We start from the raw sequence: 230686 nt of genomic DNA, 5'->3' as shown, positions 1-230686 counted from the left end.
TTAATTTTAAAGATTCTATACATGCTTTTAAAAGTAGAAAACCAATCACCTATATAGAAAAAACCGTTACAGGAATAATTACCAGTAGTATTTCTGAAACTTTAGATGCAAAAGGAATTAGCCCTGTATTAACAAATAAACTGGCAGATGATATTTATGCATGGACCATTGATTTTAGACGTCTTCAAAAAGGAGATAGATTTAAGGTAATTTATACTGATAAGTATATAGACGATTCTATTTATGGCGGCATTCATGATGTAAAGGCAGCTTATTTTGAACATAATAACGAACCGTTTTACGCCTTTCAATTTGAAACAGATTCTGTAAAAGGTATTATTGATTATTTTAACGATGAAGCCAAAAATTTGCGTCGCGCCTTTTTGAAAGCTCCCGTTAAGTTTAGTAGGATATCTTCCCGTTATAATTTAAGAAGAAGAATAGCGGTTTACGGTTACAAAGTGAGAGCCCATAAAGGTACTGATTTTGCTGCTCCAATAGACACGCCTATTATGGCAACCGCCAACGGAACGGTTACTAAATCTGAACGCAGAGGTGGTAACGGTAATTATGTTAAAATTAGACATAATGCCACTTATGAAACTCAGTATTTGCATATGAGGAAGCGTAATGTAAAAGTAGGGCAATTTGTCAAGCAAGGCGATGTAATTGGATGGGTTGGCATGACTGGAAATACAGGTGGTCCACATGTTTGCTATCGGTTTTGGGTTAATGGTAAACAGGTAGATCCATTCAAGCAAAAACTCCCCGAGGCAAAACCCATTTCAGATTCATTAAAAGCAAGATATTTAGAATATATAAAACCTATCAAAGTTCAACTGGACAGTATACAATTTGATGAAGATGTGCCAGAGGAACACTTTAATGAAAATCTCATCACACAGAATTTTTAAATTATGGCATTACCAACAACCAACCCTACTACAACTAATGCTTGGGAAAAATTAAAGGAGCATTTTAATGAAGTGAAGAGTTTACATATGAAAGATTTATTTGTTGAAGATCAAGAAAGAGCTAATAAATTTACCATTAAATGGGATGATTTTTATGTAGATTTTTCAAAAAACAGATTCACAGAAGAAACTTTTAAGTATTTGTTGGAGCTAGCAGATGATGTTAAGTTAAAACAGGCTATTCAAAGTCAGTTTTCAGGAGAAAAAATAAATCAAACCGAAGGAAGAGCAGTATTACATTCAGCCTTAAGAGCACCAGAGTCGGCTATAGTTGATGTTGATGGAGTGAATATTATTCCTGAAGTACATAGTGTAAAACGAAAAATAGAAGCTTTTACCAACCAAGTAGTAAATGGAGAAAGAAAAGGTTATACAGGTAAACCATTTACACATGTAGTTAACATTGGTATTGGGGGTTCAGACTTGGGGCCAGCTATGGTTGTAGACGCTTTGCAATTTTATAAAAACCATTTAACAACCTATTTTGTTAGTAATGTTGACGGCGACCATGTTAACGAAGTTATTAAAAAATTAAATCCAGAGACGACTCTTTTCGTAGTAGTCTCAAAAACGTTTACTACACAAGAAACACTATCAAATGCGAATACTATAAAAGATTGGTTTTTGCAATCAGCTAATCAAAAAGATATTGCCAAACATTTTGTGGCGGTTTCAACCAATTTAGAGGCTGTTCAAAGTTTTGGAATAGATCCAAACAATATTTTTCCTATGTGGGATTGGGTTGGTGGTCGTTTTTCATTGTGGAGTGCTGTGGGGCTTTCAATTAGTTTGTCAGTTGGTTATGATAATTATGCAAACTTATTATTAGGAGCCAACAAAATGGATGAGCATTTCAAAAATGAAGATTTTTCTAATAACATTCCGGTTGTGTTGGCATTAATAAGTATTTGGTATAACAATTTCTTTAATGCCGAAAGTGAAGCCGTTATACCCTACTCACAATACTTAAACCAGTTTGCTACTTATTTACAACAGGGTATTATGGAAAGCAACGGTAAAAGTGTTGACAGAAATGGTAAGCCTATAAATTACCAAACCGGGACATTAATTTGGGGAGAACCTGGAACAAATTCACAACATGCGTTTTTCCAATTAATCCATCAAGGCACTAAATTAATTCCAGCCGATTTTATTGGGTTCACAAAATCACTTCATGGTAATCAAGATCATCAAGATAAACTAATTTCAAACTTTTTAGCGCAAACCGAAGCTTTGTTAAATGGGAAAACAAAAGCTCAAGTGATTGAAGAAGGGACAAAAGAAGCTATTATTCCTTTTAAGATTTTTGAAGGTAATAAACCAACCAATACCATTTTTATCGAAAAGTTAACACCAGAAAGTTTAGGGAAGTTAATAGCCATGTACGAGCACAAAATTTTTGTTCAAGGCGTTATATGGAATATTTACAGTTACGATCAATTTGGTGTTGAGCTAGGAAAGCAATTGGCTTCTAAGATTTTAAAGGAGTTTGGCGGAGATGTTACCAATGCGCATGATGCTTCAACAAGTAATCTTTTGGCACATTATAAGAGCAATAGATAAGATACATAAACGTATTTAATCAAATTTAAAGACTAGGTTCGAATTTTTAAAATTCGAACCTTTTTTTATGAGTGCTTATTGAATGTTTTGATAGTTTCTGCTTTGTTTATCCAATTTAGAATAGAGGCTGGTTTATAATTTTCCAAACCGTTTAAATCTGTATCATCCAGAAATTGAAATGACTTAGAAAGCGTTTTTTAATGTGGGTTAGTAGAGGCTAAGGGGTGAAATAAGGTCTAACTTATAAAGATAGTGTACTAAACTGCATAAACAAAGAGAAAAGTGTGATACTTACAATTTATAACAAAAAATGAAAAAATGCAGAGAGTTTTTATCAATAAACATTTTAATGTGTATAAAAATTGTTAATTATTGTTAACAAATGCTTAACATTTAATGTACTTTTATCCGTAAATTTGCATGACTAATTCAATTAATTAATTTTTCTTCACTATGAAAAAAACTACTCAATTTTTATTGTTGGCTGTAGCGTTTTTGTTCAGTACAACAATTTTTGCACAAAGTAAAATCACAGGAACTGTGATTGATTCAGATCTAAATGCACCACTTCCAGGTGCTAATATTGTTGAAAAAGGCACTACAAATGGTGTCTCTACAGATTTTGACGGAAACTTTACCTTAACAGCACAAGCAACTTCAGGACAAATAGTTGTTTCTTATGTAGGGTACGGAAAAGTAACTTTATCATTTAATGGCGATACTAATCTAGGTAAAATTACTATTTCTCCGGATAATTCATTAGAGGAGGTGGTAATTACTGGAACGGGTGTAATCGACTTAGCTGAAGATAGAAAAACACCTGTTGCGGTATCTACCATTAAAGCAAATGAAATTAGAGAACGAGCTGGTAATTGGGATTTGCCTGAAGTTTTGAAATCTACACCATCAGTTCAAAATATCAAAGGCGGTGGTTTTGGTGATGGTCAAATGTTTTTACGTGGGTTTGATCAAACCAATACGGCCTTTATGTTAAATGGTCAGCCAATTAATAGTCCAGAAGATGGCAGGATGTTTTGGTCTAATTGGTCTGGAGTATTAGATGTTGCAAATGCAGTTCAAGTCCAAAGAGGGTTAGGTTCTTCTAAATTGGCAATATCATCAGTTGGTGGTACGGTAAATATTGTAACCAAAACGGTAGATAGAAGAGAGGGAGGTTTTGTTCAGCAAATGGTTGGAAATGATAACTATACAAAATCTACAGCTTATTATTCTACAGGATTGATGGAAAGTGGTTGGGCTTTTTCAGCCATGTTAGGCCATTGGCAAGGAGAAGGTTATGTTAATGATACAGATGGGCAAGGGCAAACCTATTTTATATCATTGGGTTATAAGCCCAATGATAACAACTTGTTCAATTTTTTAATTACTGGTGCGCCACAATGGCATGCAGCAGCTGGAAGTGGAAGAATAAGTGAATTTCTTGAAAACGGAAGAAAGTATAATTCCTGGAATTTCTCTGGAGTGGACAGTCCTAACTTATTACAAAGCCGAAGGTATCCAGGAGGTAGAAATGTTTACCATAAACCAGTAGCCAATATAAGTTGGGACTTAACAATTGGTGAAAACTCTTCTTTATCAACCATTCTATATGGTTCTTTGGGAAGAGGAACTTTTGCTGCAACAAGAACATCAGGAGGTGTGCCTACATATGCCAGAGGATCTAATAATAATCATAACTGGTATGGACTTGTTTCGAATTTTAACACACAGCTAAATGATAATTTAAGCTTAAACTTTGGAGGTGATGTTCGTTTATATAATGGTATCCATTTTAGAAGTGTTAACGAGTTTTTGTCTGTTGATAGCGTAAGCGCATTCAGTATATATAATGGAGGGGATTATGAACTAACAAAAACCTTTGGAGGAATTAATCCTTGGAATGTTACATTTAATACTAATGACGAGCATGACCAGCGTTTTGGATATGATTATGAGGAAGATATTAACTATTACGGTGTTTTCGGTCAATTAGAATATGCGAATGACCAATTTTCTGCTTTCTTTCAAGGTTCTGCCTCAACCCAAACTCATGTTAGAACAGAGTATTTAAATGCTGCTGTTGAAGGCGTTTCAGAGGAATCAGAGAAAGTCAATAACCCTGGCTTTAATGTAAAAGCAGGGGCATCATATACTATAAACAATAATCATAAGGTGTTCTTTAATACCGGATATTACTCACGCCAACCTTTTCATAGTGACTTATTTATAAGTGATAGAAATGGGAATGAATTAATAATGCCAGAAGTTGAAAACCAAAAAATCACAGGATTAGAGGCTGGATATCAATTGGGAGGAGAAAAGGTTTCTGCTAATTTAAACCTATATTACACTATTTGGGATAATCGTACTTTATTAAGTGATAATGGAGAGGATCAAGGAGATTCTGCCTTTAGGTTATTTCAAACCCAAGGCGTTAAGCAAGTTCATAGTGGTATAGAGTTGGAAGTATTTGCGCGGCCAATGGATAACCTTAGAGTGAATGGATTTCTAGCGATTGGAGATTGGAAATTTGATGGGAATGGAACTCAAAGGACTTTTGATGAAACGGGTACAATTACCGACCCTGATATTGAGGTAGACCTTGACGGTGTTAAGGTAGGAGGAGCGGCTCAATTTACTGCTGGAGCATTTGCTTCCTATGAGTTTTTACCCAGATTTAGTGTAGATGGAACCTGGAATCTTTACAATAATTTGTATTCACAAGGGCAAGCAACAGCCGATAGTCCTCCTATAGAGTTACCAAGTTATGATACTGTAGATTTAGGTGCCTCATATAAGTGGTTGTTAGGTAAAAATGACCAAAATGCATTACAGTTTAGAGTGAATATCAACAATATCTTTGATGAAGTTTACCTAGAATCTGTGGGTGGAAATACAGCTGCATCTTCTATTGCATCAGAGAATTACAAAGGTGTTAATGTTTCTAATAATGGTAGATTTGGTTATGGTAGAACATGGAATGTTAGTTTACGCTATTCATTCTAATCAAGTTCGGAAATAAGAATATAAACCGCTTCTTTCAAGAAGCGGTTTTTTTATGGATTAAAATCACTATTTTTGATTTCATTTAAATTCAAGATCATGTATCAAACTATACTTAATTTACATTCTTATTGGGCTTATTTAGTGCTTTTTATTTTAATTATTGCAGCTTTTAATGCCATTATAAAATCTTTTGGAGGGAAAGAGTATAGTGCTAAAGATTTCAGAGTATCTCTTTTTACTCTAATAGTGTCTCATATTCAATTATTGATAGGTATTATACTGTATTTTGTGTCTCCTAGGTTTGAATTATGGAGTGAATTAGGTGGCGGTGTCATGGGTAATAGTTTAGCAAGATTATACTTGGTAGAGCATCCTTTTATCAATATTTTGGGAGTTGCTTTAATTACAATAGGTTATTCTAAACACAAAAAAGTACTTACTTCTGGAGCTAAACTTAAAAAGATAGCTATTTTTTATTCTATTGCTCTAGTGCTATTCTTATCTAGAATTCCTTGGAGTACATGGCTGGGTTAATTTTTCACCTCTTTAATTACATAAACAAATACGGGAAAATGATCACTATAACCATTGGTGAACCCGCCATTTGAAAAACTTCTAAAGGGATATCCCTTGTATTGACCCATGCTGGTAATTAAGTAGTTCTTATTAAAAATGCCTGCTTTATAAAATTGAAACGACGAGTAATCTTTTTCAAGTAAGGGTTTGGTGATTAAAATTTGATCAAATAAACTCCAAGCATCCCTGTAAGCTGTGGTTCCTAAACCATTTTTAAAGTATTTTTCATAAGGGTTATAAATACCTTTTAAGCCAACGTTCTTTTTGTTTTTTTTTGGTTTTAAAACTTTTTTTAGACTTTCGTCTGTAGGATTATCGTTCAAATCTCCCATCAAGAAAATTTTAGCATAGGGGTTATTAGATTGAAGAGAATCAATCAAACGCTTACTAAGTTTTGCTGCGGCAACGCGTTTTGGTCTACTTCTGGCTTCTCCACCACTTCTTGATGGCCAGTGACTCACTATTAAATGTATAAGATCTCCATCTAATTCTCCACTTACCAACAACTGGTCTCTAGTATATACACGCTTTTTAGTTAAATCATCATAAATTTTTAATTCATGGCTACTTTTAGAAATAGGAGTAAAAATATTTTTTTGATACAAAAGAGCTACATCAATACCTCGAGCATCAGGAGAGTGGTAATGAATAATACCATAATTTTTATCTATCAGTAATGAATCGTTTAAAAGGTCTTCTAAAACTTTTCTATTCTCAATTTCCGAAACACCAATTATTGCTGGAGAATTATTAGTTACTTCACTACCAATGTCTGCAATAACTCTAGCCATATTTTTTACTTTCTTTTTATAAACTAGATCTTTGTTTGTTTTTAATTCCATCATAGGACTAGCTTCATCAAATTTGTTAGGGTCGTTTTCTGTGTCAAACAAATTTTCCAAATTATAAAAGGCAATGGTATGTATTTTATATGTCTTTTTTTCTTGGGAATAGATATATGAGTTTCCTAGTATAAATAAGCTAAGTAATAAGGTTGCAAAAGGTCCCATTAAAGAAAAGTTATGTTATTGTTATTATAGTTGTAAAGTTTAAGCCAAAAGTAAATATTTGCTTTAAATAACGTAAATTTGATTATACTAAATAATCATTATTTAGTAATACTCAAAGTATTAATTATAAATTAAAGTATGAAGAAAATATTACTCATTTTTTTATTGGGAGTTTTTTCATTTTTTCCAGTATCAGCACAACAAACCCAAATAAAGGGTAGTGTTAGAGATGCTGTTTCATTTGAACTTATTCCTGATGTAATAGTTGAAATTGAGGGTACAGAGTTAAATACGATAACAGGAGACAAAGGGGGATTTTTATTTGCTTTTAATGTGCCATTTGGAGAGCAAGTTTTGAGAATTTCTAAAATAGGTTACATTACCAAAAGATTTCCAATTGTTGTATATGAAAATCAAACAGTTAAAATATTTGACATGACTTTGGAAGTAGACGATTCTTCATCCGAAGAATTATTTACTATTACGCTGTCTGATGATCAACTAGATAATGATGAAAGTGGGGCCGATAATATTGCTGGCTTATTAGCATCTTCGATGAATGTTTTCCAAAGAACTGCTGCTTTTGAATTTAGTTCTTCCTTTTTTAGAGTAAGGGGGTTAGATTCTGAGCATGGATCTGTGCTAATCAATGGTATAGAGATGAATAAATTATTTAACGGGAGACCTCAATGGAGTAATTGGGGTGGGTTAAATGATGTCGTTAGAAATCAAGAACTAACTGTTGGATTGGCACCTTCTAATTATAATTTTGGAGGTATTTTAGGAACAACCAATATTAATGTAAGAGCTACTCAAGCAAGACCAGGAGGTAGAATAACATATTCGTCTTCAAATAGAAGTTATACAAATAGGCTTATGGCAACTTACGCTAGTGGATTGATCGAAGGAGATTGGGCGTTTACGGTTTCAATTGGAAGACGTTGGGGAAATGAAGGGTTTCAAGATGGTACATTATATGACTCAAATTCTTTTTTTGCATCTGTAGAAAAAAAAATAAATGATAAGCATAGTTTAAGTTTTACCTCTATATATGCCCCCAATAGAAGAGGGAAATCTTCTCCCAATACCCAGGAGGTATTTGATTTAAAAGATATAAAGTATAATGAGTACTGGGGATGGCAGAATGGAGAAAAGCGCAATTCGCGTATAAAAGAAGTGGATGAACCTATAATAATGCTTAACCATTACTGGGATTTATCAAGTAAAACTAAATTGAATACAAACATAGGGTATCAATTTGGGAAAATCGGGAATAGCCGTTTGAGTAATAATGGAACTGATTTAGTCAACGGTTTTCCTGAGGGAGGAGCATTAAATCCTAGTCCCACTTACTATCAAAAATTACCAAGTTATGCCTTGAGAAACTTTCCAGATGACACAAGTATTGCTTATGGTCTTCAACAACAATTTTTAAACGATGGTCAAATAGATTGGAATGCACTTTACGAAGCTAATATTTTAAATGCTCAAAATGGAGGTAATGCTATTTATGCACTTTACGAAGATAGGTCTGATGACAAACAACTTACACTTAATACCATTTTTAGTTCAGAACTAAATGATAATATTTTAGTCAATGCGGCACTAAATTATAGATCACTTAAGTCAGAGAACTTTGCTGAAATTATTGATTTATTGGGAGCAACTACTTTTTTAGATGTTGATGCTTTTGCTACCAATATTAATGAAGCCCAAAACGACTTATTAAACCCAAATAGGTTGGTTGGAGAGGGTGATAGATTTGCTTACAATTATAATTTATTTGCAGATATTATTAGCGGCTATGCACAAGCTCAATTTAAATATAATAAGATAGACTTTTATTTATCTGGAAGTATTACCAATACACAATATCAGAGAGATGGTATATATCAAAATGGAGGTTTTCCAGATAACTCACTTGGTAAAGGTGATAAGTTGAAATTTGCAGGCATTGGTGCTAAAGGAGGTCTTACTTATAAACTTACTGGAAAACATGTATTCGATATTAATGCAGGTTATATTACTCGGGCTCCTTCATTACGTAATACTTATTCAAATGCTCGAGAAAATCATAATGTGGTTCCTAATATTACAGAAGAGAAAATTTTATCTTCAGATGTTAGCTATATTTTTAGATCACCAAAAGTAAATGCTAAATTAACAGGATACTACACTAAAATAGAAGATGCTAATGAAATATCATTTTTCTTTGCTGATGGTATAGGAGGCGATAATACGGCCTTTATTCAAGAGATACTTCAAGGCATAGATAAAAGGCATATAGGAGGTGAATTGGGGGTTGAAGCTCAAATAACGCCAACTATTAAACTCAGGGGAGTTGCCTCTGTAGGACAATTCACCTATGACAATAACCCTAATTTGTTTTTAACCACAGAGGCTGATGATGAATCAATAGCAGCTGGATTTGTAAATGGTTTTAAAGATTTTGGAAAATCAAACTTAAAAGATTACAAGTTGGCTGCAGGACCACATAGAGCATATTCAGTAGGGTTCGAATATCGCGATCCAGATTATTGGTGGGTAGCTGCTACCGCTAATTTTTTTACTAATACTTACGTTGATGTAAGTCCACTAATAAGGTCTGAAAATTTTACCACTGATTTTGATGGCAACCCATTTAATGATTATGATGAAGACCTAGCCAGAGAATTATTAAAACAAGAACGTTTTGATGATTATATGGTAGTAAACCTAATTGGAGGTAAATCTTGGAAATTAGGAGATAAATATGTTAGCATATTCGCTAGTATTAATAACCTCTTAGATGAGGTATATAAAACAGGAGGTTTCGAGCAAGGTAGAAATGCCAATTTTAGACAATTGCGAGATGATAAAAACCTAGATACTCCAGTTTTTGGATCGAGATATTGGTACGGTCGCGGAACAACTTATTTCGTAAACGTTAACTTTAGATTATAAAATAATATTTAATATAAAAGGAGATAAAAAGAACTCCTAAAATTAGAAAAACTTAATTATGAATAAAGTGAATAAAATTTTAATCCTCTTAGGTGTTTTTGCATTTGTAGTAGTTATTACTTCATGTGTTCAAGATGATGATTATGTTATCCCTAATTTATCTACTAATGAACCCGATGTTTCTCAAAATAATATCACAACATTTAAAGCAGTAGTACAACGCTATGTCTCTGCTGTAGATGCAGATGAAGATGGAGAACTTGACGATAACGAAAGAGGGAGCGATATTGGTGTTTTTGAAACCGATGAAGCCGATCTATATATAACTGGATACGTTGTGTCAAGTGATAAAGCTGGAAATTTTTTCGAGGAATTAATTATTCAAAATTATGCAGATGATAGTAACCCAGATGAAAACCCGCGCTTAGGGTTTAGGGTAGAAGTTAATGTTAGCAGTCTTTATAATACTTATGAGTTTGGACGCAAAGTATTTATAAAATTGAACGGATTAGCTGTTGGTGAGTCTAACGGAGTATTGGTCTTAGGAAAACCTGATGGAACTCAAGTGGGACAAATTCAAGCTTATGAATTTAAAGATTTTATAATGAGAAGTCCTGAAGTAGCAGAAATACTTCCAAAGATTACAACAATTTCTAACTTATCAGAATTAGACGAGAATACATTTATTCAATTGGATGATGTGCAAATTAACAGAAATGAATTAGATAAAACCTTTGCTGGAGATGTAAGTGATGAGTTTGATGGATTTAGAACTTTGGAGAGTTGCTCAGATAATAGTACTTTAATTTTACAAACAAGTACTTTTGCTGACTTTAAATCTCTCGCTGTGCCTCAATTAAGAGGATCTATTAAAGGAATATTTAGTCGGGATTTCAGAGATGATTTTAGTGTTCTACTTATAAATAGTAGAGCAGATATAACCTTTGACAGTTCTGAACGTTGTGATCCTATAGAACTAAGTTGTGGATTAGCATCAACACAAGGAACAAATAATTTATTTGCTGATGATTTTGAATCACAATCTATTGGTTCGCTTATTTCTGGTAATGGTTGGACAAACTATATTGAGTCTGGAACAGAAGGTTGGGAAGCCTATTTTTCCGGTGGTACAAATTCGTCTTTAGGAGTTTCGGCTAGAGTTGGTTCTTTTCGATCAGGAGATGCTTCTAGTGTTGCTTGGTTAATTTCTCCGGCTATTAATTTGGATGCCCAAGATAATGAAACCTTGGTTTATAAAACATCAAATAGCTTTTCTGATGGTAGTGACATGGAATTACTTTTCTCAAACGATTGGGATGGAACTACGGAAGGTATTGCTACAGCAACTTGGGGTATTTTAACAGATGGTTATATTACCCAGGATAGTGATTTCTTTGGGGCGTGGTTCGATTCTGGAATTGTAGATTTATCTTGTGCATCGGGAACCATGTATATTGCTTTTAAATATACTGGTAGTGGTGAAGCAGATTTTGATGGCACCTATGAACTGGATGAAATTAGCATAGATTATTAGAAAGGATATAATTTGGGAAAGCCTGCTTACTTGCAGGCTTTTTTATTTCTTAAAAACAGCATATACTGGAAAGTGGTCACTATAACCACCTTTATATTTTTTACCAACATAGGTTCTAAAAGGAGCGCCTTTAAACTTACCTCTAAATTGCTTTAAGAAATCTTCATCAAAAATATTAGCATTATAGTATTCAAATTCATCTTTAGAGCTTTTAAAAAAGTTGGTGGTAAAGAAAATTTGATCAAATAAACTCCACCGCCTATATCTAGAAACCGTTCCTCTATTATAAGAACGCATTGTTTCAAAAGGATTATATAACCCATGATTTTCAATCAATCTTATAATACTATTGTTGTGTGGTTCATCATTAAAATCGCCAATGATAACTATTTTAGAGTTGTTGTTTTGGGTTCTTAATAAAGTAATAATATGTCCAACTTTTTCTGAGGAAGCCAATCGTTTACTTTCACTTTCTTGGGTGCCCTCTCGTCTAGAAGACCAATGGTTAACAATGATATGCATAGGTTCACCATCTAGATTACCAGAAACTAACAGGATATCTCGGGTATAGTCTGTAGCACCATTGTCATTTGTTAATAATACCATGTATGATTCAGAATGAGAGACTTTAAAAGCAGTTTTGTCATACATTAAGGCAACATCAATACCACGTTCGTCAGGTGATTCGTAATGTACATAATCATAATCGTATTCATTCAAGTGTTTTGAGTTTAAAAGGTCTTGAATAACCTTGGCGTTTTCAACTTCGGCTAAGCCAACAATAGCAGGGTGTTTTCCTGTTTCTTTTCTTCCAATATTTGATATAGCAAATCCTAATTTTCTAAGTTTATTTTCATAACGTTTATCGGTCCATTTTTTAGCTGAAGTAGGTATAAAATCATTATCATTGGTATGTTGGTCTTTATAAATATCAAATAGGTTTTCTACGTTATAAAAGGCAATGGTTTGCATATTTTTTTTCAAGGGAATGTCACCAAACAAATCGCTCATATTCTAAAAAGTTGACCTCTAAAATATAAAATTATAAGTAGTTGTAATTACGTAACTTTGTACATTATTTACATTTATGATAGAGAAGAAGGACATAGCTTTAGAGAAGGCGGTTTTAATAGGTATTATAACTAAAGATCAAGACGAGGCGCAATCTAAAGAATATTTAGACGAGTTGGAGTTTTTAACTTATACAGCTGGTGGGGATGTATTGGCCCGTTTTACCCAAAAAATGGACATGCCCAATCCAAAAACTTTTATAGGATCTGGAAAAATGGAAGATGTGCGTCAGTTTATTGAAGAGAATGAAGTGGGTACTGCCATTTTTGATGATGAGTTATCGGCTGCTCAAGAACGGAATATCAGTAAAATATTAAACGTAAAGGTTTTAGATAGAACTAACTTAATCCTTGATATTTTTGCCCAACGTGCCCAAACGAGTTATGCTAGAACACAAGTTGAGCTGGCACAATGTGAATATCTGCTACCACGGCTTAGAGGTATGTGGACACATCTTGAACGCCAAAAAGGTGGAATTGGAATGCGTGGTCCCGGTGAAACAGAAATTGAAACAGATAGGCGTATTGTACGTGATAAAATAGCCTTGTTAAAGGCTAAAATTAAAACCATTGATAAACAAATGGCGGTGCAGCGAGGAAATCGTGGTAAAATGGTTCGGGTAGCACTTGTAGGATACACCAATGTTGGCAAATCTACTTTAATGAATGTGATTAGTAAAAGTGAAGTGTTTGCTGAAAATAAGCTTTTTGCAACTCTAGATACTACTGTTAGAAAGGTAGTTATACAAAACTTGCCATTTTTGCTAAGTGACACAGTTGGATTTATTAGGAAATTACCAACTCAATTGGTTGATAGTTTTAAAAGTACATTGGATGAAGTTAGAGAAGCTGATTTGTTATTGCACGTGGTAGATATTTCTCATCCTAATTTTGAAGAGCACATAGATTCTGTGAACAAAATTTTGGGAGAGATTGATAGTAGTGATAAGCCAACTATTATGGTGTTTAATAAAATTGATGCTTACAAATCTGAACCACTTGATGAGGACGATATAGATGCTGAAAGAACCAAAGCTAATTATAGTTTAGAGGAATGGAAAAACACTTGGATGAGTAAAATTGGCAACAATGCCTTATTTATTTCTGCTGTCAATAAAAGTAATTTAGAAGATTTTAAAAAACGGGTGTATGATGAAGTCAGAGAAATTCATATCACACGCTTTCCTTACAATCATTTCTTGTATCCTGATTATAATTATGAGGATATGTAGTAATGGAGTAATTAAAAAAGGGGCTTATTTCAAAATAAGCCCCTTTTTTTATAAACGTTTTAGCCTAGAATTTGTAGCTTAAACCTATTGTCCAATAGGTTTGTAAATCGTTGTCTACATTATCAAATGTGGCGTTGGGATCACCACCATCGGTTGGATCTAAATTTTGAATGTAATTTACAGCTTCCTGTTTATTGCTTCTCAAACCAAAATCAAAACCAATACCAATTACTTTCCATAGTTTATAACTGAATGAGTTAGTCCATGTCCAGTTAGAGTAATTACTACTTTTATAACTTTGGAATGTGGAAAGGTTTGATTTAAAGTTAATAGCTCCAATTTCTCTAGTATAGTCAGCTACAATTTTAGCTCCCATAGATGATTCAAAAACTGTATCACCACTGCTAAAAACAAAGTTATAGTTTAAAGGATGAATAACAACCACTAAGTTTTTTGTGGGAGTCCATGTTCCTCCTACACCCAAATCTAAATAACCAGGGTCATTAAAGTTATCTAATAAAGTAGTTCTGTATTCACCCATTCCTGAAATAGCAAATTTCTCATTCAATTTTCTTCCATAAAGTGATGATATATTGAACACATCTGTAGTAGGTTTGAAGCTGTCGTCATCATTAGGATTGTCTTTGTCATCCAATTTCACCCAATTAAGATTTGAGGTTACAGCATTTCTCCAAAAAAATTTTTCCTGAATCAAATTAGCAAATGCGTTAACAGTAAACCCAATATTTCCTGAACTATTATTTGGCGAGCCTTGTGCATACCAATTATTGAAGTTAGATAAACTTCCTCCAATGGTACCAAAAGCCCCTATTTTCCATCCTGGGAGTGCATCTATTTGACTTTGTAAAGCCTTTACTTCTTTAAGAGCCGCATCAGCTTCTGCTTGTTTTTCGGCTTTTTTAGTTTGTAATTCTTCTTTTGTTTGAGCGTTTATTGTTAAAATTCCAATAAACAGAAAGCATACTAGTAGTACTTTTTTCATTTTAATATTTGATTAATTAGGTTTTGTAAATATTGGTTTTTGACCCTTTTCTATAATAAAGTTACATTAAATTATTTGTTTTTGTAAAGTGGTACCGACGAACAAGCTTCGCCGTACATAATGGATTTTACAACAGGTTTTAGCTTATTTGTAAGCATAATATAAGCATTTTGAGGCACAGGTTTGTTTGAACAACCTTTAATAATAATGGGCTTATCCTTGTATTCATTAATATCTATATCATTAATGATATCTTGATAAATTGAAGTTTCTAATGTTTCCAAATTTCCAACAACAACTTTTTTAGCATATGGTTCTAAGTAAATACTTAAAAGCATAAAAGCCCATCCGGGAATGATAGCATCTGTACTACAAGTTAAGGCTATATAAGAATCTTGATATTGAACCCAGTCAAAAGTTTTGGCTTGTTTCCTAAAATCTTTTTCACGCAAAACAAAACCTTCAAAAAGCCAGTCTTTAATATCAAAAAGAATGCGCTTGCCTTTAGGGTAAAAGTCTTCAAGGTCTAAAGTGACTAACTTGCTATTCGCTACGCGATTTACTATTTCGTCTGCCATTTCTATTTTAAAAAATCTTTTCTTATTGGGGAAAAACTATCAATAAGCTTCACTTTCTCTGTGAGTGTCTGAACAGAATGATTTAAGTTTGAAGCTATTTTAATAACATCACCTTCATTTAAGGTATATTCTCGGTCTTCAATAAAAAATTTTAAAGAGCCACTAGCTACGTAAGTAATTTGTTCATGTGGATGGTTATGTGGTAAATCTGGTTCTTTCATTGGTCCATTAGAAAACTCAATTACAGTAACCATAAGTTCCTTTAAATGGATAACCTTTCTGTGAAGTGAAGAACTTAAAGTTTCTATATTTTCATTTTGTTTAACAACCTCTACCATTAATTAAGTATTATAACATCCCCAACTCTAACTTAGCTTCTTCACTCATTAAGTCTTGAGACCAAGGCGGATCAAAAGTAATTTCAACTTCGGCACTTTTTACAGCATCAAGTGATTTTACTTTTTCTTCAACCTCAAGGGGTAGTGTTTCAGCAACAGGACAATTGGGAGTTGTTAGTGTCATTAATATTTTGACATCGTAGTCCTCGTTTACAAAAACATCATATATCAAACCTAGTTCATAAATATCAACAGGAATTTCAGGATCGTATATCGTTTTTAAAACGTTTACTATTTTTTCGCCAAGGGCATTTGTGTCTATTTTTGTTTCGCTCATGTTTTGATGTTTAATCGTTTATCTGTTTATTTGTTTAATCGATTCAACGATTATACCCTTCAACAAATCAACTAATTTAATTGTGTTTGATACGCTATAGCGTACATCTTTAACTGCTTCACCATACTGACTAAACCATTGGCACGAGTTGGTGATAAATGCTCTTTTAATCCAATTTTGTCTATAAAACTGGTGTCTGCATCAATAATATCTTTGGGGTGCTGATTAGAAAAAGCACGAATTAAAATAGCAATAATGCCTTTGGTGATGATAGCATCACTGTCGGCAGTAAATTGCAATTTATCATCATTCATTTCTGCATGCACCCAAACTTTACTCTGGCAACCTTTAATAATATTGCTGTCAGTTTTGTATTGGTCATCAATTAAGGGTAATTCTTTTCCTAAATCTATCATGTATTGATAACGTTCTTCCCAATCGTCAAACATTGAGAATTCGTCTATAATCTCATTTTGAATTTCTTCAATAGTCACAGTTTCAAATTTTAAGCAAAAATACAACAACTAAAATTGCTATTCAATATTTTGGGCTGTTGATAAGATTTCTTTAACAAGATTCACTATTTCTGGATGTGGATTACCGTGGTCAAAAGTTGGGGTAATATAAGTTTTACCATCATAAATAATTTTTAGTGTAGCCATAGCTGCACCGTCATAGAGTCGTTTTTGAGAAGGGGCTTCTAAATTTTGGATGGCTTTAATATTAATGGTTTTAGTAGACTCCATTAATTTTTTCCATTGTTCATTATCGCAGGTATATTTAATTATGGAGCCATTTCTCTTATTTTGAACGGAAATGGACTTTTCGTTAACTTTTATATTTTGAAAATTTCCTCTAGAATGAGTTGTATATTCAAATGAAATTGATAAGGAATCATTTTCTAGTTTTATTGCCTGAATTAGGATATTGTTATCTCCTAATAGTTTTAAAATATCATCATCAACTGAAAAGGAGTTTAGTTTTAATAGTGCGTCCAAAATTTTACTTTCTACATCATTAAATTTAGGAGAACACATTCTCTTGGTCGAAGCCAATGGTCCCAATTTTAAAGTATTACGATCAATGGTATAGGGGCCGAAAAATCGGTTGCAGCCTGAGAACCCTGAAACCTGTTCAGTAGAATCGTTAAAAGCGATTGTAAGCTCAAATTCTGAAATATCTTTACCATTTAAAGTTATAATGTTATAGGTGCCATTCAACATGATATTTTGATTTAGTATACCGGAATTATCACATGTTTTTAATGAGATAATAGTGAAAAGCATCAATATCCATTTCATAGTAAAGTTAATTTAAAATTAAATTCACAAAAAAGACACCTAAGCACCTTTAAAATTATAATGTGGTTTTTTACTAATTTATTGTTATGCCCATGTTTTTTCTAAAACTATTTTCGGCATTAAATGTAGCCGCCATTCTTGCTTTTTGACCAATTGTAAACAGGTTCATGCAAGTGTCATCGGTGTAATCCATAAAGTTCATAAACATGTCATGTGAGTTACAACTAGTTGGGCCTGGATATGTATAACAACCTGTATTGTAGCTATCTGCTTCTGGAGTATCAACTACATAATCATCATAACCACAAGGGCCATCACCCCATATATGTCTAAGATCCATCCAGTGACCAATTTCATGGGTTGCAGTTCTGCCAGTAGAATATTGCGTGATGCCTACAAAGCGATGGTCAAGAACTATGCCGTCTGTAGACCAACTACCTCCTGGAAATTGTGCATAGCCCAAAATATATCCACCCATATAAGGCATACTATTTACCACCCAAATATTAAGATAATGTTCAGGATCAATAACATCACTTCCCCCAGATGAAGTAAATTTCATAGAATCATCAGGTCTCCAACTTCTTTTTTTGCTTTGAACCCTAACTACTCCAGCTAACTTAAAATTTACGCCAATATTTGCTTCAATACCTTGAAAATCAAGTGGTATATTTTGATTATTTGGATTGTTGGCATTAAAATCTTCTTGTAAAGCTTCTATCTGGTCATTTAATTGTGAATCTAGAATATTTTCTGAACTTGAACTATAAATGATATGAAATATTACTGGAATGGTATTAGTTCCTGAAAAGACAGTATAGGGTGTAATTCCATCAGTACCTGAACCACCACTGCCTCCTCCAGAACCACCGTTGCCTCCAGAGCCATTGCCTCCATTGCCTTTGCCAGGTTTTAAATTATTTTCAGAAATAAATTTACGAGTATTGTATTCAATATCATACATCTTTTTCTCTAGGTCAGGATTTTCATTTAGTAAACGATTTAAGTTTTCCATGGTAAAACAATTAAAAAAAGATTGTTCTCCATGCGCTACTTTAGCTGTACCGTTTGTCTTGGTATCGGTATAAACATAAAAATCACTCATATCAATAGAATCTTGAGTCAATTCTTGATTAGGGTTTTGAATGTCTTTATCACAACTAAGAACTAGAAGTACCATTACTAGAAAACCTAAAAGTAGTTTTTTCATTATACGTTAATTAAAATTAGTTAATGATGAAGATATTATTTTTAATTGACTTCTAGCGAATAATTCTGAGATGAGGATTAAAAAACCGATAAAAAGTTTCGTGATGTCAGAAAAGACAAGAATTAAGACAACATCATTTTAGCTTTTTTAACGCCTTCAACTAAAGTGTCAATTTCAGCCTTGGTGTTATAAAAAGCAAAGGAAGCTCTGATGGTTCCTGGGATTTTGTAGTAATCCATAATAGGCTGTGCACAGTGATGTCCCGTACGAACGGCAATTCCTAGTTTATCTAGAATAGAACCAACATCGTAAGGGTGAATACCCTCTAAATTAAATGATATCACCGAGGTTTTATTTTTTGCTGTACCATATATCTTTAAGCCTTCAATTGCTAAAAGTTTTTGGCTAGCATATTGTAGTAATTCATTTTCATATTTGGCTATGGTATCAAATCCAATACTATTCATATAATCTATGGCTGCTCCAAAAACAATACCTCCAGCTATGTTGGGAGTTCCAGCTTCAAATTTATGAGGTAAATCGGCATAGGTGGTTTTTTCAAACGTTACTTCGGCAATCATTTCTCCACCGCCTTGGTATGGTGGTAACTTTTTTAACCATGCTTCTTTTCCATAAAGCATGCCAACACCAGTTGGACCACACATTTTATGAGCAGAGGCTACATAAAAGTCAACATCTAACCCTTGAAGATCGGGTTTAATGTGTGGGCAAGCTTGGGCGCCATCAATTAAAATCGCAGCTCCACTATCATGTGCTTTTTCAATGATATATTCAATAGGATTTATAGTTCCTAAGGCATTCGAAATATGATTAACAAAAACCAACTTGGTGTTCTTAGAGAGTAATCTGTCATAAGCAGACATTACCAACTCACCTTCATCATTCATAGGAATGACTTTAAGGTTGGCTCCAGTGCGCTCACATAACATTTGCCACGGAACAATATTGCTATGATGCTCTAATGCCGAGACAATAATATCATCACCTTTTTTTAGAATAGATGAAAATCCGTTTGCTACAAGGTTAATTCCATGAGTAGTACCCGACGTAAAGATGATTTCATGTGAAAATTTCGCATTAAAATGTTTCTGGATTTTTTGTCTGGATTGCTCGTATAAATCGGTAGCTTCTTGGCTTAAGGTATGTACACCTCTGTGGATGTTTGCATTGTAATTATGATAGTAGTCTACAATGACATCAATAACTTGTTGGGGTGTTTGAGATGTAGCTGCATTGTCAAAATACACCAAAGGTTTACCATTAACTTTCCTTGAAAGAATGGGGAAATCTTTTCTTATTTTTTCAACATCAAACATGAGTAGTAGAAAGCCTTTTGTAGTAGACTTAGTTTATAAATCAAACCCAATATTTACACCCAACTTGTTGGCAATAATTTTGGTAATTCTAAGCTTTAATTCTGGAATTTTTACAGAACTTAAAACATTATTACTAAACGCATACATTAATAAAGCTTTGGCTTCTTTTTCGGGAATTCCACGAGAACGCATATAAAAAAGCGCACTTTCATCTAATTGCCCAACGGTACATCCATGTGAGCATTTAACATCATCTGCAAAAATCTCTAATTGAGGTTTCGTGTTAATGGTAGCTTTGTCACTGATTAGGATGTTGTTATTGGCCTGAAATGCATTGGTTTTTTGAGCCTCTTTTTCGACTATTACCTTGCCATTAAAAACCCCAGTAGCATTATCGGCAAAAATACCTTTATAATCTTGATGACTTTCGCAATTAGGTTCAATGTGGTGTACCAACGTATTATGGTCAACATGTTGTTTGTCTCCAATAATAGTAACACCTTTTAAAGTAGAATCAATACGTTCTCCTTCTTGATAAAAGTTAAGGTTATTGCGTGTTAATTTGCCGCCAAAAGAAAATGTATGAACAGAGGCGATACTTTCTTGCTTTTGTTTTATAAATGTGTTATCAATTAATGAAGCTTCTTGCGTATCGTTTTGAATTTTATAATAATCAATAATAGCGCGCTTTTTGGCAAAAATTTCAGTAACGCTGTTAGTTAATACAGGGTTACTCGTTAAACTTTGGTGGCACTCAATTATCTGCACATGAGAATTCTCTTCAACAACTATCAGGTTACGGGGTTGTAACATGGTAGCAGATTCGTTACCTGTTGAAAAATGAATAATCTGAATGGGCTTTTCAATTATTTTTCCTTTCGGAATATGTACGTAGGCACCTTCTTTTGAAAAGGCTGTATTTAAAGAAGATAAACTATCAGTTGTGGCAGCTTTATTGAAATAGTTTTCAATTACCAATCTGTATTTTGGCTTGTTTAATGCTGCAGACATTAAGCAAACATCTAAACCATCATGCGTTGTTTCAGAAAGATGTGATGAATACTTGCCATCAACAAAGATGATTTTATAACTGTCTATGTCGTGAATAAAATACTTCTCAACGTCCCTGTATTCAAGAGCATTTTCCTGTTTAGGGAATACACTATAGTCTTCTTTTAAAAGTTTGTTTAAAGAAGTGTATTTCCAAGCTTCATCTTTTTTGGTGGGGAAGCCTTTTTTCTCAAACATTTTTATGGCATCATTTCTAACATCGCTTACGTAAGAATCAATTTCTGATTGATTTTCGAATACTAAAAATGATGATAATAGTTTTTCTTTTAAGTCCATATTTCTTCTGTGTTCGGGGTTCAGTATTTAGTCTACAGTTCAGATGACTGCTAACTGTATACTGCCAACTGGTTACCAGCTAAACGCCTACTTCTTCTTTAATCCAATCGTATCCTTTTTCCTCAAGCTCGTGTGCTAACTCTTTACTTCCAGATTTTACAATTTTACCATCGTGTAAAACATGAACATAGTCTGGAACAATATAATCTAATAACCTTTGGTAATGCGTAATTACAATAACTGCATTGTTTTTGCTTTTGAGTTTGTTAACACCATTGGCAACAATACGAAGCGCATCGATATCTAATCCAGAATCGGTTTCATCAAGAATGGCTAATTTTGGTTCTAACATAGCCATTTGGAAAATCTCATTACGTTTCTTTTCACCACCTGAAAACCCTTCGTTCAATGAGCGCGATAAAAATTTTCTATCTATTTCAAGTAAATCTGATTTTTCACGGATTAACTTAAGCATATCTTTAGCAGGCATCTCCTCTAAACCTTTTGCCTTTCTAGTTTCGTTGATAGCTGTTTTAATAAAGTTGGTGACCGAAACTCCTGGGATTTCAACAGGATATTGAAATGAAAGGAAGATGCCTTTGTGGGCACGTTCATCGGCTTCTAGTTCTTCAATATCTTCACCTTCAAAAATGATGCTTCCTTCTGAAACCTCGTACTCTTCTTTACCTGCTATTACAGATGATAGAGTGCTTTTACCTGAACCATTTGGTCCCATTATGGCATGAACTTCACCTGCTTTTACCTCTAGGTTAATACCTTTTAATATACTCTTATCTTCAACACCTGCGTGTAAGTTTTCTATCTTTAACATATTTACTGGCTTAGTTTAATAACGTCATTATAATCATCATTAGGAAGTGCTTCAACTTTTAGTATTTCTATTATTTCTAATTTGTCTTCCCAAAGAATGGTTTCGTGTTTTGCTTTATTTATAATACCTCTAAGTTGAACCCTAACCATATCTGTTAGCTGGTTTTTTAAAGGTTCTGCTTTTTGATTTAATTCAAGCGCTTTTTCATTGATGATGACTCCATATATGAGTGTGTCTGTTTGTAAAACGGCAGCATCACCATGAAACACATAGTCGCCCGAAATTATTTTACCGCTTTTTTCTTCATGTTTACAACTGAGAAAAAATGAAAATGCACAAATAAAAAGAATGATTAGCTTTTTCATAAAAAGAAATTTTATCCAACGCTTCCCTCTAAACTTATTTCTAATAATTTTTGTGCTTCAACTGCAAATTCCATTGGTAGTTTGTTTAACACTTCTTTGCTAAAGCCATTCACGATTAAAGCTATGGCCTTTTCGGTATCAATACCTCTTTGGTTACAATAAAATATTTGATCTTCACCAATTTTACTTGTTGTTGCTTCGTGCTCTATTTGGGCAGATTGGTTTTTTACTTCAATGTATGGAAATGTATGTGCTCCACACTCATTACCCATTAATAAGCTATCACACTGAGAAAAGTTACGAGCATTTTCAGCTCTTGAGTTTATTTGAACCAAACCTCGATAGGAATTTTGCGATTTTCCTGCTGAAATACCTTTTGAAATGATGGTTGATTTGGTATTCTTACCAAGATGAATCATTTTTGTTCCAGTATCGGCTTGTTGGTAGTTATTAGTCACCGCTATGGAATAAAACTCTCCAACAGAATTATTGCCTTTCAATACACATGAAGGATATTTCCAGGTTACGGCACTTCCTGTTTCAACTTGCGTCCAAGAGATTTTTGCATTGGTTTCACACAAACCACGTTTGGTCACAAAATTGTAAACACCACCTTTGCCTTCGGCATTTCCAGGGAACCAGTTTTGTACGGTTGAATATTTTATTTCAGCATCATCAAGAGCAATTAATTCTACAACTGCTGCATGTAATTGGTTTTCATCTCTGCTAGGTGCCGTACAACCTTCAAGGTAACTCACATAACTACCTTTGTCTGCAATAACCAAAGTTCTTTCAAACTGACCAGTTCCTGCTTGATTAATTCTGAAGTATGTAGATAATTCCATTGGGCACTTAACTCCTTTTGGAATGTAACAGAAACTACCATCACTAAATACAGCACTGTTTAAGGCGGCATAGAAATTATCTCTTTGAGGAACTACAGTGCCTATGTATTTCTTAACCAATTCTGGATGCTCTTGAATCGCTTCAGAAATACTCATGAAAATAATGCCTTGTTCTGCCAAAGTTTCTTTAAAAGTTGTTGCTACCGAAACAGAGTCTACAACTACATCCATAGCAACACCAGCTAGTTTCTTTTGCTCGTCTAATGAAATACCTAGCTTGTTGAAAGTTTCCAATAGTTCTGGGTCAACTTCATCAATACTGTTATATTTGGGCTTACTGTTAGGCGCTGAGTAGTATGAAATGGCTTGAAAATCGGGCTTTTCATAGTTCACATTTGCCCATTCAGGTTCCTCCATATCTTTCCAGATTTTGAATGCTTCCAAACGCCATTCAGTCATCCATTCTGGTTCTTCTTTCTTTTTTGAAATAGCTCTTACTATATCTTCGTTTAAACCATTAGGGAAAGTCTCTGATTTAATATCAGTATAAAAACCGTATTCATATTCCTTGGTTTTTAATTCTTCTCTTAAATCGTCCTCAGTATATTTCGACATAAATATTTTCTTAAAAATTAAAGCGAAAATGATTCGCCACAACCACAAGTTCTATTGGCATTAGGGTTGTTAAAAACAAACCCAGTTCCGTTCAACCCACCAGAATACTCTAAGGTAGTGCCAATGAGGTATAAAAAGCTCTTTTTGTCTACAATGATTTTTACACCATTATCTTCAAAAACTTTGTCGTCTTCCTGTTGTTCTTTATCAAATTTTAAATCATAAGATAGACCAGAACAACCGCCACTTTTCACACCAACACGAATAAAATCTGTAGAGGCGTCATAACCGTCTTCGGTCATGAGCTCAATTACTTTTTTCTTTGCTGTTTCTGAGACTTTAATCATTTGTTTTTAATTAGATTGACTCTAAATAGAGTGCAAATATACAATTTAAGTCACGGATTACCACAGAACCTAACATTATATTAATAAATGGTTTTATAGTTTTTTATTATTGATTTTTAAAAATAAGATTATTGACAAATTCAAAGTCTGAAAGAGTTAAAAGAAACGCCTTTAAATCTGCCTTATCTTCAGGGCTTAATTGAACACCTCCTTGGTTGACTTTTTTCATAAGTGGGTCTATAGTTGGGGAATTTTGAAGCCCTTCGCTGTAGTGGTTTATAACGTCGTCTAGAGTAGCAAATCTTCCATCGTGCATATAGGGTGCGGTAAACTGTAAGTTGCGAAGTGAAGGTGTTTTGAATTTTCCGTTGTCAGCAGGGTCACCAGTTATAGCTCCATGACCTAAATCGGTAAATTGAGAATCGAGTCCATTATTATGAAATCTATTATCAGTCCATAACGGATTTCTTTCGTTCCCATGACAATGAAAACAGTCTCCTTTTGCTTCATCCATAAAGACATTGAAACCGTTTAATTCCTCAGGAGTTAGTTCAACGTCTCCTAAAAGAAATTTATCAAATTTAGAATTAGCAGAGATAAGCGTTCGTTCAAATTGTGCAATGGCTTTAACTACAAGAGTCGAGTCTATGATTGAAGTTCCAAAAGCCCGTTCAAAAAGTGTAGGGTATTCTGGGTGTTGTTGTAGTTTTTGTTCAACATCTGCCCAAGTTGTATTCATTTCAATAGGATCTGTAACAGGAATAAAAGCCTGATGTTCTAGACTAAAGGTGTTTCCATCCCAAAAGAATTTTTCATCAAAGTTCCAAGCCAAATTAAATAGTGGCATAGAATTTCTATTCCCTCTAATGCCTTCTACACCTTCACTAAATCTATCGCTGTCAGAAAATGCCTTTTTGCTAATATGACAATCTGCACAGGATTGCGAGTTGTTAAGTGATAAAATAGGGTCAACAAATAGCTTATTCCCTAACGCAACACCTTCTTTGGTCTGTGGATTGTCAAAGGGAATAACTGGGTCCAATAAATTATTAGAGAATAGTTCTGGAATTTGAAGCGGACTAGGTGTGGGGCCAGTAGCTGGTTTGTCAACAGTTTCCTTTTCACAAGAAAGAGCGACAAAAATAAAGGTTAATATGAATAGCCATCGAGTCATTAATTAAGGATTATCTGGCTTTAGGGAGAAAACACTCTGTCCGTTATCATACATCATAATTTGTGCCGATGAATTAGGCATCAACATTTGGTTTAGTAGATTCAAATCCCAGATATGCGGATTTTTAAACCATTCTGCAATATTCATTTCTATATTTAAAACGGTATTGTTTGATATGGTAACACTTCCTAGGTTCACTTCAAAGTAGGTATCTTGCGGAAATGTTGGGTTAGCTCCAGGATTATCTACCGCTTTAATGGCATGATAATTATAACCTTGTTCTTCACTGTCACTATTTATAAATTTACCATCCAATTGCATATAATGATAACCACCGCCCAACATGGCGGGTACATTAAAAATGGCTACATTCAAATCATTATAACCATCCTCAATGTAGTTATCTTCATTATTAAATCCGAACGTAAATGAAAGGTTAGAATACGTTCCTCTTGGAATATTTACTGAGGGTGAAAAACTCAGGTTTATATTGTCAGTAACATCAACAAGTTTATAGGATTCTATAACCATTACTTCATTGTTTGATTTTTTTAGTTTGATATTTGAAATCAAATATCTTAATCGTTCAATACTTAATTGGTTACCATTAGCATTAATGAATTTAATAGTGTTAAAATCTGCATTGGTAACCGAAGTTCCATCCCAGTAGTGGTTAACTTTAAAGGTTATATTTACGGGATTTTTTTCATCATCTGAACTACACGAAAGTAAACTTAAAAGTATTAATAATGTTGAGGCAATTTTTGTCACTATATATTATTTTGTTTTAAAAATTAACAAATCTGAAAACCCTTTATTTTCTGTAATATCAAGATTAGAACTACTGGATTCCCCAATAATAATTACGCTATTGTCATTAAGCTCAATGGCATCATAGGCTAAATCTACTTCGGTTCCACCAATGCTTTTTTGCCATATGATATTCCCATTATTATCTATTTTGATTACCCAAGCATCGTTTTGCCCATAGTTATTGTTGAGGTCTACGTTGGCACTTCTGGAACTTCCACAGATAATAAAACCACCATCTTGGGTTTTAGAGACAGAACGAGCTGCATCAAAACTACTCCCTCCAAAGGTCTTTTCCCAAATTAAATCGCCATTAGGAGACATCTTAATTATCCAAAAATCAGCAGCGCCTTTATTTAATGAAACATCTGTGTCTTCACTTCTTGTATCTCCTATTATGAGGTAGTTTCCATCATTGGTTTTAACAATGCCTCTGGCTTCATCAGCTTGTGAACCCCCGAAAGATTTTTCCCAAACTAGTTCTCCTATTTCAGAAATTTTAATAATCCAAAAGTCGTAAGAGCCTTTATTGTTTTTTATATCCACATCAGTACTGTCTGAAGACCCTACAATAATATAGCCATTATCATCCGTTTGGATAACGTCATAAGGGGTATCTGTAAACGTACCACCAAAATATTTACTCCACTGAAGTGTTCCGGTAGAATTTAATTTAATAGCCCAATAATCGCCGCCAGCGTGTCTTTTTGATGATAATTTTGTGTTCCCTTGACCAGCAGATGCCGTTACATCTAAAACGCCAACAATTAGAAAACCAGCGTCTTGAGTTTGGATAATAGATAAACCATCATCGGCTCCTGAAAATCCAAAAGTTTTTTCCCAAATGATATCTCCAAAACTATTACTTTTTAAAAGCCAAAAATCATTAAAACCATTATTTTCTGAAACATCACCATCATTACTTTTGCTAGATCCTAGAATAGCATATCCGCCATCTGAGGTTTTGATGATGTCACTTCCCCGGTCATCATCGCTTCCGCCATAGGTCTTTTGCCATTGTAATATATGGTCTTGACTGTATTTAAGTAAAAGATAATCAAAAGATTCATTAGTTTTGTTCAAAATATCTCCATCGCCACTTTGAGTGAACCCTAAAATAGCATAACCGCCATCTAGAGTTTTTATAGCAGACCGTGCGCTTTCGTTTTTTGAACCTCCAAAGGTTTTTATAAAATCGATTTCTTTTTCAATGGGTTTATTATTTGGTTTTGTTGGTGATTCGTTTTTAGAACAATTAAAAGCCAAAAGAATAAAAATGAGCAAATACGTTAGGAGATTATATTTTTTTGAACGACTAAACATAACGTAATATTATGTACCACTTTTTCTAACTATAAAAAGTCCTCTGTTGATGTCGCTAATAATAATATTGCCACTTGGTAAGTAAGGGTAAACACTCCAAGCGCCATCAAAAGCGGTTCCATTGTCTTCAGGGTAGGTGTCAAAGTAACCTATTTCGGTAAAAGAAGCGTTATTTATATTAGAAATATCTAAAACCCTTAAACCAGCCCTGTAACTAGCAAAATAATAAGCATTGTTTTTTACATAGCCATTATGGTCAATAGCCGCTGAAGGACCAAAGTAATTGAAATAAAATTGTGGGTTATCTAAATCTGTAAAGTCGAAAACAACAGTTTTGGTGTTAATTCCAATTCTTAACTCATCTAGCTCATCACCAAGAATAAAATATTTCATATCTAATGTAAACCATCCTTGATGTGCATACCAAACATTACTATAGGTAATTGTAGAAATAATTTTAGGATTTAGTTTGTCTGAAACATCAGCAATAACCACTTCATTTTCGTTACTGCCAATAAAAATTTCCTTTCCGGTATAATCGGCGTCAGGACCATTATAAGTTACCACTTGTGCGTCATGAGAATAACCTCCAGCACTAAAGCCTCCCTCTATAATTGGAGATAAAGGGTTTTGAATATTAATAAAAATTGGGCCACCCGCATAAGTGCTATTTCGATTGCCGCCAACAATATAGGCATAGCCACTTTCTTCATTTATGACTATGTTGTGCGCTCGTCCAAAGCCAGTAAACCGATTATCTGCAGCAAAATTTTCGGGTGGATTTGTAATATTCCTTAACCTTGTAAGATTAAAAAGTTGCATGCCATGACTATCTTCACCAGTAACATTATCGGCAACTATAAACGCATAATCATTATATACTTTTACATCTCTCCATGTGCTTGATATAGTGGCTGTAGGAAGTTTGCCTAAATAGATGGGGGCGCTTGGTGCTGAAATATCAATAAAAGCAATACCATTATCTAGCCCCATTAAAGCATATTCTTTATTGGTTACAGGGTCTACCCATCCCCAACAATCATTTCCGTCTGATGCGTTAAAAGTTGATAAAGGGATGTGTGTCATTAAATCATAATCATTGCAAGGATATATATCAGCAAAGCCATTTTCACAATAGGCTAGAGGAATGTTAGGGTTTATATAATCGTCATCACAGGCATTCCCGATTCCATCATTATCATCGTCATTTTGGTTGGGATTATATATGGATAAACAGTTGTCTACGTCATCTAAAACCCCATCATTATCGGTATCCATAGTTGGAGGATTGAATTCAACAGGCTCTGTGTTACAACCTTGTGTGCAAATAAAAAAAACTCCAAACACGCTACCTATGATGTAGAGAAAGAGTTTCTTGAGGATACGTTTCATTTGTGCAATTTTTTCTTTTCTATCAAATTTAGAGATTATTACCTAACTAACCTTCAAACGCCTGGTTATTTAACGGATAAAAACGTAAAATAGTACTGTTCTATGTTTATAGGATGGTTTTATAGTTTTAATAGTAGGCTAAACAAAATACCTTCTTATTTTTGCATCATGATAGAAGATAAAAACCAACAAAGAACCAAATTAAGTGATCTAGGCGAGTTTAAGTTAATTGATCATATAACTAAAAACTTTGAGATAAAACACAAATCAACAATTAAGGGTATTGGTGATGATGCAGCGGTTTTAAATTTTAAACAAAGGAAGATAGTAGTAACTACAGACTTGCTTGTTGAAGGTGTTCATTTTGATTTAAGTTATATGCCTCTTAAGCATTTAGGATATAAAGCTATTATGGTAAATTTATCAGATGTGTATGCTATGAACGCTCATGCTATGCAAGTTACCGTTTCTGTGGCTGTTTCAAATAGGTTCCCTTTAGAGGCTTTAGAAGAATTATATGCTGGTATAGAAACAGCTTCTAAAATTTATAACATTGATGTTGTTGGTGGTGATACAACCTCGTCTACAACAGGATTATTAATTTCTGTGACGGCCATCGGTGAAGTTGAAAATGATAATGAAGTTTATAGAAACGGGGCTCAACCTAACGATTTGTTAGTTGTTTCTGGCGATTTAGGAGGGGCTTATATGGGGCTGCAGGTTTTAGAAAGAGAAAAAGAAGTTTATAAAGTTAATCCCAACAACCAGCCAGATCTAGAACCCTATTCCTATATAGTAGAACGCCAACTGAAACCAGAGGCTAGAAAAGATATTGTTAAGTTACTAAAAGATTTAGGTGTTAAACCAACCGCTATGATTGATGTAAGTGATGGCTTATCTTCTGAAATTATACACCTATGTAAACAGAGTCAAGTTGGTTGTGATTTATACGAAAATAAAATTCCATTAGACCCGCAAGTAATCTCTACTTGTGAAGAGTTTAATATTGATAGTACCACAGTGGCTTTGAACGGGGGGGAAGATTATGAATTGTTGTTTACCATTTCACAAGACGATTTCCCAAAAATTAAGGCAAATCCTAATTTATCGGTAATTGGTTATATAAAAGATAAAGAAGCAGGAATGCATTTGGTAACTAGGGCAGAAACAAGAATAGAGCTCAAAGCTCAAGGTTGGAAAAACTTTAATGTCTAAAAACTAATAAATCTGGGTTTAGTTTTCTTCTTTTACGAAGCCGTTTTTTATGGATATTTTCTAAAACAGCATTTATCTCTCTGTATTTGGGTGTAAGCTCTGTTAAAGTGCCAGTACTGTTTGTCGTGAATTCTTTTTTGCAGTTTTTACAGGTGTATTCTTTTACATAAAATGTTATGTGCCGACTTATATTGAAATCGTGTCCAAACATTTTGCAATGAATGTTTTTCATTTACTTTTTGCTATTAATTTAATACTCAGGTTCAATCGAGACTAAATGTATTAAAAAATCGACAAAAGTAACTTGATGTTGTTAATAAATCGACGAAGCGAATGTTTTTTTCTTTGAACGCTGCATTCTAGATATGTACATTCGTTCCAAGATATCGTTAATTTCCTTGAACTTAGGTGTTAACTCTATTAAATCACCATTACTATTTGTAGTAAGTTCCTTTTTACAATGACTACAAGTGTACTCCTTTACATGGTGAGTAACTTTCTTACTTATCTCATAATCATGACCAAAAAGAGAACAGTAAATCCTCGGAAATAAATTAGGTTTATTAGTAGTTTTACTCATGGCTAATAATTTAGTAACTATAAACCTACAAAAAATAATTAAAAAAACGATAAAAAGTTATTTTTTTTCGATGAAATGCATAATTGAATTTAAAAAGTCATCTTTGTTTTCTATAAAACTCATATGTCCACCTTCTAATTCTACTATAATTACTTCAGTGTTTTTTGATTGTGCTTTTAATGAATTATAATCAAGGGCAGGGTCTTGTTTTCCAATAATCATCATTTTCTTATAAGGAGAAAAGTGTAGCAAAACTTCTCTATCCTCTCTAATTTTCATACCCTCTAACGCAGCAATTATTCCTTGCAACGGTGTGTTTAAACATTCTTTAGTTAATGATTTAATTTCTTTGGAAAATAAAGTTTGATTTTTTTTAGAAAACAGGTTAGCAATGGCAATTCTAATGAAGGTTTTGTGATTTTGTTTAACAGCTTCAATACCTCTGTCTCTGTTTAATTGTTTTTCAGGGGTGTCTGCTCTGGCAGTTGAGTTCATAAGACAAAGACCTTTTACGTTGTCCGGATTCTTTTCTGCAAAAGCAAGCGCTACATAGCCACCCATGGAATGTCCAATGAATGTTGATTTTCTAATTTTTAAATGCTTTAATACGACTTCAGCTATTTCGGACATTAACTCCATAGTATGTATGTATCCTAAACAACCCGTTTGACCATGCCCCAAAAGATCAATACAAACCACTCGATTTTTTTTACTTAATTGTGGTATGAAAGGTTTCCAAATGTTAGAGTTTTCTAGAAACCCATGAAGCAAGACAATGGTTGAACCTTTGCCGTAATCGGTATAAAATATATCAATGCCTTTGTACTCTAAAATCATACTTTAAATATCAAGTACAAATTTAAAAATGATTGGTTTAAATATTTAAGATTTTACCCTTTTTATAGCTGTAAATGCCTTGTCTACAAAGTCATCTTCTACTAAAATAGTAAACTCGTTGGTAGTAGATAGCACTTCATATAAAACAATACCTTCCCATGCTAAGCGCTTAAAAAAGTGATAGTACAAACCGGCTATTTTAGAGTTGTCTTGAGGCAGGTTAATGCTAATAGCAGAAAGCCCACTTTGCATAGCAAGAAAGTTTTCGTTTTTTAAGTTGTCTTGAACAAAATCTTTTAGGCTGCTTGAAATGATAATGTTACTCTCATGAATACCTCTAGTAAAGGTGTAAAAAAGTTTGTTTTCTTGGTTTATACGTGCTAATATTTTAGCATGATTATCAATTAAAGTATCGGAATTTTTAACAGTAAAATCTGTTAAATTGGAACGCACGGTAATATCGCCCAAATTTTGTATTACACGTCTCATTTTTAATGTATTACTAAGAGTAGGCGGCGGACTGTAACGTCTTAGAGCCATCATAATAGCACCCGGTTTTACATCTTTTTTCAACATTTTGCTAATAGGCTCCGTGAGTTCAACAGCCAAAGCGCTATAATTAATAATGTTTCTTGATAAAGCTTCCTCTAAATATGGTTGTGTAATGAGTATGTCTTCTACGCAGTTGGATACGGTTTTCATCTATTTTGAATTTTATTGAATTCGAAATAATAATTCACGCTGTTTTTGTGTTAAATATTTAACATTATGTGTAAAAGTAAACATATTTTTATAAAAATAGGTTGTAACTCATCTTCTATATTAATTTTACAGCTCAATTTGAAGAAAATGACATTAGTGGTGTGTAACGACCTAAACAAATAAAAATTTAGATAAATGAAAGTATTAAAGTTTGGAGGTACTTCGGTTGGTTCGGTAGAAAACATGAACCATGTAAAATCCATCATTAATGATGGGAGTAAAAAAATAGTGGTGCTTTCAGCAATGTCTGGCACAACCAATGCTTTAGTGAGTATTGCTTCAGAAATTGAAAAAAATAATATAAATCAAGCAGAGTCTGAAATTGATAAACTATATAAGAAGTATGTAGACGTTGTAGATAACTTATTAACAGACAAGTATCTCAATGTTGGGGTTATGGCATATGTAAACGAACGTTTTAATTTCTTGCTACGGTGTTTAGAAAAACCATTTTCATTGACTTTAGAAAATGAAGTTTTGGCTCAAGGAGAATTACTTTCAACCTATATGTTTAATGCTTATTTACAGCAAGAAGGAATTAACTCTCAATTGTTAGCAGCATTAGATTTTATGAAAATTAATGAAGTTAAGGAGCCAGATTTTAAATACATACAGGAGCATTTAAACGAGGTTTTAAATAGTACCCCCGGGGCAGATATTTATATTACTCAAGGGTTTATTTGTTTAGATGATGCAGGGAAAGTATCTAATTTACAACGAGGCGGTAGTGACTATACAGCTACTATTGTTGGAGCCGTAATTAAAGCTGAGGAAGTGCAAATCTGGACAGACATTGATGGTATGCATAATAATGATCCAAGGTTTGTAGAAGGTACACAACCAATCTCAGATTTATCGTTTGATGAAGCTGCAGAGTTAGCTTACTTTGGTGCCAAAATTTTACATCCACAAACAGTATTGCCTGTAAGAGAGGATGGTATTCCTGTTCGATTAAAAAATACCATGAATCCGCCTGCACCAGGAACTTTAATAAGTAGTAACCATGTAGAAAATGGTATTAAAGCCATTGCAGCAAAAGATAACATAACTGCTATTAAAATTAAGTCTGGTAGAATGCTACAGGCGCATGGTTTCTTAAGAAAAGTGTTTGAGATTTTTGAGGTTCACGAAACTTCTATAGATATGATTACTACCTCGGAAGTAGCAGTTTCTTTAACCATAGATGATGATAAAAACCTTGATAAAATTGTATCAGAATTAGAAGCAATTGCAACTATTGAGGTGGATAAAAATCAAAGTATTGTTTGTTTGGTTGGACACTCCATAGTAAACCATGAAGATACTTTTAAGTTATTTCAGATTTTGAAAGATGTAAAAATTAGAATGATTTCTTATGGAGGAAGTCGAAACAATATTTCATTGCTCATTGATACAAAAGATAAAGTCGAAACATTGCAAAAACTAAACGCATATTTATTTGAATTAGTCACTCTTTAAAAATATGATCAGGTTTGTGCAGCAAAAAAGAGGGGTTTTTACCCCTCTTTTTATGTTATAAATTCATAATAGATTCAATGTCTTCAATCTCAATTGGAATGTTCTTCATTAAGTTAATTGGTTCGCCCCTTTCTTGAATAACTACATCATCTTCTAGTCTTACTCCAAACCCTTCGTCTGGTATATAAATACCGGGTTCTACTGTAAAAACCATATTTGCTTGCATAGGTTCTGTTAATATACCATAGTCATGAGTGTCTAAGCCCATATGATGACTAGTACCATGCATAAAGTACTTTTTGTAAGCCGGCCATTCTGGATTTTCGTTTTGAACATCAGCTTTGTCAAGTAATCCCAAACTCAATAATTCAGATGTCATAATTTTGCCAACTTCAATATGATATGCTTCCCAAAGTGTTCCAGGGACTAACATTTTTGTCGCTTCGTTTTTTACTTTTAAAACAGCATTGTAAACGGCTTTTTGTCTATCTGAAAACTTCCCCGAAACTGGAATGGTTCTTGTCATATCACTAGCGTAATTCGCATATTCGGCACCAACATCCATGAGTATTAAATCGCCTTCTTTACATTGTTGGTTATTCTCAATATAGTGTAAAACATTGGCATTATTACCAGAGGCAATTATTGGAGTGTAAGCAAATCCGTTAGAGCGATTTCTGATGAATTCATGGATGTATTCTGCTTCAATTTCATATTCCCATACACCAGGTTTTACAAAATTTAGAATTCTGCGGAATCCTTTCTCGGTAATATTGCAGGCATGTTGAATCAGATTAATTTCAATGTTGTCTTTTACAGATCGTAGTCTTTGCAAAATAGGGTTGCTTTTAGCCACAGTATGTGCTGGATATTTTTCTTTTAACCATTTGGTAAAACGGTCTTCTCTTGTTTCAACTTCAACATTAGAGCGATAATGTTCATTAGTGTTGATATAAACCGTATCACATTGGGTCATGATTTCAAACATAATCTTTTCCAAGTCTTGCAACCAGTAAACTGTTTTAATACCGCTAACTTCAAAAGCTTTTTCTTTGGTTAATTTTTCTCCTTCCCAAATAGCAATGTGATCATTGGTTTCTTTTAAGAACAAAATTTCCCGGTGCTTTTCTTTGGGAGAATCAGGAAATAAAACTAAAATACTTTCTTCTTGATCAACGCCACTTAGAAAAAAAATATCGCGGTGTTGTTGAAAAGGTAAGGTGCTATCTGCACTAATGGGGTATATGTCATTTGAATTAAACACAGCTAAACTGTTGGGTTTCATTTTAGAAGCAAAGTTTTTTCTGTTTTTTATGAATAAGGTGTTGTTTATTGAAGAATATTTCATTGCATTTTAAATAGTTGTTATTAGGTAAAATTAAAAAATAAAGTACACTTTTATATGTTTGGTGTTTGATAATTAAAAACTGAGAATATTACCATTATGAGCTTCTTGAAATTGTACTGACTATTTTTTGACAGAAATGACTTTTGTCATTTTATTAAAACTAAGTATTATTACTTATAATTATTCTAAATAAGAATAATAAATCATTTGCATATTGTCTATGAATGTATTGTAATTTACCTTTGCAGCTTACTAAATAAATTAAATAATGAGCGGATTTTTTAAATCTTCAATAGGAAGAAAAGTTGCCATGGCGCTTTCTGCATTCTTTCTTATGTTTTTCTTGATAATTCACTTAGCCGTTAATATTACTTCGGTGTTTAGTGCAGATGTATTTAATGAGTTATCTCACTTTATGGGAACTAATCCGGCAGTTCAGTTTGCGTTGCAACCAATATTGCTTTTTGGAGTTGTTTTCCACTTTGTAATGGGCTTTGTTTTAGAATTAAAAAACAGGAAAGCACTTGGAGTCTCATATGCAAAGAACAATGGTGCTGCGAATTCTACTTGGATGAGTAGGAATATGATTTACAGCGGATTAGTGATACTGGCTTTTTTGGTATTACATTTTATAGATTTCTGGATTCCCGAAATCAATGTAAAATATATTCAAGGTGATATGTCTGGTTTGCATAACGGTGAATTCAGATATTTTCACGAAATGGTTGCTAAGTTCGAGAATCCTGTAAGGGTTGCAGCCTACGTAGTATCTTTTATTCTATTAGCCTTACATCTGCTACACGGTTTTACTTCGGCATTTCAATCTATGGGTTCAACTGCTGGAAGAAAAAAAGCACTACAGAATTTTGGAAAGATATATTCTTTCGCAATTCCATTAGGATTTATAATTGTAGCTGTTTACCATCATTTTAATCACCATTAATTTTCAGAATATGAGTGTTTTAGATTCAAAAGTACCAAAGGGTCCGTTAAAAGATAAATGGACATTATATAAAGATAAAATCAATTTAGTTAACCCAGCTAATAAACGTAATATAGATATTATTGTTGTTGGAACAGGTTTAGCTGGTGGTTCTGCTGCAGCTACATTGGCTGAGTTAGGATACAATGTAAAAGCATTTGCCTATCAAGATTCTCCAAGACGTGCGCACTCTATTGCGGCTCAAGGAGGTATCAATGCAGCAAAGAATTATATGGGTGATGGAGACTCGGTTTACAGATTGTTCTATGATACTGTAAAGGGAGGTGATTATCGTTCTCGAGAGGCTAACGTATATCGTTTAGCTGAAGTTTCAGCAAACATAATTGATCAATGCGTGGCGCAAGGTGTACCTTTTGCTCGTGATTATGGTGGATTATTAGATAACCGTTCTTTTGGTGGGGTGCTTGTTTCAAGAACATTTTACGCCAAGGGTCAAACGGGTCAGCAGTTGTTGCTAGGAGCTTATTCTGCAATGAATCGTCAGATAGCTCGTGGAAAGATTCAAATGTACAACCGCCATGAAATGTTAGATGTGGTAATTGTAGATGGGAAGGCCAGAGGAATCATTGCAAGGAATTTAGTTACTGGAGAAATTGAGCGTCATTCTGCTCATGCCGTAGTTGTTGGTTCTGGAGGTTATGGAAACGTATATTTCTTGTCAACCAATGCTATGGGGTCTAATGCCACTGCTGCATGGAAAATGCATAAGAAAGGGGCGTTTTTTGCTAATCCATGTTATACACAAATCCACCCAACGTGTATTCCACGTTCCGGAGATTACCAATCTAAATTAACCTTAATGTCAGAGTCATTAAGGAATGATGGGCGTATTTGGGTTCCTAAAAATTTAGAGGATGTTAAGGCTATTAGAGAAGGTCGTAAAAAACCAACCGATTTGTCTGAAGAAGAAAGAGATTATTACTTAGAAAGACGTTACCCCGCTTTTGGAAACCTTGTGCCAAGAGATGTTGCGTCTCGTGCTGCCAAAGAGCGCTGTGATGCTGGTTACGGAGTTAATGCCACTGGTGAGGCGGTATATTTAGATTTTGCCTCGGCAATCGAACGCTATGGAAAAGAACAAGCTAAGATTCAAGGAATTGACAATCCATCTAAAACAAAAATTACAGAGCTGGGAGAAAAAATAGTTGAAGCTAAGTACGGAAACCTCTTCCAAATGTATGAGAAAATTGTAGATGACAATCCATATAAAACACCCATGATGATTTACCCTGCAGTTCATTACACTATGGGCGGTATTTGGGTAGATTATAATTTAATGACTACGGTTCCTGGTTTATATTGTATTGGTGAAGCTAATTTCTCAGACCATGGTGCAAATAGATTAGGTGCTTCTGCTTTAATGCAAGGCTTGGCAGATGGATATTTTGTGTTACCATACACCATTGGAGATTATTTGGCAGATGATATTAGAACAGGAAAAATCCCAACAGATTTAAAAGAATTTGAGGATGCTGAAAAATCTGTGAACGATAGAATAGACTTCTTTATGAATAATAAAGGAAGTAAGTCTGTTGATTATTTTCACAAGCGCCTTGGAAAAATTATGTGGGATAAAGCAGGAATGTCTCGAAATGAAAAGGGTTTAAAAGAAGCCATGGCAGAGATTAAAGCCCTTAGGGAGGAGTTCTGGAAAGATGTTAATGTGCCAGGTTCAGCAAATGAAATGAATCCTGAACTTGAAAAAGCTGGTCGTGTTGCAGATTTTTTAGAATTAGGTGAGTTATTTGCTAAAGATGCCTTAATGAGAGAAGAATCTTGTGGAGGTCATTTTAGAGAAGAATCGGCTGAGGAATCTGGCCCTCAAAAGGGAGAAGCAAAAAGAGATGATAAGAACTTTGCTTTCGTAGCTGCTTGGGAGTATAAAGGAGAACCAGGAGATGCGGTTCTTCACAAAGAAGAGTTAGAATTTAAAGATATTGAATTAAAACAACGTTCATACAAATAAGAAAGTTATGTCTGGAAAAGGAATGAATTTAACATTAAAGATTTGGCGTCAAAAAGATGCGCAATCTAAAGGTAAGATGGAAACTTACAAGGTGAATGATATTTCAGAACACATGTCTTTTTTAGAAATGATGGATGTTTTGAATGAACAATTAATTGCTGAGGGCGATGAGCCTGTAGCTTTTGATCATGATTGTCGTGAAGGTATTTGTGGGATGTGTTCATTATATATTAATGGTGAAGCGCACGGACCTGATAGGGGAGTAACTACTTGTCAATTACACATGCGTATGTTTAATGACGGTGATACAATATATATAGAGCCATTTAGGGCGGCTGCTTTCCCTGTTATCAAAGATTTAGTTGTTGATAGAAGTGCATTTGATAGAATTCAACAAGCAGGTGGTTATATTTCAGTTAATACATCTGGTAATACCCAAGATGCTAATGCTATTCCAATTTCTAAACACGCTGCAGACGAGGCTATGGATGCTGCAACTTGTATTGGATGTGGTGCTTGTGTGGCTACTTGTAAAAATTCATCAGCTATGTTATTTGTTGGTGCTAAGGTGTCGCAATACGCATTATTGCCCCAAGGTCAAGTTGAAGCGGCCGATCGTGTTAAGAATATGGTAGCTCAAATGGATTTAGAAGGCTTTGGAAACTGTACTAATACAGGAGCTTGCGAAGTTGAGTGCCCTAAAGGTATTTCATTAGACAATATTGCTAGAATGAATAGAGAACTTATAAAAGCATCTGTGAAGTAAGTAACAAATTAACTATAAACATGTGCTCATACTATTTTAGTGTGGGCTTTTTTTATTTAGAGATAGTTTATTAAAAGAGTATATTAGATATTTAAAGCTTAATATTTTGACTGTTCTCAATGTTTTACCCAAGAGTTTAGCCTTAGTTGTTATAGGTCTTCTGAGTGTTTCTTTTAGTTCTTCGCAAGAACAAACGGAGTCTTATTTTAATGAAGAAGCTCTTTTAAGACATTTAGAAACATTATCTTCAGATGTCTTTGAAGGTAGGCTTACTGGTAGTAACGGAGCTATTAAGGCAAAGGAGTATATTATTAACCAATTTTATAGTTTAAAAATACAGCCTTTCAAAAAGTCTTATGAGCAATCTTTTTTATTCTCTAAAGGTAAAAAGGATTTTAAGGGGACAAACATTTTAGGTTACATAGAAGGAACGCTTGAACCTAATAAGTATATTGTTATTAGTGCGCACTATGATCATTTAGGAGTCAATAATGGAGTCATTTATAATGGCGCAGATGATAATGCTTCTGGTATAGGTGCGCTTTTTAGTTTTGCTCAATTTTTTCAAAAATACCCACCAAAACATTCGGTTATTTTGGCGGCTTTTGATGCTGAGGAACTTGGCATGCAGGGGTCATCATATTTTATTAAAAACTTTCCTTTTTCCTTAAAAATGATAAAAGCTAATCTTAACATGGATATGATAAGCCGAAGTGATAAAAAAGAGTTGTATGTGGCTGGGGCAAATGTTTATACTTTTTTAAGAAAAGCAGTTTGTTGTACAGAATCTAAAAAAGTAAACCTTATTACAGGTCATGATGGTTATGATGATAAAGATAGTTGGGTGTATGCGTCAGACCATGCCAATTTTCATAAAAGAGGAATTCCTTTTTTATATTTTGGAGTTGAAGACCATGAAGATTATCATGAGGCAACCGATGATTTTGAAAATATTCATCCAGAATTTTATACCGAAGCAGTTAAGGTTATTATCTCTGTGTTTAAAAAAATTGATGTTCATTAAAAATAAGCTTTTAATTGTATTGAACCAGTATGGATGGTATTGCTTGTTTCAGTTTTTCTCCCAAAATAGCTTAGATTAAGATCCAAAAAATTAGTTAGCTTTTTTTGAGCAAGCAGCGTCCAAGTAAAGTTTTTTCCGGGTTGTAAACCCTCTAACATTTGGTAGGCTACAGGTGTGTTGGCATTGCCATTAAATATATTCGAAAAGAAATTAAACTCCCCATTAATGGCGCTTTTAGCATTTTTAGAAAATAAAAAGGACGCTCCATATCTTTGTTGTTTTAAGGATTCTAAACCTCCAATAGTATTATCTTTTTGAGAAAACTCATAAAATACATCAAAGCTAGAGTTGTCATTAAATAAATAGGATAGTTTGGGGTTAAAACGAGTTTCTTCAAAATTGTAGTTTCTACTAGCAAAATTCTCACTTAAACTTTGGTTTTCTTCAGTTGCTAAAAAAAAGGAAGTGAGCCAATTGTCTGATAATTTATGATTAAAGTTTAATTGATGACTTTTTAAACTATTTTCAACAAATCCGATAGATAAGATATTTCTAGTTTTGTTTTCCAGATAAGTGTAAGAGGTGGTGTATTTCTGTTTTCCTCTATTAAAGAACAAAACATTTCTAAAGTTTAATTGTAAACCTAGTTGATTATTTTCATCACTTTTAAAAGGATTAAGATTAAAACTATTGTTGTCTCTTCTATTTTTTCTGTCAATTAAATAACTGGTCTGGTTGTAAAAATGTGACCAGAATTTCTTCGATTTTTTTTCATTGACAGACCATTGCGATGGATTAATAGTTAATGTTTGGCTCAATCTGTTTTGATGTGTTTTAATAAAAATCCTGTTAGGTAGTAGCACCCTTATATATTTCCCTTGATCTTGAAACTGTGCAATTTCAAACTCCTCTAATTCCTGAATACCATTATTGTTATAGTCAATCCAGGTGTATGTGCCTTGACCTGCTTCCACCTCTATGTAGGTGAAATCTTGTTGAGGTAAGGTGCCAGAGTTGGTCTCATAAATGGTATTCCACTGAATTATATTTTTAAAGAGCCTCTGGTTGAATTGTAATCTGGAATTTACAGATTGCTCATCATTAATACCCATTTCTTCACTTTTTAAATCTCTGTAGTTAGCATAAAGTGATAGATTGGTGTTTTTGTTTTGAACAAGTTTAGAATTTAAGTAAATAGTATTGGATGTATTAACTTTTTGTAATTGGTTATTTCTAATGCTATCATTCACTCGGTTTTTATAACCTAATTCCACAAAAATTTTCGTACTATCTCCAATACCAGTAAAAATTTCATAAGATTTGAATTTCTGACTTAAGGGTGTTAAAGTATTGGTACTAATTTCTCTTTGTTCATTGTCTTCAATGGCTAGTTTAGTTCCAATCCAACTTTTTTTCATACCATAGGCTATTGTAGTATGTGATCTTAAAAATGAAGATTCATTTAGGTTAGATTTGGTATTTAAAAAACTACTATTTGATTTAATTCTAAGTTTGTTTAATAAAAGATTAACAAAGGCTACATGACGATTTCCATTAAAACCACCTGAATAGTTTAAATGTTCAAATTGATAGTTCACTAAGCCTTTTTTTGGATGAAATAACTGCAAACCTGAATGTATTAAGGTTTGGTCTCCAATATTCATATTAGAAACAGTGCCGTCTGAAGATAATAAATTCCAGTCTCGTGCAAACTCCACGTTATATAACCTTTCAATAGTTCTGTAATTATCTTGTATATAGTCTGTATTTGCAAATACATTCAAAGACCAAAGACTATCTTTTTTCACAAGACTTTGTTCTATATTTAACTTACCAGCAACTCCGTTGTTATCATTGTCGTCTAAACTTGAAAAAAGGTTTAAATCATTTTTGCTACCAGCCAATTCAAAGTTTATATTCGTTTTTTCATGGGGTTGATAGCTACCATTTACAACGGCAATTTGTAGTCTGGTAGGGGCTGCCAGTTGAACTATGGGGGCGTAATTACCTTGATTAACTCCTACATATTCGTAAATATTGTTAACGGTATTGGCGTTGCTTAGAACATAATCGCCTTGATTAGTTCCAACTTGAGTAAAGGTTACCCTGAATAACTCATCATTAGGATTATTAGAAAACACAAAAGCTTCAACACCACCAATGAGTTCTTTTTTGTATAAAATTCTGTTTTCATTTAAAGCTTCCTGAACCGCTGATGGAGCTACCATTTGAGTTTGATCGTCACCAGCATCGGCGAGAATTTGAACCTGCTCCTCAGACAAATTCTGTTGCAGTGGCTGATTTTTAGCATCACTTTCAGAATAAACCGAAACACCAATTTTTAGTTTGTCACTATTCAGATTACCGCCTCCATACGCTACAAATCTAGAATAGTTTCGTTCACTAAATTGATAATCTACCGTAATGCGCATTTCAGAAGTAATTGGGTAGGTGGAGTTGAAAATAATTTCCCCAGCATTGTAATCTATGATGTAATCTTGGTCTTCACCGCGACTTACAGCAACGCCATTAACATAAACGGTTTCACTGCCAGATACAATAAGTACAAATAATTCACCATTGGCACCTTGCAGTTTATAGGGGCCTTGATTTCCTTCTTGGGCTGTGAACTGACTTCTTGTGAACTGTCCTCGTACAATGGCACCTGCTGCAAAAAGATTATTTTGTGGGTCATTATTGCCTAAGTTGGCATTTATCAATAGCCCTTGAACACGCTTGGAGAAACTAGCAAAATAAGAGTTGTTATTTTGAAGATCAATATCTCCGGCTCTAATATTCCAAGAGTCACTAAAAAGTTCAATAAACACTTGATCAAATTCATCCAATCGTTGGCTGTAACCGCTTTCTTGTAAAGGAATATTGGCATCTTGAATAGAAGCTCTTAAGGATACTTTATTGTTCAATTTACCGGTTATCTGTAAGTCCAATTCGCTGTTTAAAACGGAGTTTTGGTTATTGCCAATAGTAACTCCTCTTGAAATACTCCCCGATGTTGTTAACCCATCAAATGGTGTAAATATATTGCTATTGTTGGGTTGTGATAATTTTAATAAGGTTTGTGCGCTACTTTTATCAGAAATGATGATAGACTCATCTAATTGCTTATATGTTTTAGTTAGGAACGCTGGAAATTTTAAATAGTTAATAATAATAGAATCTGTTTCTACAGGTTTTTTGAAGGTTATTAGAACTTTTGAAAAATCAACGTGATAATAGGATGAATCTAATAATGTTTGGTCTTTTCTTTGTATTGAAAAACTACTGGAATTAATGCTAACACTATCAATTTTAATAGACTCTTTTACCGCTACTTTAACAGACTTGTAGTTAGCGTTTTGGTTTTGAGAAAAACCAAAAAAGCTAATTATGGATAAAAGCGTAAATAAACCGTACTTCATTAGGTATTTAAACTAAAATAAGTCTAAAATAGTATGTTGATAGTTTTCTGTATAAATGCTTGTTAAAGCCATGGTGTAAAAGTAATGTATTATTTATTTTAGCTGAAAACAAAAGACAAGCAAGTGAAAATCATATCATATAACGTAAATGGCATTAGAGCAGCAATTAATAAAGGGTTTTTAAATTGGTTAAAAGCGGCCAGTCCAGATGTTATTTGTTTACAGGAAATAAAGGCTTTAAAGGAACAATTAGATTTAGTAGTTTTTGAGGAAGCTGGTTATAATCACCATTATTGGTTCAGTGCTCAAAAGAAGGGTTATAGTGGTGTAGCTGTATTAAGTAAGAACAAACCCAACCATGTAGAGTACGGTACTGGTATTGAGTCTATGGATCTTGAAGGTAGAAATTTGAGAGTAGATTTTGATAATTTTTCAATTATGAGTTTGTATTTGCCCTCTGGCACAAATATTGATAGATTAGAGCATAAGTTGGAATACATGGACATGTTTCAAGACTATACTAACAACCTTAAAAAAACCATTCCGAATCTTATTATTTGTGGCGATTATAATATTTGTCATGAAGAAATTGATATTCATAATCCAAAAGGTCTTAAGAATGTTTCAGGGTTTTTACCGGTGGAGCGAGAGTGGATAGGTGCATTTATTGATAGTGGTTTTATTGATTCTTTTAGGTTTATAAATCCAGAAAAGCAACAATATAGTTGGTGGAGTTATAGAGCTAATGCACGTGCAAATAACAAAGGTTGGCGATTAGATTATGCCATGGTCGCTAAGCCATTACAAGAAAACATAAAAAGAGCCGTTATACTTCAGGATGCGGTTCACAGTGACCATTGTCCTATACTTTTAGAAATTGAACATTAATTAAAAACAGTCAAACCCAAAAACCTAACCTAATGATTAAAAGAATTTCAGTATTAGTATTAACCCTAGTGGTTTTTGCTTCTTGTGTATCACCTAAAGTTTATAAAGAACTGGAAGGGAAATACAATAATTTAAAAAATGAGAACCGAAAACTATCAGATGAAAATGAAGCCCTTTTAAAGGCTAAAAATGCAGCCACCAATGAGTTAAAACAAATTCAAGCAGCTTATGAAGAAGCGATAGCAGATCGTGATAAACTGAGAGCCGATTATAATGCAATGAAGTCTAATTATGATGCTTTAAAGGCATCTTATGAAGCTTTAGAAGAGAACAGTTCTGCAGCAATTGCTAAAAATTCTCAAAAGAATAGAGAGCTTTTAGCACAATTAGAAGCTAAAGAACAGGCTTTGGTGGCGGAAAGTGCTCGTTTAGCAAAACTAAAAAAAGAATTGGAAGATCGATCTAACAGAGTTGCTGAATTGGAAAAAGTAATTGCAGATAAAGATGCAGCTATGAGTGCTTTAAAGGATGCCATTTCAAGAGCTTTAACCGATTTTGAAGGCAAAGGTTTAACGGTAGAGCAACGCAACGGTAAAGTATATGTTTCTATGGAAAATAAACTGCTTTTTAGTTCAGGAAGTTGGGCTGTTAATACCGAAGGACGTAGAGCTGTTCAGCAACTTGGCAACGTGTTGGGAGATAATCCAGATATTGCCGTTTTAATAGAAGGGCACACAGATAATGTGCCGTATAAAGGTAGTGGTCAATTAAGTGGAAACTGGGATTTATCAACCAAACGGGCCACCGCCATAGTAAATATTCTTAGAGAAAATGCAGCAATCAATCCTGAGAATTTAACAGCTGCAGGACGAGGTGAGTATGCACCAGTTGCTACAAATGATACTCCTGAAGGAAAGGCAAAAAATAGACGTATAGAAGTCATTTTAACGCCTAAATTAGATGAGCTTTCTAGGTTGTTGGAGAATTAATTCGTTGTTATTTCTTTAATTTAATAGTTAGATAGTCATTTTATAATACAAAACAATATCATACATAACAAAAGCCTTTTCAGTAATATAATTTACCGGAAAGGTTTTTATTTTTGTTATTAATGAAATAGCATTTTCTTTCAATTTTCAACACTACAAAAATTTTGTAAATGAAGTATACAGTATTGCCAAACACCGATATAAAAGTTAGTAAAATATGTTTAGGTTCCATGACTTGGGGAAATCAGAATACAGAAGCAGAAGGGCATGCTCAAATTGATTATGCCGTTGATCGAGGTGTAAACTTTATTGATACTGCCGAGTTATATCCAGTACCAGCCTCACCTGAAACTCAGGGAAAGACAAGTGAGATAATTGGAACATGGTTGAAAAAGGGAAACAAAAGAGATAAGGTTATTATAGCTAGTAAAATTGCTGGTCCAGGAGATTATACAGCACATATCCGTAAAACTGGATTTAGCAAAGAAGCTATTCATCAAGCTGTTGATAACGAGCTAAAACGATTACAAACAGACTATATAGATTTGTTTCAATTACATTGGCCAGAGCGACAAACAAATACTTTTGGGGTTAGGGATTTTAAACATAATCCTGATGATGATTGGAAGGATAACTTCAATGAGGTGCTACGTGCTTTGCAAGAGGTTATTAAAAGTGGAAAAATTCGTTATATAGGTCTCTCAAATGAAAAAGCTTGGGGAGCTATGCGTTATATAGAGGAGAGCAAGCGTGATAATTTACCTAGACCAATAACCATTCAAAATCCTTATTCCTTGTTATGCAGAACTTTTGAGGGCGATTTGGCAGAAGTTTCAATGAGAGAAAATTTAGGTTTACTTGCCTATTCGCCAATGGCGTTTGGAGTCTTGTCTGGTAAATATATTAAAGGTATAGCTGCTGATAATGCTAGGTTAAAATTGTTTCCAAGGTTTGCTCGTTATAGTAGCGAACAATCTTCAAAGGCAACGCAAAAGTATTTAAAAATTGCAGAGGATAATAATTTGTCCATTGGTCAAATGGCTTTGGCATTTGTAAATCAGCAACCATTCTTAACGAGTAATATTATTGGAGCTACCAATTTAGAACAGCTTAAAGAGAATATTGATAGTATTAATGTAGAATTAAGCACTGAAGTTGTTGATGCTATTAATTCGGTACATAGTGTAATTCCTAATCCAGCACCGTAAGACTTTTATAGGTATGAGTTTAAAAATAAAAAGCCTTACTAAACTAATAGTAAGGCTTTTGAGTTATTTAATTTGATTACCGTCTTTATCAAAAAAGTGGTACTCTAAATATGTGTAAGCATCTCTTGGTAAAATTTTTACCCATTTTTTGTGTTCAAAAAACCATTTTGAACGTATAGATGGAAAACCTTTGGTTAAAAAGGCTGCTATAAAAGGATGTGTGTTTAAAGTCAACTTTTTATAGTCTTTTCGAAACAATACTTCAAGATCATGCGTTATTTTTTGAACGAGTCCAATAGGCGCTTCAACCTCAGATCCGTTGATTCCATTTGGATCTTCTTCTCTGGTTTTTATATTCATTTCAGGGCGCGTACGCTGTCTTGTAATTTGTATCAACCCAAATTTACTTGGAGGCAAAATTTTATGTTTTGCTCTGTCATCTTGCATTTCTTCGCGTAGATGATTAAAGAGCTTCTGCCTGTTTTCAGCATTAGTCATGTCTATAAAATCTACTACAATGATGCCACCCATGTCACGTAATCGTAACTGGCGGGCCAGTTCTGTAGCAGCTATTAAGTTAACTTCTAATGCAGTTTCCTCTTGATTGTTAGCTTTGTTAGAGCGGTTTCCGCTATTTACATCTATCACATGTAAGGCTTCGGTGTGTTCTATTACTAAATAGGCACCCTTTGCCATAGAAACGGTTCTACCAAAAGAGGTCTTTATTTGTCTTTCAATACCATATTTTTCAAAAATAGGCACTTTAGACTGATACAATTTAACTATTGATTCTTTCTTTGGTGCAATTTCTTGCAGATAATCTTTTAATTGATAATAAAGCTCTTCATCATCAACTGTTATTCCTGTAAAGGTGTCATTGAAAATATCTCGTAAAATAGACGAGGCTTTATTCATTTCTCCTAACACTTTACTTGGGTGATGGGCTTTATGTAACTTTTTACACATTGCTGTCCAACGACTAAGCAAATTCTGTAAATCTTTATCTAGTTCGGCTACTTTTTTGCCTTGTGCTACAGTACGAACAATAACGCCGAATCCTTGTGGTGTTATACTTTTTACCAATCGTTTTAGGCGGTCTTTCTCTTCGCGATCTTCTATTTTTTGTGAAATAGAAATGCGGTTTGAAAAAGGGACTAAAACAATATATCTACCGGCAATTGAAAGCTCAGAACTTATTCTAGGGCCTTTTGTAGATATGGGTTCTTTAACAATTTGTACTAATAGCGATTGATTAGATTTTAATGCGTCGACAATTTTGCCGTCTTTATCAATATCTTTTTCAAATGGGAAATTTTTTAAAGAAAAATCTTTTAGTTTACCTGTGCTTACACGTTTAGTGAATTTTAAAAGTGAAGGCAATTTTGGGCCTAAATCATGATAGTGCAAAAAAGCATCTTTCTCATAACCTACATTAACAAATGCAGCATTTAACCCAGGAACTGTTTTTCTTATTTTGGCTATAAACACATCACCAACCGAAAAATTGTTCTCGTCTTCATCCTTTTGTAATTCAATTAGTTTTCCATCTTTTAATAAGGCAAAATCAACAGCATCGGAACTAGATCGGATGATCAATTCTTTATCCATTTCGTTAATTTTTATCCATACGTTTTAGTTAAAAAGCTTAAAGTTTAAAGTTTAAAGTTGTTTGTCTAAAACCCAAAACCCAAAACCTAAAACCTAAATGGTACAGATGGATTAAACAATATTTTTTGATTATCTATCTTATAGATAATCATCACAGGATTTTTTACCCGTGGAGTTCTTTAAGAACTCATTTCAAAGAACGTTTGGTTTTTTTAACCAAAAAAGTAGTTAACCTAACTACTTTTTCGATTTATTTTTTCTTTTTATGACGATTAGCGCGTCTACGTTTTTTACGCTTATGCGTAGCTACCTTATGTCTTTTGCGTTTTTTACCACTTGGCATAAATAGTGTCTTTTAAAATTAATAATTTATTTTGTTTTTACTTTACTTCTACGTTAGTTTTAACTCCTTCAACAAAAACTTTTGCAGGCTTAAATGCAGGGATGTTATGAGCAGGAATTTTAATGGTTGTGTTTTTTGAAATGTTTCTTCCTGTTTTTTCGGCTCTAGTTTTAATAATGAAGCTTCCAAAACCTCTTAAGTAAACATTATCACCACTTTCTAATGAAGTTTTTACTTCTTCCATGAAAGATTCAACAGTTGCTTGAACATCTCCTTTTTCAATTCCTAATTTCTCAGAAATTTTTGCTACTAAATCAGCCTTCGTCATTTTAAATTGTTATTTTATAATTACTGTATACTATTTTTAAGGGATGCAAATATAGGAATTAAATATTCAATATTTCAAACCTAATTCATTAAAATTTAAGATTATAAAGGTTTATTTTAGCGCTTTGTCTAAAATCTATTAATGCAATTTTCAAAAACTTTAATTAACTGGTATTCAATTAATAAGCGAAGCCTTCCGTGGCGACAAACTAAAGAACCCTATTGTATTTGGCTTTCAGAAATTATTTTGCAGCAAACACAGGTTAAACAAGGGTTGCCGTATTATGAAACTTTTTTAAGAGCGTTTCCGACGGTATTCCAGCTAGCCAATGCTAATGAAAGTAAAGTGTTAAAGTTGTGGCAAGGACTTGGTTATTATTCTAGAGCAAGGAATCTACATGCTACAGCTATGTATATTGTAAATGAATTGAATGGTGAATTTCCAAAAACCTACAAAGAGCTTATTAAACTTAAGGGAATTGGTGATTACACAGCTAGTGCCATAGCATCTATTTGTTTTAATGAGCCTACCGCGGTGGTTGATGGTAATGTATACCGTGTTTTATCTCGATATTTTGGAATTGATACACCCATTAATTCAACCAAGGGAATTAAGGAATTTAAATCATTGGCTCAAGAACTAATTGACAAAAAAAAGCCAGCCGAATTTAATCAGGCTATTATGGAGTTTGGCGCTATACAGTGTAGACCTCAAAATCCTGATTGTGAAATTTGTCCGTTAAACATTTCCTGTTTGGCTTTAAAGCAAAAGAGAATTAGCCAGTTACCAGTAAAAATTAAAGCTGTAAAGGCAAAAAAGAAATATTTTAACTTTTTGGTGTTTATTTCTGAAGACGGTAAAACAATTTTGAAACAGAGAAAAACAAGGGGTATTTGGCAAAACCTTTATCAATTTCCATTAATAGAAACAAAGTCTGAAATGGATTTTGACAATTTTAAAAATCATATTAAGAATCATAAACTTCTTGAAAATGTTTCATTTGAGTTGTCTTTGTATAATGAAAAAAGTTTAGTTCATAAATTATCTCATCAACATTTGTATACGAAGTTTTGGATTGTTCATGTTAAAAATTTAAAAACAGAAGGTACTGCAATAAACACTATCAAAGACTATGCGGTTCCTATCTTAATTGGAAACTTTATAGAGTCTTTCATATTTTAGTTCAAAATAGAAGCTAATCATATTTTTTTATTAATTTTAAAAATGAGTTACAATTAAGTAATTTTGCAATCAATTAATTAACTCAGTTATGTCAGGAACATTAAATAAAGTAATGCTTATAGGGCATTTAGGAGATGAAGTAAAAATGCATTATTTTGAAGGAGGTGGATGCGTTGGAAGATTTCCTTTGGCAACAAACGAAACTTACACTAATAGACAAACAAATGAGCGTGTTACTAACACAGAATGGCATAACATAGTGGTTAGAAACAAAGGTGCTGAAATTTGTGAAAAGTATTTGAGCAAAGGCGATAAGGTCTATATTGAAGGACGACTAAAAACCCGCAAGTGGCAAGATGATTCTGGAAACGAACGTTACAGCACTGAAATTCAATGCACAGATTTCACCTTTTTAACCACAAAAAAGGAAAGTGAGCAAAATACTCAAGCGGCCACAAGTACAAGGCAACCAGATTCAAACCAGCAACAATCTGTTAGTGAACCCACAGTTGAAGAAAATAATGATGACCTTCCATTTTAAATTAGAAAAGCACTTTTCAACTTTAGTTGAGACTTCATTAATTTGGCATTCCTGTGAAAGTAGGAATTCATCAAAAGTTTTTAAATACTTTTTGTTTAACTAAAACCAACGTATTTGGACCCCGACCCTTCCAGTTTTTTAAGTTTATTTATTGCAATTGACATTTCAATTGTTTCTGGTTTTGTACTACTGATTTTACTCTTAGTTTGTTCTGCGCTTATTTCTGGTGCGGAAGTAGCACTTTTTTCACTTACAAAGAATGATGTTGAAGCTGGTTTAGAAGCAAATTCTAAACGTATGCAAGTGGTTTCTGTGCTAGTAGAACGTCCTAAAAAGTTACTGGCAACTATTTTGGTAGCTAATAATTTTATAAATATTGCAACGGTAATTTTATTTGCTTACTTAGGAGATTTTATTTTTGGAGACATTGCAAATCCTAAAGTGAAATTTGTTTTAGAAGTCATTGTAATTACCTTTCTTATTTTACTTTTTGGTGAGATTTTACCTAAAATTTATGCTAGTAGAAATAATATAAAATTTGCTTCTTTTATGGCGTATCCCTTGAAAGTTTTAGATTTAATACTTTCACCTATAAGTTCGCCAATGCAGAGTGTAACCCTAGCAATTCACAATAAGTTAGGTAGACGTAAATCTAATTTAAGTGTTGACCAACTATCGCAAGCCTTAGAGCTAACCAGTGAGGAAGACACCACTAAAGAGGAACATAAGATTCTGCAAGGAATAGTATCTTTTGGTAATACCGATACCAAACAAGTGATGCGTCCGCGTATTGATATTTTTGCATTAAACATTGAACAGAAATATGCTGAAATCATGCCAGAAATAATTGCTAATGGGTATTCCAGAATTCCAGTTTATGAGGATAATATAGACCAAATAAGAGGTGTTCTCTATGTTAAAGATTTACTACCTCATATTAATAAAAAACAGTTTAACTGGGTTAGTCTAATTAAAGAACCTTTTTTTGTTCCAGAAAACAAGAAGTTAGATGATTTAATGGCAGAGTTCCAAGAGAAGAAAGTGCATTTAGCTGTAGTTGTTGATGAATATGGAGGGACTTCGGGTTTAATTTCTTTGGAAGATATTATTGAAGAAATTGTAGGTGATATAAGCGATGAGTTTGATGATGAAGATTTACAATACTCTAAACTTGATAATAACAATTATGTGTTTGAAGGAAAAACAGCTTTGAAAGATATTTATAAGATTACTAAAATTGAAGATGAAGATCTTTTTGAAGAAAATAAAGGTGAAGCAGAGACTATTGCAGGGTTTGTGCTTGAAATATCTGGTAGTTTTCCTAAACTTAACAGTAAAATAAATTTTAAAAATTACGTTTTTACTATTGAAGCGTTAGATAGAAAACGTATTAAACTTGTAAAATTTACAATTACTTGATGGGCCGATATTTATTTCTTTTTATATTTTTTTTGTGTGTTTCTTGTGGTGAAGATTACAAGCCAAAACCCAAAGCCTTTTTAAGGTTGGAGTACCCAGAGGCAAAATACGTTACTTCAAATCTTGAAGTACCTTTTACTTTTGAAACTAATTTGTTAGCAAAAAAAATTTCGTTAAAAAAAATGCAGGCTCCAACAGAGAGTTATGGTGTTAATTTAGAGTATCCATCACTTAGAGGTACCATATTTTTAACCTATAAAGCAGTAGGAGGTAATCAAAAGAATTTGGAGAGTTTTTTAAGAGATGCTCAAAAATTCACCTTAGAGCATACAAAAAAGGCAGATGAAATTCCGGTGACACCTTATGAGAATATGCAGAAAAAAGTTTTTGGAGCATTATCTGAAGTAAAAGGTAATGTAGCGTCCCCGGTTCAGTTCTATGTGACTGATAGCGTAAATCATTTTTTAACAGGGTCTTTATACTTTTATGCAAGACCTAATTATGATTCTATACTTCCTGCAGCCAACTATTTACAAAAAGACATTATTCACATGATGGAAACCATTAGTTGGAAATAAAAAAGACCTCCAATTTGGAAGTCTTTTTAATGATTTTCATGCTTTCTTTAAGCCTTTTGCGCGCAACATGACTTTTTACAATCTGCAGCGCATATTTTTTTCTCAGTTTCTGTTTTATTGGCACAACAAGCCTCTCTACAATCAGCTGAACATTTTTTTGTAGTAGAAAATGCATCAACGGTTTTCATATTGCTTACTTTATAAATGTCGGCAACATTGGTAACGGTTTCTTCCAATGAAGTTGGCGTCACTTTAGCTTCGTTATATTCTACCATAGCTAACTTTTTGTCAAAATCTATCTTTGCAGATTTTACACCTTCCATTTTGGCAATTTTCTTTTCAATAGTCTTAGCACAACCAATTTCACAGGTCATGCCGTCTATAGTAAACTCTGCTTTAGCAAAAGTGGCATTAGGGTCAATTGTTTTTTCAGCTTCAGCCGAAACTTCAATAGTTTTTAATTCTGGTTCAACCTTATTTTTACAGCTATAAGCAAATAAAACCAGTACTGTCAAAACCAAGATGTATTTTAATATGTTCATTGTATAAGGTGTTTTAAAATTATAATCTATTTAACAATCAATGATTGTACAAAATTACTAAATAAAGCTCTTTTATTAGGTTTAAAAAGTTGAATTTTGTAATTCAAATGAATCATCAATGAAGGCACTGCACCCAAAGTGGATTTATCTGTTTATACTTTCATTAATTTGGGGTAGCTCATTTATGCTAATAAAAAAAGGTCTTGTAGGTTTAACTCCCATGCAACTTGGAGCTGTTAGGATTATTTTTACGGGAACATTTCTTTTTATTATTGGGTTCAGGAAAATTAAGGAAATAAAAGGAGCTAAAGAATGGAAAGGAATAGTACTAACTGGGCTTCTTGGTACTTTTTTTCCGTCTTTTCTTTTCGCTTATGCTGAAACCGAGATTGATAGTGCTATAGCTTCTATATTAAATTCCTTGGTGCCTCTAAATACTATTCTAATAGGCCTTTTACTGTTCAAAATAAAATCAACTAAACGACAGGTTTTGGGCGTTTTTATTGGGTTAATAGGAACATTAATTCTCGTAATGAATGGGGTGTCATTAAATCCTAATCAAAATTACTTTTATGCTGTATTGGTTATCATTGCTACCATTATGTATGCAGCAAGCTCCAATATTATTAAGTACCATCTCCAGCATGTGAATGCGCTAACAATAGCCGTGGGGAATTTTATGGTTATTATGATTCCCGCCATGATAGTTTTAATTACCAGCGGGTTTTTTAAGGAAGAAACCCTTGCTAATGAACAATTGAAACCAGCGTTGTTGTACATGGTGATTTTGTCTTTATTTGGTACAGCAGTGGCTAAAGTTTTATTTAATAAGTTGATACAAGTCTCAACACCTGTTTTTGCTTCTTCTGTGGCTTATTTAATGCCTGTTGTGGCTGTTTTTTGGGGGCTTTTAGATGGGGAGCGCTTTAGTATTTCGCAAGCCTTTTCAACGGTAATTATTTTTGTTGGAGTGTACTTGGCACAAAAACAAAAAGGGTAGTTAACTCAAATATTTGGAGTTATTTTATTAATTCTCAGATTTTTTTCCGAAATTTAAAGAAACACTAAACATTGTAAACGATGAAAAAAATATCACTTCCCATCAGATTTGGACTCGTTACAAGTGCGGTTTTAATAGCATATTTTTTAATTTTATCGTTATTTGATAAACATATAAATCCTGCTTTTAGTTTTTTTAATGCTATTATCACCGGTTTTGGTATTTATGAGGCGGTAAGGCTGTCTAAATTGCAATTACCTAATTCGTTTTCTTATACCGAAGGTTTTAAAACAGGTATTATTACAGGTTTTGTTGCTACGATATTGTTTTCATTTTTCTTTTTGTTTTACACCACAGAAGTTGATTCAAATTTCTTACCTAATTTAATGCAAACATTAAATGGTAAATTTGATGTTGATATTGGTATGATAACCTTTATAGTAGCTGTTATGGGGTTAGCCACATCGGTAGTTGCTACCTTATCTGTAATGCAACTTTTCAAGAATAGCAGAAATGTTCCTCAAAATCAATAAAACGTTTGTAGTTTAATTAATTAGCAGTATATTTGCACCCGCCTTAGGAGGCTCTAAGGTGTTTGTTCAATAAAATTAATTAATAAAAACGTTACGCTATGTACGCAATTGTAGAGATAGCAGGGCATCAATTTAAAGTTGAGAAAGACCAAAAAGTTTTTGTTAACCGTTTACAAGCTGAAGAAGGAAAGCAAGTTGCTTTCGATAATGTTCTTTTAGTTGCTGATGGTGACAATGTAACTGTTGGCGCCCCGGCTATAGACGGCGCTCAAGTTGGAGCAAAAGTCGTTAAACATCTTAAAGGTGATAAAGTAATCGTCTTTAAAAAGAAAAGACGTAAAGGTTACCGTGTGAAAAATGGTCACCGTCAAGCTTTAACAGAAATAATAATTGACAGTATTGTTGCTTCAGGAGCTAAAAAAGCTGCTCCAGCTAAAGAAGTTAAAAAAGAGGCTACTAAAGTAGAGACGCCAAAAGCAGAAGCTAAGCCAGCTGAAGCAACTCAAGATTTAAGTAGTTTAACTGTAGCTGAATTAAAAGAATTAGCAAAAGCTAAAGGAATAGCTGGAATTTCTTCAATGAAGAAAGCCGAATTAATAGCTGCCTTAAGCTAAAATAACAATATAAAATCGAAATAAAATGGCACATAAAAAAGGAGTCGGAAGTTCGAAAAACGGTAGAGAGTCAGAATCGAAACGCCTAGGGGTTAAGATTTTTGGTGGTCAAGCTGCAATTGCAGGGAACATCATTGTAAGACAGAGAGGAAATACTCATCACCCAGGTGAAAATGTATATTCTTCAAAAGATCATACATTACATGCCAAAGTAGATGGTATTGTGAAATTCACAAAAAAGAAAGACAATAAATCTTATGTATCTATAGAGCCTTTTGAAGCTTAAGATTAAGGATTTAATAAAGATTAAAAACCCTTTCCAAATTTGGAAAGGGTTTTTTTGTTACCATTCTTGAGTCTTTACCTGAAAATTGAACAAATTACCGTTAAATAAAACAATAGTTATTTAACTAATAGTTGTTATATTTACCAATTAAAATCTTATTAATTTGTAACTATGGATTACGCAAAAGAGTTTGAAAAATTTGCTATTAAAGATCAAGGTATTAGCAGTACTTATTACAACAAAATAATAAGTAGTATGTACCCAACTAATTTAACACCCAATATTATTGAGGAGCGTCAAATGAACATCGCTATTTTTGATGTATTCTCTCGTTTAATGATGGATAGAATTATTTTTATGGGAACGGCTATCAATGATCAGGTTGCTAATATAATTCAAGCACAGTTATTATTTTTAGAAAGTACAGACTCTAGTAAAGACATTCAAATATATATTAACTCTCCAGGAGGTAGTGTTTATGCAGGCCTAGGTATATATGATACTATGCAGTTTATAAAACCAGATGTGGCTACTATTTGTACTGGTATGGCAGCTTCTATGGGGGCTGTTTTGTTATGTGCCGGAGAAAAGGGTAAACGAAGTGGGTTACCTCATTCAAGGGTCATGATTCATCAACCATTAGGAGGGGCGCAAGGGCAAGCTAGTGATATAGAAATTACAGCAAGAGAAATTTTAAAATTGAAAGAAGAGTTATATCAAATCATTAGTAAGCATTCTGGGCAGGATTACGACAAAGTTTACGAAGATAGTGATAGAGATTACTGGATGAAAGCTGATAAAGCCAAGGAGTATGGTATGATTGACGAGATTTTAACTAGAGTGTAAATAAAAATCCGTAATTTTAATATATTGTTACAGAGGGATTTAATAATTCAAAGCTCTCAAAAATTGAATTAGATTAATGGCAAAGGAAGAATTAGAATGTTCATTTTGTGGTAGAAAAAAGCCAGAAACAAACTTATTAATAGCGGGTTTAGATGCTCATATATGTGACAGATGTATTGAACAGGCACATGGCATTGTACTTGAAGAATCAAAGCAAAATGATAGTAGTGATTTATCGGCAGAGTTAAAACTTCGCAAACCTCAACAAATTAAGGCATTTCTTGATGAGTACATCATTGGGCAAGACATGACCAAAAAAGTCATGTCTGTTGCTGTTTACAACCATTATAAACGTTTGTTGCAATCGTCTTCAAACGATGACATTGATATACAAAAGAGTAATATTATAATGGTTGGACAAACAGGGACAGGTAAAACCTTAATGGCAAAAACTATTGCCAGAATGTTAAATGTTCCGTTAGCTATTGTTGATGCTACTGTTTTAACTGAAGCAGGTTATGTTGGTGAAGATGTTGAAAGTATTTTGACTAGGTTACTACAGGCAGCAGATTATAACCTAGAGAAAGCCGAAAGAGGTATTGTATTCATTGATGAAATTGATAAAATTGCTAGAAAAAGTGACAACCCATCCATTACACGTGACGTTTCTGGTGAAGGTGTGCAGCAAGCTCTTTTAAAACTTTTAGAAGGAACTGTAGTTAATGTGCCACCAAAAGGAGGCAGAAAACACCCTGATCAAAAATTTATAGAGGTTAATACTGAAAATATTTTATTCATAGCTGGAGGAGCTTTCGATGGTATTGAACGTAATATTACTAAGCGTTTAAATATGCAAGCAGTTGGTTATAGCGCTTCAAAATCTGATGAGATAATTGATCAAGATAATCTGTTACAGTATATCATACCTAAAGACTTAAAAGACTTTGGACTGATTCCTGAAATTATTGGTCGTTTACCTGTATTAACATATATGGATCCTTTAGATTCAAAAACGTTAAGAGCCATTTTAACTGAACCTAAAAATGCTATCATCAAACAATATAAGAAGTTATTTGCGATGGATGAAATTGATTTTACCATAACCGATGGGGCACTAGACTTTATAGTAAATAAAGCTATAGAGTACAAGTTGGGAGCCAGAGGATTGCGTTCGCTTTGTGAAGAAATTTTAACAGATGCTATGTTTGAGTTGCCAAGTTCAGATGAAAAGAAATTGAATGTAACTAAAATTTATGCAGAAGATAAATTGACTAAAAACACTTTAAAGAAATTAAAAGCTGTTTCTTAAACATAATTTATATCGAGAAATCAAGATAAAAAAATCCAGACTTTAAAGTCTGGATTTTTTATTTTCGGATTATTAATTAATACTGTATTTATATTTTAATCAGTTTCTTAATTTGAAATAAAAATATACTTATTTAGGAAGGCTTCAAAAGTTTTTTAAGCCTTTTAGATTATTAGACGAAAAACTCGTTTAAAGACTTTTTGTTTTGCATTTAGTCGGGAATATTGAAGCTTTAGGAATTTAGCTTTAAAAGATCATCGATATAATCTCTAGTATTGGAGAGTCGTGGTACTTTGTGTTGCCCCCCTAATTTATTGTTATTTTTTAACCAATCTCTAAACAAGTGATGACGTGCTATATTTATTTTAGGTTTGTTTAAAGTTATGTTATTATAACGTTTGGCTTCATAATCAGAGTTTAAAGCCTTTAAGGCATTATCAAATAACTCATTAAAATAATTAATATCTTTTGGAGGTGTTTTAAATTCAATGAGCCACTCATGAGCCCCCTTTTCTTTACCCTCCATAAAAATGGGCGCCGCGGTAAAATCAACAATTTCAGCTTTAGTTCGTTTACAGACTTTTTTAAGAGCTTCTTCGGCATTTTCAATGATTAATTCTTCACCAAATACGTTAATATGATGTTTAGTGCGTCCCGAAATTTTTATACGGTAAGGGTTTAACGATGTAAAACGAATGGTATCACCAATCTTGTAGCGCCATAAACCAGCATTAGTAGTGATGATGACGGCATAATTTTGATGGAGCTTAACCGCACTCAAAGGAATGGCTTTTTCATCGGGTGTTCCATAAATATTCATAGGAATAAACTCATAAAAAATACCATAGTCAAGCATTAATAGTAATTCACTGGAGTTATTTTGATCTTGAATAGCAAAAAATCCTTCAGAGGCATTATAAATTTCATAATACCTAAAGTTGTTTTTAGGTAGAATTTTTTTATACTGGTCCTTGTAGGGAGTAAAACTCACCCCTCCGTGAAAGTAAACTTCTAGATTTGGCCAAACATCAAACAAGTGTCCTTTACCTGTAGTTTCTAAAACATTATTTAGTAACACCAACATCCATGATGGTACTCCAGCTAAACTAGTTACGTTTTCATTAATGGTTTCATCTACAATAGCCTGCATTTTGTATTCCCAATCGCTCATTAAGGATACTTTATTGCTAGGGGTACTGCTAAATTCTGCCCAAAAAGGCATGTTGTCAATCAAGATTGCAGATAAATCGCCAAAGATAGTACCATTTTCCTTGTATAATTCTTTACTACCACCTAACCTTAAACTTTTTCCTGTAAATAATTGAGAATCTTCATTATTGTTCAAATACATACACAACAAATCCTTACTTGCAGCATAGTGGCAATCTTCTAAAGATTCTTCGCTTACAGGAATAAACTTACTTTTAGCTCTTGTGGTGCCACTAGACTTAGCAAACCATTTGATAGGTGTTGGCCAAAAAATATTTGGCTCACCATGTCTGGAGCGTGAAATATAATCCTGCCAACCATCATAATTTAAAATAGGAATACGTTCAGCAAAAGTTTCGTAATTTTTGATGGAGGCAAAATCATATTTTTTACCCATTTCAGTATCTTTTGCAAACCCTACAAGATTGTGTAGTAACTCTAATTGTACTTCATTGGGGTATTTTAAAAACAATTCAATTTGATGAAAACGCTTCTTTAGAAACCAAGAAGCAATAGAATTTACTAAGGGAATTGGCATATTTATTCTATCTTTAAGTTTTTAAAAATAATACTTTTTTTCATGTTCTACCAAGGTGTTTTAACAAAAATGGAAACGGAATTTACAAGTCCGATTCAATATTATTTGGTATTTGAAAACGATTTTATAAACCTAAATCAACTTTTAAATAAAACCATAACTTTGGAGTTTGTTAAGTACCAATGTTTAAACTGTGGGCAGGATAAACCCATTTATCGTCAAGGGTTTGATAAACAATGTTTTTATGAAGTGCCTCAAGCAGCCGATTGGGTAATGCGGCCAGAATTAAGTAAAGCGCATTTAGGTATAGAAGAACGTGATTTAGAGTTTGAAAAAAAGACCCAATTACAACCCCATATTGTTTATTTGGCAAATTCCAGTAATGTAAAAGTTGGGGTAACTAGGAAAAGTCAGGTGCCAACTCGTTGGATAGATCAAGGTGCTCATGAAGCCATTGAAATAGTAGAGGTGCCAAACAGATATTTGGCGGGTATTACAGAGGTTGCCTTGAAAGATCATGTTAGTGATAAGACCAATTGGCGTACCATGTTGAAGAATGAAATTAAAGACGAAAATTTGGTAGAATGGAGAGAACAATTAAGGTCTTATATTCCTGCTGAATCAAAAGAGTATTTTATTCAGAATAATTCTGAAACTAACCTAGAATTCCCTGTATTAAAATACCCTGAAAAGCCAAGGAGTCTAAATATTGTAAAAGAACAATCTTACACTGGTAAACTAGTAGGTGTAAAAGGGCAATATTTAATTTTTGAAGACGAGACGGTTTTTAATATTAGAGCCAATGAAGGACACGTAGTTCGTATTTCACTACCTTAACTTTTAACAAGATGCTAACGTTTTAACAATGGTTTATTGAGTATCTTGTAAATAAAAAAGTTATGAAAATTCCAATAATGTTTTATGTGGGACTTACCACATTTCTTTTAGTGCTTTTAACATTTATGGTTTCTATGAATATGACCTTTACAGTGGTGTTTTACACCATGTGTTTGGGACAAGTTATGGTGGGAGTCATGGTTTACAAAGTTTTGAAAGACAAATATACCACCGACAAAACTTTTGAAAATTTTTATGAAGATAGACCTTTTAATTATCGTGAATAAGCATTTAGAAAAATATAGTTTTGTATTGTTATGATGCCAGTATGCTAAATACAAGATAAAGCAAATTAGTTTCAAACTCCCAAAAGTAGTGCTGAGTATTATATATTTAAATATCTTCGGCGTCTTTCAACTGTTGAATATAGGCTGCTTTTTGAATTTCCTGCCTGCGTTTCACAGAAGGTTTCGTGAAATATTGATTTTCTTTTAGGTTTTGCATTACCTTAATATTTCGGTGTTTTCGTTTATAGCGTTTTAAGGCACGCTCAATGTTTTCGCCTTCTTTTACTATTATTTTTAACATATTTTTATTTTTTTATCCTAAGTACTTTTTTAAAACTTTGTTTTTTGAGGAATGTCGCAATCTGCGAATCCCTTTCTCTTTAATTTGTCTAACACGCTCTCGAGACAACCCAATATTATCACCAATTTCTTCCAAACTCTTGGGGTGTTTTTCACTAATGCCATAAAAGTGTTTGATTACATGTGCTTCCTTTTTAGATAATGTTTCTAAAACTCGATTCATTTCAATATTTAAGGATGACTCCATTAGTGCAGCATCAGGTAGAGGTGTTTCCTCAGACTTTACTATATCGTATAAATTAGAATGTTCTCCCTCTTGAAATGGTGCGTCCATAGATAAATGTCCAACACTTACTTTCATGGATTGCTTTACATTATTTACACTTAAATTTAGGTTTTTGGCAATTTCTTGGGCGCTAGGTTCGCGCTCATGAGTTTGCTCTAAATACGAATAGGCTTTTCTTATTTTATTAATAGAACCAATTTTGTTTAGTGGTAATCTTATTACTCGTGCTTGCTTAGCAATAGATTGTAAAATAGATTGTCTAATCCACCAAACGGCATAAGAGATAAACTTAAACCCTCTAGTTTCATCAAAGCGTTTTGCAGCTTTTACTAAACCAGCGTTTCCCTCATTAATCAAATCGGGTAGAGATAGTCCTTGATTTTGATACTGCTTTGCAACCGAAACCACAAATCTTAAATTGGCTGTCACGAGTTTGTCTAAGGCTCTTTGGTCACCTTTTTTAATTCGTTGTGCTAACTCTACCTCCTCATCAGCCGTAATCAGTTCTAGTTTACTAATATCTTGTAAGTATTTATCTAGTGATTTAGATGATCTGTTGGTAATTTGTTTTGTGATTTTTAATTGCCTCATAAAAGTTATTTAAATGTTTTATTATATTACTTTTTGTAAACTAAAATAAAAACTGTAAAATCCAAAAAATTAACCTTTTTTGTTAAAAAATGTGCTAAAATTCATCAAAATGACAATTTTTTAGATGTATTTTGCCTGTTTTTAGTGATTTTTGGTTTTAGTATAAATATATCTTGCTCGCCAAGTATATTTAATAAAAAAGTCTACATTATCAATTGTAATAGTTGGCTTTAAGAAGGTGAAATGAAGTCGAAAAGGTTAGCCTCGAATACGAATGCTTAAAATTACTTAATAGTATCTTTCTTTTTTTTCTTATTAGTTAATAGACCACCAAGCACATTTTTAATGACTTTTTCTGTAGACTTTGCGCTATCGGTAGCTAAGGAATCTTGAGGGGTTTTATTTTTTATAATGTCGTTCAAAACAGTTTCAACGGTATTGTTTTGTTCCTTTTTAATAGAATCTGTTTTTGTTTTGTTGCCTCCAATAACATCGCCTATGAGGTTTTTAACCTTATCCTTGCCCTGCTTTAGTAACTTTTGCTTTTGAATTTCAATAAGTTGATTTGTTAAGTTTTTAACCCCACTGGTTAAATCGGTTTTTACATTTGGTTTACTAAAAACGCCAGTAATATTTGCTGTAACAGGAATGGTGATATTGTTTACTTGAGCATCGTTAATTTGATTAATAAGGAGATTGACTTCACTTCCTAAATATTTTGCAGGTACATTAAATACGGCATTATAGTTAAGTGATTTATCAAAGTTGTGTGCACCCGAAACTTCAATGTCTATGTCCTTGTATTTCAAATTAAAAGGTTTTACAGCAACTTTTCCGTTAGCAAACTCTAGCTTAGTTTTTACATCTTTTAAATCTAACTTTTCAAAATCTATGAAATTAAGTGAACTCTGTAATTTATTCAAAATACCATCTTCAGTATTAATATTTGTTGTCAATATTTCTGCGAGGGCATCGCCAGACACAGAGTTTAAAATGGGTAAAAATTCTTCATCTAAAGCGCCTGATAGATTTAAGGATGTATTTAGTTTTCCCTGAATTAAATTGGCAACAGGGACTAAATTCTGTAATAACTCTAAGTTTTTAAAAGACTGGGCAATATCAAAATTATTAGCATCTAAGCTTAAGTTAAAAACGGGTGTTTTGTCTTTGGTTGAAACATCTCCATTTATGGCTAGTTTACCATCAAAAATTGAAGATGTCATCTTTTGGAGTGATGCCTTTTGGTCTTTTATAAAAAGTGTTCCTTCAACATCTTTTAAATTTAAATTGTCATAAATCACCGTTTGAGCATTGGTGTTTATAGTGCACTCTAAAAAGTCTGGAATTTTAAGTGATTCCGTATCACTGGTCGTTTTATTTTTAGAAACTGTTGTGTCTTCATTCATAAAATCACTCACCTTAAATAAGTTAGATTTTACATTGAAATTACCTTTCAAAGTGTTGTTGCTTAACAAAAACCCCATTAAATTATTAATAGTTCCCGTAGCATTTATGTCACTTTCACCGGTTTTAGCTTTAAAATTTTTAAGAGAAACAGTTCCAGGATTAAACGTGATATTTGCTTGTAAAATATGAATTGGATTTACAATATCTTCAGAAGAAAATACAAAATCAGTAATGCTAACAGTACCACTATTTTTAATACGTTGGTAAGCATTGGTTTCAAGAGCATTCATGTCAAAAGATGTTGTAATGTTTCCTTTTAAAATGCCTGTGAGATTATTATCCAACTCCACAGGATACGCTTTTGAAATGTTTGCTAAATTTAAAACACCATCAATCTTGGCATGCACCAACAAGTTTTTAGTTAGATTTTTTAGAGTAGCTGAAGATTTGAATACGTCTTCGTCTATCTTAAAATCTAGGGCATTAATATTTATGTAAGTGTCATCAATATTACCCGAATCGTTTTTTATTTGGGTGTTAATAGAAATATTACTAACTCTTTTAGGTAAATCTGGGTATTTAAATGAAGCATTATTAGATATTATACTAATATCGAAATTAGGTATAGTTTCTTCAGAATTTAAACCTTTAATAACCCCCTTTATTTTGAATTCTCCCAAGGTTTCAACACTTTCGATATTTTTGGAATACGTTTTCGGAATTACTGCTAAGAAATTTTTAAAATCAGACTCAGGGTTTTCAAAAGTAATGTCAATTTGCTGGCCGTTTTCTAAAAGTTGCACAAATCCTTTAAATTCTATAGGCAACTCATTTATATATCCCTTATTGTTTTTAAATCTGTATTTTGAATTTTCTAAATCCAGATCAATCAAAGCGTTTAACTTAATGGGATTACTATTTAAGAATTTAGTGCTATCCAAAGTAATACTTACTTTACCTTCGCTTTGTGTATTTAATTCTGAAGTTTCTGTCGAGAAAGTTCCGTGACCTTCATGATTTAATTCTGTAATATGGATTAAAATATCGGACCCTTCATCAATGTAAGAGAAAGCACTATTTTTTATTTGATAATCTTCAATGTTGAAAGAGAAACTTTCATGGTTTTCTGTGGTAGAACGATTTATTTTTTCTTTGGTAATATCAAAATTATTATTTCCAAGCGCGTCAGTTTTTAAAGTTAATAATGCTTCATCAATGTTAATTGACTTAACCACAATAGGATCGTCACCAGTCTTTTTGAATAATTCTTTAACAGACATGGTAAATGACATATCCTTTACTGTAGCAAAAGTTTCGTCTTTAAATGGTTTAAAATTGCTGATTACCAAATCGTTTACACTTACTTGAGCTTGCGGGAAACTCCTTATAAAACTCAAACTTATATTACTAAACTCTACTCTAGCATTTAGGTTTTGGTTGATAAAACGTTTTACTAAGTTTTTAATTTGCCCTTGAAACGCCAAAGGAAGCGCCATTAAAAGTGTTATAATTATAAAAATGGTAATTCCTGTTATTTTCAGGGCTTTTTTCACACGTTTAATTTTAATAATTACTAAATATTAATTGTAAAATTGAGAACGTAGTGGTTGCATACGTTCTCAAATTAAAAATCTTAAATATTACTTTTTTAGGAATAAATTTTTAAAATTTATTGATATTCATTTCATATGAAAATACTTTTCTTAAATATACGGAAGACAGTCTGGTTTGGTTGAAAATGAATTAAAATTTAACCCAAAATTAACCACGTTACAATAAATCTATTTCTTCATTAACTTTAAGTTTAAATCGTTTCCTAAAAAGAAAAACGCCTAAATATAAAAAGGGAGTATCGCAAGCAGCAACTAGAACTTTAAAAATAAAACCACTTAAAAGAAGTCCATTAAAATCAGACCAAGGAAGAACTTTGAAATAACAAAGTAAACTTATTATGGATAGTGTGTCTACAAATTGAGATATCCATGTTGAAAAGTTATTTCTCAGCCATAATTGTTTGCCATGAGTCAACTTTTTCCAAAAATGATAAATCCTAATATCAATAAATTGAGCAAATAAATAGGCTAACATACTAGATCCAACAGCTACAATAGTTTTACTAAATACATGCGTGAATGTAGCATTATCAATTGGAGAATTACCCAAGGCAGGTACATTATCTGCAAGAAGAATAATGCAAACAGAGAATAGAGAAGCTGCAATACCAATAACAACAATATCATTTGCACGCTTTTTACCATATATTTCGCTAATCAAATCGGTAATTAAAAAAGTAATAGGATAGGGCAAAATACCAACAGAAATTTCAAATAGCTTACTGCCAAAAATTTCAATATCAACCGGATACCAATAAAAGAATTTTTGAAAGATGAGGTTTGAAACTACCAACGATGTAATAAATAATGCTCCTAAGAGCATGTAAATACGTTGGGCAGCGAGTTTGTCTTTTTGTGTCATGTAAATTGTGAATAAATACCTTTTGTAAATATAAAGGAAACCATTTACTTTTTCTTATTTTGCTTTTCTATGTCGCAACCTACCACGTTTCATATAGCTTTGGGGAGTAATAAAGGTGATAAGTTTAGAAACTTACAATTAGCGGTAGATTCTATTCATACCCAAATTGGAAATATCAAACTCATTTCTAAGGTGTACAAGTCTCCAGCTTTTGGTTTTGAGGGTGATGAATTTTTAAATGCCTGTTTGGTATTAGAAAGTTATTTAAAACCCCAAAAGGTTCTAAAAGCATTGTTGAAAATTGAAAAATCATTAGGACGCACCAGAAAAATAGGCAAGGGCTACGAGTCGCGAACAATAGATTTAGATATTGTGTTGGCTGGTGATGAAATAATTAACACAAAAACATTGCAAGTGCCTCATCCCGAAATGCAAAAGCGTAGATTTGTACTGCTACCTTTAAACGATATTGCCTCAAAAATTAAGCATCCTAAACTTTCCAAAGAAGTATCAGTTTTATTGGATGAATGTGAGGATAATTCGGTTTTAGAACCCATCAATGTTTGGCTTAAAAACCCAAGAAAGGCGTTTAATTTTTCTAAGTATAATTATATTGCCATTGAGGGGAATATAGGTGCAGGAAAAACCAGTTTAGCAACTATGATTTCGCAAGATTTTAATGCGAAATTAATTCTGGAACGGTTTGCAGACAATCCGTTTTTGCCAAAATTCTATAAAGATGCTACACGTTATGCCTTTCCGTTGGAAATGTCTTTTCTGGCAGACAGGTACCAGCAAATTTCTGATGATTTATCGCAATTAGACTTATTTAAAGATTTTGTTGTAAGCGATTATGATGTCTTTAAATCACTTATTTTTTCTAAAATCACCTTACAAGACGATGAATTTAAGCTCTACCGTAAATTGTTTTATTTAATGTATAAAGACATTGCAAAACCAGAACTTTATGTGTATCTCTATCAAAATACACAACGCCTGCAGGAAAATATTAAAAAACGCGGACGAGATTATGAGCAAAATATTCAAGATACCTACCTCGATAAAATAAACGAAGGTTATCTGGATTTTTTAAAAACCCAGTCTGATTTTAAAGTGAAAATCATTGATATCTCAGATAAAGACTTTGTAAAAAACCGAAGTGATTATTTAAATTTATTAGCTGAAATTTGTATGGAATAATTTTTATTTTCGACTGTATTAAAGTCTATGTTAATTATTACTCAGAGTATTTTTTATAATATTTTAATTCTTTGTTTTTCAGAAAAATAGCATGAAGTTTTTTTAAGACTAAAATTTATAGCCATAATGGAGCAGGATAGTATACGGTTTTTTAAATAGTATTTTTGAAAAATAATTTTAACAGGTATGAAAAAGTTAAATTTTAATTACGCTCTAGTATTTACTATTGTGTTTATGGTTTTTGGAATATTGGTGTCTTGCCAAAGTGAAGGCGAACCTTCAGAAGAAATAAATGAAGTAGTTGTAGATGAACCAAATCCAGACCCAGACCCAGACCCGGTTCCAGACCCGGTTCCAGATTCAGATTCTGAAGAAACAGATGAAGATACAGGCGCATATACCACTTGTAACCCAGATGGAGAAAATGCTACCAGAACGTCAAATGATTTACCAAATCCGGTGAATGTTGGAACTATTGATGATAGAAGTTGTTATGCAAATTATAAGGAAAGCACACTTATGGGGTCTGTTTGGGGTGTTTATAATATTACAGATGGTTCTAATAAATTTGACGCTACTCTGCAACCTAGAATAGAACGCTCATTACCTAGAGCAGCTAAACTTGGTGTAGGAACATATGTAAAATTTAATGGAACAGTAAGAATTCTAGAAGTGGGAGACACTTCGGGAACTAACAATGATGGTACTTATATTGCACAGGCCAAAGGGAAACACACTGGAGGAGGGGGTTCTCCTGATCCAGCTATTTGTTTGTTTTTAGCTAAGCCCGTTTATGGTACAGGGTCCAATTCAAATAAGCAAGTGTCGTTTGATGTTTATGCCGAACGTATTTTAACTCGTGGAGGAGAAGGAAGCAGTGGTAGAGAAATTGTTTTCTTAAAGAATATTGAAAAGAATAAACCAACTGATTTTCAGTTGGAGGTAGGTTTTAGAGTAGATTCAAATGATGCCAGTAAAAAGATTCATTATTGTGATGCTATAATTGGAGGAGAAAGTTTTAATTGGAACATTCCAGACCCAGAACGAGCAACAGAGTCAAAAATAAGATATGGTGCTTATCGTGTTAAAGGAGGTAGAGCACAAATTAGATGGGCAAATACAACATTTGATAAAGTAGAAAAAGATTAGTATTAATATTGAAAATATACTCAAATAAATGAGAGGCTCCCTGAGAAGGTGGCCTTTTTTTAACTAGAGAATAATTACCTAATGTTTTACAATAATTGATACAAGGAGGTAATAATTTCACTTTTTTGATTCTCCAAAGTGAATGTTGTCAACTGTTTTGCTACTTTAATTTTTAATTTAAAAGGAGCTTCCAGTAAATTAACTCCACTATTTTGTTTTAAACGAATGCCTTGTCCAGAAATGATATCTATATTGGGGGTAAAGTTGTTATTAGGTATATGTTCTGTGAGAATTACATATTTATAAGAGTATAACTTTTTGGTAATTTTTTGAATTTCGACATTAGATACATGTTGCAGCACTTGCCTTAAAATGATGCAATCTGCAAGGGGAAGTTTGTCCTTGGCTATATCTAAACAACGAAACTCTACTTTAGCTCCCTTAAACAATTTTTTGTTTCGTTCAATTAGTGGCTCAACAATATCCACGGCAGTATATTTTTTAGTATATGGAACCAAATGTTTTCCAATATTAAAATCGCCACAGCCTAAATCGCAAACCGTTAAAGGATTTTCAAATGATGTTAAAAAATTAATGACCGCATTTAAATAAGGCTGAACTATGTTTGGATTATGGGAGCCAAACCCAGAGTAAAAATCAAATTCATTACCGCCCCAAAGATGCTTTTCATAGATTTGATTCATAGCATCTTTTGTGGGCCAAGGTGTTTTTATTTTTTTGATCACCAGATTTTAATTCGGATTTAGTTTGCTGAAAAAGTCCCAAATCACAACGCCACAACTTACTGAAATATTTAAAGAATGCTTTGTGCCGTATTGCGGGATTTCAATCACCATGTCGCTGGCAGAAACTACATTTTGCGATACACCTTTTACCTCATTGCCAAAAACTAGGGCGTAAGTTGTTTGGGGTTCTGGCGCAAAATTGTTGAGCATCATCGCGTTCTCTGCTTGTTCAATAGAGCAGATCTTTACATGCTCTTTTTTTAGCTTTTCAACAACTTCAAGCGTGTCTTTGGCATATTCCCAATTAACAGATTCGGTACTACCCAAAGCTGTTTTATGAATGTCTTTGTGAGGGGGTGATGCTGTGATTCCGCAGAGATAAATTTTTTTCACTAAAAAAGCATCACTGGTTCTAAATACCGAACCAATATTATTTAGGCTTCTTATATTATCTAAAACTATGATAATAGGTGTTTTTTTAACAGTTTTAAAATCGTCTATACTAAGTCTGTCTAGTTCGCTGTTTTTTAGTTTACGCATAATTTTAATTTTTCGTCATTGTTAGGACGAAGGATGTGGTAATCTTTTTAAAAGATGCTTCGACTACGTCCAGCATGACAAGGCAAATATTGTTAAAATCTTGACTTAATTGTAGATAACTTATATTATTTCAACTTCAAAAAACATGAAATTAATAGTACATTGCATGCTTACATCCCGATAGCTATCGGAACAAAAATAATATTTAAAAACCACTTACTATTGGCTAAAAAAGCAAAAAAAGAAACTCCGTTAATGAAGCAGTACAATGCTATTAAAGCAAAGTATCCAGATGCGCTTTTGTTGTTTCGTGTGGGAGATTTTTATGAAACCTTTGGTGAAGACGCAGTGAAAGCGGCTGGTATTTTAGGTATTATTTTAACCAAACGAGGCGCTGGTAGTGAAAGTGAAACAGAATTGGCTGGTTTTCCACACCATTCTTTAAACACCTATTTGCCTAAACTGGTAAAAGCAGGAGAGCGCGTGGCTATTTGTGATCAACTAGAAGACCCCAAGCTCACCAAAAAAATCGTGAAACGTGGTGTTACAGAATTGGTAACTCCGGGAGTGGCTCTAAACGACGAGGTTTTAGTGTCTAAATCAAATAATTTCTTGTGTTCGGTGTATTTTGACAAAAAATATATTGGGGTATCTTTTTTAGATATTTCCACAGGCGAGTTTCTAACCTCACAAGGTAATGCTGAATACATTGATAAATTACTTCAAAATTTCAGCCCTAGCGAGGTATTGGTTTCCAAACAAAAACGAAGTTTGTTTAAAGAAACTTTTGGCGATGATTTTCATACGTTTTACCTTGAAGATTGGGTATATCAAACCGATTATGCCTATGAAACTTTAATAAAGCATTTTAACACAAAAACGCTTAAGGGCTTTGGTATTGAAGATTTGTACGAAGGTATCATTGCATCGGGGTCTATCTTACATTATCTGGGTGAAACACAACACCATAAGTTACAGCATATCACCTCAATTTCAAGAATAGCTGAAGATGATTATGTCTGGATGGATAAGTTTACCATCAGAAATTTAGAGTTGTATCATTCTACAAACAACAATGCGGTTACGCTTTTGAATGTTATTGATAAAACCATTTCCCCTATGGGCGGGCGTATGCTTAAGCGCTGGTTGGCATTACCCTTAAAGAGTTTAGATAAAATCAAGCAACGCCACGAAGTTGTTGATTTTTTAACTAAAAGTGATGAGGTTCATCAAAAGATTCAGATTCATATTAAGCATATTGGTGATTTAGAGCGATTAATTTCGAAGATTGCCACCGCAAAAGCGAATCCACGCGAGGTCATTCAGCTTAAAAATTCTTTAGAGGCTATCGTGCCTATTAAAAGTATTGCCTCGAATGTCAAAAACGAATCGTTACGTGTTATTGGAGATAATCTTCAAAGTTGTGAGCTATTGCGAGAGAAAATCAAGGAAACCCTTAACGAAGATGCACCTGTTAATATTTTAAAAGGTAATACAATAGCTCTAGGTTTTTCTTCGGAATTGGATGAGTTGCGAGGTTTGTCTAAGTCAGGAAAGGCTTACCTTGATAATATGTTAGAACGTGAAAGTGAGCGAACCGGTATTCCTTCATTAAAAATAGCTTCCAATAATGTATTTGGGTATTATATTGAAGTACGAAATACCCATAAAGATAAGGTGCCTGACGATTGGGTAAGAAAGCAAACTTTGGTAAGTGCCGAACGTTATATTACTGAAGAGTTAAAGGAATACGAAGCTAAAATTTTAGGAGCCGAGGAGCGCATTTTGGCTATCGAACAACAGTTGTTTGCGCAATTAGTTTCATGGATGAATCAGTACATAAAAACAGTTCAGAAAAATGCTGGTTTAATTGGGCAACTAGATTGTTTGTGTAGTTTTAGTCAATTGGCCAAAGACAACAATTACATTTACCCCATAATGGATGAATCGTTTGATTTAGATATTAAAGATGGGCGTCATCCTGTTATAGAAAAACAATTGCCATTAGGTGAAACTTACATTGCAAATAATCTTTATTTAGACCGGGTTGAGCAACAAATCATTATGATTACAGGACCTAACATGTCTGGAAAATCGGCTATTTTAAGGCAAACAGCTTTAATTGTTTTGCTCGCCCAAATAGGGAGTTTTGTGCCGGCTCAATCGGCGAGAATAGGTTTGGTTGACAAAATTTTTACTAGAGTTGGTGCCAGTGACAATATTTCAATGGGGGAGTCTACATTTATGGTCGAAATGAACGAAACGGCTTCTATTTTGAATAATATATCCGACAGAAGTTTAGTGCTCTTGGATGAAATTGGACGAGGCACCAGCACTTATGATGGTATTTCTATTGCCTGGGCTATAAGTGAGTATTTACATGAGCATCCTGCAAAACCTAAAACGTTATTTGCAACGCATTATCACGAACTCAATGAAATGTGTGAAACCTATGAACGCATTAAGAATTTCAACGTGTCGGTAAAAGAACTCAAAGACAATGTGTTGTTTTTAAGGAGGCTTGTTGAAGGCGGTAGTGCCCATAGTTTTGGTATTCATGTAGCTAAAATGGCTGGAATGCCACAGCAAGTATTGCACAGAGCTAATAAGATTTTGAAGAAATTGGAACAATCACACTCTAGCGAAGAACTTACCGATAAGGTAAAATCCATTCAAAATGATATGCAACTTAGCTTCTTCAATCTTGATGATCCGTTACTAGAAAATATAAAGGACGAAATTATACATACTGATATTGATACACTCACACCTGTAGAAGCGCTTATGAAGCTCAATGAAATAAAACGGATGCTGGTTAAGAAAAAACAGGCATAAAATAAATTTCATTTATTTTAATAAAAGGCTTTGCAATTACTAGAAATGTTTTAAATTTGCACCCGCTAGAACGATAAAACTATGGTCTAGTGCGCAATCAAGAGAGATTGTACGTTCATAAACAAATACTGCGAAAGTAGCTCAGGGGTAGAGCATCACCTTGCCAAGGTGAGGGTCGCGGGTTCAAATCCCGTCTTTCGCTCTGATACTTTCTTAAGTTCAAAATATCAAGCGATGCTGAAGTGGTGGAATTGGTAGACACGTTGGACTTAAAATCCAATGGCCATTATGGCCGTGCGGGTTCAAGTCCCGCCTTCAGTACAAAAGCCTTTATCTTTTTTAGATAGAGGCTTTTTTGTTAATAAAAGTTTTATTGATTAAATCTAAAGATACATAAATCCATCAGGATTAAAGCTTTCATTGTGGGTATAATTTACTAATTTTACAGTCAACAAATTTTATTTAAGATATGGTTAAAAATAGTGAAGTGCGCTACGCAGCTTCCCCAAGGGAAGTAAAAAAAATGGATACTCAAGAACTAAGAAATGAGTTTTTAATAGAAGATGTCATGACAGTTGATGGTATAAATTGGGTTTATTCACATTATGATAGGTTTATGACTGCTGGTGTTGTTCCAGTAAATGATGTCGTATTAGAAACTGTAGATCAATTAAAATCTGAATATTTTCTGGAGCGAAGAGAATTAGGTATTATAAACATAGGAGGGAAAGGTACGGTTTTAGTTGATGGAACTTCATATATCTTGGATAATAGAGAGGCTCTTTACATTGGGCAGGGGAATAAAGAAGTGGTTTTTTCGAGTGAATCTCCTGCTAAACCAGCTAAGTTTTATTTGAACTCAACACCAGCACATAAAGCTTATCCAACAAAAAAAATAGGAACTAGTGATGTAGAAGTTGTTGAACTTGGTGCACCAGAAACAGCTAATGCCAGAACGCTAAGAAAGTACATTGTAAATAGCGTGGTAGATGTTTGTCAATTACAAATGGGAATGACTTCATTAAAAACAGGTAGTATATGGAATACTATGCCAGCGCACGTTCATGATAGACGTATGGAAGTGTATTTTTATATAGATGTTCCTGAAGGGCAATCAGTTTGTCATTTTATGGGGCAAACAGACGAAACCAGACATATTTGGATGCAAAATGAACAAGCAGTAATTTCACCACCATGGTCTATTCACTCTGGGGCAGGCACTAGCAACTATACGTTTATTTGGGGAATGGCAGGGGAGAATTTAGATTATTCTGATATGGATGTAGCTAATATTCCAGATTTAAGATAAGATGTCTCCTGTAATGAAAGTTCTAAAATTATTTTTGGTATTATTATTTTTTTCTTGTAGTCAAGAAAAAAATCAGATAGTCATTGAAATAACCAACAGCCTAGACATAGAAAGAAAATATGAAACAGTAGAGCTTTCTAAATCCTTTTTAGGTTTAGAGAGTCTTGAAGGTTTGGGTATTAAAGATATAGAGACTGATGAAATATTAGCGTCTCAGTTAGTTGATGATAATGGCGACGGTGTCAATGATGTTTTGTTGTTTCAACCAAATGTGCCCGCTGGAGCCACAAAGAATTATAAAATCACTGAGGTCTCTGTCGATAGTGTAGCAGCAGTTTGCTATTCTAGATTCGTTCCTGAGCGAACTGATGATTACGCTTGGGAAAATGATAGAGTAGCTTTTAGAACTTACGGGCCTGATGCACAATACAGGTTTGAAAATAAACTTAAGGAAGGTACCTTATCTAGCGGCATAGACGCTTGGTTGAAGCGAGTAGAATACTCCATAATTGATAAGTGGTATAAGAAATACACCGAAAAGACGGGTAGTTATCATAAGGATACAGGTGAAGGGTTAGATAATTTTCATGTAGGAAGTAGTAGAGGTGTTGGAGGTATAGCTTACAAAAAGGACAGTACGTTCTATATTTCAAAAAACTTTTTAAGCTATAAGACCATAACTACTGGGCCAATAAGAACCAGTTTTATTTTGGACTATGGCACTTGGGAAGCAGGAGATAGATTAATTAAAGAGTCTAAGAAAATATCCTTAGATTATGGTAACAACTTGTCAAAATTTGAAATTTCCATTGAAGGTGTTGATAGTGTTTCTGCTGGTTTAACGTTACACGAAAAAGATGGTGTGGTTACTTCTCACAATGAAGAAACTTGGTTGAACTATTGGCAACCACATGATGATGCCGAATTAGGAACAGCCATAGTTACTACTCCCGTCTATTTTATGAGTACAGAAAAGTACGAAACAGATCAAAAGGATTTGAGTAATGCTTTTATGCACTTAAAAGTAATAAACAATAAAGTAGTCTATTATGCTGGTTTTACTTGGAGCAAAAGTAACCAGTTTAAGAATCAGAATGCTTGGGAACAGTATTTGCAAGATTTTGCTATAAAATTAAATAATCCTTTGGAAGTTAAGTTGGTAAATAACTAATGTACTAGGGGTTTTAGATACAAAAAAGCAGCCCATGGGCTGCTTTTTAATCTTAAAAGAGTTTACAATTAGTGTCCTGTAGCTTCGTTTATTTTACCTTTTGCAGCTTCAGCAGCATTGTCTATAGCCTCACCAGTAGCTTCAGCAGCTTCTTCAACAACTTCTTCGGCAGCATCAACGGCATCGTTAGCCTCCTCTAAAGCGTCAGCGGCGTCACTTGCAGTTTCTTCAACAGCTTCGGCTGCATCATTCATAGTTTCTTCAACAGCATTTTGAGTCTCTTCTGCTTTTTTAGTGTCTCTACAAGAAGTTAGAGAGAAACTCATAGCCAATAAAATAGCAGTACTTAAAATTAGTTTTTTCATAATCTTTGTTTTAGTGTTAATTAATGGGCTTTAAATAATTGATTACTAACATAATAGGCTTGTGTTAATATTGAAATAATTCTGTTAAACTTTTAACACAAAACCTATTTATATACGTAAATAGTTGAGGATTTGGATGACAGCTCCTTTGTTTTCCTCAATATATTCTCTGTTTTTTGACCCGCTTTTTACTCGAAAGTCACTTTCTTTGGCTAGTTTATTGAGAATCAAAGTGAAATCTTTATGATTTGAAACCGAGAACATACCACCCTTATCAATCATAGCTTTTGCTTCAGGAAATTTATGATGATGATTTCCTATAATTATAGGAACGCCAAATACAGCTGGTTCTAAAGTGTTGTGTAATCCTGTGTTTCCCAAAGCGCCTCCAACATAAGCTATACTCGCATAGCTGTAAATTTTAGAGAGGATACCAACAGTATCAATAATAAAAATCTGGGCTTCTCTTAAGTTTTCATTTTCTTTTTCAGAAAATAAAACGGTTTTAGTGTGTAGTTTTTCTTTTAAGCTGTTTATTTGATTTGATTTAATATTGTGTGGTGCAATAATAAATTTTAATTCATTTGAGATATTTGAGTTTATAAAGTCTATAAAAAAAGCTTCGCCTTCTGGCCATGTACTACCAGCAACCACACATACTTTGTTGGCTTTAAATTCTTCAACAAAATCTAATGTATTGTCTTGTTTAAGTTGATCTAACACTCTATCAAAACGAGTATCTCCAGAAACAGTTACATTTTTATAATTTATAGAATTGAGCAGTGTTTTAGATATTTCATTTTGAGTAAAGATGTGTTGAAAAGCAAAAAGCGCCTTTCTCAAGTTTTTGCCATAAAACTTAAAATAAGATTGATTTCTTCTAAAACTTGCTGAAATTAAGATGGCTTTTAGTTGTCTTTTTTTTAAAGTGTTTAAGAAATTTGGCCAAATATCATATTTAACAAAAATGGTGAGTACAGGATTGACGATGTCTAAAAAGCGTTTTGCATTTTTTGGTGTATCAATGGGTAAATAAACAACTAAATCTGCGATAGGTGAATTCTTTCGTATTTCAAAACCAGAAGGAGAGAAAAAGCTGAGTACAATTTTATGATTTACATAATGTTTTCTCAATGCCTTAAAAACAGGAAGACCTTGTTCGTACTCACCTAAAGATGCACAATGAAACCATAGAGTCTTATCATTCTTGGTTATGGAGTTTTCCAAAAGGTAAAAGGTTTTAGCTCTTCCGTATACGCCTAATTTAATTTTTTGGTTAAAATGCGCTACACATTTTAAACCATAATTAGTGAAATTAATACCAATGTTATAAAGAAAACTCAATATTATTTATTTGCTGCTAAAATACATTTCTTTGGTTAAATTCATTGGTTAAGCTTCGCGTTTTTTGTAATTTCGTAGCTTATAAACTCAATACTTTGAGTTGTAATTTTTTCAGATGAAGAAAATTCAAATGGTTGACCTCAAAGGTCAGTACAACGGTATTAAAGATGTTGTAAACCCCTCTATTCAAGAGGTCATTGATTCAGCTTTTTTTATAAATGGACCTAAGGTTCATGAGTTTCAAAAAAATTTAGAAACCTATTTAGGTGTTAAACATGTCATACCTTGTGCCAATGGTACCGATGCCTTACAAATTGCTATGATGGGACTAGGTTTAAAACCTGGAGATGAGGTCATAACTGCAGACTTTACTTTTGCTGCTACTGTTGAGGTAATTGCTTTGTTGAACCTAACACCAGTTTTGGTTGATGTAAACCCAGATGATTTTAATATTAATATTGAAGCCATCAAAAAGGCTATTACACCAAAAACAAAAGCCATTGTTCCTGTGCATTTGTTTGGTCAGTGTGCCAATATGGAAGCCATTATGGAAATTGCTAAAGCACATGATTTATATGTAATTGAAGATAATGCTCAGGCTATTGGAGCTAACTACACTTACACCAATGGAGAAAAAGTTAAGGCAGGCACTATTGGTGATGTTGGTGCCACGTCCTTTTTTCCATCAAAAAATTTGGGTTGTTATGGTGATGGTGGTGCTATTTTTACTAATAATGATGCCTTAGCGCATACAATTAGAGGTATTGTAAATCATGGAATGTATGAGCGTTATCATCATGATGTGGTTGGTGTTAATTCCAGATTAGATAGTATTCAAGCAGCTGTTTTAGATGCCAAATTACCACACTTAGATACTTATAATAAAGCTAGACAGCGTGCAGCGAAAAAATATAATGAAGCGTTTAAAGGTATTAGCTCAATAATAGTTCCTCAAACTTCTAATAATTGTGACACAATTTGTGATTATTGTGACTGTCATGTCTTTCATCAGTATACACTCAGAGTTGTTGGAGTTGATAGGGATGCTCTTGTGAAACATTTAAATGAAAAAGAGATTCCGTGTGGCGTTTATTACCCTATTCCTCTTCATAAGCAAAAAGCATATTTAGATGAACGCTATAATGAGGAAGATTTTACAATAACTAATCAATTAGTGAAAGAAGTTATTTCATTACCAATGCATACAGAATTGGACGATGAACAAATAGCATATATTACATCAACAGTTATAAAATTTGTAAATGGATAAAATATTAGTAACCGGTGGTTTAGGTTTTATTGGGTCTCATACCGTTGTAGAATTGCAAGAGGCAGGTTATGAAGTGGTGATTATTGATGACTTATCAAATTCCTCAGAAAAGGTACTTGACGGGATTACGACCATAACAGGTAAAACCCCAATTTTTGAAAAAATTGATTTAAAGGAAAAAGATACTGTAGCAGCTTTTTTTAAAAAGCATAGTGATATAAAAGGTGTGATTCACTTTGCAGCTAGTAAAGCGGTTGGTGAGAGTGTACAAAAACCTTTACTATATTATGAAAACAATATTGGAACACTGGTTTATCTGTTAAAAGAGTTAAAAAAGCTTCCTGAAGCTAGTTTTATATTTAGTTCTTCTTGTACTGTATATGGACAAGCCGATGAGTTGCCTATAACTGAAAGCGCTCCAGTAAAACAAGCCGAGTCTCCTTATGGGAATACCAAACAAATTGGAGAAGAAATTATTAGAGATACTTGCAAGGTAGTATCAACTTTGAAAGCTATTGCCCTACGCTATTTTAACCCCATTGGTGCCCATCCTTCAACAGAGATTGGTGAGTTACCCATAGGAGTTCCGCAAAATTTAGTGCCATTCATAACACAAACGGCTATTGGTATTAGAGAACAGCTATCTGTTTTTGGAGATGATTACCCAACACCAGATGGTACTTGTATTCGAGATTATATTCACGTAGTAGATTTGGCGAAAGCGCATGTTGTCGCTTTGGAAAGATTGTTAAAAAACAAAAACAAAGCTTCTTATGAAACTTTTAATTTAGGAACTGGAAAGGGAAGTTCTGTTTTAGAAGTTATAAAGTCATTTGAACGTGTTTCTGGCAAAAAGTTAAATTATAAAATTGTAGGAAGACGTGAGGGTGATATAACGGCTGCTTATGCCGATACTACCAATGCTAATGAAGAGTTGGGTTGGAAAACGCAATTATCTTTAGATGAAGCCATGCTTTCTGCTTGGAAGTGGGAGCAAAAAGTGAGAGGTTAATATTTTTATATAACACTTTACAACTTTAAAACGGATTAAAAATTTTTAGTCCGTTTTTATTGTTTTACTTCTTTATGTTTTTTTTTAAACAGTGCAATAAAAACTAGAATAATCATTCCTGTGCTTACAAATACATCGGCCACATTAAAAATGCCAGTTCTTAATGTGTCAGTTAATTTAATGTGCCAGAAATCAGTAACGCTTCCGTAAACAAAACGATCATAAACATTAGCTATACCTCCACCAATAATACTGGCAAATGCAAAAAGTGACCAATTGCCTAAACTTTTATCTTTAAACACATATCTAAGCACAAGTCCCAAAACAACCACTGGAAGAATTAATAAGAGAACAACTCTAAGTGTTTCATTTAAATCACTACCCATACCTAAAAAAGCACCCTTATTTTCAACATTATGTAACGTAAAATAATCTCCAAAAATTTCAGAAACACTTCCTGCCTTTACATGGGCCCTAACCCAAACTTTAGAGATTTGATCTAAGCCTATAGAGCCAATAATGGTTAAAATGATGAATGCTGACCGACGAGAAATCTTCATTTTATAAAACTTATAAAGTAGCCGAGGCAACTTCAGATTCTCTATTAATTTTTTTAACCAAACCTTGTAGTACTTTACCAGGACCAACTTCTGTGAATAATGTAGCTCCATCAGCAATCATTTGCTGAACAGATTGTGTCCAACGAACAGGTGCTGTTAATTGAGAAATTAGATTGATTTTTATTGCCGTTTCATCTGTAACAGCATTAGCGGTCACATTTTGATAAATAGGGCATTTTGGTTTCTTAAATGTAGTGCTTTCAATAGCGGCTGCCAATTCCTCACGTGCAGGCTCCATTAAAGGCGAGTGAAACGCGCCTCCAACAGGTAGTACCAGAGCTCTTCGTGCACCTAACTCCTTTAAGGTTTCGCAAGCTTTGTTAATGGCTTCAATTTCACCAGAAATTACTAATTGTCCTGGGCAATTATAGTTAGCTGCAACTACCACACCATCAGTAGAAGCACAAACCTTTTCAACAATATCATCATCTAAACCTAAAACAGCAGCCATAGTACTTGGCTGTAATTCACAAGCTTTTTGCATAGCCATGGCACGTTGTGAAACTAATTTTAAACCATCTTCAAAGTTTAATGTGCCATTAGCTACCAAAGCAGAAAACTCACCAAGTGAATGTCCTGCAACCATATCTGGTTTAAAGGAATCACCCAAAGTTTTAGCTAAAATCACTGAATGCAAAAAGATAGCTGGTTGAGTGACTTTAGTTTCTTTTAAATCATCAGTAGAACCTTCAAACATGATGTCTGTAATATTGAAACCTAATATATTGTTGGCTTGTTCAAATAATTCTTGTGCCTCAGCAGATTGTTCATAAAGATCTAGTCCCATTCCAGAGAATTGAGCACCTTGACCAGGAAATATATATGCGTTCATTTAAGTTCGTTTTTTTAGTGTGGCAAAAGTACGTGAAATTTTAGTGACTTACCAGATTAATAATTTTTTTAGCGTTGCCATTGTAATTGATTTCTAAATCGGCAGTTTCTCCAATAACTTTTGTTAAGTGGCTAACTTTTATTCTGAATTCAATATTGCTGTCAATTAATGTATGATTATGATTTGATTCTATTTTGAAAGCATTGGCGTCTACTCCAGCTATTTGAACTGAAGTAATAAAACTACCCGTATTACCACCTTCATTTTTTACCTTAATTTCTATTGAAGACCCTTTTGAAATCTGAACTTTTTCGGGAGCTGTTAAATAAGAAGCGGTTAAAGGTGTTCCATTAGGGTTATCTACATTATAAACTTCCATATTTAATTGTCTGCCACCACCTCTTTTTGGAGAGCCTGCAGCTATATAAATACCTTCGCCTGATAGTATCGCTTGAGTGCCATGTCTTGGGTAGTGCATACTAGCTTTATTAGTCCATTTATTAGTTTTAGGATTGTAAGCTTCTACAATTTTATAGGCGGGTCCTTTTTCTTCACCTTCACCGCCCATAACTAATAATTCATTGTTAAAAACCGCAACTCCAGGAGCCGCTCTTGGCGTTGGTATGTTATTTTTTAAAACAGACCATGTTTTGGTGTTAAAATTGTAAACGTCAACAACACTTACGAGAGGCCCAAATACACCGCCTTCTCCTCCTGAATGCCTTCCTGCTACAGCATAAAGTTTATTTCCTATAACAGCTGCACTAAAATGATCTCTAGCCTGAGAGGCATTTTCTAAAATCTTCCATGTGTTGTTAACTGGGTCATATTCATCAAACCAATTTACATAACCGCCATCATGACCTATAGTGTTACCACCAACCAAATAGAATTTATCTTTGTAAATTACCAAACCAGCACCACCACGTCTTCTTTTCTCAGGGATTTCAGGCCCTTTAATCCAAACGTCATTTACTGGATAATATAACCAAACATTTTCTTCTGGAAGTTCTCTGGGGAAATTATTCGTTTTAAAAGAACCTATTACCCAAATAAACCCTTTGTAGAAGGTAGCCTGAAAGTGATTAAATTCTTTTGGAGCTTTATTTTTTGCAGTTGTCCAAGAATTACTTTGAAAATCATAAATATCTAGTTTGGGGGCAGATTCTCTTCCACCAAACATGATAAATTTATCACCCGCTTGTACAAAAGAACATTCATGGCGAGCAGTATAGTTCTCATCTTCATTTTTATCAATCCATTGATCTTTAATCTGAGCATTTGACTTACATGATACAAGGATTAAACATAATAAAATTACAAGCAGTCGAATTTTCATTTTCTTTAGATTCTTACGTAAGTTAAAAAAGAAAACTCAAAATCATGGTTTTCATCTTTTTGATGAAATTCATTAAAAGTTTCTTTCCAAATATTAGAATCTATTTCTGGGAAAAAGGCATCTGCTTCAAACGTTTCATGAACTCTAGTAAGTTCAATTTTATCTGCAAAAGTCATGGCTTGCTTGTAAATTTCGCCCCCACCAATTACAAAGGGTTGTGAATCATTTTTTGAAGCTTCAATCGCAGCCTCTAAACTATTCACTAAAATAACACCATTAGGGGCTTTGTAATCTGATTGCCTAGTAATAACAACGTGTGTCCTATTCGGTAAGGGCTTAGGAAAGCTTTCAAATGTTTTTCGTCCCATAATTATATGGTGACCATCGGTTAAGGATTTAAACCTTTTTAAATCATTACTTAAATGCCAAATAAGTTTGTTGTCTTTTCCAATAGCGTTGTTTTCAGCAGCAGCAGCAATAATTGTAAGTTCTGAAGTTTTATCTTTTATGGTAAGTTCTTCATTGTAAATTTCACTCTCGGCAATATGAGACGCTTCTTTTTTTAGCTCTTTCTTAATTTTTTCAATCCTAGTTTTTTGTTCAGCAACCAACTTGTTCAACTGCTTTTGCTCCCATTCTTTACCCATAAATTTATGGGTTACAAACACATTAAAGGTGTGATAAAGCAACAAAAATAACCAGATAAGAATAGCAAAGACAAACCATTCTTTTTCAAATGGTGTAAAATCTTTGCCTATACCTAAAACAGTATTAGCTACTATTATTAATATAGAGCCAATAAGAAATAATACAAAATGAATGTATAGACGTTTTTTTTGTTTAATACGTCTTTGGGCATTTTCAATTAATTCTAGCTGCTCTTTATCAATTTGAGTCATACTTTTTTTCTTTCCGAACATAATTCTAAAATAAGGACTGTAAAGTTACTATTTTATATGAGACCTTTTAGTTTGAATTATTGTATAGAAAGGTGTTTTTCGCAAACGATGTAGTGTTAAATCATCTGAAAATCAGTGTTAAAGCGTTGATTTTTTTGTTGATAATACTTTATTTTTTCACTTAATTTTTTCTATACAATAAAATAATGCTTGCAAATATTACTAAATTGATAATTCTTTTGGGTTAAGAGCTTTTAATATAGATCAGTAGAGGATTGTTTTATAAATTTGTCCCATTAAACAACACGCAAAAAATTTAAATTATGGCTATTAAAAAACAATACTTAAAAAGTAAACCAGTATGCAAGGTAACTTTTTCTATAGAAGCAGAAGACGCAAAAAAAGTTTCTGTAGTAGGAAGTTTTAATGATTGGAATGCAAAAAAGGCACCTCTTAAAAAATTAAAGAGTGGCGTATTTAAAGGAACTATTGATTTAGATAAAGATAGCTCTTATGAGTTTAAGTATTTGGTAGACGGAGAATATTTAAACGATGCTGCTGCTGATGCTTATGCATGGAATGATTTTGCTGGTGCAGAAAACAGCGTTGTAACTGTATAAAGTTTTTTGAAATTTTTATTAAAAGCATCTTCTTTCCTGAGGATGCTTTTTGTTTATACTGCTACTACCCCTTTAATATGTGGGTGAGGATTGTAATCTAATAAGGTGAAGTCTTCAAAAGTAAAATCAAAAACATCAGTTATTTCTGGATTTAAAACCATTTTAGGTAAAGGTCTTGGCTCTCTAGAAAGTTGTAATTCCAACTGTTCAAAATGGTTGCTATAAATATGAGCATCGCCAAAAGTATGTATGAATTCACCTGGCTGATAACCACAAACCTGAGCAATCATCATGGTAAATAAGGCATAAGACGCAATGTTAAAAGGAACACCTAAAAAGATATCTGCACTACGCTGATATAATTGACAAGATAGCTTTCCGTCTGCTACATAAAACTGAAAAAAGGCATGACACGGTGGTAGGGCTGCTTTACCATTGGCTACATTTTCACTAAAAGTTTTTGATGTATCTGGTAATACCGATGGGTTCCAAGCAGAAATTAACATTCTTCGGCTGTTAGGATTCTTCTTGAGCGTATCAATGACTTCTTTAATTTGATCTATCTCATCACTATTCCAATTGCGCCATTGATGACCATACACAGGTCCTAGATCACCATTTTCATCAGCCCATTCATTCCAAATTCTAACGCCATTTTCGGTTAAATATTTAATATTGGTATCACCTCTTAAAAACCAAAGGAGCTCATAAATTATGGATTTCAAATGGAGTTTTTTGGTTGTTACCATAGGAAAGCCTTCACTTAAGTCAAAACGCATTTGATAACCAAAAACGCTTTTTGTTCCTGTTCCTGTTCTATCTCCTTTTTCGTTTCCGTTTTCTAAAACATGTTTTACTAAGTCGTGATATTGCTTCATAGATCTTGTTCCCGTGAAAATAGGAATCTAATAATTGGTTAAAAATTACGCAGCAATCAGTAAAATGATAGCGGAAACGAATTTAAAGAAAAAGAGCGTTTAAATTCTTCTTCGCAAAGCGTATAATATTAAAAAGTTATTAACGGTCTAATTTGAAATCAAGTTGGATAAGGTTCTTAGGTTTGCAGAAATTAGTTACCCTATTATCATACCAGCAATAGTTGCTGAAACTAAAGAGGCTATAGTGCCACCCAGTAGCGCTTTCATACCAAATTTTGAGAGTAGCTTACGTTGTCCAGGCGCTAAAGACCCAATACCACCAATTTGAATGCCTATAGAAGCGAAATTGGCAAACCCACAAAGCATATATGTTGCCATAACAACAGATTTTTGATAGTTAAGATGTAAAGGGTTGTTTATGTTTTTTAAATCAACAAGCTGAATGTAACCTATAAACTCGCTGGCTGCAAGTTTAATTCCTATTAATTGCCCCATCATCATGGTGTCTTCTTTAGCTACTCCTATAAGCCACATTAATGGTGCGAAAACAGTGCCCAGTAAAGATTCAATTGATAGGCTATTATAGGGGCTATTACTAGATACCCACGCGTTAATATTACCTAAAGTACCAAGTTTAAATAAGCCATAGTTTATCATAGCTATAAAAGCAACAAATACCAAAAGCATGGCGGCTACATTAACCGCTAACTTTAATCCTTCGGTTGTTCCGTTTGCAATGGCATCTAAAATATTTGAACCTATTTTGTCTGCTGAAACTTTTACATCTTTATTAATAGCTTCTGTTTGAGGATATAATATCTTTGATATTACAATCGCTCCGGGGGCTGCCATTACAGAAGCAGCAAGTAAATGACTAGCAAAGTATTCTCTTAAAATAGGGTCATCACCACCTAGAAATTGTATATAAACAGCTAAAACACCTCCGGCTACAGTTGCCATACCACCAATCATCACCAAAAGCATTTCAGATTTATTCATTTTTTCTAAATAGGCTTTTATCATTAAAGGAGATTCAGTTTGACCCAAAAAAATATTACCAGCAACGCTTAGGCTTTCTGCTCCAGATATTTTTAACAGTTTGGTGAGCAACCAAGCTAAGGCTTTTACCACTTTTTGAATAATTCCTAAGTAAAATAATACAGAAGTAAGGGCTGAAAAGAATATGATTGTTGGAAGTATAGTAACAGCAAAATTAAGTAAAGGGTTTTCAATTTCACCAGTTGAAAATGCACTGAATAAAAATTTTGTTCCGGCCTCAGTAAATGTTAAAACCTTATTGAAGGCTTTACCTAAGTAATTGAAAATAGATTTAACGAAAGGGACTTTCAAAATTAAAATAGCAAGTATCAATTGTGAAGACAAACCAATGCTAACAGTTTTCCAGTTTATAGCTCTTTTGTTACTACTAAAAAGAAAGGCGATAAATATTAACGACATCATACCTAGAACACCACGCCACAAACTGTTAAATGAAAACCCCTGACTAGGTATGATACCTCTCTCTGTAGTTTTAACTATTTCTGATTTAGTTTCTAAAGTATGATTAACTAAAGTGGTGTTGGAGGCGTTATTAATTTCAGTCTCCTGAAGTGTAGTGGTAATTTCTTGAAGTGTTACTTTTTCTGTTTCCTGTGCTGATATTGAAGTTGAAAAAACTAAAAAAGCCAATAGAAAAGACAGAAAAAGTTGTTTCATAATTGGCATTTATTTTCGTTTGGAAATTTCGTCTCTAATATGAGCGGCCTTTTCGTAGTCTTCGTTGGCAACAGCTTCATCCAATAAGTTTTCTAGTTCTTCTAAAGTTTTACTGGCATAATTTTCCCGTGGAGCAGGTTCTAGTTCACTAGCCATTAAATCATCTACTAAAACACTATCTTCTGTAGATTCATCTTCATCATCTTTTGTTGGATTCACTTTTAAATAAATGCCAGCTTTATCCAAAATATTCTTGTAAGTAAAAATTGGTGCATCAAAACGCAACGCCAAGGCTATGGCATCACTGGTTCTAGCATCAATGATTTCTTCAATTTTATCACGTTCACATATCAAACTTGAAAAAAATACACCGTCAACTAATTTGTGGATGATAACTTGCTTAACTACAATATCAAAGCGGTCTGCAAAGTTTTTGAATAAATCATGAGTAAGTGGTCTGGGGGGGCGAATTTCTTTTTCTAAAGCAATGGCAATGGATTGTGCTTCAAAAGCACCAATAACAATAGGAAGTTTTCGTTCGCCATCTACTTCGTTTAAGATTAATGCATAAGCACCATTTTGGGTTTGACTGTAGGATATTCCCTTTATATTTAATCGAACTAAGCTCATATTCCACTCAATAATCGAGATTTAAACATTCAGATGTTTACCTCTCAATAAAATTATGATTCTTAAAACACCAAGTGTTTATTTACTGAGGTAACTAATCGGGCACAAAGAACCGTTTAAATTTGGAATTTACCAACTGCTAAACACACATTTAGATAAAATGTGCCAAATTATTCCATGTAATTGAGAATACAAGTTATGAAAAAAATTACTGTTGAGCCTTAAACGCTTTTATTTTTTCTATGAGTTTAGGTACTACGGTAAATGCGTCTCCAACCACACCGTAATCTGCTGCTTTAAAGAATGGTGCTTCGGCATCGGTATTAATAACAACTTTTACTTTTGAAGCGTTAACACCTGCTAAATGTTGAATAGCTCCTGAAATACCAATAGCAATGTAAAGGTTAGATGCCACAGGTTTACCTGTTTGTCCAACATGTTCACTATGTGGTCTCCAACCCAAGTCTGACACTGGTTTAGAGCAGGCAGTGGCGGCACCCAAAACATCGGCTAATTCCTCAATCATACCCCAGTTTTCAGGACCTTTTAAACCACGTCCACCCGATACTACAATATCAGCATCTGCAATGGTTACCTTATTAGTGGTTCTGTCAACCGATTCAACTTTTAAGTTTGATGCTTCAATTGTAGGCGAAAAGTCTTCTGCAGTAGCGCTGCCATTACTTTCAACTAAACCAAAGGCATTACTTGATACTCCAACAATTTTCACATTGGTATTTATTTGAGTGATTTCAAAAGCCTTGTTTGTGAAGGCATTCCTTTTTACCGTAAATGGCGATGTACTAATTGGTGTTTCAATAACATTAGAGACGTAACCAGCTTGTAAGTCAACTGCTAAAAGTGGCGCTAAATACTTGCTGTCTGCACTAGAGCTGATAATAACTATTTGGGAGTTTTCTTTTTCGGCAGCTTGTTTTATAACGCTCGCATAAATTTTAGCATTAAACGATTCTAATTCTGAACTTGAAACAGTTAATACTTTATCTACGCCATAATTTCCTAACACCGAAGTTTCATCTGCATTTATAGAAATTGCCGTAACTGTGGTTCCTAATTGATTAGCAACTGCTTTGCCATAAGACGCTACTTCAAAAGCCCCTTTTTTTAATTTGCCTTGATCTGATTCTGTATATACTAAAACTGACATAATATTTTCTTTTTCATCGTCTTGAGCTTATTCCAAACACAATTTGGTTTCAAGATTTCATTTAATGTTTTTACTGGTAGGATATTCCTAAAATTAATTCAGAAAAGTTGATGTTAAATAACTTTTGCTTCGTTGTGAAGTAAATTAATTAACTCATCTAAATTATCTTCTGGTACTAACTTTACCGCACCTTTGGGTGCTGGTTTTTCAAATTTAATTGAAGCTGTTTTTGAATTAGTTTCATCGGGTTCAACAACCGTTAACGGTTTTTGACGTGCCATCATAATTCCGCGCATATTTGGGATGCGTAGCTCACTTTCTTCAACTAATCCTTTTTGTCCACCAATGATTAGAGGTAACCCAACAGAAATAGTTTCTTTTCCTCCATCAATTTCTCTGGTTGCGCTGGCAGTATTACCATCAACCTCTAGAGCAATACAGTTATTTACAAAATTAGCATTAGTTAATCCAGCTACCATACCTGGTACCATGCCACCGTTGTAATCTATAGACTCCCTACCTGCAATGACAAGGTCAAAGCTACCATCGGTTATTACTTTTGCTAATTGTTTAGCAACTTTAAAACCATCTGTGGCTTTGGTGTTAACACGAATAGCTGCATCTGCCCCAATTGCTAAAGCTTTTCTGAGTGTTGGTTCTGTTTCAGAGCCTCCAACATTTACAACCGTAACTTTAGCGCCTTGCTTTTCTTTAAACCACATAGCGCGGGTTAATCCAAATTCATCATTAGGATTAATTACAAACTGCACACCATTGGCGTCAAACTTGGAGTCGTTATCTGTAAAATTTATCTTAGAAGTTGTGTCGGGAACATGACTAATACACACTAAAATATTCATAAACCTGTGTTTAAAATAGACAATTTTTTATGGCTACGAAGGTAATTATTTTATTTCTAAAAAATACTATGCGCGCATAGTATTTTTTAGAAATGTTATAAAAAAATAGAAAGTAAAGTAGCTCTTTAAGTATCCATAAGAAACACCGCAAACATATTTAAGAATTAATTAAATAAATGGAACTTCTTTTGAATAGTAATCCTTCATCAATTTTAAGTCATTTCTGTTAAATTATTAATTTTTAGAGGGTCTATATTTTACTGCCAAGTTTTATGGTTAATTATAACCAATAATTCTTATTTTTGCATCTCGAATAAAACAAGATTAATGAAGACAATTCAATTTAGAGAGGCTATTTGTGAAGCCATGAGCGAAGAAATGCGCCGAGATGAAAGCGTATATTTAATGGGTGAGGAGGTAGCAGAATATAATGGAGCTTACAAAGCTTCAAAAGGAATGTTAGATGAGTTTGGTCCTAAACGTGTTATAGATACACCTATTGCAGAGCTTGGTTTTGCTGGTATTGCCATTGGGTCTACTATGACTGGAAATAGACCCATTGTAGAATACATGACCTTTAATTTCTCTTTAGTTGGTATTGATCAGATTATAAATAATGCAGCTAAAATTAGGCAGATGTCTGGAGGGCAGTTTAAATGTCCTATTGTATTTCGTGGGCCTACGGCTTCTGCGGGTCAGTTAGGTGCTACACACTCACAGGCTTTTGAAAATTGGTTTGCTAATACACCTGGTTTAAAAGTAGTAGTGCCTTCAAATCCTGCTGATGCTAAAGGGTTATTAAAATCTGCTATTCGTGATGATGATCCAGTTATTTTCATGGAAAGTGAACAAATGTATGGAGATAAGGGAGAAGTGCCAGAAGGAGAGTACTTAATTCCAATAGGCGTTGCAGATATTAAAAGAAAAGGCGACGATGTGACCATTGTATCCTTTGGAAAAATTATTAAGGAAGCTTACAAGGCTGCCGATGAATTAGACAAAGAAGGTATCTCATGTGAAATCATTGATTTACGTACGGTTCGTCCTATGGATAGAAAAGCTATTATAGAATCTGTTAAAAAAACCAATAGGTTGGTAGTTTTGGAAGAAGCTTGGCCCTTTGGAAGTGTAGCAACAGAAATTACTTATTTGGTTCAGTCTGAAGCATTCGATTATTTAGACGCACCGGTAATTAAATTAAACACAGCTGATACACCTGCGCCATACTCTCCAGTTTTATTGAAAGAATGGTTGCCAAATAGTGAAGACGTTATCAAAGCAGTAAAGAAAGTATTGTATCAATAAAAGAAAATTTTTTACGTTATATAAACTTCATTAGCATGTAATTGCTGATGAAGTTTTTTTGTATTATGAAGTTGAGATTACTAGGTGTTTTATTATCATTTATTTGCAATATTAGTGCATATGCCCAAACTAAAGTGAGTGGTTATGTTTTTGATGAATACAACGAGCCTATTTCTTTTGCTAACATCATATTTCAAGGCTCTACTGAAGGAACAACTACTAATGAAAACGGGAAATTTTATTTAGAGTCTGAAGAAACTTGGAATGTGCTTACTATTTCATTTATTGGTTATGAAACCTTAAAAATTTCCCTAGATAAAAAAGTAAACTATAATCTAAAATTCACACTCAAGGAAGAAGCTGCTCAACTAGATGCTGTAGTTTTATTGACTGGAAAGCAATCAAAAAAAAATAATCCAGCTATTGATATTCTTAGAAAAATTTGGGAAAACAAACGAGAAAATGGCCTAAGGCGTTTTAAACAATACGAATACGATAAATATGAAAAAGTAGAGTTTGATATTAATACCATAGACAGTGCCTTAATAAAAAGCAAGTTTTTTAAAGGGATGGAGTTTGTGTTTAATGAAGTAGACACCTCTCGTGTTACAGGGAAAACCTATCTACCCATGTTTATTAATGAAGCGGCGTCAAGGGTATATGGAGACAACATCATAAATAAAGAAAAGGAAGTTTTAAAAGGTAATAAGAACTCTGGTTTTAACGACAATCAAGTAATTATTGATTTTGTTGATGACCTTTATTCCGATTATGATGTGTATGATAATTACCTTAAGTTTTTCGATAAGAGTTTTGTGAGTCCGTTATCCAGAACAGGTATCAGTACTTATAACTATGTCTTGACTGACAGCGCTTATATTGATAATAAGTGGTGCTTCAATATTATTTACTACCCAAGGCGAAAAAACGAACTCACCTTTAAAGGAGACTTCTGGGTAGCGGATTCAACTTACGCACTTAAGGAGATTAACTTACAAGCTTCGAAAAGTGCTAATATAAACTGGGTAAAAGAGATTTATATTGAGCAGGAGTTTGAAGTATTGAACGATTCTATTTTTTTGGTAAAGCGCGATTATATGATGTCTGATTTTGCCTTAAGTAAAAAAGAGACATCAAGAGGGATTTATGGTAAGCGTACCACACTTTACGATAATTATGAATTTAATGTTCAAAAAGATAAAAAATTCTATGATGCTGAAGTCTATAATTATGACAAAGATGTTTATGACAGAGATGACGCTTTTTGGCAAAAGAACCGTCTAGAGGCTTTAAATAAAGATGAGAAAGGGGTCTATAAAATGCTAGACACTTTAAAGACGGTCAAAAAGTTTAAGCAGATGTATAATCTGGGGAGTATTTTATCTTCTGGATATATTGAGTTCAATACATTACCTTTAGATTATGGTCCTATTTTTTCAACTTTTGGTTTTAATGAAGTTGAGGGGGTACGGTTGCGTACTGGTGGACGCACTTATTTTGGCAGAAATGATTTATGGCGATTAGAAGGCTTTTTAGCTTATGGTTTTAAAGATGATAAATTCAAGTATGGTATTTCAGGAAAGTGGTTGTTAGATAAAAAGAGCCGATTGATTATTTCTGGAGGTAATCGTCGAGATGTTGAGCAATTGGGTGCTAGTTTGACCAATTCAACGGATGTTTTGGGACGAAGTCTAGCCTCTTCAGCTGTAGTAACTGCTGGTGCCAATGATAAATTAACTACAATCAACCTCACAAGCTTTGCAATAGAAGCAGAGCCTTTTAGAAACTTAATTTTAAGGCTAGGAGCAAATTATAGAACTTTAGAGTCGGCCTCACCTACTTTTAGTTTAGATTATAATACGCCAAATGGTATAGCATCTGAGATTAAACAATTTGAAACTACAGCTGCAGTATATTTTTTCCCAGGTAGAAAAATGACGGGTTTTGGAGTTGAGCGTTATGATGCAAATGACGATTATGCTAGAGTTTTTGCACAGATAAGTCTTGGAGATAAAAGTATATTTAATAGCGATTTTGATTATACTAAACTACAATGTTCTTATGTTCAACCTTGGCAGTTAGGTGGTTTTGGTAGGTTAACAACTTCAGTAGAAGCGGGGAAAACTTTTGGAGAGGTACCTCTTGGCTTATTGAGTGTCATTCCTGGTAATCAATCATATTTTTCAATTTATAACACTTTTTCGCAACTAGATTTTTATGAGTTTGTGTCTGATACGTATACTTCATTTCATGTGGAACATAATTTTAACGGACGCTTATTTTCTAGAATTCCTTTTCTAAGAAAGTTTAATTTAAGAGAGATTGTGAGTATTCGGGGGGTTTGGGGAGATATATCTGATAAAAATGTAGCTTTAAGCACAACTAATAATCCTTTCAACATTCCTTTAGTAGCTCCTAGTGATAAAATATATTACGAATACGGACTTGGTATAGGAAATATATTTAAGGTCTTTAGAATTGATTTTAACTTCCGAGGTAATTATAAAGATGAGACATTATATCCAAATGCTAGAAAGTTTGGTGTAACAGGTAGTTTTGGATTTAATTTTTAAAGATTTTACTTTGGCCGTGTAAGGTTATCTCACAATTTTCATTGTTCCTTCTTATCGGGTTTTTCAATTATTAAACGTAATTGTCACATTTTTTATTTGGCCATAGTGGTGTGAAATCTCATTGTAATATAAAAAATATTTATGTTTTTAATAAAAAATATAAATAAAAATATATTAATTCTTTGTCATAATTTTGAATTATACAAAAAATAAGACATGGAAACAGAATTATTAAATGGTAGCTCTAAGAACTACGCTAGTAAAAAGCTAAACAAAACTCAACAAAAGGTAAAAATAGCCATTGCCCAAGGAGATGGTATTGGTCCAGAAATAATGGATGTAACACTAAAAATTCTTAAGGCAGCTGGAGCCAATATAGAGCCTAATTTTATTGAATTAGGTGAACAAGTGTACTTATCTGGAAACACTTCTGGTATTTCAACTAAAGCTTGGGATATCATTGGTGATGCAAAAATAATATTAAAGGCTCCAGTAACAACACCTCAAGGAAAAGGCTACAAAAGCTTAAATGTTACACTGAGAAAATCACTTGGTTTATTTGCTAACGTACGTCCTGTAAATGCCCTACATCCTTTTGTAAAGACGAACTTTCCAGATATGGATGTAGTAATAATTCGTGAAAATGAGGAGGATTTGTATGCAGGTATAGAGCATCAACAAACCGATGATGTGGTTCAATGCCTAAAACTAATTACCAGACCAGGTTGTGAACGAATTGTACGTTACACTTTTGAATATGCCAGAGCTTTTGGTAGGAAGAAAGTAACTTGTATGGTTAAGGACAATATTATGAAACTAACAGATGGTTTGTTTCATAAAGTGTTCTTAGAAATTGCAGCCGAATATCCTGATATTATTAATGAATCACAAATTATTGATATTGGCGCTGCACATTTAGCGGCACATCCAGAACGTTATGATGTTATAGTGACATCAAATCTGTATGGAGATATTATATCTGACATTGCTGCAGAAATTGGTGGTTCAGTTGGAATGGCAGGCTCTGCGAATATTGGTAAGAATATAGCAATGTTTGAGGCTATCCATGGATCGGCTCCTGACATTGCAGGACAAAATGTAGCCAACCCTTCAGGTTTATTAAATGCTGCTATCAATATGTTAGCTTATATTGGGCAAACAGAAGTAGCAGATAAAGTTAAAAATGCGTGGTTATCTACACTAGAAGCGGGACATCATACCGCCGATATTTACGACAATAAATTCAGTATTAAAAAATTATCTACTTCAGAATTTGCAGAGGCTATTATAGAGAGGTTAGGAGAAAAACCAAAGAGGTTGCAAGAAAGTACAATGGCCAGTGGTACAGGTAAAATCACTATTCCTGATTATAAGCGTAAACTAACAAATAAACAATTGTTGGGAGTTGATGTATTTATAGATTGGAAAGGTACAAATCCAGAAGAAATAGGGGAGATACTTTCTAATATTAGTGCTTTCAAGCTTAAGTTAAAAATGATTACCAATAGAGGGGTAAAGGTGTTCCCAAAAGGCTTGAAAGAAACCTATTGTACAGACCATTGGCGTTGTAGATTTGTTGCCATGGATGCCGATATTGAAGGTGGTACTCCCGTGTATAAGCCCGTAGAATTTGAGCAGATTATTGCGCTCCTTTCAAAACTACATAACGAAGGTATGGATATTATTAAAACCGAAAACCTTTATGAGTTTAATGGAAAAAGAGCGTTCTCACTTGGGCAGGGAGAATAAAAAATGAATTTAATCAAGGCATTAAAAACGTTGTAACGAGCTCTGTTTAAAACATAAATAATATTTATACATAATATAAAAATTATAAATAAAAATATATTAAAATCAAATATTACATTTGTAAAAAGAAAAGGGAAAAAATTGTTATAAAAAGTTTATTCATATAGTTGATTAGTTTAGAGTTAGTTGAAAAGTGCGATTTTTTTTTTGAAATCGAATTGAAATCCATGACAAAATCATGGATTTTGATTTTTAACTCTATTCCTAATTCTAAATTACTTGCTGCCAATCTCTTTTAATTTCTCAAACTCTGTGGTTCTTTCTAACTTAGTATAGGTATTATAGTATACCTTAATTTAGGATAAATACAGTAATTGCTCACAATATAACAATTATTGATAGGGTTTTTTAACAAATTGCTTTGGAAGCTTAATCAACTTTATGCTTTTGTAAAAATATTGAAATGTGAGAATTTATTGTTGTTAAAAGCTATTAGGTTCAGTAACTTTGCTGCCTAAAATAGATAATATGGCTAAGAAAAAAGAAATTACTTTTGATGTTCTCATAGAAATCCCAAAAGGAAGTAGAAACAAATACGAATATGATTTCACATTAAATAAAATTCGTTTTGATCGTACTTTATTCTCGTCAATGATGTATCCTGGCGATTATGGGTTTATACCTGAAACCTTAGCTTTAGACCAAGATCCTTTAGATGTTTTGGTTTTATCTACAGAGCCTTCTTATCCTATGGTGGTAATGGAGGTTAGGCCTGTAGGCGTTTTTCATATGACAGATGAAAAGGGACCAGATGAAAAGATTATTTGTGTACCAGTATCAGACCCTGTATGGAGTCACAGAAGTGATATTTCTGATTTAAATCCACACAGGTTAAAAGAGATAGAACACTTTTTTCAGGTCTATAAAGATTTAGAAAAGAAAAAGGTTGATGTTGGTGGATGGGGAAATTCTGAAGAAGCAATCAAAATTTATCATGAATGTGTAAAACGTTATGAAGATAGTGAACACAAGAAAAAACGAACGTTTGTCATATAGTAAAATCAATCGTTACAGATAATTGAATGAGCCATCTTAATTTTAAGATGGTTTTTTTTGCTTAAAACCTACAGTTGTGTTTTTTAATGATGCTATTTTTGACTTTATTGAAAACAAAAAAGCTAACATAAATCATTGTATTGTAAATATTATAAATTAAAGCTTGATTGAATATGAAATCTTTAATTTGTAGAGGTTTTTTTTATCACTTTAATTTTGCTATTTTTAGCGCCTTGAAAAATATATTAATAAAACTAACTGATTAAAATATGGAATTTATAGTTGATTTTTTACCGTTGTTTGGTGTGGTTGCCTTGGCTTTTGTTTTTATAAAAAGTGCTTGGGTATCTAAGCAAGACCAAGGAACGGAAACCATGAAAGGTATAGCCAAAAACATTGCCGATGGAGCAATGTCCTTTTTGAAAGCAGAGTATAAAATATTAGCAATTTTTGTTGCTGCGGTTGCCATCTTGTTATATTTTAAAGGTAACAGCGAGGAAGGTTCTAATGGTATGGTAGCTGTATCCTTTATTGTAGGTGCCATTTGTTCTGCTTTAGCAGGGTTTATAGGAATGAAAGTAGCAACCAAAGCTAACGTTAGAACCACAAGTGCAGCAAGAAACTCACTAGGTAAAGCTTTAGAAGTTGCTTTTGCTGGTGGTGCTGTTATGGGATTAGGCGTTGTAGGTTTAGGTGTTTTAGGACTGAGTGGTTTATTTATGATATACAGTGAAATGGGCTGGGGAATTAATGAAGTTCTTAATGTACTTTCTGGATTCTCACTAGGGGCATCATCTATTGCATTATTTGCACGTGTTGGTGGAGGTATTTATACCAAGGCTGCTGATGTTGGTGCCGACTTAGTAGGAAAGGTTGAAGCCGGTATCCCAGAAGATCACCCCTTAAATCCCGCAACTATTGCTGACAATGTAGGAGATAATGTAGGAGATGTTGCTGGTATGGGTGCTGATTTATTTGAATCTTATGTGGGTTCTATTATTGGTACAATGGTACTAGGGGCTTTAATTACTACTAGTAATTTTGACGGACTAGGAGCCGTATACTTACCTTTGGTATTAGCTGCTGTAGGTATCATTATGTCTATCATAGGGACGTTTTTTGTAAAGGTTAAAGATGGAGGTTCTCCGCATAAAGCTTTAAACCTTGGAGAATTTGGTTCTGCTGGTCTAATGGTTATTGTTTCTTATTTTGTTATTGATTTAATGCTGCAAGGAACCACAGGTTTGCCTCATGGTTCTATGGGTGTGTTTGTTGCCGTAATAGCCGGTTTAATAGCTGGTTTAGCTGTCGGTAAGGTCACAGAATATTATACAGGTACAGGAACAAAACCTGTAAATGCTATCGTAAGACAATCTGAAACTGGAGCAGCAACAAACATTATTGCAGGTTTAGGAACTGGAATGATGTCTACTATGATTCCAATTTTATTAATTGCTGCCGCTATCTTAGTATCTCATCATTATGCAGGGTTGTATGGAATTGCTATTGCTGCTGTTGGTATGTTAGCTAATACTGGAATTCAATTAGCGGTTGATGCCTACGGACCTATTTCTGATAACGCAGGTGGTATTGCAGAAATGGCTGAGTTACCTAGCGAAGTTAGAGAGCGTACAGATAAGTTAGATGCTGTAGGAAATACAACCGCTGCCATTGGAAAAGGATTTGCTATTGCTTCTGCTGCATTAACGGCACTTGCATTATTTGCTGCTTTTATGGAAACTGCTGGGGTTGTTGCTATTGATGTTTCACAACCAAAAATTATGGCTGGTTTATTAGTTGGTGGTATGTTGCCATTTGTATTTTCAGCCTTATCTATGAATGCGGTTGGAAGAGCAGCTATGGCTATGATTGAAGAGGTGCGTCGTCAGTTTAGAGATATTCCACAGTTAAAAGCGGCTTTAGATGTTATGAGAAAGTATGACTCCGATATGAGCAAAGCTTCAGAAGCTGACAGAAAGATATTTGATGCCGCTAATGGGGTTGCAGAATACGATAAGTGTGTTGAAATTTCAACTCAGGCATCCATTAAAGAAATGGTATTACCAGGGTTATTAGCAATTGCAGTTCCAGTTGCTGTAGGGTTTATTGGAGGTGCTGAAATGCTTGGAGGCTTGCTTGCAGGTGTGACTACTTGTGGGGTGTTAATGGCAATTTTTCAATCTAATGCAGGAGGCGCATGGGATAATGCTAAAAAGACTATTGAAGAAGAAGGAAGAAAAGGAACCGATGCCCATAAAGCTGCTGTAGTTGGAGATACGGTAGGAGATCCTTTTAAAGATACTTCAGGACCATCATTAAATATTTTATTAAAGTTAATGAGTGTAGTTGCTTTAGTAATTGCACCTAGTTTAGTGTCAGATGAAGCAGTTCAGGCTTACAATGATACTAATAACAGTAACGACGTTGAAATGGTTGAGGTTTCAAAAGAAATAAAAGTAAATATGAGTAACAATGACAATGGTACTGTTAAAGCGGTTGTTACCGTTGTTACCACAGAAAATGGTGAGGCTTCAACTACTTATGAAACTTTTGAAGGAACAGAGGCAGAGGTAAAAGCTAGCATTGATGCCATAAAAAAGAGTTAACCACCTACTACTAATTAAACTAAATAACTAACTAAACTGAAAAAACCACGCTTTAAGCGTGGTTTTTCTTTATATGAGCCAAAGAGAAAGAGCTATCTATTAAAACAATCCGTTAATTTCAGCGTCAATGGTATTAATAACCTTTCCTAAATCTTCAGGGTTATCAACAAAGTCTAAATTGTCTACATCAATAATTACTAATTTGCCATTACTGTATCCATGAATCCAAGCTTCATAACGTTCATTTAATCTACTTAAATAGTCAATACTTATAGAATTTTCATATTCGCGTCCACGTTTATGAATTTGCTTTACTAAATTTGGAATAGAACTTCGCAAGTAAATTAGTAAATCAGGTCCTTGAACTAAAGATTCCATTAAATCAAAAAGCGTTTTATAATTCTCAAAATCTCTGTTAGTCATCAACCCCATTGCATGAAGGTTGGGAGCAAAAATATGGGCATCTTCGTAAATAGTTCTATCTTGAATGATGTCTTTTCCACTTTCACGGATTTGTAAAACCTGTCTAAATCTGCTATTTAAAAAATATACTTGAAGGTTAAAGCTCCAACGTTCCATTTGATTATAAAAATCGTCTAGATACGGGTTATCTACAACATCTTCCAATTGAGCTTCCCATTTGTAGTGTTTAGCAAGTAAATTTGTTAGGGTAGTTTTTCCTGCGCCAATGTTTCCTGCTATAGCAATATGCATACTTAATTAATTTTTAATTGAAATTGTTGTAGTTTTTGATTCTGGTAAATATACAAGGTTTCATTGGTTACAAAAAACTGATTTATCAACAAATTTGGTAGATTAATCGGGATTGTTTCACTCCAATCTTTCTTTAAAAAGTACAAATTATTATCTTTTATTAAAATTAAAATTCCGTGGTCTTCAGATAGCTGTGTGTAACCATTGTTTTTAGTTTTTCTAAGTAAATTCCCAAAGTAATTATACTCATAGAGGTATTTTTCGGAGAGTAACCAAACGCTATTGTAATTACTTTTTAGGTCTAATACTTTACTTTGAATTGGTACTGTTCGAGCTTGGGTAGTGTTATTTTTGTAATTGTATAATTCCAGTTGTTGGCTGTCTTGGTTGAAAACCCAAAATGTGTTGTCAAAACCACTCGAAATATGGGTGATATTTTTATAAGGTTGAATGGTGTTAAAATCTATTTTGAAAATTTCAGCAAGCCGATTATCTAGAATAATAGTCGTATTAAAATCCTTGTAAAACAGATTTATTTTTAAAGGGTTGAAAGCATTTACGGCGGCAACATCACCTAATTGTAAATTATTATATGAGATAGTTTGAGTTCTAGTTTTTTTATAAAACACATTATTTAAAATATAATACACAGTGCCAAAATCATCTATAGATACAATGTTATCAGCTTTAAAGGTAGTGGTTTTTACATGAGAAATATCAACACTGTTTTGTGCATATGTTGAAAATTTAAATAAGAAGAGAAGTATTAAAATCTGCTTCATAGAGACTTGAAAAATACAAAAAACAAACCATTTCTTATTGCAAGAAATCAGTTTTAAAGAATCAATTTGTATGTATAAATATTAAGGTAAAACGATATTATAGATTATAAAGTACAAACAGAAAATGGTTTATTCATGAATTTTGTTAATTGTTACATAAAAACAATAAAGAATGTTTGATGAAATTTTATATTTGTTAAACAAAATATAGTTAATTATGAATTGTAACTTAAAATATATTGCTGTTACCTTGTTATTTCTTTGTCCAATTTTCTTGGTGAGTCAGGAGTTCCACGGAAAAGCATATTATCAGTCTAAATCTACCCTGGAGTTGGGGCGCTGGGGTGCTACAATGAGCCAGCAGCAAAAAAACCAAATTGCGGCAAGGTTAAAAAACAGACTAGAAAAGACATTTACTTTAACCTTCAACAAAACGGAGTCAATTTTTGAGGAAGTAGAAGTTTTGGATGCCATTTCAGGGGCAACAGATTCATGGGGTAAAAATTTTAGAGCTGGTAATCAGTATAAAAATGTAAAAGAGAATAAACTCGTCCAAGAGCAAGAATTTTATGGTAAGCGTTTTGTAATTGAGGATCAAATACAAGAGATTAATTGGAACCTGGGTAATGAAGTCAAGAAAATTGGACAATACACATGTTACAAAGCTGTAGCATTAATTCCCGCATCTGATTTAGAATGGTGGTCTTTTTCTTGGAATAAACTCAGAAATAGAGATAATCAAGAGGATAATGTTACAAATAATCAGAATAAAGATGAAGTATTAAATGAAGAGTCAAAGGCTGAAATGGATGAAATGAGACAAATTATTGCTTGGTACACACCACAAATACCTCTAAGCCATGGGCCTCTAGAATTCTCGGGTTTACCAGGGTTAATTTTAGAGGTTAATTATAATGGAACTACAATGTTATGTACCAAGGTTATCCTCAATCCTAAAGAAAAAAATGACATTGATATACCCAACAAAGGTAAACGCGTAAATAAAAACGAGTACACTGATATTATTTTCAAAAAAATGCGTGAATTTAGGGAGAACAGAATGGGTAGGCGTGTGAGGTAATATTATGTTTTACAAAATTCAGAACTTTATTATTTAACGAAATATTAACGTCAGAGAATTAAACTTTGAATTTGTATTTTGGTCCAATCAAGTATTAGCTACAGATTAACTAATAATATTACTAATAATGAAGAAAGTGTTCATAAATTATTTTATCCTTTGTCTTTTAGTTTTAACCTCCAATAGAATTTATTCCCAAGATTTTCAAGGGAAAGCCTACTACATGTCTAAAACTACCATAGATATGGCTAATTTTGGAGGTGGTAGGATGGATGAGGAAACAAAAAACCGAATTGCAGCAAGAATGAAAAGTATGTTAGAGAAGACATTCATTCTAACATTTAATAAATCAGAATCAATATATAAAGAAGAGGAAAAATTGAAAGCCCCTGGAACTGGAGGAGGTGGGTTTAGAAGTATGATGGCCGGTAATTTTGTTGATGGTAATCAATATAAAAACATCAAAGACAAAACGTTTTTGCAAGAACGAGAGGTTTTTGGTAAAAAATTTTTAATAAAAGATTCAATTCCATCTTTTGAATGGAAAATGACTGGGGAGACTAAACAAATAGGTCAGTATACTTGCTTTAAAGCCATAGGCGAAAAAATAAAATATGGTTTAGATATTAATACAAGAAGACCACGTCCTGAAGATGAAAGTGAAGAAGAAAACACAGAAAATGAGCAAGAAACAGTAGAAGTTATTGTATGGTATACCCCACAGATACCTGTTAGCCAAGGACCAACTGACTATTGGGGATTACCTGGTTTAATTTTAGAAGTAAGCGAGGGAAGAACGACTATATTATGTTCAAAAATTATCATGAATCCTGATGAGAAGGATGAAATTAAAATCCCATCAAAAGGGAAAGAAGTATCCAGAGCAGAGTTTGATGAAATTTCTAAAGAGAAGATGGAAGAAATGCGCCAAAATTTTAGACGAGGCGGTGGTCGTCCTGGAGGCGGAGGAGGAAGAAGATAACCAGATTAAACCTAAAACACAGAAACAACTAACCATGAATAAAATTGTTTTGTTAATACTGCTTATGGCAGTAGGTATTACCAATGCCCAAGTTAAACTAGAAGGTGTGGTAAAGGATAGTATAGGCACACCACTTGAACTTGCAAATGTCATAGCTATAAACCAAGCCACTCAAAAGCTTGATTCTTATGGGATAACTAATGATGAGGGTCGTTACAGATTATCTTTAGAAAAAAACACTATTTATACTATTCAAGTAAGTTATGTAGGGATGAAAACTGCTCAAGCTGCTATTGAGACAACAGATCAACCTATTATAAAAGACTTTTCTCTTCAAAGTGATAATACACTTGATGCTATTGAATTAGTTTATGAAATGCCAGTAACCGTGAAAGGTGATACTATTGTTTACAATGCCGATTCTTTTAGATCTGGTACCGAGCGAAAATTGGGTGATGTTCTTAAAAAACTTCCTGGTGTTGAACTTAATGATGATGGTGAAATTGAAGTTGAAGGTAAAACTGTTGGAAAAGTGATGGTGGAAGGAAAGGATTTTTTTGATGGCGATTCTAAATTGGCCGTTGAAAATATTCCAGCTAACGCTATTGACAAAGTTGAGGTTCTTAAAAATTACGCTGAAATAGGGCAACTAAGAGGTGTAACAGATAATCAAGATAACATTGCCATCAACATAAAGCTAAAAGAGGGTAAAAAGAAATTTTGGTTTGGTACCGTTACCGGGGGACTTGGGAATTCTGATGAGGAAACCTTGTATTTAGCGCAACCAAAATTATTCTATTATAGTCCAGAGTATAGTGTAAACCTTATTGGAGATTTGAATAATTTAGGTGAAGTAGCTTTTACGAGACGTGATTATTTTAAATTTACAGGGGGTTTTAGAAGCCCCAGCAGAAGTAGTGGTACCAACATTAATATTGGAAGTAATGATATAGGGTTTTTAACGGTTCAGAATAACAGGGCTAAGTATATTAATACCAAGTTTGGTGCAGCCAACTTTAGTTATTCTCCCAAAAAGACCTTAGATTTAAGTGGGTTTGCTATTTTTTCAAATAGCAGAACAGATTTGCAGGAAAAGAGAGCGGTAACTTATACAGATCCTGATTTAAATATTCCAGATGAAGAAACCAAAAGTAATACAACCCAACGCAGTGACTTGGGGATGCTTAAACTTAGTGCCTCATTTAAACCTAATGTGAATAATCAATTAGATTATGATGTGCTGGCAAGAACATCTAAAGAGTCTCAAAATCAAATGTTTTTCTCTGATGTTTTGGGAAATATTGATCAGTTTGAAAATACGTCGCCTTACAGCTTTAATCAAAATTTAAATTACTATTACACGCTTGATGAGAATAATATTTTTGCTTTTGAAGTTCAACATCTGCTACAAGAAGAAGATCCTTTTTATAATGCTATTTTAGAAGATAAAGCCAATTATGAAAATACAGCAAATGTACTCGGTTTAGAAAATGCACAAATAGATTACAACGTAGCTCAACAAAAAATAGTAAAATCCAATCAGATGGATGCTAAATTAGATTACTGGAATGTTTTGAATAATAAGAGTGATATTAATTTTACTTTGGGAACCATTTACAGTAATCAAGATTTTGATTCTAATATTTTCCAATATTTAGATAGTGGTAGTATATTTAATCCTACAAATACAATTCCAGACTACCCTGATGGCAATGATATAAACTACACGTTTAGCGATGTTTATTTAGGTTTTCATTACCGTTTAAAAATGGGTATTTTTACCTTTACTCCCGGAGCTTCAGCGCATGCTTATAGCGCTAAAAATAATCAGTTTAATGTAGGGTTTACAGATAACTTTTTTAGAGTATTGCCCGATTTTAATGCCAGAGTTCAATTAAAAAACAGTGAAAATATTAACTTTAATTACCGAATGTCAACTAACTTTACAGATGTAAATCAGTTGGCAAGAGGGTTGGTATTAAACAATTATAATGCTCTTTTTTCAGGTAATCAGGAATTAGAAAGTGCACTGGCTCACAACGTGAACCTGTCTTACTTCAGTTTTAATATGTTTAACTATACCAATGTTGTGGCAAGACTTAGTTATTCTAAAACGATTGATAGGATTAGAACCACATCACAATTTCAACCAGGAAGTGTAGTGAGGGTTAGTACGCCTTTTAACTCAAATTTTGCCGATGAGAATGCTAGTGCGAATGCCAGATTGGAAAAAACTTTAGGGAAGTTTAGAGCAAGGGTTAGTGGTAATTTTGATTATTCTAAATTTAACCAGTTTATAAATAATAGACGATCAATAAATGAAAATTACACTTATACCTATAGAACGGGGTTAAGTACTAACTTTAGAGAAGCCCCAAATTTTGAAATAAGCTACAGACATTCCATACAAGATAATAACCAAGGAGAAAACAAAACTACGTTTTTTACAAGGGCACCATCTATAGAGTTTGACGCCTTAATCTTTAAAAAGTTTACCTTTAAAACAGATTACTCCTATAATAACTTTAGTGATGAGGATAAAACTATAAATAGCTTTGAATTTTGGAATGCATCATTATCCTATAGAAAAGACCAGGATAGTAAGTGGGAGTTTGAAGTTAGAGCCTCTAACATATTAGATACCCAAAGTCAAAATAGGAGTAATACAGGGAATGTTTCTGTTAGTGAGGTAGAGTTTTTTATACAACCCAGATTTGTAACTTTTAGATTACGATATGAGTTGTAATACTTTTTTTTCAAATAATTCAAAAGAACCAGAATTGATTAAGAAAATTTTGAAGTATTTTCGAAAGACCATCAGAAGCTTATCATTGCTCACCATATCTGTAATTATTTGCTTTAAATGACACAAATTTTTTATGAATCAGATTGTTAGGTAAACGTGTCTCTCATTATGTCAAAAATTCTTTGTTTAATTACTAAACAATAATATATTTGCGCTCGGTTTTGGGAAGATACTCAAGCGGCCAACGAGGACAGACTGTAAATCTGTTGGTTTTCACCTTCGCAGGTTCGAATCCTGCTCTTCCCACGAATAAATAGAAAAGTCTGCACGTGAGTGCAGACTTTTTGTTTTTGTTGATAAATTCTTGTTTTAATTAACAACACCCGCTCTTAGGCGAACAACAGGTGTCTTGTAATTCTGATAGCTTAATTTTAGATTTATCAGTTTTTACTCCTGGTTTTTCAGCATAAACAGTAATACTAAAAATACCAACTCCACTATTATTAAATGCTTTAACTTGTTCTATAGTAAGATATTTTGAAAGGATATCCTCAGGGATGTTAATGGTTTTTTCCTTTTGAATGGTAATAGACTCAAAACCTTTATCTTTAATAAATTGTAAATAGTCATGTTTTTGAATAGCACCCGCTACACAACCGGCATACATTTCAGCATCTTGTTTTAAAGCATCTGGTAAATCACCAACAAGCACAATGTCCGAAATACTAAAATGTCCACCCGGTTTTAAAACTCTAAAAATTTCTCCAATGACCTTTTGTTTGTTGGGAACTAGGTTTAATACACAATTACTAACAATAACATCGGCTACATTATCATTAACAGGCATATTATCAATGTCACCTTCTCTAAATTCAACATTATTGTAACCAAGCTTTTCGGAATTAGTACGTGCTTTTTCAATCATAGTAGGAGTGAAGTCAATGCCTATGACTTTGCCTTTAGCACCCGTTTCATGTCTGGCTACAAAGCAATCATTTCCTGCCCCAGAGCCTAAATCGATAACAGTATCGCCTTTATGTATTTTAGCATACTGCGTTGGAAGTCCGCAACCCAAACCTAAATCGGCATCTTCAACATAACCTTTGGTTTTAGAATAATCGTCCATCATAATGTTGTATACTTTATTTGATGGTGTAGTAGCACCACAGCATGATGATGCGTTTTCTGCTTTACCCTGTTCAGCTATTTTGCTGTAGCGTTCTTTAACGATGTCTTTTAAAGCTTGCTCTTTTGAATCCATGAATAATACTCTTTTATTGTAATTTTACGATTAAATAATTTAAATTTTTTTAACAACAGTTAAAGGTTATATCTAAGTCTAAAAACTCTGTCATTAAATCTTTCATTTTAGTCCAGTTGTCTTTATCAATACAGTAACAAACACTAGTACCTTCAATATTACCTTTAATAAGTCCTACATTTTTAAGTTCCTTTAAATGTTGCGAAATAGTGGGTTGTGCTAGACCAATTTCGTCAACCAAGTCGCCACAGATACAGGTGTTAATTTTAAACAAATGTTGAATGATGGCTACTCTGGCAGGATGTCCTAACACTTTAGCTAATACAGCAATGTCATTTTGAAGGTTTGTAAACTTTTCTGATTTTGTTACTCCCATATAATTTATTTATTGCAATATTACGATTAATGGTTTATTTGACAAATTTTTTGAAAACATTTTTTTTAGATTGATGAATTAAAAATTAAGATAAATATCAATTTTAATTGGCTTTACGACCTTTTTTATGATTGAATATTGTATAGTCTGAAGTTTACAAAGTTTAGTTGAGGTTAAGTATCCAATAAGCTTTAATTTCTAAAATCAATTGATTAATATTACATTTACAGTCTCTTTAATTTTTTTAATTGATATCACAATCATCCATAGACCAAGTTTTTGAAACTGCCCGAGTAGAGGAGGTAATTGGTGATTTTGTAAACCTTAAGAAAGCAGGGAGTAATTTTAAGGGGTTAAGTCCGTTTAGCGACGAACGTACTCCAAGTTTTATGGTGTCTCCCGTAAAACAAATATGGAAAGACTTCAGTACGGGAAAAGGAGGCAATGTGGTGGCATTTTTAATGGAGCATGAGCATTTTACTTATCCCGAGGCCATAAAATATCTGGCAAAAAAATATAATGTTGAAATTGAAGAGACCCAGCAAAGCAATGAGCAAAAAGAAGCAGCCAATGAGCGCGAAAGTTTGTATTTGGTTAATGAGTTTGCTAATGAGTATTTTCAGAAAATATTACATAAAACTGACCAAGGAAAATCTATCGGGCTCAGTTATTTTAAAGAACGTGGGTTTACAGATGAGACTATCAAAAAATTTAATTTAGGTTATTCTCTTGATGATTGGCAAGCCTTTACAGATGAAGCTTTAAAAAAGGGATATAGTATTGATTATCTTGAAAAAACCGGACTCACCATTGTAAAACCCGATAAGCATTTTGATAGGTTCAAAGGGCGTGTGATGTTTCCAATCAAAAGTATGAGTGGTCGTGTGTTGGGATTTGGTGGGCGTATACTTATTAATGACAAAAAGGCGGCCAAATATCTTAATTCGCCAGAGAGTGATATCTACCATAAAAGTAAAGTGCTTTACGGAATTTATAATGCTAAACAAAGTATAGCCAAAGAAGATAATTGTTATTTGGTAGAGGGTTATACAGATGTCATTCAGTTTCATCAAACAGGGATAAAAAATGTCGTATCATCGTCTGGAACAGCACTTACTTCAGAACAAATTAGGCTTATAAATAGGCTAACAAAAAACATTACGGTACTTTTTGATGGCGATGCTGCTGGTATGAGAGCATCGCTTCGAGGTATTGATTTGATTTTAGAACAAGGCATGAATGTGAAAGTATGTTCGTTTCCAGAAGGTGAAGATCCTGATAGTTTTGCAAAACAAAATACCCTTCAAGAGCTAACGCTATATCTTGAAGAAAATGCTAAGGATTTTATTCAGTTTAAGGCTGGGGTTTTACATGAGGATTCTAAGGATGTCCCCATAAAAAAAGCGGAAACCGTAAGAGATATTGTTAATAGTATTTCTAAAATTCCTGATAGAATTAAAAAAGAAATTTACATTCAGGAATGTGCTAGAATCATGGATATTAGTGAGGAGGTATTGTTTAGTACATTAGCTCAAATAAATAAAAAGGATTTTCAAGAACAGAATAAACAATTCACCAAACAGCAAAAAGCTTTTGAGGTGATTAAACATCAACAGCCTGTAAAAAAGGTAGATGTTCAATACGTTTTAGAACGAAAAATTATAGAAATCTTATTACTTTATGGGAATAGAGTTGAAGATTTTGAGGATTTGGTTTTAAAGGAAAATGATAAAGGTGATTTAATTTTAGAACCCATAATTCAGCAGGCTAAAGTATTTGAAAAAATATACTTAGACCTTCAGGATGATGAAATGCAGTTTTCAAATGAGCAATTTAAAAATTTATATTACACCATTATAGATGTCTTGAATCAGAATCCAGAGTTCGATTTAAAAATGTTTATTAATTCTGTAAGCCAAGAAACAGCAAATGAAATCACTACTATTTTGATGGAAGATGAACGTTATTCTCTTGACAATTGGAATAGGATGAATATCTATCCTAAGGAAAAATTAAATACTGTTTCGCAATTGGTAAGTGAAACAATTTTAAGCCTGCGATGTTTTTTAATAGACCAAAAGGTCAAAGAGTATCAGCAAGAAACTTTACACAATAAAAATGATGTAAATAAAAATATTCTTGAAGAGGTAAAAGACTACTCAGGCTTAAAAATGCTACTATCTAGAAAGCTTAACAGAGTTTTATAACTGATCTGCTAATTTTGCTTGATTAACTAAATCTACCAAGTTAGTAACTTTTAGCTTACGCATTAATCGTGCTTTGTAAGTACTAACGGTTTTTTCGTTAATATCAAGTTCCCTAGATATTTCTTTGTTCTTTCTACCAATGGTTAAAAGTTTAAGTACTTCAGCTTCTCTGGTAGATAATTTCTTGTAAAAAGACCCAGTGCTTCTTCCAATACGGTTGCCAAATGCCAGCTGTTGAGTAAGCTCATTGCTTAAATAAATACCGCCATCATGTACCTTTGTAATGGCTTCGCTAATAGTTATAACGTTAACCGTTTTAGAAACATAACCAGAAGCACCAGCTTTAATGGCGTTTATGGCATATACTTCTTCTGGTTGCCCACTAAATATAATAGTCTTAACATCTGGATGCTCATTTTTTAAATGGCGTAAAATAGTTAATCCATTAAGTTTTGGTAAATCGGCTTCAGTTAAAAGGATGTCAACGGGATTTTTCTTAATAAAATCCATTGCGGCTTCGCCGTCTTCAACACTACCAACAACTTTAATGTTGGGTGATGCAGAGAAAAGAACTTCCAGTCCCTTTCTAGTAATAGGGTGATTTTCTGCTATTAATAACTTTATCATAATTTTGGTTGTTTTGCATAATTACTTAGAGAGATAATTATAAGTTGAGAGAATATGCAACTGTAAAAGTAATGATTTCCTGAATATTTTACAATAAATTCTTTAATTTATTAGGAATTTTACAAACTGGTATAGGAATCATCTTGTGTTTATTAGCAGTATTAAAGCGTTTGTATATTTTGAAAACCTCTTTTTCTCTATCTTGGAAATCTGCTTCAGTTTTACCTTGATCATTCATTTTCATAGCCCATTCAAGTTCTGGATATGATGCTCCTATCTGATCTTCATCGGTTCTGTCATCACCCCATAAACCATCAGTAGGGGCAGCATCTATAATATCTTGATTGATACCTAAAAATTCGGCAATGGAGTAAACTTCTGTTTTAAGTAAATCTGCAATAGGACTCAAATCTACACCACCATCACCATATTTAGTATAAAACCCAACACCAAAATCCTCAACCTTATTTCCTGTTCCTGCTACTAAAAGATTGTCAAGAGCTGCAAAATAATAAAGTGATGTCATTCTTAATCTAGCCCTGGTATTTGCCAATGACATAAAACGTTCTTCTTCATCTTCAACAGAAGGTAGAGCTTCTATAAGACTATCAAATACAGGGGTTAAATTTACTTGAGTCATAGTTACTTTATTAAATTTAGACTGTAACCAATCTATATGTTTTAAAGCTCTATTTACTTGGCTAGGAGCTTGATGAATAGGCATTTCTAAACATAAAAGTGGTAAACCTGTTTTAGCACATAATGTAGACGTTACTGCAGAATCTATACCACCAGAAACTCCTATTACAAAACCATTTACACCAGCGTTAGTAGCATAGTCTTTTAACCAATTAACAATATAATCTATAACTTTTTTAGTTTGCATTTTAATGAAAGATTTTAATTCTAAGAATACTACCTTTGCAAACAAAAGTAAGCGAATCACTCAATTAATAAAAATTTATGCTGTTTAAGTTTTATGTCAAGAATTTCGTAATGATTACATGTCTAGTTCTTGTTGCTGTTTCCTGTATAAAAGAAAATAAAATTGAAAAGGAAATAGCAAAAATTAATATTGATATTAATGTGGAACGATTTGATCAATTATTTGCCAAAATAGAAGTTAATGAACTACCTAAATTAAGGACAGCTTATCCGTTTATGTTTTCTGAAACAATTAAAGACTCATTTTGGATAGTAAAAAAGGAGGATACCCTCCAAAGAATGCTGAATACAGCCGTTGATAAAACATTCAGTAATTTTGATGTTACCGAAGCAGAAATAGAATCACTATTTAATCACCTGAAATATTATTTTGAGGGATTTAATCCGCCAAGAGTTATTACCACAACAAGTGACGTTGATTATAGAAACAAAGTTATTGTAACTGATACGATTGCTATCATAGCATTGGATAATTATTTAGGTAGTAACCATGAGTTTTACGCTAACATACCCAAGTTTATTACAGCCAATTTAAAAAAAGAGCAACTTGTTGTAGATTTAGCTGAAGCGTATGCTAAAAAGTATATTTATCTGAGTCAAAATAAAACATTACTAGATGAAATGATTTATTTTGGTAAACAGCTTTACTTCAAAGATTTAATGGTTCCTTTTAAAACCGAAGCACAACGTATTGGGTATACTCAAGAGGAATTACATTGGGCTAATGCCAATGAAAGTTATATTTGGCGTTATTTTGTAGAGCGTGAATTGCTTTTTAGTACCGATTCTAAACTACCAAATAGATTTATAAATCCTGCGCCTTTTACTAAATTTTATTTAGAAGAGATTGATTCTAATTCTCCAGGTAGATTGGGGCAATACATTGGTTGGAAAATAGTGCGTGCCTATGTGGAACAAAATGATGTGTCTTTGAACGAGATGCTAATAACTAGTGCAGAAGAAATTTTTAACAAAACTAAATACAAACCAAAAAAATAATGGGTAAAACATACACATCAAAGATTGAATTGAATGTTGAACTAGATGAAAATAGAGTTCCAGAAAAACTGTTTTGGTCTGCTGAAGATGGAGGCATAAACAATGAAGAATCTAAAGCGATGATGCTTAGTGTTTGGGACTCTAATACCCAAGAATCTTTGCGTATAGATTTATGGACTAAAGATATGCCTGTTGATGAAATGAAGGTGTTTTTTTATCAAACTTTAGTATCTATGAGTGATACATTTAAAAGAGCGACACAAGACGAAAAGATGACGGCAACCATGAAAGATTTTTGTGATTATTTTGCCGAAAAATTAGAATTGAAAAATAAGTAAAAATCTTAAATAACAACCCCACAAAGTAAGCTTTTGAGCTTTTTTGTGAGGTCTTTTTTTATTATTGTAAAATGTGTTTTCTGGTTATATAAATAGAAGATGCTAATTGTTTCTTATTTACGGTATAACCTCTAAATTATCAAATAAATTAGCGTTATAAGAACTTCCTAGTAAAACATAACCTGTTTTACTTTTATGGGTTATTTTTGATAAAGCTGTCCCGTCAACAAAGGCCTCAATGTCTTTACCATAAAATTTTAATTTTATATTGTGCCATATACTACCATCAAAGTTTTTAATAAGTCCTTCGGCAAGCGTTTCTTTATCAAAAACTAATTTCCAGTTACCATCTTTTTGTAGCATGAGTCGGTATCCCTTAAGGTAGCTCCCTTGCACACGCCCTCCTAATTCTACATTTCCATCATCTATAAATACATCTACACTACACGTAAAGTCTTTCCAGTTAACATCGCCTATCAATGTATTGGGTTTAATATTAGAACGACGGTAAACACGCATCCAATCATAACCTTGCTCAGGGTTTATTTGCTTTAAACAATTAGTGCCATCTTCTTTTTTAGCAATTTCGAAACTTCCTGTTTGATCTGAGTGATATTTTGGAAGATCTCCAACATCTCGGTCTTCATAATCTTCTTTATACGGAAACGGAAAAGCCTCTTCCTTAGGGATTTTATATTGTCCTTTTTGTTGACCTACAGTAGTGGTTAGTGAGTATATACATTTAGGGTCTAGTTCAATGCTGAATTGTCCATTTTCTGGTATTATGCTTTTTTGTTGTACGAACTGTTCATTTTCATCTGATTTCCATACATGAACAATTTTATTTGCTAAACCATCGTTAATGTTCACTTGAAGTTTTTCAGAGTTTTCTGTACATATTATCATACTCCAGTTTTCACTGTTCTTTTCTTTTAATGAAACAATACTGCCTTTATATGTACTAGCATCAAATAGTCCGCAGCCTTCATCTAAGTATTTCCAAGTAAGAGGTTGGGTAAATTGGGTAGTATGTGCTGTAGCCCAAATGGTTGGCCAAACTTCATAATAACCACTCCAGGGGCTGTTAGCTTTCATAGCCCCAGCTTTATCCCATGTTACTGATTTATAAATGGAACCAATTGGAGCCCATATTAAAGTTTTGGTAATTTTATCGCGTATATAAAATTTATTGTAAATACGAGCAAGATTAAGCGCTCCTGCGCCTCCCCAGTCTTTACCTGTCCAACTCCAGTCTTCGCTAGCCCAAAGTGGTTTGCCAGAGGCTTTTGCTTTAGCCGTTGTTGGTCTACCGCGGCCATCTACCATGTTTTCATTAAATTCTCGACCAGTTACATAATGATAACCAGCTGCTTCAATTACCTTGTCAAAGTCAGGATCTTTTTCAAGTTCTTCAAATATTTGCCAATCGCCACTATTGTCATCTGGTCCTTGAATTTTTACATCTTTGTAACCTCTAGCATCAAGCATAGGGCGCACGTCATTTACAAGCCAATCCCTGTCAGTATAGTTTTCATTTTCAGCTGCGGCTACCCAGTCAATATCTAAATCCCAATCTCTTTTAGCTACATCTAAAAAAGTAACAAAGTATTCAGCCGATTCTTTGGTAAAAATATTTGGTTTTAAGTATCCTGGGAAACTCCAAGGTAAGTATTCCAAAATCATATTAGTATTTCTTTTTTTGGCTTCTTTCATAAACCAAAACTCATAACCACGTGAAACAGGATTTTTTAATTCTTCTCGAGTTATGGCATGAGAGGGTTCAGAACCGCAGGTTGAATTTTCACCACCACCCATTTCGACTTTCAAGTGCTGAAAACCAGCGCCAAATTTAGGCTTAAAAAGCATATCAAGAATGTGACTACGGTAGGGGTCTTCATAATCATATAATAAATCTGTAGAAGCACCAGCACTCACACCTCCAATACCTTCAAATGTTCTACCAGTGTCTTCAGGGTTTAAATAGATTGTAGTTACGCCATCTTTTTGTTTAAACACGGGCGGTTGGAATGGTTTTTCAGGGTTTTCAATGTCTCCCATTACAAACCATGCGGGTTCACTATGAGCTACGCCACGGTTGTTACCCCAAACCGTAACCATCCAATAGACTTTTTGCCCCGATTTTAAGGGTTCTCCCAAGTACTGATAGGAACCTGTTTCAGATTTACTAGTTGGCCCAGTATCCCATAAATCGGGATATTTAAGTCTTTCAATACTAGTGGCCATCATAATTCTAAAACCTCCCTGTTCTGTACTTACGTCATCTCCAATAAAAGTCCAGCTAAAACTTGGTCTAGCCTTGGTTATACCTGTGGGATTAGTTTTAGATTCACATTTTAAATCTTTTACATCTAAAGCCTGAGCCATTGAACACAGGCAGAGTATGCATAAAGTAATTAATCTCATAATTTTATTTAGTTTGTTTGGTAATTTTTTATTCCAAAAGCATGCCACTTTTCAAATATTATAAATGTAACAATATCTTAAATTAAGTCTCATAGTTCTGTTTTTCTTAGTATATGGTTTACTAAATTAAAACTTCTTATTATGGATTTTTCCTTTCAATCCAGAATAGAGTATTTATAACAGAAAACATAAGCCTGTTAGAAAATAAGATAGAAACTTTTGATGTAAAGATACCTTCTAGTAAAAGAAATAAGATAGACAATTTTAAGGTGTTTATGGATTATTTTATTGTATAACTTATTGCTGATTCAATTCTCTATTAAGATGATCTAAGTATAAAATACCATTTAAATGGTCTATTTCATGTTGAAATATTACTGCTGTAAATCCTTCAATAGTTTCTGTTTTATGTATGGCATCTTGCGTATCATATTCAATTTTAATGGTGTATGATCTTGAGTTTAAGGTATCTGTTCTATTGGGTATTGATAAGCATCCTTCCCTAACCGTTTGCTTCTTTTCTGAGTATTCTATAATTTTTGGATTTAGATACACTTCAAATGGAAGGCTTTCTTTATCAAAGCGCTGTACCCAAATAATATTTTTTAAAACACCCACTTGAGGCGCTGCAATACCAACTCCTAAAGATAAACTATCTCTTACGGTAGCATATAAACGTTTAATAAATTTCTGTTGAAGTTTATTGTGAGGGTTTGGTTTTATATAACTACTTCTAGTTCGTAAGATTAGTGAATCCTTTTTGTTTGTGATTTTATAAACCCGCATAGGCTTATCATTATCAGCATTAGAAATTAATTCGACTTCAGATTTTGAAAAATTTCCTTTTGTAATATCCTTTGTGCTTGAGCATCCTACAACAAAAAATAACCCAAAAGCTATTATAATATTTGTTTTCATCTTGGTGAGATTATTAAAAGATTCTTAGGTTTACCATTCATTGATACGGTTAGAATCTAATTTAATAAAGATAAAAATTAATATGGTAAATGCCCATAAACCAGATCCACCATAACTAAACATAGGCAGCGGGATACCAATGGTAGGGATTAATCCCATTACCATACCAATATTGATAAGAAAGTGAATAAAAATGATGGATGCTACGCCATACCCATAAACTCTACTGAATTGTGACTTTTGTAATTCAGCTAAGTGTAATATTCGTAGCAATAATAAAACGAATAGAATTACAACAAACGATGCTCCAATAAAGCCCCATTCCTCGCCAACCGTACTGAAAATATAATCGGTATGTTGTTCAGGAACAAATTTACCAGTGGTTCTAGTGCCTTCCATAAATCCTTTACCGCCAAAACCACCTGAGCTAATAGCCTTTTCAGATTCGTTTAGATTATAGGCAAAGGTTTTTTTCATAGCTTCTAGTTTGTCTGGATCTTTTTCTAATCGTAACCATAGACTAATTCTATCTTGTTGATGTTCTTGAAGAATATGTTCATAGAAAAAATTAACTCCAAAACATAATCCTGAAGTAATAAAAATAATAAATAATGTTTGTAACAAGGGGTGCTTCTTTTTATTTATCAAGTATAAAGTTATGCTAATGATAGCTGCTAATATGGCTATTAAAGGAGCACCGAATTTTAATGCAGAAATGGAAATTAACACCACAAAAAGTGCTAGATATAAGTAGATTTTAGGTAATCCTTCTCTATATAAAACGAAAAAGAAAGCGCCATAAACTATAGTGCTTCCTGTGTCATTTTGAAGTAGCACTAAAAGTGCCGGAATGATAATAATAATAAAGGTTTTTATTTGGTCCTTTAGGTTGTTAATGTTAGTATTTAAATCGCTAATATGTTTAGCAACTGCTAGTGCCGTGGCCGCCTTTGCAAATTCGCTAGGTTGCAATGTCATGCCTCCAAAGGCATACCAAGAGGTGGCACCATTTACATTTTTACCAAATGCAAAAAGTCCAACTAAGGAGAGCATAGAAACAATGTAAATAATACTGGAAAATCGTTCGTAGAATTTAGCATCAATAGCTAGGAGTAAAATGATTAATGCAAATGTTAGAAAAATAAAAATGGTTTGTTTTCCATAGGGTTGAGAGAGGTCAAAATAACTGATAGTATCGCTAGTGTGGGAGGCTGATATAATATTTAACCAACCAAACCCTACCAGTAGAAAAAATAAAACTATGGTTATCCAATCAAATTTAAAATATCGCGTTCTATCAGTGTTCATTTAATAGTCTATTTGCTTTCTTAGAGCATCATATTCTTCAACTGTCATCATTCTAGACTTGGCGTTTATTTCAAAAGGCTCCCCAAGGAAAGGTTTATGATATTCATGTTCTAATGTATAGGTTAGAACCCAATTTTCAAGATCTTTTCTTGTTATAGTTCTGTTAATGTATTTTTCAATCATCAAGGTTGCAATTCTACCTGCAAACCTAGCGCCGTAATAACCATTTTCGACTAATATTGCTAGAGCAATTTTTGGATTGTCTTTTGGGGCAAATGCTACGAAAATGGAATGGTCTGTCAATTGCTTTCTTTCGCCATCAATTTTGGTGAAATTTTCGGCTGTACCTGTTTTTCCACAGATTTCAATACCCGGAGCATTTAAAAACCATGCGGTACCATTGGGTCCATAAACATCATGCAATCCTTCAATTACCGGGTCAAAGTACTTTCTGTCTATAGTTGTTTGGTGTTTTGTAGTGTATTGAAATGGAATAGTGTCATTTTCAATTTCTTTAATGATGTGTGGGGTGTAATAATAACCTCTATTAGCAATTGCGGCCATCATATTAGCCAGCTGAATAGGTGTTACCAATACTTCTCCTTGACCAATAGAATTGGAAATAATAGTTGTTGCGCCCCATCTAAAATCAGGATACCAATTATCATAATATGAACCATCAGGAATGTTACCTTTTTTACCAATGGATAAATCATATCCTAAATAATTACCTAGACCAAAACTTTTAATGTGCTCACTCCATTTATTCATGCCTATAGTAGCATTATCATATTTATCAATAGTTTTTCTAAAGGCATTGGCAAAATAAGAATTGCACGATTTGGAAATGCCATTGTTAAGAACTCTAGTTCCACCACCACAATGACAGCCCATAGGCCTACTACCACCATAATAATAGGCTCCAGAACATCTAATTGAGGTTCTTTCATCAATAGCTCCTTCTTGTAATGCAGTTAAAGCAATAAGCGTTTTAAACGGAGAACCAGGTTCATGCATTCTTAAAAGTCCTTTGTCAATTAAGGGAAGGTGTATAGAGTCGTTATGAAGTTTCGTATAGTTTCTTGAACGTTTTCTGCCAACAAGTAGATTAGGGTTGTATGAGGGAGCCGAAATAAGACTTAGTATTTCACCTGTTTGAGGTTCAATAGCCACAATACCACCTACTTTGTTTTTCATTAAAAATTCACCGTATTCTTGAAGTTCTGCATCTATAGTAATGGTAATATCTTTACCTGGAATAGGTAAAGTATCATATTTTCCATCTTTGTATGATCCTATATTTCTGTTAAACCGATCTCTCTGATAACGTTTCACTCCTTTAACACCACGTAGTTCTTTTTCGTAAGATTTCTCTATGCCCTGTTTCCCAATAATATCGCCGCTAAGGTAATAGCCGTCTTTTTTTATTTCATTTTGATTAACTTCGGCTATATAACCCAATACATTGGCACCCACTTCTCTTTGATAGTGGCGCAGTGAGCGTTTTTGAATATAGAACCCTTTAAATTTTCGCATTTTTTCTTGAAGAGCTGCATAATCTTTTTTTGATAAATGAGAAATAAAAACCGATGATAATCTAGGGGAATAACGTCTGGCTCTATCATAATTTTTAATGAATTGCTCCTTAGTTATTTTTAACAGGTTACAAAACTCAATAGTATCTAATGGTTCAACTTCTCTTGGGGTAACCATGACATCATATGATGGTTGGTTAGAGACTAATAATAAACCATTTCTATCATAAACAAACCCTCTTTTTGGATAATCGTAAACAGCTCTAATGGCATTGTCTTCATAAAGATTATGACCTTCAGATGAATAAATCTGAAGGTAAAATAATCTTGAAATGAACAAAATCCCAACAAGAATTACAGAACCAAAAAGTAAAAATTGTCTCATTTAGTATTTTTGCTGAAGATAACAGATATGATTATACTTAATAAAATAGTAAATATACTAGAGAATAACGTTTTTTGAAGGATGAAAATTATTTTGGAAATGCTAAAAATTTCAAGTGAAAATAAAATAAGGTGGTGTGCTAAAACCAAAAGTGTTATGTAAACAATTTTAGGGCCAAGATCAATTCCAGAAAACCTAATAGTTTGATGCTCATACATTGTTCCGAAAGATGATTTTAAAAGAACAGGCCTTATGTAAGCTATAAAAACACTTGCCGCTGCATGAATGCCTCCAGAGTCTAAAAATATATCAATTGATAATCCGAGAAAAAAACTAATTAATATAAGTGTGGTTCTGTTGTCTTTAACAGGAAAAAATGCAATAAAAAGTATATAGATGTAGGGGTTGATATATCCATAAAAATTTATATGATTAAAAATAACAACCTGGACCAAAACCAATGCTATAAACCGAATTATATTTCCTGTAATAGCACTATTCATTTAATAAGTTTTCAATTTCTTCCTTATGAATATTTTCGATTATATAAACATGTTCTAGGTTGGTCATGTCATTGAAAAGTTTTACGTTTATTTCATAAAAATTTTCAGCAACATCATTTTTAAAATCCTGTATAGCTCCTATAGGGATGCCTTTTGGAAAAATAGATGATTGTCCAGAAGTAACAATGGTATCACCTATATTTATTCTGGCATTTATTGGTACATCTATTAACTGAACTAATTGAGGGTTTTCGCCATTCCACCTTAAAGAACCATAATGAGCTGTTTTCTTTAACCCAGCGCTAATACTACTATTTGTGGTGTTTAAAATTGAAATGACCGTTGAAAATCTTGAGCTAGATTTATCCACAATACCTACTATCCCTTTGGTAGTAATAACTCCAAAATCTTGTCTTATACTATTGTTTTGTCCTTTATTTATTAAAAGGATATTATCCGTAGCAGAATAACTGTTTTTGATAACTTGAGCTGTAGAAAACCTGTAAGATTTATTTTGAGAGATAGAATCAAAATAAGTAGAATCATCGTCAATTTCGCTATTGAAAAGAAGCTCTCGTAATCGGTTATTTTCTTCTGAAAGCAACTGGTTTTGAGATTTCAAATTGAAATACTCACTAATATTGTTTACTGAGTTATAGACCCCTCCGCTAACAAAGTTAGCAGAATTAATAAATTTGCTTTTGTGGTAAGAATGTGATTGAATGGTAAAAACAATAGCAATAAAAAACAGCAACAAGAACAACAGGAAATTTTTGTTCCTAATTATAAAATTTATAATCTGCTGCATGCTTTAAACTCCTATTTTATCAATACACTTTTGTATTTGGATAAATTTTTAAGTGTGATACCCGTGCCTCTAACAACGGCACGTAAAGGATCTTCAGCAATATAAACAGGAAGGTCTGTTTTTTGAGATAAGCGTTTGTCTAAACCACGTAACATAGAACCACCACCAGCTAAATAAATACCAGTATTATAAATATCAGCCGCTAATTCTGGAGGTGTTTGTGATAGCGTCTCCATAACGGCATCCTCAATTCGTAGAATAGACTTGTCTAAAGCTTTAGCTATTTCTCTATAAGAAATGGATACTTGTTTTGGTTTACCTGTTAACAAATCACGTCCTTGAACACTCATATCTTCTGGAGGGAGTTCTAAATCTTCAGTGGCTGCACCAATTTGGATTTTTATCTTTTCGGCAGTTCGCTCACCAACATATAGGTTATGTTGGGTACGCATGTAATACACAATATCGTTTGTAAACACGTCACCGGCAATTTTAACAGATTTATCACATACAATACCACCAAGTGCAATAACTGCAATTTCGGTAGTTCCTCCACCTATATCAACCACCATATTGCCTTTTGGCTGCATAATATCAACACCAATACCAATAGCCGCAGCCATAGGCTCATGAATAAGGTAAACCTCTTTTCCGTTAACACGCTCGGCACTTTCTTTTACGGCGCGCATCTCAACTTCAGTAATCCCTGAGGGAATACAAATTACCATTCTAAGAGCTGGGGTAAAAAACTTCTTTTTCAAAGCAGGTATGTTTTTAATAAACATACTAATCATTTGTTCCGAAGCATCAAAATCTGCAATAACCCCATCTTTTAACGGGCGAATGGTTTTTATGTTTTCATGGGTTTTTCCTTGCATTAAATTTGCCTCCTGGCCTACGGCAATTATTTTACCAGAAATTCTATCTCTTGCTACAATTGATGGCGCATCTACAACAACTTTGTCGTTGTGAATAATAAGTGTGTTTGCTGTCCCTAAATCTATTGCTATTTCTTCAGTTAGGAAGTCAAAAAAGCCCATGTATTTTTAGTGGTTTAATTGGGTTAGTATACGAAATCTTGTAAATGTAATAAAAGTTGGTAAAAATATACACTTAGACACACTTAAAATACTCATAATTTTAAGCATATGATTGTTATACGTCTTTTATCGGTTTTTAGACTTTGGAGTGACTCTTTTTTAGTGTTTAAAATGGCGTGTTCCTGTCATGACCATAGCCACGTCATTTTCGTTACAGTAATCAATACTTAATTGGTCTTTTATAGATCCACCAGGTTGAATCACAGACGTTACTCCAGCGTTTTTAGCAATCTCAACACAATCTGGGAATGGGAAAAAGGCATCACTTGCCATAGCAGCTCCATTTAAATCAAAATTAAATGAATTAGCTTTATGAATGGCTTGTTGAAGGGCATCTACACGACTTGTTTGCCCTGTTCCGCTAGCGCATAATTGTTTGTTCTTTACTAAAACAATGGTGTTAGACTTGGTATGCTTGCAAATTTTAGAAGCGAATAATAAGTCTTCAATTTGTTCTGATGTTGGAGTTAAATTAGTTACGGTTTTTAAGTCTTCGGCTTTGTCAGTAATGTTATTTCTTTCTTGAAGTAATACTCCGTTTAAACAAGTTCTTACGTTCATAGGCGGCATATCCACATCATGAATTTCCAATAAAATTCTATTCTTTTTACCTTCTAGTAAGTTCAAGGCATCAGCAGCAAAAGAAGGAGCAATAACTACCTCACAGAATAACTTGTGAATTTCTTCTGCTGTTTCTAAATCAATTTCCTTATTGCTAATCAAAACACCTCCAAAAGCCGATACGGGATCTCCTGCCAAGGCATCCACATAAGCTTGTTTAATAGTATTGCGCTGTGCTAAACCGCATGCGTTGTTATGTTTTAAAATAGCAAAAGTTGGGGCGTCATTTTTAAACTCTAGCATTAAATTAACGGCTGCATCAACATCTAACAAGTTGTTGTAACTTAATTCTTTTCCGTTGAGTTTTGTAAATAATTCATCAAAGTCTCCAAAGAAAAAGCCTTTTTGGTGTGGGTTTTCACCGTAACGCAATACTTTTCCTTTTGTTTCACTAACTTTTAAAGCGACAACTTCATGAGTGGTATTAAAATAGTTGAAGATAGCTGAATCATAATGCGATGATACATTAAAAGCTTTGGTTGCAAAACGTTTTCTGTCTGCTTCAGAAAGTGTTCCGTTTTTCTCTGTAATTAAGTCTAAAAATTCAGCATAATCATCAACTGATGCAACGCATACCACATCGGCATAATTTTTTGCGGCGGCTCTAATTAACGAAATACCACCAATATCAATTTTTTCAATAATATCTTGGTTGCTCGCACCAGAGGCAACAGTTTTTTCAAACGGATATAAATCAACAATAACTACATCAATCTGAGGAATTTCATATTCAGCTAATTCAGCAATATCAGAATCGTTATTTTGCCTATTTAGAATACCACCAAAAACTTTAGGGTGTAATGTCTTTACACGTCCACCAAGAATTGATGGATAAGACGTAACGTCTTCAACTGGAACAACCTCAATGCCTAAATCGTTTATAAACTTTTCTGTTCCACCAGTAGAGTAGATGGTTACGCCTTGCTCATTTAGTTTTTTTACAATAGGTTCTAAACCGTTTTTACTGAATACCGAAATTAGGGCAGATTTGATTGTTTTTTTGTTGCTCATTCCTGTTTGATTTTGAATACCCACGCTTTTGAAAATGAGTATTTAAGGTTATTGTTTTGTTAAAAATTGATGTGTTTTGTAATAAAGTGCAAAAGTAGTTATTTAAAGCAAAAAACGGATTTGAATGATAGAAAAAAATGGTGTTTTTTTTAACTAAAAAAAAGAGTTGTTAACTAAGGAACTCAAATTCTAAATGTTGTAATGTTTAGTTTTGGAAAGAAATCTTAAACAGTACTTTGAATTTTATTGAAGTATTTCAGAAACTTTTTGAGTAACAAACTCTAAAAAACGTTCGTCAGCTTCGGTAAAAGGATCTGGAGTGTTGGAGTCTATATCTATCTGTCCAATATTTTTACCATTCACAAAAATTGGGATGACAATTTCGGCTTTTACGGTCATGCTACAAGCAATGTAGTTATCTTGAACAGACACATCTGGCACTACAAAATTCTGGTTGCTAACAGCCACTTGTCCGCAAATGCCTTTCCCAAAAGGGATTATTGTGTGATCTGTTGGGGTACCAACGTAAGGTCCCAATTTTAGTTCTTCTTTGTTTCTATTTCTAAAATAAAAACCAACCCAATTATAGTAGTGAATATGTTTTTCTAGAAGCTGACAAATTTCAAAAAGGCGTTCATCAACAGAGCTTTTTTTAGAAGTAATAGCTTCAACTTGCGGTTTCAATTGTTCAAAAATCATATCAAAAACTAAAATTATTATTCAAAAGTATTTATAAAAGGTGTAATTTCGAAATTGTGACTTACATTATATTTTTTGAAAACACTTCTTTTAAAATATAAGGCGGTAATAAAATTTATTCTAACATTTTCTATAGTTTACGGATTGTTAACAATAGCTTATAAATTTTATCTGCAATTTTCGACTGGAACGGCATTTTATCCTGATTATTTTACCAATTTGGTAGCCAGACAAACCGAAATTCTTTTAAACAAATTAGACTATAAAACTGTGATAATTCCTCACACTAACGAACCTTCAATTAAAGTAATTGTGAATGATAAATATTTAGCTAGAGTTGTTGAAGGCTGTAATTCTTTGAGTGTTATAATACTGTTTGTATCATTTATTATTGCTTTTTCAGGAAAATTAAAGACGGCTATTTTATATGCCTTTTCTGGTGCAGTATTTATCTATGTTATCAACTTACTTAGAATAGTGCTTTTAAGTATTGGTTTATATCATTACCCTAAAAAAGAGTATATTTTACATACGGTGATTTTTCCAGCAATTATTTATGGCATCGTTTTTTTGCTTTGGCTAATTTGGGTCAATCGGTTTTCTAATGTAAAACGTAAACATGAATAAATTAATAAAATATTTATTGCTTTTTGTTTTGTTCGGAATGCTTATTCTCATAAGGGCTTTTGAAAATGAACTGTTCTATGATCCTTATTTGGTGTTCTTTAAGAACGACTATCTTTACATTGATAGCCCCAGACGTGAAGTGGCTAAATTGGTCTTTTTTACAACATTAAGATACATCTTAAATACCATTATTTCATTAGCAATATTATTTATATTCTTTAAAAGCAAGAGCGCTATTAAGTTTTCTTTACTGGTGTATGCTTTGGCTTATATTGTGTTAATGCTTGCTTATTTGTATTTTGTGATTAATCCTAGACAAGAAGATTATTATTTGTTTTTTAATGTTAGAAGATTTTTAATTCAACCCATATTTTTACTTCTTTTAATTCCTGCTTTTTATTATCAAAAACTAAAGAGTAGATGATAAGAATGTTAATCATTTTATAAAAGGAAAGTGAAAAACTGTAGGTTTTGTAACTTTGTATTGTGATTAAAGAGATATTACATAAAAGTTTTTCGGTGTTCTTGGCATCTTTGGTGTTGTTTTCAACACTTTCTTTTACTATTGAAAAACATTTCTGCGGAGATGTTTTGGTAGATGTTGCGGTCTTTACCGAAGTTGAAAAATGTGATATGGAAACTGAAGAAAAGGCTTTAGCTGAAATAACAAAAAAGCCTTGTTGTAAAGATGAAATAGATGTTGTTAAAGGTCAGGACGAACTCTTAAAATCTTTTAATGATTTTAATATAAAACAACAACAATTTATTACTTCTATTTTTTATTCGTATATCAACCTTTTTGAAGGGATACCTAAAAAAATAGTGCCCTGTAGAGGTTATTCTCCGCCTATTTTGGTCAGGGATATTCTTGTTTTAGACCAAGTTTTCTTGATTTGATTTATAAACTTTTTCCATTTTGAAATACCTCACTGAACACAGTTGAAGTGTTGTTTCAGAATATAGAACTTAATGACTTCCTTTTAATATGGGATGGCTAAAGATTATTTATCAAATTTAATTTACAATGAAAAAAACATATACAGTTACAGGTATGACCTGTAATGGATGCAAAGTATCTGTAGAAGAAGCTTTAAACAAGCTTGCTGAAGTATCTAGTGCTACTGCATATTTAGAGACCTCTAGAGTCTCTATTGAAATGAAAAAGCACCTTTCAATAGAAAAATTACAAAAAGCACTTTCAACTAAATATACCATTTCTGAAACCAAAGAAGAAGCTGAGAAAAAATCAGAATTACAACAACTATTTCCGCTGTTTTTAATATTCGGATATATCATTGTAACAAGTGTGCTTTTAAACTATAAATTATGGCATACAGATAGCTTTATGCTAGACTTTATGGGGCTTTTTTATATTGTTTTTAGCTTTTTTAAGCTACTAGATCTAAAAGGCTTTCCTCAGTCATTTAGAATGTATGATCCCTTGGCAAAAGTAATGCCCATTTACAGTTGGCTATATCCGTTTATAGAGGTGGCTCTAGGAATCATGTTTTTAATGCGAATAGAAATTCAATGGGCTTTAATAATTACGCTGGTTATTTTAGGAATTACTACTATTGGCGTAACAAAAACCTTATTGAATAAAAATGCCATACAATGTGCTTGTTTAGGCACTGCTTTAAAGTTGCCCATGACCAAAGCCACTTTTATTGAAAATAGTATCATGATTGTTATGGCGCTTATCATGCTAATTAAAAATTAACTAAAAATATTTGTCATTGAGAAAGACAAAATGACGTGGTAATCTAGAAATTGTCATGATTTATTTAAAATCTCAAATGATGCTAAGAATTGAATGAAGAAAATAATATATATACTATTCATACTTCCAGTTTTAGTCTTATCACAAGAAAGTATAAGCGGAATCATTTTGGAAGCAAATGAAAAGAACGAAAGACTTGCTTTAGTTGGAGCGAATGTATATTGGCTTAATACCGATATAGGAACTGTAACCGATGTTGATGGTAGGTTTGCTTTAAGTTATTCTAAGCAGTATACTAAATTGGTTATTAGTTATGTGGGGTTTAAAACAGATACCATTACCATAACTAAACAAAAAACCATTGAGCATTGGCTGCAACCAACCGATAATTTAGATGAAATTACCGTGACCACAAGAAAGCTGGCTACCAGAAAATCATATTTACAAGCTCAGAATGTGTTAACGGTGAGTAGTGATGAGTTATTAAAAGCTGCTTGTTGTAATCTGTCTGAAAGTTTTGAAACCAATCCATCTATTGATGTTAATTTTGCAGATGCTGTTACGGGAACAAGACAAATTAAAATGTTGGGGCTTACAAGCCCCTATATCTTAATCACAACTGAAAATATTCCGTCCATACGTGGTGCATCTCAAGCGTTTGGATTAAGTTTTATTCCAGGGACTTGGGTGGAAAGCATCCAAATCACCAAGGGAGCTGGAAGTGTTGTAAATGGCTTTGAAAGTATTGCAGGGCAAATCAATACGGAATTGGTTAAACCTGCTACAGATGATAAATTGTTTGTAAACGCTTATGCTGGTATTAACGGTAGGTACGAACTTAATACACATATTAACCAGAATATTTCTAATAAATGGAGTACAGGTTTGTATGTTCATGGTAACTTAAGAGATCAAAAATTTGATAGAAATAATGATTCTTTTCTTGACGTACCATTGAAGCAGCAAATCAATCTTATGAACCGTTTGCAGTATACCAATGGAGAGAAAGGTATTGTAAGTTTTATAAACCTAAGATATCTCAATGACAATACGCAAGCAGGACAATTAGATTTTGACCCTAGCAGGGATAGAGGCACAACTATTTTTTGGGGAAGTGAGATTGATACTGAACGTTTTGAGGTTGCAACTAAACTTGGTTATGTAAATCCTGATATTCCCTGGCGAAGTTTAGGTGTGCAAACAGCATTTAGTAGTCATAAACAAGAATCGTATTTTGGATTGAATACTTATGATATTACACATAATAGTTTGTATGCTAATGCTATTTATAATTCTATTATCAGTGATTCGCGTCATAAAATAAAAACGGGTGTTAGTTATACCTATGACCATTATGATGAGTTTGTCAATTCTAACGATTTTGTAAGAACCGAAACTTCGGTGGGTGGTTTTTTTGAGTATTCACATGATAATTTAGAGTTGTTTAATTTAACAGCTGGAATTAGGATAGATTATCATAATTTATTAGGAACTTTTATAACTCCAAGGGTGCATGTGCGTTATTCTCCTTGGCTAAAATCGGCCTTTAGAGCTTCTTTTGGAAGAGGAAAGCGAAGTGCCAATATTTTTGCTGAAAACCAGAAACTTTTTGCTACATCCCGAAATATTATTATTAATGATGTTGGAGGAAACATTTATGGTTTAGATCCTGAAATTGCTTGGAATTATGGCGTGTCTTATTTACAAGGTTTCAACCTCTTTGGAAAAAAAGCAGATATAACGTTAGATTATTATAAGACCGATTTTAAAAATCAGGTAGTGGTAGATTATGAAAATCCGCAAGAAGTAAGTTTTTATAATTTAGAAGGAAAAAGTTACGCCAATAGTTTTCAGGTTGAGTTTAATTACAATCCATTTGGAGGAATAGATTTGAGAGCAGCTTATAAGTATTATGAAGTTAAAACCGATTATAGATCGGGTAGGTTAACAAGACCGTTAACACCAAAACATCGATTTTTTGCTAATGTTGGTTATAAAACTAAATTAACTGAGCAGGGAAGTCAATGGAAATTTGATGCCACATTTAATTGGTTAGGGGAGCAGCGATTTTCATCAACAGCAACAAATCCTATGCAATATCAATTGCCTGATCAAACCCCAACAGTTTCAACTTTAAACACCCAATTGACTAAAGTGTTTTCGGCTAAATTTGAGATATACATAGGTGGTGAAAACATTACCAATGTAAGGCAGCCAAATCCAATTTTAGGAACAGATGATCCGTTTGGTTCAAATTTTGATACCACTTTTGTATATGGTCCTATTTTTGGGAGTATGTATTATGCTGGATTACGCTATAGAATTGAATAGAGTTCATTATTCCCGCAAAGGTGGGAATCTACATAAAATTAAATTAAGTAAAATTAGATTCCCGCTTTTGCAGGAATGTCAAAAAACAAATAACAGAGTATGAAAAAAATACTAATAATTGCTTTAATGCTAATAGGGAGTATAACGTTTGCTCAAAGCAAGAATACCAAAGCCACTACAGAAGTTGATGGAGTTTGTGAAATGTGTAAGGCTCGTATTGAAAAGGCTTGTTTAAATACCAAAGGTGTGAAATATGCCAAATGGGATGTAAAAACACATCAGCTAAGTTTAATCTTTGATGAACGTAAAACCAATTTAAAAACTGTTGAGGAAAATATATTGGCAGCAGGTCATGATGTTAAGGAAACTAAGGCTACAGACGAAGCCTATGCTAAGGTTCATCATTGTTGCAAATACCGTGATGAGGATGTTAAGAATGACCACACCGAAGAATAATTTAAACAATAGTCTGGGTTTAAACTCAGACTATTGTTTCATAAGGAATCTTATAATGTCGGCAGTTGATACTATGCCAACAATATTTTCATTTTCTACAATAGGTATAGCGTGGTAACGTCCTTTTGATAATTCTTCAGCTACTTCATTTAGCATAGTATCTGGTCCTATAGCATAAGGATTGGGTGTCATAATGTCTTTTACACATAATTCATTATAAATTGCATCATCATCATTTAGTCCGGCTCCTTTAATGTGGTACATAAAATCTATCAAACTAAGTATGCCAACTAATTTCTTGCCTTTAGTAACTGGTATGTGGTGATGAAACTTTTTCTTTTCGTAAATACATTTTACATCAATAATCTTTTGGTCTGGTGAAACACAAACCACATTTTTCGTCATTATTGAGGAGATGGGTACAGATTTCATAACTTCTAAATTTTAATTAACACCTAGCTGACTCTATTTCAAAAATAAGTTTCTAATCGCATATATGAACTGAGGAAAATCATTTTTAAAAATGATGTTAAACGATATATTGTATTGTAGAAAAAACTAATAGTTCAAGTTATGAAAACCAAAACATTAATAGAGTTAATTACGCTTTCTTCAAGTCTTTACATTTTAGCCCGAGATACTCATTTGCTTGATAAGTTTGGAGAGTGGACTGATGAAAAAGCAAAAAAAATGAACGGCATAGCTTCTGAAACTGTTTTGGATGGAGATGGAAATGAGTTACAATTACTGGATAAGATAAAACTAAAGGCAGAACAAGTTAAAGTCGAATTAGAAGCTAAGATTGAAGATGTGATATCTAATACTTATAAAAAAATAAAAATAGCACATCTTGATGATATTAAAGGCTTAAGGGAAAAGCTTGAAAAAGCAGATGCTAAAATTGCTTTGCTAGAAGCAAGACTAAATAAACTTGAAGCAAATACTTAACATGAGTTTATATTTAGATATTGGTAAAAAATATAAATCGGTAGCACGATATAATCAAATCCTAAAGGTTTTGGTCAAATATGGCTTTGAAGATTTGGTACAGTATTTAGAAGAAAAAAAACGCTTTGAATTCCTACGAAGACTCATACCCAAAGCCTCACGTGAAAATGCTTATAAATATACCAAATGGGAAAAAATGCGTTTGGTGTGTGAGGAGCTTGGTCCAACATTTGTAAAATTTGGTCAAATACTAAGTAATAGACCAGATTTAATTCCATTAAAACTAACTCTCGAGTTAGAGAAACTGCTTGATGATGTTCCTCCAATTCCAGAGGAGGTGGCAAAAAAAGTGGTAGAGGAAGAACTAAAAGATTCTATTGAAAATTTATTTGCTTGGTTTGAGCCTAAACCTTTTGCATCAGCCTCTATGGCACAGGTGCATAGGGTTACTCTCAAAAATGGCAAGCGCGTTGCATTAAAAATACAACGTCCTGGAATAAAAGAAGTTATTGAAGAAGATATTAAAGTAATGTATAGCATTGCAGAAGTACTTCAAAAACGTATACCGTCAATAAAAAGTTTTGATCCCAAAGGATTGGTTAGAAATTTTGAAGAAGCTATTATAAAGGAGCTCGATTTTATTAACGAGTCTATAAATGTGCAACGTTTTTATAATAATATCACAAGTGATACAAGCATAGATAATTTTGCAGTGGCTCCAAGGGTATATAGGGAGTATACTACTACCAAAGTGCTGGCTTTAGAATTTATGTCTGGTACTAAAATTGATAATTTTGATGAGCTAATCACTAAAAATATTGATGCGAAGGTAATTTCAAGACGCCTAACCAACAGTTATTTTAAACAAATTTTTAATTATGGTTTCTTTCATGCAGATCCGCATGCGGGGAACTTACTCGTAAAATCAAACGGACATATTTGCTTTTTAGATTTTGGTATGATGGGAAGCATACTACCAAGAGATATTGAGGTTTTTGGCAAGTTGTTCCTTGCTATTACTAGACGTGATGTTAAACGAATAATTAAAGCGTTGCAGGAGTTTTCAAACTATACAAATATTGAAGATATAAGGGCTCTTGAATTTGATATCAATGAGTTTGTAGAGAAGCATTATGTTAGATCTGTCCACAAAAATGAGATGAGTACTATACTCTTAGAGTTGAAAGATATTATTATAGCACATGGATTAAAAGTTCCAACGCATTTCTTCCTTTTTGCTAGATCATTAGTTACTATAGAAGGGGTAACTCATAAATTGGATCCAACTATAGACCAATATAATATTGCAAAACCTTTTTTACTAAAAGCTGTAGCTAAAAGTTTTAATCCGATACTATTTGGTGAAAAAGTAATTAATTCGCTTTATGAATTAGGTAATTATATAGAAGAGTTTCCAAGAGATTTAAAGAATGCCATTCGAAAAATAAATAGGGGAGAAGTAAAAGTAGATTTAACTCATAAAGGGATTGATCCTATGGTACATACAATACACAGGATTGCTAAACAAATTATTACTGCATTCATTATAGGAGCATTAATTGTTGGTGCATCACTATTTATAATTTCAGGTATAAAACCACTCTGGGGAGATATTTCTTTAATAGGTATTGTGTTTATTATATTAGCATTAGTATTAGCATACGGTATGATTAGAGATATTAAAAAAGGAGATCGTGATGAGTGGTGGTACATGAATGAATAATTTTTAAGTTCTAATAAACCTATTGTAATAAAGAAGGGTACTAAGCTTAAGCTTAGTACCCTTCTTTATTAAATTTAATGTTTTAAAACTCATGAAGGCTGCATAAAAGCTTTTTTAAAGTGCGTAAATGCTTCAGAGATTTCATCTTGAAAATGTTCCCATTTAGTCTCTTCTTTTTTGCCTCTATACTTGGTCTTTATTTTTTCAATAAAAACATTGAATTCATTTTTTCCTTTTTCAAAAGATGATTTAGCATTTGTTTTTTTTCTTTCAAATTTTTGTTCTAAGACTTCTAACTTAATCTTAAATTTTTCAATCTCAAGTAAAACAAAGGCGTAAATATCATTAAGTCGTTTATTAGTTTTAATTTGTACCTCAATTTCATGCAGTTTTGCTAACAAGGTTTTCTTTTGTTCTTTAAATGTATCTAGACCTTCTGTTTTACCTAATTCTAACTGAACCCTGAACTCATCAAATTTAGTATGGATATCTTTGGTTTTTTCTCTGCCAGCTTCAATTTTAATTTTAGCTTCGTTTAGAACATGATTAAACTTTTTCTTTACTTCCTCATATTTATCTTTTGCTTCAGCCTTTCCTAAAGCAGCTTGTACTTGAAGTTCTTCAATTTCAATGGCAGCTTTTCTAAGTGTTTCTACTACATTATCAATAAATCGATTATCTTCAATTGTTTTCATGATATTATAATTATGATTATTAACAAATTTGAAAACTATTTAAATTATTATCAATGAGGAATATCAGTTAAAATAGATTTATTGTTAATTCTTTAACCGAAATAAACAAGCCCTTGAAATATTTCAAGGGCTTGTTTAAATATAATAAATGAAAAATCGATATTACATCATCCCTGGCATACCGCCACCCATGCCACCTGGCATTGCAGGAGCATCTTCCTTAATGTCTATTAAAGCACATTCAGTAGTTAATATCATACCGGCTACTGATGCAGCATTTTCTAAAGCAATACGTGTTACTTTTTTAGGATCGATGATTCCGGCTTTTAGCATGTCAACGTATTGTTCAGATTTGGCATCGTAACCAAAGTCTTTTTTGCCTTCTAAAACTTTATTGATAACAACAGAACCCTCACCGCCTGCGTTTTCAACAATAGTTCTTAATGGTGCTTCAATGGCTTTATTTACTATTTGTACCCCAGTAGTTTCATCCAAATTCTCAGTGGTTAATTTTTCTAAAATAGCTTTAGCTCTAACCAATGCTACACCACCACCGGCAACAATGCCTTCTTCAACAGCAGCTCTAGTTGCATGTAAAGCATCGTCAACACGATCTTTTTTCTCTTTCATTTCTACTTCAGAAGCTGCACCTACATAAAGTACGGCAACACCACCAGCTAATTTAGCCAAACGCTCTTGAAGTTTTTCTTTATCATAATCAGAGGTGGTCGTTTCAATTTGAGCTTTGATTTGGTTAACTCTAGCTTTAATGGCTTCAGCATCACCAGAACCATTTACAATAGTGGTATTGTCTTTATCAACAGTTACTGTTTCAGCAGTTCCTAACATAGAAAGGTCTGCGTTCTCTAATGTAAATCCTCTTTCTTCAGAAATTACAGTCCCGCCAGTTAAGATAGCAATATCTTCTAGCATGGCTTTACGTCTGTCACCAAAACCAGGTGCCTTTACAGCAGCAATTTTTAAACCACCACGTAATTTGTTTACAACCAAAGTAGCCAATGCTTGTCCGTCAACATCTTCAGCAATGATTAATAAAGGGCGGCCAGATTGAGCAACTGGCTCTAAAATTGGAAGAATTTCTTGTAGGTTTGAAATTTTCTTATCAAACAATAAAATGTATGGATTTTCTAAATCGGCCACCATTTTATCAGAATCTGTTACAAAGTAAGGAGATAGATAACCTCTGTCAAACTGCATACCTTCAACAACATCAACATAAGTGTCCATTCCTTTTGCTTCTTCAACAGTTATAACACCTTCTTTACCAACTTTTTCAAAAGCCTGCGCTATTAATTCGCCAATGGTATCATCATTGTTTGCTGAAATGGCTGCTACTTGTTTTATTTTTTCGGTTGAGCTACCCACTTTTTGAGCTTGAGTTTCAAGATCTGCAGTAATAGCCTCTACAGCTTTATCTATACCACGTTTTAGGTCCATTGGATTAGCTCCGGAAGCTACATTTTTTAAACCTTCTTTTACAATAGCCTGTGCTAAAACGGTAGCAGTCGTAGTACCGTCACCCGCTAAATCGTTGGTTTTAGATGCTACTTCTTTTACCATTTGAGCCCCCATGTTTTCGTGTTCATCATCTAACTCAATTTCTTTTGCTACCGAAACACCATCTTTGGTTACTTGAGGTGCTCCAAAGCTTTTTGAGATGATAACATTTCTTCCTTTTGGTCCTAGAGTTACTTTTACTGCATTTGCCAATGCATCCACACCACGTTTAAGACCGTCGCGTGCTTCAATATCAAATTTTATATCTTTTGCCATTTTTTTAATTTTTAGCTTTTGCCTATAGCACTTTGCTATCGGCTGTGTTTTGTTATTAATTATTTTAGTTGGAGCTAAAAGCTTAAGGCTAATAGCTTAAAGCAATTAAACTATTGCAAGAATATCGCTTTCTCGCATGATTAAATAATCAGTGCCTTCCCATTTTAGTTCTGTTCCAGCATATTTACCATATAAAACGGTATCACCAACTTTTACGGTAATAGGGTCGTCTTTTGTGCCAGGTCCAGCAGCAACAACGGTTCCTTTTTGTGGTTTTTCTTTTGCGTTGTCTGGGATAATAATTCCCGAAGCAGTAGTAGTTTCAGCAGCAGCAGGTTCTACAACAACTCTGTCTGCTAATGGTTTAATGTTAATGCCCATTTTCTATAATAGTTTTTATTAATTGATTTATTTTAACGCTTAATAGTTATACTAAAAATGTGCCATTGCTTTTAGACTGACAAACTTTCAGATATACTTGTAATACACTGGAAATAAAAAATGCCAACTGAATAAGTTGGCATTTTTTTATGAGATTATTTTGGGCTATTGAGCAGTGTCATTAGCAGTGGTTCCATCATTTGCTGTAGGTAATGGCGCTGCATCAGGCAATGGTTGTGTGGTTGTTGCGTCTGGGTCTAATGCCTTAGAGTCTGCGCTATCACCACCTTTATTAATTGCTACATTTGAAGCTAGAATTAATACCAACAAAAAGGTTGCTAAATACCAAGTACTTTTATCTAAAAAGTCGGTTGTCTTTTTTACACCACCCAATTGTTGAGAGCCACCGCCACCAAAAGTAGAAGATAAACCGCCACCTTTAGGGTTTTGTACCATGATTACTACTATTAACAAAAATGCTACTACAACAATTAATGCTAAAAATATTGTAAAATTCATTATTCTTTATTGTTTTGTTCTTGTAATTGTTCTACTGCCTTAATTTGGTTTGCAAAGAAACCACTTTTTTCTGGATATTTCAAACTTAATATTTTATATGATTGAATAGCTTTTTTGTAGTTTCTCTGCTCTACATAAATGCGTGCTAAAGTCTCAGTCATTAAAGCTTCTGGTTTTATCATTTGGGCCTTTGCTAAATTCCCTTTTTTACTTGATGATACAGCAGGCTTTATTTTGGGATTTTTGCTAATAAATTTATCTATGAGTTCAAACTTTTTAGTTTTTTCTAACTCAGTAGATAGAAGTTCTTCTTTCTCTTCAGGTTTGTTTTTAGGAATAGTGTCTCTTTTTATTGGCTTGTAACGTGTAAGTTTTAACCACTCATTAAACGAATGTTTTTCATTTTTATCAAATTGAAGCGGTTTCCCTAAACTTAAAATTTCTGTTGCTGATAATTCTGGTTCTAGGGTTGATTCTGCAGCCGTTTCAATGGCTTCAGATTCGTCTAATGTAAAATGAGGTTCTTTTTTAGTAAGTGGTTCTTTTGGTTGAAACAATGCGGGGTCTAAAACTCCTTTGGTTTCTTTAATTTGAAGTTTTAATGCTTCATCAATGGCCACACTTTTATTTACAGATAGATCTTCAATAGATACATCAATATCATTTAAATGTTCTGTGTTTTGTTTTATGAATTGGGATATTTCATTTTGAACAAAAGACTCAGAGGTTATAAAATCGAATAAAATACTGCGGTCTGTGGTGTAGGCGGCAGTAGTTTTTAATTCCTGATTATATTTAAAACTACTTTGGTTTTTTAGTCCTTTTAAATAAACTGCCCTAGCCGACTGAAAATACGGAAACTCATCAATAACAGATTTTATAGCTTCAGTTTGCTGATGAGTAATTTCCTGCGGATGCTGTAGTATGTTGGTAAAATCTGATGAGTTCATTGACTAAAGCCAAATTTAGTTATAATTATTTTAGTATTCCATACAAAATATTCAGACGTCTTTACTGAAGACTGAGTACTGCCAACTGAAGCTACCATCTTGCTAAAGTAGCATTGAATATATCTTGTGTTAAGCGGTCTAAAATTTCTTCATGGGCAGTAGCCTTTTGTGCTCCTGTTAATTGTGCACTACCAGGGAAATCATAGAAGAATGAAAAAGTTTGCTCTAAATCATCCTCTTCATTGTTAGTATTATAAAATCGAACTTTAACCGAAATTGTTAACCTGTTTTGCGCTGCTGTATTTTGTGCCGTAGAGGTGGTTGGTGCAATACGATAATCTGTAATTTCCCCCTCATAAATTAAATCGCCACCAGATGGAACCAACCTGTAATTGGTTTGGTTTTGAATTAAATCTTCTAGAGCTATTTTAAAATCCCTATCTAAACCTGGTTCAAATAGCAATGAAGTATTTTCAAATTGATTTACTTGATAAGTTTCAGCAACTATTGATGTAGGTGGTGAAAAGCTGTATTGTATTTTACAATTTGTAAAAACAGAGAAGGTTAAAACTAAAAAAAGATATTTTATGTATTTCATTTATTTTGTTGAGGTTCCGTAAAGACAACTATTAATATTTATAAAAGTATCAGTTGTTTAGGGTTTAATGATAAACTATAAATCATATTGCTTAATCTTTCTATATAAAGTGCGTTCACTAATACCCAGTTCGGCAGCCGCTAATTTACGTTTTCCGTTGTGACGTTCAAGAGATTTTTTAATTAATTCTAATTCCTTGTCTTGTAAAGAAAGTGTTTCTTCCTCTTCAATTTCTTCTGCAAAATGATACTTATCCTGAACGTTCTCAGGAACTTCATGGTTGGAAGCGTGTTCAGAGATTGATAGTACTTCTGTTTCCTCTAGAGATTCTTCATAAACAGTATCGTCATTATCATCTTCACCATAAATTTTTTGAATGAGATGCTCATGATCTTTTTCAACTTCTTTAATGTTACCGCTTTTCATGAGTTCCATGGTTAGTTTCTTCAAATCGTTTAAATCGCTTTTCATATCGAATAAAACTTTATAAAGAATTTCACGTTCACTACTAAAATCACTTTCAGATTTAGTGGTTTTAATTACTGCTGGTAAGTTTGTTGATGCTGTGGTAGGTAAATAACTTCTTAAAACATCGGCGGTTATGGTTCTGTTTTGCTCTAGTACCGAGAGTTGCTCTGCAATATTTCGTAACTGCCTAATATTACCGCTCCAACGGTACTTTAAAAGTAGTTGAATGGCATTGTCTGTAAGTTTTATGGTTGGCATCTTGTACTTTAAGGCAAAATCGCTCGCAAATTTTCTAAACAGTAAATGAATATCATCTTGTCTTTCACGTAGCGGCGGTAAATGGATTTCAACCGTACTTAGACGATAGTACAAATCTTCTCTGAATTTTTCTTTTTCAATGGCCTCAAACATGTTTACGTTAGTAGCTGCCACAATGCGCACATTGGTTTTTTGAACTTTACTAGAACCTACTTTAATGAACTCACCATTTTCTAAAACACGTAGCAAACGTACCTGAGTAGTTAATGGTAACTCTCCAACTTCATCAAGAAAAATAGTACCCCCATCAGCAACTTCAAAGTAACCACTACGGGTTTGGGTAGCGCCCGTAAAGGCTCCTTTTTCATGCCCAAACAATTCACTGTCAATGGTTCCTTCTGGAATAGCACCGCAGTTAACCGCAATATATTTGTTATGCTTTCTATGAGATAATTGATGTATGATTTTTGGAATACTTTCTTTACCAACACCACTTTCTCCAGTTACCAATACCGAAATATCGGTTGGAGCCACCTGAATGGCTTTTTCAATGGCACGGTTTAAAGCTGGTGTATTTCCAATAATACCAAAACGTTGTTTTATTGCTTGAACTGATTCCATTTATTTTATGTGAATCCTGCTAAGGCAGGCATCTTTTTGGGTTAAAATATAGATTCCGCATTAAGTGCGGAATAACAATTATTAGTTAATTATTATCTGAATATCCTAAAGCCTCACCAATGAGTGTGGCGCTGGTGCAATCTGTAATTTTTACGTTTACAAAATCACCTATCTTGTAGTTTTCTTTTGGGAAAACTACCATAGTATTTTGGCTGTTTCTACCTGCCCAATGAGCATTAGAACGTTTGGAGGCTTTTTCAATAAGCACTTCCTCTACTTTACCAACATGCTCTTGTGTACGTATTAATCCGTGCTTTTGCTGTAAAGCAATGATTTCGTTTAAACGACGTTTTTTAATGTCCAGTGGAATGTCATCTTCCAGTTTGCGTTCTGCTAATGTTCCAGGTCTTTCAGAATAAGCAAACATAAATCCGAAATCGTACTTAACATACTCCATAAGGCTTAATGTATCTTGGTGATCTGCTTCGGTTTCTGTTGGAAATCCTGCAATCATATCCTGACTGATAGCGCAATCAGGAATAATACGTTTAATGTTGTCAATGAGTTCAAAATATTCCTCTCGTGTATGCTGACGATTCATTTCTTTTAAAATACGATTACTACCACTCTGTACTGGTAAATGAATGTATTTACAAATGTTATCATATTTAGCCATGGTTTCAATTACATCTAAGGTCATATCTTGAGGGTTAGATGTAGAAAATCTAAAACGCATTTTTGGTTGAGCCTTGGCACACATCTCTAAAAGCAAAGCAAAGTTAACGGCCGTTACTTTTTGTATATCGCTGGCTTTATCAAAATCTTTTTTAAGTCCGCCGCCATACCATAAAAAACTATCTACATTTTGCCCAAGAAGCGTAACTTCTTTATAGCCTCTATTCCATAAATCGTTTATTTCTTCAATAATACTTTGAGGGTCTCTACTGCGCTCTCTACCACGTGTAAATGGTACTACACAAAAGGTACACATGTTATCGCAACCACGAGTAATAGACACAAAAGCGGTCACGCCATTACTGTTTAATCTAACTGGAGATATATCACCATAAGTTTCTTCTTTAGAGAGAATCACATTAATGGCGTCTCTGCCTTCATCAACTTCGGCTAAAAGGTTTGGTAAATCTTTGTATGCATCAGGGCCAACCACCAAATCCACAATTTTTTCTTCTTCAAGGAATTTAGCTTTTAACCGTTCTGCCATACAGCCTAAAACTCCAACTTTCATATTTGGATTGCTTTCCTGTTTTACGGCATTGTACTTCTCTAAACGTTTACGAACGGTTTGTTCAGCTTTATCTCTAATGGAACAAGTATTTACTAAAACCAAATCTGCTTCTTCCAAATTTTGAGTAGTATTGTACCCTTGTTCATTCAAAATAGAAGCAACAATCTCGCTATCAGAAAAATTCATCTGACAGCCATAGCTTTCAATAAAAAGTTTACGTTGGTTACCTTCTTTATGCTCTAAAGTGAGAGATTCACCTTGTTTATTTTCGTCTATAATCTTTTCCATAATTTGCTTGAAGCAGTTTGTGGTCAATATTTATGCCTACCAATAAGAAGGCAGGTGCAAAGATACAATTAATTTAGTTTTCGTGACAAAGTGTCAGACTCTATTTTGTTATTAAATTTTATAGTTTTTGATGGATTTTCGAGCAACCAATTTAGGGTTGAGGTATCTCTTAAATAAAACTTAACTCAACTATGCAAAGATTAATGTTCAAGACTACCAAGCAAATGCTTTTTTGCACTGCATTAGGGCTTTTGTTTTTGAACACGCAATGCGAAGAGGAAGATGATTTAGTAGGAGATGCTAATTGTGACTTCGCTACTATCGTTGATGCTTCTAAATACAATAATATGAATGCTGATGATTTTACCTTTATTAATACTGAAATAAATGGCGATTGTTTAGAACTAACCATTGGAGCTTCTGGGTGTGATGGAAATTCTTGGGAATTTGGTTTGATTGGTTCTGGAGCAATTGCAGAATCATTCCCTGAGCAGCGGTTTTTGAAGTTAGATTTTGGTAATGAGGAACTTTGTCTTGCATATATTGAAAGGAAAGTTTTGTTTAACCTAACACCAATTCAAGTAGAGGGAAGTAATAAAATTGTACTTCATATTGAAAGACTCAATGAGACTTTGGAATACACATATTAATTGAAATTTAATAGATAATGAAAGCCTGTTTTAGCAAAACGTTATGCTTTAGATCATTTCTTAATGAATGGGAATAAAGGGTGATTTGCTTTTTGTTTGGGATGGGACTTTGGAGATAAAATTATTAAATAGAAACACGCCTGTAGATTTTAATTTGATAAGAACTATAGTAATGTTCAGGCCACTGATGTTATTCCGCTAATAAATAGTTTAGTGACGGTTGGAGATAATAGGCATTATCAATATGAATACCTTGAGGATAATATTAATTTTTTTTAAGCTCATTTTCAATCTACTAAAAACTATTTCTTAAATAATGAAAATCTGCTTTCCAGCAGATTTTTTTTAAAACCAGTAACGAATTACAAAAAACGGTTACTTTTATTGTGTATAATTGCTAAATAACTTTAATCATTAAAAAATGCAGACCTTCAATACAATAACTAAAAAGATAAATGCTGCCCCAGATTTGAATTTTGGGGATATCATCAATGATGCCATAGAACTATTTAAAAAGGTTTGGATTAAAGGCTTCTTAACTATTTTAATCATTGCTGTTACTGCCATTGCTGTCAGTTTTGTTTTTCAATTAATTGGTTTAGCTCCAGACTCTTCGTTTTTTGTAAATAATGATTTTAATTTAGAGACTTTTGTTGGGTTTTACTCTCAGAATGCCATCAATAGTATACCACAAACCATTATTGTAAGTTCGGTAACTATAGCTTTAATGGCTGCTTTTTACAGGATTTGCAAGCAAGTGAGTTTAGGACAAAATGAAAATGATGATTATTTTTATTTTTTTAAGAAAGAATATTTCACCAAGGCATTACTCCTAGGAATGATATATACTGCTATAGCTACCATTACTCAACTTTTATTGCTCATTCCTTATATTTATGCAATTGTACCACTGTCGTATTTTTCCATAGTGTTTTCTAATAATCCAGATCTAAGAGAGATGGAAATTGTGAAAATAAGTTTTGCTATTGGTAATAAAAAGTGGCTTATTTCATTTGGTAGTCTCTTTGTTTGTTCAATTTTAGGAATGTTAGGAATAATTGCTTGTGGTATAGGTATTTTATTAACTATAAGTATTGCCTATTTACCATTCTTTTTAATTTATAAGGAGGTTATTGGTTTTAATGAACAATCTGAAATTGATTTGATAGGAGAAGAAAATGATTTTAGTTAATTATAGAAAATAATCTGGATACATAAGTAATTGCTGACATAAAACAAATTATATGAATACTGTAAACACATTAATTGAAAAAATAAATAGTGCCAAATCTTTAGATTTTGGTAATATTTTTAGTGATTCTATTGAACTTTTTAAGAAGACTTGGCTACAAGGTTTTTTATTGCAATTATTCACGCTTATAGTAATGCTACCATTAATAATAGTGCTTTATGTTCCATTAATAGCGGCTGTTATTGCTCAGCAAGAAAGTGGCTACGCGAATGAATCATTTGAGAGTTTTATTGCTGGTATATCAGTATTATATATAGTTTTCATTCTTGCAGGTGTATTAGTGTTAGGAGCTATTTCTGTGGGGTTAAACGCTGGGTTTTACAGAATCATGCGAAAGTTAGATAATAATGAGGTCACTACCGCTTCAGATTTTTTCTATTTTATTAAAGGTAAATATTTAAGCAAAATATTTGTTTTAATGTTAGCTTCATTTGGTGTTGCAATTTTGGCTGCTTTATTATGTTATCTGCCTATATTCTATGTAATGGTACCGTTGTCATTATTTGCTATAGTTTTTGCTTTTAATCCAGAATTAAGTGTGGGTGAAATTGTGAAAGTAAGTTTCAAGCTAGGTAACAAGAAATGGTTACTTATTTTTGGTTTACTACTGTTATCTGGTTTGTTAGCAGAAATTGTTGGGTTAATGTTATGCGGTATTGGATTATTGTTTACGGCCGCATTTCCATATCATCCAATTTATTTAATTTACAAAGAAGTTATTGGTTTTGATGAGGTCGCATCTATTGAAGAAATAGGAACTCATACCGAATAAAATTTTTACAAATAATTTTAAAAAGCCCGTGTTTATTCAGTTAAATGCGGGTTTTATTAATAAAATAATATGTGGTTAATCTGTAAAATGCAGCAGATAAACTTTTTTTCATATACATTTGTAGCTTCAAAAACTGAAGTATGGCGAAGAATTTAGTGATAGTTGAGTCACCTGCAAAAGCAAAAACCATTGAGAAATTTTTAGGGAAAGATTTTAAAGTAGAATCTAGCTTTGGGCATATATCAGACCTTCCTTCTAAGGAGTTAGGGGTAGATGTAGATGGTGATTTTAAACCTAAATACGAAGTTTCTAAAGATAAAAAGGCGGTTGTTAAAAAACTTAAAGAGTTAGCTAAAAAAGCAGATACTGTTTGGTTGGCAAGTGATGAAGACCGAGAAGGAGAGGCTATAGCATGGCATTTAGCCGAGGCTTTAAAACTAGACAAAGAGAAAACCAAACGCATTGTTTTTCATGAAATTACAAAGTCGGCCATTCAAAAGGCTATTGAAAACCCAAGAGGTATTGACTATGACTTAGTTGATGCACAACAAGCACGCCGCGTGTTAGATAGAATTGTGGGGTATGAACTATCTCCAGTTTTATGGCGCAAGGTAAAAGGAGGTTTGTCTGCAGGAAGAGTACAATCTGTTTCGGTACGGTTAATTGTTGAAAAAGAAAGAGAAATTCAAGATTTCAAACCGGTGGCATCATATAGAATTGATGCGGAGTTTTCTAATCAAAAAGGACAGTCTTTTAAGGCGAAATTACCCAAGAATTTTTCTGCCAAGGAAGAAGCTCAAAAATTTTTAGAGCAAAATGTTTCGGCAAGTTTTAAAGTAGCGAGTTTAGAAAAGAAACCTGGAAAAAAATTACCAGCAGCTCCATTTACAACGTCAACTTTACAACAAGAAGCATCCCGTAAACTATATTTTTCTGTAAGTAAAACCATGACTATGGCACAACGCCTTTATGAAGCTGGTTTAATTACATATATGAGAACCGATAGTACTAATTTATCAAATGAAGCCAGACATGGTGCTCAAGCTGAAATAGAAAAAGCATTTGGTTCTAATTATAGTAATCCGAGAAATTATACTGGAAAATCTAAAGGAGCTCAAGAAGCTCATGAGGCTATACGACCTACTGATTTTTCAAGGCATTCTGTAAATATAGATAGAGACCAAGCGCGTTTATATGAGTTAATTTGGAAGCGTTCTATTGCATCACAAATGAGTGAAGCTCAATTAGAACGTACCAATGTAAAAATAAGTGCATCTAATCATAATGAACTATTCACAGCTAACGGAGAAGTGATTACTTTTGATGGCTTTTTAAAGGTATATTTAGAAGGTACAGACGATGAAGATGTTGAACAAGAGGATATGTTACCTGCTATGAAAACTGGAGAGATACTTCTTAATAACTATATCACGGCAACAGAACGATATACGCGTCCACCAGCAAGATTCACAGAAGCATCTCTTGTAAAGAAGTTAGAGGAATTAGGTATTGGGCGTCCGTCAACCTATGCACCAACCATTTCTACCATTCAAAATAGAAATTATGTTGAAAAGGGTTCGGTAGAGGGTGAAGAAAGAGAATATACCCAACTCACTTTAAAAGAAGGGAGTATTTCAAGTAAACTACTCACAGAAAAAGTAGGATCTGATAAAGGCAAATTAGTTCCTACAGATATTGGAATGATTGTTACAGATTTTCTAGTGAATCATTTCGATCAAATTCTAGATTATAATTTTACAGCAAAGGTTGAAGAAGATTTTGATAGTATAGCTGATGGAGAAGAGGATTGGACTAAAATGATGAAATCGTTTTACAAAAATTTTCACCCTAAAGTAGAAGACGTCAAAGAAAATGCAGAACGAGAATCTGGAGAACGTATTTTAGGTGAGGATCCTGAAACGGGAAGACAAGTTAGTGTGCGCTTAGGAAGATTTGGGCCTATGGTTCAAATAGGAACTTTTGAGGATGAAGAAAAGCCTTTGTTTGCTAGTTTAAGTCCAGATCAACAATTAAGTAACATAACCTATGAGGAAGCTATGGATTTGTTTCAACTTCCAAAAGATCTAGGAACGTATAAAGGAGAAGAAGTTCAGGTAAATAACGGTAGATTTGGCCCTTATGTGAAATTTGGAAATAGCTTTGTATCCTTACCAAAAGGTGTTGACCCATTGAGTGTTGACCTTGATGATGCTATTGTTTTAATTAAAGAAAAGATAAAGGCAGATGCTCCTATATATATATATAAAGATTTACCAGTGCAAAAAGGTAAAGGACGTTTTGGACCCTTTATTAAATGGAACAATATGTTCATTAATGTAAATAAAAAGTATGACTGGGATAACCTTTCTGATGAAGATATTGTTGAGTTGATTGAAACCAAAATTCAGAAAGACATTGAAAAGGTAGTTCATAATTGGGAAGATCAAGGTATACGAGTTGAGAAAGCAAGATGGGGAAGACATCATGTTATCAAAGGAAAGGTGAAAGTTGAATTGGCAAAAACGGTTGATGTTTCAGAAATGACTCTTGAAGAAGCCAAAGGCCTTATTGAAGCCAATGCACCAACAAAGAAAACAACAAGAAAAAAAGCAACCACTAAAAAGAAGTAGCCTAAATGAATTTCAATTTTCTTACCCCTGTTTCAGATTTAGTTTTAGCTCATAACGAATTACTATCTGCTCAAGCATTGGGAAGAAAAATTAAAATTCATTCAGAACAAAATGGCATGCCAGATTTAGAAGGTGTTTCTATTGCTCTTATTGGTGTTTTAGAGAATCGTAATGATGTTAATTATATTGGGACTGAATTTAAGTTAGATGAAATAAGAAAATCTTTCTACGGTCTTTTCCCAGGTATCTGGAATACTACTATAGCAGATTTAGGTGACATCCATAAAGGAGAAAGTGTAGAAGATACTTACTTTGCTTTAAAAACAGCCATAAGTATTCTAGTTAAAAAGAATATCATTCCAATTATATTAGGTGGCTCTCAAGATTTAACTTACGCAAATTACCGGGCTTATGACCATTTAATGCCAATGGTTAATATTGTTAATATTGATAGTAAGTTTGATATGGGAGATTCTACAAAGCCCATAAAGAATAATAGTTTTGTTGGAAAAATAATTCTAGATAAGCCATACAACCTTTTTAATTACGCCACCATTGGTTATCAGACCTATTTCAATTCTCAGGAAGAAATAGATTTAATGGAAAGTCTTTATTTTGAATCTTATAGATTAGGTGAGATCTCTAATAACATTGCTTCAGTAGAGCCTGTTTTAAGAGATGCTAATATTGTAAGTATTGATTTAACTTCTGTTAAAAGTTCTGAGGTAAGTTTAAATCAAAAATTTTCTCCAAATGGTTTAGACGGAAAAGAGATATGTGCCATTTCAAGATATGCGGGTATCAGTAATAAAGTAACATCATTTGGAATTTATGAATACAAGCCTTCAAATGATGATGAAATTTCTTCAATGCTAATATCACAAATGATTTGGTATTTTATTGAAGGAGTGAATTGTAGAGTAAAAGATGATGATTTTTCTAATGAGAACAATTATCAAAAATTCATTACCTTAGTGGACTCCCAAGAATTAATCTTTTACAAAAGTAATAAGACCGGTAGGTGGTGGATTGAAATCCCTTTTTTAGCAGAAGTAAATAATAAATTAAAAAGACATACGTTATTACCATGCATGCATCAGGATTATATAGATGCGAGTAATAATATAGTCCCAGACCGCTGGTATAAAGCGTTTCAAAAGAATTGCGTTTAGCAGCAATATCAAGGCAAAATGCTTATTTCATCGATAAAATGCTTATTTTTTACGATGAAATGTAATTTTTTTCTCGAAAAAGTTGTTTTTTAAAAAATATATAAATATGTTTACCCTCGCAAAGTTGAAGCAGATTAATTAACCTCGAGTTTTCTATGAATATGAAAAAGTTAACATTATTAACCGCAGTACTTATACTACTAGCTAGTTGTGGATCCAAAGATAGGGGAGAGTTAGTGGGTGTTAAAGGAAAGAAATGGCATCCAGAAAAGCCCTATGGAATGGAACTTGTACCTGGTGGTGCGTTTATAATGGGTAAAGCAGATGATGATTTAGCAGGCGTGCACAATGCACCAGCAAAAACAGTTACTGTTAGGCCCTTTTATATGGATGAAACAGAAATTACTAATAGTGAGTATCGTCAATTTGTTAATTGGGTTAGAGATTCTATTATTAGGACCAAGTTGGCTATTTTAGCCGATGAAGTTGGCATGACGCCTGAAGATGGAGGTGTTGGCGAATTTGCTTTTAAAGAAGCAGATACTGCTAATATGACCGTTTATCAGAAGTATATATATGAAAATTATACTGGGCTCGGACCTACCGGCTATGAAGGTTACAACTTAAATCATGATATTGATTTGATTTTTGACACAGCGGAATACCCTGATGAGTATTATGCCGAAGTTATGGATACCATGTATTTGCCAATGGAGGAATCTTATAATGGTCAACGTACCTGGGATGTAACTAAATTTAAGTTTCAGTACACGTACATGGACATTCAAAAGGCCGCTAAGGATAGAAGTTTAAGAAGAAAAGACGTTTTACTCAAAGAAGAAGTTGAGGTGTATCCTGATACTACAGTTTGGATTAGAGACTTCTCCTATTCTTATAACGAACCAATGCATAACGATTATTTTTGGCATGACGCTTATGGTGAATACCCAGTGGTTGGTGTAACTTGGAAACAAGCTAAGGCCTTTTGTCAGTGGAGAACTTTATGGAAAAATACCTATCAAAAAAGTAAAAAAGGTGCTCATTTTGTAAATGCGTTTAGATTACCTTCGGAAGCTGAATGGGAATATGCTGCCAGAGGAGGACTTAGAGCAGCTACATTCCCTTGGGGTGGGCCTTATGCCAAAAGTGATAGAGGTTGTTTTATGGCAAACTTTAAACCAGTAAGAGGTGATTATGCTGCAGACCAAGCATTATACACTGTTGAAGCAAAATCTTATGAGCCTAATGATTATAATTTATATAATATGGCTGGTAATGTTGCTGAATGGGTAGATTCATCGTATGATCCATCATCTTATGAATATATGTCTACTATCAATCCAAGTGTTAGCGATATGGAAAACGAACGTAAAGTAGTGCGTGGGGGATCATGGAAAGACGTTGCATACTTCTTACAAGTAAGTTCAAGAGATTATGAGTATGCAGATTCTGCAAGAAGTTATATTGGCTTTAGAACCGTTCAAGATTATATGGGGACACAAGTAAATTCTAAAAACGGTAAAAAGACAAAAATTTAATCAAATCAATAATAAATAATTACTATTAATTAACCTACTTAAGTATTCGTACTTAAATTAAAAATCGAAAATTATGGCACAGTCAAGAGCAAGTAAAAAGTTTATGAATTTAGCTTACGGATTAGGAGCATCAATCGTAATCGTAGGAGCATTGTTCAAAATTATTCATTTTGAAATTGGACCTTTAACAGGTAATGTCATGTTAACCATTGGATTGGTAACAGAAGCAATCATTTTTGCTATTTCAGCATTTGAACCAGTAGACGACGATTTAGATTGGTCACTTGTTTATCCAGAGTTAGCGGGTGGTCAAGCAACCGAAAAAGAAGCTAAAGACCCTCAGGGTTTGTTATCTAAAAAATTAGATGAGTTATTAAAAGACGCTAAAATTGATGGTGAACTTATGGCTAGTTTAGGAGATAGCATTAAAAACTTTGAAGGTGCTGCTAAAAACCTTACACCAACTGTAGATTCTATGGAAGCTACAAGAAAGTACGGCGAAGAATTATCTTTAGCTGCTGCTCAAATGGAATCTTTAAACAGTTTATATAAAGTACAGTTAGAAAGTATTAACAAACAAGCTGCTTTAAATGAAGAGTCTGTTGAGAACGCTGCTAAATTAAAAGAGCAAATGCAATCTTTAGCATCTAATCTATCATCATTAAATGGTGTTTATGGAGGTATGTTATCTGCTATGAATAAAAGCTAATTAGGGGTTACCCAAATTTATATTAATAACCAAAACCTAATTAGAAATGGCAGGAAATAATTTATCACCAAGACAGAAGATGATTAATCTGATGTATTTAATCTTCATTGCAATGTTAGCATTAAATATGTCAAAGGAGGTACTTTCGGCCTTTGGATTAATGAACGAAAAGCTTACAGAATCTAATGAGGCTGCAACATTACGTAATCAAACGTTTGTAGCTAGTTTAGAACAAAAAGCTATAGATCAAAAAGAAAAATACGAGCCTTTAAAAGACAAAGCAAAAGAAATTCATGATAAGGCTGTTGCATTAAATGATTATTTAGAAGAGCTTAAAAGTAAAATGAAAGCCACTGTTGATGATCCTACAGATTATGAGATCATGGACAAAGGCGATTATTTAGATGAAAACTTTTTTAAAGGAGATAAACTTAAGCCTGAGGGTGAAGAGTTTTTAAATCAAATAGCTACTTTTAGAGATGGTGTTTCAGAAATTCTAAAGGGTCAAAATGGTATGGAAGACATTGTGAAAGATGTACAAAAAAACTTTAATACCGATGATGTTAAGCGTGGTGCAGGAAAGCAACCATGGTTAGAGTACCATTACAAAGGCTTTCCTTTAGTGGCTTCTTTAACAAAAATGACCCAGTTGCAAGCTGATATTAAGACTACTGAATCAGAGGTATTGTCTGCAATGTTACAAGGAACACTTTCTAGTGAGGTATCTATGACTAACTATACCACGTTGTTAGAAACTACAAAATCTGCTTACTTTAATGGAGAAACATTTGATGGTCAAATAGTATTGGGTAGAAAAGATGCCTCTACTAAGCCTAATAGAGTTGAATTAACTTTAGATGGAAGACCTTTAAGTGAAGATCAGTACTCTATAGAGGAGGGTAAAGTAAAATTAAAAGTAGGAACAGGTAATCCTGGAGAACATAAGATAGAAGGTAAATTAATCTTTGCTCAAGATGGAGAAGAAGTTGAAGTACCTGTATCATCATCTTTTGCTACCGTTCCTAAGCCAAATTCAGCTACGATTTCAGCAGATAAAATGAATGTAGTATATCGTGGTGTTAAAAACCCAATGACCATCTCATTTGCGGGAATTCCTGATAATAATGTAAGCGCTAGAGCTCAAGGATTGTCTAGAGTTAAAGGAAGTAATTACGTTATGGATGTAACTACTGTTAAAGGTAGAGAGGTAACCATTAATGTAACTGGTAAGTTGCCAGATGGAAAACCAGTGAGTGATAATGCTACTTTCAGAATTAAGGATTTACCAAAACCAACAGGAACTATTAGAGGTGAAGATGGTCAGGTAAAAATGCAACGTAATAGTTTGGAGATATCTTCTGTTGGCGCGAAGTTCGACGATTTCGATTTCGAATTACCATTGCGAGTTACAGGATTTAAGTTTAAAGTGTCTGGGCAACCAACCATTAATGTTAGTGGTAATAAGCTAGACAGTAGAGCGAAATCTGCATTACGTAAAGCAAAACGAGGATCAGACGTGCAAATATTTGATATTGAAGCTAAAGCAAGCGGTGTAAGTGTTATACTTAAAAAAGTATCGCCTGTAATTATTGAGCTTACAAATTAAAATTTAAGAATAGTCTTAGATTAAAGCCCTATTAAAATATAATAAGATGAATTATAAAAGTTTTTTATTAACCATAGTAACTGTTTTTACAGCTTCGGGAATGTTTGCTCAGGCAAATATCTTGAATGCTAAATCACCAGAAGAAATAGGTGTACGAACAGAAGCGCAGATAGCAATTGATAACGATAAGCCACTGCCTTATGGTTATGTAGATGATAGAGATATTCTTTTTTCTAAAATGACCTGGGAGAAAATTGTTCTTGACGAACGTGCTAACTTTCCATTGTACTACCCTATTGATACCAATAACATTGGTAGTGACAGAAGATCTCTGTATGATGTACTTATGAAAAACATTAAAAATGGTAACATTGAAAGGATTTATGATGATTCTTATTTTACAACCCAAAGAACTCTTAAAGATATTGAAGCTGCTTTAACTAAAATAGATACTACCGAATTAGGTGTTGAGCAATTAAATGCAGGCGAAGAATTATCGGCAGAATATATTAACAGACGCGATATTACCGCTGCAGATATTATGGAATATCGTGTTAAAGGGTTGTGGTATTTTGATAAGCGTCAATCTGAAATGAAATACAGATTGTTAGGGATAGCTCCTGTAGCTCCAGATGTTAATTTTATTGATGAAGAAGAACCTGATTTAGTAGAATTATTTTGGGTGTTTTTACCAGATGCCAGAGAGGTATTACATGAAGCTAAATCGTTTAATAACGAAAATAGTGCCATTCCATTCTCTTTTGATCATATCTTGAATTCCAGACGTTTTCATGGTTACATATATAAAGAGGAAAATGTACAAGGCGATAGAAAAGTAAATGAATATATCTCACAAAATGCTTTAATGCAGCTACTGGAATCTGAAAGAATTAAGGATAAAATTAGAGATTTTGAACTGGATATGTGGACTTATTAGTCGCATGGTCTATATAATTTAAAGCCCACTTTTTAGTGGGTTTTTTTTGTTCAATTTGTCCCACTGAGCGCAGTCGAAGTGTCTTTTAATATGTAAACTTTATATCTTCGCAATATGCAAGTAGATTATATAGTCGTAGGCATTGGATTAGCAGGTATTAACTTTTGCGAACAACTTAGAGCCAACAATAAAAACTTTTTAGTTTTTGATAATAACTCTCAATTATCGTCTTCTGTTGCTGGGGGGTTATACAATCCAGTTGTTCTAAAACGTTTCACAAGCGTTTGGAAAGCAAAAGAACAATTAGAATTGGCATTACCCGTATATGCTTCATTAGAAACTTTACTCAATGTAAAGTTAGACTATAAAATTCCTGTATACAGAAAATTTGCATCGAACGAAGAACAAAACAATTGGTTCACAGCATCAGATAATACATTGCTTTCAGAATTTCTATCAGACACTATTATTAAAAATGATAATGATAGTTTAGAAGCTCCTTTTGGTTTTGGCGAGGTATTCAAAACGGGAAGGATTGATGTTAAAACTTTGATAGATTCATACAAGAGTTATTTGAAGAAGAATAACAGGTTATTAGAAGAAGCTTTTGAATATGATGAGTTACAAATTAAGGATGATAAAGTTCAATATAAAAATATAGAATCAGAACGCATCGTATTTGCTGAAGGTTTTGGTGTTAAACAAAACCCGTTTTTCAATAATTTGCCGTTAGTCCCTGCCAAAGGAGAACTATTGATGATTCATGCGCCAGAGTTGAAAATTGATTTTGTGTTGAAATCAGCAGCCTTTTTAATTCCTTTAGGAGATGATTTATATATTGTTGGTGCTACTTATGAATGGAAGGATTTAAGCAACAATACATCTTTAAAGGCAAAAGAAGAACTACTGGAAAAACTTAAAAGACTAATCTTGTGTGATTTTGAAGTTATTCATCAAGTGGCAGGAGTGAGACCAACGGTAAAAGATAGGAGGCCATTAGTTGGTAGTCACAAAGATTACAACAATATGTTTGTTTTAAACGGGCTAGGAACTCGTGGAGTTATGATAGGTCCTTATGTAGCCAAACAGCTTTATGATTTTATTGAAAATAATATTCCTCTGGAAAAAGAAATTGATATTAAAAGGTTTGAAACCTTAATGTAAAAGCTGACCAAAGACTAAAGACTATAAAAAGTTAAGGTGATTTTGCAATAATAGGCAATATCAGTTTCTATTTCTCCACCAAACTTTTGTCATAATGCATAAAAAAGTTAATCCAGATATTTCTTGAAAGTCGCATTATAATTGGCATAAAAACCACTAAGGTAACAACAATAGAAATAAAAGTAATTTTTAAACTAGCGTCAAAAAACAGGTTGCTAATAACATAAGCCGCTACAGCAAAGGCAATTCCAACAGCATAACTTACATACATGGCACCGTAAAAAAAAGAGGGTTCAATTCGGTATTTAGTACCGCATTTAGAACAGCAATCGTTAATTTTCAAAGTGTCTGTAATCACGTAGGCATTTTTATTGCAATACATTGATTCTTGATGACATTTTGGGCAACAACCTGTAACAATGCTATATAGCTTCGTTCCTTTTTTAAACATATATTTTAATGTATTTTTGCTAGCAATTTTATAAAACAAAAGTAGTTGTAATAGTTTAATATTCTGTAACCAAAGTCACATTTCTATGCTTAACATACATAATCTTTCAATATCGTTTCAAGGTGAATATCTTTTTGAAGATATCACCTTTAAGCTAGGAAATGGAGACAGGGTAGGGCTTATTGGTAAAAATGGTGCTGGTAAATCAACCATGCTCAAAATTTTATCGAAAGAGTTAGAACCTGATTCTGGACAAATAGCTACCGATAAAACGCTAAAAATTGGTTTTTTAAAACAGGATATTGATTTTGTTTTTGGAAGAACAGTTTTAGAAGAGGCTTATGAAGCTTTTACTGAAATTAAGCAGCTAGAGGCTAAAATGGAAGCTATTAATACTCAATTGGCAGAACGTATCGATTATGAAAGTGATGGATATCATCAGCTTATGATTGACATTAATGATTTGCAACATCAATATGAAATTTTAGGAGGTTATAACTACCAAGGTGATACAGAAAAAATACTTCAGGGACTTGGTTTTAAGCGTGAAGATTTTAACAAGTTAACAGATACGTTTTCAGGAGGATGGCGCATGCGTATTGAGTTGGCAAAATTACTGCTTCAAAATAATGATGTGTTACTTTTAGATGAGCCTACAAACCATTTAGATATTGAATCTATTATTTGGTTAGAAAACTTTTTAAGGAATTATTCTGGAGCCGTGGTTATTGTGTCGCATGATAAAATGTTTTTAGATAATGTAACCAATCGTACTATAGAGATTTCCTTAGGAAGAATTTATGACTATCCTAAACCATATTCTAGATATTTAGTGTTACGTGAAGAATTGAGGGAGCAACAATTGGCATCGCAAAAAAATCAGCAAAAGCAAATTGAACATACTGAAAAGTTAATTGAAAAATTTCGTGCAAAGGCCTCCAAAGCTTCCATGGCGCAATCACTTATAAAAAAGCTAGATAAAATTGAGCGCATTGAGGTTGATGAAGATGACAACAGTGTTATGACCCTTAATTTCCCCGTTTCAGTAACACCGGGAAAGGTTGTTGTTGAAGCTTCCTCAGTTTCAAAGAATTATGGACAAAAGGAAGTCTTAAAAAATATCAATTTACTCATTGAACGAGATAGTAAAACAGCTTTTGTAGGGCAGAATGGTCAAGGAAAATCAACTTTAGCTAAAATTATAGTTGGTGATATTAAGTTTGATGGCAATTTAAAACTTGGACATAATGTTCAGTTAGGCTATTTTGCTCAAAATCAGGCAGAGTATTTAGATGGTAATAAAACGGTTTTAGATACTATGATTGATGCAGCAAACGAAACCAACAGAAGTAAGGTGCGCGATATTCTGGGGTCATTTTTGTTTAGAGGCGAAGAGGTTGAAAAATATGTTAGAGTATTGTCTGGAGGGGAGCGCAACCGATTAGCATTGGCCAAATTGATGTTGCAGCCCTTTAATGTGTTGATTATGGATGAGCCTACAAACCATTTAGATATCAAGTCTAAAAATGTATTAAAAGAAGCCTTAAAACGATATGAAGGGACTTTAATTCTAGTGTCTCATGACCGTGACTTTTTACAAGGATTAGCCAATAAGGTTTATGAGTTTAAAGACCATAAAATAAAGGAATACTTAGGTGACATCGATTACTATTTAGAACAACGTAAAGTAGAGAGTTTAAGGGAGGTTGAAAAGCGAACCATAATACAAGAAGTGCCAAAAAAGAAATCTAAATCGACTTACGAGGAACAGAAAAAATTAAAGTCTTTAAATAATAGATTGAGTAATGTTGAGGCCAAAATTAGCTCCTTGGAAAAAGAAATAAAAGCTATAGACATCGAGCTTGAAATTAATTATGAACAAGCTACTTCAAAACCAAATTTCTTTGATAATTACCATAACAAGAAGTCAGATTTAGATTCTTTAATGGAACAATGGGAAAATATTCAAGTAGAAATTGAAACTTTAAACAATTAGATTTAAGTTTTTTTTAACTACTTTAAGATGGTCTAAGAAATATATTTGTTAGACCATCAAAATAACTCGCATGCGCAAAATTATACTTTCTGTAATAGGAATTTTACTTGTTGTATTGTCCTTTTTATTTGCAAAAAACCTCATAGCTAATAAAAACAAACCTAAACCATTTAAACAAAAAGTTGTAAAAACAGTATTTACTGATACTGTTAAAAATACCACGGTAAAAGTTGTAATTCCTGCAAGTGGAAGTTTGGTAGCAAAACAACGTGTAGAACTTTATGCTGAGGTTCAGGGAGTTTTCAATTATTCTAATGTACTTTTTAGACCAGGACAATATTACAAAAAAGGTCAAGCTTTAATCAAAATAGACGATTCTGAATATCGTGCCAGTGTTCAAGCTGCAAAGAGTAATTTGTATAATGCCATTACCGGTATAATGCCAGATATAAGATTAGACTTTCCAGAAGTTTATCAAAAATGGCAGACTTATATTGATAAATTCGATTTAGATAAAAGGACGCCAGAATTACCAAAGATGACTTCAGATAAGGAGAACTATTTTATAAATGGACGTGGTATTGTTTCTAGCTATTATAATGTTAAAAATCTAGAAAGTCGACTTTCAAAATATACCATTTCTGCACCTTTTTCAGGTATTCTAACAGAGGCTTTAGTTACAGAAGGATCTTTAATACGTAATGGCCAAAAACTAGGTGAATTTATAAATCCATCAGTTTATGAGATGGAAGTTGCCTTGGCGAGCTCCTATGCCGGTTTACTTAAAATTGGTGAAACCGTTGTATTGAATAGTTTAGACAAAACTGCTACATACAATGGTAGTGTTTCTAGGGTTAATGGTAGTATAGACCCCACTACACAAACTATAACTGTTTATATTGAAGTAAATGATCCTAACCTCAAAGAAGGATTATTTTTAGAAGCTAATGTAAATGCTAAAGAAGAAGATGATGCTATTGAAATAGACAGAAACTTATTCTTAGAAACTAATGAAATTTATATAGTAAGAGATAGTGTTCTAGACGTTATAACTGCCAAACCAGTTTATTTCTCAGACACAAAGGTGGTGCTAAAAAACATACCTGATGGTACAGTAATACTAAAAAAACCTGTTCCTGGTGCTTATGTAGGTATGTTAGTAAAACCTTTTGAAAAGAAGTTTAAGTCATGAGAAAGATAATAGCTTATTTTATTAAGTATCATGTAGCGGTTAATGTTTTTATACTGGCTTTCTTTACGTTTGGTATTATTGGGATGTTATCACTCAGGTCATCTTTTTTTCCGCTAGTTGAGTCTAAAATCATAACCATAAATGTTACGTATCCCGGAGCATCTCCTCAGGAGATTGAAGAAGGTATAGTGCTTAAGATTGAAGATAATTTAAAAGGCTTGAAGGGTGTTGAACGTGTTACTTCAGTTTCCAGAGAAAACAGCGGCTCAATTACGGTAGAGATTGAAAAAGGTGAGAATATTGATTTTATGTTACTTGATGTCAAAAATGCAGTTGACAGAGTACCTTCATTTCCTACTGGCATGGAGCCTTTGGTAGTAGCAAAGCGCGAAGAGGTTCGTGAAACCATATCGTTTGCTATAAGCGGAGACAATATTCCTTTAGTTACTCTAAAACAACTGGGTAGACAAATAGAAAATGATTTAAGAGCTATAGAAGGTATTTCACAGATTGAGGTTACTGGTTATCCAGAGGAAGAAATCGAAATAGCCCTTAATGAAACAAGTTTGTTAGCTTATAACCTTAGTTTTAATGAAGTTGCTCAAGCGGTAGCGTCAGCTAATATTTTAGTAACAGGAGGAAATATCAAAACCAATGCAGAAGAATACTTAATTAGAGCCAATAATAAGTCGTATTATGGTGATGAATTATCAAATGTGATTATCAAAGCTTCTGCTAACGGAAAAATAGTGAGGCTCAAAGATGTCGCCATTATAAAAGATCGGTTTTCTGAAACGCCTAAAGTTAGTTATTTTAATCAGGAATTATCTGTTAATATAAGTATCACAAGTACGAATAATGAAGATTTAATTTCGGCTGCAGAAAAAGTAAATGAATATATTGAAAGCTACAACCAGAGCTATAATAACGTAAGTTTAAACGTAATTAGTGATCGCTCTATTCCGTTAAAGCAGCGTACAAAGTTGTTAATGGAAAATGCTTTTGCGGGCATTATCTTGGTGCTTATTTTCCTGTCTCTTTTTCTAAATACACGTTTAGCGTTTTGGGTAGCATTTGGACTCCCTATCTCTTTTTTGGGTATGTTCATTTTCGCTAATCAGTTTGATGTTACAATAAACGTATTGTCCTTATTTGGGATGATTATTGTCATTGGAATTTTAGTAGATGATGGTATCGTGATTGCTGAAAACATTTATCAGCATTACGAAGAAGGCAAAACGCCAGTTCAAGCAGCAATTGATGGAACTATGGAGGTGCTTCCTCCAGTAGTCTCAGCAATTATAACCACATTGTTGGCTTTTTCATTGTTTTTATTTTTAGATAGTAGGATAGGCGAATTTTTTAGCGAAGTTTCGGTAGTGGTCATATTAACTTTAACTATTTCATTAGTTGAGGCATTGATTATTTTACCCGCCCATTTAGCACATTCTAAAGCTTTAGCTAAACCTAATAGAACTGGTACCACATCAAAAATAAAGTTGTTTTTCTCTAAAATGAGACTCATCAATAAAATAGGAGATAGTATCATGTCTTTTCTCAGAGATAAAGTGTATAGCCCAATCATTCATTTTGTTTTAAATCATAAGTTACTGTCACTTGGTTTTTTTATTACTTTATTGATTCTTACTTATGGATCAATAGGAGGAGGTGTTATTGGGATTACTAGATTTCCTTCGATAGCTAGCGATAGAATTAATGTTCAATTGGAAATGCCTAATGGCACGAATGAAAAGGTTACAGATTCTATTATTTCTATGATTGAAGAAAAATCATTTGTGGTAGATAAGGAGTTTACAGAGAAGTATTTAAAGGGTACTGGTAAGAAGCTTTTTGAAAACACCATTTTAACTTTAAATAGTTCTTCTAGCGCCAGATTAGAAATTAATATGCTTCCAGGAGAGGAGCGGCCTGACGAAATAAATGCAAGACTGGTGGCAAATAGGTTAAGGCAGGTAGTAGGGCCAGTAATTGGGACAGAGAGCTTAATTTTTGGATCAGGAGGAAACTTTGGTGGAAGCCCAGTTTCTATCTCTCTGTTAGGTAATAACGTTAAAGAATTAAAAGCTGCGAAAATAGAGCTTAAAAATAGATTGCAAACCAACCCACTTTTAAAAGATGTAGCAGACAATGATCCAGCAGGAATTAAAGAAATAAGGTTGCAGCTTAAAGAAAGTGCTTATCTGTTAGGACTAGATTTACGAACTGTTATGAGTCAAATTAGAGCTGGTTTTTTTGGAGCGCAAGCACAACGTTTTCAGAGAGGGCAAGACGAAATTCGTGTTTGGGTACGATATGACAGGAGCAACAGAGAGTCCTTAAGAGATTTAGATGATATGCGTATTATTACACCATTGGGAGAACGTGTTACACTAAAAGACATTGCTTTTTATAGTATTGAAAGAGGAGATGTTGCTATTAATCATTTATTAGGGCAACGAGAAATTCAAGTTACGGCAGATTTAAAGGATCCTAATGGTAGCGCGACTGATATTTTGAACGATATTAAAGAAGATGTTATTAAGGATTTACAATCTAGATATCCTACAATTACACCATCTTATGAGGGGCAAAATAGAGAAACGGTAAAGCTTGTAACCTCGTTAAAGAAAGCAGGGATACCAATTTTATTACTCATTTACATCACCATTGCATTTACGTTTAGAAGTTACAGCCAACCATTACTATTAATTCTTTTAGTGCCACTTAGTTTAACATCTGTGGCTTGGGGACATTGGTTATTTAATTTTCCTTTAAGTACTTTGTCTCTCCTAGGAATTATTGCTTTAATAGGTATTATGGTAAATGATGGATTGGTGCTAATTGGTAAATTCAATACTAATCTTAAAAAAGGAATGCCTTTTGATATAGCGCTTTCAGAAGCTGGAAAATCAAGATTTAGAGCCATATTTTTAACATCATTAACAACCATAGCAGGTTTAGCGCCACTTTTATTAGAAAAAAGTAGACAAGCACAATTTTTGAAACCTATGGCAATTTCTATTTCATTTGGTATTGGTTATGCAACCATTTTAACGCTATTGGTATTACCATTGTTTTTAGCATTTAGTAATGATATTAAAAAGAATGTTAAGTGGTTAGTAACTGGTAAATCCGTCACTAGAGAAGAAGTAGAACGAGCTATAATAGAACAAAAGGAAACACATGAAAGTTAGATTTATATTATTTAGTATTTCACTTATACATTGTATGTGTTTGTTTTCTCAGGAAGTTATTACACCCAAGGAAGCTATAAGTTTGGCTTTAGAACATAATTATGGTATTAAAATAGCTAATAATCAAGTTGAGGTAGCAAAAAATAATGCTAATATTCTTAATTCTGGTTACTTACCCACCCTTACTGGTAATGCAAATGCTTCAATTGACAAACAAAATACTGAAGGGCAACTTGCCAACGGAGACACTCGGGTGGCTACAGGTGCTGAAACAAGACGATATAATGCTTCTATAAACCTAAATTACGTGTTGTTTGATGGTTTAGGAAGAAGTTACAATTACAAGCAGTTGAAAGAAAGCCAGCAATTAACAGAATTAGAAGCACGTGAAACGATTGAAAATACAATTCTACAATTATTTACGGTATATTATAATGTAGCAGAATTACAGGAGAACACCAATTCAATAATTCAAACCTTAGAAATTTCAAGAGATAGAGTGTTTAGAGCTAAGTATCAATTTGATTATGGACAAGAAACAAAGTTAGCTCTTTTAAATGCTGAAGTAGATATTAATAACGATAGTATCAACTTGATGAATGCAGAGCAGCAACTGAAAAATTTTAAAAGAGATTTAAATTTAGTTTTAGGAAATACGTTACCAGATCATTTTGATATAGATACAAAAGTTGGGTTTAATCAACTAATGAACAAAGAAGAACTGTTAGAAAAAGCTAAAAATTATAATACCGCTTTGCAACGGATAGAGAAAAATATTAAAATCAATTCTTTAATTGTAAAGTCTGAGAAATCAGCCTATTTGCCAACTGTTGGATTAACAGGAAGCTATGGTTGGAATGAGTCTAATAATAACAGCCCATTAGCCTTTGTGATTCAAAATACAAATTCTGGTTTTTCGGGTGGTTTAAATTTAACATGGAACTTATTTGATGGTGGAACTACTATAACAAGGGTTAAAAATGCCAGGATAAACCTAGAATCTCAAAATATTCAAAAGGAAGAATTTTTAGTAACATTAGAACGTGATTTTAATAACGCTTGGGAAGATTATCAAAATAAATTGGCAATTTTTAGACTTCAAGAAGATAATATTAAAACTTCTCAGAATAATTTTGATAGAACTCAAGAAAAATTCAAACTTGGTCAGCTAAATTCTATAGAGTTCAGACAAGCACAAATAAATCTTCTAAGTGCTGAATTAATTAGGAATCAAGCAAAATATGCGGCTAAACTTGCTGAGTTACAATTACTAAAAATTAGTGGTGAAATTTTAAATGTTAATTTTTAGAGATTTTTCTCAAAAATCCCCTTTTTTAGATTAGTTCTATGTATTTCATCGAATTATATCTGTTAAAATTTTATGCTTTTTATCGATAAAAATAGTTTTTAAACCTGTTTTAGCTTAGTTTCGTCATAGAATTAATCCCAAATCTATTCTAAAATGAAAACCTTAAAGCTAATAGTAGTTTGTTTGTTAACAACTACCTTTTCATTTGCTAATATTTCTTTAACCGAGAAAGATGCGCTTATTGCATTGTATAATTCAACTCAAGGAACCCAATGGAACACTCCATGGGACTTAAATGCCGATATTGATACTTGGTATGGTGTAACTATTGAAGACAATAAAGTGGTAGAAATAAATTTGCCATTCAATAACTTACAAGGAAAATTGCCTCATGAAATTGGAAATTTTTCAAGTTTGAAAAAACTAAACCTAGGGTTTAATAAAATATCTGGAAATATTCCTACTTCATTGAGTAATTTAAAATCTTTAACCTCTTTGGAGTTATTCATGAACGCTTTAGAAGGTACAATTCCTTCAGAGTTAGGAGAACTAAAAAACCTTGAATCTTTAAAATTATACAGCAACAAACTAGATGGAGAGATTCCAAGTTCACTTATGGGATTAACAAACTTAAAAGAACTTTTATTAGGTAGTAATTTTTTAACTGGTACAATTCCAACAGATATTTATGCCTTAACTAAATTGCAAAAGTTAAGCCTCATGGATAATAAATTAGAAGGAGAGATTCCCGTTGAAATTGCGCAATTAACAAATTTAGAAGAATTGTTATTATCTACTAATAAGTTGACTGGAGATTTGCCATTAGAGTTTATGAATTTAACCAAGCTAACAACAATAATGGTTAGTGATAATAATTTGAATCAAGAGTATATAAGCGTCTCTGGTAAAAATCCTCCAAGTATGATGATATTACCATCACAAAGAGCAACGGCCTCAATGGATATTGAAAAAGAATAATTCAAAGTAATACTTTTAATAAGTTCATAAAAAGTGACTATTTTATAGTCACTTTTTTGTTTTATTATGATTGAGCATTATTTTACATGTCCCTATTGTTGGCAAATTATATCAATTTTAATAGATAACTCTATTATAAACCAAAGTTATATAGAAGATTGCGAGGTTTGTTGCAATCCAATTAATATATCATTTAAAATTTATAAATCAGATATTTCAGCCTTTCAGGCAGATAACCTGTAGTAATAATATTTTTTGGTAATATACTTGTTAAAACTAAAAAGGATTGTATATTTGCAATCCAATATCGCGGGATAGAGCAGTAGGTAGCTCGTCGGGCTCATAACCCGAAGGTCACTGGTTCGAGTCCAGTTCCCGCTACAAGGCTTAAAGCTAGATAAACAAACGGATTGGTTACGCTAATCCGTTTTTTATTTACTATATCACTGATACTTTAATATTTATATGGTAGTCTAAACTATATGAATTCTAAACTATACTCTTTCAATTCTGAAATCTAAATTATTATTAGAACCTTAATATTGTTGTAATGACCAATATTTTTACTGACAGGATGTTATTTATGAAGGCTTTGTTTGTAATTTCTGGGAGATTTACCCATAAAGTTTTTAAAAATTCTTGAAAAATATAAAGGATCTTCAAACCCTACTTCAAAGCTAATTTCTTTAATGCTTAAATCTGTGTAATTTAAAAGCTCACAGGCTTTTTGTACTTTCTTTAAATTGAAAAAGACCAATAGCGGATAACCTGTTTTTGCTTTAAACTTGGTGTGTAAGTAGGATTTTGAGTAGTTAAACTTTGATGCTATTTCATCCAAAGTAAATTTTTTTTCTAAATTATCCAATAAGTGTTTTATTATTGAATTAACAATAGTGTCATCACTGTTACTCTTTATACTATATTCAAAGTCATGATAAACAAAATAGCTAATAAAGTTCAGGGAAAGAAGATTAGCATATTCTATATGGTTCTCTAAATAAGTACTATTAAAGAGGTTAAATATTTTTTCAAAAGAATTTATTCTTTCAAGAGAGAACGGAATGTTTTTATAATTCTTAATTTGAGTGCTTTCATATCTTTTGTATAACTCATCTGCTAGAGGGCCATTAAAGTGGAACCAATAAATACTCCATGGGTCATTGTTGAATGCTTTATATTCATGCTTTACTTTTTTGGGTATTATGAAAAACTGGTTTGGATTTATTTCAGTTTTTTCATTGTTGATATAAATCTCTCCTTTTCCTTTAGTGCAGTAAATAAATATGTATTGGTTGGCGCCTTTCTTTCTCATTCTATAATGATGATGAGCTCTTGGGTAATATCCCAAGTCACTAACATAAAAGTTTTTGGTAATGTCATTGACTTTTGAAATATTAATGATTGATTTATGGAATGCAATCATTTTTTGGCCAACAAAGCCTTCTTTTAAAGTTAAATCATCGGTTGTGTCAGATTCAGTTTTTTTAGTCATGTTTTTATTAAATGTAGTCAGTTAGTTTCTTATTAGCTAGTTTGGATATTCCTTATCAGAATTTTCTTGATTAATCTGAGTTCAAAAGTGTAATTCAATACATTATTTTGATAGTTTAGTATAACTTAGGTTTATTTATAAAACCATCATAACTAATTAGCTGTTCTTTTTCCAGAAGGTATCAAGTTGTTTTCCTTTTCCTGTTAAAAATTAGTTCTTAATACAAAAATAGAAATATAATCCATGTTTTAGGTTTTTGTGTCTATTGTTTTAAGGAGTTTAGATTGTAATTTTGTAAAAATGTAGTGTTTAAAATGGTTATTTCCTAAAATCAAGTGCATTACATGGAATAATGTGTATAGTGTGTTGTTAATTACAATAAATGATTTTTTTTATAAATAATGAAATCATCCTTGTTTTTGTCCTAGCTATCATAATTATTCAATACCAATACAGCGTAAGCTAATTTTATAACTAAACTCGATAATACATTAAAAATGAAAACAATTAAAACAAAACTAGTTGTCCTTACGGGATTTTTAACCATGTTATTAGGATGTGGTGATGACGATTCGGTTAGTGTAGATTCTATGCCAGAATTTCAGTCGTTAAATCAACAGGTTTCTTCGTTGCCTGGAGAGGAGTTTCTCTTTGAAGGTATCGTTACAGACCCTGCGGGAATTAAAACTGTAAACTTTAAGTACGAGTCTTGGTTTCTTGATAAAACTATTTTAAAAGATTCCTTGCCTGAAACTTACACCATATCCTATAAATTTAAAGTTCCAGATGATGCAGAGGAGTTTAGTGTGCATACCATTCCGGTAACTATTACAAATGCTGGAGATGTAGAAACAACTAGAGATGTGGTAATAACTTTAGATAGGGATATTTCTGCTCCAACAATTACTATAAATAGTCCTGCTAACGGTGCTACAATATTAATAGGTGCTGGAGATGAAATAGATTTAAATATTGATTTAGCTGATAGGGAATTGGCTGAATTGCGAATTGAAAGTGATATTTTAAACGAGACAATTCCTATTTCTGGGGCTTCACATAACTATAGTAATAGCATAGATGTTCCTAACCCGGGAAGTTACGATTTTATGATAACAGCAACAGATGCTGCTGGAAATGAAGCAACAGCTTCTGTATCAGTAAGTGTGGTAACGGATTTACAGTTTGTAGCTATGTTTTTAACAGATGAAACTTCAGATGCTGCATTAGAGCAAGATATTTTTGGAATTCCTTTTACTACAGAAGGTAGTCAAGTAACTGGAGAGAATGGCTATGTTTTTACAGGTAAATATTATGCAGCAGCAGCTAATTCAGAAGTTAGGTTTATTCCTCAGTCTGGATCCTTTGGTCCTTTTACTTTTGGGGCTGATCCTAATACTCCGGGAAGATTGGTATTAGGTCAAGATGCTTCTGTAGATCCTATTGTGCTTCCTAATGTAGGATATTATGAAATTACTATGGACGTGAGGGATTTGAGTTATACCATAACATCATACACACCTACCGATGCAGCTTTTGATCAAGTTTATATTTTGGGAAGAGGGATTTACATTGACGCTACAACCTCTACATGTACAAATAATAATGATGGTAGTACTCAATGTTGGCATTTTAATTCAGGTAAGCCATTTACGCAAGATGCAAATAATGATTATTTATGGACTATAGATGTGACGCTGCAAGATCAACCGAATGACGAAGGAGCTAATGGCTATATTTTAAACGCCAGTACTTCTGGTTGGGCACCGTTTTGGAGAACAAATCCAGACGATCGATCTCAAACAGTGCCAGGAGGTGGATCAAATTACGTGTTTGATGATAGTGCGCTTAACAAAGACTACACGTTTATTTTCGATACGCACTTAAACAGAATTATTGCCAAGGAAAGATAGCTGCAGCTTTAGGAATAAGAATGCCTAGATATGCTAGGCATTCTATCAAACCCTAATTTTGTAAAAAGTAGGCTAAATGAAGCTCTTTAGGCGACTTTAGCTCGATGTTCTGTAGGATTTCACTGAATCAAATTAATATAAAACAACCAAACTTTTAAAAAGCAAATTAAATGAAACAAATAGCTTTAATTGCAATTAGTGTGTTGTGCTTCGGTTTTACGATGATGGCTCAAAATACTGTTGAAGGAACTATTACAGATGACCAAGGGCAACCTTTGCCCGGGGTTAATATTCTGGAGAAAAATACAGCTAACGGATTTGTGTCCGATTTTAACGGAAATTATACCATAACAGTTGGGGATAACGCTACTTTGGTATTTAGTTATGTAGGTTTTAAAACGCAAGAAGTTGCGGTAAATAATAGAAGCAACATCAATATAATTCTTTTAGAAGATAATGAGCAATTGGATGAAGTAGTTGTAATTGGTTATGGGGCGGTAAAAAGAGATAAAATAGCCACTTCTATATCTTCTGTCAAGGGGGAGGATATAGTGACTCAGGTGGCAAGTAACCCTGCGGAAGCACTACAGGGAAGAGCGTCAGGGGTTCAAGTATTGTCATCTGGAGGAGCTCCAGGAGCATCGCCGACTATTCTTATTCGAGGTGTCGTGACTGGAACCACAAACACTAGTCCGCTTATAGTAATTGATGGAGTAATGCAGCCATCAGGTACTTCTTTAAACTCTGTTAATTCTCAAGATATAGAAAGCGTAGACATATTGAAGGATGCTGCGGCATCAGCTATTTATGGTTCAAGAGCGTCAAATGGGGTGGTTCTTATAACTACAAAGCGAGGTAAGGAAGGTAAAGCAGTAGTAAACTTCGATTTTAATTATGGTGCTCAACAGTGGGAAAAAGTTGAGATGGCAGGAGCGCAGGAGTACATAGACATAATCAATACAAGAAGAGCTAATGATGGAACAGCGCCATTGTATGACCCAAATGATTTTGGAGAAGGAACTGATTGGTGGGACGAAGTAGTGGAGGATTATGCGCCCGTTGTAAATGCTAATATTAGAGCTTCTGGTGGTAGTGAAAATATCAAGTATTCGGCTAGTGCTAGTTTTTTTGACCAGCAATCAAACTATGCCAAAGGATGGTATCAAAGAGTTACCACAAGATTTAATGTAGATTTTAAAATATCAGATAAAGTAACTCTAAAACAAGATATAAGTCCTAGAATAGAACGATGGGAAACCACGCAGGGTCTATTGGATAACGTATTACGAATTGATCCATTAACACCAGTTTTTATTCCTCAAAGTGAACGTGAAGGGCGTAATGAATTTAGTATACATGGTTTGCCTCTTAACTTGGTAACCAATCCTGTAAATGCTCTGGCAAGACATTTTGACGATAACAACTTTTTTGGTATTTTTTCAAATACACAGTTAAACGTTAAAATAACACCAAGCATAACGTTTTCTTCACAGATTGGGGTTAATATGTCATCTACAACTAGAGAACGATTTGAACCAGAATATTTTTTAGGTCCAAATCGTCAGTTAGAAATAAATAACTACAGGGAAAGAAAGACCACTAATTTTGATTATGTTATAAATAATACCATCACTTTTGAGAAAACTATCAATGAAAAACATTATTTTAATGTTTTAGGTGGTATTTTATATGATTCTAGAAATTGGGAGTATGTTGAAGGTTTTGCGGATGGATTACCCAGTAATACTAACGTAAATTTAAGGCAGTTAAATGCAGCTCAAGGTGAAACGGTAAGGGTAGAGGGTAATGATGCGACTGATAATATTTGGTCTGCTGTATTTAGAACAATCTACAGTTTTGATGGTAAGTATACGCTTAACTCTTCGGTAAGGGTGGATCGAGCTTCCCGTTTTGCAAAAGACAAAAATACAGGAGTGTTCCCAGGAATCTCTTTTGCTTGGGATGTAGATTCAGAAGATTGGTTTAAGAGTAAGGCTATAAATAATCTTCGTTTCAAGATAGGTACTGGAGAGCTTGGAAATCAACAGATAGACAGAAACGGTCAGTTCTCTCTTGTGGGGAGTGGAGATTTTGTATTTGGTGGAGATAGAGTGCCTGCTAATTTCTTAAATCGCTTAGGAAACCCGCTTTTGCAATGGGAGACCGTAAGAGATAAAAACGTTGGGGTAGATTTAGGGTTATTCAATAATACTATTACGCTATCTGCAGAGTACTATGAAAAAACTTCAGAGGATTTATTGTTCGATGTTGAATTACCAAACTATACGGGCGTACCGGGAGAGGTATCTCAAAATGTAGGTAGTTTTCAGTCTAAAGGATTCGATCTTAACTTAGGATACAACAAAAATTGGAATGATTTTACCTTAGGGCTTAATTTAACAGTGTCGTCCAATGAAAGTAGAGCTATTGAGCTAGCTTCAGGAAATGAAGTGCTTTTGGCACAAAGAAGATCTACTCTAGGGAACAGGGATATAAAAAGAACAGAATTAGGTGGTATAGTAGGGCAATTTCTAGGATATGAGACAGATGGGATTTTTCAAAACCAAACAGAGTTGAATTCTCATACTTCTGAAGATGGTACTATTATACAACCTAATGCTCAAATAGGAGATTTGCGTTTTGTAGATCAAAATGGAGATGGTGAGTTAACTGACGAGGATTTAGTTGGTATAGGAAATCCGTTTCCAGATTTCTTTACGGGGTTAAATATCAACATGAAGTATAAAAGGTTTGATATGTCCATGCAATGGTATGGAACTTTTGGTAATGATGTGTGGAATAGTAATCTAGAATACATATATTCAGGAACACAAAATCTTAATGTGCTTGCTGGTACTAAAGATGTAGTGTGGTCTCCTACGAATACAGGTGCAAGGTTTCCTAGGTTAACTGAACTAGACAGAAACGGGAACTACCAAAACCCATCAGATTTGTTTGTTGAAGATGGATCTTATATAAGATTGCGTAATGTGCAATTAGGGTACAATTTCAAAGTTAAAGGATTTAAGAGGTGTAGGTTATATGTGTCAGGGCAAAACCTTTTAACTATTACAGACTATAGTGGTTTTGATCCTGAAGTTTCAGGGGGAAACCCTAACCAATTGAGTATTATTGATCGTTATGGGGTAGACTATCGTAGAAACCCAGTGTCTAGAACATATTTATTAGGACTAAATTTAACATTATAAGACTATGAAAAAGATTTTTTTATTATTAGGTATTGTCACTACTCTGTTTTTTGCGAGTTGTGATCCGTCGGATTTTTTAGATCAACCGGTACAAGGTCAAGAGGAGTTGGATGATTTCTTTTCAACTGCTGAGAAGGCAGAGGCGTTTATTAACGGTATATACAGAAAGGTAAATGGTGAAAGTTGGTGGCAAGTTAATTTTCAGCGCCAAATTAACGAAATGGCTACGGATGATAACTGGGCAGGTAACACGGCTCAACCACGACCAGATATTACTGGAATAGCGCAATATAATGTATTCGCAGGTTCTAGGTATTTTAATTTTTTATGGGAAAGCCATTATATAGGTATCACAAGGGCTAATATTTCATTAGATCGAATTCCTGGAATAGAAAGTATAGAAGAAGATAAGAAAACCCAGTATATTGGTGAGGCTAGATTTATAAGGGCTTTTTTCTATTTTGATTTGGTGCGTAATTTTGGGGGAGTGCCTATTGTAACCTCCTATGAAGAAATATTAGACCCTTCTATCAATGATAAGGTTCGTGCATCAGTTGAAGAGGTATATGCTGTTATAGAACAGGATTTAGAGGTTGCTATTAACAATTTACCAAGAAAAAGTGAGTATGCGGCAGACGATTTAGGTAGGGCTACCAAAGGTGCTGCCCAAGCGCTATTGGCTAAAGTGTATTTATACCAAGAAAAGTGGGCTCAAGCACAAGCTATGGCTAAAACGGTAATGGATTCAGGTGAGTATGCTTTGGAGGCTGATTTTGCAGACCTATATAGAATTGGCAATGCTCATGGTATAGAATCGATATTTGCAATAGAATTTATTAACAATCCTACGTTTCAAGATATAGGAGGGCAATTCTCTATTACCAATGGTAGTCGTGGTGACCGTGGCTGGGGCTGGGGTTCTCCAACTAGTGATTTGGAAAATGTCTTTTTAAGTGAAGGTGATAATATCAGATTAAGGTCTACAATCATTAAACATGGTGAGCCAGTTTTTGGTGATCCAGCTGTAACTGAGTTTGATGGAAAACCCTCTGAAAATAAATCTGGGCGTACAAACAGAAAATATTATACACCAGTTGGGGAAAGACCAGAACCGTATCAAAGAGGGCAGATCCCTGGACAATATATTCACATAAGATTAGCAGATGTTATATTGTTTCATGCTGAGGCTGCGTATTTTAATGGAGACGCCACATCTGCTAGAAACTCGTTAAAACTTGTGAGAGATCGTGTTGGTTTGAGTACTAATATGTCTTTGTCTGGAGATGCTTTAAGAGATGCAATTTGGAGAGAAAGACGTCTAGAAATGGCCTTGGAGCAACACAGGTTATATGATCTAAGAAGGCAAAAGATAAATGGTGTACCAAGAATAGCATTAATATTGGGCCCAAATGGTTCCTTTGTGAAGTATAATACTGAAGAGAGTACTGATCCTTTTGAGACTACAAACTTATTAGAATCACAAGATAGTGGAGCGTTATTCGATCCAGATATCCATATGTTGTGGCCTGTTCCTCCTAGAGAAATCCAATTATCTAGAGGTAATATAACGCAGAACCCTGGGTATTAATTTTTTTGTTAAGCTTTTGAAAAAGAGAATTAATGTTGAGATTATATAAGTATGTTTTAGTTTTTACAAATGTTGCACTATTTATGGGGTGTAGTTCGGATAATGCAACGGATCCTAATGATCCAAAGTTTGAAGTGCCTCAAGATGGTATTAGTTTAAACTTAAACACTACATATCAAGTCATAGATCATTTTGGAGCTTCGGGTGGTTTTCAAGACCAATGGGTTGGAAAATGGCCTGATGCCTCCAGAAATAAAGTAGCTAAATGGTTATTTAGTACAGAAACTAATGCTTTGGGAGATCCCGAGGGTATTGGGTTGTCTTTGTGGCGAACTATCATAGGAGAAGGATCTGCGGACCAGGTTAATAGTGGCTTTAAAGCTTCTAATTGGTTTCGTGAAATGGAATGTTATTTGGCACCGGATGGTACTTACGATTGGAATAAGCAAGAAGGGCAAAGGTGGTTTATGTCTAAAGCCAAAGAGTATGGTGTGGACAAATTTACAGCATGGACAGGTTCTCCTCCATATTTCATGACTAAAAACGGCTATGTTTTTAGTACAGCAGAGGTTCCTACTTTTAATTGTGAACCAGATAAATATGATGATTTTGCTAATTTCTTAGCAGATGTGGTTAAAAAATATGAGGACGACGGTTACAATATTACTACAGTGTGTCCTTTTAATGAAACTCAATACGAGTGGAATGCAACAGTAGGAGAGGCTCAACAATCTGGAACAAGAGCAACCAACGGAGAGGTGGCAACAGTTACAAGAATTATTGATGGTGTATTTGCACAGAAAGGAGTGAATGCTAAAATTATGATTCCTGAAGCTGCTCAATTAAAGTATTTGTTTGAAGGTAGTAATAATAGAGAAGATCAGGTTAATGATTTTTTTAACACGTCCAGCTCAAACTATATTGGAGATTTGGATAATTTGTCAAAACATATTGCAGGACATAGTTATTTTAGTAATGGTACTACAAGTGAGTCATTAAGGCAACGAAAGTCTCTAAAAACAACTGTAGAGAGTTATGGTTTAGATTATTGGCAAACAGAATATAGTCTTTTGGGTACGGCATACCTCAATGGAAGAGAGGCAAGTGATCTATCGGAAATAGATTATGCTTTGTGGATGAGTAGAATTATTCATACAGATTTAGTTTTTGGTAATGCTACTGGTTGGAGTTTTTGGACGGCACTTAATAGATCTACATTTGGCGATCATCGTTATAGGTTTAATCTTGTGTTGTGGGCTCCAAATTCTAATGGGCCCTCTCACACAGATGGAACAGTGTCAGATAATAAATTGCTTTGGGCTTTAGGGAACTTTAGTAGGTTTATTAGACCTGGAATGGTTAGGTTTGAAATTAATGATCCTGATTATAGTGATAATGCTTCTGTAGAAAATTTTATGATTTCGGGATATAAAGGAGGTGCTTCAAATAAAGATTTGGTTATTGTTTGTATTAATAACACCGATTCAACAAGGCGTATATCTTTTGAAAACTATGGTGTCGATTTTGAAGTTGTGAATGACACTTTTGAGGCCTTCACAACATCATCAGGAACTAACCTAAAGAAATCAACAATGCAATATGATGGTGTTGACATACCCAGAAAATCTATCGTAACATTAAAAGCTGTGCTTAAATAAAATTAACTGTGAGATATTATTAGTGTTAAGCTCAAGCTTAGTGCTTAATTACTTCCCACTACAATAAATAAATTTAAAAAAAAAGATATGATTAAGATAAGACAAACATTGGTATTCGTTTTAATGGGATTGGTTATGGCTTGTAGTACCAGTAGTCCTACAGATCCTAACGACCCTAAATTTGATGATACAGACGATGGTCCAATTACTGGAGGGTCAGCAGATGCTGATATTACATTAACAGTTGACGCTACAGATGCGGTAGATATTTACCCTGATATTTTTGGGATTAATAATGATTGGCGTCTAGTTTCCGATGAGACTTTTGCAAACTTCGTTTCTACCTTAGGAGATATAGGAACAACTGTGGTGAGATATCCAGGTGGTTGGGAATCTGAGTTTTATGCTTGGACGAGCAACACAACTCCAGGTTGGGATAAAACACCAACGAATCCTGGGGCTTCAGTTACAACCTTAAAAGCTAATGTGTCTAACTATAGTATTGTGATCCCTACCACAAATGCCATGAATACAACGGTTGGGTCCAATCAATACAACAACGCCATAACGCTGTTAAAAGATAGAGCGAAACAGGCTATAGACCTTTCTAGTATTAATTCTGTAGATGGTGGTCTTTTAGAAATTGGTAATGAATGGTGGTTGCAATGGGCTGGTGGAGTAACCAGAGCTGAAAAATTAGATAAATATGTCAATATTGCTATGGAATTGACAGAGTATATAGTTAGCGAATATCCAAACCGTAAGTTTAAGCTGCTTATTAATGGTGATTATACCCAGCCACAGGAATTTACTACTATGAAAAATAAGTTTACTAGAGCATATGATGCTATTGATGGGGTAGGGTTGCATACCTATACAGGATATGTTACGGACACACATAACATCGCTGATTTGGAACAGAGGATAAAGGATTGTGCGGATAACTTTAATTCGAACAAGAATTTTAAGTATCTCTCAGAGTGGATGCCTTCTAGGGATTATAATGACAGAGCATTATATATGGAAGCTGCTAATATTATTCCAGATATTATCCACATCTATGCTAGATCTGGGGCTCAAGCAGCTGCATACTGGCCACCTATTAATAGTCCAGTGCCTGGCTTGGGTGTAACTAATTGGAATTATTCTAAAATATTTCCTACAGGGCAGATTTTAGGTAATATGGCGGAATCTTACAAGGGTAAGTCGCTAAAAACCACATCAAATAAATTTCATTTAGCTGCAGCCTTGCAAGATGATAGTACTATGGTGCTTTACATAACAGGAGGTAAGGAGAGCGGTAAAAAAGTAGCTGTGAAAGTAAGTGGTTTTACCTTAAGTTCTATACAAAGCGTTGAGCGTTTCATACCAGCTGATTATAATGATACTGCAAAATCTGAGCCTTATCTTACAGAATCAGCATCTGCTGAAATCAGTTCTGATAATGCTATAGTAGTAGATGTTAATAAACAAGGTTTGTACCAGATTTATAAAATTATAGTAAAAGGTAATTAAAACAATAAAAGCATTATTATCCATATATTAAATTTTGTTATCTATTTTTTGTTCTAGTAATATATCTAATTTTGCTTAACAATAACAGTATTATTGATTATTATGTATTTGGTGTAAGAACAAAAAATGTTAAAATATAATTTAAAAAATATAATACATGTACTGATTCTGATTACATATGCTATTGCAAATAGTCTAAACGCGCAATCTACTAAGATTAGCATTGATAGTGAGAATGTGTTTCAAATTATGGAAGGCTTTGGTGCATCAGATGCATGGAGATGTCAATTTGTTGGAAAATATTGGCCAGTCGAAAAAAAAGAACGAATTGCAGAGCTTTTATTCAGTACAGAATTTGATGGACATGCCACCCAAAGTACAGGGCTGTCTATTTGGCGTTTCTATAACGGTGCTGGTACCATGGAACAAGGGGGTCATTCTGGTATAAAGAATGATTAGCGAAGAAGAGCCGAATCCTTTATTGATGGAAATGGTAATTATGATAGGCAAGAGCAAAAAAGTCAACAATGGTTTTTAAATGAGGCAAAACAATACCGAGAAGATGAATTTCTGGCGTTTTCCCTTTCAGCTCCATTATATTGGGTCAAAAATGGTAAAGGTTATAACGGCGACTATAAAGATGGGGAGATTAACCCAAAACCAGATTATTTTGATGATTGTGCTCAATTTATGGTAGATTTGATAAAGCATTTTAATGCTAGGGGCTTTTAGTTTTCTTACTTAAGTCCAATAAACGAACAACAGTGGAACTGGGAAAAGAAAATTTAAGAGGGTACACCAGCCACAAACAACAATATATTGGTGCTTCTAAGATAGAAGAGAACTATTTAGAAACAGATATTGTTTTGGCAGAAGACGTAGATTTGTGATGGTAATATTCAAATTACGGTAAACCAGAAAGAGGATATCAAATTAATTATTTCTCTAACAATAATTGGAAATAGAGGTTATCTCTCTGCTGAGGTACAATTCAATTTATTTCAGACCTGTAATGTAAATCTTGATGCGCCCATGAGATTAAATCAGAATAATTACAAGAAACAACCTTACGTCTTTAAGAAATCTAGAAAAAGAATTGAAATCCTGTTCTAAAAATTCTGCGACCAATTCATGATTCGTAGAAACTATACCAAATCTTTTGATGGGTTTAAAACTAGAATATTATCCAAGATTACTGCTTTAATAATTGTTCAATACATCAATAGGTTTGTATTTCACAGAAATATTAATAACATCAAAATTAACTTAACCTAAATGTAACACGGGTTAAGTATAGTTTAAAATAAAATTTAAGTATTTGTAAAAAGCAACTTTATCTAAAATGATATAAAACAATATTGTATATATTTTAAGTGTTATTGTCCTTTTAATAACTTAAGAGGTGTACTAGTTTTACCATCTGCTCTTAGCAAAGAAAAAAGAGTGTAACAACAACTAACTAAACCAAATTATGAAAAAAAACAAACGTGTGACATTTACACGGTCAAAATGTAAATGTCTAAAAATTAGTTTAATTAATTATTATCTTTTTGCATTGTTTATATTGATAATATCAGATAAACTTTATGCGACATCTAGCTTAAATGAATTATTTCAAAGTAGTGTTGTAGGGGTTGTTTATGATAACCAAGGGGTTCCATTACCTGGTGCAAATATTCTTATCAAGGGTACAACTAAAGGTGTAGTTACGGACTTTGATGGAAAGTTCAGTATTGATGCCAATTTAAGTGATATTCTATTGATAACATATGTGGGTATGGAAGACATGGAAATTCTTGTTAGGAATTATGAGCCACTGAATATAAATATGAAACAGAGTTCTGCATTGCTAGATGAGGTTGTGGTGGTTGGTTATGGCACTCAAAAAAAGGTTAATGTTACAGGTTCGGTTGCTAGTGTTAAGGTAGAGGAGATAACTAATATTCCAGCAACCAATGTGAAAAATCTTTTAATAGGACAAGTGCCTGGATTAATTACAAATCAAAATCCAGGATTACCGGGTCAAGATAATAATGCATTAAGTATCAGAGGATTTGGTACGCCTTTGGTAATCGTTGATGGTGTAGAGTCTTTTCTTGATAGAATAGATCCTAATGATATTGAAACTATATCGGTTTTAAAAGATGCTTCTGCCGCCATCTATGGTGCCAGAGCAGGAAACGGCGTTATTCTTGTTACAACCAAAAGAGGTAAGTCTGGTAAGGCGAAAATAAATTATCATGGTTGGTACGGAACTCAAAATAAATTGGTATTTCCAGATCTTGCAGATGCTGAAACTTTTGTTAGGTTGGGAAGGGATGGGCTATTTAACCAACAATTTGACCCTGCAAATCCAGATGCAGCTATAGATTATGGGACATTATTTACAGAAGATTTACTTCAAAGAACTATTTCTGGGGAACAACCGAGCTATGATTGGGCCGATGCTGTATTTCGTAGTGGTGGCTCTTCCATCGCTCAACATAACATAAGTGCCAGTGGAGGTTCTGAAAATGTTAAGTATTACACTTCAGTTGGTTTGCTAAATCAAACAGGGATATTTAATGGTGATTATGACTACAGGAAAATTACTGTCACTAACAATTTAGATGCTAAGTTATCTAAAAACATAACGTTAAACTTTAACAGCTCCTATATTGATGAATTTCGAGACTATTCTTCTGTTGGAGTGAACCAGGTCTGGAATGATATTAGAACAGCTCAACCGATTTTTAATCCTGTTTCTCCGGACCCAGATAGAGCTCCTTATTCGGGGTTTTCTGAGCGATCTCCCGTAGCCAGAATACAACAGAAATTCGCTGGTTATGAGCGTACAAATTTAGAGACATTGGCATCGGCTCTAGATTTAAAATATAATGTTCCCTTCATCCCTGGATTGACAATGGGAGTTAGAAATAATATAAGATTTAGATTAATTACACGAGAAAGATTGAGAAGGCCTTACGACGTATGGGAATACAATCCAGATAGTCCATTGGCAGACTCAGATGGTTACATCTTTCAAGCCACAATTTCTACTAATGACTTCTTCAAATCTATTGGAGGAGCTAATTTTACAAATGATCCTAAACGAAGAATTCTATCAAGAATTTATTTAGACTATAATAAAGAGATAAATGACCACAAAATATCAGCTCTAGCTTTTTATGAAAAGGAAGATAATAGCTATGAAAGTTTGACAGTATTAAGGAGAGATTTGTTGTCATCTGAAATACCTCAGGTAACATCAGGTGACGATAATCTTACAACTACAGGAGGCATTGGAGTGCCATTAAGCTACACTAGGCTAAGTGCAGCTGGTAGGTTAAACTATTCTTACAAGGATAAATATTTATTTGAAGCTACTGTTAGAGCAGATGGTAGTTCCAAGTTTGGTCCTGAGGTACGTTGGGGGTATTTTCCATCTGCATCTCTAGGATGGAATATTGCTAAAGAGGATTTTTTAAACGATAGTGCTATTGGAGAACTTAAATTAAGATTATCATATTCAGAAACTGGTATTGATAGTAATATAGGAAATACCGCTTTTGAATATTTATCTGGTTTTTCTGAAACAGGCGGTGTATACTATTTTGAAGGTTCATCTCCCGCAGCTATAATACAAACAGAAGGTCTTGCAAATGCATTAGTCACTTGGGAGGAGACAACTATGTATAACTTAGGTTTAGATTTCAGCACTTTTAAAGGTAAACTATATGGTAATATTGATTTGTTTTACAGACTAAGAGAAGGTTTATTAAGAAGGCCTCTTGAGGGGCTGCCTTCTACATTCGGAGCAGCTTTACCAGCTACTAATCTTGATTCTAGAAGCAATAAAGGAATTGAGGCTTTAGTCGGTTACAGAAATAATTGGGGAGATTTTGGAGTGAATATCGCAGGTACTTTCACTTTAGCAAGAGAACGTTACGAGGAATTTCAAGAGGATATAGATGAAACCGATCCTGTACAGGTAAGAGTGGATCAACGTTCAGGACGTTATGTAAACCAAGTTTTCGGTTATAGAACAAACGGTTTGTTTAATTCTCAACAAGAAGTAGATGATTATTTAAGTCAAGTAACAATACAGACAATTAATGGAGCACCTAAACCGGGTGATATTAGATATGTAGATTTGAATGGAGATAATGTTATTAATAGAGAAGATTTAGATAATATAGGGTTTGGTGGTAATCCTGAAATGTTATTTTCATTAAATACAAATTTCACTTACAAAAACTTCTCTCTTTCCATGCTATGGCAGGGAGCGTCTAGATTTAATGTTTTCCTTACGCAAGGAGCTAGAAACCCTTTCGATAACGAAACAGTACCTTACACGTTGCACGAAAAATATAGTTGGAGACAAGATCCTTCAAATCCTGGATTCAATGCAAACCCTAGTGCCCAATTACCGGCCTTTGAGAGAAATGGAGCTAGACCATGGAACGGAGCTTTTTCAGATTTTTGGTATAAAGATGGTACGTATCTTAGATTGAAGGTAGCAAATCTAAGTTATAAATTTCCTAAAGAAGTTTTAGATAAAATAAGTCTGAATAATTTAGAATTATACGTAACAGGCGATAATATATTAACTTTCTCTAAACTGGGTATTTTTAAAGATATAATCGATCCAGAACAAGCTGCAAGTAATAGTGGCTTGAGTTTACCTCCTTTAAGAACTTTTACATTAGGTGTACGCCTAGGATTATAACCTCAAAAAAATAATATTATGTACAAAAGAATTTTAATTATTTTAACTATCCTCATATCATTTGGATGTGAGGATCAACTAGACAAACAAGCTGATTTTATATCTGAAAACGTTGTATTTGAGGACGAGGCTTTAACCGAGGCATATTTGGCAGGTTTATACAATAACATGTCATTTCAAATTTTTGGTGGTTTTGGTAACATAAATATTGGTATGATAGCTGCAGCAGGAGCAGAACATATTAATTTTGCCAATTGGCAGACACCCAACTCGACTTACAGAAGACAATATACAGCAGAAACTGGTCCTGGGCCACTTGATCGTTGGCCATATTTTAATATCCGTAATATTAATATACTAATTAGAGATATGCCTAACAGTGTGACTCTGAATGAATCATTCAAAAAGGAAAAAATTGCAGAGGCGAGGTTTTTAAGAGCTTATGAGTATTTTGAATTGGCTAGAAGATTTGGAGGAGTACCTTTAATAACGGTACCTCAAAACACAGATGATCCAGAAGAGGAACTATTTCCTGCACGTTCTAATGAGAAAGATATTTATGATTTTATTTATAATGAATTAGAATTGGCAATTCCAGATTTATCTGAAACTCCAACAGGTGCAGAAGGAAGAATAGATAAATCTACAGCACTAATGCTCCAAAGCAGGGCGATGTTATATGCTGCGAGTATCGCAAATTTTGGAGAAGTTAAACTAAATGGTATAGTTGGTATTCCTGATGGAGAGGCAATTGCTTATTATCAAAAAAGTTATGATGCTTCTAAAGCAGTAATTGAATCTAATCTATTTAGTTTGTATAATAAATCAGCTGATAAAGTACAGAATTTTTCATCTTTGTTTTTAGATGAAGGCTTAGGCAATCCTGAAATTATCTTTGCAGAAAGATTTGAGCCTTTCATAAAAGGACATTCATTAGATTGGTTGGCAAATCCGGATGGTTTAGGTTTAGAATGGAATTCAAACTTTCCAGTACTTTATGATTTTGCAGAACTTTTTGATTTTACCGATGGTAGGACTGGTAAAAGTATTAATAGAGGTGATTTAAATGCCAATAATACATGGGACATTAATGATTTCTTCGGTAATAGAGACCCTCGTTTTATTGCAAGTATATTTTACCCTGAAACAGAATGGAAGGGTCAAAAAATATACTTTCATGGAAGTACTCAACTAGAAAATGGTACAGTTTCAACAAACAGAAATTTGTTAATAACTAAACCAGGTACAGGGGAACAATTACCAGCCGCCGCAGCAGCAAGAAACGTAAGAAATACCGCATTATTGGCGCGAAAGAGATTGGATCCATCTAATACGGCAACAGCTGAATTAAACTCAGGACAGGATTTCTTTGTATTTCGTTATGCAGAAACACTTTTAAATTTAGCTGAAGCAGCCTATTATTTAGGAAGAACTGATGAGGCACTCGAAGCAATAAACATGGTAAGAGAAAGAGCTGGAATGCCTTTAAGAAATTCGATAACTGAGGATAATATAAGACAAGAACGTCAAGTAGAATTGGCTTTCGAGGAACAGCGTTACTGGGATTTAATTCGTTGGAGAATTGCGACAGATGTTTTAGGTAATGTAAGAACTAAAGGGCTTGTGTTTAGATACAATCTTGCAACAGATACCTATAGAATTACTTTAAAAAATGCAGAGGGAAATATTCGACAATTTGGAGAAGAACGCTATTATCTTCCTTTTGGACAAAACAGATTAGCAGATAACCCTAATTTAATTCAAAATCCAGGATATTAATTTTAGAAAAAATTTGCTAAAATCATTTTTTCAACACGATATTGAATTAGTTCATGAGTACAAATAAGTTAGTTTTAGTTTTTAGTCTTTGTCTTACAACCATTTATATAAATGGTTGTAAAGACATTGATAATAAAAAAGAAACTATTAGTAAAAAACCGAATATAGTTTTTATTCTAGCTGATGACCTCGGAGCTTATGATTTAAGTTATGCAGGCAGTAAATACTATGAAACACCTAATATAGATGCAATTGCTAGTGAGGGAGTGCAATTTACACAAGGTTATGCATCTTGTCAAGTATGTAGTCCTTCAAGGGCAAGTTTAATGACAGGTCAAGATCCCGCACGTCATGGTATTACAGACTGGATTGGTGCAGCAACAGGAAGAAAATGGGGAGATCATTACAATACAAAAGTAATGCCACCTGATTATCAACATGCTTTGGCGGATTCTTCGATTACAATCGCTGAAGCTTTAAAGCAAAATGGGTACAAAACTTTTTTTGCTGGAAAATGGCATTTAGGAGATGAGCCATACTCGCCAGAGAATAATGGATTCGATATAAACAAAGGAGGCTGGGAAGTAGGGGGGCCTAAAGGAGGTTATTATGCGCCTTGGAGAAACCCTAAGTTGGATTATAAATATAAAGGAGAAAATCTTACAAAGCGTTTAGCTCTTGAAACTGCTGATTTTATTGAAGCAAATAAAGAAAAACCATTTTTTGCTTACTTATCTTTTTATGCTGTGCATGGTCCTATAGAAACAACAGAAGCTAAATGGAAAAAATATAGGGACAAAGCGGAGGCACAAGGTATTCCTGATTCTGGTTTCGAAATGGAAGCTAGATTACCTATTAGAAATGTACAAGATAATCCAGTTTATGCTGGTTTGGTAGAATCAATGGATAACGCTGTGGGTGTTGTACTTGATAAATTAAAAGAGTTAGGTTTAGATGATAACACCATAGTGATCTTTACCTCAGATAATGGAGGTGTAGCTAGTGGTGATGCATTTTCTACTACAAATTATCCCTTACGAGGTGGTAAAGGTTATCAATGGGAAGGAGGTATAAGAGAACCGTATCTTATTAAAGTTCCAATGTTAAAAAATACACCTAAACAAGTAGCTTATCCTGTTTCAGGGATTGATTTTTACCCAACTTTATTGGATTTAGTTGGAGCTGAAACTAATCCCAATCACAAGGTGGATGGTATTAGCTTATTACCACTACTCAATGGGGGAGCTTTAAATGAAAGAGCTTTATTTTGGCATTACCCACATTATGGAAACCAAGGAGGGGATCCAGTTAGCATCATAAGAAAAGGAGACTATAAACTCATCCATTTTTGGGAAGATGGACGAGATGAGTTATACAATTTGACGAGTGATCCTAGTGAAAAGCATAATATTTCTAAAGAAAAAGAAGCAATTGTAGAAGGTTTAAGAACTGAATTAGACACTTATTTGAAAAGTATGAATGCCAAAACACCAGAAGTATATCCTAATTATGATATTGCTAAGGCAAAAGAAAAACAAGAGAATAGGAGAACTAAAATGTTACAGCGTCTAGAAAAACAGCGCAAAGACTTTTTAAGTAAAGATTTTAAGCCTAATGAGGATTGGTATAACAGTAGCTTATCAACTAAGGATTAGAAGATTAATATTAACATAAACCAACAAAACTAAATAATGTCTAAACCAAAATTTAATTTTACCTACCTACTCTTCTTAGCACTTGTTTCAGCAATGGGTGGTTTTCTATTTGGGTATGATTGGGTAGTAATTGGAGGGGCAAAGCCTTTCTATGAGCTTTTTTTTAACATAAGTTCAGAGCCAACATTACAAGGTTGGGCTATGAGTAGTGCTTTAATAGGTTGCATCTTTGGAGCAGTTGTTTCTGGATTTGTTGCTGATAAGTTTGGGAGAAAACAACCTCTAATACTTGCTGCTGCTTTATTCATAATTTCTGCGTTTGGTACAGGATATGTCAATGAATTTACGCCTTTTATAGTTTACAGGCTTATTGGTGGTTTAGGTATTGGGTTAGCTTCTACCTTATCTCCCATGTACATTGCAGAAATTGCACCAGCAAAATATAGAGGCCAATTTGTGGCAATCAATCAGTTAACACTTGTTATAGGGATTTTAGCAGCGCAAATTGCTAACTTTTTTATCGCTGAATCTATACCGAAAGATTTTTCGCCAGAAATGATTTTAAATTCTTGGAACGGTCAAACTGGTTGGCGTTGGATGTTTTGGGCAGAATTGATTCCAGCTGTTCTATTTTTTATTTTGATGTTTGTTGTACCCAAGAGCCCTAGGTTTTTAGTGAAAATTGCTCAGCCTGAAATGGCTAAAAGTATACTTTTAAAAATTGGTGGTAAAGCTTATGCTGAGGAGGAATTAAGTAATATTAAATTGACTTTAAAAGAGAGTAGCACATCAAAAATCAATTTTTCGGATTTTAAAAATCCAAAAATTAAACCAATTTTAGTTATAGGAATTGTTTTAGCAATATTTCAACAATGGTGTGGCATCAATGTTATTTTTAATTATGCCCAAGAGATTTTTACAGCGGCTGGTTATAGTGTTGGTGATATGCTATTCAATATTGTGATAACTGGAAGTGTGAATTTAATATTTACACTAGTAGCGATGAGAACTGTAGATAGTTGGGGGCGTAGAAAATTAATGCTTTTTGGGTCTATTGGATTGGGTATAGTATATCTGATTTTAGGAGGGGCTTTTTATTTTCAATTTACCGGCTGGCCTGTATTATTGATGGTAATTACTGCTATTGCTATTTACTCAATGTCTTTAGCACCTATTACTTGGGTAGTACTTTCAGAAATATTTCCAAATAAAATTCGAGGTGTTGCCATGTCTATTGCAACCTTTTCACTGTGGGTAGCTTCGTTTGTACTAACCTTTACATTCCCAATTTTGAAAGATGCCTTGGAAGCTTCAGGAACATTTTGGGTATATAGTTTCATTTGTATAGTAGGGTTTATATTCATAAGAATAAAATTACCTGAGACAAAAGGAAAAACTTTGGAGGAAATAGAACAGGAATTAACAAAAGAGAAGTAAACACTAATAGATAATGTCAATTTTCAAAAAACATATCGCTCTAGGATTTTTTTTATTGATGGCCTTAAATAACGCCTGTGCTCAGCCTGAAGAAAACATGGCGTCTAATTATTTAGATTCTTTAAAACAAGAATTGAAAGTAAAATGGCCCAAAAACCGTACAATAAATTTAGTGTTTCATGGGCACTCAGTTCCTACTGGGTATACTACAGGAGGGGTGTTAGATAGACTCAACTCTTATCCATATAAAACCTTAAAAAAAGTAAATGATTTTTACCCTTATTCAGTAGTAAATACTATTACTACGTCAATAGGGGGAGAACAAGCCGAACAAGGTGCCAAACGCTTCAAGGAAGAAGTCTTGACTTACAAGCCAGATGTATTGTTTATAGATTATGGTTTAAATGACAGAAGTATTGGTTTAGAGCGTGCAAAAGTAGCTTGGGAAGAAATGGTTGTAGAAGCATTAAAATATGGAGCCAAAGTAATTCTACTAACACCGACTCCTGATTTAAGAGAAGACATTACGTCTGACGAAGCACCACTAGCAAAGCATAGTGAGATGATTCGTGATTTAGCTAAAAAACATAAAGTAGGCCTTGTGGATAGCTATGCGCTATTTAAAAAACTAGCGGAAACAGAACCTTTAATTGGCTATATGGCTCAGAATAACCATATCAACCAAAAGGGGCATCAATTTGTTGCGGATGCTATTTTCGAATATTTCATCACATCAAATTGTCATAATAATTAATCGTATAAATGAAGCTTTTCAGAATACATATAACCTTTCTTTTAATTGTCATTGCCTTCACTTTACAGAATTGTAAAAGTGATGAATTGGCTTATATGGATTTGTCAGGAAACTGGAGTTTTAAAATTGATTCTTTAGACCAAGGTATTCAGGAAAAGTGGTTCAATTTAAGTTTGAACGACAGTATAAAGTTACCTGGGTCTATGCCAGAAAACGGCAAGGGTAATGCTATTTCTGTAAAAACCAATTGGACGGGAAATATGTGGAACGATAGCCTTTGGTACACTTCAAAAGAAATGAAAAAATATCGTCAAGAAGGTAACGTTAAAGTTTCCTTTTGGCTAACTCCGGTTAAAGATTACAAAGGGCCTGCTTGGTATCAAAAAAGGATAAGTATTCCACAATCATGGAGCGGCAAAAACATTAATCTAAACTTAGAACGTGTACACTGGGAGTCTATCTTGTGGGTAGATGACAAGAAAATAGGTATGCAAAATAGTTTAGCAACGGCACACAATTATAATTTGGGTAAATTGTCAGCAGGCCAGCATACTATTTCGATACGTGTGGACAACCGTATTAAAAGCATCAATGTGGGCTTAGATGCTCATAGTATTTCGGATAACACGCAAACTAATTGGAATGGTATTGTTGGAGATATTTCACTTTCAGCAGTTCCAAAACTGTCTATTGGAAATGTGAAATTGTATCCTAACGTCTCAAATAAAACGGTTAGGGTAGTAGCTCAAATTGAAAATGCCACTGAATCCAATCAAACGGCAGAACTAACGCTTCAGGCTATAGAAAAATCAGAAAGCGGACAAGCTCTTGAGGTTTTAAAAGAATCCATTCAAATTGAAGATTCTAAAACAGTTGAGTTTGAATATCCTATGGGAGATGCGCCCAAACTTTGGGATGAATTCAATCCTAACTTATACGACATACACCTGTCTTTAAATTCCGAAAAAGGTTTAGACAAAAAAGTGGAAACTTTCGGTATGCGAGACTTTAAAGCTGATGGCACTGTTTTTAAAATTAATGACCGCCCCATTTATTTAAGAGGGACTTTAGAGTGTGCGATTTTTCCATTAACGGGTTACCCTCCAACTGATGTTAATTCTTGGAAAAGTATTATGAATACTATCAAAGCCCACGGTTTAAACCACATGCGTTTTCATTCGTGGTGTCCGCCAGAGGCCGCATTTCAGGCTGCTGATGAGATGGGTATTTATATTCAGGCTGAAGCATCTGCGTGGAAAGCTGGTTTAGGAGATGGTAAACCTGTAGATACGTGGTTGTACCAAGAAGGCGAAGATATTATCAACGCTTACGGAAATCATCCATCTTTTGTGCTCATGACCTATGGTAACGAGCCAAGTGGAAAAAATCACAAGCAGTATTTAACAAAGTATGTTGACCATTTTAAGGCATTCGATAACCGAAGGCTATACACTAGTGGCGCAGGATATCCATATCTTGAAAATATGGATTATTATAACCATAGAGGTCCAAGAATACAAGGTTGGAATGAAAACCTGAAGAGTGTAATTAATGCAAAACCCCCACAAACAGAATTTGATTGGAGTAAGTTTATTCACAAAACCCCGATGCCTTATGTTTCGCATGAAATGGGGCAGTGGTGTGTATATCCAAACTTTAAAGAAATGTCAAAGTACACGGGAGTTTTAAAACCTAAGAACTTCGAAATTTTTAAAGAATCTTTGGAAGAAAACGGGATGCTGAAATTAGCAGATAGCTTTTTATTGGCATCAGGAAAACTACAAACATTGTGTTATAAAGCTGATATAGAGGCAGGATTACGCACCAAAGGAATGGCAGGGTATCAGCTATTAGATTTGCATGATTTTCCGGGTCAAGGTACAGCACTTGTTGGTGTTTTAGATGCATTTTGGGATGAAAAAGGTTATGTGTCGCCAGATGAATTTAAATCATTTAGTGGAAATACAGTGCCTTTGGCAAGACTAGAAAAACGCACTTTCAAGAATTCAGAAACGCTTACAGCAAAAATTGAAATAGCACATTTTAGTGAAAACCCTATGCAACAGGTGGTTCCAAAATGGCAATTGACTCACACTGACGGTAGTGTGTTTTCTGAAGGTGAATTGGATAAAACAGATATTCCAATAGGGAATGGCATTCAATTGGGCACTATTAATCAATCTTTAAGCTCTATAAGTATAGCTAAAAAGTTAACGTTAACTGTTTCAGTAGAAGATTTTAAGAATAGTTGGGACGTTTGGGTGTATCCAAATCAAAAAGAAACCATTGAAAATGAAGCATCCATTAAAATTGTAAATAAACTGGATACTAAAACCATCAGCTATTTACAAAACGGGGGTAATGTGCTTTTAAACATCACAAAAGGCGATATAGCTCCAAATTATGGAGGTAACATAGGAATAGGATTTTCAAGTATTTTCTGGAATACTTCTTGGACTAAAGAGCAGAAACCTCATACGCTGGGAATTCTTTGTAATCCATCACATCCAGCATTAGCACATTTCCCGACAGAGTATCATTCCAATTGGCAATGGTGGGATGCCATGAGTCATTCCAACGCTATCATTTTTGATGAGATACCAGAAATAACGCCTATAATAAGGGTAATAGATGACTGGTTTAAAAATAGAAGGACCACACTTTTATTTGAATGTAAAGTTGGTAAAGGAAAATTGATATTCTCAGCTATAGATTTACATACCAATTTACACAACAGACTAGAAGCACAACAGCTCCTGTATAGTTTAAAACACTATATGGCAAGTGAGGCCTTTAGTCCTAAAACAGCTATAGAAATAAGCCAATTGAAAAGGCTATTAAAATATTAAAACATACAAGGTTAAATTATTACGATTATGAAGACAGTCAAAGCTTGGCATGAAAAAGTAACCATTCCAACTTATGAAGTGGGAACCCCAGAAAAATATCCGGTTTTTTTAGAAAAACGTGTATATCAGGCAAGTAGTGGAGCAGTATATCCGCATCCCGTGATAGAAAAAATTAGTGATGAAAAAGTAGACAAAGAATGGGATGCTATTTTCATTGAAAACGATTATATAAAATTGATGATTTTACCAGCGCTTGGAGGAAGAATCCAAAGAGCGTATGATAAGATTCGTAAACGGGATTTTGTTTATTATAATCATGTAATTAAGCCAGCGTTAGTAGGGTTAACAGGGCCTTGGATTTCAGGAGGAATAGAATTTAACTGGCCACAACACCATAGACCAAGTACATACGACCCAACAGATTTTTATATTGAGGAGAATGAGGACGGAAGTAAAACGGTTTGGGTAAGTGAGTTAGAACGTATGTTCCGTACTAAAGGTATGGCAGGTTTTACGCTACATCCAGATAAGGCATACATTGAAATTAAAGCACATTTATATAATAGAACGCCACATCCACAAACGTTTTTGTGGTGGGCAAATCCTGCAGTAGCAGTTAACGACCATTACCAGTCGGTTTTTCCACCTGATGTAAATGCTGTATTTGACCACGGTAAACGTGATGTGTCAGAATTTCCAATTGCTAAAGGCGAATACTATAAAGTAGATTATTCCCCAGGAACAGATATATCTAGATACAAAAACATTCCAGTACCAACAAGTTACATGGCAATTACCTCTGAATATGATTTTGTTGGAGGATATGAAAACGATTCAAAAGGAGGCTTACTGCATGTTGCAGACCATAATGTATCTCCCGGTAAAAAACAATGGACTTGGGGCAATGGAGAATTTGGTAAAGCGTGGGATAGAAACTTAACAGATGAAGACGGACCGTACATTGAGTTAATGTGTGGTGTTTATACAGATAATCAACCAGATTTCTCTTGGATGCATCCATACGAAGAGAAGAGTTTCAAGCAATACTTTATGCCCTACTACAACGTAGGTGTTGTAAAAAATGCAACAAAAGAAGCCTTGGTAAACCTTGAAATGGTAGATGGTAAAGCACAGGTTAAAGTATATGTTACTTCTACATATGATAATTGTGTTATCACTTTAAGTGCTAATGGTAAGGTGTTGCACGAAGAGGTGTTAAACCTTTCGCCGGAAGTTGGTTTTGAAAAATTGATTGATATTGCTGGAAATACATTTGACGATTTAAAAATTTCAGTGAATGACAGTACAGGTAAAGTTTTAGTGGCATGGGAACCAGATAAGGATTTATCCGATGAAATTCCAGAACCAGCCAAAGCGGCCAAAGACCCTAAAGATATTGAAACCGTTGAAGGTTTATATTTAAGAGGGCTTCATTTAGAGCAATACAGACACGCCACCTTTGTAGCTACAGATTATTATGAAGAAGCGTTAAGACGCTCTCCAAAAGATGTACGCAATAATAACGCCATGGGGCTTTGGTATATACGTAAAGGACAATTAGAAAAAGCAATTGAGTATTTTGATACGGCTATAGAAACATTAACAAGTCATAACCCTAATCCGTATGACGGAGAGCCTTATTTTAACAAAGGAATAGCTTTAAGTTACTTAGGTAAAAAAGAAGAGGCATACGCCAGTTTCTTTAAAGCATGTTGGAATGCTCAATGGCAAGATGCTGGTTATTTCAATTTAGCCCAAATAGATTGTTCTAGAGGCGATTTGGAAAAAGCGATGGACTTGGTAGATAGAGCATTAATCAAAAACTGGCATAACCATAAAGCAAGACACCTAAAAACTATTTTACTTAGAAAAGCTGGTAAGATTGAAGAAGCTAAACAGTTAATTGAAGATTCTTTAGCTATTGATAAATTCAACTTTGGAGTGCTTTATGAAAAGTATATTTTGTCTAATGCTCCAGAAGATTTAGAGGCATTTAAGACGATTCTTCGAAATTATGCACACAATTATATTGAGTTTTCTTTAGACTATGCTATGGCAGGTCAATTTGATGAGGCTGTAGCATTATTAAAAGTACATACCGATACCAATGCAAAAGTGTACCCCATGGTGTACTATTTTATGGGGTGGTATTTAGACCAAAAAGGAGATAGCAGTAGCGCATTAGAGGCCTACAAAAAAGCATCGCAAATGCCAGATACTTATTGTTTTCCGAACAAAATAGAAGAGGTCAAAGCACTCCAATCTGCTTGTAAAGCGAATCCGTTAGACGCAAAAGCATTTTATTATTTGGGTAATTTCTGGTATGCTAATAGACAATACAAAGAAGCACAAGCTTGCTGGGAAACTTCCGTGAAATTAGATGATAGTTTCGCTATTACGCATCGTAACTTGGCATTGCTTTATTACAACAAAACCAATCAAAAAGAATTGGCAGTAATCCATTTAGAAAAGGCATTTGAGTTAGATAGTACCGATGCACGATTGTTGATGGAGTTAGATCAATTATACAAAAAAATTAATGTGTCAATTGATAAGCGATTAGCATTATTGGAGGAGCATATTGATTTAACTAACTCTAGAGACGATTTGTATTTAGAGCGTATTGCGCTTTATAACTTGAAAGGCGATTTTGAAAAAGCAAAAGCTTTGATAGATAAACGTCAATTCCATCCATGGGAAGGTGGCGAAGGCAAAGTACCTTTTCAATATCTAACAAGTAATATAGAACTTGCAAAGAAATATATCTATGTAAAGAATTATGAAGACGCTATTGAACTTTTAATACAGTCTAAAGATTACCCTCATAATCTAGGAGAAGGTAAATTGCACGGGACCGTTGAAAATGATATTGATTATTGGTTAGGGTGTGCCTATGAAGGTCTGGGTGAAGATGACAAAGCCAAAGCGTATTTCGAATTAGCTTCGAAGGGATTGAGTGACCCAAGTCCAGCAATTTTTTATAACGACCAGCAACCCGATAAAATTTTCTATCAAGGACTGGCATTGCAAAAACTAGGTAGAATAGACGAAGCCAATACCCGATTTGATAATTTGTTAAACTATGGAGAAACCCATATGAATGACAATGTAAAAATGGATTATTTTGCCATTTCTTTACCTGATTTATTGATTTGGGAAGAAGATTTGAATGTCATTAATAAGATTCATTGTAATTATATGATTGGTTTAGGACAGTTAGGTAAAGGCGAGGATTGTAGAGCCATAGAAGCTTTTACTAAAGTTATTGATACCAATTCGTCACATATACCAGCGCATATTCATCAAGCACTAGTTGGTGTTAAATCTTAATAGTAAAAAGGAGATGAAATTGTCAGCTCTCATCAAGAGTATAGTGTTTAGCACTTTGTGTTGTATAGCTTTTCAGGCATGTGCACAACACAATAATCCTAACATCGTCATCATTTATGTTGACGATTTGGGTTATGGTGATATTGGAGTGAATGGAGCTATTGGTGTTGAAACACCACATATTGATACACTTGCTAAAAACGGATTGAATTTTACAGATGCGCATTGTTCTGCATCAACCTGTACGCCGTCCAGATATTCCTTATTAACAGGAAGTTACGCTTTTCGAAATAAGGCTGAAATTTTAGAGGGCGATGCTCCTTTGATTATAAATCCAAATATGGGAACATTGCCTAAAATGCTTCAAAAAGCAGGTTACAAAACGGGGGTGGTTGGTAAATGGCACTTAGGCTTAGGAAAGGGTAAAATCAATTGGAATGAGTATATTCCTTTAGGACCCAAAGAAGTGGGGTTTGACTATAGTTTTTTAATTCCAGCCACAGGTGATAGAGTGCCCTGTGTGTTTTTAGAGAACCAAAAAGTAGTTGGTTTAGACCCTAATGACCCCATTACGGTTAGTTACGGTACACGAATAGAAGGATACCCTTGGGGTTTTCAGCACCCTGAACTTTTAAAGCAACATACAGATCCTTACCATCAAGGTTCGGTAATCAATGGCATTAGCCGAATTGGGTATATGAAAGGAGGTAAAGAGGCACTTTGGGTGGATGAGAATATCCCTTATGTACTTACTGATAAAGCCAATACTTTTATAAGTAATAATAAGGACAATCCTTTCTTCCTCTATTTTGCTTTGCATGATATTCATCAACCTCGTATAGCGAATATTAAGTTCGTAGAAAGTAGCACCATGGGACCACGTGGTGACGTAATAGCTCAAATGGATTGGTGTGTTGGTCAAGTTAAAGAAGCACTGGAAAAACAAGGGTTGTTAGAAAACACCTTAATTATTTTCACTAGTGATAATGGTCCAATTTTAGATGATGGCTACATAGACTATGCCAGAGAATTGGTTGGAGACCATAAACCTGGGGGAATTTATAGAGGTAGTAAGTATTCTGCTTATGAGGCTGGTACCCGAATGCCTACTGTGGTGCATTGGCCAAAAGAAGTAAAACCGGGCACAAGCAATGCCTTACTATCTCAAGTTGATTTGTATGCGTCTTTAGCCTCTTTAGTTAATCAAAACATAGAAAAAGGAGATGCTGTGGATAGTCAAAACTTTATGGATTCTTGGCTGGGAAAATCTGATAAGGGACGCAAATATTTACTGGAAGAATCTTATACTTTCGGTTTTAGAATGGATAATTGGAAATACATTACTCCAAAAGATAAGCCTGTACCTAATTGGATTGTAGAAAAGTTTGTAGATCCTGGGTTTAGAACAGAACCGCAATTGTATAATTTATACGAAGACCCCTCCGAAGTAAAAAATTTAGCAAGCGAGTATCCAGAAATCGTGGCTAAAATGGAGGCTGAACTGAAAGAAATTTTAGAGCAATAAAAATAGATTGAAACATCTGCTTTACATACTAGGTTTAATTATGATCCTGTCTTGCAAAACTCAGGACAAGCCCAACATTCTTTGGATAACCATTGAAGACACATCGCCTCAGTTCATTGGTTGCTATGGCAATGAAAACGCGAGTACTCCAGTAATTGATAAATTGGCAGATGAGGGTGTTCGTTTTACTAATGCATTTTCAACAGGTACTGTCTGTGCGGCCAGCAGGTCTACCATTATAACAGGAGTACGAACCTTTAAAATGGGTACGGGGCATCAAAGAAGTCAATATCCAATTCCAGATTACATCAAAGGTTTTCCGTATTACTTAAAACAATTGGGGTATTACACCACCAATAATTATAAAACCGACTATAATATAGCCAACGAAAAAGATTTTATAAAAGAGTCATGGGACGAGTGCTCTGGTAAAGCAACATGGAAAGGTAAAAAAGAAGGTCAACCTTTCTTTTCTGTATTTAATTTCCCAGAATCTCATCAGTCAAGGACCATGTCTTGGACGTTTGAGCAATATGTAAAGCACGTTTGGAATCATTTACCAGAAGAAGACAGAATAGCTGATGAAGCTTTTGAAATGCCACCGTTTTATAATGATACCCCTGAAATGCGAAAACAGTTCGCAAGAGTTTATAATTCTATTAAACTAACCGATAATAGAATTGGTAAATTATTGCAAAAGTTGGAAGACGATGGCTTAACAGATGACACCATTATTTTCTTTTATGCAGACCATGGAGAGGGGATTCCCAGAGGAAAAACCAACGGTATTAACCTTGGATATCGCGTACCGTTTGTCGTTTGGTTTCCTGAAAAATACAAGTATTTATCGCCTTGGGAAACAGGCAAAACAACAGATAAGCTAATTAATTTTGAAGATTTAGGGCCTACCATGATTGATTTATTAGGAGGACAAGTTCCTGAATATATGAAGGGGCAACGCCTTTTTAATGGGGATTCAGAATATGAGAAAGAGCTACTGTTGCTTTCTACAGATAGAGTTGATAATGGCTTAGATTTGGTAAGAACCGTAACCGATGGAAAGTATGTGTATTCTAGAAACTACATGCCTTTTATACCTGAAGCACGGTATATCAATTATTTAGAGATTGCTGATATTACCAAACACATGCGTAATGATTTAAAGTATGGTAAATTAAACGCATTTCAATCTGGTATTTTTGATGAACGTCCTTATGAAATGCTTTATGATATTGAAAATGATATATGGGAGCAACATAACTTAGCAGAGGACCCAAAGTACAAACCTGTTTTAGAAAAGATGCGACAGCATTTGGATACTGAGCTTTTAAAAGCAAAAGATGTAATGTTTATGCCAGAATACGAAATGGTAAAACTTTCAGAAACCCAAACTGCTTATGAGTATCGTTTAGATGAAACTAATTATAATTTTGATGAGGTTTATAAAGTAGCATCGTTATCAGGCAAGAAAGGGGAAGAGATTGTAAAATCTCAAATAGAGTATCTAAGGCATCACGATAAATTAGTGCGCTATTGGGCTAGCGTTGGATTAATGTCTCAAAATCTATTACAATTGCAACCATATGAAGCGGAGTTAAAAGAAGCGGTTCAGGATGATTATCCTCTTGTTGCTGTAACAGCTTCAGCAATTTTATACAAGAAATTCGGCAATAAGGATGTTGTAGAAGTTTTGAATAACTTTAGTAAAAGTGACAACTGGACATTGGCTTTAATGAGCGTTTATCATATGCTTTATTTTGAAGATAGAACGCCATTTGAATCAACTATAGAAGAATTGCTTCAAGACAAAGATATTAATTGGCATGTAAAAAGTGCTTGCTTTGATTTTGAGCGAAGCCAGAAGTTGAAAGAGGAGATTTAAAAATAGAAATACTAAACGATATAAGGTATAAACGATGAGATTATTTCACACCACAATTATAATTGCTGTACTGTTTTTAAGTGCATGTACATCATCGAAAGTTGAACAAATCGATTTGTCAGGCGACTGGCAAGTTAAGCTGGATTCTACTAATGTTGGCGAAAGCGAAAGTTGGGCGTCGTCAAAAATTGAAGGCACTTCAATTAGTTTACCAGGTACTTTGGATGATGCAGGTATCGGAACTCCTAATACTTTAGAGCCTGCCATTAACAATTATGTGATGTCTAATTTGGCAAGAAAACATCAATATATTGGTAAGGCCTGGTACCAAAAAGAGATAGAGGTTCCTAGTGATTGGAAGGATGAAGCTATTACCTTAAGTTTAGAACGTGTGCTTTGGGAATCTACGGTTTACATCGATGGGAAAAAAGTGGGTTCAGCTAATAGTTTAATCGGTACACACGATTATGAACTAACAAGTTTAACTCCCGGAAAACACACGCTTACCATAGTTATAGATAATTCCAATAAGTTTCCAGATATTAATGTAGCGGGAACAAAATATCCAGATAAGGTCAATCAGGATATGGCACATGCATATACCAACCATACCCAAATTAAATGGAATGGTATTTTGGGAGATATAGTGTTAAAGGCTTCAAGTGATAATGCACCAGAGAACCTTCAAGTGTATCCTAATAAAGGCTTGGACAAAATAAAAGTTACATTTAATCAACCTAAGTCAGAAGAAAATCCAGTAGAAGTAGTAATTAAAACAGTTGATGGTACTGCGGTTTACAGTGAAAAAGTAGAAGTTTCTAATTCTGATACCAACTTATATGCCTTAGAAATAGAAAAGCCAGAAGGTATTGAATTATGGGATGAATTTAATCCTAATTTATACGATGTATTTGTTAAAACTTCAACGGGAACAGTGAACACGCGTTTCGGTTATAAGTTCGTAGTAAATGATAATGGAAATCTTACCCTTAACGGGACGCGTATTTTTTTACGTGGAAATTTAGAGTGTGTTATTTTTCCGCTTACAGGCTATCCACCGACCACAAAAGAAGAATGGGCAAAACTAATTGGTCAAGCTAAGGCTTATGGACTTAATCACTTGAGGTTTCATTCTTGGTGTCCGCCAAAATCGGCGTTCCAGGTTGCTGATGAAGCTGGGTTTTATTTACAGGTAGAGTTACCACATTGGAGTTTAAAGTTTGGAGAAGATGCTAACACAGTAGATTTTTTAACCTCTGAAGCTCATAAAATACTCAAAGATTATGGAAACCATCCGTCTTTTATTTTGATGGCAATGGGTAATGAGTTGCAGGGTGATATGGAACAGCTTAATAGCTTGGTGGCAAAATTAAAGCCTTTAGACAATAGGCATCTCTTTGCAACAACGGCATTTTCATTTCAACGTCCAGCCGGAACGCGCCCTGAACCTGAAGACGAATTTTTTATAGCCCAATGGACTAAAAATGGATGGATTCGCGGGCAAGGTGTGTTTAATAATAAGCCTCCTCATTTTGATGCTGATTTTACTGCTGGGGCTGAATTTGTGGAGATTCCGTTAATATCGCATGAAATAGGACAGTATACCGTATATCCAGATATGAGCGAAATTGAAAAATATACAGGAGTTTTAGAACCACTTAATTTTATTGCCGTAAGAAACGATTTGAAAAAAAAGGGCTTACTAGATTTAGCACCCGATTTTACATATAACTCTGGAAAATTAGCTTCAATTTTATACAAAGAAGAGATTGAGCGCGCTATGAAAACACCAAGTTTTGATGGTTTTCAATTATTGCAATTGCAAGATTTTCCAGGTCAAGGTACGGCATTGGTAGGATTACTTAATGCCTTTTGGGAATCTAAAGGTGTGATTTCAGCAGAAGAATTTAGAATGTTTAATAGCGAGTTGGTGCCCCTTTTAAGGTTTGAAAAAGCTGTTTACGAGAACGGTGAAACATTTAAGGCTTTAATAGAGGTAGCTAATTTCTTTAAACCTTTAGATAATCAAAGTATAAATTGGAGTATTACTGATGAGACAGGTAATGTGTTAGTCAATTCTCAAGTTCAGGGCATCAATTTAAGTATTGGCAATAACACCAACTTAGGAGAAATAGTTTATGAAGTAAAAACAGATTCGGCTAAAAAATTAAAACTTGAAGTTGGCTTAGAAGGTACTAGCTATAAAAATTCGTGGAACATTTGGGTGTATCCAAAAGAGGTTAACTTATCGAACAGAAATGTGGTAGTAACTTCATCTTTCACAGTTGCGGAACAGGAACTTAACAAAGGAAACAAAGTATTATTGAATCCAGATTATAAAACTTTGAATGGTATTGAAGGGCGTTTTGTGCCTGTATTTTGGAGTCCAGTGCATTTTCCGAATCAACCTGCAACTATGGGCGTTATGGCTAATGTTAAACATCCAGCTTTAAGTAATTTTCCAACCAATACACATAGCGATTGGCAATGGTGGGATTTGTGTATCAACTCAAAATCAGTTATTACAGATGGTTTAAATGTTAATCCAATAGTTAGGGTGATTGATAATTTTGTGACCAATCATCACTTAGCCAATGTTTTTGAAGCTAAGGTGGGTAATGGTAGTTTGATGTTTTCATCTATAGATTTAATATCGAATTTAGAAGAAAGGCCCGTTGCTAGACAATTACGTCATAGTTTGTTACAGTATATGGATAGTGAAGCCTTTTCACCATCAGAAAGTGTGACTATGGATGACTTAAAAAGTATAAAACTAGAGAAAACACAAGGTAAGTTTTCTACAGAGGATATTTACAATTAAATAATGACAATGATTTCAAGACTGTTTATCAAAATAGGTGTTCTATTATGTGGTTTAATATGCTTTTTTAGTTGCGAAATAGTTGTTGAACGTCCTATTTATAAGGCCTCTGTTTGGGAAAATCCAGAATGGGAAAATCCTGAGATTTTTCAAATTAATAGAGAAAAACCTAGAGCTACTTTTTATAGTTTTCAGAGTATTACAGAAGCATTGGAAGGTAAAGACTGGAAATCTTCTTCATTATATAAATCTTTAAATGGCACATGGCATTTTTACTATTCTGATAGCGTTCAAGCAAGACCAGAACAGTTTTATGAAAATGATTTTAGCTTAAACGGTTGGGATACCATCACTGTTCCTTCCAATTGGGAGTTGCAGGGTTTCGGACTGCCAATTTATACCAATATAAAATACGTTTTCCCAAAGAATCCGCCTTACATTCCTCATAATATGAATAATGTAGGTAGTTATAAGCAGAGTTTTCAATTACCAAAAGACTGGAAAAATAAAGAGGTTTATCTGCACTTTGCTGGAGTAAGTGGCGCTATGTATATTTATATTAATGGCGTATTTGTGGGTTATAATGAAGGTAGTAAAACACCTGCAGAATTTAATATTACAAAACATCTTACTTCTGGCGAAAATCAATTAGCAGTACAAGTATTGCGTTGGTCTGATGCAAGTTATATTGAAGATCAAGATTTTTGGAGGCTCAGCGGTATAGAGCGTGATGTGTACCTAAGAGCAGAAAATGCAGTATCTATAAAAGACCTTCGGTTTAATGGCGATTTGAGCAATAATTATACACAAGGCGAATTTTCTTTAAATGTTGATATTGAAAATAAATCGAACACAGATGAAAATAGATGGATTCAGGTAGAATTATTGGATGGAGAAACTTCCGTGTTTTCAGAAGAAAAGAAACTGAGTATTGTTCCTGGCAACCAACAAACTGTAAGTTTTAGTACAAGTATTCCTAATGTAAAGGCTTGGACTGCCGAAACCCCAAACTTGTACACGCTACTGATTGCAGTAAAAGATGAAAATGGCAAAGTAAATCAAGCCACAACATTAAAAACAGGCTTTAGAAATATAAAAATAGAGAACAATCAATTTTTGGTAAACGGTAAACCTGTTTTGATAAAAGGAGTGAATTTACACGACCATGACGAGAAAATGGGTCACGTAGTCAGTAAAGCTTTGACCTTAATGGATTTGACGCTGATGAAGCAGAATAACATCAATGCTATTCGTTGTAGTCACTATCCAAAAAATACATTTTTCTACGATTTATGCGACCAATATGGTTTTTATGTGATTAACGAAGCCAACATTGAAACTCACGGCATGGGGACGACCAATCAAGGATTGGATAAAAAACCTGAATTAAAAAAAGTGCATCCTGCGTACAGAGAAGACTGGAAACATGCACATTTAGATAGAACCATACGAATGTTTGAGCGTGATAAAAACCATCCCTCAATTGTAACTTGGTCACTGGGAAATGAAGCAGGAAACGGTGATAATTTCTTTGCTACATACAATTGGTTGAAAAAACATGACACCACGCGACCTGTGCAGTACGAAGGTGCAACCAAATATGACAATACCGATATTCAAGCGCCAATGTATGATCGTATCCCACAGTTAATTGAATATGCCGAAAACAATCCCAAGCGACCACTTATTTTATGTGAATACTCGCATGCCATGGGAAATAGCTTAGGCAACTTTAAAGATTATTGGGATGTGATTCGAAAATATGATGTCTTACAAGGGGGATTTATTTGGGATTGGGTAGACCAAGGTTTGGTTGCAGAAACTGAAGACGGCACTAAATATTGGGGGTATGGTGGAGATTTTGGTGCTTCACACCTGCATAACGATGCTAACTTTTGTTTAAATGGAATAGTTAACCCTGATAGAACGCCACACCCCGGACTGGAAGAGCTTAAAAAAGTGTATCAAAATATTCAATTTTCAGATATTGATTTTAAATCGTGTGAAGTGAAAATTGCCAATGAATACTTTTTTACCAATCTGAACCACTTTAAAATAGATTGGGAACTCTTTAGGGAAGGAGAAAAGGTAACTTCGGGAAGTTTAGGAGTTTTAGATGTTGCTCCTCAAGCGTCGAAAGTAGTACAGATAGAATTACCAGAACTAGATTACAGCAAAAACGAGTACACACTTAATTTTTCAGCAATAACCGACAAAGAATTACCTTTATTAGCAAAAAGGTTTTCTTTAGCTAAGGCGCAATTTATTGTTGGGAAGTACACCCCTAAATTCAAAACGAACACTAAAAACAACCTCTCGATTTCTACAACTGAAAAGGATATTGTTTTTAAATCAAATGCTTTTACAGTTAGTTTTGATAAGACCTCTGGCGAGCTATCCAGTTTAGATTACGGCAATGGAAATATCATTTTAAAAGGCATAACTTCTAACTTTTGGAGGGCCACAACCGATAATGATTTTGGGTTTAACATGCCAAAGCATTTTGGTATTTGGAAAAAAGCTACCGAGAATAAAGCGTTAACATCCTTGGTTTTAAAAAATGAAACATCGACTTATGATGTATTATCAGCAAAAGGAATAAGCCTCGAGGAGCATTCTATGCATCTAGAATCAAAATATAAACTACCTGATGATATAGCAACATTACAAATGTCATATAAAATTGATGCATCAGGGCGAATTATGGTGAAATGCGCATTGCTAAATGTTAAAAACGGATTACCAAATATGCCCCGTTTTGGTACAAATGTTATAGTTGATAAATCGTTAAATCAAGTCAATTGGTATGGTCGTGGACCTTTAGAAAACTATCAAGATAGAAAGACATCACAATTTGTGGGCCATTATAAAGCGTCGGTTTCAGAATTATATTATCCATACATCAGACCTCAAGAAAATGGCTATAGAACTGATATACGCTGGGTAACGTTTACCGATGCCAATGGACAAGGTATCAAAATAATGGGGTCTGAGTTTCTAAGTTTTAGTGCGCATCATCAATACAATTCAGATTTTGATGCTGGTGAAACCAAACAGCAACGGCATACTATAGATATTATTGAAAGAGATTTAGTCAATATCAATATAGACCATGCGCAAATGGGTGTTGGAGGTGATACTAGTTGGTGGACAAGACCTTTGGAACAGTATCAAATTAAGGCAAAAGACCAATCGTTTTCTTATTATTTCACTCCAATTAAATAGTCCTATTTTCATAAATGAATCGCTTTTTCTCAATATGTATTTTGATGTTTCCACTGCTTTTTGCGTGTAAATCAAAAACAGAGACTTCAAAACATGAACCGCCCAATGTCATTGTTATATTAGTAGATGATGCTGGTTACGCAGATTTTGGTTTTATGGGTAGCAACGATTTGCAAACACCACATATTGATGCTTTAGCTAAAAGTGGGGTGGTGTTTACCGATGCCCATGTAAGTGCCACGGTTTGTGCCCCATCTAGAGCAGGATTAATTACTGGAAAGTATCAACAGCGTTTTGGATTTGAAGCCAATGGAACTGGTGGTATTGGGCTTAGTGATGATGTTGTCACTATAGCAGATATTTTTAAAAAAAATGGCTATAATACTTACGCTTTAGGAAAATGGCATTTGGGTGAAGATGCTTCAGATCATCCCAATAATAGGGGTTTTGATGAGTTTTATGGTTTTTTGGTTGGCAGTCGTTCTTATTTTCCGTTAGAAAATCCTTCAAAAGAACAAATGCTTCAACATAATGGGAAACGTGTTGTGTTTGAAGGTTACATGACTGATGTATTGGGAGATCAATCAGTTAAGTATATACAAGAAAGTAGTGATAAACCATTTTTTATGTATTTGGCATATAATGCTGTGCATACGCCTATGCATGCAAAACATGAAGATTTAGAAAAGTTTAGTAACCATCCGAGAAAAGAATTGGCAGCCATGACATGGAGTTTAGACGAAAACATTGGTAAACTCATAAAAAAACTCGAAACCTTAGGAAAAAGAGATAATACTTTAATCTACTTTTTAAGCGATAATGGAGGTGCACATAATAATCAGTCTTCAACAGGCTCACTGAAAGGCTGGAAAGGCAATAAGTTTGAGGGCGGACATCGTGTGCCTTTTGTTATCAGTTGGCCAAAAATGATTGAAGGCGACAAAACTTTTGATGGCTTATCATCTTCGCTAGATATTTTCGCAACGTCTTTAAGCGCTTCTAAAATTGAAAAGCCAGAAACTTTAGAATTAGATGGTGAAAACCTGTTACCTTATTTAAAAGGAGAAAAGCTTGGCAACCCACATGAGAGTTTGTTTTGGAGAAAATTAGAAGAATCCGCCGTAAGAATGGGTGATTCAAAACTAATTCAGCTAGAAGGATACGGTTCAGTTCTCTATGATTTAGTTTCAGATTTAGGCGAAACAAATGATATATCAGATTCTAATCAAGTACAGCTTAAAGAAATGTTGTTAGAATATAAGAATTGGGAAAATACCATAATGTCTCCTTTGTGGGGTGAAGCAAGAGATTGGATGGATGTAACCTATCACATTCACAAACAACTCATGCAAAATAAGGAGCCAGACTACAAAGATATTTGGAGTCCAGCCTTTAAAAACCGAGATAAGAGAGATTAATTTTTTTTCCTGACATATGAAGGGGCATAGCCCTTTACACGTTTATACTGTCTGTTAAAATTTGATAAATTTTGAAAACCTGATAATTCAGCGATTTCAACAATAGCTAAATCGGATTGTTTTTCTAATAATCGTGTGGCATGCTCCACCCGTATTTCGTTTAAAAAAGTAACATAAGTTTTATTGGTACGTTTTTTAAAATATTTGCAAAAGGCGTTTTTAGTCATGTTAGCCACATTGGCAATAGTTTTTAGTGTAATAGCGTTTTTGTAATGGTTCATAGTATAATCATAAACATTACGCATTCTATTACCTTCATTGTCGTTGTAATTCTTGTTGTAAATGAAGGAAGAAAGCGGTGTATATCGAGCTTCGCTTCCAACTTTTAAGAGTTGGATTAAAATGATAAGGCGCTCTAGTTGAGTAGCAGTTTCGGTTTTTAGAATTAAATCGGTAGCCCATCTTTTTTTTGAATTAATTTTGAATCCATATTCTGAACGCTTAAAAAAATTGGAAACTTCTCTAAGTTCATTCAACTCTAAGAAAGCATCACCCAATAACTGTTTTGAGAAAAATACCGTGAACATTCTTGATTGAATTTTCATCGGAGTGTCACTATTAAATACATGCGGAATATTACTCCCTATCACAAAAATATCACCATCCTTATACCTGTTTATGGTGTCTCCAACTATCAAATTGCCATCGCCCGAAAGGATTAAGCTAATTTGAATCTCCTCATGCTGATGCAGTTTGTTGAAAAATGTTTTACCTTTATCTTCCTGAAAAACAACAGCATTTAACTCAGGTTTTGGTATTTTAAAGGGTAAAACCTTCATGGTTTATTTTCTATTTTTACTCTAAAACATATATATAATACTCAAAATATAAAAATAATATGAAAAAATGGATAATATAATATTATGAATGAATAATTTAGTAGTACTGTTACTAGTAATATTTATATAGTTTTAGAATTCAATAATAAGAATAAAATAAGATGAAATCTAATTGGGATGGTGTAATGCCTGCAGTGTTTACATGGTTGAAAGCGTCAAAATCTGGCACTCTCGAAATTGACTTTGATACAACACAAAAACAGGCGGCAGGTATTTTAAAATCTCAAGGAAAGGGAGGAAGCAGAATGAGTGGACTTGTCGGTTCTGGTACTCTGGGAGAGAACAGTTACCTAAGTACCAAACAGCGTCTTTCTTTACTTAAATCCCTTTCTGAGGTTGCTAAAGAATACAATGTTCCGTTAATCAGCGGAGCTTCGGCAGAAACTAAGGAAGAACTTGCCAAAATCATTGAAGGACTTGGAACAGTTGGAGTTGATACAGTTATGGTCATGCCACCAACAACTAAGGCGGTTCCTTCTGAAAAAAAAATGTATGAATATTATGAACTTTCTGAAGCAACTGCAAAGGATGTAGGTGTAACAATTATGCCTTATAACAATCCTGATGCAGCTGGTTATCATTCACTTTCAACTAATCTTCTTTTAAGACTTTCTGTTCTTCCCAATGTAACTGCTCTTAAAATATCGACTATAGATGTTTCAATTATTGAAACTCTTATGTTAGAGAATAAAGATTTAAAAGTTTTGGCAGGAGTAGATACGGTCACTGTATATGCAGGACTTGCTGGAGCATGTGGTGGCATTACAGGTGTAGGTAATATCTTCCCAAAAGCAAGTGTTACCATGCAGGAATATGTTTTAAATGGAGAATGGGCTGAGGCAAATAAAATTTCTCAAGCTTTAAATTCCATATCGTATCTGGATGCTCAGCCGCTGCTTTTGGAATATCTTAAACTTGCTATGGGAATTCACCATAATGATGTTGCTGGAGGGCTGCGTACCTTTGGTAAGAGATTAAATAAACAGCAAATTGATGATGTCCGTGCAAGATATATTTTGGCAAATGAAAGACTTGAAGCATTGGACTTAATAAGTTGATTCTTTTAAATTATCAAAAAAAGAAGTTTGTAAACGAGTAAATTTGGATAAAGAATAAAAAAATAAGTAAAGATGATTACCGGAAAAAACTACATCGGGCAAACGCCTAAAGCTTCAGGGGATAAAACATACAAAACCGTTAATCCAAAATTGAACATTGAAAACAATACGGCGTTTATTGATGCGACTGAAGATGAAATAGATGAAGCCGTAAATTTAGCTTGGGATGCATTTAAAATATACAGAAAAGTATCAGGAGTAAAACGAGCCGAATTTTTAAACGCCATCGCCGATGAAATTTTAGTATTGGACCAAACGCTTATCGACATGTATATGTTGGAATCTGGACTACCCGAAGGACGTGCTATTGGCGAACGAGGTAGAACCATTTTTCAATTACGTTCTTTTGCGGAACTTATTTTAGATGAACAATGGCGAGATAATAGTTTTGATGCTGCAGACCCGGAAAGGAAACCCTTGCCTAAAGTAGATTTAAGAAGAACGTCTATCCCGCTTGGACCTGTAGTAGTTTTGGGTGCTAGTAACTTTCCATTAGCATTTTCAACCGCAGGTGGAGATGTTTCAAGCGCTTTAGCAGCAGGTTGTCCAGTGATTGTAAAGTCGCACCCAATGCATTCAGGTACTGGAGAGTTGGTGGCTAAAGCATTACTCAAAGCTGCTAAAGATACAGGAATGCCCAACGGTGTGTTTTCAAATTTAAACGGAAAAAGTATTGAGGTTGGTACCGCTTTAGTAAAACACCCAAAAGTAAAAGCGGTTGGCTTCACAGGGAGTGTTAGAGGCGGAAGAGCGTTGTTCGATTTAGCTTCAAAACGCAAAGAACCCATACCAGTCTTTGCCGAAATGGGCAGTATAAATCCGGTAGTTATCACACCTAAAGCTATTGAAAAACATTCTGAAGCTTTGGCAACGCAATACGCCAATTCTATTACTTTAGGAACTGGGCAATTTTGTACTAATCCTGGTTTATTGTTAACGATTGATAATGAAAACACTCAGAAATTTATTGATGACTTAGCTCAAAAAACAGTGACTATCGAAGCTCAATGCATGTTACATCCTAATATAAAAGAAGGTTTTATGCAAAATAGCCTAAAGGTTTCATCTCAAAGAGGTGTAGAAATTATTGCTAAAATTGAATCTGAGGTAGCACCTAATTACGCACCTTCACAAATTGTAAGTGTTTCTGGGAAGGACTTTTTAGAAAATCCAAAGTTACAACAGGAAGTTTTTGGACCTTTTTCACTGGTTGTAAAAGCTAAGAATGAGACAGAACTAATCAAAATAATTGAAAGTCTTGAAGGTCAACTTACAGGAACTATTATTGCAGAAAAGGATGAATATTCTGGTCTTCATGATATTGTTGATGCCTTAGTGAATAGGGTAGGACGCATCATTTTCAATGGTGTGCCAACTGGTGTAGAAGTATGCTCTTCGATGCAGCACGGAGGGCCTTATCCCGCATCTACCGACTCCAGATTTACTGCTGTAGGAACAAATTCTATAAAAAGATGGGTGCGTCCTGTGAGTTATCAATCTTTTCCAAAGGAATTATTACCCGAAGCCCTAAAATAATTTTGATGTTTTAACATATGGCAAGAAACACGTTTGTTTGCATTGATGCTCATACCTGTGGAAATCCTGTAAGGGTTATAAAAAAAGGTGGACCCGATTTGCATGGTGCCAATATGAGTGAAAAACGTCAGCATTTCCTAAAGGAATTCGATTGGATTCGCAAGGGCTTGATGTTTGAACCACGTGGACATGACATGATGAGTGGCAGTATTTTGTATCCGCCTCACCATCCTGAAAATGATGTTGCTGTATTGTTTATTGAAACTTCTGGTTGTTTACCCATGTGTGGTCATGGTACAATTGGTACGATTACTATTGCTGTTGAAGAGGGTTTGATAAATCCTAAAACACCAGGTAAAATTAAAATGGAAACACCTGCTGGTTTGGTTGAAATTGAATATAAGCAAACTGGAGATAAAGTAGATTGGGTACGGTTAACCAACGTAAAAAGTTATCTGGCTGGAGAAGGTATGACCATAGAATGCCCTGAATTAGGTGAACTTACTTTTGACGTGGCCTATGGTGGAAATTTTTACGCCATTATTGATCCTCAAAGTAACTTTTCTGGCATTCAGGATTTTTCAGCGACTAAACTGATTCAGTATTCACAAGTAATACGTCAGGCTATCAATCAAAAATATCCTAATACATTTATTCATCCAGAAAACGACACTATCCGGGATGTATCACATTTATTATGGACGGGGACACCTATACACCCTGGGTCTTCTGGAAGAAATGCGGTGTTTTATGGAGACAAAGCTATAGATAGAAGCCCTTGCGGTACAGGAACTTCAGCTCGAATGGCGCAGTTATATGCTAAAGGGAAGCTAAAATTGGGAGAAGAATTCATTCATGAAAGTTTTATAGGGAGTAAATTTATTGGTAGAGTAGAAGAAGAAGTCAGGATTAATGGAAGGTCTGCAATAATCCCTAGTATCAAAGGGTGGGCAAAAATATATGGTTACAACACAATTATTATTGATGATGAAGACGACCCATACGCGCATGGGTTTCAAGTGATTTAGGTTTAATATGGGGAAAAATGTTATTGTAGTAGGTGGAGGGATTATAGGTTTATGTTCTGCCTATTACCTTAAAAAGGAAGGTCATGAAGTTACGGTCATTGATAAATCCAATATGGATGCGGGTGCATCTTATGTAAATGCGGGATACATCACACCAAGTCATTTTATTTCCTTAGCATCTCCGGGTATGCTTTCAAAAGGATTAAAATGGATGTTTAATCCTAAAAGTCCACTCTATATAAAACCAAGATTAGATATAGATTTTTTAAAATGGGTATGGGCATTTAAAAAATCGGCTACACCTTTAAAAGTTGAAGCCTCCATCAAACCGTTACTTGATATCAATCTATTGGGTAGGGAATTGTATGAAGATTTACAACAATCAAACGAGTTTAATTTTCATTATGAAAGAAAAGGGCTTTTAATGTACTACAAGACCGATAAGGTTGGTGAGGAAGAATGGGAAGTAGGTAAACGGGGTATAGAAGAGGGTTTAAAGGTTGAGCATTTGTCTCAAACTGAGGTTTCGAAATTAGAGCCTAAAGCCAATTTAAATGTTAAAGGTGCGGTTTACTACCACTCTGATGCACACATGACACCAAATAACTTCATGCAAGAAATGATTGTTCACTTGAAAAAAAACGGAGTTTCAATTTTAAAAAATGAAGAAGTGGTTGATGTTGACATAAACAATCAAAAAATTTTAAAAGTAATCACAGAAACCCGACAATTATTATGTGATGAGGTTGTGTTGGCAGCTGGTAGTTGGAGTCCTAAAATCAGTAAAAAATTAGGTTTAAAATTGCTCATACAAGCTGGGAAAGGCTACAGCATCAATTTGAATCGAGATACCAATATTACCATTCCTGCCATTTTATGTGAGGCCAAAGTTGCGGTTACACCTATGAATGGTTTTACCCGTTTTGCTGGCACCATGGAATTTTCAGGGATTAATCATACTGTAAATCCCGTGCGTGTAAATGCTATTGCAGAAGCAAGTTCATCGTATTACAATCAACTCTATATTACTTCAGAAGAAAAGGCACAAGCCAAATGTGGCTTGCGCCCATGTACCCCAGATGGCTTACCCTACATTGGAAAAACCTCAAAGTATAAAAATTTAACTATTGCAACAGGACACGCCATGATGGGCTGGAGTTTAGGGCCTGCAACAGGAAAATTAGTTTCAGATATTATTTCAGAGATAAAAACAGAATTAGATATACAAGCCTTTAATCCAGATAGAATATTTTAGAGTGTTTTTGTGTATGTGTGGTTGGTTTTTAAAGTGCGTTTACTCTGCGTTCTAAATGCGATTCTTATACGTTTTATTTTTTGTAATTGATGTTTACTTATTGAATATTAAACTAAATAGGTGGCTATTGGTTTACAGCGAGTACTTAACAATTCCCATTGTAGATATTATGCTTTGATTATTTAAAAAGTGTTTTTGTCTATGTTTAGGGTAGTTTGGTTAATGTTTTTAGGCTTTAGTTAGTTTAATTTTATCAATTCCATACTAACAGAGGCATTATGAACAAAAAAAATACGCTAAGGCTGGTTTTTATCGGTCTATTTTTAGTTGCATTTACGTTAATTTTCAAATCTTCTTTTAATCAAGAATCTGAATATTTGGAGTCTGATTATGGTGGCGATTATGAGCACCATGAAGAAGAAACTCCAGAGGAAATAGCCTATGAAATGGCTATGGATGAATTGGCATTGCCTAAACCGTTTAATTTTCAGAATTTAACTGGAGAGGCTTTGGCAGATTATAATGTTTGGTACCTAAACAAAGAAAAAACAGGTTTTAAATTTAGTGCTTCAGAAGATTTTGAAGCTTATTTTAAATCGGCTCAACAGAGCATGACAATGCCACCACCAGAAAAATATTTTTATGCCAATCGTACGCTTTCAGGAACATGGGATCAGAAATATTTACACATGACATCTACAACCGCTCCTGGCTATAGCGAAGGGGGTTTTAGAACTGACGGTTCTCTATATGACCCAATAAATGAGGACATGTATATTGTGTCTTTTGCAGGTCATATTTATAAAATTGATGAGGGTGCTCCAGTGAAATGGTCATTGAGGAATCACACCAAAAGTTTTGAGGGTGATAAGTTTAATGGGGTGAATCTTCCAGATGGTTCTTTTAGACTTTTAAATCAGAAAAGTAATGGGTCTATGGAATTCTCTGACGATGAGGGTAGAACCTGGATGGATGCTAATGGTGCTTTTTTTGAAGGTGGCGCCAACTACACGACGGTTGTTACCAAAAGGAATAGTCAAAAGCGTATTGTAGCACACGGGGCAAGAAGAGATGCATCGCGTGGTAACGCTTGGTATGATTTTATATATATATCAACAGATTATGGTTTAAATTATACGACTTCGGCATTAAGTTTTTTAAGTAATGCTTTTGATGTTGAAATTTTGAAACCTCACGGTAGTAGAGATGTGTATCTTTTTGCTAGAAGGGCAAGTGATTCAAAATTGTATGTTTATAAAATGGCTGAAGGAGATGATGACTTTTCACTCATATACGAGCCTACAACAACGGTGGCTAAATTAGATTCTGTGCAAGGAACCACAGTTGGAGGCATTACGCATTTTTACATAAGTTATGATAATACTACTATTTTCTATTCGGGTGATGAAGGGGCAACTTGGACACAGAGTGTTACCTCTAGTGATACAGGTAGAAACATTGTAGAAGTACATCCAACACAACCCAATATTGTATTTAAAGGTTTTGTTGAGCTTTGGATATCTACAGATTATGGAGTGAATTGGACTAGAAATCAGCATGTCTTGAGTAATAACGACATTTATGTTTGGGATTTACAGCACTTTAAGACTTTTGATAAAGAAGATGGCGGGTTTTTTACTATTTCTGGATATGATTTTGGAACCTATTATTCAACCACTCCAGAGGATTGGAATTCTTGGGTAAGTGTAAGTAAAGGTAACCCAACTATCATGTGTTATGATGCTGAGACCAATGAAAAATATAATCTAGTGTACACTGCTAATCAAGATAGAGGATCCCAAAGTTTTTCTGGTAGTAATAATTATGATAAAAGTGTTCCAATACCTGCTTTAAGAGAAGCTAATACAGATGTGTTACGAGTTACTGTGGCCAATGGAGGTGAATCAGCTTGGTATTGGTATTATTATGGTACTATAGGAAGAAGTTCTGCAACCAATGGGGGTAATTATAAAACAGTTACTGGTACCGATTTTTATGGAAATTGGGCGGCTACAAGTTTAGTGCCTTCTCCAAACGATAATGAAGATGCTGTTTATATTCCTTGGGGTGAAGGAGGGTTGCAAAAAATTATTTATAACGGTAGTGCTGTAGTTAGAGAAATACATCCGTTTCAGTTTAGTGGTCCAATATCTAGTTTTGGCTATTCTAAAGTAAATAAAAACCGATGGTATGTTAGTTTAAAATCTGGGCAATTGTTGTATTCTACAGATGGAGGAAATTCTTTTACATCATCAAGTTACAATGGAACATGGCCTCAGCAAGAGGATTCGCATAGAAAACGAAGACAGGTAATTGCTACTAGTCCTATAGACGAAGCTACAGTTTATTTTGCAGGGAAGGGTAATAATTTCTTGATTTCAGTTGATGGTGGGCAAACATTTACTAATCATAATGCAGGATTAAGTGTAGAGCGTATTTCAGAGATGGAGACTTCACCCAATGGTCAGTATATTTTTGCTGCCTGTGAGTTTGATGGTGCTTGGGTATTTTCGGTACAACAAGACCAATGGTTTAAAATGGATGGACTAGATGTGCCTGATGCTGTAGGGTATACAGACGTGCAATTTATAGAATCTGAAAATGCAGTAAGGTTTGCTACGTACGGAAGTGGAATTGTAGACTTTATTTTGGATCAAGATTTTTCAGAGATCTTTGTGGCATCAGATAATTTTACCATTGAAACTATTGACGAAACTTGCCAAGGTAAAAATGGGCAAATAAAAATTAACACAAAATATAAGCATAGTTATAAAGTTACGATTGGAGGAACCGAATATAGTTTTAACGAGGTTCTTAATATTCCTAATCTAGAGCCAGGAGTTTATGATGTCTGTATAGAAATTAAAGACACTTCTTATCAATATTGCGTTAATCTGGAGGTTAATGCCTCAGAATTATTAACAGGGAAGTTAACTACTTCTAAGTCTGGAAAAATCGCGGTAGATATTAAATCGGGTTCTGCGCCTTATAAAGTTTTTATAAATAATAAGCAAGTATTAGAAACTTACGAAACGTCTTTTGAAGTTGAGGCAAAAGATGGTGATATTATTAACATTGAAGCTAAAGCTACTTGCGAGGGTAAGTTAACCAAGGTTATGGAGACTTCAGGTTTATTGAAAGCATTTCCAAATCCAGTGACAGACCAGTTTGAATTAAGTATTCCAGAAATATCAAAAGCTACGGTATCTGTAGAGTTATATTCCTTAACATCAGGATTAATAGCTAAACAACAGTATAATGTTGCCGGAGGAAAGATTACTGTAGATATGCAAAAATACCCATCAGGGATTTATTTTGTAAGGTTAGATTCAGAAAAACCTAAAACTCTAAAAATTGTAAAGAAATAAAACAAATTGTTATGAAAAAACTCCTATATATATATGTTCTAGTTGCCTTTATAAATACATCCTGTTCCTCTGGTGGAGGTGATGATACAGGTGGTGGAGGTGATACTTCCGATAGTAAACCCTCTTCGCCTACGTTAGTGTTTCCATCTCAAAACCAATTGTGTATCACAAATGTTTTGAATTTTGAATGGCAGGCCTCTACCAATTCAGATGGTAGTTCAGTTATCTATATTTTAGAAATAGCAAAGGATAATCAATTTAATAACAAAGTTGTAGATGAAGTTTTAACATCCCTTTCAAAAATAGTAACCCTAGAAAAGGGTTTTGCTTATTACTGGAGGGTAAAGGCTAGAAGTACCAAAAACATAGAAAGTGATTATTCACCTACGGCACAGTTTTATACAGAAGAAGTGCCTAATAGTAACCATTTACCCTTTGCGCCTGCACTAAAGTCTCCCTTTTTAGGACAGTATTTAGAAGCAGGTACCACCATGGCTAACCTAGAATGGACAGCCTCTGATGTTGATGGAGATCCTGTAACTTTTGATGTTTATTTTGGCAAGGATAAAGATGCCTTAACCTTAGTTTCAGAAGATATTTCTGCAAATACTATCCAAGTCAACTTAGATGCTGTTGATACTACTTATTATTGGAAAGTAGTTGTACAAGATGATAAAGGAGCTTTGGTCACAGGGCCAATTTGGTATTTTAATTTATAAATAAAACTTAACTAAATAAATATAATATGATAACTAGTACGAAATTAAAGCGTTTATATTTTAGCTTTATAGGGCTTACAGCACTTTTGTTTGTGTCTTGCTCAGGAGATGAAAAAACCTCACCTGATGATGACCAATTTGATGATGGTGATAATCCAGTAACAATAGCAAAACCTGTTTTAAATTCAATAAACACCAGTGGGTGGACCTTAATGTTTGAAGATAACTTTGATAGTTTTGAACCTACAAAATGGACTAAAAATAATTCTACAAAAAGTAGGGCAGCAAGGCCTGGTATTGGGATTAATCAATGGTTTTGGAAACCAGAGAATGTATCTTATAGAAATGGTAATTTGGTTCTTAGAAGTGAGAAAGTTGCAAACGATGTGTTGCACTGTGGTGGTGTTTTTTCTAATAATTTATTTGAATTTAAATACGGGTACATTGAGGCTAAGATAGATATTGCAGAAACCATGTTTGGAACACACACAGCTCTATGGTTGCAAGGTGATAATATGGGTAATGTAGATGGTACAGGAAATGATGGTGCAGAAATAGATGTTTTTGAGTCCGCATGGGTGCAAGATTATACCAAAAGTGTGGTGCATATAGATGGTTATGGTACATCACACAAGGCAAATACCAGAAAATATGATACCCCAGGTATTCACTCTGGATACCATATTTATGGTTTGTTATGGAATAAAGATATGCTTGAGGTGTATTATGATGGGCAATTTAAAACACGTTATCAAGGGATTTGGGTGCCACAGGTAGAGGAGTTTTTATGGTTATCTACAGGTGCCAGTTTTGGAGGGACTGCAAACTTTACTTCAAGAAATATTGGCGACTTTACAGAGGCAAAAGTAGATTATGTAAGAGTTTGGCGAATGAATTAGATTAATAGAAACTTTAATATAGTTTTGGTTTTTTAAAAACCGCCTTATTAATAGGTGGTTTTCTATATGTATTTTAAGGTTAAATCTTTTTGTTTTTGTACAGTACTGTTTTTTAGTGTTTTGTTTTTAATGGTTTGTGGTAAATAAAAGTATAATTGTACATGTTTAGGTAAGTTTAGTCCATTTTAGAACTGTGTAAATCTAGTAACTTTATACAACCAACAAATAACTAAAATTATAGACATTATGAAAAAAATTACTTTATTAAATTTATTATTTGCCCTATGCGCTTTTACTGGTTTTGGACAAACCATGGTAGATGATTTTGAATCTGGCAATGGTGGAGTAGAAGTAGCTTTTGGTGCAGCATCAACTATTGTTGCTAATCCAAATTCATCTGGACTTAATACAACTGCTAATTGTCTTGAAATTACTCACACTAATGCTAATTGGTATGCACTGACAAGAATTAATGTAAATCCAGATTTATCTATTGGGCCTGCTGAGTCCAAATATCTAAGCGTACTAGTATATAATTTAGATACTGACATGGCATGTAGATTTGATGCGGATAGTGATTCAGGTAATGGTTCAAACCCTGGAGTTATCAGAGCAATCAATGATCACTCTGGTGCAGATGCTTGGGAACAAATAATAATTCCAATTGAATTTCCTAGAGATGCAGGTACTTTTAGTTTAGGAACCTTATATACTCTCGTGTTCCATGCAGATATTAAGGATTTTATTAACGCCAACACAAGTCCTCTAGAAGGTGGCGGTAAAATATATATTGATGAAATCCAAGTTTTGGACTCAAACCCATTAAGTACTTCAGATTTTGAATTGTCTAAAAAAATCTCACTTTATCCAAATCCAGTTCAATCTCATTTTTCAATTCAAACTAAAAATGGTGTTGAGATTTCAAAAATCTCAATTTACAATACCCTAGGTGCTAAAGTTGCTGTTAACCCAGTTTTAGTAGGAAATAAATATGATATCAGTAGTTTAGCGTCTGGAATGTATTTGGTTAAAATTTCAGATGATAAAGGAGCAGTCACTACAAAAAGGTTATTAAAACAATAATTTCTTATAGCTGGTTTATAAATAATCAATTTTAAAAAGCAATAACCCAAGAACAATACATAATTGATCTTGGGTTATTTTAGTTAGTTTGAATTTACACGTATAAAATGGAAAATAACATGTTCTTCTCTATAAGTCTAAGTAACGTCTAAATAAAGTTAAAAATTATATAAAATCATGATTCCATTTTTTGTATTACACTTGCAGGGGTGTTTTATTGGTCTCTGTTTAAGGTTAAGATAGCCCTTGATAATTTTTCAATTTATTCAGAAATTATTTTTAAATTCACATTGTATTTTTGGTATTTATCTTAGTCTAACCAACCTCAAAATAAAAATGATACGTTAGATTGTAGATTACCAAGAATTAAACCCAGAAATTTTGTGTCTTCTTGTAGATAGGTTTTCAAACAGTTATAATAATGGTGATGACTGTTAAAGAGTTGATTTACCTGTTCTTGAAGTAGATTTTAATAATAAAATTAATATTCGTTCTATATTGTTAAATGAAAACAGCAGTTTTTAAATCCTACCAAGATGGTTTATATACATTTTGGTTTGATAATGGTGATGAATTAGCTTTTGAAGAAGTACACCCAAAAGCGCTTTATAAATATAATTTAAAGACAGACAAATCTTTCATTGATAAATCTTTTAAACTTTCCTATTCTGAAGTTTTTAATGATTTAGATGATAGTGTTATTTACAGGATAGATTCTCTTGTATTGCTTTAGGGTTATCTTTAAAAACATCCCGCACAAAAACACTATAAACTATCAGGTATTCTAAGAAAATGATAAGGAGATTTTCTGATTTATTGGCATTTCCTATTTGTATATAAGCCAAATAACTTAGTATAATTACAAAACTCCATATTAACGGAAATTTATATTTTGTAAATACAGATAAAAATAAAAGTGTTACTAGATACCATGGGTGCACTGTAGTACTTAAAAATAAGTAGCAGGTAAAGACTAATAACATAGATTTAAGCAAATTTTCCATGGGATAATTTGCTTTATAAAAAGTTCTGTAAAGTGTGAATAAAAATATCATTAAAGAAAGCACAATGCCTAGAATAGCTATTTCATTATATCCTCTCATATAATAGCCAACTTCACGAAACACATAATAGATACTGGCGTTAAATTCAAATTTTTGAAACCAAAGTGCAACAGTTTCAGTATAATTTAACACGAATTGTTTTGAGAAAAAGGGTAAAAAAAGGAATAATGTAACGGTACCAACAATAGCATAAAACGAAATAAGTTTTATCATTCTTAGTGATAGAGAAGCATCTCTCTCGTCACTGCGAGGAACTTGTGACCTGGTAATCTCATCATTTGATACAGATTGCTTTGCTCCTCCGTTTGCAATGACATGCTTCTTTGTAAACCACTTAAACACCAAAGGCAAAAACATAAGCGGCATTAACTTGGTAGAAATAGAAAGAGCAAACACAGCAGCGCTCCATGGCCATTTGCCTTTCTCAAGCAAATACAGACTCCAAACTAAAAAGAAAATCATGACCCCTTCAAAATGTAGGTTTCCTGTTAGCTCGATGATGATGAACGGATTTAGAACATACCAAAAGATATTATGAACGGGTAACTTTAATTTTTTAAGCAGTTTTTTGCCAAAGTAAAGGGTTCCGTAATCTGCAGAAATAATAATAAGTCGTAAAACAACCACAGAGCCTAAAATACTTTTACTGGCAAATAAACCTGCAATTATAAAGCATAGTTGGTTTACAGGTGGGTAATTGGTGAAATGGCTAGCGTTCAAGGTACCCATGCCATGATATAATTCTTTGGCTTGAGCAATTGGAAAATTTCCTACGCTCATAAAGCTTTCAACAGTGTATAAATAGGGATTAAAGCCTTCTAAAATCATGCGTCCATCCCAGATAAATCTATAAAAATCTTGGGATAGATTAGGGGTAGCTAAAATAAAAGCAGATCTAAATAAAAATGCAAGTGTTGTTAAGAGTTTGGTGTTATTTTTATATTTTTTTTGTAACCAATAAAACAACCCAAAAAGAGAAGTGTATAAGGTAACAAGCTTAACATATTGTGTGCGTTCTAAATTATAAGCAAAAACAGTATAAAGAGCAAAACTTACTAAAGTGATGAGTAGTGGTGTTTTATAAAGCTTTAATAAACCTAGGTTGCGTTGCATTAACCAAATATACTATATAATTGTTTGTTACATATTAAAAAAGAGCACTCATAGTGGTGCTCTTTTTAATTCGGACGTCCTGTAGTTTAATTGTTTTGGTGACTAACTCAAATAATTAAATGATAGTTGACTGTCCTAAATGTATGTTGGTGAAATTCAAATTAGTTTCGTCTGGATTATTTATAAAATCTTCAATAAAATCACCAACCTTGGTTGTACTAATATTATCGTACTTCGTATTTAAATCAGGTGTCGTGATATGAAGATTTAAAGCTTTATCAACACCTTCTCTAATTAAAGCAGCTTCATCATACAAAGCAAAGTGGTCTAACAACATAGCAGCACTTAAAATAGAAGCAATGGGGTTGGCTATTCCTTTGTTTTTAGCTTTAGTGTAAGCACCATGAATAGGTTCAAACATAGCATGTTTGTCGCCAATAGAAGCAGATGCTAATAAACCAATAGACCCAACAATGACGCTAGCCTCTTCTGAAAGGATGTCTCCAAACATATTTTCGGTTAAAATAACATCAAACTGACGAGGATTAATAATGAGCTCCATAGCAGCATTATCAACAAACATACAATCTAAAGTAACATCAGGATAATCTTTAGCTATTTCGGTCACAATAGCGCGCCAAAGTCTAGAGCTTGCTAAAACATTGGCTTTGTCAACCAGCGTTAATTTGTGTTTCCTTCCTTGCGCAGCTTTAAAAGCTAAATGTGTAATGCGTTCTATTTCAGAGCGTTTGTATTTACAAACATCAGAAGCTTCATCGTTACTAAAATGCTTGTCACCAAAGTAAATGCCGCTAGCCAGTTCTCTGTAAATTAAAATATTGGTACCCTTAATTTGCTTTACTTTTAATGAGGACTTATTTAGTAAATCATCATAAGCAATTACCGGTCTTATATTGGTGTATAAATCGAATGTTTTTCTCAAACCTAATAAGCCTTGTTCTGGTCTTATAGTGGCTAAAGGATCATTATCATACTTGGGATCACCAATGGCGCCAAATAAAATAGCATCTGCTTTGTCGCAAATGCTAATAGTTTCTTCTGGTAAAGGAACTCCTGTCTTATCCATAGCACAAGCACCAACCAAAGCCTTTTCGAAAGTAAAGACGTGATTAAATTCCATGGCAATAGCTTTTAGAACTTTAATGGCCTGAGCAGTCACTTCTGGTCCAATACCATCGCCCGGTAAAACGGCTATGTTTAATTTCATCCCCTTTAAAAAAAATTAATTAGAAGAAATCTCGTTGTAAACCGAACTAGACTCTATGATTTGATGAATATCATTGTCATCTATTTCTTTTTTATTATCTGCAAATTCTAAAAATTTGTTGTAAACTTCATCTAGCTGGAGTTTGGTTAATTCATAACCTACATTTTTAGCTCTGTAAGCTAAAGCAGCTCTACCGCTTCTGGCTGTTAAAACAATAGCAGATTCTGTGACACCAACGTCTTTAGGATCTATAATTTCGTAGGTCTCACGATTTTTAATTACGCCATCTTGGTGAATACCAGAACTATGAGCAAATGCATTAGCACCAACAATAGCTTTATTTGGTTGTGTGTAAATACCCATACTGTCTGATACCAATTGACTGATGCCAAATAGCATTTCAGAGTTAATTCTAGTGTCTAAGTTTAAGTAAGGATGTTGTCTTAATATCATTACTACTTCTTCTAGTGCTGTGTTGCCTGCACGTTCTCCTATGCCATTAATAGTACACTCAATTTGACGCGCACCATTAATAACACCTTCAATGGAATTAGCTGTAGCTAAACCTAAATCGTTGTGGCAGTGACAAGATAAAATAGCTTTGTCAATACCTTTTACGTTTTCTTTTAGGTATTTGATTTTAGCCCCATACTCATGTGGTAAACAGTATCCAGTAGTGTCTGGAATATTCAGCACTGTGGCCCCCGCTTTAATTACAGCTTCACAAACTCTTGCTAAATATTCATTATCAGTTCTACCAGCGTCTTCAGCATAAAATTCTACATCCTCTACAAAAGATTTAGCATAACTAACCGCTTTAACGGCACGTTCTATAATAGCTTCTTGAGTAGATTTAAACTTGAATTTAATATGAGAATCTGAAGTACCAATACCTGTATGGATTCTTGGTGTTTTAGCGTATTTTAAAGCTTCAGCAGCAACTTTTATGTCATTCTCTACAGATCGTGTTAAACCACAAACGGTGGCATGTTTTACAATTTTTGAAATGGCTTCAACCGATTTAAAATCCCCAGGACTGGAGACGGGAAACCCCGCTTCAATAATATCTACACCCAATAGATCAAGCTGTTCAGCAATGACTAATTTTTGTTCAGTATTTAATTTACATCCAGGAACTTGCTCACCATCACGCAGCGTAGTATCAAAAATTTGTACCTTATTATCAGACATTTATTAAAATATATTTTCTTATTCTTTTACGAATGTATATTTTGGTTTCGTAAAACTACAACTTTAATTACTTTTTTTACGATGTTTAACTACTGCTAAGTTAAGTTAAAAAATTGTATTACAATGCTTTAAAGGTAATTTTGTAACTATGACAAAAGAGCAAAAAGATAATTTGTTTGTGTTGGTGAAGTCTTTATCAAAGTCCGAAAAAAGACAATTCAAATTGTATGTAGGGAGATTAGGCGTAAATGAAGACTCCAAGTTTTTATTGCTCTTTAATATTTTGGATAAGTTACCTAAATATGACGAAGCCACTATTTTAAAAAAAGGTATTGTAAAAAAACAACAACTTTCTAATTTAAAAGCACATTTATATAAACAGATATTAATAAGTTTAAGGTTGAATCCTTCTCATCAAGATGTCCGAATCCAGATTCGTGAACAATTAGATTTTGCTACCATTTTATATCATAAAGGACTTTATAAACAGAGCTTAAAGATTTTGGATAAAGCCAAAAATATGGCAATAGCTCATGAGGAAAAGAACATTGCCTATGAGATTGTAGAGCTGGAAAAAATTATTGAGTCGCAGTATATAACACGTAGTTTGAGTAATAGGGCAGATGAGTTGACAGTGCAAGCTAAAGAATTGAGTGTTCAGAATGTGGTGGCCAGCAAGTTATCTAATTTATCATTACAGCTTTATGGTTTGTTTTTAAAAACAGGTTATGTGAAAAATGACGCAGAACATAAACGAATTACAGATTATTTTAATGCACGTTTACCTAAATATGATATCAATGACTTAGGCTTTCGGGAAAAGTTGTGGTTATACAAAGCGCATTTGTGGTATAGCTTTTTAATTCAGGATTTTTTATCGTGTTATAAATACGCTTTAAAGTGGGTAACGCTTTTTTATGATTATCAAGATATGATTAAGCTAAATCCTGTTTTCTTTTTACGAGGAAATCATTACTTGCTTGAAGCTTTGTTTTATTTACGCAAACATGAAAAGTTTAAAGAATATCTTGAAAAGTTGGAAAGTGTAACAAAAGAAAAGTGGTTTCCAATTGATGATAATGTTGATGGCTTAGCGTTTCTGTATATCTACACCAATAAACTCAATTTGCATTTTATAGAAGGTTCTTTTGAACAGGGGGTGCCATTAATTGATGAGGTTTTAGAACAATTAAAAACTTATAAGGATAGAATTGATGAACATCATATCATGGTATTCTACTACAAAATTGCTAGCATGTATTTTGGAGCAGGAAACAACAGAGAATGTATTCAGTTTTTAGATAAAATAATTAGTAACAAATCATTACAAATGCGTGAAGATTTGCTATGCTTTTCAAGAATTTTGAATTTGGTAGCACATTATGAGGCCGGGTTAGATTACAACTTAGATGTACTAATTAAAAGTACTTATAAGTTTTTAATAAAAATGGAAGATTTGTATGAGGTACAGAAGGAATTTATTAAGTTTTTAAGAGGCTTGGGAGATATTTATCCTCACGAAGTGAAGAACGAGTTTATCAAACTTCATAAGAAATTAAAAGAGTTTGAAGATGATTCCTATCAAAGTCGTGCCTTCTTATATTTAGATATAATTTCATGGTTAGAATCTAAGATAGAAAACAAACCCATTGCAAGTGTTATTCGTGAGAAATTTGAACAGAATTTGATTGAAAACTAAAATTAACCCTTAAAAAATTTGGAAAATAACTTTTCTGAACGAATATTTGCAAAACAAAAGTTCAACAAACGTATTGAAATGTTATCAAGAAAGGTGGAGGGATTAGACCCACAGAAGCCTTAGCAACCCTTTAAACTTATTAAAGAAGGTGCTAAATTCTACTTAAATGACCGATTCATTTATCGGGAGTTTGGATAGATAACTAAACGAAATTACTTTCTGTAATTTTAAAATTCTTATAACATTTTTCTATACTTAGTACGTTATTTTTAGCGTATTTTAACTATTGGATTATTTTTTATTAACCGAAAAAAGAAATTAGAAAAATGAGCGATCAAAAATTAGCAACAAACGCATTACATGCAGGTCATGATGTTAAAGCCACAGGAGGAACAAGAGCGGTGCCTATTTATCAAACTACTTCCTATGTGTTTAATGATTCAGAACATGCAGCAAACCTGTTTTCACTACAAGAATTAGGCTTTATCTACACCAGATTAAACAATCCAACAAACCAAGTGTTACAAGAGCGTCTAGCTTCAGTTGAAGGAGGTATTGGAGCTGTTGTATTTGCTTCTGGTACAGCCGCTATTTCAACAGGGCTTTTAACGCTTTTAAAATCTGGGGATCATATAGTAGCTTCAAGTAGCTTGTATGGAGGTACATACAATTTGTTAAGTGTTACATTACCCAGATTAGGTATTACAACAACATTTGTAGATGCATCAAACCCAAATAATTTTGCTAAGGCAGTTCAAGATAACACAAGAGCCTTTTTTGTAGAGTCATTAGGAAATCCAAAATTAGATGTTCTTGATTTAGAAGCCATTGCCGAACATTCAAAAGCAGCAGGAGTTCCTTTTATTGTAGACAATACGGTGGCTACTCCAGCTTTATTAAATCCAATTAAACATGGTGCAAATATTGTTATTCATTCATTAACTAAATACATAGGTGGTCAAGGAACATCCTTGGGTGGAGCCATTATTGATGCAGGAACTTTTGATTGGTCTAACGGAAAGTTTCCTGAATTTACAGAGCCATCAGCGGGATATCACGGACTAAAGTATTACGAAACACTAGGCGCAGCGTCATATACCTTTAAACTCATATTAGAAGGGTTACGAGATTTTGGAGGTGCTTTAAGTCCAACCAATGCTTTTAATATTCTACAAGGTTTAGAAACTTTACCTGTAAGAATCAAACAACACAGTGAAAATGCTCTAGAACTAGCAAAATGGTTAGAAGCTCAACCCGAAGTGGCTTGGGTAAATTATCCAGGGTTAGCAAGTAGTAAATACAAAGCGTTAGCAGATAAATATTTGCCTAGTGGCCAAAGTGGCATTGTTACTTTTGGTGCCAAAGGCGGTTTTGAAGCTGCTAAAACCATTGCAGACAAAACAAAACTTTTCTCATTACTTGCTAATATTGGAGACACAAAATCATTGATAATTCATCCTTCTAGTACCACGCATCAACAACTAAATGAAGAAGAACAGGCTTCAGCTGGTGTCTCACCAGATTTAATTAGATTGTCCGTGGGTATTGAGGATATTGAAGATTTGAAAGCAGATTTAAAAGCTGCTTTTTCGGAAATAAAATAAACACTAGAGTTGAAAGACACATTGCAACATATCATAATAAAGAATTACACAACTATAAGTGGTGTGCTTAATCCTGAGCTTAAATTAAGTTATCAGGTATTTGGGCAAGCATTAGGAACGGCTCCGGTTGTTTTGGTAAATCATGCCCTTACAGGTAATAGTAATGTGGCAGGGGAAACGGGTTGGTGGAAAGATTTAATTGGAGAAGATAAGGTAATTGATACCAAGATTTATTCCGTTTTAGCCTTTAATATTCCAGGGAACGGATTTGATGGTTTTCTTATAGAAAACTATAAAGATTTTGTGGCTCGTGATGTAGCTCAAATCTTTTTAGAAGGCTTAAAAAGATTAAGTTTAGACAAAGTTTATGCTACCATTGGAGGTTCTCTAGGAGGTGGTATTGCTTGGGAAATGGCTGTTTTGCAGCCTAATTTTACGGAGCATTTAATTGTGGTAGCAACTGACTGGAAGTCTACAGATTGGTTAATTGCCAATTGCCAAATTCAGGAGCAGTTCTTATTGAATTCTAAAAACCCGGTTCATGATGCCAGAATGCATGCTATGTTGTGTTACAGAACACCTGAGTCTTTTAAAGCGCGTTTTCAACGCACCAAAAATGAAGATTTAGAAATTTTCAATGTAGAAAGTTGGCTACTACATCATGGTAAGAAATTGCAAGAACGGTTCCAACTGTCGGCCTACAAATTGATGAATCAACTCTTAAAGACTATTGATGTTACTAAAGATAGGGCGTCTAACTTTAATGTTTTAGAGAATATTCAAGCTAAAATACACATTGTTGGTGTAGATTCTGATTTGTTTTTTACAGCTGAAGAAAACAGAGAAACGCATAAACAGTTGGCCTTATCGAACCCAAACGTAACGTATAGTGAGATACATTCGGTACATGGGCATGATGCATTTTTAATGGAATATGACCAACTTGAGAAAATAGTTGAAGGCATATTTGTGCCAGATTCAAAAAGAAAACCGATTAAAGTTCTAAAGTTTGGAGGTAAATCGCTGGCTAACGGAGAAGGTCTAGAAACGGTATTATCTATTATAAAAAACAAGGTACATGCCGGTGAGCGTATAACAGTGGTGGTTTCAGCAAGAGGGTCGGCAACCGATGACTTAGAAGCCATCCTGAATAAAGCTTTAGAAGGAAAGCCTTATAAAGAAGATTTAGAAGCTTTTAAGGCTTATCAGGGGCAGCCTTCAACTTACATAGATTTTTCAATAGAATTTGAAGTTCTTGATAAACTTTTAGAAGGCGTTAGTTTGTTGCGTGATTTCAGTAAAAAAACTAAGGACAATATTTTAGCACAGGGCGAATTACTGTCTGTTAAACTTATTGCCAATTTATTGAATGAGCATGGTATTGAAGCCAGAGCTGTAGATTCTCGAGAGTTAATAAAAACCGATGAATCTTTTGGCAATGCGCAACCGCTCCATAAACTATCTAAAGAAAATGTTGAGAATTATTTTAAACGAAATAATGGTGTAGTTAATGTAATAACAGGTTTCATAGCTTCAAACTTAAAGAATGAAACTACCACTTTAGGTAGAAATGGAAGTAACTATACAGCTGCGCTATTAGCAAATTTTTTAGAAGCCGAAGAGTTACAAAATTATACCCATGTTAGTGGTATTTATACGGCAGATCCTAATTTAGTTCCAGATGCCAAACAAATTAGAGAATTGTCGTTTAGTGAGGCCAATGAGTTGGCAAATTTTGGTGCTTCGGTGTTACATGCAAAAACCATCATTCCGTTGGTGGAGAAGAATATTAATCTTCGTATTTTAAATACTTTCAATCCTAATGACCAAGGTACTTTAATTACCGCAAAACCAAGTGTTAAAGAAGTTACCTCGCTTTCTGTGTTAGATAAGGTGGCATTATTGAATTTAGAAGGACGAGGTTTATTGGGTAAAATAGGTGTTGATGCCAGAATATTTGGAGCCTTGGGAAATGCGGGTATTAGTGTGAGTATCGTATCACAAGGTTCTTCGGAGAGAGGTATCGGATTAATTATTGATGCAGATCAGTCAGCACAAGCCGTAGCAACGTTACAACGAGAATTTAAAAATGATTTTCATTCTCAAGATGTAAATGCTATTACCGTTAATGATAATGTGGCAGTTATCTCAATAGTAGGCATTGAATTAAGTTCGTTCCACAAACCCTTCAATGCGCTAATTAAAAACCAAATTACTCCGTTGCTTTTTAATAATACAGTTACTGGGAAAAATGTGAGTTTGGTGGTTAATAAAACAGAGCTTCATAAGGCATTAAACGTTATTCATGGGGAAGTCTTCGGAATTTCTAAAAAGATTAATATTGCTGTTTTTGGACATGGAGGTGTTGGAGGGGCTTTAATTAATCAAATTCTTAAGTCAAAAAACGATATTGAAAAACGAAAAGGGATTAATTTAAATGTGTTTGCTATAGCCAATTCAACCAAACTCATTTTAGATAAAAATGGGGTTGATAATCAATGGAAAGAGGCTGTGGCTTCAAGTTCATTAGATAGTTCTATTGAACACATTATAACGTTTGCTAAGAACCATCATTTAGAAAACTTAATTGCAGTAGATAATACGGCAAGTGATGTGTTCTATAAAAACTATGTACCTTTAATTGAAGCTGGTTTTGATTTAGTATCCAGTAACAAAATAGCCAATACCATTTCGCATGATTTTTACAGAGAATTACGTGAGCAATTAAAAGAGCATAATAAACAGTATCTTTATGAAACTACTGTTGGTGCTGGTTTACCTTTAATTGATACAATTAAATTACTTCATGAGTCAGGTGAAAACATCACACGTATTAGAGGGGTGTTTTCAGGTACTTTAAGTTATTTATTCAACAACTTTTCGGTACAGAATAAGCCATTTAGTGCAATTGTTAGAGAGACCATTGATAAAGGGTTTACCGAACCTGATCCGCGTGAGGATTTTTCAGGAAATGATGTGGCTAGAAAGTTATTGATTTTGGCAAGAGAACTGGATTTACAAAATGAGTTTGAGGATGTTGAAGTACTGAATTTAATTCCAGAAGCCTATCGTAATATTTCGGTCGCTGACTTTTTAAATCAACTAGAGGTTTTAGATGATAAGTATCAGAAAATAAAAGAGGAGCAAGCATCAGGTCATGTGCTTCGTTATGTGGGTGATTTATCTGGAGATTTATCTCAAGATAAAGGCAATTTAGAAGTGAAATTAGTATCAATTCCAGAAGATAGTACTTTGGGGCATGTAAAAGGTTCTGATGCTATTTTCGAAATATTTACAGAAAGTTACGGAGAACAACCTATAGTTATTCAAGGTGCAGGTGCAGGCGCAGAAGTTACGGCACGTGGAGTTTTTGGGGATATATTAAGGTTGTCTAAACATATCAGTTAATTAGTTTTGTCATTCCCACGTAGTCATTAAGCAGAGTCTAAGTGTCATTGAAACCTACAAACATGAAAAATGAGCAAAGAGAAAAAACATTTTGAAACGGAAGCGGTACGCACACAATCTGAAACCACACAGTTTTCTGAACATTCGGTGCCTTTATATTTAACCTCAGGATTTGTGTTTGATGATGCTGAAGAAATGAGAGCGTCTTTTGCCGAAGAAAAGCAACGCGATTTATACAGTAGGTATAGCAACCCCAACGTAAACGAGTTTGTTGAAAAAGTTTGTAAAATGGAAGGGGCTGAAGCTGGTTTTGCCTTTGCAAGTGGTATGGCGGCAGTTTTTTCAACATTTGCAACCTTGTTAAATGCTGGCGATCACGTAGTGTCTTGTAGTTCAGTATTTGGTGCAACACATGGCTTGTTTACTAAGTACTTCCCTAAATGGAATATTGAATGTTCTTATTTTAACATTAATGAAGTAGAAACGGTTGAAAGTTTAATTAAACCCAATACCAAGTTTATTTACGCTGAAACACCAACGAACCCAGGTGTTGATGTTTTAGACTTAGAATATTTGAGTGGGATTTGTAAAAAACACAATTTGTTATTAGTGATAGATAATTGTTTTGCAACACCGTATTTACAGAATCCTATTAAATTTGGCGCAGATTTGGTAATTCATTCAGCTACCAAGTTAATGGATGGACAAGGGCGTGTTTTGGGTGGTATAACGGTAGGTAACAAAGCGTTGATTAGAGAAATTTATTTATTTTCAAGATTAACAGGGCCTGCTATGAGTCCGTTTAACGCATGGGTATTATCAAAATCGTTAGAGACTTTAGCCATTCGGGTTGAGAAACATTGTGAGAATGCCTTAAAGCTAGCTGAATATCTAGAAAAGCACCCTAAGGTGAAATGGGTTAAATATCCATTTTTAAAGTCGCATTCAAAATATGCAGTAGCCAAAAAGCAGATGCGGTTAGGGGGTAATATTGTGGCTTTTGAAGTTGAAGGAGGACTAGAAGGAGGTCGAAGTTTCTTTGATAATATTAAGATGTGTTCTTTATCTGCTAATTTGGGTGATTCTAGAACCATAGTCACACATCCTGCCAGTACAACACATGCAAAGGTAGAGCCTGAAGTGAAAGCTGCTGCGGGTATTACAAATGGTATGGTGCGTTGTTCACTTGGGTTAGAGCATATTGATGATATTATAGCCGATATTGAGCAGGCTTTAAATAGTTAGTGCTCTTATCATTTCACATTCGTTCGTAGAAACAAATCCAAATTTGTTTAATTTGAGAGGATAAACATATTTGAAAACAGTTTTTAGATACTTAATTAGTGTAATTTAGAGAGAATCTATCAAATAAAGGGACTATATCCTCAACTAATGTTATGAAAAATTGTCATTTTTTTATTTATTGACGTACTAATTTCTGTCATTTTTTCATTTTTATTAGTTGTTTTTTTGTTAATTATCGTCTAAAATAGTTTGGTATTTTTTTTGTCTATAGTATAATGCTTTTAAGGTGAATCTGATTATTCTATGTTGGTTTACTTTTTTAAGTATACTTCCAGAATTTCAGAAAATATTACCTGAGTTTTATTAGAGTTTTTGTTTAATTATTAATTGTTTATCATGGAATTAAATAAGATTAACAAGAATGAAAGCGTTTTTAAGACCTCTAAAAATGTATCTTTTAAACTTACTGAATTAAAAATGGATGTTAAAGACGGTATTTTAACTATCCGTATAAAAGCACCATTATTAAAAGCGAACAATTATGCCATTGATATTACCAATGGTGTATTAACATTAAAAGTCATGTTGGCTAAAATTGAAACCAGTTACGGCGTCTTTAAAAAGAAACCTGTTTTTGTAGAAAGCTTTTTAGTTTTACCTAACAGCAACTTTAATACCCTAATAAACACACAATATGTTGATGGGGGTTTATATATTTCAGTAGCAGAAAAAAATACAACGTCACTTTTATCCGATGAATTATTAACAGGAGTGGCGTAGTTTTTAAATAGATTATTTGTTTAACTAAAATTTTTATTATGAGCAATCTTGTAACAACTCAAAAAAATGGAAGTTTAGCAAAATCAGATAGATATGCAGACTTCCCATCATGGTCTAATTGGATAGATAGAATGTTTAATGCAGATTTACCTTCTATCATGATGTCTAATTACAATACGGGAATGACCCTGCCCAAGGTAAATATCAGAGAAACAGCTGATGCTTTTTATGTGGATATGGCAGTTCCCGGTATGAAAAAAGAAGATTTTACTATAGATTTGGATAACGAAGTATTGTCAATTTCTTCAGAAAAAAATACTGAGAATGAACATGTAGAAGACAACCACATTCGTCAAGAATTTGGATACGCTTCATTTAAAAGAACATTTTCATTACCCGAATATATAGAGGAATCTAAAATTAAGGCAACTTATAAAGATGGTATTTTAAGCGTTCATCTTCCTAAAAAAGAAGAGGCTAAACAAAAACCTCCAAGAACTATAACGATTTCTTAAGTAATAAGTGATTAAAAAGGCCTCTTTTAAAGAGGCTTTTTTAATGCTGTATTTTATATTGAAATCTAGTTGAATACAAATTCATGAGGTGTTTATGAGAAACTAATTTTTGACATTAAGTCTCTTCATAAAAGCAAAATTGAAACTTTGGTTTACAGATATGGTAATTTGCTTTTGATTATACCGACTGATGGTTAAAAAAAAGAGACTATGATATCGAGTTATAAAAGTATGCCAATAATTGCCCTATTGATTTTGTTCAACTTCCAGGGGATTTCTCAAGCCAAGTTTAAGGTTGAAAGTCTAAACTTTGATGGGCTAAAAAAAACAAAGGCCAGTTTTTTAACAAGAATAGCGAAGGTAAAAGCGGGAAAAGAGACTGATAGTATTATCGTAATTACCGATATTGAACGCTTAAAGCGATTGGATGGTATTGCTTTTGCCGATTATAAAGTAGAACATAAGGGGGATGCTGGTTACAAAATAACTTATATCATTAAAGAGAATTTTAGTATTATACCTGGTATACGTATAGGGCAGGCTGCCGATGATAGTTTTTCATATCGGTTTTCAGTGTTTGAATTTAACGGATTAGGTCGTAACATCATTTTCGGAAGCTTTTTTAAGAAGGAAGTTTTTAATGCTTTTGGTGTATTTTTAGAGCATCCGTATTTGTTTACAAACAAGTTAGGTTTAGGAGTAAATTACATGGACGATAGTACACAACAGCCTATTTTTTTTGATCCTAATACCATTGACAATGATACCGATTATGTATTTACGAATAAAGGTTTTGAAACTATTTTGTTTTATGAATTAAACTTTAATAATAGGTTTGAGTTTGGTTTAAGAACTTCAGAAGAAAGCTATGTGCTGATACCCGAGGATGATATAGAGCCAATAAATAAAGTAGAGCCAAGTATAAAGAAAACAGCATTTAGGGGCTCTCATGAATATGTCAATATTGATATTAAATATCAAAATGTTTCAGGGTTCAGAAATCTTTTTGAAACTACAGTGTTTAGTAACAGTAATACGCTTTTGCAAACAGATTTCATTATAAATAACACGACACAGTATTTTAAACGAATTGGCAGTAAAGGTAATTTTGCAAGTCAGCTACAATTACAATTTAGTAATCCGATTGAAAATAGTGCCTTTGCACCATTAGTTATCGATAACCAATTAAATACAAGAGGAGTTGGAAATATTACAGATAGAGGTTCTGCCATTGTAGCCTTAAACAGTGAGTATCGGTATACGCTATTAGAAAAAGGTTGGTTTGTATTGCAAGGAAATGGCTTTTTAGATGTGAGTGGTGTTCAACGTCCTGATGCTGATTTAGAAGATGTATTTTCTCAAAACACAACCCGTATATATTCAGGTTTGGGTGTTCGTTTTATTCATAAATACATTTTTAATGCAGTATTGCGCTTTGATTATGGTATTAATGTAACTGGTAATGGTACTAATGGTTTTGTATTTGGAATAGGTCAGTATTTTTAAATATGTTTTTAGTTTTAGTGCAAAAACTAAATTATTTATATTAGCAGCATGCTATCTAAAAAAACCAAGTACGGACTAAAAGCACTAACCTTTATTTCAAGGAATGAAAGTGACATGCCAGTTCGGGTTGGGGAAATTGCAAGTAGCGAAAACATTCCACAGAAATTTTTAGAAACTATTTTACTTACCCTAAGAAAGGCAGGTATTCTTGGGTCTAAAAAAGGTAAACATGGTGGGTATTATTTACGTAGCCATCCTTCTGAAGTTAAAATGACCGATGTCATGCGCGTGTTAGAAGGTCCTATAGCCATGGTGCCTTGTGTGAGTTTAAACTATTATGAAAAATGTGACGATTGCCCTGACGAACACCAATGTAGCGTTCATAAGCTAATGATAGAGGTAAGAGATAGCACTTTAAATGTTTTTAGAAATACTACTCTAGAAGATTTAGCCTTGAAAGATTCCTAAAAATATATCAATTAACTACTTTTTTAAGTCTTTTGTCCTTAAAACATTCCATTATTCTAAAAAGTTGTTAATACTATTTGTTATGTAATAAAAAGTATTACTTTTGTAATTCCTATTAAATTGATAGGAATAATGTAATATAAAGACAAATGATAGCGCAAATGTTATTAAAAAGTAAAGAGAAATCTACTTACAAAGAAGATAATGTTGGAGAAAAACCTATTAGAAGTGTTGCTAAAGCATTAAGTTGGAGAGTTGTAGGTACACTAGATACCTTGCTGGTTTCTTACATTTTAACCGGAAGAATTTCGCTAGCAGCCTCTATAGCTTCTGTAGATTTTGTAACAAAACTAATTTTATACTTTTTTCACGAGCGCTTGTGGAATGTTATTAAATGGGGAAAATAAATTAAGATTTTATGTTTACTGAAGATCAAATTCAACAACTAAATAAGGTATTAAAAAATGCTACACCTGCCGAAATCATAAAAAAGGCATTCGAGCTAAGTAATAAAGCGGTAGTTACAACTAACTTCAGGCCTTATGAAGCTGCTATTTTGCATGCTGTAAGCGCTGAAGTTTCAGATATTCCTGTGGTTTGGTGTGATACGGGTTATAATACCCCTAATACCTACAGACATGCAGAACAAGTAATTAAAGACTTAAACTTAAATGTATTTTTATATGTTCCAAAGCAAACATCTGCTCATAGAGATGTTTTAATGGGTATTCCTAGTGTTGATGATCCAAATCATGAACTCTTTACAGAGCAGGTTAAATTAGAGCCTTTTAGAAGAGCTATGGAGGCACATAAACCAAAAGTATGGTTTACTAACTTGCGCAAGGGACAAACAGCCTTTAGAAATAGCATTGATATTTTCAGTTTAAGTGCTGATGGTGTCTTAAAAGTGAGCCCTTTTTATTACTGGTCTGACGAAAAGCTAGACACCTATTTACAAGAGAATAATTTACCAAACGAATTTAAATATTTCGATCCAACAAAAGCATTGGCCAATAGAGAATGTGGTCTACACGCTTAAATAAATTAGATTATGAAGAAAGATACGTCATACATTAATGCGTTAGAAAATGAAGCTATCTATATTATTAGAGAGGTAGCAGCACAGTTTGAAAAGCCAGTACTATTATTTTCTGGAGGGAAAGACTCCATTACCTTAGTTAGGTTAGCTCAAAAAGCGTTTTACCCAGCTAAAATTCCATTTCCTTTAATGCATATAGATACGGGACATAATTTTCCAGAAACTATAGAATTTAGAGATAGATTGGTTGAAGAACTTGGTTTAGAATTGATTGTGCGTAATGTTCAAGATTCTATAGATCAAGGTAAAGTAAAAGAAGAGTCTGGACGTTATGCAAGTAGAAATATGTTGCAAACAACGACACTTTTAGATGCTATTGAAGAGTTTAAGTTTGATGCTTGTATAGGTGGTGCCAGACGTGACGAAGAAAAAGCAAGAGCTAAAGAACGTATTTTTTCGGTGCGTGATGACTTTGGTCAGTGGGATGAGAAAAACCAGAGACCAGAATTGTTTGATATGCTGAATGGAGAAATAGATTTAGGACAAAACGTTCGTGTATTTCCAATATCAAACTGGACGGAGTTAGATGTTTGGTCTTATATAGAAAAGGAGAATATAGAAATTCCATCTATCTACTTTGCTCATAAACGTAAGGTGTTTTTAAGAGACGGACTGATTTGGTCCGCAGAAGATGGTGTGGTTTATAGAGATGAAGAAGAGGAAGTAATTGAAGAAATGGTGCGTTTCAGAACTGTTGGAGATATGAGTTGTACTGCCGCTGTATTATCAGAAGCTTCTACAATAACAAAGGTAGTTGAAGAAATTAGAGATTCTTCAATCTCAGAAAGAGGAGCAAGGATTGATGATAAACGCTCTGAAGCAGCTATGGAAAAACGTAAACAACAAGGGTATTTCTAAAAATTTGTGAAACAAATTTTTAGCTTTAAGCACAAAGTTTAAAGCTATAAAATGAAATTAATCAAAAAAATAAAGCTTAAAGCTTAGAGCTTTGAGCTAACAGCTTAAAAAATATGGAAGTATTAAAGATTGCAACAGCAGGAAGTGTAGATGATGGAAAGAGTACGTTAATCGGTAGAATCCTTTACGATACAAAATCACTAACTACCGATAAATTGGAAGCGATTGAAAAAACTAGTAAACAACGCGGATACGATTATTTAGATTTTTCGTTGGCCACAGATGGTTTGGTAGCCGAAAGAGAACAAGGTATTACTATTGATGTCGCACACATATATTTTTCAACACCCAAAAAGAGTTACATCATTGCGGATACACCGGGTCATGTAGAGTACACAAGAAACATGGTGACAGGGGCTTCAACATCGCAGGCGTCCATCATTTTAATTGATGCTAGAAAAGGTGTAATAGAGCAAACTAACCGCCATTTCTTTATCAATAATTTATTGAGAATTAAAGATGTTGTAGTGGCTATTAATAAAATGGACTTGGTTGATTATTCTGAAGATGTTTACAATAAAATTAAAGCCGATTTTGAGGAGTTAATGAGTAAAAGAGATTATCAAGACCAATCTATTTCATTTATCCCAGTAAGTGCTTTAAAAGGCGACAATGTTGTTAATGCTTCAAAAAATATGCCTTGGTATAAAGGAGAAACGTTGTTAGATCACCTAGAAAAACTTGATAAAGCCGATATTTTTAATGTTGGTACACCACGTTTTCCTGTGCAGTATGTTATTCGTCCTAAAACAGAAGAATACCATGATTTTAGAGGATACGCTGGAAAAGTGTACGGAGGTAATTTGAGTGTTGGAGATGAGGTTGTGGTGTTACCATCTCTAACAAAATCAAAGATAAAGGAGATTTATTTTTATGATCAGAAATATGAAACGGCTTCAAGACGCTCTTCAGTTACTATTACTTTAGAAGATGATGTTAATGTTAGTAGAGGTGATATGATAGTAAAAGCTGATGATCTACCAACCATAGAAAAACAGTTTACTGCGAATGTATGTTGGATGGATTCTAAGCAATTAACACCAGGCGCAAAATATATTGTGCAACACGGTATTAATAAGGTTTTAGCCAAAGTAGATAATATTCATCATAAAATTCACCCTGATTATTCTGGAATTGAAGAAGAAGTGAGTGGGTTAGGTATGAATGATATTGCTCAGGTAAGCTTTAAGCTTAATAAACCTATTTATTATGATAAGTTTAAAAATCACCGTACCAATGGGTCGTTTATAATTATCGATACACAATCAAACAATACGGTTGGAGCTGGATTTATTCAGTAAAATATAGGTCTGCCGTAAAGACCTAAAAGAAACGGAGAGAAAAGAAAAACGGGAAACACTAAAAAGACTTTCCGCAAGGGAAGAAAAGGGAGTCATGCAAAGTTTTAGATCAGAAATAGAAAATCCTATTGTTGAAAAGGATATTATTGAATTGGCCAATAAAATTGAGCTTTTTCATAACGGTAAAATTGATGAAGAAAAATTTAGAAGTCTTCGTTTAGCACGTGGTGTGTATGGGCAGCGTCAAGAAGGTGTTCAAATGATCCGTATTAAATTACCTTATGGTAAAGTAATGAGTAATCAACTGCGCAGAATTTCAGAGGTGTCAGATGAATACTCAAGAGGACGCCTACACATTACTACGCGTCAAGATATTCAAATTCACTATGTAGATTTAAATAGAACTCCAGAGCTTTGGGCAGAGTTAGAAAAGGATGATGTAACTTTAAGAGAGGCTTGTGGAAATACTGTTAGAAATGTAACCGCCAGTGAAACGGCTGGAATTGACCCAAAGGAGCCATTTGATGTGTCACCTTATGCAGATGCTTTATATAAATTCTTTTTACGTAACCCAATCTGTCAAGAAATGGGACGTAAATTTAAAGTATCGTTCTCATCTTCCGATGAAGATACTGGGTTGTCCTACATGCATGATTTAGGTTTTATTGCAAAAGTTAACAATGGTGTACGCGGTTTTAAAGTGATGATTGGTGGTGGATTAGGGTCTCAACCACGTGAAGCAGATGTGCTTTATGATTTTGTTGAAACCGATAAGATTATTCCAATTATGGAAGGCGTTTTAAGAATTTTTGATCGACATGGTGAACGTAAAAGTCGCGCTAAGGCTCGAATGAAATTCTTAATAAAAGACATAGGCTTAGAAGCTTTTAAAGCATTGGTTGATACCGAACAGCTAGCTATAGAACTAAAGTCTGTGCCCATTGATGCTGATGCTTATAAAGCATCCGTTCCTGTTGAAGTTTCTGAAATCCCAGAGGTTGACATCAAAGATCAAGAAGCTTTTGAAACTTGGAAAGCAACAAACCTAGTTCCTCAAAAGCAAGATGGTTATGTAGCTATAGGTATTAAAGTATTACTAGGTGATTTTTATACCGATAAAGCTAGATTGTTAGCTGATTTGGTAGAGAACTATGCCGCTGGAGAAATACGTCTGTCACTGCGACAAAATATTTTAATTCCTTTTGTAAAAGAAGCATTAGTGCCATTTTTCTATACTGAATTGAAGAAGTTAGGATTTACGGAAGCTGGTTATAACAAAGCGGTTGATATTACAGCGTGTCCAGGTACGGATACTTGTAACCTAGGTATTGCAAGTAGTACGGGGATTGCAGCTGAATTAGAACGCACCATCAAAGCAGAATACCCGCAGTACTTAAATAACAACGATTTGGTTATTAAAATCAGCGGCTGTATGAATGCCTGTGGACAACATAATATGGCGAACATTGGTTTTCAAGGAATGTCTGTTCGTACTCCAGATAAATTAGTTGCTCCAGCTTTACAAGTATTATTGGGAGGAGGTAATTTAGGTGATGGCAAAGGTGTATTTGCAGATAAAGTAGTAAAGGTACCAAGTAAAAGAGGTCCTGAAGCTTTGAGAAGAATATTAAATGATTATGAGACTAATGCTAAAGGCAAACCTTTTGTGGATTACTATAGAGAGCATGGCGAAAGATACTTTTATGAACTACTCCAAGATTTACAAGATGTTAGCAATTTAACTGAAGCTGATTTTATTGATTGGGGTAATGAAGAAAAGTACGTAAAAGAAATTGGAGTTGGTGAGTGTGCAGGTGTAGTGATTGATTTGGTGGCTACTTTGTTTTTGGAGAGTGAAGAAAAAATAGAGAATGCTAAAGAATCTGCCGGTAACGGTGTGTATTCTGGGGCTATTTATCATGCTTACAGCTCAATGGTGAATACTGCGAAAGCTTTATTAACATCTGA

At 33.8% G+C, this 230686-nt stretch carries 187 protein-coding genes, 4 tRNA genes, 2 pseudogenes and 1 riboswitch (2 of these 194 only partly in view); of the genes and pseudogenes, 117 read left to right on the top strand and 76 right to left on the bottom strand.

Going from position 1 to position 230686, the window contains the following annotated elements:
* The 4 genes from DFQ02_RS02530 to DFQ02_RS02515 all read left to right on the top strand — a co-directional run.
* Positions 1-914, top strand: the 3' portion of a protein-coding gene (locus DFQ02_RS02530) for a peptidoglycan DD-metalloendopeptidase family protein (protein WP_116039400.1). The gene continues 406 nt to the left of window position 1, outside the view; only the last 914 of its 1320 coding nucleotides appear in the window; its start codon lies off the left edge, out of view; its stop codon occupies positions 912-914.
* A 3-nt stretch (positions 915-917) separates the two neighbouring features.
* A complete protein-coding gene (pgi, locus tag DFQ02_RS02525) occupies positions 918-2537 on the top strand; it encodes a glucose-6-phosphate isomerase (RefSeq protein WP_116039399.1) in 1620 nt (539 codons plus the stop codon).
* A 453-nt stretch (positions 2538-2990) separates the two neighbouring features.
* Positions 2991-5543, top strand: coding sequence for a TonB-dependent receptor (locus DFQ02_RS02520; RefSeq protein WP_116039398.1), 2553 nt, complete (start codon positions 2991-2993; stop codon positions 5541-5543).
* A 96-nt stretch (positions 5544-5639) separates the two neighbouring features.
* Entirely contained in the window at positions 5640-6077 is a 438-nt protein-coding gene (locus DFQ02_RS02515; protein WP_116039397.1) for a hypothetical protein, read from the top strand.
* On the opposite strand, the gene DFQ02_RS02510 is transcribed toward DFQ02_RS02515, so the two are convergent.
* Positions 6074-7129 carry an endonuclease/exonuclease/phosphatase family protein gene (locus DFQ02_RS02510; protein WP_116039396.1) on the bottom strand — a complete coding sequence of 352 codons (1056 nt, stop codon included), beginning with the start codon at positions 7127-7129 and terminating at the stop codon, positions 6074-6076. The genes DFQ02_RS02515 and DFQ02_RS02510 overlap by 4 nt on opposite strands.
* A gap of 138 nt (positions 7130-7267) precedes the next feature.
* Here DFQ02_RS02510 and DFQ02_RS02505 point away from each other — a divergent pair, with 138 nt between their 5' ends.
* Complete coding sequence (locus tag DFQ02_RS02505) at positions 7268-10072, top strand: carboxypeptidase-like regulatory domain-containing protein (RefSeq protein WP_116039395.1); 2805 nt, start codon at positions 7268-7270, stop codon at positions 10070-10072.
* 58 nt (positions 10073-10130) lie between these two features.
* On the top strand, positions 10131-11606 hold the full coding sequence (locus DFQ02_RS02500; protein WP_116039394.1) for a DUF5689 domain-containing protein: 1476 nt from the start codon (positions 10131-10133) through the stop codon (positions 11604-11606).
* Positions 11607-11648: 42 nt separating this feature from the next.
* On the opposite strand, the gene DFQ02_RS02495 is transcribed toward DFQ02_RS02500, so the two are convergent.
* The gene (locus DFQ02_RS02495; protein ID WP_116039393.1) at positions 11649-12617 is read right to left on the bottom strand and encodes an endonuclease/exonuclease/phosphatase family protein; all 969 of its coding nucleotides are present in this window, start codon (positions 12615-12617) and stop codon (positions 11649-11651) included.
* A gap of 76 nt (positions 12618-12693) precedes the next feature.
* Between DFQ02_RS02495 and hflX the strand changes: the two genes are divergently transcribed.
* The gene (gene hflX / locus DFQ02_RS02490) at positions 12694-13908 is read left to right on the top strand and encodes a GTPase HflX (protein WP_116039392.1); all 1215 of its coding nucleotides are present in this window, start codon (positions 12694-12696) and stop codon (positions 13906-13908) included.
* Between the two features lie 64 nt (positions 13909-13972).
* Here hflX and DFQ02_RS02485 read toward each other — a convergent pair whose 3' ends face one another.
* From DFQ02_RS02485 to DFQ02_RS02405, 17 genes are all read right to left on the bottom strand, one after another.
* The gene (locus tag DFQ02_RS02485) at positions 13973-14911 is read right to left on the bottom strand and encodes a DUF3078 domain-containing protein (RefSeq protein ID WP_116039391.1); all 939 of its coding nucleotides are present in this window, start codon (positions 14909-14911) and stop codon (positions 13973-13975) included.
* Between the two features lie 71 nt (positions 14912-14982).
* On the bottom strand, positions 14983-15489 hold the full coding sequence (locus DFQ02_RS02480) for a DUF2480 family protein (protein WP_116039390.1): 507 nt from the start codon (positions 15487-15489) through the stop codon (positions 14983-14985).
* 2 nt (positions 15490-15491) lie between these two features.
* A complete protein-coding gene (locus tag DFQ02_RS02475) occupies positions 15492-15827 on the bottom strand; it encodes a cupin domain-containing protein (RefSeq protein ID WP_116039389.1) in 336 nt (111 codons plus the stop codon).
* Between the two features lie 10 nt (positions 15828-15837).
* Positions 15838-16164: an SUF system Fe-S cluster assembly protein gene (locus DFQ02_RS02470; RefSeq protein WP_116039388.1), complete on the bottom strand. Its 327-nt coding sequence runs from the start codon at positions 16162-16164 to the stop codon at positions 15838-15840.
* A 71-nt stretch (positions 16165-16235) separates the two neighbouring features.
* The gene (locus DFQ02_RS02465) at positions 16236-16658 is read right to left on the bottom strand and encodes a SufE family protein (RefSeq protein ID WP_116039387.1); all 423 of its coding nucleotides are present in this window, start codon (positions 16656-16658) and stop codon (positions 16236-16238) included.
* 39 nt (positions 16659-16697) lie between these two features.
* Positions 16698-17465 (bottom strand): META domain-containing protein, encoded by a 768-nt coding sequence (locus tag DFQ02_RS02460; RefSeq protein WP_116039386.1) that lies wholly within the window; start codon positions 17463-17465, stop codon positions 16698-16700.
* A 73-nt stretch (positions 17466-17538) separates the two neighbouring features.
* A complete protein-coding gene (locus DFQ02_RS02455) occupies positions 17539-18675 on the bottom strand; it encodes a zinc metalloprotease (RefSeq protein WP_116039385.1) in 1137 nt (378 codons plus the stop codon).
* Between the two features lie 122 nt (positions 18676-18797).
* Complete coding sequence (locus DFQ02_RS02450) at positions 18798-20012, bottom strand: aminotransferase class V-fold PLP-dependent enzyme (RefSeq protein ID WP_116039384.1); 1215 nt, start codon at positions 20010-20012, stop codon at positions 18798-18800.
* A 33-nt stretch (positions 20013-20045) separates the two neighbouring features.
* Complete coding sequence (gene sufD, locus DFQ02_RS02445; RefSeq protein ID WP_116039383.1) at positions 20046-21359, bottom strand: Fe-S cluster assembly protein SufD; 1314 nt, start codon at positions 21357-21359, stop codon at positions 20046-20048.
* A gap of 79 nt (positions 21360-21438) precedes the next feature.
* Complete coding sequence (sufC, locus tag DFQ02_RS02440) at positions 21439-22191, bottom strand: Fe-S cluster assembly ATPase SufC (RefSeq protein ID WP_116039382.1); 753 nt, start codon at positions 22189-22191, stop codon at positions 21439-21441.
* A 2-nt stretch (positions 22192-22193) separates the two neighbouring features.
* A complete protein-coding gene (locus DFQ02_RS02435) occupies positions 22194-22556 on the bottom strand; it encodes a hypothetical protein (protein ID WP_116039381.1) in 363 nt (120 codons plus the stop codon).
* Between the two features lie 11 nt (positions 22557-22567).
* Positions 22568-24016 carry a Fe-S cluster assembly protein SufB gene (sufB, locus tag DFQ02_RS02430; protein WP_116039380.1) on the bottom strand — a complete coding sequence of 483 codons (1449 nt, stop codon included), beginning with the start codon at positions 24014-24016 and terminating at the stop codon, positions 22568-22570.
* A gap of 17 nt (positions 24017-24033) precedes the next feature.
* Positions 24034-24363 carry a HesB/IscA family protein gene (locus DFQ02_RS02425; protein ID WP_116039379.1) on the bottom strand — a complete coding sequence of 110 codons (330 nt, stop codon included), beginning with the start codon at positions 24361-24363 and terminating at the stop codon, positions 24034-24036.
* A gap of 106 nt (positions 24364-24469) precedes the next feature.
* Positions 24470-25537 carry a cytochrome-c peroxidase gene (locus DFQ02_RS02420; RefSeq protein WP_116039378.1) on the bottom strand — a complete coding sequence of 356 codons (1068 nt, stop codon included), beginning with the start codon at positions 25535-25537 and terminating at the stop codon, positions 24470-24472.
* 3 nt (positions 25538-25540) lie between these two features.
* Complete coding sequence (locus DFQ02_RS02415; RefSeq protein WP_181896336.1) at positions 25541-26308, bottom strand: MbnP family protein; 768 nt, start codon at positions 26306-26308, stop codon at positions 25541-25543.
* A gap of 6 nt (positions 26309-26314) precedes the next feature.
* Complete coding sequence (locus DFQ02_RS02410) at positions 26315-27670, bottom strand: hypothetical protein (RefSeq protein WP_116039376.1); 1356 nt, start codon at positions 27668-27670, stop codon at positions 26315-26317.
* Between the two features lie 9 nt (positions 27671-27679).
* Entirely contained in the window at positions 27680-29062 is a 1383-nt protein-coding gene (locus DFQ02_RS02405; protein ID WP_245940190.1) for a choice-of-anchor B family protein, read from the bottom strand.
* A 168-nt stretch (positions 29063-29230) separates the two neighbouring features.
* Here DFQ02_RS02405 and thiL point away from each other — a divergent pair, with 168 nt between their 5' ends.
* Positions 29231-30277: a thiamine-phosphate kinase gene (thiL, locus tag DFQ02_RS02400; protein ID WP_116039375.1), complete on the top strand. Its 1047-nt coding sequence runs from the start codon at positions 29231-29233 to the stop codon at positions 30275-30277.
* Here thiL and DFQ02_RS02395 read toward each other — a convergent pair.
* From DFQ02_RS02395 to DFQ02_RS02380, 4 genes are all read right to left on the bottom strand, one after another.
* Entirely contained in the window at positions 30267-30509 is a 243-nt protein-coding gene (locus tag DFQ02_RS02395; protein WP_116039374.1) for a hypothetical protein, read from the bottom strand. The genes thiL and DFQ02_RS02395 overlap by 11 nt on opposite strands.
* A gap of 81 nt (positions 30510-30590) precedes the next feature.
* Entirely contained in the window at positions 30591-30857 is a 267-nt protein-coding gene (locus DFQ02_RS02390; protein WP_116039373.1) for a hypothetical protein, read from the bottom strand.
* A gap of 57 nt (positions 30858-30914) precedes the next feature.
* Positions 30915-31694 (bottom strand): alpha/beta fold hydrolase, encoded by a 780-nt coding sequence (locus tag DFQ02_RS02385; RefSeq protein WP_116039372.1) that lies wholly within the window; start codon positions 31692-31694, stop codon positions 30915-30917.
* 45 nt (positions 31695-31739) lie between these two features.
* A complete protein-coding gene (locus tag DFQ02_RS02380) occupies positions 31740-32396 on the bottom strand; it encodes a hypothetical protein (RefSeq protein ID WP_116039371.1) in 657 nt (218 codons plus the stop codon).
* 195 nt (positions 32397-32591) lie between these two features.
* Here DFQ02_RS02380 and DFQ02_RS02375 point away from each other — a divergent pair, with 195 nt between their 5' ends.
* Complete coding sequence (locus DFQ02_RS02375; protein ID WP_116039370.1) at positions 32592-33914, top strand: aspartate kinase; 1323 nt, start codon at positions 32592-32594, stop codon at positions 33912-33914.
* Between the two features lie 55 nt (positions 33915-33969).
* Here DFQ02_RS02375 and DFQ02_RS02370 read toward each other — a convergent pair whose 3' ends face one another.
* Positions 33970-35262: an aminopeptidase P family protein gene (locus DFQ02_RS02370; RefSeq protein WP_116039369.1), complete on the bottom strand. Its 1293-nt coding sequence runs from the start codon at positions 35260-35262 to the stop codon at positions 33970-33972.
* Between the two features lie 268 nt (positions 35263-35530).
* On the opposite strand from DFQ02_RS02370, the gene DFQ02_RS02365 reads away from it, so the two are divergent.
* The 4 genes from DFQ02_RS02365 to DFQ02_RS02350 all read left to right on the top strand — a co-directional run bounded on the left by DFQ02_RS02365 (position 35531) and on the right by DFQ02_RS02350 (position 40021).
* Complete coding sequence (locus tag DFQ02_RS02365) at positions 35531-36205, top strand: succinate dehydrogenase cytochrome b subunit (protein ID WP_116039368.1); 675 nt, start codon at positions 35531-35533, stop codon at positions 36203-36205.
* Between the two features lie 10 nt (positions 36206-36215).
* On the top strand, positions 36216-38231 hold the full coding sequence (locus DFQ02_RS02360) for a fumarate reductase/succinate dehydrogenase flavoprotein subunit (RefSeq protein ID WP_116039367.1): 2016 nt from the start codon (positions 36216-36218) through the stop codon (positions 38229-38231).
* A 22-nt stretch (positions 38232-38253) separates the two neighbouring features.
* Positions 38254-38997 carry a succinate dehydrogenase/fumarate reductase iron-sulfur subunit gene (locus tag DFQ02_RS02355; RefSeq protein ID WP_116039670.1) on the top strand — a complete coding sequence of 248 codons (744 nt, stop codon included), beginning with the start codon at positions 38254-38256 and terminating at the stop codon, positions 38995-38997.
* A gap of 106 nt (positions 38998-39103) precedes the next feature.
* Positions 39104-40021, top strand: coding sequence for a M28 family peptidase (locus tag DFQ02_RS02350; RefSeq protein WP_245940189.1), 918 nt, complete (start codon positions 39104-39106; stop codon positions 40019-40021).
* On the opposite strand, the gene DFQ02_RS02345 is transcribed toward DFQ02_RS02350, so the two are convergent.
* Positions 40018-43440 (bottom strand): hypothetical protein, encoded by a 3423-nt coding sequence (locus DFQ02_RS02345; protein WP_116039366.1) that lies wholly within the window; start codon positions 43438-43440, stop codon positions 40018-40020. The two genes, DFQ02_RS02350 and DFQ02_RS02345, sit on opposite strands and share 4 nt — an antisense overlap.
* A 123-nt stretch (positions 43441-43563) precedes the next feature.
* Between DFQ02_RS02345 and DFQ02_RS02340 the strand changes: the two genes are divergently transcribed.
* The 3 genes from DFQ02_RS02340 to DFQ02_RS02330 all read left to right on the top strand — a co-directional run bounded on the left by DFQ02_RS02340 (position 43564) and on the right by DFQ02_RS02330 (position 46525).
* Positions 43564-44328, top strand: a complete 765-nt coding sequence (locus tag DFQ02_RS02340; RefSeq protein ID WP_116039365.1) for an exodeoxyribonuclease III — start codon at positions 43564-43566, stop codon at positions 44326-44328.
* 32 nt (positions 44329-44360) lie between these two features.
* The gene (locus tag DFQ02_RS02335; RefSeq protein ID WP_116039364.1) at positions 44361-45317 is read left to right on the top strand and encodes an OmpA family protein; all 957 of its coding nucleotides are present in this window, start codon (positions 44361-44363) and stop codon (positions 45315-45317) included.
* 170 nt (positions 45318-45487) lie between these two features.
* Positions 45488-46525, top strand: a complete 1038-nt coding sequence (locus DFQ02_RS02330; RefSeq protein ID WP_116039363.1) for an NADP(H)-dependent aldo-keto reductase — start codon at positions 45488-45490, stop codon at positions 46523-46525.
* A 63-nt stretch (positions 46526-46588) separates the two neighbouring features.
* On the opposite strand, the gene DFQ02_RS02325 is transcribed toward DFQ02_RS02330, so the two are convergent.
* Together DFQ02_RS02325 and DFQ02_RS02320 are read right to left on the bottom strand one after the other, a co-directional pair.
* Positions 46589-48133, bottom strand: a complete 1545-nt coding sequence (locus tag DFQ02_RS02325; protein WP_116039362.1) for an Rne/Rng family ribonuclease — start codon at positions 48131-48133, stop codon at positions 46589-46591.
* Positions 48134-48513: 380 nt separating this feature from the next.
* A complete protein-coding gene (locus tag DFQ02_RS02320; RefSeq protein ID WP_116039361.1) occupies positions 48514-48804 on the bottom strand; it encodes an HU family DNA-binding protein in 291 nt (96 codons plus the stop codon).
* A gap of 141 nt (positions 48805-48945) precedes the next feature.
* Here DFQ02_RS02320 and mutY point away from each other — a divergent pair, with 141 nt between their 5' ends.
* From mutY to gldD, 4 genes are all read left to right on the top strand, one after another.
* Entirely contained in the window at positions 48946-49986 is a 1041-nt protein-coding gene (gene mutY / locus DFQ02_RS02315) for an A/G-specific adenine glycosylase (protein WP_116039360.1), read from the top strand.
* 88 nt (positions 49987-50074) lie between these two features.
* On the top strand, positions 50075-50527 hold the full coding sequence (locus DFQ02_RS02310; protein ID WP_116039359.1) for a single-stranded DNA-binding protein: 453 nt from the start codon (positions 50075-50077) through the stop codon (positions 50525-50527).
* 114 nt (positions 50528-50641) lie between these two features.
* A complete protein-coding gene (locus DFQ02_RS02305; RefSeq protein WP_116039358.1) occupies positions 50642-51946 on the top strand; it encodes a gliding motility-associated protein GldE in 1305 nt (434 codons plus the stop codon).
* Positions 51946-52524 (top strand): gliding motility lipoprotein GldD, encoded by a 579-nt coding sequence (gldD, locus tag DFQ02_RS02300; RefSeq protein WP_116039357.1) that lies wholly within the window; start codon positions 51946-51948, stop codon positions 52522-52524. Before DFQ02_RS02305 ends, gldD begins: the two co-directional genes overlap by 1 nt.
* 47 nt (positions 52525-52571) lie before the next feature.
* On the opposite strand, the gene DFQ02_RS02295 is transcribed toward gldD, so the two are convergent.
* Positions 52572-53066 carry a heavy-metal-associated domain-containing protein gene (locus DFQ02_RS02295; RefSeq protein WP_116039356.1) on the bottom strand — a complete coding sequence of 165 codons (495 nt, stop codon included), beginning with the start codon at positions 53064-53066 and terminating at the stop codon, positions 52572-52574.
* A 118-nt stretch (positions 53067-53184) separates the two neighbouring features.
* Between DFQ02_RS02295 and DFQ02_RS02290 the strand changes: the two genes are divergently transcribed.
* The 6 genes from DFQ02_RS02290 (at position 53185) to clpX (ending at position 57654) form a co-directional block, all read left to right on the top strand.
* Complete coding sequence (locus tag DFQ02_RS02290) at positions 53185-54066, top strand: DMT family transporter (protein ID WP_116039355.1); 882 nt, start codon at positions 53185-53187, stop codon at positions 54064-54066.
* Between the two features lie 80 nt (positions 54067-54146).
* On the top strand, positions 54147-54599 hold the full coding sequence (locus DFQ02_RS02285) for a DUF4199 domain-containing protein (RefSeq protein WP_116039354.1): 453 nt from the start codon (positions 54147-54149) through the stop codon (positions 54597-54599).
* A 98-nt stretch (positions 54600-54697) separates the two neighbouring features.
* A complete protein-coding gene (gene rplU, locus DFQ02_RS02280; protein ID WP_116039353.1) occupies positions 54698-55213 on the top strand; it encodes a 50S ribosomal protein L21 in 516 nt (171 codons plus the stop codon).
* 25 nt (positions 55214-55238) lie between these two features.
* The gene (gene rpmA, locus DFQ02_RS02275; RefSeq protein WP_076698461.1) at positions 55239-55499 is read left to right on the top strand and encodes a 50S ribosomal protein L27; all 261 of its coding nucleotides are present in this window, start codon (positions 55239-55241) and stop codon (positions 55497-55499) included.
* 171 nt (positions 55500-55670) lie between these two features.
* Positions 55671-56345, top strand: coding sequence for an ATP-dependent Clp endopeptidase proteolytic subunit ClpP (gene clpP, locus DFQ02_RS02270; protein ID WP_116039352.1), 675 nt, complete (start codon positions 55671-55673; stop codon positions 56343-56345).
* Positions 56346-56421: 76 nt separating this feature from the next.
* Positions 56422-57654, top strand: a complete 1233-nt coding sequence (gene clpX / locus DFQ02_RS02265) for an ATP-dependent Clp protease ATP-binding subunit ClpX (RefSeq protein ID WP_116039351.1) — start codon at positions 56422-56424, stop codon at positions 57652-57654.
* A gap of 232 nt (positions 57655-57886) precedes the next feature.
* Here clpX and DFQ02_RS02260 read toward each other — a convergent pair whose 3' ends face one another.
* Positions 57887-59401, bottom strand: a complete 1515-nt coding sequence (locus DFQ02_RS02260; RefSeq protein ID WP_116039350.1) for a GH3 auxin-responsive promoter family protein — start codon at positions 59399-59401, stop codon at positions 57887-57889.
* A 42-nt stretch (positions 59402-59443) separates the two neighbouring features.
* Between DFQ02_RS02260 and DFQ02_RS02255 the strand changes: the two genes are divergently transcribed.
* Positions 59444-60238: a DUF2797 domain-containing protein gene (locus DFQ02_RS02255; RefSeq protein WP_116039349.1), complete on the top strand. Its 795-nt coding sequence runs from the start codon at positions 59444-59446 to the stop codon at positions 60236-60238.
* 62 nt (positions 60239-60300) lie between these two features.
* Positions 60301-60525: a hypothetical protein gene (locus DFQ02_RS02250; protein ID WP_116039348.1), complete on the top strand. Its 225-nt coding sequence runs from the start codon at positions 60301-60303 to the stop codon at positions 60523-60525.
* Positions 60526-60631: 106 nt separating this feature from the next.
* On the opposite strand, the gene rpsU is transcribed toward DFQ02_RS02250, so the two are convergent.
* From rpsU to DFQ02_RS02230, 4 genes are all read right to left on the bottom strand, one after another.
* Positions 60632-60826 carry a 30S ribosomal protein S21 gene (gene rpsU, locus DFQ02_RS02245; protein WP_116039347.1) on the bottom strand — a complete coding sequence of 65 codons (195 nt, stop codon included), beginning with the start codon at positions 60824-60826 and terminating at the stop codon, positions 60632-60634.
* Positions 60827-60838: 12 nt separating this feature from the next.
* Positions 60839-61702 carry a sigma-70 family RNA polymerase sigma factor gene (locus DFQ02_RS02240; RefSeq protein WP_116039346.1) on the bottom strand — a complete coding sequence of 288 codons (864 nt, stop codon included), beginning with the start codon at positions 61700-61702 and terminating at the stop codon, positions 60839-60841.
* 284 nt (positions 61703-61986) lie between these two features.
* Entirely contained in the window at positions 61987-64662 is a 2676-nt protein-coding gene (locus DFQ02_RS02235) for an AsmA-like C-terminal region-containing protein (RefSeq protein WP_116039345.1), read from the bottom strand.
* 217 nt (positions 64663-64879) lie between these two features.
* On the bottom strand, positions 64880-65584 hold the full coding sequence (locus DFQ02_RS02230; protein WP_116039344.1) for a queuosine precursor transporter: 705 nt from the start codon (positions 65582-65584) through the stop codon (positions 64880-64882).
* Between the two features lie 69 nt (positions 65585-65653).
* Between DFQ02_RS02230 and folK the strand changes: the two genes are divergently transcribed.
* Together folK and DFQ02_RS02220 are read left to right on the top strand one after the other, a co-directional pair.
* Positions 65654-66784: a 2-amino-4-hydroxy-6-hydroxymethyldihydropteridine diphosphokinase gene (folK, locus tag DFQ02_RS02225; RefSeq protein ID WP_116039343.1), complete on the top strand. Its 1131-nt coding sequence runs from the start codon at positions 65654-65656 to the stop codon at positions 66782-66784.
* Between the two features lie 186 nt (positions 66785-66970).
* Entirely contained in the window at positions 66971-67933 is a 963-nt protein-coding gene (locus DFQ02_RS02220; protein WP_116039342.1) for a hypothetical protein, read from the top strand.
* Positions 67934-68019: 86 nt separating this feature from the next.
* Here DFQ02_RS02220 and DFQ02_RS02215 read toward each other — a convergent pair whose 3' ends face one another.
* Both DFQ02_RS02215 and DFQ02_RS02210 read right to left on the bottom strand, forming a co-directional pair.
* On the bottom strand, positions 68020-68637 hold the full coding sequence (locus tag DFQ02_RS02215) for a class I SAM-dependent methyltransferase (protein WP_116039668.1): 618 nt from the start codon (positions 68635-68637) through the stop codon (positions 68020-68022).
* Positions 68638-68685: 48 nt separating this feature from the next.
* The gene (locus DFQ02_RS02210) at positions 68686-69219 is read right to left on the bottom strand and encodes an RNA methyltransferase (RefSeq protein ID WP_116039341.1); all 534 of its coding nucleotides are present in this window, start codon (positions 69217-69219) and stop codon (positions 68686-68688) included.
* A gap of 222 nt (positions 69220-69441) precedes the next feature.
* Between DFQ02_RS02210 and mutS the strand changes: the two genes are divergently transcribed.
* From mutS to DFQ02_RS02185, 5 genes are all read left to right on the top strand, one after another.
* Positions 69442-72054, top strand: a complete 2613-nt coding sequence (gene mutS, locus DFQ02_RS02205; protein WP_116039340.1) for a DNA mismatch repair protein MutS — start codon at positions 69442-69444, stop codon at positions 72052-72054.
* A 130-nt stretch (positions 72055-72184) separates the two neighbouring features.
* Positions 72185-72256, top strand: a tRNA-Gly gene (locus tag DFQ02_RS02200).
* 34 nt (positions 72257-72290) lie between these two features.
* Positions 72291-72375: transfer RNA gene (locus DFQ02_RS02195), tRNA-Leu, on the top strand.
* Between the two features lie 148 nt (positions 72376-72523).
* Complete coding sequence (kduI, locus tag DFQ02_RS02190; RefSeq protein ID WP_116039339.1) at positions 72524-73363, top strand: 5-dehydro-4-deoxy-D-glucuronate isomerase; 840 nt, start codon at positions 72524-72526, stop codon at positions 73361-73363.
* A gap of 13 nt (positions 73364-73376) precedes the next feature.
* Complete coding sequence (locus tag DFQ02_RS02185; RefSeq protein WP_245940188.1) at positions 73377-74534, top strand: DUF4861 family protein; 1158 nt, start codon at positions 73377-73379, stop codon at positions 74532-74534.
* A gap of 68 nt (positions 74535-74602) precedes the next feature.
* Here DFQ02_RS02185 and DFQ02_RS02180 read toward each other — a convergent pair whose 3' ends face one another.
* Positions 74603-74899 (bottom strand): hypothetical protein, encoded by a 297-nt coding sequence (locus tag DFQ02_RS02180; RefSeq protein ID WP_116039337.1) that lies wholly within the window; start codon positions 74897-74899, stop codon positions 74603-74605.
* A gap of 108 nt (positions 74900-75007) precedes the next feature.
* Positions 75008-76243 (bottom strand): 3-deoxy-D-manno-octulosonic acid transferase, encoded by a 1236-nt coding sequence (locus DFQ02_RS02175; protein WP_116039336.1) that lies wholly within the window; start codon positions 76241-76243, stop codon positions 75008-75010.
* 115 nt (positions 76244-76358) lie between these two features.
* Between DFQ02_RS02175 and DFQ02_RS02170 the strand changes: the two genes are divergently transcribed.
* Both DFQ02_RS02170 and galE read left to right on the top strand, forming a co-directional pair.
* A complete protein-coding gene (locus DFQ02_RS02170) occupies positions 76359-77513 on the top strand; it encodes a DegT/DnrJ/EryC1/StrS family aminotransferase (RefSeq protein ID WP_116039335.1) in 1155 nt (384 codons plus the stop codon).
* The gene (gene galE / locus DFQ02_RS02165; protein ID WP_116039334.1) at positions 77506-78525 is read left to right on the top strand and encodes a UDP-glucose 4-epimerase GalE; all 1020 of its coding nucleotides are present in this window, start codon (positions 77506-77508) and stop codon (positions 78523-78525) included. Before DFQ02_RS02170 ends, galE begins: the two co-directional genes overlap by 8 nt.
* 56 nt (positions 78526-78581) lie before the next feature.
* Here galE and lspA read toward each other — a convergent pair whose 3' ends face one another.
* From lspA to DFQ02_RS02145, 4 genes are read right to left on the bottom strand one after another with little or no spacing between them, the layout of a single operon-like run.
* The gene (lspA, locus tag DFQ02_RS02160; protein ID WP_116039333.1) at positions 78582-79085 is read right to left on the bottom strand and encodes a signal peptidase II; all 504 of its coding nucleotides are present in this window, start codon (positions 79083-79085) and stop codon (positions 78582-78584) included.
* A 10-nt stretch (positions 79086-79095) separates the two neighbouring features.
* Positions 79096-79977: an ACP S-malonyltransferase gene (gene fabD, locus DFQ02_RS02155; RefSeq protein WP_116039332.1), complete on the bottom strand. Its 882-nt coding sequence runs from the start codon at positions 79975-79977 to the stop codon at positions 79096-79098.
* Positions 79978-80017: 40 nt separating this feature from the next.
* Positions 80018-81316 carry a Kelch repeat-containing protein gene (locus tag DFQ02_RS02150; RefSeq protein ID WP_116039331.1) on the bottom strand — a complete coding sequence of 433 codons (1299 nt, stop codon included), beginning with the start codon at positions 81314-81316 and terminating at the stop codon, positions 80018-80020.
* A gap of 5 nt (positions 81317-81321) precedes the next feature.
* Entirely contained in the window at positions 81322-82236 is a 915-nt protein-coding gene (locus tag DFQ02_RS02145; RefSeq protein ID WP_116039330.1) for a dihydrofolate reductase, read from the bottom strand.
* Between the two features lie 302 nt (positions 82237-82538).
* On the opposite strand from DFQ02_RS02145, the gene DFQ02_RS02140 reads away from it, so the two are divergent.
* A complete protein-coding gene (locus DFQ02_RS02140) occupies positions 82539-82835 on the top strand; it encodes an isoamylase early set domain-containing protein (RefSeq protein WP_116039329.1) in 297 nt (98 codons plus the stop codon).
* 53 nt (positions 82836-82888) lie between these two features.
* Here the strand turns inward: DFQ02_RS02140 and DFQ02_RS02135 are convergent, their stop codons facing one another.
* From DFQ02_RS02135 to DFQ02_RS02115, 5 genes are all read right to left on the bottom strand, one after another.
* Positions 82889-83713 (bottom strand): thymidylate synthase, encoded by an 825-nt coding sequence (locus tag DFQ02_RS02135; RefSeq protein WP_116039328.1) that lies wholly within the window; start codon positions 83711-83713, stop codon positions 82889-82891.
* A gap of 195 nt (positions 83714-83908) precedes the next feature.
* Entirely contained in the window at positions 83909-85429 is a 1521-nt protein-coding gene (locus tag DFQ02_RS02130; protein WP_116039667.1) for a NupC/NupG family nucleoside CNT transporter, read from the bottom strand.
* A 9-nt stretch (positions 85430-85438) separates the two neighbouring features.
* Complete coding sequence (locus DFQ02_RS02125) at positions 85439-86059, bottom strand: bifunctional nuclease family protein (protein WP_116039327.1); 621 nt, start codon at positions 86057-86059, stop codon at positions 85439-85441.
* A gap of 208 nt (positions 86060-86267) precedes the next feature.
* Positions 86268-87227: an electron transfer flavoprotein subunit alpha/FixB family protein gene (locus tag DFQ02_RS02120; protein ID WP_116039326.1), complete on the bottom strand. Its 960-nt coding sequence runs from the start codon at positions 87225-87227 to the stop codon at positions 86268-86270.
* Between the two features lie 113 nt (positions 87228-87340).
* Positions 87341-88087, bottom strand: a complete 747-nt coding sequence (locus DFQ02_RS02115; RefSeq protein WP_116039325.1) for an electron transfer flavoprotein subunit beta/FixA family protein — start codon at positions 88085-88087, stop codon at positions 87341-87343.
* A 327-nt stretch (positions 88088-88414) separates the two neighbouring features.
* Here DFQ02_RS02115 and DFQ02_RS02110 point away from each other — a divergent pair, with 327 nt between their 5' ends.
* The 5 genes from DFQ02_RS02110 (at position 88415) to DFQ02_RS02090 (ending at position 97376) form a co-directional block, all read left to right on the top strand.
* Positions 88415-89392, top strand: coding sequence for a pyruvate dehydrogenase complex E1 component subunit beta (locus DFQ02_RS02110; protein WP_116039324.1), 978 nt, complete (start codon positions 88415-88417; stop codon positions 89390-89392).
* 65 nt (positions 89393-89457) lie between these two features.
* Positions 89458-91965: a DUF5686 and carboxypeptidase-like regulatory domain-containing protein gene (locus tag DFQ02_RS02105; RefSeq protein ID WP_116039666.1), complete on the top strand. Its 2508-nt coding sequence runs from the start codon at positions 89458-89460 to the stop codon at positions 91963-91965.
* 216 nt (positions 91966-92181) lie between these two features.
* Positions 92182-93714: an NADP-dependent isocitrate dehydrogenase gene (locus DFQ02_RS02100; RefSeq protein WP_116039323.1), complete on the top strand. Its 1533-nt coding sequence runs from the start codon at positions 92182-92184 to the stop codon at positions 93712-93714.
* Positions 93715-94242: 528 nt separating this feature from the next.
* A complete protein-coding gene (locus DFQ02_RS02095) occupies positions 94243-94770 on the top strand; it encodes an inorganic diphosphatase (protein ID WP_116039322.1) in 528 nt (175 codons plus the stop codon).
* A gap of 269 nt (positions 94771-95039) precedes the next feature.
* Positions 95040-97376 (top strand): sodium-translocating pyrophosphatase, encoded by a 2337-nt coding sequence (locus DFQ02_RS02090; RefSeq protein ID WP_116039321.1) that lies wholly within the window; start codon positions 95040-95042, stop codon positions 97374-97376.
* A gap of 99 nt (positions 97377-97475) precedes the next feature.
* On the opposite strand, the gene DFQ02_RS02085 is transcribed toward DFQ02_RS02090, so the two are convergent.
* Both DFQ02_RS02085 and DFQ02_RS02080 read right to left on the bottom strand, forming a co-directional pair.
* Entirely contained in the window at positions 97476-98090 is a 615-nt protein-coding gene (locus DFQ02_RS02085; protein ID WP_116039320.1) for a deoxynucleoside kinase, read from the bottom strand.
* 2 nt (positions 98091-98092) lie between these two features.
* Positions 98093-98872, bottom strand: a complete 780-nt coding sequence (locus DFQ02_RS02080) for a hypothetical protein (protein ID WP_116039319.1) — start codon at positions 98870-98872, stop codon at positions 98093-98095.
* Positions 98873-99089: 217 nt separating this feature from the next.
* On the opposite strand from DFQ02_RS02080, the gene DFQ02_RS02075 reads away from it, so the two are divergent.
* The 4 genes from DFQ02_RS02075 (at position 99090) to DFQ02_RS02060 (ending at position 103987) form a co-directional block, all read left to right on the top strand.
* The gene (locus DFQ02_RS02075; RefSeq protein ID WP_116039318.1) at positions 99090-99953 is read left to right on the top strand and encodes a GLPGLI family protein; all 864 of its coding nucleotides are present in this window, start codon (positions 99090-99092) and stop codon (positions 99951-99953) included.
* A 127-nt stretch (positions 99954-100080) separates the two neighbouring features.
* A complete protein-coding gene (locus DFQ02_RS02070; protein ID WP_116039317.1) occupies positions 100081-100935 on the top strand; it encodes a GLPGLI family protein in 855 nt (284 codons plus the stop codon).
* The gene (locus tag DFQ02_RS02065; protein WP_317124687.1) at positions 100847-103681 is read left to right on the top strand and encodes a TonB-dependent receptor; all 2835 of its coding nucleotides are present in this window, start codon (positions 100847-100849) and stop codon (positions 103679-103681) included. The genes DFQ02_RS02070 and DFQ02_RS02065 overlap by 89 nt, the downstream gene beginning before the upstream one ends.
* Positions 103682-103904: 223 nt before the next feature.
* Positions 103905-103987: transfer RNA gene (locus DFQ02_RS02060), tRNA-Tyr, on the top strand.
* Between the two features lie 67 nt (positions 103988-104054).
* Here DFQ02_RS02060 and DFQ02_RS02055 read toward each other — a convergent pair.
* Together DFQ02_RS02055 and DFQ02_RS02050 are read right to left on the bottom strand one after the other, a co-directional pair.
* Positions 104055-104942: an arsenite methyltransferase gene (locus DFQ02_RS02055; protein ID WP_116039315.1), complete on the bottom strand. Its 888-nt coding sequence runs from the start codon at positions 104940-104942 to the stop codon at positions 104055-104057.
* A 49-nt stretch (positions 104943-104991) separates the two neighbouring features.
* Positions 104992-105318, bottom strand: a complete 327-nt coding sequence (locus DFQ02_RS02050; protein WP_116039314.1) for an ArsR/SmtB family transcription factor — start codon at positions 105316-105318, stop codon at positions 104992-104994.
* A gap of 248 nt (positions 105319-105566) precedes the next feature.
* Here DFQ02_RS02050 and dnaG point away from each other — a divergent pair, with 248 nt between their 5' ends.
* Positions 105567-107525, top strand: coding sequence for a DNA primase (gene dnaG, locus DFQ02_RS02045; protein ID WP_116039313.1), 1959 nt, complete (start codon positions 105567-105569; stop codon positions 107523-107525).
* Here the strand turns inward: dnaG and DFQ02_RS02040 are convergent.
* Both DFQ02_RS02040 and nadE read right to left on the bottom strand, forming a co-directional pair.
* The gene (locus tag DFQ02_RS02040) at positions 107520-108152 is read right to left on the bottom strand and encodes a response regulator (RefSeq protein ID WP_116039312.1); all 633 of its coding nucleotides are present in this window, start codon (positions 108150-108152) and stop codon (positions 107520-107522) included. The genes dnaG and DFQ02_RS02040 overlap by 6 nt on opposite strands.
* Before the next feature lie 88 nt (positions 108153-108240).
* Positions 108241-109038 carry an NAD(+) synthase gene (gene nadE / locus DFQ02_RS02035; protein WP_116039665.1) on the bottom strand — a complete coding sequence of 266 codons (798 nt, stop codon included), beginning with the start codon at positions 109036-109038 and terminating at the stop codon, positions 108241-108243.
* Positions 109039-109148: 110 nt separating this feature from the next.
* On the opposite strand from nadE, the gene gldB reads away from it, so the two are divergent.
* Together gldB and gldC are read left to right on the top strand one after the other, a co-directional pair.
* Entirely contained in the window at positions 109149-110096 is a 948-nt protein-coding gene (gldB, locus tag DFQ02_RS02030; protein ID WP_116039311.1) for a gliding motility lipoprotein GldB, read from the top strand.
* Entirely contained in the window at positions 110096-110434 is a 339-nt protein-coding gene (gene gldC, locus DFQ02_RS02025) for a gliding motility protein GldC (RefSeq protein ID WP_116039310.1), read from the top strand. Before gldB ends, gldC begins: the two co-directional genes overlap by 1 nt.
* A gap of 117 nt (positions 110435-110551) precedes the next feature.
* On the opposite strand, the gene DFQ02_RS02020 is transcribed toward gldC, so the two are convergent.
* The 9 genes from DFQ02_RS02020 to DFQ02_RS01980 form a co-directional block, all read right to left on the bottom strand.
* A complete protein-coding gene (locus tag DFQ02_RS02020) occupies positions 110552-112858 on the bottom strand; it encodes a glycoside hydrolase family 78 protein (protein ID WP_116039309.1) in 2307 nt (768 codons plus the stop codon).
* 297 nt (positions 112859-113155) lie between these two features.
* Complete coding sequence (gene def, locus DFQ02_RS02015) at positions 113156-113776, bottom strand: peptide deformylase (protein WP_116039308.1); 621 nt, start codon at positions 113774-113776, stop codon at positions 113156-113158.
* Positions 113777-113806: 30 nt separating this feature from the next.
* On the bottom strand, positions 113807-115084 hold the full coding sequence (rodA, locus tag DFQ02_RS02010; protein WP_116039307.1) for a rod shape-determining protein RodA: 1278 nt from the start codon (positions 115082-115084) through the stop codon (positions 113807-113809).
* Positions 115085-117004, bottom strand: coding sequence for a penicillin-binding protein 2 (gene mrdA, locus DFQ02_RS02005; RefSeq protein ID WP_116039306.1), 1920 nt, complete (start codon positions 117002-117004; stop codon positions 115085-115087).
* Positions 117001-117507 carry a rod shape-determining protein MreD gene (mreD, locus tag DFQ02_RS02000; protein ID WP_116039305.1) on the bottom strand — a complete coding sequence of 169 codons (507 nt, stop codon included), beginning with the start codon at positions 117505-117507 and terminating at the stop codon, positions 117001-117003. The genes mrdA and mreD overlap by 4 nt, the downstream gene beginning before the upstream one ends.
* A complete protein-coding gene (gene mreC, locus DFQ02_RS01995; protein WP_116039304.1) occupies positions 117500-118315 on the bottom strand; it encodes a rod shape-determining protein MreC in 816 nt (271 codons plus the stop codon). Before mreC ends, mreD begins: the two co-directional genes overlap by 8 nt.
* A gap of 11 nt (positions 118316-118326) precedes the next feature.
* Entirely contained in the window at positions 118327-119355 is a 1029-nt protein-coding gene (locus tag DFQ02_RS01990; RefSeq protein WP_116039303.1) for a rod shape-determining protein, read from the bottom strand.
* Positions 119356-119514: 159 nt separating this feature from the next.
* The gene (purH, locus tag DFQ02_RS01985) at positions 119515-121047 is read right to left on the bottom strand and encodes a bifunctional phosphoribosylaminoimidazolecarboxamide formyltransferase/IMP cyclohydrolase (RefSeq protein ID WP_116039664.1); all 1533 of its coding nucleotides are present in this window, start codon (positions 121045-121047) and stop codon (positions 119515-119517) included.
* A gap of 243 nt (positions 121048-121290) precedes the next feature.
* Positions 121291-121746: a GAF domain-containing protein gene (locus DFQ02_RS01980; protein WP_116039302.1), complete on the bottom strand. Its 456-nt coding sequence runs from the start codon at positions 121744-121746 to the stop codon at positions 121291-121293.
* A 75-nt stretch (positions 121747-121821) separates the two neighbouring features.
* Between DFQ02_RS01980 and xrtF the strand changes: the two genes are divergently transcribed.
* The 6 genes from xrtF to DFQ02_RS01950 all read left to right on the top strand — a co-directional run bounded on the left by xrtF (position 121822) and on the right by DFQ02_RS01950 (position 126880).
* Positions 121822-122373: an exosortase family protein XrtF gene (gene xrtF / locus DFQ02_RS01975; RefSeq protein ID WP_116039301.1), complete on the top strand. Its 552-nt coding sequence runs from the start codon at positions 121822-121824 to the stop codon at positions 122371-122373.
* Positions 122366-122797, top strand: coding sequence for an exosortase F system-associated membrane protein (locus DFQ02_RS01970; protein WP_116039300.1), 432 nt, complete (start codon positions 122366-122368; stop codon positions 122795-122797). Before xrtF ends, DFQ02_RS01970 begins: the two co-directional genes overlap by 8 nt.
* 62 nt (positions 122798-122859) lie before the next feature.
* A complete protein-coding gene (locus DFQ02_RS01965; RefSeq protein WP_116039299.1) occupies positions 122860-123270 on the top strand; it encodes an HYC_CC_PP family protein in 411 nt (136 codons plus the stop codon).
* A 127-nt stretch (positions 123271-123397) separates the two neighbouring features.
* A complete protein-coding gene (locus DFQ02_RS01960; RefSeq protein WP_116039298.1) occupies positions 123398-124093 on the top strand; it encodes a heavy-metal-associated domain-containing protein in 696 nt (231 codons plus the stop codon).
* Between the two features lie 93 nt (positions 124094-124186).
* Positions 124187-126424, top strand: coding sequence for a TonB-dependent receptor (locus DFQ02_RS01955; protein WP_116039297.1), 2238 nt, complete (start codon positions 124187-124189; stop codon positions 126422-126424).
* A 99-nt stretch (positions 126425-126523) separates the two neighbouring features.
* Positions 126524-126880, top strand: a complete 357-nt coding sequence (locus tag DFQ02_RS01950; RefSeq protein ID WP_116039296.1) for a heavy-metal-associated domain-containing protein — start codon at positions 126524-126526, stop codon at positions 126878-126880.
* Between the two features lie 30 nt (positions 126881-126910).
* On the opposite strand, the gene DFQ02_RS01945 is transcribed toward DFQ02_RS01950, so the two are convergent.
* Positions 126911-127312, bottom strand: a complete 402-nt coding sequence (locus tag DFQ02_RS01945; protein WP_116039295.1) for a CBS domain-containing protein — start codon at positions 127310-127312, stop codon at positions 126911-126913.
* Between the two features lie 141 nt (positions 127313-127453).
* Between DFQ02_RS01945 and DFQ02_RS01940 the strand changes: the two genes are divergently transcribed.
* Entirely contained in the window at positions 127454-127828 is a 375-nt protein-coding gene (locus DFQ02_RS01940) for a hypothetical protein (RefSeq protein ID WP_116039294.1), read from the top strand.
* A 1-nt stretch (position 127829) separates the two neighbouring features.
* The gene (locus DFQ02_RS01935; RefSeq protein WP_147297721.1) at positions 127830-129551 is read left to right on the top strand and encodes an ABC1 kinase family protein; all 1722 of its coding nucleotides are present in this window, start codon (positions 127830-127832) and stop codon (positions 129549-129551) included.
* An 89-nt stretch (positions 129552-129640) separates the two neighbouring features.
* On the opposite strand, the gene DFQ02_RS01930 is transcribed toward DFQ02_RS01935, so the two are convergent.
* The 8 genes from DFQ02_RS01930 to miaB all read right to left on the bottom strand — a co-directional run bounded on the left by DFQ02_RS01930 (position 129641) and on the right by miaB (position 137369).
* Positions 129641-130246, bottom strand: coding sequence for a hypothetical protein (locus DFQ02_RS01930; protein WP_116039292.1), 606 nt, complete (start codon positions 130244-130246; stop codon positions 129641-129643).
* 162 nt (positions 130247-130408) lie between these two features.
* On the bottom strand, positions 130409-132040 hold the full coding sequence (groL, locus tag DFQ02_RS01925; RefSeq protein WP_116039291.1) for a chaperonin GroEL: 1632 nt from the start codon (positions 132038-132040) through the stop codon (positions 130409-130411).
* Between the two features lie 105 nt (positions 132041-132145).
* A complete protein-coding gene (locus tag DFQ02_RS01920; protein WP_116039290.1) occupies positions 132146-132421 on the bottom strand; it encodes a co-chaperone GroES in 276 nt (91 codons plus the stop codon).
* Between the two features lie 165 nt (positions 132422-132586).
* Positions 132587-132943: a preprotein translocase subunit SecG gene (secG, locus tag DFQ02_RS01915; protein WP_116039289.1), complete on the bottom strand. Its 357-nt coding sequence runs from the start codon at positions 132941-132943 to the stop codon at positions 132587-132589.
* Positions 132940-133890, bottom strand: a complete 951-nt coding sequence (locus DFQ02_RS01910) for a hypothetical protein (RefSeq protein ID WP_116039288.1) — start codon at positions 133888-133890, stop codon at positions 132940-132942. Before DFQ02_RS01910 ends, secG begins: the two co-directional genes overlap by 4 nt.
* Positions 133891-133981: 91 nt before the next feature.
* Complete coding sequence (lptE, locus tag DFQ02_RS01905) at positions 133982-134488, bottom strand: LPS assembly lipoprotein LptE (protein ID WP_116039287.1); 507 nt, start codon at positions 134486-134488, stop codon at positions 133982-133984.
* A gap of 75 nt (positions 134489-134563) precedes the next feature.
* A complete protein-coding gene (locus DFQ02_RS01900) occupies positions 134564-135835 on the bottom strand; it encodes a sigma-54 interaction domain-containing protein (protein ID WP_116039286.1) in 1272 nt (423 codons plus the stop codon).
* Between the two features lie 85 nt (positions 135836-135920).
* On the bottom strand, positions 135921-137369 hold the full coding sequence (gene miaB, locus DFQ02_RS01895) for a tRNA (N6-isopentenyl adenosine(37)-C2)-methylthiotransferase MiaB (RefSeq protein WP_116039663.1): 1449 nt from the start codon (positions 137367-137369) through the stop codon (positions 135921-135923).
* Between the two features lie 191 nt (positions 137370-137560).
* Between miaB and DFQ02_RS01890 the strand changes: the two genes are divergently transcribed.
* From DFQ02_RS01890 to DFQ02_RS01845, 10 genes are all read left to right on the top strand, one after another.
* Positions 137561-138019, top strand: coding sequence for a hypothetical protein (locus tag DFQ02_RS01890; RefSeq protein WP_147297720.1), 459 nt, complete (start codon positions 137561-137563; stop codon positions 138017-138019).
* A gap of 421 nt (positions 138020-138440) precedes the next feature.
* Positions 138441-139211 carry a hypothetical protein gene (locus tag DFQ02_RS01885; RefSeq protein WP_116039284.1) on the top strand — a complete coding sequence of 257 codons (771 nt, stop codon included), beginning with the start codon at positions 138441-138443 and terminating at the stop codon, positions 139209-139211.
* A 52-nt stretch (positions 139212-139263) separates the two neighbouring features.
* Entirely contained in the window at positions 139264-140043 is a 780-nt protein-coding gene (locus tag DFQ02_RS01880) for a hypothetical protein (RefSeq protein WP_116039283.1), read from the top strand.
* A 140-nt stretch (positions 140044-140183) separates the two neighbouring features.
* Positions 140184-142673, top strand: a complete 2490-nt coding sequence (topA, locus tag DFQ02_RS01875; RefSeq protein WP_116039282.1) for a type I DNA topoisomerase — start codon at positions 140184-140186, stop codon at positions 142671-142673.
* 5 nt (positions 142674-142678) lie between these two features.
* Positions 142679-143845 (top strand): formimidoylglutamase, encoded by a 1167-nt coding sequence (locus tag DFQ02_RS01870; RefSeq protein WP_116039281.1) that lies wholly within the window; start codon positions 142679-142681, stop codon positions 143843-143845.
* 161 nt (positions 143846-144006) lie between these two features.
* Positions 144007-145383: a type IX secretion system lipoprotein PorK/GldK gene (gene porK / locus DFQ02_RS01865; protein WP_449441382.1), complete on the top strand. Its 1377-nt coding sequence runs from the start codon at positions 144007-144009 to the stop codon at positions 145381-145383.
* Positions 145384-145456: 73 nt separating this feature from the next.
* Positions 145457-146092 carry a type IX secretion system motor protein PorL/GldL gene (gene porL, locus DFQ02_RS01860; RefSeq protein ID WP_116039279.1) on the top strand — a complete coding sequence of 212 codons (636 nt, stop codon included), beginning with the start codon at positions 145457-145459 and terminating at the stop codon, positions 146090-146092.
* 46 nt (positions 146093-146138) lie between these two features.
* The gene (porM, locus tag DFQ02_RS01855) at positions 146139-147698 is read left to right on the top strand and encodes a type IX secretion system motor protein PorM/GldM (RefSeq protein ID WP_116039278.1); all 1560 of its coding nucleotides are present in this window, start codon (positions 146139-146141) and stop codon (positions 147696-147698) included.
* Between the two features lie 46 nt (positions 147699-147744).
* Positions 147745-148635, top strand: coding sequence for a type IX secretion system ring subunit PorN/GldN (gene porN, locus DFQ02_RS01850; protein WP_116039277.1), 891 nt, complete (start codon positions 147745-147747; stop codon positions 148633-148635).
* Positions 148636-148749: 114 nt separating this feature from the next.
* Positions 148750-149799 carry an NAD(P)/FAD-dependent oxidoreductase gene (locus DFQ02_RS01845; RefSeq protein ID WP_116039276.1) on the top strand — a complete coding sequence of 350 codons (1050 nt, stop codon included), beginning with the start codon at positions 148750-148752 and terminating at the stop codon, positions 149797-149799.
* 67 nt (positions 149800-149866) lie between these two features.
* On the opposite strand, the gene DFQ02_RS01840 is transcribed toward DFQ02_RS01845, so the two are convergent.
* The gene (locus tag DFQ02_RS01840) at positions 149867-150250 is read right to left on the bottom strand and encodes a DUF983 domain-containing protein (protein WP_116039662.1); all 384 of its coding nucleotides are present in this window, start codon (positions 150248-150250) and stop codon (positions 149867-149869) included.
* An 85-nt stretch (positions 150251-150335) separates the two neighbouring features.
* Between DFQ02_RS01840 and DFQ02_RS01835 the strand changes: the two genes are divergently transcribed.
* The 7 genes from DFQ02_RS01835 (at position 150336) to DFQ02_RS01805 (ending at position 159300) form a co-directional block, all read left to right on the top strand.
* Positions 150336-152246, top strand: a complete 1911-nt coding sequence (locus DFQ02_RS01835) for an ABC-F family ATP-binding cassette domain-containing protein (RefSeq protein ID WP_116039275.1) — start codon at positions 150336-150338, stop codon at positions 152244-152246.
* Positions 152247-152316: 70 nt separating this feature from the next.
* A complete protein-coding gene (locus tag DFQ02_RS01830; protein WP_116039274.1) occupies positions 152317-153438 on the top strand; it encodes an efflux RND transporter periplasmic adaptor subunit in 1122 nt (373 codons plus the stop codon).
* On the top strand, positions 153435-156632 hold the full coding sequence (locus DFQ02_RS01825) for an efflux RND transporter permease subunit (protein WP_116039273.1): 3198 nt from the start codon (positions 153435-153437) through the stop codon (positions 156630-156632). Before DFQ02_RS01830 ends, DFQ02_RS01825 begins: the two co-directional genes overlap by 4 nt.
* The gene (locus DFQ02_RS01820; protein ID WP_116039272.1) at positions 156622-157941 is read left to right on the top strand and encodes a TolC family protein; all 1320 of its coding nucleotides are present in this window, start codon (positions 156622-156624) and stop codon (positions 157939-157941) included. The genes DFQ02_RS01825 and DFQ02_RS01820 overlap by 11 nt, the downstream gene beginning before the upstream one ends.
* 153 nt (positions 157942-158094) lie before the next feature.
* Entirely contained in the window at positions 158095-158919 is an 825-nt protein-coding gene (locus DFQ02_RS01815; RefSeq protein WP_116039271.1) for a Two component regulator three Y domain protein, read from the top strand.
* 66 nt (positions 158920-158985) lie between these two features.
* The gene (locus DFQ02_RS01810; protein ID WP_116039270.1) at positions 158986-159162 is read left to right on the top strand and encodes a CPXCG motif-containing cysteine-rich protein; all 177 of its coding nucleotides are present in this window, start codon (positions 158986-158988) and stop codon (positions 159160-159162) included.
* Between the two features lie 65 nt (positions 159163-159227).
* Positions 159228-159300: transfer RNA gene (locus tag DFQ02_RS01805), tRNA-Met, on the top strand.
* A 196-nt stretch (positions 159301-159496) separates the two neighbouring features.
* Here DFQ02_RS01805 and DFQ02_RS01800 read toward each other — a convergent pair.
* Entirely contained in the window at positions 159497-160411 is a 915-nt protein-coding gene (locus DFQ02_RS01800; RefSeq protein WP_116039269.1) for an AraC family transcriptional regulator, read from the bottom strand.
* A gap of 497 nt (positions 160412-160908) precedes the next feature.
* On the opposite strand from DFQ02_RS01800, the gene DFQ02_RS01795 reads away from it, so the two are divergent.
* The 20 genes and pseudogenes from DFQ02_RS01795 to DFQ02_RS01710 all read left to right on the top strand — a co-directional run bounded on the left by DFQ02_RS01795 (position 160909) and on the right by DFQ02_RS01710 (position 197674).
* The gene (locus tag DFQ02_RS01795) at positions 160909-162321 is read left to right on the top strand and encodes a hypothetical protein (RefSeq protein ID WP_116039268.1); all 1413 of its coding nucleotides are present in this window, start codon (positions 160909-160911) and stop codon (positions 162319-162321) included.
* Positions 162322-162491: 170 nt separating this feature from the next.
* A complete protein-coding gene (locus DFQ02_RS01790) occupies positions 162492-165530 on the top strand; it encodes a SusC/RagA family TonB-linked outer membrane protein (RefSeq protein WP_116039267.1) in 3039 nt (1012 codons plus the stop codon).
* A 4-nt stretch (positions 165531-165534) separates the two neighbouring features.
* Positions 165535-167118, top strand: coding sequence for a RagB/SusD family nutrient uptake outer membrane protein (locus tag DFQ02_RS01785; protein ID WP_116039266.1), 1584 nt, complete (start codon positions 165535-165537; stop codon positions 167116-167118).
* Positions 167119-167150: 32 nt separating this feature from the next.
* A complete protein-coding gene (locus tag DFQ02_RS01780; protein ID WP_116039265.1) occupies positions 167151-168776 on the top strand; it encodes a glycoside hydrolase in 1626 nt (541 codons plus the stop codon).
* An 87-nt stretch (positions 168777-168863) separates the two neighbouring features.
* Positions 168864-170291, top strand: coding sequence for a hypothetical protein (locus tag DFQ02_RS01775; RefSeq protein WP_147297719.1), 1428 nt, complete (start codon positions 168864-168866; stop codon positions 170289-170291).
* A gap of 126 nt (positions 170292-170417) precedes the next feature.
* Positions 170418-171023: pseudogene (locus DFQ02_RS15300) on the top strand (glycoside hydrolase).
* Between the two features lie 32 nt (positions 171024-171055).
* Positions 171056-171181, top strand: a complete 126-nt coding sequence (locus tag DFQ02_RS15370) for a hypothetical protein (RefSeq protein WP_262510815.1) — start codon at positions 171056-171058, stop codon at positions 171179-171181.
* Between the two features lie 19 nt (positions 171182-171200).
* Positions 171201-171566 (top strand): annotated as a pseudogene (locus tag DFQ02_RS15295) (IS982 family transposase); the annotation flags it as partial.
* A 289-nt stretch (positions 171567-171855) separates the two neighbouring features.
* Positions 171856-174999 (top strand): SusC/RagA family TonB-linked outer membrane protein, encoded by a 3144-nt coding sequence (locus DFQ02_RS01760; protein WP_181896334.1) that lies wholly within the window; start codon positions 171856-171858, stop codon positions 174997-174999.
* Positions 175000-175017: 18 nt separating this feature from the next.
* Entirely contained in the window at positions 175018-176778 is a 1761-nt protein-coding gene (locus tag DFQ02_RS01755; RefSeq protein WP_116039261.1) for a RagB/SusD family nutrient uptake outer membrane protein, read from the top strand.
* A 53-nt stretch (positions 176779-176831) separates the two neighbouring features.
* Positions 176832-178433: a sulfatase gene (locus DFQ02_RS01750; protein WP_116039260.1), complete on the top strand. Its 1602-nt coding sequence runs from the start codon at positions 176832-176834 to the stop codon at positions 178431-178433.
* A 36-nt stretch (positions 178434-178469) separates the two neighbouring features.
* Positions 178470-179870: a sugar porter family MFS transporter gene (locus DFQ02_RS01745; protein ID WP_116039259.1), complete on the top strand. Its 1401-nt coding sequence runs from the start codon at positions 178470-178472 to the stop codon at positions 179868-179870.
* A gap of 13 nt (positions 179871-179883) precedes the next feature.
* Complete coding sequence (locus DFQ02_RS01740) at positions 179884-180624, top strand: SGNH/GDSL hydrolase family protein (RefSeq protein ID WP_220340183.1); 741 nt, start codon at positions 179884-179886, stop codon at positions 180622-180624.
* Between the two features lie 8 nt (positions 180625-180632).
* Positions 180633-183473 carry a sugar-binding domain-containing protein gene (locus DFQ02_RS15095; protein WP_181896333.1) on the top strand — a complete coding sequence of 947 codons (2841 nt, stop codon included), beginning with the start codon at positions 180633-180635 and terminating at the stop codon, positions 183471-183473.
* A gap of 27 nt (positions 183474-183500) precedes the next feature.
* The gene (locus DFQ02_RS15090; RefSeq protein WP_181896332.1) at positions 183501-186803 is read left to right on the top strand and encodes a DUF5107 domain-containing protein; all 3303 of its coding nucleotides are present in this window, start codon (positions 183501-183503) and stop codon (positions 186801-186803) included.
* A 13-nt stretch (positions 186804-186816) separates the two neighbouring features.
* Entirely contained in the window at positions 186817-188328 is a 1512-nt protein-coding gene (locus DFQ02_RS01730; RefSeq protein ID WP_116039660.1) for a sulfatase-like hydrolase/transferase, read from the top strand.
* Between the two features lie 40 nt (positions 188329-188368).
* On the top strand, positions 188369-190210 hold the full coding sequence (locus tag DFQ02_RS01725; RefSeq protein WP_116039257.1) for a sulfatase-like hydrolase/transferase: 1842 nt from the start codon (positions 188369-188371) through the stop codon (positions 190208-190210).
* Positions 190211-190244: 34 nt separating this feature from the next.
* Positions 190245-193031, top strand: coding sequence for a sugar-binding domain-containing protein (locus DFQ02_RS01720; protein ID WP_116039256.1), 2787 nt, complete (start codon positions 190245-190247; stop codon positions 193029-193031).
* A 9-nt stretch (positions 193032-193040) separates the two neighbouring features.
* Entirely contained in the window at positions 193041-196256 is a 3216-nt protein-coding gene (locus DFQ02_RS01715) for a glycoside hydrolase family 2 TIM barrel-domain containing protein (RefSeq protein WP_181896331.1), read from the top strand.
* 44 nt (positions 196257-196300) lie between these two features.
* Positions 196301-197674: a sulfatase-like hydrolase/transferase gene (locus tag DFQ02_RS01710; RefSeq protein WP_181896330.1), complete on the top strand. Its 1374-nt coding sequence runs from the start codon at positions 196301-196303 to the stop codon at positions 197672-197674.
* Here DFQ02_RS01710 and DFQ02_RS01705 read toward each other — a convergent pair.
* The gene (locus DFQ02_RS01705; protein WP_116039253.1) at positions 197671-198513 is read right to left on the bottom strand and encodes an AraC family transcriptional regulator; all 843 of its coding nucleotides are present in this window, start codon (positions 198511-198513) and stop codon (positions 197671-197673) included. The genes DFQ02_RS01710 and DFQ02_RS01705 overlap by 4 nt on opposite strands.
* A gap of 161 nt (positions 198514-198674) precedes the next feature.
* Between DFQ02_RS01705 and DFQ02_RS01700 the strand changes: the two genes are divergently transcribed.
* The 9 genes from DFQ02_RS01700 (at position 198675) to DFQ02_RS01660 (ending at position 210312) form a co-directional block, all read left to right on the top strand.
* On the top strand, positions 198675-199631 hold the full coding sequence (locus DFQ02_RS01700; protein ID WP_116039252.1) for a dihydrodipicolinate synthase family protein: 957 nt from the start codon (positions 198675-198677) through the stop codon (positions 199629-199631).
* A 72-nt stretch (positions 199632-199703) separates the two neighbouring features.
* Positions 199704-201227, top strand: a complete 1524-nt coding sequence (locus DFQ02_RS01695) for an aldehyde dehydrogenase (NADP(+)) (protein WP_116039251.1) — start codon at positions 199704-199706, stop codon at positions 201225-201227.
* A 17-nt stretch (positions 201228-201244) separates the two neighbouring features.
* Positions 201245-202255 (top strand): 4-hydroxyproline epimerase, encoded by a 1011-nt coding sequence (locus DFQ02_RS01690; protein ID WP_116039250.1) that lies wholly within the window; start codon positions 201245-201247, stop codon positions 202253-202255.
* A 7-nt stretch (positions 202256-202262) separates the two neighbouring features.
* Positions 202263-203510 (top strand): NAD(P)/FAD-dependent oxidoreductase, encoded by a 1248-nt coding sequence (locus DFQ02_RS01685; RefSeq protein ID WP_116039249.1) that lies wholly within the window; start codon positions 202263-202265, stop codon positions 203508-203510.
* Between the two features lie 278 nt (positions 203511-203788).
* Entirely contained in the window at positions 203789-206878 is a 3090-nt protein-coding gene (locus DFQ02_RS01680; protein WP_116039248.1) for a T9SS type A sorting domain-containing protein, read from the top strand.
* 11 nt (positions 206879-206889) lie between these two features.
* Positions 206890-207597, top strand: coding sequence for a fibronectin type III domain-containing protein (locus tag DFQ02_RS01675; protein WP_116039247.1), 708 nt, complete (start codon positions 206890-206892; stop codon positions 207595-207597).
* A gap of 26 nt (positions 207598-207623) precedes the next feature.
* Positions 207624-208496 (top strand): glycoside hydrolase family 16 protein, encoded by an 873-nt coding sequence (locus tag DFQ02_RS01670; protein ID WP_116039246.1) that lies wholly within the window; start codon positions 207624-207626, stop codon positions 208494-208496.
* Between the two features lie 246 nt (positions 208497-208742).
* The gene (locus DFQ02_RS01665) at positions 208743-209579 is read left to right on the top strand and encodes a T9SS type A sorting domain-containing protein (protein WP_116039245.1); all 837 of its coding nucleotides are present in this window, start codon (positions 208743-208745) and stop codon (positions 209577-209579) included.
* 505 nt (positions 209580-210084) lie between these two features.
* Positions 210085-210312 (top strand): hypothetical protein, encoded by a 228-nt coding sequence (locus tag DFQ02_RS01660; RefSeq protein ID WP_116039244.1) that lies wholly within the window; start codon positions 210085-210087, stop codon positions 210310-210312.
* Here the strand turns inward: DFQ02_RS01660 and DFQ02_RS01655 are convergent.
* The 3 genes from DFQ02_RS01655 to DFQ02_RS01645 form a co-directional block, all read right to left on the bottom strand.
* Positions 210278-211756, bottom strand: coding sequence for a mannosyltransferase (locus DFQ02_RS01655; RefSeq protein WP_116039243.1), 1479 nt, complete (start codon positions 211754-211756; stop codon positions 210278-210280). The two genes, DFQ02_RS01660 and DFQ02_RS01655, sit on opposite strands and share 35 nt — an antisense overlap.
* Before the next feature lie 115 nt (positions 211757-211871).
* Positions 211872-212984 (bottom strand): 3-isopropylmalate dehydrogenase, encoded by a 1113-nt coding sequence (gene leuB / locus DFQ02_RS01650; RefSeq protein ID WP_116039242.1) that lies wholly within the window; start codon positions 212982-212984, stop codon positions 211872-211874.
* A gap of 15 nt (positions 212985-212999) precedes the next feature.
* Complete coding sequence (locus tag DFQ02_RS01645; RefSeq protein ID WP_116039241.1) at positions 213000-214175, bottom strand: 2-isopropylmalate synthase; 1176 nt, start codon at positions 214173-214175, stop codon at positions 213000-213002.
* Positions 214176-214323: 148 nt separating this feature from the next.
* On the opposite strand from DFQ02_RS01645, the gene DFQ02_RS01640 reads away from it, so the two are divergent.
* From DFQ02_RS01640 to DFQ02_RS01580, 13 genes are all read left to right on the top strand, one after another.
* On the top strand, positions 214324-215874 hold the full coding sequence (locus DFQ02_RS01640; protein ID WP_116039240.1) for a hypothetical protein: 1551 nt from the start codon (positions 214324-214326) through the stop codon (positions 215872-215874).
* A gap of 78 nt (positions 215875-215952) precedes the next feature.
* Positions 215953-216079: riboswitch (SAM riboswitch) on the top strand.
* Between the two features lie 121 nt (positions 216080-216200).
* Positions 216201-217478, top strand: coding sequence for an O-acetylhomoserine aminocarboxypropyltransferase/cysteine synthase family protein (locus DFQ02_RS01635; protein WP_116039239.1), 1278 nt, complete (start codon positions 216201-216203; stop codon positions 217476-217478).
* 9 nt (positions 217479-217487) lie between these two features.
* Entirely contained in the window at positions 217488-220886 is a 3399-nt protein-coding gene (gene thrA, locus DFQ02_RS01630) for a bifunctional aspartate kinase/homoserine dehydrogenase I (protein ID WP_116039238.1), read from the top strand.
* 69 nt (positions 220887-220955) lie between these two features.
* Positions 220956-222131, top strand: coding sequence for a trans-sulfuration enzyme family protein (locus tag DFQ02_RS01625; RefSeq protein ID WP_116039237.1), 1176 nt, complete (start codon positions 220956-220958; stop codon positions 222129-222131).
* A 396-nt stretch (positions 222132-222527) separates the two neighbouring features.
* Positions 222528-222911 carry a hypothetical protein gene (locus DFQ02_RS01620; protein ID WP_116039236.1) on the top strand — a complete coding sequence of 128 codons (384 nt, stop codon included), beginning with the start codon at positions 222528-222530 and terminating at the stop codon, positions 222909-222911.
* A gap of 38 nt (positions 222912-222949) precedes the next feature.
* A complete protein-coding gene (locus DFQ02_RS01615) occupies positions 222950-223426 on the top strand; it encodes an Hsp20/alpha crystallin family protein (RefSeq protein ID WP_116039235.1) in 477 nt (158 codons plus the stop codon).
* A gap of 231 nt (positions 223427-223657) precedes the next feature.
* Complete coding sequence (locus tag DFQ02_RS01610; RefSeq protein WP_147297718.1) at positions 223658-224932, top strand: BamA/TamA family outer membrane protein; 1275 nt, start codon at positions 223658-223660, stop codon at positions 224930-224932.
* Positions 224933-224980: 48 nt separating this feature from the next.
* Positions 224981-225400 carry an RrF2 family transcriptional regulator gene (locus tag DFQ02_RS01605; protein WP_116039233.1) on the top strand — a complete coding sequence of 140 codons (420 nt, stop codon included), beginning with the start codon at positions 224981-224983 and terminating at the stop codon, positions 225398-225400.
* Positions 225401-225561: 161 nt separating this feature from the next.
* Positions 225562-225807, top strand: coding sequence for a DUF2061 domain-containing protein (locus DFQ02_RS01600; RefSeq protein WP_394342988.1), 246 nt, complete (start codon positions 225562-225564; stop codon positions 225805-225807).
* 11 nt (positions 225808-225818) lie between these two features.
* Entirely contained in the window at positions 225819-226439 is a 621-nt protein-coding gene (locus DFQ02_RS01595; RefSeq protein WP_116039231.1) for a phosphoadenosine phosphosulfate reductase domain-containing protein, read from the top strand.
* Positions 226440-226451: 12 nt separating this feature from the next.
* Complete coding sequence (gene cysD / locus DFQ02_RS01590) at positions 226452-227357, top strand: sulfate adenylyltransferase subunit CysD (protein WP_116039230.1); 906 nt, start codon at positions 226452-226454, stop codon at positions 227355-227357.
* A gap of 113 nt (positions 227358-227470) precedes the next feature.
* Positions 227471-228718: a sulfate adenylyltransferase subunit 1 gene (locus DFQ02_RS01585; RefSeq protein WP_116039229.1), complete on the top strand. Its 1248-nt coding sequence runs from the start codon at positions 227471-227473 to the stop codon at positions 228716-228718.
* A gap of 94 nt (positions 228719-228812) precedes the next feature.
* On the top strand, positions 228813-230686 hold the 5' portion of the coding sequence (locus tag DFQ02_RS01580) for a HEPN domain-containing protein (RefSeq protein WP_116039228.1). It continues 235 nt past the right edge of the window; the window shows 1874 of its 2109 coding nt (coding positions 1-1874); the start codon lies at positions 228813-228815; the stop codon falls past the right edge of the window.

It is taken from the genome of Seonamhaeicola aphaedonensis (genome assembly GCF_003386195.1).
GTDB classification, from domain to species: domain Bacteria; phylum Bacteroidota; class Bacteroidia; order Flavobacteriales; family Flavobacteriaceae; genus Seonamhaeicola; species Seonamhaeicola aphaedonensis.
This window is presented reverse-complemented; position numbering and strand designations above follow the sequence as displayed.

Bases quoted from the DNA above. Each gene is read 5' to 3' on its own strand.
- DFQ02_RS01840 (WP_116039662.1), bottom strand. From the start codon at position 150,250: ATGTTTAAAAAAGGAACGAAGCTATATAGCATTGTTACAGGTTGTTGC.
- DFQ02_RS02515 (WP_116039397.1), top strand. From the start codon at position 5,640: ATGTATCAAACTATACTTAATTTACATTCTTATTGGGCTTATTTAGTG.
- DFQ02_RS01680 (WP_116039248.1), top strand. From the start codon at position 203,789: ATGAACAAAAAAAATACGCTAAGGCTGGTTTTTATCGGTCTATTTTTA.
- DFQ02_RS02435 (WP_116039381.1), bottom strand. From the start codon at position 22,556: ATGAAAAAGCTAATCATTCTTTTTATTTGTGCATTTTCATTTTTTCTC.
- DFQ02_RS02285 (WP_116039354.1), top strand. From the start codon at position 54,147: ATGAAAAAAATATCACTTCCCATCAGATTTGGACTCGTTACAAGTGCG.
- DFQ02_RS01620 (WP_116039236.1), top strand. From the start codon at position 222,528: ATGGAATTAAATAAGATTAACAAGAATGAAAGCGTTTTTAAGACCTCT.
- gldD (WP_116039357.1), top strand. From the start codon at position 51,946: ATGGGCCGATATTTATTTCTTTTTATATTTTTTTTGTGTGTTTCTTGT.
- DFQ02_RS01845 (WP_116039276.1), top strand. From the start codon at position 148,750: ATGCAAGTAGATTATATAGTCGTAGGCATTGGATTAGCAGGTATTAAC.
- DFQ02_RS01595 (WP_116039231.1), top strand. From the start codon at position 225,819: ATGTTTACTGAAGATCAAATTCAACAACTAAATAAGGTATTAAAAAAT.
- DFQ02_RS02220 (WP_116039342.1), top strand. From the start codon at position 66,971: ATGAAAAAGTTAAATTTTAATTACGCTCTAGTATTTACTATTGTGTTT.
- porN (WP_116039277.1), top strand. From the start codon at position 147,745: ATGAATTATAAAAGTTTTTTATTAACCATAGTAACTGTTTTTACAGCT.
- DFQ02_RS01715 (WP_181896331.1), top strand. From the start codon at position 193,041: ATGATTTCAAGACTGTTTATCAAAATAGGTGTTCTATTATGTGGTTTA.
- miaB (WP_116039663.1), bottom strand. From the start codon at position 137,369: ATGGAAAAGATTATAGACGAAAATAAACAAGGTGAATCTCTCACTTTA.
- DFQ02_RS02215 (WP_116039668.1), bottom strand. From the start codon at position 68,637: ATGAATCAAATCTATGAAAAGCATCTTTGGGGCGGTAATGAATTTGAT.
- DFQ02_RS01820 (WP_116039272.1), top strand. From the start codon at position 156,622: ATGAAAGTTAGATTTATATTATTTAGTATTTCACTTATACATTGTATG.
- DFQ02_RS01695 (WP_116039251.1), top strand. From the start codon at position 199,704: ATGATTACCGGAAAAAACTACATCGGGCAAACGCCTAAAGCTTCAGGG.
- DFQ02_RS02470 (WP_116039388.1), bottom strand. From the start codon at position 16,164: ATGAGCGAAACAAAAATAGACACAAATGCCCTTGGCGAAAAAATAGTA.
- cysD (WP_116039230.1), top strand. From the start codon at position 226,452: ATGAAGAAAGATACGTCATACATTAATGCGTTAGAAAATGAAGCTATC.
- DFQ02_RS02495 (WP_116039393.1), bottom strand. From the start codon at position 12,617: ATGAGCGATTTGTTTGGTGACATTCCCTTGAAAAAAAATATGCAAACC.
- DFQ02_RS01655 (WP_116039243.1), bottom strand. From the start codon at position 211,756: ATGCAACGCAACCTAGGTTTATTAAAGCTTTATAAAACACCACTACTC.
- DFQ02_RS02460 (WP_116039386.1), bottom strand. From the start codon at position 17,465: ATGAAATGGATATTGATGCTTTTCACTATTATCTCATTAAAAACATGT.
- DFQ02_RS01800 (WP_116039269.1), bottom strand. From the start codon at position 160,411: ATGACTAAAAAAACTGAATCTGACACAACCGATGATTTAACTTTAAAA.
- DFQ02_RS15090 (WP_181896332.1), top strand. From the start codon at position 183,501: ATGAAGACAGTCAAAGCTTGGCATGAAAAAGTAACCATTCCAACTTAT.
- galE (WP_116039334.1), top strand. From the start codon at position 77,506: ATGGATAAAATATTAGTAACCGGTGGTTTAGGTTTTATTGGGTCTCAT.
- DFQ02_RS02310 (WP_116039359.1), top strand. From the start codon at position 50,075: ATGTCAGGAACATTAAATAAAGTAATGCTTATAGGGCATTTAGGAGAT.
- DFQ02_RS01910 (WP_116039288.1), bottom strand. From the start codon at position 133,890: ATGAACTCATCAGATTTTACCAACATACTACAGCATCCGCAGGAAATT.
- clpX (WP_116039351.1), top strand. From the start codon at position 56,422: ATGGCAAAGGAAGAATTAGAATGTTCATTTTGTGGTAGAAAAAAGCCA.
- DFQ02_RS01935 (WP_147297721.1), top strand. From the start codon at position 127,830: ATGAGTTTATATTTAGATATTGGTAAAAAATATAAATCGGTAGCACGA.
- DFQ02_RS01645 (WP_116039241.1), bottom strand. From the start codon at position 214,175: ATGTCTGATAATAAGGTACAAATTTTTGATACTACGCTGCGTGATGGT.
- DFQ02_RS01780 (WP_116039265.1), top strand. From the start codon at position 167,151: ATGTTGAGATTATATAAGTATGTTTTAGTTTTTACAAATGTTGCACTA.
- DFQ02_RS01785 (WP_116039266.1), top strand. From the start codon at position 165,535: ATGAAAAAGATTTTTTTATTATTAGGTATTGTCACTACTCTGTTTTTT.
- hflX (WP_116039392.1), top strand. From the start codon at position 12,694: ATGATAGAGAAGAAGGACATAGCTTTAGAGAAGGCGGTTTTAATAGGT.
- gldB (WP_116039311.1), top strand. From the start codon at position 109,149: ATGATTACATGTCTAGTTCTTGTTGCTGTTTCCTGTATAAAAGAAAAT.
- DFQ02_RS02115 (WP_116039325.1), bottom strand. From the start codon at position 88,087: ATGAATATTTTAGTGTGTATTAGTCATGTTCCCGACACAACTTCTAAG.
- DFQ02_RS01585 (WP_116039229.1), top strand. From the start codon at position 227,471: ATGGAAGTATTAAAGATTGCAACAGCAGGAAGTGTAGATGATGGAAAG.
- DFQ02_RS01750 (WP_116039260.1), top strand. From the start codon at position 176,832: ATGAGTACAAATAAGTTAGTTTTAGTTTTTAGTCTTTGTCTTACAACC.
- DFQ02_RS02140 (WP_116039329.1), top strand. From the start codon at position 82,539: ATGGCTATTAAAAAACAATACTTAAAAAGTAAACCAGTATGCAAGGTA.
- DFQ02_RS02360 (WP_116039367.1), top strand. From the start codon at position 36,216: ATGAGTGTTTTAGATTCAAAAGTACCAAAGGGTCCGTTAAAAGATAAA.
- mrdA (WP_116039306.1), bottom strand. From the start codon at position 117,004: ATGAGACAATTTTTACTTTTTGGTTCTGTAATTCTTGTTGGGATTTTG.
- DFQ02_RS02250 (WP_116039348.1), top strand. From the start codon at position 60,301: ATGAAAATTCCAATAATGTTTTATGTGGGACTTACCACATTTCTTTTA.
- DFQ02_RS02345 (WP_116039366.1), bottom strand. From the start codon at position 43,440: ATGAAGTACGGTTTATTTACGCTTTTATCCATAATTAGCTTTTTTGGT.
- mreD (WP_116039305.1), bottom strand. From the start codon at position 117,507: ATGAATAGTGCTATTACAGGAAATATAATTCGGTTTATAGCATTGGTT.
- DFQ02_RS01955 (WP_116039297.1), top strand. From the start codon at position 124,187: ATGAAGAAAATAATATATATACTATTCATACTTCCAGTTTTAGTCTTA.
- thiL (WP_116039375.1), top strand. From the start codon at position 29,231: ATGATAGAAGATAAAAACCAACAAAGAACCAAATTAAGTGATCTAGGC.
- DFQ02_RS01690 (WP_116039250.1), top strand. From the start codon at position 201,245: ATGGCAAGAAACACGTTTGTTTGCATTGATGCTCATACCTGTGGAAAT.
- DFQ02_RS01610 (WP_147297718.1), top strand. From the start codon at position 223,658: ATGCCAATAATTGCCCTATTGATTTTGTTCAACTTCCAGGGGATTTCT.
- porK (WP_449441382.1), top strand. From the start codon at position 144,007: ATGAAAAAGTTAACATTATTAACCGCAGTACTTATACTACTAGCTAGT.
- DFQ02_RS01745 (WP_116039259.1), top strand. From the start codon at position 178,470: ATGTCTAAACCAAAATTTAATTTTACCTACCTACTCTTCTTAGCACTT.
- DFQ02_RS01835 (WP_116039275.1), top strand. From the start codon at position 150,336: ATGCTTAACATACATAATCTTTCAATATCGTTTCAAGGTGAATATCTT.
- DFQ02_RS01740 (WP_220340183.1), top strand. From the start codon at position 179,884: ATGTCAATTTTCAAAAAACATATCGCTCTAGGATTTTTTTTATTGATG.
- DFQ02_RS01700 (WP_116039252.1), top strand. From the start codon at position 198,675: ATGAAATCTAATTGGGATGGTGTAATGCCTGCAGTGTTTACATGGTTG.
- DFQ02_RS02330 (WP_116039363.1), top strand. From the start codon at position 45,488: ATGAAGTATACAGTATTGCCAAACACCGATATAAAAGTTAGTAAAATA.
- topA (WP_116039282.1), top strand. From the start codon at position 140,184: ATGGCGAAGAATTTAGTGATAGTTGAGTCACCTGCAAAAGCAAAAACC.
- DFQ02_RS02325 (WP_116039362.1), bottom strand. From the start codon at position 48,133: ATGGATAAAGAATTGATCATCCGATCTAGTTCCGATGCTGTTGATTTT.
- porL (WP_116039279.1), top strand. From the start codon at position 145,457: ATGGCACAGTCAAGAGCAAGTAAAAAGTTTATGAATTTAGCTTACGGA.
- DFQ02_RS01945 (WP_116039295.1), bottom strand. From the start codon at position 127,312: ATGAAATCTGTACCCATCTCCTCAATAATGACGAAAAATGTGGTTTGT.
- pgi (WP_116039399.1), top strand. From the start codon at position 918: ATGGCATTACCAACAACCAACCCTACTACAACTAATGCTTGGGAAAAA.
- DFQ02_RS01665 (WP_116039245.1), top strand. From the start codon at position 208,743: ATGAAAAAAATTACTTTATTAAATTTATTATTTGCCCTATGCGCTTTT.
- DFQ02_RS02100 (WP_116039323.1), top strand. From the start codon at position 92,182: ATGGAAACAGAATTATTAAATGGTAGCTCTAAGAACTACGCTAGTAAA.
- DFQ02_RS02355 (WP_116039670.1), top strand. From the start codon at position 38,254: ATGAATTTAACATTAAAGATTTGGCGTCAAAAAGATGCGCAATCTAAA.
- DFQ02_RS02320 (WP_116039361.1), bottom strand. From the start codon at position 48,804: ATGACGAAGGCTGATTTAGTAGCAAAAATTTCTGAGAAATTAGGAATT.
- DFQ02_RS01950 (WP_116039296.1), top strand. From the start codon at position 126,524: ATGAAAAAAATACTAATAATTGCTTTAATGCTAATAGGGAGTATAACG.
- DFQ02_RS02385 (WP_116039372.1), bottom strand. From the start codon at position 31,694: ATGATTTTAGAGTACAAAGGCATTGATATATTTTATACCGATTACGGC.
- DFQ02_RS01795 (WP_116039268.1), top strand. From the start codon at position 160,909: ATGAAAACAATTAAAACAAAACTAGTTGTCCTTACGGGATTTTTAACC.
- DFQ02_RS01960 (WP_116039298.1), top strand. From the start codon at position 123,398: ATGAAAAAAACATATACAGTTACAGGTATGACCTGTAATGGATGCAAA.
- DFQ02_RS01775 (WP_147297719.1), top strand. From the start codon at position 168,864: ATGATTAAGATAAGACAAACATTGGTATTCGTTTTAATGGGATTGGTT.
- DFQ02_RS01635 (WP_116039239.1), top strand. From the start codon at position 216,201: ATGAGCGATCAAAAATTAGCAACAAACGCATTACATGCAGGTCATGAT.
- nadE (WP_116039665.1), bottom strand. From the start codon at position 109,038: ATGCAAACTAAAAAAGTTATAGATTATATTGTTAATTGGTTAAAAGAC.
- DFQ02_RS02455 (WP_116039385.1), bottom strand. From the start codon at position 18,675: ATGAAAAAACTACTTTTAGGTTTTCTAGTAATGGTACTTCTAGTTCTT.
- DFQ02_RS01830 (WP_116039274.1), top strand. From the start codon at position 152,317: ATGCGCAAAATTATACTTTCTGTAATAGGAATTTTACTTGTTGTATTG.
- mreC (WP_116039304.1), bottom strand. From the start codon at position 118,315: ATGCAGCAGATTATAAATTTTATAATTAGGAACAAAAATTTCCTGTTG.
- DFQ02_RS02480 (WP_116039390.1), bottom strand. From the start codon at position 15,489: ATGGCAGACGAAATAGTAAATCGCGTAGCGAATAGCAAGTTAGTCACT.
- DFQ02_RS02290 (WP_116039355.1), top strand. From the start codon at position 53,185: ATGAAGGCACTGCACCCAAAGTGGATTTATCTGTTTATACTTTCATTA.
- DFQ02_RS02255 (WP_116039349.1), top strand. From the start codon at position 59,444: ATGTTCTACCAAGGTGTTTTAACAAAAATGGAAACGGAATTTACAAGT.
- DFQ02_RS02405 (WP_245940190.1), bottom strand. From the start codon at position 29,062: ATGAAACGTATCCTCAAGAAACTCTTTCTCTACATCATAGGTAGCGTG.
- DFQ02_RS02055 (WP_116039315.1), bottom strand. From the start codon at position 104,942: ATGGATTCAAAAGAGCAAGCTTTAAAAGACATCGTTAAAGAACGCTAC.
- rodA (WP_116039307.1), bottom strand. From the start codon at position 115,084: ATGAACACTGATAGAACGCGATATTTTAAATTTGATTGGATAACCATA.
- DFQ02_RS02240 (WP_116039346.1), bottom strand. From the start codon at position 61,702: ATGAGGCAATTAAAAATCACAAAACAAATTACCAACAGATCATCTAAA.
- mutY (WP_116039360.1), top strand. From the start codon at position 48,946: ATGCAATTTTCAAAAACTTTAATTAACTGGTATTCAATTAATAAGCGA.
- sufC (WP_116039382.1), bottom strand. From the start codon at position 22,191: ATGTTAAAGATAGAAAACTTACACGCAGGTGTTGAAGATAAGAGTATA.
- kduI (WP_116039339.1), top strand. From the start codon at position 72,524: ATGGTTAAAAATAGTGAAGTGCGCTACGCAGCTTCCCCAAGGGAAGTA.
- DFQ02_RS01685 (WP_116039249.1), top strand. From the start codon at position 202,263: ATGGGGAAAAATGTTATTGTAGTAGGTGGAGGGATTATAGGTTTATGT.
- porM (WP_116039278.1), top strand. From the start codon at position 146,139: ATGGCAGGAAATAATTTATCACCAAGACAGAAGATGATTAATCTGATG.
- DFQ02_RS15095 (WP_181896333.1), top strand. From the start codon at position 180,633: ATGAAGCTTTTCAGAATACATATAACCTTTCTTTTAATTGTCATTGCC.
- DFQ02_RS02425 (WP_116039379.1), bottom strand. From the start codon at position 24,363: ATGATTAAAGTCTCAGAAACAGCAAAGAAAAAAGTAATTGAGCTCATG.
- purH (WP_116039664.1), bottom strand. From the start codon at position 121,047: ATGAGCAACAAAAAAACAATCAAATCTGCCCTAATTTCGGTATTCAGT.
- DFQ02_RS02260 (WP_116039350.1), bottom strand. From the start codon at position 59,401: ATGCCAATTCCCTTAGTAAATTCTATTGCTTCTTGGTTTCTAAAGAAG.
- DFQ02_RS01640 (WP_116039240.1), top strand. From the start codon at position 214,324: ATGACAAAAGAGCAAAAAGATAATTTGTTTGTGTTGGTGAAGTCTTTA.
- DFQ02_RS02105 (WP_116039666.1), top strand. From the start codon at position 89,458: ATGAAGTTGAGATTACTAGGTGTTTTATTATCATTTATTTGCAATATT.
- DFQ02_RS02085 (WP_116039320.1), bottom strand. From the start codon at position 98,090: ATGCATATTGCTATAGCAGGAAACATTGGCGCAGGAAAAACTACCCTA.
- DFQ02_RS01755 (WP_116039261.1), top strand. From the start codon at position 175,018: ATGTACAAAAGAATTTTAATTATTTTAACTATCCTCATATCATTTGGA.
- DFQ02_RS02510 (WP_116039396.1), bottom strand. From the start codon at position 7,129: ATGGGACCTTTTGCAACCTTATTACTTAGCTTATTTATACTAGGAAAC.
- sufD (WP_116039383.1), bottom strand. From the start codon at position 21,359: ATGGACTTAAAAGAAAAACTATTATCATCATTTTTAGTATTCGAAAAT.
- DFQ02_RS02040 (WP_116039312.1), bottom strand. From the start codon at position 108,152: ATGATAAAGTTATTAATAGCAGAAAATCACCCTATTACTAGAAAGGGA.
- DFQ02_RS01970 (WP_116039300.1), top strand. From the start codon at position 122,366: ATGAATAAATTAATAAAATATTTATTGCTTTTTGTTTTGTTCGGAATG.
- DFQ02_RS02130 (WP_116039667.1), bottom strand. From the start codon at position 85,429: ATGAAACAACTTTTTCTGTCTTTTCTATTGGCTTTTTTAGTTTTTTCA.
- DFQ02_RS01890 (WP_147297720.1), top strand. From the start codon at position 137,561: ATGCAAAGATTAATGTTCAAGACTACCAAGCAAATGCTTTTTTGCACT.
- DFQ02_RS02500 (WP_116039394.1), top strand. From the start codon at position 10,131: ATGAATAAAGTGAATAAAATTTTAATCCTCTTAGGTGTTTTTGCATTT.
- DFQ02_RS01900 (WP_116039286.1), bottom strand. From the start codon at position 135,835: ATGGAATCAGTTCAAGCAATAAAACAACGTTTTGGTATTATTGGAAAT.
- rpmA (WP_076698461.1), top strand. From the start codon at position 55,239: ATGGCACATAAAAAAGGAGTCGGAAGTTCGAAAAACGGTAGAGAGTCA.
- def (WP_116039308.1), bottom strand. From the start codon at position 113,776: ATGAAAACAAATATTATAATAGCTTTTGGGTTATTTTTTGTTGTAGGA.
- DFQ02_RS01825 (WP_116039273.1), top strand. From the start codon at position 153,435: ATGAGAAAGATAATAGCTTATTTTATTAAGTATCATGTAGCGGTTAAT.
- DFQ02_RS02145 (WP_116039330.1), bottom strand. From the start codon at position 82,236: ATGTTCGGAAAGAAAAAAAGTATGACTCAAATTGATAAAGAGCAGCTA.
- clpP (WP_116039352.1), top strand. From the start codon at position 55,671: ATGGATTACGCAAAAGAGTTTGAAAAATTTGCTATTAAAGATCAAGGT.
- DFQ02_RS02410 (WP_116039376.1), bottom strand. From the start codon at position 27,670: ATGTTTAGTCGTTCAAAAAAATATAATCTCCTAACGTATTTGCTCATT.
- DFQ02_RS02395 (WP_116039374.1), bottom strand. From the start codon at position 30,509: ATGAAAAACATTCATTGCAAAATGTTTGGACACGATTTCAATATAAGT.
- DFQ02_RS02050 (WP_116039314.1), bottom strand. From the start codon at position 105,318: ATGGGAGTAACAAAATCAGAAAAGTTTACAAACCTTCAAAATGACATT.
- DFQ02_RS02075 (WP_116039318.1), top strand. From the start codon at position 99,090: ATGAATTGTAACTTAAAATATATTGCTGTTACCTTGTTATTTCTTTGT.
- DFQ02_RS01930 (WP_116039292.1), bottom strand. From the start codon at position 130,246: ATGAAAACAATTGAAGATAATCGATTTATTGATAATGTAGTAGAAACA.
- rplU (WP_116039353.1), top strand. From the start codon at position 54,698: ATGTACGCAATTGTAGAGATAGCAGGGCATCAATTTAAAGTTGAGAAA.
- DFQ02_RS01625 (WP_116039237.1), top strand. From the start codon at position 220,956: ATGAGCAAAGAGAAAAAACATTTTGAAACGGAAGCGGTACGCACACAA.
- DFQ02_RS01940 (WP_116039294.1), top strand. From the start codon at position 127,454: ATGAAAACCAAAACATTAATAGAGTTAATTACGCTTTCTTCAAGTCTT.
- DFQ02_RS01990 (WP_116039303.1), bottom strand. From the start codon at position 119,355: ATGGGCTTTTTTGACTTCCTAACTGAAGAAATAGCAATAGATTTAGGG.
- DFQ02_RS01720 (WP_116039256.1), top strand. From the start codon at position 190,245: ATGAGATTATTTCACACCACAATTATAATTGCTGTACTGTTTTTAAGT.
- DFQ02_RS02110 (WP_116039324.1), top strand. From the start codon at position 88,415: ATGAAGACAATTCAATTTAGAGAGGCTATTTGTGAAGCCATGAGCGAA.
- fabD (WP_116039332.1), bottom strand. From the start codon at position 79,977: ATGAACGCATATATATTTCCTGGTCAAGGTGCTCAATTCTCTGGAATG.
- DFQ02_RS02090 (WP_116039321.1), top strand. From the start codon at position 95,040: ATGGAATTTATAGTTGATTTTTTACCGTTGTTTGGTGTGGTTGCCTTG.
- DFQ02_RS02450 (WP_116039384.1), bottom strand. From the start codon at position 20,012: ATGTTTGATGTTGAAAAAATAAGAAAAGATTTCCCCATTCTTTCAAGG.
- DFQ02_RS02150 (WP_116039331.1), bottom strand. From the start codon at position 81,316: ATGAAAATTCGACTGCTTGTAATTTTATTATGTTTAATCCTTGTATCA.
- gldC (WP_116039310.1), top strand. From the start codon at position 110,096: ATGGGTAAAACATACACATCAAAGATTGAATTGAATGTTGAACTAGAT.
- DFQ02_RS02095 (WP_116039322.1), top strand. From the start codon at position 94,243: ATGGCTAAGAAAAAAGAAATTACTTTTGATGTTCTCATAGAAATCCCA.
- DFQ02_RS02485 (WP_116039391.1), bottom strand. From the start codon at position 14,911: ATGAAAAAAGTACTACTAGTATGCTTTCTGTTTATTGGAATTTTAACA.
- DFQ02_RS01670 (WP_116039246.1), top strand. From the start codon at position 207,624: ATGATAACTAGTACGAAATTAAAGCGTTTATATTTTAGCTTTATAGGG.
- DFQ02_RS02210 (WP_116039341.1), bottom strand. From the start codon at position 69,219: ATGCGTAAACTAAAAAACAGCGAACTAGACAGACTTAGTATAGACGAT.
- DFQ02_RS01810 (WP_116039270.1), top strand. From the start codon at position 158,986: ATGATTGAGCATTATTTTACATGTCCCTATTGTTGGCAAATTATATCA.
- DFQ02_RS02380 (WP_116039371.1), bottom strand. From the start codon at position 32,396: ATGAAAACCGTATCCAACTGCGTAGAAGACATACTCATTACACAACCA.
- DFQ02_RS02505 (WP_116039395.1), top strand. From the start codon at position 7,268: ATGAAGAAAATATTACTCATTTTTTTATTGGGAGTTTTTTCATTTTTT.
- DFQ02_RS02520 (WP_116039398.1), top strand. From the start codon at position 2,991: ATGAAAAAAACTACTCAATTTTTATTGTTGGCTGTAGCGTTTTTGTTC.
- DFQ02_RS02080 (WP_116039319.1), bottom strand. From the start codon at position 98,872: ATGAAGCAGATTTTAATACTTCTCTTCTTATTTAAATTTTCAACATAT.
- DFQ02_RS01615 (WP_116039235.1), top strand. From the start codon at position 222,950: ATGAGCAATCTTGTAACAACTCAAAAAAATGGAAGTTTAGCAAAATCA.
- DFQ02_RS02335 (WP_116039364.1), top strand. From the start codon at position 44,361: ATGATTAAAAGAATTTCAGTATTAGTATTAACCCTAGTGGTTTTTGCT.
- DFQ02_RS01675 (WP_116039247.1), top strand. From the start codon at position 206,890: ATGAAAAAACTCCTATATATATATGTTCTAGTTGCCTTTATAAATACA.
- DFQ02_RS02370 (WP_116039369.1), bottom strand. From the start codon at position 35,262: ATGAAATATTCTTCAATAAACAACACCTTATTCATAAAAAACAGAAAA.
- lptE (WP_116039287.1), bottom strand. From the start codon at position 134,488: ATGAAATACATAAAATATCTTTTTTTAGTTTTAACCTTCTCTGTTTTT.
- DFQ02_RS02295 (WP_116039356.1), bottom strand. From the start codon at position 53,066: ATGAACATATTAAAATACATCTTGGTTTTGACAGTACTGGTTTTATTT.
- folK (WP_116039343.1), top strand. From the start codon at position 65,654: ATGTCGCAACCTACCACGTTTCATATAGCTTTGGGGAGTAATAAAGGT.
- DFQ02_RS02065 (WP_317124687.1), top strand. From the start codon at position 100,847: ATGAAATTTCTAAAGAGAAGATGGAAGAAATGCGCCAAAATTTTAGAC.
- DFQ02_RS02390 (WP_116039373.1), bottom strand. From the start codon at position 30,857: ATGAGTAAAACTACTAATAAACCTAATTTATTTCCGAGGATTTACTGT.
- DFQ02_RS02475 (WP_116039389.1), bottom strand. From the start codon at position 15,827: ATGGTAGAGGTTGTTAAACAAAATGAAAATATAGAAACTTTAAGTTCT.
- sufB (WP_116039380.1), bottom strand. From the start codon at position 24,016: ATGTCGAAATATACTGAGGACGATTTAAGAGAAGAATTAAAAACCAAG.
- DFQ02_RS01730 (WP_116039660.1), top strand. From the start codon at position 186,817: ATGAAATTGTCAGCTCTCATCAAGAGTATAGTGTTTAGCACTTTGTGT.
- DFQ02_RS01920 (WP_116039290.1), bottom strand. From the start codon at position 132,421: ATGGGCATTAACATTAAACCATTAGCAGACAGAGTTGTTGTAGAACCT.
- DFQ02_RS02120 (WP_116039326.1), bottom strand. From the start codon at position 87,227: ATGTCAGTTTTAGTATATACAGAATCAGATCAAGGCAAATTAAAAAAA.
- lspA (WP_116039333.1), bottom strand. From the start codon at position 79,085: ATGAAGATTTCTCGTCGGTCAGCATTCATCATTTTAACCATTATTGGC.
- DFQ02_RS02125 (WP_116039327.1), bottom strand. From the start codon at position 86,059: ATGAGCTTAGTTCGATTAAATATAAAGGGAATATCCTACAGTCAAACC.
- DFQ02_RS01815 (WP_116039271.1), top strand. From the start codon at position 158,095: ATGAAAACCTTAAAGCTAATAGTAGTTTGTTTGTTAACAACTACCTTT.
- DFQ02_RS01790 (WP_116039267.1), top strand. From the start codon at position 162,492: ATGAAACAAATAGCTTTAATTGCAATTAGTGTGTTGTGCTTCGGTTTT.
- DFQ02_RS02135 (WP_116039328.1), bottom strand. From the start codon at position 83,713: ATGAAGCAATATCACGACTTAGTAAAACATGTTTTAGAAAACGGAAAC.
- DFQ02_RS01880 (WP_116039283.1), top strand. From the start codon at position 139,264: ATGAATACTGTAAACACATTAATTGAAAAAATAAATAGTGCCAAATCT.
- DFQ02_RS01605 (WP_116039233.1), top strand. From the start codon at position 224,981: ATGCTATCTAAAAAAACCAAGTACGGACTAAAAGCACTAACCTTTATT.
- leuB (WP_116039242.1), bottom strand. From the start codon at position 212,984: ATGAAATTAAACATAGCCGTTTTACCGGGCGATGGTATTGGACCAGAA.
- DFQ02_RS02185 (WP_245940188.1), top strand. From the start codon at position 73,377: ATGAAAGTTCTAAAATTATTTTTGGTATTATTATTTTTTTCTTGTAGT.
- DFQ02_RS01710 (WP_181896330.1), top strand. From the start codon at position 196,301: ATGTTTCCACTGCTTTTTGCGTGTAAATCAAAAACAGAGACTTCAAAA.
- DFQ02_RS02020 (WP_116039309.1), bottom strand. From the start codon at position 112,858: ATGAGATTAATTACTTTATGCATACTCTGCCTGTGTTCAATGGCTCAG.
- DFQ02_RS02230 (WP_116039344.1), bottom strand. From the start codon at position 65,584: ATGACACAAAAAGACAAACTCGCTGCCCAACGTATTTACATGCTCTTA.
- DFQ02_RS02170 (WP_116039335.1), top strand. From the start codon at position 76,359: ATGAAGAAAATTCAAATGGTTGACCTCAAAGGTCAGTACAACGGTATT.
- DFQ02_RS02375 (WP_116039370.1), top strand. From the start codon at position 32,592: ATGAAAGTATTAAAGTTTGGAGGTACTTCGGTTGGTTCGGTAGAAAAC.
- groL (WP_116039291.1), bottom strand. From the start codon at position 132,040: ATGGCAAAAGATATAAAATTTGATATTGAAGCACGCGACGGTCTTAAA.
- DFQ02_RS01725 (WP_116039257.1), top strand. From the start codon at position 188,369: ATGATCCTGTCTTGCAAAACTCAGGACAAGCCCAACATTCTTTGGATA.
- DFQ02_RS01885 (WP_116039284.1), top strand. From the start codon at position 138,441: ATGCAGACCTTCAATACAATAACTAAAAAGATAAATGCTGCCCCAGAT.
- DFQ02_RS01870 (WP_116039281.1), top strand. From the start codon at position 142,679: ATGAATTTCAATTTTCTTACCCCTGTTTCAGATTTAGTTTTAGCTCAT.
- DFQ02_RS01600 (WP_394342988.1), top strand. From the start codon at position 225,562: ATGTTATTAAAAAGTAAAGAGAAATCTACTTACAAAGAAGATAATGTT.
- DFQ02_RS02420 (WP_116039378.1), bottom strand. From the start codon at position 25,537: ATGACTCGATGGCTATTCATATTAACCTTTATTTTTGTCGCTCTTTCT.
- rpsU (WP_116039347.1), bottom strand. From the start codon at position 60,826: ATGTTAAAAATAATAGTAAAAGAAGGCGAAAACATTGAGCGTGCCTTA.
- DFQ02_RS02365 (WP_116039368.1), top strand. From the start codon at position 35,531: ATGAGCGGATTTTTTAAATCTTCAATAGGAAGAAAAGTTGCCATGGCG.
- DFQ02_RS01660 (WP_116039244.1), top strand. From the start codon at position 210,085: ATGAAAACAGCAGTTTTTAAATCCTACCAAGATGGTTTATATACATTT.
- DFQ02_RS02180 (WP_116039337.1), bottom strand. From the start codon at position 74,899: ATGAAAAAACTAATTTTAAGTACTGCTATTTTATTGGCTATGAGTTTC.
- DFQ02_RS01980 (WP_116039302.1), bottom strand. From the start codon at position 121,746: ATGATTTTTGAACAATTGAAACCGCAAGTTGAAGCTATTACTTCTAAA.
- DFQ02_RS01705 (WP_116039253.1), bottom strand. From the start codon at position 198,513: ATGAAGGTTTTACCCTTTAAAATACCAAAACCTGAGTTAAATGCTGTT.
- DFQ02_RS02070 (WP_116039317.1), top strand. From the start codon at position 100,081: ATGAAGAAAGTGTTCATAAATTATTTTATCCTTTGTCTTTTAGTTTTA.